Source organism: Asaia sp. VD9, from assembly GCF_037150015.1.
Classification (GTDB): domain Bacteria; phylum Pseudomonadota; class Alphaproteobacteria; order Acetobacterales; family Acetobacteraceae; genus Asaia.
This window is the reverse complement of sequence record NZ_JBBCQM010000002.1, coordinates 230,686-461,371: the sequence shown is the minus strand read 5'-3', so window position 1 is coordinate 461,371 and position 230,686 is coordinate 230,686. Positions and strand designations below refer to the sequence as shown.

At 61.0% G+C, this 230,686-nt stretch carries 203 protein-coding genes and 1 tRNA gene (2 of these 204 running past the window's edge); 69 read left to right on the top strand and 135 right to left on the bottom strand.

What is annotated here, in order from left to right; translation table 11 throughout:
* On the top strand, positions 1-833 hold the 3' portion of the coding sequence (locus WFJ47_RS04430; protein ID WP_336761116.1) for a PepSY-associated TM helix domain-containing protein. The gene continues 655 nt to the left of window position 1, outside the view; the window shows 833 of its 1,488 coding nt (coding positions 656-1,488); the start codon falls outside the window, past its left edge; its stop codon occupies positions 831-833.
* Between the two features lie 65 nt (positions 834-898).
* Positions 899-1,117, top strand: coding sequence for a hypothetical protein (locus tag WFJ47_RS04425; RefSeq protein ID WP_336761114.1), 219 nt, complete (start codon positions 899-901; stop codon positions 1,115-1,117).
* A gap of 67 nt (positions 1,118-1,184) precedes the next feature.
* Here WFJ47_RS04425 and WFJ47_RS04420 read toward each other — a convergent pair whose 3' ends face one another.
* From WFJ47_RS04420 to WFJ47_RS04400, 5 genes are read right to left on the bottom strand one after another with little or no spacing between them, the layout of a single operon-like run.
* The gene (locus tag WFJ47_RS04420; protein WP_336761113.1) at positions 1,185-1,976 is read right to left on the bottom strand and encodes a hypothetical protein; all 792 of its coding nucleotides are present in this window, start codon (positions 1,974-1,976) and stop codon (positions 1,185-1,187) included.
* A complete protein-coding gene (locus WFJ47_RS04415; RefSeq protein ID WP_127100705.1) occupies positions 1,973-2,938 on the bottom strand; it encodes an MlaD family protein in 966 nt (321 codons plus the stop codon). The genes WFJ47_RS04420 and WFJ47_RS04415 overlap by 4 nt, the downstream gene beginning before the upstream one ends.
* Positions 2,938-3,639: an ABC transporter ATP-binding protein gene (locus tag WFJ47_RS04410; protein ID WP_336761111.1), complete on the bottom strand. Its 702-nt coding sequence runs from the start codon at positions 3,637-3,639 to the stop codon at positions 2,938-2,940. Before WFJ47_RS04410 ends, WFJ47_RS04415 begins: the two co-directional genes overlap by 1 nt.
* The gene (locus tag WFJ47_RS04405) at positions 3,636-4,442 is read right to left on the bottom strand and encodes an ABC transporter permease (protein ID WP_233581907.1); all 807 of its coding nucleotides are present in this window, start codon (positions 4,440-4,442) and stop codon (positions 3,636-3,638) included. The genes WFJ47_RS04410 and WFJ47_RS04405 overlap by 4 nt, the downstream gene beginning before the upstream one ends.
* On the bottom strand, positions 4,439-6,745 hold the full coding sequence (locus WFJ47_RS04400; protein WP_336761108.1) for a cache domain-containing protein: 2,307 nt from the start codon (positions 6,743-6,745) through the stop codon (positions 4,439-4,441). The genes WFJ47_RS04405 and WFJ47_RS04400 overlap by 4 nt, the downstream gene beginning before the upstream one ends.
* A 156-nt stretch (positions 6,746-6,901) precedes the next feature.
* On the opposite strand from WFJ47_RS04400, the gene WFJ47_RS04395 reads away from it, so the two are divergent.
* Together WFJ47_RS04395 and hisI are read left to right on the top strand one after the other, a co-directional pair.
* Positions 6,902-7,702 (top strand): folate-binding protein, encoded by an 801-nt coding sequence (locus WFJ47_RS04395; RefSeq protein ID WP_336761106.1) that lies wholly within the window; start codon positions 6,902-6,904, stop codon positions 7,700-7,702.
* On the top strand, positions 7,699-8,121 hold the full coding sequence (gene hisI / locus WFJ47_RS04390; protein WP_336761104.1) for a phosphoribosyl-AMP cyclohydrolase: 423 nt from the start codon (positions 7,699-7,701) through the stop codon (positions 8,119-8,121). The genes WFJ47_RS04395 and hisI overlap by 4 nt, the downstream gene beginning before the upstream one ends.
* Positions 8,122-8,167: 46 nt before the next feature.
* Here hisI and lpxB read toward each other — a convergent pair whose 3' ends face one another.
* The 5 genes from lpxB to rpmI form a co-directional block, all read right to left on the bottom strand.
* The gene (gene lpxB / locus WFJ47_RS04385) at positions 8,168-9,379 is read right to left on the bottom strand and encodes a lipid-A-disaccharide synthase (RefSeq protein WP_336761103.1); all 1,212 of its coding nucleotides are present in this window, start codon (positions 9,377-9,379) and stop codon (positions 8,168-8,170) included.
* A gap of 7 nt (positions 9,380-9,386) precedes the next feature.
* Positions 9,387-11,849: a phenylalanine--tRNA ligase subunit beta gene (gene pheT, locus WFJ47_RS04380; protein WP_336761102.1), complete on the bottom strand. Its 2,463-nt coding sequence runs from the start codon at positions 11,847-11,849 to the stop codon at positions 9,387-9,389.
* Positions 11,850-11,853: 4 nt separating this feature from the next.
* Positions 11,854-12,924, bottom strand: coding sequence for a phenylalanine--tRNA ligase subunit alpha (pheS, locus tag WFJ47_RS04375; protein ID WP_127100709.1), 1,071 nt, complete (start codon positions 12,922-12,924; stop codon positions 11,854-11,856).
* Between the two features lie 129 nt (positions 12,925-13,053).
* A complete protein-coding gene (gene rplT / locus WFJ47_RS04370; protein ID WP_062164227.1) occupies positions 13,054-13,440 on the bottom strand; it encodes a 50S ribosomal protein L20 in 387 nt (128 codons plus the stop codon).
* A 13-nt stretch (positions 13,441-13,453) separates the two neighbouring features.
* Positions 13,454-13,657 carry a 50S ribosomal protein L35 gene (rpmI, locus tag WFJ47_RS04365; RefSeq protein ID WP_023978115.1) on the bottom strand — a complete coding sequence of 68 codons (204 nt, stop codon included), beginning with the start codon at positions 13,655-13,657 and terminating at the stop codon, positions 13,454-13,456.
* A 287-nt stretch (positions 13,658-13,944) separates the two neighbouring features.
* On the opposite strand from rpmI, the gene WFJ47_RS04360 reads away from it, so the two are divergent.
* Positions 13,945-16,362, top strand: coding sequence for a glucose/quinate/shikimate family membrane-bound PQQ-dependent dehydrogenase (locus tag WFJ47_RS04360; protein WP_336761100.1), 2,418 nt, complete (start codon positions 13,945-13,947; stop codon positions 16,360-16,362).
* A 132-nt stretch (positions 16,363-16,494) separates the two neighbouring features.
* Positions 16,495-16,737 (top strand): hypothetical protein, encoded by a 243-nt coding sequence (locus WFJ47_RS04355; RefSeq protein ID WP_336761098.1) that lies wholly within the window; start codon positions 16,495-16,497, stop codon positions 16,735-16,737.
* A gap of 123 nt (positions 16,738-16,860) precedes the next feature.
* Here WFJ47_RS04355 and WFJ47_RS04350 read toward each other — a convergent pair whose 3' ends face one another.
* The 5 genes from WFJ47_RS04350 to WFJ47_RS04330 are packed head-to-tail and all read right to left on the bottom strand — an operon-like array spanning position 16,861 to position 23,055.
* Positions 16,861-17,310, bottom strand: a complete 450-nt coding sequence (locus tag WFJ47_RS04350; protein ID WP_336761096.1) for a SufE family protein — start codon at positions 17,308-17,310, stop codon at positions 16,861-16,863.
* Entirely contained in the window at positions 17,307-18,623 is a 1,317-nt protein-coding gene (gene hslU, locus WFJ47_RS04345) for an ATP-dependent protease ATPase subunit HslU (protein WP_336761095.1), read from the bottom strand. Before hslU ends, WFJ47_RS04350 begins: the two co-directional genes overlap by 4 nt.
* The gene (gene hslV, locus WFJ47_RS04340; RefSeq protein ID WP_336761094.1) at positions 18,623-19,204 is read right to left on the bottom strand and encodes an ATP-dependent protease subunit HslV; all 582 of its coding nucleotides are present in this window, start codon (positions 19,202-19,204) and stop codon (positions 18,623-18,625) included. Before hslV ends, hslU begins: the two co-directional genes overlap by 1 nt.
* A gap of 42 nt (positions 19,205-19,246) precedes the next feature.
* Entirely contained in the window at positions 19,247-21,172 is a 1,926-nt protein-coding gene (locus tag WFJ47_RS04335; protein WP_336761092.1) for a response regulator, read from the bottom strand.
* Entirely contained in the window at positions 21,169-23,055 is a 1,887-nt protein-coding gene (locus WFJ47_RS04330) for a response regulator (RefSeq protein ID WP_336761090.1), read from the bottom strand. Before WFJ47_RS04330 ends, WFJ47_RS04335 begins: the two co-directional genes overlap by 4 nt.
* 384 nt (positions 23,056-23,439) lie before the next feature.
* Between WFJ47_RS04330 and WFJ47_RS04325 the strand changes: the two genes are divergently transcribed.
* The 9 genes from WFJ47_RS04325 (at position 23,440) to WFJ47_RS04285 (ending at position 31,101) form a co-directional block, all read left to right on the top strand.
* Positions 23,440-23,850: a hypothetical protein gene (locus tag WFJ47_RS04325; RefSeq protein ID WP_336761088.1), complete on the top strand. Its 411-nt coding sequence runs from the start codon at positions 23,440-23,442 to the stop codon at positions 23,848-23,850.
* Positions 23,851-23,869: 19 nt separating this feature from the next.
* Positions 23,870-24,565 (top strand): ATP-binding cassette domain-containing protein, encoded by a 696-nt coding sequence (locus WFJ47_RS04320; protein ID WP_336761086.1) that lies wholly within the window; start codon positions 23,870-23,872, stop codon positions 24,563-24,565.
* Entirely contained in the window at positions 24,562-25,470 is a 909-nt protein-coding gene (locus WFJ47_RS04315) for a hypothetical protein (RefSeq protein ID WP_336761084.1), read from the top strand. The genes WFJ47_RS04320 and WFJ47_RS04315 overlap by 4 nt, the downstream gene beginning before the upstream one ends.
* Entirely contained in the window at positions 25,467-26,057 is a 591-nt protein-coding gene (locus WFJ47_RS04310) for a YdcF family protein (protein ID WP_336761082.1), read from the top strand. The genes WFJ47_RS04315 and WFJ47_RS04310 overlap by 4 nt, the downstream gene beginning before the upstream one ends.
* Before the next feature lie 200 nt (positions 26,058-26,257).
* Positions 26,258-27,001, top strand: coding sequence for a 1-acyl-sn-glycerol-3-phosphate acyltransferase (locus WFJ47_RS04305; RefSeq protein ID WP_127100715.1), 744 nt, complete (start codon positions 26,258-26,260; stop codon positions 26,999-27,001).
* 328 nt (positions 27,002-27,329) lie between these two features.
* Positions 27,330-28,370 carry a DUF2125 domain-containing protein gene (locus tag WFJ47_RS04300; RefSeq protein WP_336761078.1) on the top strand — a complete coding sequence of 347 codons (1,041 nt, stop codon included), beginning with the start codon at positions 27,330-27,332 and terminating at the stop codon, positions 28,368-28,370.
* Between the two features lie 85 nt (positions 28,371-28,455).
* Complete coding sequence (locus tag WFJ47_RS04295; protein ID WP_127100194.1) at positions 28,456-29,865, top strand: cytochrome ubiquinol oxidase subunit I; 1,410 nt, start codon at positions 28,456-28,458, stop codon at positions 29,863-29,865.
* 9 nt (positions 29,866-29,874) lie between these two features.
* The gene (gene cydB, locus WFJ47_RS04290) at positions 29,875-30,897 is read left to right on the top strand and encodes a cytochrome d ubiquinol oxidase subunit II (RefSeq protein WP_336761075.1); all 1,023 of its coding nucleotides are present in this window, start codon (positions 29,875-29,877) and stop codon (positions 30,895-30,897) included.
* 72 nt (positions 30,898-30,969) lie between these two features.
* Positions 30,970-31,101 (top strand): DUF2474 family protein, encoded by a 132-nt coding sequence (locus WFJ47_RS04285; protein ID WP_127100198.1) that lies wholly within the window; start codon positions 30,970-30,972, stop codon positions 31,099-31,101.
* On the opposite strand, the gene WFJ47_RS04280 is transcribed toward WFJ47_RS04285, so the two are convergent.
* Positions 31,092-31,739 carry an HAD family phosphatase gene (locus tag WFJ47_RS04280; RefSeq protein WP_336761072.1) on the bottom strand — a complete coding sequence of 216 codons (648 nt, stop codon included), beginning with the start codon at positions 31,737-31,739 and terminating at the stop codon, positions 31,092-31,094. The genes WFJ47_RS04285 and WFJ47_RS04280 overlap by 10 nt on opposite strands.
* A gap of 17 nt (positions 31,740-31,756) precedes the next feature.
* The gene (gloB, locus tag WFJ47_RS04275) at positions 31,757-32,476 is read right to left on the bottom strand and encodes a hydroxyacylglutathione hydrolase (RefSeq protein WP_336761070.1); all 720 of its coding nucleotides are present in this window, start codon (positions 32,474-32,476) and stop codon (positions 31,757-31,759) included.
* A 258-nt stretch (positions 32,477-32,734) separates the two neighbouring features.
* Here gloB and WFJ47_RS04270 point away from each other — a divergent pair, with 258 nt between their 5' ends.
* From WFJ47_RS04270 to WFJ47_RS04260, 3 genes are read left to right on the top strand one after another with little or no spacing between them, the layout of a single operon-like run.
* Positions 32,735-33,529, top strand: a complete 795-nt coding sequence (locus WFJ47_RS04270) for a methyltransferase (protein ID WP_336761068.1) — start codon at positions 32,735-32,737, stop codon at positions 33,527-33,529.
* A complete protein-coding gene (locus WFJ47_RS04265; RefSeq protein WP_336761180.1) occupies positions 33,498-34,238 on the top strand; it encodes a phosphatidylserine decarboxylase in 741 nt (246 codons plus the stop codon). Before WFJ47_RS04270 ends, WFJ47_RS04265 begins: the two co-directional genes overlap by 32 nt.
* Positions 34,239-34,275: 37 nt before the next feature.
* A complete protein-coding gene (locus tag WFJ47_RS04260) occupies positions 34,276-35,163 on the top strand; it encodes a phosphatidylcholine/phosphatidylserine synthase (RefSeq protein WP_127100717.1) in 888 nt (295 codons plus the stop codon).
* A 59-nt stretch (positions 35,164-35,222) separates the two neighbouring features.
* Here WFJ47_RS04260 and WFJ47_RS04255 read toward each other — a convergent pair whose 3' ends face one another.
* The 9 genes from WFJ47_RS04255 to alkB form a co-directional block, all read right to left on the bottom strand.
* Positions 35,223-37,661 (bottom strand): TonB-dependent receptor, encoded by a 2,439-nt coding sequence (locus WFJ47_RS04255; protein WP_336761066.1) that lies wholly within the window; start codon positions 37,659-37,661, stop codon positions 35,223-35,225.
* Positions 37,662-38,387: 726 nt separating this feature from the next.
* Positions 38,388-39,785 (bottom strand): DUF2142 domain-containing protein, encoded by a 1,398-nt coding sequence (locus WFJ47_RS04250; protein ID WP_336761063.1) that lies wholly within the window; start codon positions 39,783-39,785, stop codon positions 38,388-38,390.
* A 348-nt stretch (positions 39,786-40,133) separates the two neighbouring features.
* A complete protein-coding gene (locus WFJ47_RS04245; protein ID WP_158625320.1) occupies positions 40,134-41,141 on the bottom strand; it encodes an ion channel in 1,008 nt (335 codons plus the stop codon).
* Positions 41,119-42,453 (bottom strand): glutamate--tRNA ligase, encoded by a 1,335-nt coding sequence (gene gltX, locus WFJ47_RS04240; RefSeq protein ID WP_336761060.1) that lies wholly within the window; start codon positions 42,451-42,453, stop codon positions 41,119-41,121. The genes WFJ47_RS04245 and gltX overlap by 23 nt, the downstream gene beginning before the upstream one ends.
* A 76-nt stretch (positions 42,454-42,529) precedes the next feature.
* Positions 42,530-43,297 carry a transcriptional initiation protein Tat gene (locus WFJ47_RS04235; protein WP_336761058.1) on the bottom strand — a complete coding sequence of 256 codons (768 nt, stop codon included), beginning with the start codon at positions 43,295-43,297 and terminating at the stop codon, positions 42,530-42,532.
* Positions 43,297-43,671, bottom strand: a complete 375-nt coding sequence (locus tag WFJ47_RS04230) for a hypothetical protein (RefSeq protein WP_127100220.1) — start codon at positions 43,669-43,671, stop codon at positions 43,297-43,299. The genes WFJ47_RS04235 and WFJ47_RS04230 overlap by 1 nt, the downstream gene beginning before the upstream one ends.
* Positions 43,668-44,873 carry a nicotinate phosphoribosyltransferase gene (locus WFJ47_RS04225; protein ID WP_264814395.1) on the bottom strand — a complete coding sequence of 402 codons (1,206 nt, stop codon included), beginning with the start codon at positions 44,871-44,873 and terminating at the stop codon, positions 43,668-43,670. Before WFJ47_RS04225 ends, WFJ47_RS04230 begins: the two co-directional genes overlap by 4 nt.
* On the bottom strand, positions 44,870-46,264 hold the full coding sequence (locus tag WFJ47_RS04220; protein WP_336761057.1) for a class II 3-deoxy-7-phosphoheptulonate synthase: 1,395 nt from the start codon (positions 46,262-46,264) through the stop codon (positions 44,870-44,872). The genes WFJ47_RS04225 and WFJ47_RS04220 overlap by 4 nt, the downstream gene beginning before the upstream one ends.
* 61 nt (positions 46,265-46,325) lie before the next feature.
* The gene (gene alkB, locus WFJ47_RS04215) at positions 46,326-46,979 is read right to left on the bottom strand and encodes a DNA oxidative demethylase AlkB (protein ID WP_336761177.1); all 654 of its coding nucleotides are present in this window, start codon (positions 46,977-46,979) and stop codon (positions 46,326-46,328) included.
* Positions 46,980-47,120: 141 nt separating this feature from the next.
* Here alkB and WFJ47_RS04210 point away from each other — a divergent pair, with 141 nt between their 5' ends.
* The 3 genes from WFJ47_RS04210 to WFJ47_RS04200 all read left to right on the top strand — a co-directional run bounded on the left by WFJ47_RS04210 (position 47,121) and on the right by WFJ47_RS04200 (position 49,264).
* Positions 47,121-47,507, top strand: a complete 387-nt coding sequence (locus WFJ47_RS04210; RefSeq protein ID WP_127100224.1) for a hypothetical protein — start codon at positions 47,121-47,123, stop codon at positions 47,505-47,507.
* A 203-nt stretch (positions 47,508-47,710) separates the two neighbouring features.
* Entirely contained in the window at positions 47,711-48,541 is an 831-nt protein-coding gene (locus WFJ47_RS04205; RefSeq protein ID WP_336761054.1) for an alpha/beta hydrolase, read from the top strand.
* 240 nt (positions 48,542-48,781) lie between these two features.
* Positions 48,782-49,264: a hypothetical protein gene (locus tag WFJ47_RS04200; protein ID WP_336761052.1), complete on the top strand. Its 483-nt coding sequence runs from the start codon at positions 48,782-48,784 to the stop codon at positions 49,262-49,264.
* A 240-nt stretch (positions 49,265-49,504) separates the two neighbouring features.
* Here the strand turns inward: WFJ47_RS04200 and gorA are convergent, their stop codons facing one another.
* The 3 genes from gorA to WFJ47_RS04185 form a co-directional block, all read right to left on the bottom strand.
* Positions 49,505-50,899 (bottom strand): glutathione-disulfide reductase, encoded by a 1,395-nt coding sequence (gene gorA, locus WFJ47_RS04195; protein WP_336761050.1) that lies wholly within the window; start codon positions 50,897-50,899, stop codon positions 49,505-49,507.
* A gap of 101 nt (positions 50,900-51,000) precedes the next feature.
* Positions 51,001-51,885, bottom strand: a complete 885-nt coding sequence (locus tag WFJ47_RS04190) for a ferredoxin--NADP reductase (RefSeq protein ID WP_127100230.1) — start codon at positions 51,883-51,885, stop codon at positions 51,001-51,003.
* Between the two features lie 116 nt (positions 51,886-52,001).
* Positions 52,002-53,546, bottom strand: coding sequence for a S10 family peptidase (locus tag WFJ47_RS04185; RefSeq protein ID WP_408868615.1), 1,545 nt, complete (start codon positions 53,544-53,546; stop codon positions 52,002-52,004).
* A 262-nt stretch (positions 53,547-53,808) separates the two neighbouring features.
* On the opposite strand from WFJ47_RS04185, the gene WFJ47_RS04180 reads away from it, so the two are divergent.
* The gene (locus WFJ47_RS04180; protein ID WP_336761047.1) at positions 53,809-56,385 is read left to right on the top strand and encodes a helicase-related protein; all 2,577 of its coding nucleotides are present in this window, start codon (positions 53,809-53,811) and stop codon (positions 56,383-56,385) included.
* 637 nt (positions 56,386-57,022) lie between these two features.
* On the opposite strand, the gene dld is transcribed toward WFJ47_RS04180, so the two are convergent.
* The 9 genes from dld to WFJ47_RS04135 form a co-directional block, all read right to left on the bottom strand.
* The gene (dld, locus tag WFJ47_RS04175; RefSeq protein ID WP_336761045.1) at positions 57,023-58,744 is read right to left on the bottom strand and encodes a D-lactate dehydrogenase; all 1,722 of its coding nucleotides are present in this window, start codon (positions 58,742-58,744) and stop codon (positions 57,023-57,025) included.
* A gap of 305 nt (positions 58,745-59,049) precedes the next feature.
* Positions 59,050-60,312: a serine--tRNA ligase gene (gene serS / locus WFJ47_RS04170; RefSeq protein WP_336761044.1), complete on the bottom strand. Its 1,263-nt coding sequence runs from the start codon at positions 60,310-60,312 to the stop codon at positions 59,050-59,052.
* 64 nt (positions 60,313-60,376) lie between these two features.
* On the bottom strand, positions 60,377-61,156 hold the full coding sequence (gene tatC / locus WFJ47_RS04165; protein WP_336761043.1) for a twin-arginine translocase subunit TatC: 780 nt from the start codon (positions 61,154-61,156) through the stop codon (positions 60,377-60,379).
* Entirely contained in the window at positions 61,153-61,812 is a 660-nt protein-coding gene (gene tatB, locus WFJ47_RS04160) for a Sec-independent protein translocase protein TatB (RefSeq protein WP_336761042.1), read from the bottom strand. The genes tatC and tatB overlap by 4 nt, the downstream gene beginning before the upstream one ends.
* Before the next feature lie 111 nt (positions 61,813-61,923).
* On the bottom strand, positions 61,924-62,457 hold the full coding sequence (scpB, locus tag WFJ47_RS04155; protein ID WP_336761041.1) for an SMC-Scp complex subunit ScpB: 534 nt from the start codon (positions 62,455-62,457) through the stop codon (positions 61,924-61,926).
* A gap of 11 nt (positions 62,458-62,468) precedes the next feature.
* A complete protein-coding gene (locus WFJ47_RS04150; RefSeq protein WP_127100727.1) occupies positions 62,469-63,311 on the bottom strand; it encodes a ScpA family protein in 843 nt (280 codons plus the stop codon).
* A gap of 5 nt (positions 63,312-63,316) precedes the next feature.
* On the bottom strand, positions 63,317-64,453 hold the full coding sequence (locus tag WFJ47_RS04145) for an SPOR domain-containing protein (protein WP_336761040.1): 1,137 nt from the start codon (positions 64,451-64,453) through the stop codon (positions 63,317-63,319).
* Positions 64,450-66,255: an arginine--tRNA ligase gene (argS, locus tag WFJ47_RS04140; protein WP_336761039.1), complete on the bottom strand. Its 1,806-nt coding sequence runs from the start codon at positions 66,253-66,255 to the stop codon at positions 64,450-64,452. The genes WFJ47_RS04145 and argS overlap by 4 nt, the downstream gene beginning before the upstream one ends.
* Positions 66,256-66,295: 40 nt before the next feature.
* Complete coding sequence (locus WFJ47_RS04135; RefSeq protein ID WP_336761038.1) at positions 66,296-67,465, bottom strand: deoxyguanosinetriphosphate triphosphohydrolase; 1,170 nt, start codon at positions 67,463-67,465, stop codon at positions 66,296-66,298.
* Positions 67,466-67,523: 58 nt separating this feature from the next.
* Between WFJ47_RS04135 and WFJ47_RS04130 the strand changes: the two genes are divergently transcribed.
* Entirely contained in the window at positions 67,524-67,895 is a 372-nt protein-coding gene (locus WFJ47_RS04130) for an iron-sulfur cluster assembly accessory protein (protein ID WP_336761037.1), read from the top strand.
* Positions 67,892-68,659: an exodeoxyribonuclease III gene (gene xth / locus WFJ47_RS04125; RefSeq protein ID WP_336761036.1), complete on the top strand. Its 768-nt coding sequence runs from the start codon at positions 67,892-67,894 to the stop codon at positions 68,657-68,659. The genes WFJ47_RS04130 and xth overlap by 4 nt, the downstream gene beginning before the upstream one ends.
* 27 nt (positions 68,660-68,686) lie before the next feature.
* Here xth and WFJ47_RS04120 read toward each other — a convergent pair whose 3' ends face one another.
* A complete protein-coding gene (locus tag WFJ47_RS04120; protein WP_336761035.1) occupies positions 68,687-70,081 on the bottom strand; it encodes a PLP-dependent aminotransferase family protein in 1,395 nt (464 codons plus the stop codon).
* Positions 70,082-70,201: 120 nt separating this feature from the next.
* On the opposite strand from WFJ47_RS04120, the gene WFJ47_RS04115 reads away from it, so the two are divergent.
* Entirely contained in the window at positions 70,202-70,639 is a 438-nt protein-coding gene (locus WFJ47_RS04115) for a UrcA family protein (RefSeq protein WP_336761033.1), read from the top strand.
* A 2-nt stretch (positions 70,640-70,641) separates the two neighbouring features.
* Complete coding sequence (locus WFJ47_RS04110; protein ID WP_336761032.1) at positions 70,642-71,481, top strand: PhzF family phenazine biosynthesis protein; 840 nt, start codon at positions 70,642-70,644, stop codon at positions 71,479-71,481.
* Between the two features lie 71 nt (positions 71,482-71,552).
* Here WFJ47_RS04110 and WFJ47_RS04105 read toward each other — a convergent pair whose 3' ends face one another.
* From WFJ47_RS04105 to WFJ47_RS04085, 5 genes are all read right to left on the bottom strand, one after another.
* Positions 71,553-72,383 (bottom strand): EipB family protein, encoded by an 831-nt coding sequence (locus WFJ47_RS04105; protein WP_336761030.1) that lies wholly within the window; start codon positions 72,381-72,383, stop codon positions 71,553-71,555.
* A 21-nt stretch (positions 72,384-72,404) separates the two neighbouring features.
* Positions 72,405-74,246 (bottom strand): aspartate--tRNA ligase, encoded by a 1,842-nt coding sequence (gene aspS / locus WFJ47_RS04100; RefSeq protein WP_336761029.1) that lies wholly within the window; start codon positions 74,244-74,246, stop codon positions 72,405-72,407.
* A gap of 86 nt (positions 74,247-74,332) precedes the next feature.
* Positions 74,333-75,850 carry an FAD-dependent oxidoreductase gene (locus tag WFJ47_RS04095; protein WP_336761028.1) on the bottom strand — a complete coding sequence of 506 codons (1,518 nt, stop codon included), beginning with the start codon at positions 75,848-75,850 and terminating at the stop codon, positions 74,333-74,335.
* A 149-nt stretch (positions 75,851-75,999) separates the two neighbouring features.
* Positions 76,000-76,773, bottom strand: a complete 774-nt coding sequence (gene surE, locus WFJ47_RS04090; protein ID WP_336761026.1) for a 5'/3'-nucleotidase SurE — start codon at positions 76,771-76,773, stop codon at positions 76,000-76,002.
* A gap of 148 nt (positions 76,774-76,921) precedes the next feature.
* The gene (locus tag WFJ47_RS04085; RefSeq protein ID WP_336761024.1) at positions 76,922-77,716 is read right to left on the bottom strand and encodes a DUF2076 domain-containing protein; all 795 of its coding nucleotides are present in this window, start codon (positions 77,714-77,716) and stop codon (positions 76,922-76,924) included.
* A gap of 633 nt (positions 77,717-78,349) precedes the next feature.
* Here WFJ47_RS04085 and WFJ47_RS04080 point away from each other — a divergent pair.
* A complete protein-coding gene (locus WFJ47_RS04080; RefSeq protein WP_031240773.1) occupies positions 78,350-79,237 on the top strand; it encodes a glycine--tRNA ligase subunit alpha in 888 nt (295 codons plus the stop codon).
* Complete coding sequence (gene glyS / locus WFJ47_RS04075) at positions 79,237-81,306, top strand: glycine--tRNA ligase subunit beta (protein WP_336761022.1); 2,070 nt, start codon at positions 79,237-79,239, stop codon at positions 81,304-81,306. The genes WFJ47_RS04080 and glyS overlap by 1 nt, the downstream gene beginning before the upstream one ends.
* A gap of 78 nt (positions 81,307-81,384) precedes the next feature.
* Here the strand turns inward: glyS and WFJ47_RS04070 are convergent, their stop codons facing one another.
* Positions 81,385-85,146 (bottom strand): Hint domain-containing protein, encoded by a 3,762-nt coding sequence (locus WFJ47_RS04070; RefSeq protein WP_336761020.1) that lies wholly within the window; start codon positions 85,144-85,146, stop codon positions 81,385-81,387.
* A gap of 899 nt (positions 85,147-86,045) precedes the next feature.
* On the opposite strand from WFJ47_RS04070, the gene WFJ47_RS04065 reads away from it, so the two are divergent.
* Together WFJ47_RS04065 and WFJ47_RS04060 are read left to right on the top strand one after the other, a co-directional pair.
* The gene (locus WFJ47_RS04065) at positions 86,046-86,420 is read left to right on the top strand and encodes a DUF202 domain-containing protein (protein ID WP_336761019.1); all 375 of its coding nucleotides are present in this window, start codon (positions 86,046-86,048) and stop codon (positions 86,418-86,420) included.
* Entirely contained in the window at positions 86,417-87,295 is an 879-nt protein-coding gene (locus WFJ47_RS04060; RefSeq protein ID WP_336761017.1) for a LysR substrate-binding domain-containing protein, read from the top strand. Before WFJ47_RS04065 ends, WFJ47_RS04060 begins: the two co-directional genes overlap by 4 nt.
* A 30-nt stretch (positions 87,296-87,325) precedes the next feature.
* Here the strand turns inward: WFJ47_RS04060 and WFJ47_RS04055 are convergent, their stop codons facing one another.
* From WFJ47_RS04055 to WFJ47_RS04030, 6 genes are all read right to left on the bottom strand, one after another.
* Positions 87,326-87,796: a DUF3293 domain-containing protein gene (locus tag WFJ47_RS04055; RefSeq protein ID WP_336761015.1), complete on the bottom strand. Its 471-nt coding sequence runs from the start codon at positions 87,794-87,796 to the stop codon at positions 87,326-87,328.
* Positions 87,797-87,829: 33 nt separating this feature from the next.
* Positions 87,830-88,984, bottom strand: coding sequence for a rod shape-determining protein RodA (gene rodA, locus WFJ47_RS04050; protein ID WP_336761013.1), 1,155 nt, complete (start codon positions 88,982-88,984; stop codon positions 87,830-87,832).
* On the bottom strand, positions 88,984-90,888 hold the full coding sequence (mrdA, locus tag WFJ47_RS04045; RefSeq protein ID WP_127100283.1) for a penicillin-binding protein 2: 1,905 nt from the start codon (positions 90,886-90,888) through the stop codon (positions 88,984-88,986). Before mrdA ends, rodA begins: the two co-directional genes overlap by 1 nt.
* Before the next feature lie 111 nt (positions 90,889-90,999).
* Positions 91,000-91,566 (bottom strand): hypothetical protein, encoded by a 567-nt coding sequence (locus tag WFJ47_RS04040; RefSeq protein ID WP_336761010.1) that lies wholly within the window; start codon positions 91,564-91,566, stop codon positions 91,000-91,002.
* Positions 91,567-91,568: 2 nt separating this feature from the next.
* A complete protein-coding gene (mreC, locus tag WFJ47_RS04035) occupies positions 91,569-92,513 on the bottom strand; it encodes a rod shape-determining protein MreC (RefSeq protein ID WP_127100287.1) in 945 nt (314 codons plus the stop codon).
* Between the two features lie 21 nt (positions 92,514-92,534).
* On the bottom strand, positions 92,535-93,581 hold the full coding sequence (locus tag WFJ47_RS04030) for a rod shape-determining protein (protein WP_127100289.1): 1,047 nt from the start codon (positions 93,579-93,581) through the stop codon (positions 92,535-92,537).
* Positions 93,582-93,979: 398 nt separating this feature from the next.
* On the opposite strand from WFJ47_RS04030, the gene WFJ47_RS04025 reads away from it, so the two are divergent.
* Both WFJ47_RS04025 and WFJ47_RS04020 read left to right on the top strand, forming a co-directional pair.
* Positions 93,980-94,249, top strand: coding sequence for a hypothetical protein (locus tag WFJ47_RS04025; protein ID WP_127100291.1), 270 nt, complete (start codon positions 93,980-93,982; stop codon positions 94,247-94,249).
* A gap of 23 nt (positions 94,250-94,272) precedes the next feature.
* Positions 94,273-94,767, top strand: a complete 495-nt coding sequence (locus tag WFJ47_RS04020) for a hypothetical protein (RefSeq protein WP_336761007.1) — start codon at positions 94,273-94,275, stop codon at positions 94,765-94,767.
* A gap of 322 nt (positions 94,768-95,089) precedes the next feature.
* Here WFJ47_RS04020 and WFJ47_RS04015 read toward each other — a convergent pair whose 3' ends face one another.
* Both WFJ47_RS04015 and WFJ47_RS04010 read right to left on the bottom strand, forming a co-directional pair.
* On the bottom strand, positions 95,090-96,661 hold the full coding sequence (locus tag WFJ47_RS04015; protein WP_336761005.1) for a 2-isopropylmalate synthase: 1,572 nt from the start codon (positions 96,659-96,661) through the stop codon (positions 95,090-95,092).
* A gap of 239 nt (positions 96,662-96,900) precedes the next feature.
* Complete coding sequence (locus WFJ47_RS04010) at positions 96,901-97,806, bottom strand: N-acetylmuramoyl-L-alanine amidase (RefSeq protein WP_336761003.1); 906 nt, start codon at positions 97,804-97,806, stop codon at positions 96,901-96,903.
* 519 nt (positions 97,807-98,325) lie between these two features.
* Between WFJ47_RS04010 and WFJ47_RS04005 the strand changes: the two genes are divergently transcribed.
* Positions 98,326-101,148, top strand: a complete 2,823-nt coding sequence (locus tag WFJ47_RS04005; protein WP_336761002.1) for an Rne/Rng family ribonuclease — start codon at positions 98,326-98,328, stop codon at positions 101,146-101,148.
* A 243-nt stretch (positions 101,149-101,391) separates the two neighbouring features.
* Here the strand turns inward: WFJ47_RS04005 and WFJ47_RS04000 are convergent, their stop codons facing one another.
* Positions 101,392-104,448 (bottom strand): hypothetical protein, encoded by a 3,057-nt coding sequence (locus tag WFJ47_RS04000; RefSeq protein WP_336761001.1) that lies wholly within the window; start codon positions 104,446-104,448, stop codon positions 101,392-101,394.
* 214 nt (positions 104,449-104,662) lie between these two features.
* Positions 104,663-105,532, bottom strand: coding sequence for a LytTR family DNA-binding domain-containing protein (locus WFJ47_RS03995; protein WP_336760999.1), 870 nt, complete (start codon positions 105,530-105,532; stop codon positions 104,663-104,665).
* A 220-nt stretch (positions 105,533-105,752) separates the two neighbouring features.
* On the opposite strand from WFJ47_RS03995, the gene WFJ47_RS03990 reads away from it, so the two are divergent.
* A complete protein-coding gene (locus tag WFJ47_RS03990) occupies positions 105,753-106,778 on the top strand; it encodes a prolyl oligopeptidase family serine peptidase (protein WP_336760998.1) in 1,026 nt (341 codons plus the stop codon).
* Positions 106,779-106,916: 138 nt separating this feature from the next.
* Here the strand turns inward: WFJ47_RS03990 and WFJ47_RS03985 are convergent, their stop codons facing one another.
* Together WFJ47_RS03985 and xseA are read right to left on the bottom strand one after the other, a co-directional pair.
* Entirely contained in the window at positions 106,917-107,285 is a 369-nt protein-coding gene (locus WFJ47_RS03985) for a hypothetical protein (RefSeq protein WP_408868614.1), read from the bottom strand.
* Positions 107,285-108,736: an exodeoxyribonuclease VII large subunit gene (xseA, locus tag WFJ47_RS03980; protein WP_336760995.1), complete on the bottom strand. Its 1,452-nt coding sequence runs from the start codon at positions 108,734-108,736 to the stop codon at positions 107,285-107,287. The genes WFJ47_RS03985 and xseA overlap by 1 nt, the downstream gene beginning before the upstream one ends.
* A gap of 58 nt (positions 108,737-108,794) precedes the next feature.
* Between xseA and purD the strand changes: the two genes are divergently transcribed.
* Both purD and WFJ47_RS03970 read left to right on the top strand, forming a co-directional pair.
* Entirely contained in the window at positions 108,795-110,051 is a 1,257-nt protein-coding gene (gene purD, locus WFJ47_RS03975; protein WP_336760994.1) for a phosphoribosylamine--glycine ligase, read from the top strand.
* A gap of 137 nt (positions 110,052-110,188) precedes the next feature.
* Positions 110,189-110,371: a hypothetical protein gene (locus WFJ47_RS03970; protein WP_336760993.1), complete on the top strand. Its 183-nt coding sequence runs from the start codon at positions 110,189-110,191 to the stop codon at positions 110,369-110,371.
* Positions 110,372-110,414: 43 nt separating this feature from the next.
* On the opposite strand, the gene WFJ47_RS03965 is transcribed toward WFJ47_RS03970, so the two are convergent.
* Positions 110,415-110,882 carry a hypothetical protein gene (locus WFJ47_RS03965; RefSeq protein WP_127100307.1) on the bottom strand — a complete coding sequence of 156 codons (468 nt, stop codon included), beginning with the start codon at positions 110,880-110,882 and terminating at the stop codon, positions 110,415-110,417.
* Between the two features lie 377 nt (positions 110,883-111,259).
* Between WFJ47_RS03965 and WFJ47_RS03960 the strand changes: the two genes are divergently transcribed.
* Together WFJ47_RS03960 and WFJ47_RS03955 are read left to right on the top strand one after the other, a co-directional pair.
* Complete coding sequence (locus WFJ47_RS03960) at positions 111,260-111,679, top strand: superinfection immunity protein (RefSeq protein WP_336760992.1); 420 nt, start codon at positions 111,260-111,262, stop codon at positions 111,677-111,679.
* A gap of 153 nt (positions 111,680-111,832) precedes the next feature.
* Positions 111,833-113,095, top strand: a complete 1,263-nt coding sequence (locus WFJ47_RS03955; RefSeq protein ID WP_336760990.1) for an acyltransferase — start codon at positions 111,833-111,835, stop codon at positions 113,093-113,095.
* On the opposite strand, the gene WFJ47_RS03950 is transcribed toward WFJ47_RS03955, so the two are convergent.
* Genes WFJ47_RS03950 through polA form a run of 3 tightly spaced genes read right to left on the bottom strand, consistent with a single transcriptional unit; the run spans position 113,058 to position 118,238 of the window.
* On the bottom strand, positions 113,058-114,788 hold the full coding sequence (locus WFJ47_RS03950) for an ABC transporter substrate-binding protein (RefSeq protein WP_336760988.1): 1,731 nt from the start codon (positions 114,786-114,788) through the stop codon (positions 113,058-113,060). The genes WFJ47_RS03955 and WFJ47_RS03950 overlap by 38 nt on opposite strands.
* A 60-nt stretch (positions 114,789-114,848) precedes the next feature.
* A complete protein-coding gene (locus WFJ47_RS03945) occupies positions 114,849-115,475 on the bottom strand; it encodes an SCO family protein (RefSeq protein WP_127100313.1) in 627 nt (208 codons plus the stop codon).
* Positions 115,476-115,478: 3 nt separating this feature from the next.
* The gene (gene polA, locus WFJ47_RS03940) at positions 115,479-118,238 is read right to left on the bottom strand and encodes a DNA polymerase I (protein WP_336760987.1); all 2,760 of its coding nucleotides are present in this window, start codon (positions 118,236-118,238) and stop codon (positions 115,479-115,481) included.
* Between the two features lie 340 nt (positions 118,239-118,578).
* Here polA and WFJ47_RS03935 point away from each other — a divergent pair, with 340 nt between their 5' ends.
* Complete coding sequence (locus tag WFJ47_RS03935; protein WP_336760986.1) at positions 118,579-119,559, top strand: alpha/beta fold hydrolase; 981 nt, start codon at positions 118,579-118,581, stop codon at positions 119,557-119,559.
* Between the two features lie 136 nt (positions 119,560-119,695).
* A tRNA-Arg gene (locus WFJ47_RS03930) sits at positions 119,696-119,772 on the top strand.
* 371 nt (positions 119,773-120,143) lie between these two features.
* On the opposite strand, the gene WFJ47_RS03925 is transcribed toward WFJ47_RS03930, so the two are convergent.
* The 4 genes from WFJ47_RS03925 to WFJ47_RS03910 all read right to left on the bottom strand — a co-directional run bounded on the left by WFJ47_RS03925 (position 120,144) and on the right by WFJ47_RS03910 (position 123,308).
* The gene (locus tag WFJ47_RS03925) at positions 120,144-120,521 is read right to left on the bottom strand and encodes a heme-binding protein (RefSeq protein ID WP_336760985.1); all 378 of its coding nucleotides are present in this window, start codon (positions 120,519-120,521) and stop codon (positions 120,144-120,146) included.
* A 380-nt stretch (positions 120,522-120,901) separates the two neighbouring features.
* Positions 120,902-121,255, bottom strand: a complete 354-nt coding sequence (locus tag WFJ47_RS03920) for a hypothetical protein (protein WP_336760984.1) — start codon at positions 121,253-121,255, stop codon at positions 120,902-120,904.
* Positions 121,256-121,915: 660 nt separating this feature from the next.
* Positions 121,916-122,230 carry an SMR family transporter gene (locus tag WFJ47_RS03915; protein ID WP_336760983.1) on the bottom strand — a complete coding sequence of 105 codons (315 nt, stop codon included), beginning with the start codon at positions 122,228-122,230 and terminating at the stop codon, positions 121,916-121,918.
* A 154-nt stretch (positions 122,231-122,384) separates the two neighbouring features.
* Positions 122,385-123,308 (bottom strand): LysR family transcriptional regulator, encoded by a 924-nt coding sequence (locus WFJ47_RS03910; RefSeq protein WP_336760982.1) that lies wholly within the window; start codon positions 123,306-123,308, stop codon positions 122,385-122,387.
* Positions 123,309-123,408: 100 nt separating this feature from the next.
* Here WFJ47_RS03910 and WFJ47_RS03905 point away from each other — a divergent pair, with 100 nt between their 5' ends.
* The 3 genes from WFJ47_RS03905 (at position 123,409) to WFJ47_RS03895 (ending at position 127,905) form a co-directional block, all read left to right on the top strand.
* Positions 123,409-125,106, top strand: a complete 1,698-nt coding sequence (locus WFJ47_RS03905) for a thiamine pyrophosphate-binding protein (protein ID WP_336760981.1) — start codon at positions 123,409-123,411, stop codon at positions 125,104-125,106.
* A 71-nt stretch (positions 125,107-125,177) separates the two neighbouring features.
* On the top strand, positions 125,178-126,425 hold the full coding sequence (gene lldD / locus WFJ47_RS03900; RefSeq protein WP_336760980.1) for an FMN-dependent L-lactate dehydrogenase LldD: 1,248 nt from the start codon (positions 125,178-125,180) through the stop codon (positions 126,423-126,425).
* Positions 126,426-126,780: 355 nt separating this feature from the next.
* The gene (locus tag WFJ47_RS03895; RefSeq protein WP_336760978.1) at positions 126,781-127,905 is read left to right on the top strand and encodes an oxidoreductase; all 1,125 of its coding nucleotides are present in this window, start codon (positions 126,781-126,783) and stop codon (positions 127,903-127,905) included.
* A gap of 109 nt (positions 127,906-128,014) precedes the next feature.
* On the opposite strand, the gene WFJ47_RS03890 is transcribed toward WFJ47_RS03895, so the two are convergent.
* Positions 128,015-129,541 carry a glycoside hydrolase family 32 protein gene (locus tag WFJ47_RS03890; protein ID WP_336760976.1) on the bottom strand — a complete coding sequence of 509 codons (1,527 nt, stop codon included), beginning with the start codon at positions 129,539-129,541 and terminating at the stop codon, positions 128,015-128,017.
* A 241-nt stretch (positions 129,542-129,782) separates the two neighbouring features.
* On the opposite strand from WFJ47_RS03890, the gene WFJ47_RS03885 reads away from it, so the two are divergent.
* Positions 129,783-130,280, top strand: coding sequence for a hypothetical protein (locus tag WFJ47_RS03885; RefSeq protein WP_336760975.1), 498 nt, complete (start codon positions 129,783-129,785; stop codon positions 130,278-130,280).
* Positions 130,281-130,326: 46 nt separating this feature from the next.
* On the opposite strand, the gene WFJ47_RS03880 is transcribed toward WFJ47_RS03885, so the two are convergent.
* From WFJ47_RS03880 to WFJ47_RS03835, 10 genes are all read right to left on the bottom strand, one after another.
* On the bottom strand, positions 130,327-131,763 hold the full coding sequence (locus WFJ47_RS03880) for a DUF2252 domain-containing protein (RefSeq protein ID WP_336760973.1): 1,437 nt from the start codon (positions 131,761-131,763) through the stop codon (positions 130,327-130,329).
* A gap of 103 nt (positions 131,764-131,866) precedes the next feature.
* Positions 131,867-133,099, bottom strand: coding sequence for an SLC13 family permease (locus tag WFJ47_RS03875; protein WP_336760971.1), 1,233 nt, complete (start codon positions 133,097-133,099; stop codon positions 131,867-131,869).
* 8 nt (positions 133,100-133,107) lie between these two features.
* Positions 133,108-134,382 (bottom strand): MFS transporter, encoded by a 1,275-nt coding sequence (locus tag WFJ47_RS03870; RefSeq protein ID WP_336760970.1) that lies wholly within the window; start codon positions 134,380-134,382, stop codon positions 133,108-133,110.
* A gap of 865 nt (positions 134,383-135,247) precedes the next feature.
* A protein-coding gene (locus WFJ47_RS03865) for an IS5 family transposase (RefSeq protein ID WP_336760969.1) occupies positions 135,248-136,005 on the bottom strand; the annotation gives its coding sequence in 2 pieces (ribosomal slippage) (positions 135,248-135,684 and positions 135,684-136,005; 759 coding nt in all).
* A 391-nt stretch (positions 136,006-136,396) separates the two neighbouring features.
* Positions 136,397-137,152 (bottom strand): glycosyltransferase family 2 protein, encoded by a 756-nt coding sequence (locus WFJ47_RS03860; RefSeq protein WP_336760968.1) that lies wholly within the window; start codon positions 137,150-137,152, stop codon positions 136,397-136,399.
* A gap of 14 nt (positions 137,153-137,166) precedes the next feature.
* Positions 137,167-137,568 carry a capsular biosynthesis protein gene (locus tag WFJ47_RS03855; protein ID WP_336760966.1) on the bottom strand — a complete coding sequence of 134 codons (402 nt, stop codon included), beginning with the start codon at positions 137,566-137,568 and terminating at the stop codon, positions 137,167-137,169.
* Complete coding sequence (locus tag WFJ47_RS03850) at positions 137,565-138,920, bottom strand: hypothetical protein (protein WP_336760964.1); 1,356 nt, start codon at positions 138,918-138,920, stop codon at positions 137,565-137,567. The genes WFJ47_RS03855 and WFJ47_RS03850 overlap by 4 nt, the downstream gene beginning before the upstream one ends.
* Before the next feature lie 120 nt (positions 138,921-139,040).
* Positions 139,041-140,024 (bottom strand): lysylphosphatidylglycerol synthase domain-containing protein, encoded by a 984-nt coding sequence (locus WFJ47_RS03845; protein ID WP_336760962.1) that lies wholly within the window; start codon positions 140,022-140,024, stop codon positions 139,041-139,043.
* Positions 140,025-140,035: 11 nt separating this feature from the next.
* Positions 140,036-140,881 carry a glycosyltransferase family 2 protein gene (locus WFJ47_RS03840; RefSeq protein ID WP_336760960.1) on the bottom strand — a complete coding sequence of 282 codons (846 nt, stop codon included), beginning with the start codon at positions 140,879-140,881 and terminating at the stop codon, positions 140,036-140,038.
* A gap of 77 nt (positions 140,882-140,958) precedes the next feature.
* Entirely contained in the window at positions 140,959-143,445 is a 2,487-nt protein-coding gene (locus WFJ47_RS03835; RefSeq protein WP_336760958.1) for a hypothetical protein, read from the bottom strand.
* Positions 143,446-144,421: 976 nt separating this feature from the next.
* On the opposite strand from WFJ47_RS03835, the gene WFJ47_RS03830 reads away from it, so the two are divergent.
* A complete protein-coding gene (locus tag WFJ47_RS03830) occupies positions 144,422-144,610 on the top strand; it encodes a hypothetical protein (RefSeq protein WP_336760956.1) in 189 nt (62 codons plus the stop codon).
* Positions 144,611-144,658: 48 nt separating this feature from the next.
* Here WFJ47_RS03830 and WFJ47_RS03825 read toward each other — a convergent pair whose 3' ends face one another.
* The 7 genes from WFJ47_RS03825 to WFJ47_RS03795 all read right to left on the bottom strand — a co-directional run bounded on the left by WFJ47_RS03825 (position 144,659) and on the right by WFJ47_RS03795 (position 152,719).
* The gene (locus WFJ47_RS03825; RefSeq protein ID WP_336760954.1) at positions 144,659-145,987 is read right to left on the bottom strand and encodes a lipopolysaccharide biosynthesis protein; all 1,329 of its coding nucleotides are present in this window, start codon (positions 145,985-145,987) and stop codon (positions 144,659-144,661) included.
* Positions 145,988-146,020: 33 nt separating this feature from the next.
* On the bottom strand, positions 146,021-147,187 hold the full coding sequence (locus WFJ47_RS03820) for a glycosyltransferase (protein ID WP_336760952.1): 1,167 nt from the start codon (positions 147,185-147,187) through the stop codon (positions 146,021-146,023).
* Between the two features lie 150 nt (positions 147,188-147,337).
* Positions 147,338-147,712: a hypothetical protein gene (locus WFJ47_RS03815; RefSeq protein ID WP_408868610.1), complete on the bottom strand. Its 375-nt coding sequence runs from the start codon at positions 147,710-147,712 to the stop codon at positions 147,338-147,340.
* 80 nt (positions 147,713-147,792) lie between these two features.
* Positions 147,793-149,664 carry a KUP/HAK/KT family potassium transporter gene (locus WFJ47_RS03810; protein ID WP_336760950.1) on the bottom strand — a complete coding sequence of 624 codons (1,872 nt, stop codon included), beginning with the start codon at positions 149,662-149,664 and terminating at the stop codon, positions 147,793-147,795.
* Positions 149,665-149,715: 51 nt separating this feature from the next.
* Positions 149,716-149,931, bottom strand: coding sequence for a hypothetical protein (locus WFJ47_RS03805; RefSeq protein WP_336760948.1), 216 nt, complete (start codon positions 149,929-149,931; stop codon positions 149,716-149,718).
* A 65-nt stretch (positions 149,932-149,996) separates the two neighbouring features.
* Positions 149,997-151,427, bottom strand: a complete 1,431-nt coding sequence (locus tag WFJ47_RS03800) for an ATP-binding protein (RefSeq protein WP_336760946.1) — start codon at positions 151,425-151,427, stop codon at positions 149,997-149,999.
* Between the two features lie 32 nt (positions 151,428-151,459).
* Positions 151,460-152,719 carry a TIGR03862 family flavoprotein gene (locus WFJ47_RS03795; protein ID WP_408868609.1) on the bottom strand — a complete coding sequence of 420 codons (1,260 nt, stop codon included), beginning with the start codon at positions 152,717-152,719 and terminating at the stop codon, positions 151,460-151,462.
* Positions 152,720-152,875: 156 nt separating this feature from the next.
* On the opposite strand from WFJ47_RS03795, the gene WFJ47_RS03790 reads away from it, so the two are divergent.
* Both WFJ47_RS03790 and WFJ47_RS03785 read left to right on the top strand, forming a co-directional pair.
* Positions 152,876-154,360 carry a mannitol dehydrogenase family protein gene (locus WFJ47_RS03790; protein ID WP_336760945.1) on the top strand — a complete coding sequence of 495 codons (1,485 nt, stop codon included), beginning with the start codon at positions 152,876-152,878 and terminating at the stop codon, positions 154,358-154,360.
* A gap of 57 nt (positions 154,361-154,417) precedes the next feature.
* On the top strand, positions 154,418-155,545 hold the full coding sequence (locus WFJ47_RS03785; protein WP_336760943.1) for a thioredoxin family protein: 1,128 nt from the start codon (positions 154,418-154,420) through the stop codon (positions 155,543-155,545).
* Between the two features lie 50 nt (positions 155,546-155,595).
* Here WFJ47_RS03785 and WFJ47_RS03780 read toward each other — a convergent pair whose 3' ends face one another.
* The 6 genes from WFJ47_RS03780 to WFJ47_RS03755 form a co-directional block, all read right to left on the bottom strand.
* Positions 155,596-157,908: a TonB-dependent receptor plug domain-containing protein gene (locus WFJ47_RS03780; protein WP_336760942.1), complete on the bottom strand. Its 2,313-nt coding sequence runs from the start codon at positions 157,906-157,908 to the stop codon at positions 155,596-155,598.
* Positions 157,909-158,380: 472 nt separating this feature from the next.
* Positions 158,381-159,241 (bottom strand): carboxylating nicotinate-nucleotide diphosphorylase, encoded by an 861-nt coding sequence (nadC, locus tag WFJ47_RS03775; protein ID WP_336760940.1) that lies wholly within the window; start codon positions 159,239-159,241, stop codon positions 158,381-158,383.
* Complete coding sequence (locus tag WFJ47_RS03770) at positions 159,238-160,734, bottom strand: L-aspartate oxidase (protein WP_336760938.1); 1,497 nt, start codon at positions 160,732-160,734, stop codon at positions 159,238-159,240. Before WFJ47_RS03770 ends, nadC begins: the two co-directional genes overlap by 4 nt.
* A 10-nt stretch (positions 160,735-160,744) precedes the next feature.
* On the bottom strand, positions 160,745-161,731 hold the full coding sequence (gene nadA / locus WFJ47_RS03765) for a quinolinate synthase NadA (RefSeq protein ID WP_336760936.1): 987 nt from the start codon (positions 161,729-161,731) through the stop codon (positions 160,745-160,747).
* 219 nt (positions 161,732-161,950) lie between these two features.
* Positions 161,951-162,877 (bottom strand): NrtR DNA-binding winged helix domain-containing protein, encoded by a 927-nt coding sequence (locus WFJ47_RS03760; protein WP_336760934.1) that lies wholly within the window; start codon positions 162,875-162,877, stop codon positions 161,951-161,953.
* Positions 162,874-163,356 carry an NADH-quinone oxidoreductase subunit B gene (locus tag WFJ47_RS03755; protein WP_336760930.1) on the bottom strand — a complete coding sequence of 161 codons (483 nt, stop codon included), beginning with the start codon at positions 163,354-163,356 and terminating at the stop codon, positions 162,874-162,876. Before WFJ47_RS03755 ends, WFJ47_RS03760 begins: the two co-directional genes overlap by 4 nt.
* A 66-nt stretch (positions 163,357-163,422) precedes the next feature.
* Here WFJ47_RS03755 and WFJ47_RS03750 point away from each other — a divergent pair, with 66 nt between their 5' ends.
* From WFJ47_RS03750 to WFJ47_RS03735, 4 genes are all read left to right on the top strand, one after another.
* Positions 163,423-164,100, top strand: a complete 678-nt coding sequence (locus WFJ47_RS03750; protein ID WP_336760929.1) for an NUDIX domain-containing protein — start codon at positions 163,423-163,425, stop codon at positions 164,098-164,100.
* A 123-nt stretch (positions 164,101-164,223) separates the two neighbouring features.
* The gene (locus WFJ47_RS03745; protein WP_336760927.1) at positions 164,224-165,030 is read left to right on the top strand and encodes a 3'(2'),5'-bisphosphate nucleotidase CysQ; all 807 of its coding nucleotides are present in this window, start codon (positions 164,224-164,226) and stop codon (positions 165,028-165,030) included.
* Positions 165,027-166,037 carry an L-threonylcarbamoyladenylate synthase gene (locus WFJ47_RS03740; RefSeq protein WP_336760926.1) on the top strand — a complete coding sequence of 337 codons (1,011 nt, stop codon included), beginning with the start codon at positions 165,027-165,029 and terminating at the stop codon, positions 166,035-166,037. Before WFJ47_RS03745 ends, WFJ47_RS03740 begins: the two co-directional genes overlap by 4 nt.
* Complete coding sequence (locus WFJ47_RS03735) at positions 166,037-166,567, top strand: hypothetical protein (protein WP_127100376.1); 531 nt, start codon at positions 166,037-166,039, stop codon at positions 166,565-166,567. The genes WFJ47_RS03740 and WFJ47_RS03735 overlap by 1 nt, the downstream gene beginning before the upstream one ends.
* Before the next feature lie 112 nt (positions 166,568-166,679).
* On the opposite strand, the gene WFJ47_RS03730 is transcribed toward WFJ47_RS03735, so the two are convergent.
* The gene (locus tag WFJ47_RS03730; protein ID WP_336760925.1) at positions 166,680-167,243 is read right to left on the bottom strand and encodes a hypothetical protein; all 564 of its coding nucleotides are present in this window, start codon (positions 167,241-167,243) and stop codon (positions 166,680-166,682) included.
* A 322-nt stretch (positions 167,244-167,565) separates the two neighbouring features.
* Between WFJ47_RS03730 and WFJ47_RS03725 the strand changes: the two genes are divergently transcribed.
* The 3 genes from WFJ47_RS03725 (at position 167,566) to WFJ47_RS03715 (ending at position 172,721) form a co-directional block, all read left to right on the top strand.
* Positions 167,566-168,420, top strand: coding sequence for an ABC transporter ATP-binding protein (locus WFJ47_RS03725; protein ID WP_336760923.1), 855 nt, complete (start codon positions 167,566-167,568; stop codon positions 168,418-168,420).
* Positions 168,417-169,871, top strand: a complete 1,455-nt coding sequence (locus tag WFJ47_RS03720; protein WP_336760921.1) for a hypothetical protein — start codon at positions 168,417-168,419, stop codon at positions 169,869-169,871. The genes WFJ47_RS03725 and WFJ47_RS03720 overlap by 4 nt, the downstream gene beginning before the upstream one ends.
* Before the next feature lie 138 nt (positions 169,872-170,009).
* Positions 170,010-172,721: a pitrilysin family protein gene (locus tag WFJ47_RS03715; protein ID WP_336760919.1), complete on the top strand. Its 2,712-nt coding sequence runs from the start codon at positions 170,010-170,012 to the stop codon at positions 172,719-172,721.
* Positions 172,722-172,852: 131 nt separating this feature from the next.
* Here WFJ47_RS03715 and WFJ47_RS03710 read toward each other — a convergent pair whose 3' ends face one another.
* The 4 genes from WFJ47_RS03710 to WFJ47_RS03695 form a co-directional block, all read right to left on the bottom strand.
* Positions 172,853-173,080 (bottom strand): hypothetical protein, encoded by a 228-nt coding sequence (locus WFJ47_RS03710; RefSeq protein WP_336760918.1) that lies wholly within the window; start codon positions 173,078-173,080, stop codon positions 172,853-172,855.
* 2 nt (positions 173,081-173,082) lie between these two features.
* Positions 173,083-173,724 (bottom strand): uracil phosphoribosyltransferase, encoded by a 642-nt coding sequence (upp, locus tag WFJ47_RS03705; protein ID WP_127100388.1) that lies wholly within the window; start codon positions 173,722-173,724, stop codon positions 173,083-173,085.
* Between the two features lie 32 nt (positions 173,725-173,756).
* Positions 173,757-174,143: a peptide-methionine (R)-S-oxide reductase MsrB gene (gene msrB / locus WFJ47_RS03700; protein WP_336760916.1), complete on the bottom strand. Its 387-nt coding sequence runs from the start codon at positions 174,141-174,143 to the stop codon at positions 173,757-173,759.
* Positions 174,144-174,214: 71 nt separating this feature from the next.
* Entirely contained in the window at positions 174,215-175,150 is a 936-nt protein-coding gene (locus WFJ47_RS03695) for a LysR family transcriptional regulator (protein ID WP_336760915.1), read from the bottom strand.
* 122 nt (positions 175,151-175,272) lie between these two features.
* Between WFJ47_RS03695 and WFJ47_RS03690 the strand changes: the two genes are divergently transcribed.
* The 6 genes from WFJ47_RS03690 (at position 175,273) to WFJ47_RS03665 (ending at position 182,492) form a co-directional block, all read left to right on the top strand.
* Entirely contained in the window at positions 175,273-176,157 is an 885-nt protein-coding gene (locus WFJ47_RS03690) for a 3-hydroxyacyl-CoA dehydrogenase family protein (protein ID WP_336760914.1), read from the top strand.
* Positions 176,154-177,032, top strand: coding sequence for a hypothetical protein (locus WFJ47_RS03685; protein WP_336760912.1), 879 nt, complete (start codon positions 176,154-176,156; stop codon positions 177,030-177,032). Before WFJ47_RS03690 ends, WFJ47_RS03685 begins: the two co-directional genes overlap by 4 nt.
* 288 nt (positions 177,033-177,320) lie before the next feature.
* Positions 177,321-178,859 carry a 2,3-bisphosphoglycerate-independent phosphoglycerate mutase gene (gene gpmI, locus WFJ47_RS03680; protein ID WP_336760911.1) on the top strand — a complete coding sequence of 513 codons (1,539 nt, stop codon included), beginning with the start codon at positions 177,321-177,323 and terminating at the stop codon, positions 178,857-178,859.
* Positions 178,860-178,866: 7 nt separating this feature from the next.
* A complete protein-coding gene (locus WFJ47_RS03675) occupies positions 178,867-180,225 on the top strand; it encodes a peptidoglycan DD-metalloendopeptidase family protein (protein WP_336760909.1) in 1,359 nt (452 codons plus the stop codon).
* Between the two features lie 204 nt (positions 180,226-180,429).
* Positions 180,430-181,929: a S41 family peptidase gene (locus WFJ47_RS03670; protein ID WP_127100400.1), complete on the top strand. Its 1,500-nt coding sequence runs from the start codon at positions 180,430-180,432 to the stop codon at positions 181,927-181,929.
* Between the two features lie 65 nt (positions 181,930-181,994).
* Positions 181,995-182,492 (top strand): RNA pyrophosphohydrolase, encoded by a 498-nt coding sequence (locus tag WFJ47_RS03665; RefSeq protein WP_336760907.1) that lies wholly within the window; start codon positions 181,995-181,997, stop codon positions 182,490-182,492.
* Between the two features lie 43 nt (positions 182,493-182,535).
* Here the strand turns inward: WFJ47_RS03665 and WFJ47_RS03660 are convergent, their stop codons facing one another.
* The 3 genes from WFJ47_RS03660 to WFJ47_RS03650 form a co-directional block, all read right to left on the bottom strand.
* Positions 182,536-184,302: an ABC transporter ATP-binding protein gene (locus tag WFJ47_RS03660; protein WP_336761170.1), complete on the bottom strand. Its 1,767-nt coding sequence runs from the start codon at positions 184,300-184,302 to the stop codon at positions 182,536-182,538.
* A gap of 90 nt (positions 184,303-184,392) precedes the next feature.
* Positions 184,393-185,601 (bottom strand): CCA tRNA nucleotidyltransferase, encoded by a 1,209-nt coding sequence (locus WFJ47_RS03655; RefSeq protein WP_336760905.1) that lies wholly within the window; start codon positions 185,599-185,601, stop codon positions 184,393-184,395.
* Positions 185,602-185,642: 41 nt separating this feature from the next.
* Positions 185,643-186,218: a DUF1285 domain-containing protein gene (locus tag WFJ47_RS03650; RefSeq protein WP_127100408.1), complete on the bottom strand. Its 576-nt coding sequence runs from the start codon at positions 186,216-186,218 to the stop codon at positions 185,643-185,645.
* Positions 186,219-186,363: 145 nt separating this feature from the next.
* On the opposite strand from WFJ47_RS03650, the gene WFJ47_RS03645 reads away from it, so the two are divergent.
* The 5 genes from WFJ47_RS03645 to WFJ47_RS03625 all read left to right on the top strand — a co-directional run bounded on the left by WFJ47_RS03645 (position 186,364) and on the right by WFJ47_RS03625 (position 193,899).
* Positions 186,364-187,392, top strand: a complete 1,029-nt coding sequence (locus tag WFJ47_RS03645) for a MoxR family ATPase (RefSeq protein WP_336760902.1) — start codon at positions 186,364-186,366, stop codon at positions 187,390-187,392.
* 2 nt (positions 187,393-187,394) lie between these two features.
* Entirely contained in the window at positions 187,395-188,345 is a 951-nt protein-coding gene (locus WFJ47_RS03640; RefSeq protein ID WP_336760900.1) for a DUF58 domain-containing protein, read from the top strand.
* Positions 188,342-191,149 (top strand): DUF4159 domain-containing protein, encoded by a 2,808-nt coding sequence (locus WFJ47_RS03635; RefSeq protein WP_336760898.1) that lies wholly within the window; start codon positions 188,342-188,344, stop codon positions 191,147-191,149. The genes WFJ47_RS03640 and WFJ47_RS03635 overlap by 4 nt, the downstream gene beginning before the upstream one ends.
* Complete coding sequence (locus WFJ47_RS03630; protein ID WP_336760896.1) at positions 191,146-193,218, top strand: VWA domain-containing protein; 2,073 nt, start codon at positions 191,146-191,148, stop codon at positions 193,216-193,218. The genes WFJ47_RS03635 and WFJ47_RS03630 overlap by 4 nt, the downstream gene beginning before the upstream one ends.
* Positions 193,219-193,305: 87 nt before the next feature.
* Positions 193,306-193,899: an ankyrin repeat domain-containing protein gene (locus WFJ47_RS03625; protein WP_408868613.1), complete on the top strand. Its 594-nt coding sequence runs from the start codon at positions 193,306-193,308 to the stop codon at positions 193,897-193,899.
* A 131-nt stretch (positions 193,900-194,030) separates the two neighbouring features.
* On the opposite strand, the gene WFJ47_RS03620 is transcribed toward WFJ47_RS03625, so the two are convergent.
* The 4 genes from WFJ47_RS03620 to WFJ47_RS03605 all read right to left on the bottom strand — a co-directional run bounded on the left by WFJ47_RS03620 (position 194,031) and on the right by WFJ47_RS03605 (position 198,839).
* Positions 194,031-196,211, bottom strand: a complete 2,181-nt coding sequence (locus WFJ47_RS03620) for a glycoside hydrolase family 3 C-terminal domain-containing protein (protein ID WP_336760892.1) — start codon at positions 196,209-196,211, stop codon at positions 194,031-194,033.
* A gap of 381 nt (positions 196,212-196,592) precedes the next feature.
* A complete protein-coding gene (locus WFJ47_RS03615; protein WP_127100420.1) occupies positions 196,593-197,681 on the bottom strand; it encodes a DNA methyltransferase in 1,089 nt (362 codons plus the stop codon).
* Positions 197,681-198,322 (bottom strand): ribonuclease HII, encoded by a 642-nt coding sequence (locus WFJ47_RS03610; RefSeq protein WP_127100422.1) that lies wholly within the window; start codon positions 198,320-198,322, stop codon positions 197,681-197,683. The genes WFJ47_RS03615 and WFJ47_RS03610 overlap by 1 nt, the downstream gene beginning before the upstream one ends.
* A gap of 223 nt (positions 198,323-198,545) precedes the next feature.
* Complete coding sequence (locus WFJ47_RS03605) at positions 198,546-198,839, bottom strand: CsbD family protein (RefSeq protein ID WP_127100424.1); 294 nt, start codon at positions 198,837-198,839, stop codon at positions 198,546-198,548.
* Between the two features lie 265 nt (positions 198,840-199,104).
* On the opposite strand from WFJ47_RS03605, the gene WFJ47_RS03600 reads away from it, so the two are divergent.
* Genes WFJ47_RS03600 through WFJ47_RS03585 form a run of 4 tightly spaced genes read left to right on the top strand, consistent with a single transcriptional unit; the run spans position 199,105 to position 208,422 of the window.
* On the top strand, positions 199,105-200,424 hold the full coding sequence (locus WFJ47_RS03600) for an MdtA/MuxA family multidrug efflux RND transporter periplasmic adaptor subunit (RefSeq protein ID WP_127100426.1): 1,320 nt from the start codon (positions 199,105-199,107) through the stop codon (positions 200,422-200,424).
* 8 nt (positions 200,425-200,432) lie between these two features.
* The gene (locus WFJ47_RS03595; RefSeq protein WP_336760888.1) at positions 200,433-203,612 is read left to right on the top strand and encodes an efflux RND transporter permease subunit; all 3,180 of its coding nucleotides are present in this window, start codon (positions 200,433-200,435) and stop codon (positions 203,610-203,612) included.
* Entirely contained in the window at positions 203,609-206,887 is a 3,279-nt protein-coding gene (locus tag WFJ47_RS03590; RefSeq protein WP_336760887.1) for an efflux RND transporter permease subunit, read from the top strand. Before WFJ47_RS03595 ends, WFJ47_RS03590 begins: the two co-directional genes overlap by 4 nt.
* Entirely contained in the window at positions 206,884-208,422 is a 1,539-nt protein-coding gene (locus WFJ47_RS03585) for an efflux transporter outer membrane subunit (RefSeq protein ID WP_336760886.1), read from the top strand. The genes WFJ47_RS03590 and WFJ47_RS03585 overlap by 4 nt, the downstream gene beginning before the upstream one ends.
* Before the next feature lie 102 nt (positions 208,423-208,524).
* Here WFJ47_RS03585 and WFJ47_RS03580 read toward each other — a convergent pair whose 3' ends face one another.
* The 34 genes from WFJ47_RS03580 to rpoC all read right to left on the bottom strand — a co-directional run.
* A complete protein-coding gene (locus tag WFJ47_RS03580) occupies positions 208,525-208,698 on the bottom strand; it encodes a DUF1328 domain-containing protein (protein WP_336760884.1) in 174 nt (57 codons plus the stop codon).
* 95 nt (positions 208,699-208,793) lie between these two features.
* Positions 208,794-209,198 (bottom strand): ASCH domain-containing protein, encoded by a 405-nt coding sequence (locus tag WFJ47_RS03575; protein WP_336760882.1) that lies wholly within the window; start codon positions 209,196-209,198, stop codon positions 208,794-208,796.
* Positions 209,199-209,281: 83 nt separating this feature from the next.
* Positions 209,282-210,595, bottom strand: coding sequence for an MFS transporter (locus WFJ47_RS03570; protein ID WP_264814525.1), 1,314 nt, complete (start codon positions 210,593-210,595; stop codon positions 209,282-209,284).
* Positions 210,596-210,936: 341 nt separating this feature from the next.
* A complete protein-coding gene (gene rplQ / locus WFJ47_RS03565) occupies positions 210,937-211,362 on the bottom strand; it encodes a 50S ribosomal protein L17 (RefSeq protein ID WP_062164123.1) in 426 nt (141 codons plus the stop codon).
* Between the two features lie 38 nt (positions 211,363-211,400).
* Complete coding sequence (locus WFJ47_RS03560; RefSeq protein WP_023978980.1) at positions 211,401-212,420, bottom strand: DNA-directed RNA polymerase subunit alpha; 1,020 nt, start codon at positions 212,418-212,420, stop codon at positions 211,401-211,403.
* A gap of 156 nt (positions 212,421-212,576) precedes the next feature.
* Complete coding sequence (gene rpsK, locus WFJ47_RS03555) at positions 212,577-212,969, bottom strand: 30S ribosomal protein S11 (RefSeq protein WP_025822066.1); 393 nt, start codon at positions 212,967-212,969, stop codon at positions 212,577-212,579.
* 93 nt (positions 212,970-213,062) lie between these two features.
* A complete protein-coding gene (gene rpsM, locus WFJ47_RS03550; RefSeq protein ID WP_023978982.1) occupies positions 213,063-213,440 on the bottom strand; it encodes a 30S ribosomal protein S13 in 378 nt (125 codons plus the stop codon).
* Positions 213,441-213,652: 212 nt separating this feature from the next.
* Positions 213,653-214,240: an adenylate kinase gene (locus tag WFJ47_RS03545; protein ID WP_127100438.1), complete on the bottom strand. Its 588-nt coding sequence runs from the start codon at positions 214,238-214,240 to the stop codon at positions 213,653-213,655.
* Positions 214,237-215,616: a preprotein translocase subunit SecY gene (gene secY / locus WFJ47_RS03540; protein ID WP_127100440.1), complete on the bottom strand. Its 1,380-nt coding sequence runs from the start codon at positions 215,614-215,616 to the stop codon at positions 214,237-214,239. Before secY ends, WFJ47_RS03545 begins: the two co-directional genes overlap by 4 nt.
* 107 nt (positions 215,617-215,723) lie before the next feature.
* Positions 215,724-216,209: a 50S ribosomal protein L15 gene (gene rplO, locus WFJ47_RS03535; protein ID WP_127100442.1), complete on the bottom strand. Its 486-nt coding sequence runs from the start codon at positions 216,207-216,209 to the stop codon at positions 215,724-215,726.
* Position 216,210: 1 nt separating this feature from the next.
* A complete protein-coding gene (rpmD, locus tag WFJ47_RS03530; protein ID WP_023978986.1) occupies positions 216,211-216,396 on the bottom strand; it encodes a 50S ribosomal protein L30 in 186 nt (61 codons plus the stop codon).
* Complete coding sequence (gene rpsE, locus WFJ47_RS03525; protein ID WP_127100446.1) at positions 216,389-216,970, bottom strand: 30S ribosomal protein S5; 582 nt, start codon at positions 216,968-216,970, stop codon at positions 216,389-216,391. Before rpsE ends, rpmD begins: the two co-directional genes overlap by 8 nt.
* Before the next feature lie 13 nt (positions 216,971-216,983).
* Complete coding sequence (rplR, locus tag WFJ47_RS03520; protein WP_127100448.1) at positions 216,984-217,346, bottom strand: 50S ribosomal protein L18; 363 nt, start codon at positions 217,344-217,346, stop codon at positions 216,984-216,986.
* On the bottom strand, positions 217,346-217,882 hold the full coding sequence (gene rplF, locus WFJ47_RS03515) for a 50S ribosomal protein L6 (protein WP_023978989.1): 537 nt from the start codon (positions 217,880-217,882) through the stop codon (positions 217,346-217,348). The genes rplR and rplF overlap by 1 nt, the downstream gene beginning before the upstream one ends.
* Positions 217,883-217,892: 10 nt before the next feature.
* Positions 217,893-218,291 (bottom strand): 30S ribosomal protein S8, encoded by a 399-nt coding sequence (gene rpsH / locus WFJ47_RS03510; protein WP_023978990.1) that lies wholly within the window; start codon positions 218,289-218,291, stop codon positions 217,893-217,895.
* An 11-nt stretch (positions 218,292-218,302) separates the two neighbouring features.
* Positions 218,303-218,608: a 30S ribosomal protein S14 gene (rpsN, locus tag WFJ47_RS03505; RefSeq protein WP_023978991.1), complete on the bottom strand. Its 306-nt coding sequence runs from the start codon at positions 218,606-218,608 to the stop codon at positions 218,303-218,305.
* Positions 218,609-218,723: 115 nt separating this feature from the next.
* Positions 218,724-219,290: a 50S ribosomal protein L5 gene (gene rplE, locus WFJ47_RS03500; protein WP_023978992.1), complete on the bottom strand. Its 567-nt coding sequence runs from the start codon at positions 219,288-219,290 to the stop codon at positions 218,724-218,726.
* Between the two features lie 10 nt (positions 219,291-219,300).
* Positions 219,301-219,621: a 50S ribosomal protein L24 gene (gene rplX / locus WFJ47_RS03495; protein ID WP_025840917.1), complete on the bottom strand. Its 321-nt coding sequence runs from the start codon at positions 219,619-219,621 to the stop codon at positions 219,301-219,303.
* Positions 219,621-219,989 carry a 50S ribosomal protein L14 gene (gene rplN / locus WFJ47_RS03490; protein WP_023978994.1) on the bottom strand — a complete coding sequence of 123 codons (369 nt, stop codon included), beginning with the start codon at positions 219,987-219,989 and terminating at the stop codon, positions 219,621-219,623. The genes rplX and rplN overlap by 1 nt, the downstream gene beginning before the upstream one ends.
* Positions 219,990-220,003: 14 nt before the next feature.
* Positions 220,004-220,285 (bottom strand): 30S ribosomal protein S17, encoded by a 282-nt coding sequence (gene rpsQ / locus WFJ47_RS03485; RefSeq protein ID WP_023978995.1) that lies wholly within the window; start codon positions 220,283-220,285, stop codon positions 220,004-220,006.
* Positions 220,286-220,298: 13 nt separating this feature from the next.
* Complete coding sequence (gene rpmC, locus WFJ47_RS03480; RefSeq protein ID WP_023978996.1) at positions 220,299-220,532, bottom strand: 50S ribosomal protein L29; 234 nt, start codon at positions 220,530-220,532, stop codon at positions 220,299-220,301.
* 2 nt (positions 220,533-220,534) lie between these two features.
* Positions 220,535-220,951 carry a 50S ribosomal protein L16 gene (gene rplP, locus WFJ47_RS03475; protein WP_023978997.1) on the bottom strand — a complete coding sequence of 139 codons (417 nt, stop codon included), beginning with the start codon at positions 220,949-220,951 and terminating at the stop codon, positions 220,535-220,537.
* 47 nt (positions 220,952-220,998) lie between these two features.
* The gene (gene rpsC / locus WFJ47_RS03470) at positions 220,999-221,676 is read right to left on the bottom strand and encodes a 30S ribosomal protein S3 (RefSeq protein ID WP_023978998.1); all 678 of its coding nucleotides are present in this window, start codon (positions 221,674-221,676) and stop codon (positions 220,999-221,001) included.
* Between the two features lies 1 nt (position 221,677).
* Positions 221,678-222,109 (bottom strand): 50S ribosomal protein L22, encoded by a 432-nt coding sequence (gene rplV, locus WFJ47_RS03465; RefSeq protein ID WP_023978999.1) that lies wholly within the window; start codon positions 222,107-222,109, stop codon positions 221,678-221,680.
* 2 nt (positions 222,110-222,111) lie between these two features.
* Positions 222,112-222,390, bottom strand: coding sequence for a 30S ribosomal protein S19 (gene rpsS / locus WFJ47_RS03460; RefSeq protein WP_023979000.1), 279 nt, complete (start codon positions 222,388-222,390; stop codon positions 222,112-222,114).
* A gap of 17 nt (positions 222,391-222,407) precedes the next feature.
* Positions 222,408-223,238: a 50S ribosomal protein L2 gene (gene rplB, locus WFJ47_RS03455; protein WP_127100450.1), complete on the bottom strand. Its 831-nt coding sequence runs from the start codon at positions 223,236-223,238 to the stop codon at positions 222,408-222,410.
* A 16-nt stretch (positions 223,239-223,254) separates the two neighbouring features.
* Positions 223,255-223,551, bottom strand: a complete 297-nt coding sequence (locus tag WFJ47_RS03450; protein WP_171840724.1) for a 50S ribosomal protein L23 — start codon at positions 223,549-223,551, stop codon at positions 223,255-223,257.
* Positions 223,552-223,592: 41 nt separating this feature from the next.
* Positions 223,593-224,207, bottom strand: a complete 615-nt coding sequence (rplD, locus tag WFJ47_RS03445) for a 50S ribosomal protein L4 (protein ID WP_127100452.1) — start codon at positions 224,205-224,207, stop codon at positions 223,593-223,595.
* A gap of 12 nt (positions 224,208-224,219) precedes the next feature.
* Positions 224,220-224,903 carry a 50S ribosomal protein L3 gene (rplC, locus tag WFJ47_RS03440; protein ID WP_023979004.1) on the bottom strand — a complete coding sequence of 228 codons (684 nt, stop codon included), beginning with the start codon at positions 224,901-224,903 and terminating at the stop codon, positions 224,220-224,222.
* A gap of 10 nt (positions 224,904-224,913) precedes the next feature.
* Positions 224,914-225,222, bottom strand: coding sequence for a 30S ribosomal protein S10 (gene rpsJ / locus WFJ47_RS03435; RefSeq protein WP_007282720.1), 309 nt, complete (start codon positions 225,220-225,222; stop codon positions 224,914-224,916).
* A gap of 123 nt (positions 225,223-225,345) precedes the next feature.
* On the bottom strand, positions 225,346-226,536 hold the full coding sequence (gene tuf, locus WFJ47_RS03430; protein ID WP_023979005.1) for an elongation factor Tu: 1,191 nt from the start codon (positions 226,534-226,536) through the stop codon (positions 225,346-225,348).
* A gap of 105 nt (positions 226,537-226,641) precedes the next feature.
* Entirely contained in the window at positions 226,642-227,118 is a 477-nt protein-coding gene (gene rpsG / locus WFJ47_RS03425; RefSeq protein ID WP_023979006.1) for a 30S ribosomal protein S7, read from the bottom strand.
* A 14-nt stretch (positions 227,119-227,132) separates the two neighbouring features.
* A complete protein-coding gene (gene rpsL / locus WFJ47_RS03420) occupies positions 227,133-227,504 on the bottom strand; it encodes a 30S ribosomal protein S12 (protein ID WP_023979007.1) in 372 nt (123 codons plus the stop codon).
* Between the two features lie 390 nt (positions 227,505-227,894).
* Positions 227,895-230,686: the 3' portion of a DNA-directed RNA polymerase subunit beta' gene (gene rpoC / locus WFJ47_RS03415; protein ID WP_127100454.1), read on the bottom strand. Its footprint extends 1,459 nt past the window's final position; the window shows 2,792 of its 4,251 coding nt (coding positions 1,460-4,251); its start codon lies beyond the right edge, outside the window — the gene reads right to left on this strand; the stop codon is at positions 227,895-227,897.

Here is a 230,686-nt window from a genome sequence, read left to right as displayed (position 1 = left end):
ATCATGGGAGACCCGGCGGGCATGAACACCCCCATGCACCCCACGGACAGTCCGGCGCCGCACCGGCCTGGACCGAACGCACGCCACTCTCGGCGCCGCTCGCTCCCATGTTTCATCAAGCGGAGACCCAGTTCGGCGCAGGATCGATCGGCCTCGTACTGTTTGACAAGGGCAAGGTGTCCATGACCAAGGCGGATTCCGCCTCCTTCGCCCTGTCACGCGATCACGCCGAGTTCTCTGATCGGGATGGTTCGCTCCTCAAGGTCGTGACAGTACCGGACACCCTGCATCGCATCAGCGGGGTGCTGCGAGGCCTTCACTTCATCCGTTGGGCACCGCTGCCCCTGCGCTGGCTCTATTTCCTGTCCGGTATCGTCGGAAGCGTCATGATGTCGGGCGGGCTTGTGCTCTTCCTGATGAAGCACCGTTCGAAAAAGGCGAAGACCTTCTTGTTCCGATTGGCGGAAACCCTGGCCATGGCGGTCACAACCGGCCTGCCTCTCGCCTGTCTCGCCTATTTCTGGGCCAACAGACTGTTCTGGTCTGACTTGCCGGGGCGCGAGGTTTTCGAGATACGGGCCTTCTTCTGCGTCTGGGCTGCAGCCCTCCTGCACGGTGCGATACGCAGTTTCGGCAGGACACCTCATCGAGGCTGGAACGAACAATGCGTGGTCTTTGCGGCATTTGCGATCGCACTCTTTCCACTCGATCTCCTGACGCGCAGCGTGACGGGATTACTGAGCGGGTTCGATGTCTATAAGGCGGTAGATCTCACAGCGATGACAACTGGTCTCATGGCGTTCCTGATCCATCGCAGGCTGGTGGCCCTATGATCATTCTCGCCTCTCTCCTCCTCTGGGGCCTGGCTCTCGCCGCACATGCCCTTCGGCAACCCAAGATGCTCCGTACCACAGGGCTTCCGATCTTACCGGGGCTCCCCCTGCATCTGTGCCGTCTTTCGTTTCCACCTATCGCGCTCTGGCTGTGCTGGAAGCTTGGTGCCATTCAGGGCCTCCTGACCTGGCTCGGCACAGGCTCGGTGGCTGGAGTACTGGCCTGTCTCGCTCTGACAGGCTTCTCCGTTCATCTCGCGCGTCAGGAGAAAAGAGCCAGCTGAAAGCGCCCCTCCCCCGGGGCGATGAGCCAGGGATAGCGAACGCCTCTCCCGACACGTGGCGGCAAGTTCAGCCCGGGGGCGACGCCTGCTCCCGGCTCTGCGCGGCGCGCTGGGCATAAGCGGCGGCTCGCCCCCCAGCCCCGGCGCCCCGTGCAGCCTGAGCAGCGCAATCGAGCGCGCGAGCCATACCGCGATAATCCAGACGGTCGCGCCGCAATCCGGCAGCCTTGAGCGCCTCGCTCTCTGCCTGGTTGAAAGCCCCCTGGCGCAGGGCGAGTCTCGATACGAGCTCGGCACGATCTGCCTGCTCGAGCAGAGGCGCCTTTTTGGAAGGGAGCGGCAGAGCATTGAGGGCAGAGGCCAGCGTGGTGCCATCGCCGACGCCGTCTGCGGCAAGCCCCGTAAGAAACGCCAGGCGCTCCAGCAATGCTGGATCGTTCGTCCGGACCCGACGGCCCTGCTCAAGTGCCTCGCGATACTGGCCGAGGCGGCAATACGCCGCCATTGCCACGAGGTCCAGCGCCGGGCTGGAAGGATCGGTGCGCAGGGAGAGATCGTGCCGTACCCGAGCCACGGTCGCCAGCGCCTTGCTGGAATCCCCCATGGTCAGTTCGGCTATCGCGAGATTATATCCGGCGTCACGCAGATCATCGGCATCATCGCGCAACAAAGCCCTGTCATAGGCTGTCTCGAACTGGGCCTTCGCCTGCTCGGCATGAGTCATGTCGAAGCTGTCGCGTCCAACATCCATCGCATTGGCATAGCCTTGATCAGTGCGTATTCCATCAGGATCAGCGCTCCCCCCACATGCGCTGAGCGCCAGCAGCGCTGTGGAGAGAATGAGAAAATGCCGGCTCATGGCTTGATATCTCCGGCGCGCAGTCGGCGCGGTGGCGCCTTGCTTCCGCCGCCCCCCAGGATCCAGAGACCGCGCAGCTGATCGGTCAGACGCTTGAGGCTGTTTGTGGTCGCCTGAGCCTGTGTCAGTAATGCTGGAAGCTGGGCGCTCGCCTCGTCAAGATGCGTCATCGTATCCTTGAGCTTGGGCGTTGCCTTGCGCACATCCCCGCTGCTCTGGCGCAGATTTTCCATGGTCCCTTGCGTCTGCTTCAGCACACCGGAAATCTGCCCCTCGATCGGCTTCAGTCTCTCGATCGAATCCTGCAGCGTTTTCAACACGGCATCCGCCTGATTGAGCAGCTTGTCATCCATAACGATCCCGCCGATCGACCCCTTGCCCGAGCGTATGGCGGTGGTCACGGCAGCCAGATCGGCCATGATTTTGTCGGCGTTGTGCAGGGCCGGCATCATTCCGGCGCGAATATCGCCAATGGTTTTGGTGATCATATCCGCCGGATTAGGTTCCACCGTCGCCTCGAGCTCGGCGAACTCCCAATCCATGGCTGGCCCCTTGCTGCGCTCGAGCTCGATATAGCTCGCCCCGGCAACGACAAAACGGTGCCGGATGATCGCGCGACTATCCTTGCGAATGTAAGGCTCGAATTGAGGATCGATATCGGCAATCGCATACATATTGCCGTGCGGGTTGATCTTGACCGAGCGGATCGACCCGATGCGGATGCCCATCAGCTCGATATCATTCCCCACGGCGAGCCCGGCAATCCCGCTCTCAGGCAGGTTGAAGTGCAGCTTTCCTGATGGCGTAAGCCAATCACGCAGGATACCCGCCTCGACGATAGCGAAAATGAACAGGCCAAAAGTCGCGACCACGAGAATTCCCACCCACTCATCGGCGTAGCGAATACGCATGAGAGGACGCGAGCGGCCATCGGTTTCGGTATTCGTGCGTATGCGAAACATCACACCCCCTGTTTCATTGGCATCAGACCCTCGTCGAGCAATCTGTATCGATGCGTTCCAGCGGCATTATAGCCGTGCCAAAGATCCGGCTCGCGTGAGAACCAGATCACCCCGCATCCGCGCTCGCGCGCCGCGGTAAGCTCCGCAAGGAAGGCGGTCATCATATCGGCGGTCTCAAAATCAACGGGATCTTCCAGAATGAGCAGCTTGGGTTCCCCCAGAAAGGCTCTCACACAGGCCGCCCGCGCCCTATCGGCATTATTCAGCCGTCCCGGGGTCAGGGTGGGCAGGCCGGGCAGGCCGAAGCGACGCGACAGGGTGATCGCCTGCGCCACGAGATCTTCGGTGGTGGTACGGGTATGGTGCAATTGCTGCACAAGGATGTTGAGATCGGTACCAAACAGGTCGATCCAGGCTCCCTGCTGCATCACACGGCCAATGCGCCCACGCAGCGCCCAGGCCCGGTTTTCGGCAAGATGCTCCCAATCGAGCCCCATACACAGAGCCTGCCCCGAAACGAGCGGGATCAACCCACTGCATAGATCGGCAAAACGTGTCGCGCGCACGGGGTCACGACAAGCGATGAGAAGACAGTCTCCAGGCATCAGCCTCAGGCTGTATGGCACCGATGTCAGCCCGCTCTCCTCGAATACAGGGCAGGCTTCGCGCAGTTCGAGCGCCGCGTGGAGATCGTCGCTCATGCCACAAGTACCCCAAGAATGACGTTGACGACCATGATCACCAGGATCCCGCGTGCAAAGCCACGCGGCAACAACGTGGCGATGGTATCGGAACGCGTGGCGTCCAGCCCGGTGAGCTGGGTCGTCAGGCTCAGCAGAAAGCCGCTGATGATCAGTTTGAGCGGAATGCCGAGGTAATCGATGGGCTTCATGGCCCCCACGATGTCGTAGAGAAATGTCCAGAGCGGCATGGTGATGATCGAATGCAGGCGACAGACACCGTAACCGACCGAAAGCGAAGTGAGGCTGAAGACAACGCCAAGCGTGAAGGAACTCAGCATCATTGCCAGAGCACGCGGCATGACCAGCGTCAGGAAAGGATCGATGCCGAGCCCCTGCAGGGCCCTCAACTCGCCGCCAATGGTCAGCTGCCCCAGCTGGGTCAGACCGAGCATACCGCTGCGCCCGAGCAGAATGACGCCCACCAAGACCGGCGCGATTTCACGTACCAGAACTGTCGCAAGCAGGGAGTCCGTCGTATCGGCCATCCCCGCGATACCCAGCCAGTAGATTGCCTGAGCCACGATGCCGAACCCGGTCAGACCGGCTGTAAAGAGCGTGCTGAACAACCCGCCCCCGGCCGCCTGCCGCAAGGTGCTCTTGAATTCGTACACCACCGTGCGTCGCCATGAACTGGGACGACAGGCTTCCCGCGCCACCCCCCAGCTCGCTCCGACCAGCATGAGGGTAAACCGCAGCTGACGACGGGTCAGCCCTCCCAGTGCGCGCAGCCACCGACGATAACGAGGCAGAGTCTCACTCACCGCTTGGCCGCCAGAACATAGGTGTTCGTGATCCCGACGGCAGGAAGATAGAACATGCCACGAGGCCGGAAGAGATAGTAATCCCGCAACAGCGCATGTGCGGTTTCGGAAACCTGAATGGTTCCTGAGTCGGGCGCGCTGATCGCCAGGAGTTCCGATGTCTGAACCGCCTCGCCCCAGACATTGAAGATCCCGGGATCATCCCCCAGAATGGCACCGAAAGCAGGCCCGACATCGAGCCCGATACGGAAGCTTGGTGTCAGCTCTGCATCGGCCAGCGTGATCAGCGCGATTTCGCGCAGGGCCAGCACGGCATTTGCGACACGCCGTGCGGAGTCAGGGTCCGGAGTTTGGGTGCATCCCCCGATCAGGACGAGGCGATTACCGAGGATCTGGGCCGAAAAGAGCGATTCGTGCCGCATGACCTCCTGAAATTTCCGGACGAGCGATTGCACCACCGGCAGGAGATCCACATTGGTATCGGACGTCGTATCCATGAACAGGATGGTCGCCACGGCAACCTGGCTATACTGCCCAGCCACCAGATCGGGCGTACCTTCCGCACGGGGGGAAGCGAGAAAACCTTCACCCAGACGCGTTGTCGCCGCGCTATGGTCACTCGTGCCGGCCTGATCCGGCTGCTCGACGCGTGTTTCGTCGGCGCGCATCGCGGCAAAGCGCACGGCGGCGATCTCTGCCACAATGGCAATGACATGCGAGACAGCATGGGGACGGATGGCGTCTTCCAGCACCAGCATGCCAATCACCGAGCCGCGCGCCAGAATCGGCTGGATATAGACCGATCGTGAGTTGATCTGGGTCATCACCATCCGCTGAAAGGTCCTCAGTCCTTCCTGCGTCGCCGCGCTATCGCTTTCGATCACATCGCCCGACATCAGCAGGCCAAAGAAAGCCGAGAGATCGCTATGAGAGAGCTCCATGCCCGCACTATGGGCATCGCTCGACTGGTCATACGAATCTTCGCAGAGCAGGCGCTGATCGTCTCCCACCGATCGCCAGAGACTGACGCGGCGGGCCTTGGCAAGTTCGGAAAGACGCTGGGTGAGAAGAGGGGCGTCATGATTAGGGTCGAGCAGGTCGGGTGTGCCAGCCATGGCATTGAGCGCCAGGCTCTCGGCACGGACCTGGGCGCGCTCAAAGCCGATCTGGCGTTGCAGCCGCTCGGTCCTGCGGTTCTGACGTACCAGAAACCCTGCGAGCAGGGCGGCCAGCACCACGATGACCATGGAAAACAGAAAGCCCTGCCGCCCCGCCGCTGCGGCGAAGGCCGCGAAATCATCCTCGGGTGCGTTCAGCATCAGGATCCATCCGGGACGGATCTTGTGAAGCGACGCCATGATCGTGACGTATTGCTTGTCGCGCGCCTTGATCAGGTGAACGCCCGCCCCGTAGATATGATAAAGTGCGAGCGCACGCGTGAACACAGGTTGCTTCTGGGGGTCGAGCAGCATGCTGTCGAACTTCCAGTTCGCCTTGCGCGCCACATCCAGCAGATGGCTTCCGGCCACCATGCGCCCGTCCTTGTCCACCACGACGGCGGTCCCGCTCTTGCCGATCTTGATGGCGGCCAGGAAATCCGTCAGGCGGTTCAGGGAGATATTGATGGCGAATACGGCCTGATGGCCGTCTGTCGTGTGCAGCACGCTGGCCGCGGTCACGATCAGTTCCTCGGTCGCAACGGTCGGATAGGGATCGGACCAGTTCAGGTCCGGGTGCTCGAACGCCCCCTTATACCAGGGCCGGGTTCTCGGATCGTAATTCTTGCCCGGCGTGTCGACCGTGCGCACCAGCCTGCCCGACTTGTCATAATACCAGTGACGAAAGACGTTCTTGTCCCGGATCAGATGAACCCATTCCATGCCATCGGAAATATCGGCAGGCGCCCGATCGATGAACCAGAATGACCCCTGATCATCGGCAAGGTAGAAGCTCTCGACCTGCCGGACGTTGCGCAGCATGGATGCGCCATAAGCAAGAAAGACCTGAGGGGGCGCATCGGTGACAGGGTCAGTCAGCAGATCACGGGCGACGATGGCCGTCGCCGGGGCCGGAGCGAGATAATCCGAGACTTCCTGCGTGATATTCTTCTGTTCCTCGCGCAGCAGGTCCTGGGAGAGCGCAATAACCCCGCCACGCGTCTTGTGATAGGAATGGAGCGTGACAGCAACGATCACGACGATCACCAGAATCACGCCCAATATCGGCGCGACAAGCTCGATAAGCCGCCGCTTCCTCAGCTCGGCTTCGGGATCAGCCGGGTCAATGATCTCAGAAACAGGCAACAATCACCCTCCCAGGATATCCCCTCCTGCTGGGGATGACTTGCTTTTGCGTCTCAACGCACGACATTTGCATGGGTCGCGTTCACATTTTCTCTCTTGTTTCAGGCTCCTGCAACCCGCATCTCCTTCCAATACTGCCCGAATTGGAGAATGAAGATGGCAAGAGCATGGCTCACGGATCGCACGGTGCTTTCCGTCACCGGACAGGACCGCATCGGCTTCCTCCAGGGGCTCGTTTCCAATGATGTTGCGGCGGCCACTGACACGGCGCTCATCTGGTGCGGCTATCTGACGCCGCAGGGTCGGTACCTGTCGGATTTCTTCATCTGGCATGAGCCCGACAGGCTTTTGCTGGATGTGCCTGCAGACCATGCCGCGATGCTGAGGACGAAGCTCCTGCGCTTTCGTCTTCGGGCCGATGTTCAGATCGAGGTCACCGATCTTTGCGTCGAAGCGCTCTGGGGCGATAACGCCGAGGACCGGGGAATGAGAGCCGATCCGCGCCTCGCGAGCGCAGGCGCACGACGCATCGCTCAGTCTTTGCGACGCGAAGATACTGCCGCAGTTTCTGCCTATCATGCCCACAGGCTTTCGCTCGGCCTGCCTGACGCTGTCGATTGCGAGAGCGAGAAAACGCTTCTGATCGAGGCAAATTTCGACTGGCTGAACGGTATCTCCTTCAGCAAGGGCTGCTATATGGGACAGGAACTCACCGCCCGGACCCATTATCGCGGTCTGGTCAAGAAGCGTCTCGTTCCGGTACAGGGCGACGGCCCCCTCCCGCCCCCCGGCACCGCACTCATGCTAGACGGTCGGGAAGTAGGCCAGATGCGCAGCGCCATCGGACAGCGCGGCCTGGCCCTTCTGCGCCGTGAGGCCTGGACAGTGACGCTCCACCATGAGGGAACAACCCTCACACCGCTTATCCCTGACTGGTTCAAAGACGAGACATCATGAGCTATCTCCCCCCCGACACAGCCACTCTCGCAGCGCTTCTGGAGACAGTGCGCTTCAACGAGGACGGACTGATTACCGCCCTCGCCCAGTCTGCCGAAGCGCCCCATGATGTTCTGATGCTTGCCTGGATGAACCGGGAGGCTTTGGCGGAAACGCTCGCGACAGGTCAGGTCTGCTACTATTCCCGCAGCCGCAACGCGCTATGGCGCAAGGGAGAGACCTCCGGCCAGAGACAGACGCTCGTCTCAGCGCGTCTGGACTGTGATCGCGACGCCGTGCTGCTTCTCGTCCAGCAGACGGGTGTCGCCTGTCACACGGGCCGACGTAGCTGCTTCTATCACGAAGTGGTGCCAGAAGGCCTGCGCGACACGGCCGCGCCAGAAATCTCGCCCGAGCAGCTCTACGGTGGGGCACACTGAGCCCATCACCTGCAACGCCATCCTTCGCGGCGCTGCGTCTTCTGCTTCAGACCCCAGCCTCAGTAGGACGCGAAGCGCTTCTCTCATTGAGAATCCGCAGCACGGCTTCGGCCGCCGCATCTGACGGTGTCCCGTTATGGGCAAGGGATTCCGGCGGCCGAAGCTGCGCCATCACCTCATCGAACGCCGCCCTTTGTGAGGTACCCAGAGACGGATCCGTCAACAAGGCATAGGACGCATCGGCAAGCTCCCGGGGCGTGCAGCGCTCCTGAAGCAGCTCTGGAACGACCTCACGCCCTGCCAGCAGATTGACCATGGCGACATATTTCACCTTGATCATGCGACGCGCCATGAAGGCCGTAAGCGGATTGACGCGATATGCCACCGCCATGGGCACATGCGCCAGGGCAAGCTCGAGCGTCGAGGTTCCCGATTTGGTCAGCGCTGCACCAGCGGCAGCGAAGGCGTCATGCTTGTCATGAAGTTCAGTCACGATGATCGGCTTGACCGGCCAGCGCGCGACGGCGGCCCTGACTGTCTGGGCCACCAGCGGAGACAGAGGCAGAACCGGTACGATACCGGGCAGCTTCTCCTGCAGCAGAGCAAGCATCTTGCCATAGACCGGCAACAGGCGCGGCACCTCGGACCGGCGACTGCCCGGCATCAGGATCAGGATCGGGGCGTCATCCTCGATACCGTGCCTCAGGCGAAAACGCCTGGCATCGCCCTGATCTGCGCCAGATTGCAGGACAGGATGTCCGACGAAATCCACGGCCACACCTCGCTCACCGAACCAGTCCACCTCAAACGGGAGAAGACAGAGCAAACGGTCCCATAGCTCGGGGAAGCTATGGACGCGCTTCTCGTGCCAGGCCCAGACCTGCGGCCCGACATAATGGATCTTGGGCACAGTGACGTGACGCAGGCGCTTGAGAAAGCGCAGGGCAAAGCCTGGGGAATCGATGGTGACGATCATGTCCGGCTGACGCAGCACAACGTCATTGACCGCCTCGTTCAGGCGCTGGGAGAGTTGCCGGATGCGCGGCAGTACTTCGACCAGTCCCATTACAGCGAGATCACGCATCGGGAAAAGGCTGGCAAGCCCCAAGGCTTCCATGCGCGGGCCGCCAATGCCGACGAAGATCAGATGCGGATCACGCGCATGAAGCGCCTGCATCAGATGCGCCCCCAACACATCACCGCTGGCCTCACCTGCCAGAAGCCAGATGACACGAGGGGTAATGGCTGAATGGGGCATGGGGGTTTCAGCGCCTCAGAGTTGCGCCGGTTGCCTTGGCAACCGCAGCGATGATCTTCTCGGAAACGGCCTCGATCTCCTCATCCGTCAGGCTGGCCTTGACCGGCTGCAACGTGACATCGATGCCAAGCGAGCGATGACCGGGCTCGAGCGAGCCGCCCTCATAGATGTCGAACAGGCTTACGTCGCTGATGAGCGCGCGCTCTGCCCCTCGTGCGGCCTTCAGCACGGATTGTGCGTCCACTCCCGGCGCCACGATGAACGCAAAATCACGGCTGATCGGCTGGAACGCCGAGAGCGCAGGCGGTTGACGACGCTTGACCTTAGGCAGTGGCACGGCATCGAGAAAGATTTCGAAAACCACGAGGGTCGAATCGATCCCCATGGCGCGTGTCACGCGCGGATGCAGCTCACCGAAACAACCGAGGACGGTCTTGGGGCCCTGACGCACCACGCCCGAGCGACCGGGATGGTAGTGGCCCGGCGCATCGGCCGTGACACTGAGCGCATCAGCAGGAAGCTTCAATGCGTCCAGAGCGGCCATGAGATCGGCTTTGGCATCCCACAGCGTCATCGCCTGAGCCCGCACACCGGGACGACGGGGCGTTTCCCCTCCCCGCAACCCTGCCAGAACAAGCTTCTGGCCATCGGCATGAAAACAGGGGCCGAGCTCGAATAAGGCAGCGTCGTTGAAGCCGCGCGCCGCATTATGCTGCCAGGCCCGCACCAGATTGATCAGCGGAGTAGGCCGCATCTGATTCAGATCGGAGGCGATCGGGTTCAAAAGGCGCAGCCCCTCAGGGGCGCCTCCGAAGAGCAGGGCATCCTCATGCGAAACGAAGGAGAACCCGACCGTCTCAACCAGGCCACGAAGCGCGCAGAGACGACGCAGATCGCCAAGACGCTTCTGCGCCGGAGTGACGGCAGGCGCAGCGATAGCGGTTCTGAGCGGCAGGGGCAGAGGCGGCACCGAGTCCAGACCATGGATGCGCAGTACTTCTTCGATCAGATCGTTCTCTGCCTCGATGGCATGAACGGATGACGCCGCGCTCTGCGCCTGATCCGGATCGAGATGCGGGGCCTGATCGAGCTGGACACCCGTCGCGACGTCATTGCGCCATGACGGCACGGCAAAACAGCTGCGCCCTTCCGCGCGCTCACGGACCTCGAAGCCAAGATGCTCCAGGATACGCGTTGCCTCTTCCTCGGCGATGTCGGCACCGCCAAGAGAACTCAGGCGCTCGAAGCGCAGCCACGCCTCGCGCTGCCAGACGGGGATTGCGCCGGCGCTCGTGACGTCACTGGCCTCTCCGCCACAAAGATCGAGAATGAGACGGGTTGCGGCCTCAAGCCCTGAAAGCACCAGAGCCGGGTCGATACCGCGCTCGAAACGCTGGCGGGCATCGGTATGCACCCCGAGCCTGCGCCCGGTCAGGGCAATACGGACGGGATCGAAAAGCGCAGCCTCGATGAAGACATCAACGGTTTCGTCGCTGACACCCGTTGCTTCACCACCGATCAACCCGGCAAGCGACTGAACGCCCGCACTGTCGACGATCACCAGATCGTCGGTGCCCAGAACGAGATCGCGCCCATCCAACGCGCCGAATGTCTCGCGCGCCGCACGGGCAAGTGACAGCGTGGACCCGCTGATCTTGCTTGCATCGAACACATGAAGCGGGCGCCCGAGATCGAAGGTCAAGAAATTGGTGATATCGACAAGCGTGCTGATCGGCTTGAGCCCGATGGACTCGAGGCGCTGGCGCAGCCAGTCGGGGCTTGGTCCATTACGGACGCCGCGCACCAGGCGCCCGGCGATGAAGGGACAGGCAGACTCATACTGAATGTCCCAGTTGATGGGCGAGGGAAACTGCCCTTCCACCGTCTCGACCAGCCAGGGCTTGAGATGTCCCAGCCCCGAAGCGGCGAGATCGCGGGCGATACCACGCACGCTCAGCGCATCACCGCGGTTCGGAGTGATCGAGATATCGATCACGGGATCGTCGAGCTTGGCATAATCAGCATAGGACTGCCCCAGCACCACGCTCTCGGGCAGCTCGGCAATCCCGTCGGATTCAGCCCCGAGTCCGAGTTCGCGCAGCGAGCACAGCATGCCGCCGCTTTCCTGTCCGCGGATCTTGCCTGCCTTGATGGTGATGTCGCTGCCCGGGATGTAGGTGCCTGGCGGAGCGAAGATCACATGCAGCCCTGCTCGGGCATTGGGCGCGCCACATACGACCTGAATCTTCTCGTAGCCGCCGCCAGCCGCGACGACGCACACTTGCAGACGATCTGCATCGGGATGACGATGCGCTTCCAGGATTTTGGCGACGCGAAAGCCCTTGAGGCTGTCGGCAGGGTTCTCGACACTCTCGACCTCAAGACCGATGGCGTTGAGCTTCGCAAGAATGGTGTCCAGCGAAACCGTGAAATCGAGATGCTCGCGCAGCCAGGATAGGGTGAACTTCATAGTTTCAGACTCCTTCTGCGAGGCTGACGGAAGACAGGGCCGAGAAGCCGTAATGGCGCAACCATCTCAGATCGCTCTCATAAAAAGAGCGCAGATCGGGAATGCCGTTCTTGAGCATGGTCAGACGTTCGATCCCCATGCCGAAGGCGAAGCCCTGCCAAATGGCCGGATCGAGACCGCAATTGGCGAGTACGCGCGGATGCACCATGCCTGAGCCCAGGACCTCGAGCCAATCCGTCCCGCCCCCGATTTCACCCGTCTGGCGCGACCAGCCGATATCAACCTCCATTGAGGGCTCGGTGAACGGGAAATAGGAGGCGCGGAAGCGCACCGGAAGGTTCGGCTTGTCAAAGAAGACACGCAGGAACTCGATCAGGCAGCCCTTGAGATGACCGAGGGTGATCCCCTTGTCGATGACAAGTCCTTCACATTGATGAAACATCGGTGAGTGGGTGGCATCATGATCGGCACGATAGGTGCGGCCCGGCGCGATCACGCGAATAGGCGGTGCCTCGGTGAGCATGGTCCGGATCTGCACGCCCGATGTCTGGGTGCGCAGAACACGCGCCGGGGAGTCTTCGTGGGTCGAAGGCAGATAGAAAGTATCATGCTCGGTACGCGCCGGGTGATGATCGGGCGTGTTGAGCGCAGAGAAATTATGCCACTGGGACTCGATGTCTGGCCCCTCAGCTACCGAGAAGCCCATCGCACCGAAGATGGCAGTCATTTCCTCGATAGTACGGCTGATCGGATGGAGGAGGCCAAGAGGAGTCGCGGGCGCAGGCAGGGTCACATCAACCTGCTCGGACTTCAGGCGCGCCTCGAGAGCGGCATCGGCAATTTCTTGCCCACGTTGTTCGACGGCGCTGTTGAGGGCGTCGCGCAGGCGGTTGAGCGCCTGGCCACGCTCCTTGCGCTCCTCGGGGCTCATCTTCCCCAGTTCCTTGAGCAGACGGGTCAGGCGGCCGGACTTGCCCAGAACGCCCACACGAATGGCGTCCCAGGCGGCGTGATCCTGCGCCTGCGCCAAGGCCTCGAGAGTTTCGCTTCTCAGCGCTTCAAGATCATCGCCCATCATTCGCCTGTCCCATCGGTCAACTGGTATCGTCAAAAAAGAAAACGGGCCGTCCTGATACAGGACGACCCGTTTTCTATCAAATCCGGAAATCTGCCGAAGCAGAAATCCGAAGGCAAAAGCCTCTAATCAGGCCTGCGCGGTCTGTTCCTGAGCGGATTGCTCAAGAGCCATCTGCGCCAGCTTCACGATCTCGGCGAAGGTTGCAGCGTCATCGAATGCGATGGCGGCCAGAACCTTACGGTCGATTTCGATGCCAGCCTTTGCCAGTCCATTGATGAACTTGCTGTAGGTCAGGCCCTGCTCGCGAACGGCAGCGTTGATGCGCTGGATCCACAGAGCGCGGAAATCGCGCTTCTTGTTACGACGGTCGCGATAGGCATAACGAAGCGCCTTCTCGACGCGCTCGAGAGCAATGCGGTAGTTCGTGGAAGACCGGCCGCGATAGCCCTTGGCCAGATCCAGAACCTTCTTGTGACGGGCGTGCGTCGTTACGCCGCGCTTAACACGTGCCATTTATATATGCTCCTCAAGCCAGTCCGTAGGGGGCCCACTGCTTCACGGTCTTCGCATCCATGTCCGTCATGGTCTGCGGGCCGCGATTGGTGCGCTTCATTTTCTGCGGACGGTTGATGAGGCCGTGGCGCTTGTTGCCGGGACCGCACATCACCTTGCCGGTCGCGGTGATCTTGAACCGCTTCTTGACCGACGATTTGGTCTTCATCTTGGGCATTTCGTTCTCCTCTCGACATATAAGATGCCGGATTGCGATTGCTCGCAGCCGTCACCGAGCGGCCAGGCATGCCCTACCATCGCCTGGACGCGCGTTCGAAAGGGGGCACCTATAGGATATCTTCCCCACGCACAACCCATTTTAACGCGCATAAACATTTACTTTGGGTTAGACAGAACCCTAACCACAATGTGGGACGTTCTTGACGTAGATCAACATTTGGGCCTTTTTCCACGCGGTCTCTTTTCGCAACGTTTCCGAACACGAAACCACACATAGGACGACGCATGAACACGGTTTCCCGGCCGCGGTTCTGGGCAGCCCTCACCGCCGTGATATTTGCCCTTTGTGGCATTTATCTGACACTCGGCGGTGTCTGGCTCCTGAGCTATGGCGACACCCCTTATTACGCAGTCTGCGGTATTGCCCTTCTGGCCACCGCCTATCTCGTCTGGAGGGGCCGCGCGGCCGCCTTCTGGCTCTATACCCTGATCATCCTCGGGTCGCTCATCTGGGCGATCAGCGAAATCGGTATCGATTTCTGGTCGCTCGTACCCCGTGGCGACGTGATCACCATTCTCGGGATCTGGCTGCTCCTGCCTTTCGTCAGCCGCCAGATCACCACGAGCCGTCTTGCCACCCTGCCCCTGCTGGGCAGCGTCGTCCTTGCCCTGATCGTCGTAGTCGTCGCCTTCGTGCAGGATCCGGGTGACAAAGCGGGTAACCTGCCTACCGAAAAGGTGGCCGCAGCCGGCAGCGATGCCCCTCAGCTCCCCGATGGCGACTGGCAGGCCTATGGCCGTACCCAGTACGGCGACCGCTTCTCTCCGCTCACGCAGATCACCTCTGACAATGTCAGCAAGCTAAAAGTGGCCTGGACCATGCGTACGGGCGACCTCAAGGGGCCGAACGATCCGGGCGAAGCCACCAATGAGGCCACGCCGCTCGCCATCAACGGCACGCTGTATTTCTGCTCGCTGCATCAGAAGCTCTGGGCTGTCGATGGCGCTACCGGCAAGACGAAATGGGTGTTCGACCCCCATCTCTATGTCAACCCGGGCTTCCAGCATCTGACGTGCCGTGGCGTGACCTACCACAAATCCGATGCGAGTGCCGTGACGTCCGATGGGTCGCCCGCACCCGACGAGTGCCATGAGCGTCTGTTCCTGCCTGTCAATGACGGTCGCCTCTTCGCTGTCGATGCCCAGACCGGCAAGGCCTGCCCGAGCTTCGGCAAGAGCGGCGAAATCGACCTGCGCACCCCGTACATGCCCTATGACCATGTGGGTGGCTACGAGCCAACCTCGCCGCCTGTCGTCACCGACAAGCTGGTCATCATTTCAGGCGCTGTCACCGATAACGGGTCCACCAAGGAGCCTTCGGGCGTCACGCGCGCCTTCGACCTGTTCACGGGCAAGCTCGTCTGGGTGTTCGACACCGGAAACGCCGACCCGAACCAGATGCCGGGCGACGACCACAAATACGTGGCGAACTCTCCGAATTCCTGGATCACCGCGTCCTATGATTCCAATCTGGGGCTGATCTATATCCCCACGGGTGTGCAGACACCTGATCAGTGGGGCGGCGACCGCAGCGCCGATTCCGAGCGTTATGCCTCGGCCATCCTCGCCCTGCACGCCGATACCGGCAAGCTTGCCTGGAGCTACCAGACTGTGCACCACGACCTGTGGGACATGGATCTGCCCTCGCAGATGAGCCTGGTGGATATCACCCAAAAGGATGGCACAGTCGTTCCGGCGATCTATGCTCCGGCCAAGACAGGCAATGTGTTCGTTCTCGACCGTCGCGATGGCAAGCTGATCGTGGGCGCTCCCGAGCTGCCCGTGCCCCAGGGCGCGGCCAAGGGTGACCATACCGAGCCGACCCAGCCCTTCTCTGATCTGACCCTGCGCCCCAAGGCCCTGCTGACGGGCAAGGACATGTGGGGCGGCACCGTGTTCGATCAGCTGATCTGCCGCGTGGCATTCCATCAGCTTGACTACAAGGGAACGTTCACCCCGCCATCAGAACGTGGCTCGCTGATCTTCCCGGGCAATCTCGGCATCTTCGAGTGGGGTGGTCTTGCTGTCGATCCGCAGCGCCAGATCGCCATCTCCAACCCGATCGCCCTGCCTTTCGTCTCAAGGCTCGTTCCCCGTGGTCCGGGCAACCCGCTCTGGCCTGAAGAGGGTGCAAAGGGATCGGGTGGCGAGACCGGCCTGCAGCATAATTACGGTGCGCCCTTTGCCGTCATGCTGAGCCCGTTCCTGAACCCGATCACCACCAAGATCGGCTTCCCCATCCCCTGCAAGCGTCCGCCGTGGGGCTACATGGCTGGTATCGATCTGCGCACCAACAAGGTGATCTGGCAGCATCGTAACGGCACGCTGCGCGACAGCCTGTACAGCAGCGCTCTGCCCGTGCAGTTGCCCCCGCTCAAGATCGGCGTGCCAAGCCTTGGCGGTCCGCTCACGACGGCTGGCAACGTTGCCTTCCTGACGTCGACGCTGGATTTCTACATCCGCGCCTATAACGTCACGACGGGCGAAACCCTCTGGCAGGATCGCCTGCCTGCCGGTGGCCAGTCCACACCGATGAGCTACTCCGCCAATGGCAAGCAGTACATCGTGACCTATGCCGGTGGTCATGGCTCCTTCGGAACCAAGATGGGCGATTACGTCATCGCCTATGCCCTGCCCAACTAGATCCGGCAGGAAACGACACGGAAAAACCCGCCTCGTGGCGGGTTTTTCCGTGTCTTTGGTGCGATGTCAAAGCGCTTGCCTTGGGCCGAATAATGTCAGAGTGTTGCTGAACACCCCAAAAGGATTTCACCCATGCTTCGTGGTTTTCTCGCCCTTACCGTGCTCCTTGGAACGGCTGCCGCCCCGGTGGCCTATGCCAAGCCCTGTCGTGATGCAACGACTGGCAAGTTCACCAAATGTGAAAAGCCCAAAGCGGAAAAATGCCGCGATGCCAAAGGGAAATTCATGAAATGCAAGGCTGATGCGCCAAAAGACGATGCAGCAAAATCGGCTTCCCCGGCAGCGCCTGCAGATGGTGCTCCGGGCAAGAACTGATCAGCCCCTGTCTCCGGCCCCCTGTTTACAGGATGACAAGAAAATAGCCCGGCAATGCCGGGCTATTTCCATTTCAAAACCTTTATCGGCGGGGCAGATCTATTCCGGTTTCACCCGTTGGGGTCAGGCTCGCGCACGGGCCCTGATCGTCTGCGCCATGGCCTCGACCCCATTCCCGCGATTGGTCGAAAGCGCCTTCACCAGACCGAGATCATGCAGGAACCCGGGATCGGTCGCCTCGATCTCGGCCCTGTCCCGCCCAGAATAGACGCGTAGCAACAGCGCCACGAGCCCGTTCACGATGGCTGCGTCAGACGCTCCGGCAAAGAAAAGCCTGCCCTGTTCCTCATGCGCTTCAAGCCATACCTGGCTTTGGCAGCCAGGGACACGATGCGCATCGTTTTGCCAGTCGACTGGAAAAGCCGGAAGAGTGCGGCCCATTTCGATGATGTATTCGTAGCGATCCATCCAGTCATCGAAGAGGGCAAGCTCTTCACGAATAGCCTCGATCGCGTCCGAAGCTGTATCGTCGACATTCTGCACCCAGGGCGCCATGATCACCGCCCCGCTCATAGGATGAACCTGCTCAGATCGCCCTTGCGTGCCAGTGGAGCGACACGCTCCTGCACGTCATGCGCCGCGACCGTCACGGTCTCTCCCCCACGATCCGAAGCCCGAAAGGAGATATCCTCGAGCAGACGCTCCATGACCGTCGCAAGACGCCGGGCACCGATGTTTTCGACCCGCTCATTAATGTCGGCTGCGAGTTCCGCAAGCGCATCGACCGCCCCTTCCTCGAAAACGAGTGTCACGTTCTCGGTGCCGAGCAGGGAAACATATTGCTTGAGCAGAGAGTGCTCCGGCTCCAGCAGGATGCGCTTGAGATCGTCGCGCGTCAGACCCGCCAGCTCAACGCGTATCGGCAGGCGCCCCTGCAATTCCGGAAGCAGATCCGAGGGCTTCGCCAGATGAAACGCACCCGAAGCGATGAACAGGATATGGTCCGTCTTAACCGGGCCGTATTTGGTCGTGACTGTGGTACCCTCGATCAACGGCAGGAGGTCGCGCTGCACGCCCTCACGAGAGATATCGCCACCGCGCCCTCCCCCCTCACCGGAACGGGCACAGACCTTGTCAATTTCGTCCAGAAAGACGATGCCGTGATCCTGCGCGTGACGTACGGCATCCTGTGTAAGGGCATCATTATCGACGAGACGATCGGCTTCTTCGCGAATCAGCAGCTGACGGGCCGTCGCAATACTCAGGCGGCGCTTCTGAGGGGACCGGTTCATGAGATTCTTCATCAGGTCGCCAAAGGCTGCAGCATTCATGACAGTGCCACCCGCCATGTCGGGCATCTCACCTGCACCCGGCTCGCGCCCGACCTGAATCTCGATTTCCTTCTCTTCAAGCTCGCCATTACGCAGCATCTGACGGAACTTGGTCTTGGTATCGGCAGACGCCGTTTCTCCCACCAGGGCATCGACGAGACGGGATTCTGCGGCGAGTTCGGCCTTCGCATTCACGTCCTTGCGGCGCGCTTCACGCAGCATGGTAAGCGAAACCTCAACCAGATCGCGTATGATGGATTCGACATCGCGCCCGACATATCCAACTTCGGTGAATTTGGTCGCCTCGACCTTCAGAAAAGGCGACTGGGCAAGACGGGCAAGACGGCGGGCGATCTCGGTCTTGCCGCAGCCGGTCGGACCGATCATCAGGATGTTCTTGGGAACGACCTCCTCGCGCAGGCCCTCCGGCAATTGCGCCCGGCGCCAGCGATTGCGCATGGCGATGGCAACGGCACGCTTTGCCTCGTTCTGTCCGATAATGAAGCGGTCGAGTTCCGAGACGATCTCTCGGGGCGAATAATTCGGGATATCCATTACGCTTCCTCCCCGCCGAGCAATTCAACCCTGACCGAATGATTGGTGTACACGCAGATATCGCCCGCGATCTTCATGGCCTTGCGCGCCACATCTTCGGCGCTCAGCCCATCGATATCGATCAGCGCCCGGGCAGCGGAGAGGGCGTAGTTACCCCCTGAGCCAATCGCGATGATCCCATCCTCAGGCTCGAGCACGTCGCCATTCCCTGTCAATGTGAAGGAGCGATGGGCGTCGGCGACTGCCATCATGGCTTCAAGACGACGCAGATAGCGGTCCGTACGCCAGTCCTTGGCTAGATCAACACAGGCGCGCTCAAGTTGATCCGGATAGCGCTCCAGTTTCGCCTCGAGCCGTTCAAGCAGAGTGAACGCATCTGCCGTAGCTCCGGCGAAACCGGCCAGAATAGTGCCCTTGGGGCCAATGCGGCGGACCTTGCGGGCATTACCCTTGATGACGGTCTGACCGAGCGTAACCTGACCGTCGCCTGCCATGGCCACCTGACCGTCGCGTCTTACACAGAGGATGGTAGTGCCATGCCAGCCAACCGGGTCATGGGGGGAAGAAGAAGAAATCTGCATGTCTCCACACATAAGGATTGGAGACGCCCAGACAAGCCCGCCCTAACGCCGCTTGCGCAGCGTTGCGCCTATGGCATCGCGCAGTTCCTGCGGCGTGAATGGCTTGCCGAGCACAAACGCATTTGCCGGCAGGTTTTGAGGGTCGGCATAACCGCTGACGTAAAGAACCGGCAATTCAGGATACTTGGCCGCCAGAATGAGCCCGCATTCGCGGCCGCCCATGCCGGGCATGAGCAGATCCAGCACCACCAGATCAAAGACCTCACCCGCCTCGAGATGGGCAATCACTTCAGCGCCATCTCCGACACTAACCACCTCGTGCCCGTCCTGCGACAGAAACTGATCGGTCACGAGTCGAACGCCAGGCTCATCATCGGCAAGAAGAATACGAAGCTTCCCGCTGACGATGGGCTCGGATCGGAGATCATGCGCCTCCTCCGGTGCGTCCTCCTGACAGATCGGCAGGATCATCGTCATGCGCGTTCCCTTGCCGGGCATACTATCGACGCGGATATCGCCACCGCTGCGCTGCAGGAAGCCGTATATGGTCGAGAGACCCAGCCCGGTACCGCTGCCCAAGCCCTTGGTCGTAAAAAAGGGTTCGAATATGCGCCGCACGACCTCGGGCGGCATGCCACAGCCCTGATCCTCAACGCTCAGCATGATATGATCCCCGCCGTCCGGCGTGACATCGCGAGTCAGGGAAATGGAGATCACGCCGCCTTCCTGCATGGCATCGCGCGCATTGATGCAGAGATTGAGAAGCGCCATCTCGAGCTGGCCGGAATCGCTCAGAACGGGGGGCACAACGAGCTCACGTGGCACCGCAGAAAGATCAAGGTCGCATCGCCCGGTCTCGCCGCGCAGATCGCTTGCTCGACTCAGGCTCTGCACGATCAGGTCGTGCATGCTCCAGATCATCTCGACCATGTCTACGGGGCGCAGCGCCATGGGCTTGGGACGCCCGAATTCCAGCAATCGACGTGTCAGGACTGTGCCGCGGCGCGCTGATTCCAGCGCGTTTTCGAAGAGCTTGGTGACCGTTGGGTTGGAGGCAGGTGTCATGTCCTGCAGCAGTTCCAGCGATCCCAGCATGGCGGTCAGCAGGTTGTTGAAGTCATGCGCGATGCCGCCGGCGAGAGTTCCAAGGGCATGCATCTTGTCATCCTGACGCAGGCGCTCTTCCATTGCCAGACGATCGGTCACGTCGCGATCGTAACTCATCTGCCAACGCTGCGGCATCGGGAACGGCACGCCGGATGCGTTGCGCGGCCAGGGAAGAGTCTGGCGAATGATCTCGTGCCAGCGCAGTCCCTCCTCGGTCAGCTCTGAAACAAGACGGGTCGCACTCCCCGACTGTTTCGTTTCCTCACGCATCGCGGCGATTTCCTCACGCAGCGCATCGCCATGCAGTGAGTCCTCCTCGATATCGCCCTTGGCATTGGGATGAGCCTCGACTTCCATATTGTGTCGCAGAACCGTCCCATCGGCTTCTGTGAACACCACATCCATAGGCACCGATTCCAGCGCGCCATGCAGCAACACCCGCTCCACCATGAGCGCACGCTCGAGCCTGTGATGCGCGGCCACCTCACGCACCATCGCGCGCAGGGAGTCGGATTCCCAGGGTTTGTGGGCGTAGAACTGGATGCGCCCCTGGTTCAGGGCCGCCACAACCGCTGCCAGATCGGCATAGCCGGTCAGCAGGATACCGCGAGCATCAGAAAACTCACGCGCCTTGCTGAGCAGCACATCGCCCGTCATGTTGGGCATACGCTGATCGGAGACAATCACCGCAATGTCGGGCGATTTTTTGAGAAAGCTCAGCGCCTCGAGCGGATCCGTGCTCGAAAGGATGTCGAACTCATCCTCAAGCAGATCGGTCAGCGCGACGAGGATTTCGGCCTCATCATCTACCAGGAGAATTCTGCTGCGTCCGAAAGGGACACTCATCTCGGTGCGTTTCATGCGCTGCGTCCTATGGTGACCGGGCCTGTCGGCGTCAGGCGGACAGGGACAGACAGGGTGAAGCAGGCCCCCACGCCACGTCCCCCACTCAGATTGGCGTCGTCGATATCAATCGTGCCGCCATGGGCCTCAATGACGCCATAGGCGATCGCAAGGCCAAGACCTGTGCCCATCCCTACGGGCTTGGTCGTAAAGAAAGGCTCAAAGACGCGGGCCCTGAGCGCGGGCGGTACACCGGGCCCGTCATCGGCCACACTGATCACGTAGAAGGCCTCATTGCCGCTTTGACGAAGGGTGGTTTCGATCACGATCTTGCCGCTCGGCGTACCTGGCTCGAACCCCTCCGTCTCGGCGCGGGATCGAATGGCGTCGGCTGCGTTGCTCACGATATTCATCACAACCTGATGCAGCAGGGCCGGCTGGCAGACCAGCATACGCGGAGCGTTCAGATGACGCTCCACCATGATCTCCCTGCCGAATTTATGGGCGAGCAGGGCCAGCGCGGTATCGATGGCCTCGACCACATCCGTGTCCTGAAAGGCGCTTTCATCCAGCCGGGAGAAGCGGCGCAAGCTCAGCACCAGATTTTGTATGCGTTGCAATCCAAGGCGCATTGCCCCGATGCGGTTCGAACATTTCTCGAGCAGGGCGAGCTGGGACGACTGAAGCGGCCCTTCTGAGTCGATCAGCCGTTGCAGAGCGCGGGCGATGGTCTCCTCATGGGCCAGAGTGAAGGCCAACGGATTATTGATCTCGTGGGCAATGCCCGCCACGAGTTCGCCAAGCGAGGCCATCTTGGCCGTCTGAACAAGTTTGGCCTGTGTCTCGATCAGTCGCGCATTCGCATCGGCGAGTTCCGAGTTGGCATGTGCAAGCGCCTCGGCCATGGCCGCCTTGGCAGCGATGGCTCGTGCCTCACTCTGGGCAGTCTGGAGCGCCACCTCGCGCACCTGACGCTTGATTTCCTGCTGTCTGATCTCGTCCTGAGCGAGCTTGCGCCTGACCAGAACCCGTATGCGCAGGGCCAGCACGTCAGGGGCGATATCGCTGGGGACCAGATCATCCAGCCCGGCATCAAACAGATCGGCGGCCGAATGCCGCCGAAAGCGATTGGCGTCCACGATGCCTAGGATGCGAAAGGAGGTTCCGCCAGCCTCAAGCACATCCTGTCGGCGGGCGTCGAGACGGCGGCAGAAATTGACCCCGTCCAGCATACGCGACGTGAGATCGAGCACGAGACAATCCGGTCCCTCCTCGCCTCCGAGCCATCCCCCATTCACCAGCTCGCTCGACGCCGTCACTGTTGTAACTGTATGGCCATCGCGCCAGAGCAATTCCCCCAGAGAGGCACCAGACGCATCGCGCTCCCAGCTCGCATTATCCGAGAGGGGCTCTTCGTCGCTGTCATCGCTCCTCGGACTTGTGACGATCACAATGCGCGCGCGTCTGAAGCGCCCGGCTTCCTCAGCCTGGAGAAAATCAGAGCCTTCGCGCAGCAGCGCCCGAATACGCAGCACAAGAAGATCGGGATGGGCCGATTTCGAGATATATGCGTCAGCGCCGCTCTCGAGCCCTTCGCGTTCCAGACCCGGCGCGACGTCTTCTGTCAGCATCAGGATCGGGATCGAGCGCGTATGCGCATTCATACGGAACTGACGGGCCATTTGCCCGCCATTCATCCCCGGCAGGTGATAATCCGACACGACCAGATCCGGCAGACCGTCATCGAGACAGGAGAGCGCTTCCTCACCGCTTGCGACGCGACGCACGTCAAAGCCTGCCCCTTCCAGGAGCTGGACGAGTGCTTCTGCCTGGCTGTCCGATTCCTCAACCAGAAGTATCCGGGGGAGATGCATGTCCGGGATCGTCACGGAACTGGTCATTGGGGGGATAGATCCATCATGCGCGGCCTTCAGGTAGTCTTTCCATCACTAGCATGGTTGTTGCGATACGCCATTACCGCGCGAGACCTCTCATGGTTGCTCCCCTCTGCGCTGAAATACCCAGGTCAGGAATCCGCAGCGCGGCGGCGTAGTTTGCGCCACTCACACAGTACCGCACAGTGTTCGGGCATGGATTAGACCAGTTTGTCTTTCATCGTCGGAACAGCGTCGAGAGATGCGCCCCAGGAGGAACGTCGAGCTGCGGTGAGGACGGCAATCATTGCATTTCCCGCCCCGCCCAGCTACCTCAACCAGAGACAACGTGGCCAGCGTCGACTGGACGCCTTTTCAACCTCGCCCGTTACGAAAAGCTGAAAGCGCCCCATGGAAGTTTCGCCCCGTCCGTCCCTGTCCCGCCTCGCCCAGACGAGCGACGATCGCGCGCCGCGCAAGGCATCGGGGTTCGGCATCGTCCGAACCGGGTTCTGGGCGATCTGCTATTTTGCCTTCTACTTCGCCCAACAGGTCGCCGAGGTCCTCGCGCCGCTTTGTCTCGTGATCGGCATTGGCTGGATGGCTCTGCCCCGCGCACTCGCCTCGATCACCACATCGAGCGCCTCCACGGACCCGCAGGCACAGGACGTGATGAACCATGTAGTCGGCAGCATTCCGGAGCATCTGGCCATCGGCAGCCATGTGATGACCCCTTCGGGTCTGATTTTCGACGGGTTCCTGCTGATGGCTGTCGCTGCTCTCGGCGCCACGGTTTCGGCAGTCGCCGCGCGCAATATGTAATTCCCCGGCCAGGGCGTTCATGATCCGGTTTCGCAATGTCACCTATCGGCATGAAAAAGGGCGAAAAGCCCAGGGGCACCCGGTTCTGCAGGGAATCACTCTCGATATTTCCCAGGGCAGCTTCTTTTGGCTGACAGGCCCCTCCGGCGCCGGAAAATCGAGCCTCCTGCGCCTCATGCATGGAGAAGCCCTTCCCGAAGAGGGGGGCGTCGAAATTCTCGGTGTCGATATCAGGACGGCACGACGACGCCAGCTTGCTCAGCTACGGCAGCGTATTGGCTTCATCCCGCAGGATCTGCGCCTGCTTTCCGAGCTGGATGTGTTCGACAATATCGCACTTCCTCTCCGCCTGGCGGGAACGACGCAAGAAATCCTGCAAAGCGAGATCCCCTCGATTCTCGACTGGCTCGGGCTAGATGGGAAAGAGAGGAAATTCCCGGATCAGCTTTCGGGGGGCGAGCGTCAGCGCGTGGCCATTGCGCGGGCGCTGATCATGCGTCCGGCGTTGCTTCTGGCCGACGAGCCGACAAATGCCCTCGCGGAAGGACAGAGCTGGCAACTGGTCGAAGCCCTCGAGGCGTTGAGTCGCGCGGGCACCACCGTGATCGTCGCAACCCATAACGAGGCGCTCGTGCGGGCGATTCGTCATCCACAGATCATGCTGAAACAGGGGCGCCTGTGTGATCCTCCTGCCGAGAGGGGAGCAGCGCCATGAGCCGCGCGCTGCCAGACGGGCTGCATCTGGGCAGGCAGGACCGCGGCCTCATTCCGATCATCGCGGCCGTCGCGGCCATTGCGACGCTGGCACTCGGAGGATGGGACGCGTCACGGAGCCTCTCGCGCGAATGGGCCCATGGCGCCGCACGGCAGGTGACGATCGAAATTCCCGACTTCTCGGGAGACGGACGGGAGACGGCGGCCAGACTGGTATCGGTCCTGCAGAGCGATCCGGGAATCGCTGCCGTCGACACGCTCTCCGAAGAGCGGATCCGTGAGCTCCTGCGCCCGTGGCTGGGACCGATGCAGGGTACTGTCTCAGACCTTCCCGTTGTGCTCGAGATCACACGTCGTGCAGAGGGCCCGGTAACGGATCTGCCGCGTATTCTCGACACGCTGGCGCCTTCCGCGGTCATTGAGGAAAACGGGCGATGGGGCGAGCGTCTCATGCTGTTGGGACAAAGCCTGCAGGCCTGTGCCTGGCTCGCCGTGCTGCTGGCTGGTTTTGCAACGGCCGGTGTGACCACACTCTCGGTACGCATGACCCTGACGGCCCGTCGGCGCACCATCGAAATCCTCCATGGTTTCGGCGCAAGGGACGGCCTCATCGCAAGGCGCATCGCCTGGCGCAGCTTCGGGCTCGGATTTGGGGGAGGCGCGGTTGGCATGGCGCTGGGGGGGATGACCCTCGCCATCGTGCATCGCCTGATCCTGCCCTTCCTGGACCATCAGCAGGGCAGTCTGGCGTTCTGGCCGGGCGATATGGGCGGATGGCTGAAGCTCGCAACGAGTCTACCCACTGCCCTGCTCCAGTCCCTGATCTGTGTGCCGCTGCTGGTAGCCTTGCTGAGTTTCCTCGTGGCCCAGGCGACGGTGCGGCTCTGGCTGCGACGCCTGCCATGAAATTCTGGCTGGCCGTGCCGTTACTTCTGCTCGTTCTGGCATTGACCTGGTGCGCCGGATTCGCCTGGTTCTGCGTCGATGCGCTTCATCCCGTGTCGCAACCGGTCCATTGCGACGGCATCGTCGCCCTCACCGGAGGGCGCGACCGGATCGAAGCCTCACTTGCCCTGCTCGACAAAGGGGTCGGGGGAAAATTGCTGATATCGGGCGTCGGTCCCCATGCCACGCTCGCGCAACTCACCGAGCATGCGCCGATCGCCCTCACTCCCGCGCTTGCGGCCCGCATCACGCTGGGCCGTCGCGCCGTCTCGACCATCGGCAATGGGTCGGAAACGGCTGATTGGGCTCGCCAGAACGCGATCCATTCCCTTCTTGTCGTCACCGCAGGCTATCACATCCGGCGCGCCATGCTGGAACTGCATCGTGCCGCGCCCGGTGTAGCGCTGCATCCTTACCCGATACGCTCGCCGGCGTTGCGACGCACGCCCGATCGGGCGACATTCAGGCTGCTTTTACACGAATATACGAAATGGATCGGCTCCAACCTTGGCCTGTCACGCGGTGTGAATCTTACCCCCCGCTCCTGACCACGTCATAGAGCATCCCGAGATGCACGCGACGACGAAGGCTTGCGCTGCGTGACAGACCCACCGTCTCTTGCCACACCAGTGAGATCAGGCATGCGGATTGGAAGCGTGAGGCCCATCTTTCTCGTCGTGGAAGAATTCCATCGCGCCCTCGCTTGCTCTAGTGAACAAGCGACATGGAGCCGGCCCTGGGGGAGTGCATGAACCGGATACGCGCCTTTCTCTTCATCACCTATTTCGTCATCCTGACGCTGATCATGGGGATCGGCGCGATGCCGATCCGCGTACTGCGCCGCCGTGATCTTGCCTTGCGTTACGCCCAGAGCTGGTCTGCCCTGACACTTCGGGGCCTCCGGTTCTTTTGCCGTATCCGCATTCGCGTTGTTGGCGCGGAGAACCTCCCTGAAGGCGCCTGCCTCATTGCCTCGCAGCATCAGTCCTTCTTCGACGGGTTCATCTGGATGACGCTCGTGCCCGGCCCCGCTTATGTGATCAAACAGGAACTGACGCGCATCCCTTTCATTGGCCCAATGCTGCTTCTTTCCGGAATGGTGCCGGTTGAGCGAGAAGCGGGGGCGAAGGCTCTGCGCGGCCTGATGAAGGCAACCCAGGCGCATTTTGACGCCTCACGCCAGATCATCATCTTCCCTGAAGGCACCCGCACGCTTCCCGGGGCAAGGGTGCCCCTCCAGCCCGGCGTCGTAGCACTTGCCAAACAGGCCGCCGCCCCCGTGATTCCGGTCGCGACGAATTCGGGCCTTCACTGGCCGCGCAGAGGCTGGTTGATGCAGCCAGGGGAGATCACTATCGCTATCGGAGAGGCCCTCCCCGCCAATGCCGGACGGCTATCCCTGATCGACTCGATCTACAAATCCTGGGATCGACTGAGCGCGCGCGAGGACCTGCCGCACCCTGTGGATAACTCTGTGGACTCGAAATGCTGACCGGAGGATCCCCTGTGCAGAACCGGAGAGCTGACTGGGGAAAAGCTGTGCATCACCCAAGCGTTGGGACCAAAGCGCCCTTGCGCACGAGTCAAGAGACAATCATCGTAAAACCTAGGTTTTACGGAGCATTGTGCCCGAAATTCCACGCGGTGGGGGCATCTACCACAGGCCCGGACGCTTTCATAGCCCTTCGTCAGGGAGTCTTTTCTTCCCTCTCGAACGAAGCCAGTGCGCTCTGGGGATAATTTGTGCGGTTTCTCATCATGACTGTGAAATTGGAGCGCAGGGCAGACACCGAGATCAGTAATCATCACGGTTCGAGCCCATGAAAAACCGGCTCTTCTACGCCCTGCTGGGGATTACGCTGCTGTTACTTTCAGCGTTTGGCGTGGATTGCCTGCGCATGGCCCGCCTAGTCAGGTCTCTCGACCAGATGCGCCTCTCACTGGCAGCAGCAGGCTGGCATCTGGACTGGGACCAGCGGCGTCTTGCCCGTTCCCCCTGGGGGCAATCCCTCACCCTTTCTCAGCCACGCCTGATCGATGCCCGCGGTCGTGGCTGGGGCGGGAAGACCCTGGCACTCGGCGTGAGCTTTCTTCACCCAGCTTCCATCCGCCTGGAATTTGGTGGACCGCAGATCTTCAAGCCGAGCGACACCATGACCGTGACGAGTAGCGCTCTTGGAGGACACTTCGTACTCGCCAGTCGTACATTGATCCTCGAAACACGGCAGATGTCCCTCGACATGCCCCCTGTCTCGGGTATCGAGACTCTCACGCTTGGCCATGTCACAGTGCAACTTACCCCTGATATGACGAAGGATCCTCCTGCGAGGGGCAATAAAGATATAACGCGGTCCTCCCCGCTTCCTGGAGGCGCAGTGGAGTTGAGCGCCGAGTCGGTGTCGATCAAGCGCTCCGCCCAGGAGCGGAACGAAACCCTCACGCCAGATATCGGTCCGCTGCTGACCACCCTGCCCTCGGCCAGCAAGCTGCATCTCATCATCGTGGCGCTGCGTGACGAAGCGGGACGGAACGCCTCGAAAACGGCATATGGACGCTATTTAATCCAGGAGGCCTCATTCCAGCTCGGCGCGCTCTCCTGCATAGCCCGCGGCACCCTGTCTGGCGCAGGAGAAGGCACCCTCTGGGCGCACCTGTCGGGCTTGCAGGGCTTCGTTCGTTCCTGGATTGCCCTATTGCCCGAGTCCGTGCGGATTACGCCTGACTATGCGCCCCTTCTGAAGGCGCTGGATGAACAATCGGCAAGGATACCGGACCATCTCGACCTGCCCATACCAGTCGGCCGCGATGACATTTTATTGCAAAATCACATTTCCGCGATAATAACGGGGCATTCTCGATGAACCGGAGGGGAAGCTGACGCCTTATGGGCGGTGGCAGTTAACCATTCCCCTTCACGACTGGCCTTGATGGCCGCGGATCCCTGCAATGCCTGACATGAGTGCTCTCTTCCTCGCACGATTGCAATTCGCGTTTACCGTCGGATTTCACATCGTCTTTCCCGCCTTCTCCATCGGTCTGGCGGCGTTCCTGGCCGTGCTCGAAGGGCTCTGGCTCAAGACGGACAAGCCCGTCTATCTCGACCTCTTCAAATACTGGCTGCGCGTCTTTTCGGTCGTGTTCGCCATGGGCGTCGTCTCAGGGCTGGTGATGTCCTACGAGTTCGGCACCAACTGGTCGCAGTTCTCGCAAAAGGCTGGGCCAATCCTCGGTCCGATGCTGGCCTACGAGGTCATGACCGCCTTCTTCCTCGAAGCAGGATTCCTTGGCGTGATGATGTTCGGGCTCAACCGCGTGGGCAAAGGGCTGCATTTCGCGGCAACCTGCATGGTCTCGATCGGCACGCTGATCTCCATGAGCTGGATCCTCGCATCCAATTCCTGGATGCAGACACCCCAGGGTTACAAGATCGATGCCGCGACGGGCCGTTTCCTTCCGGCAGACTGGTGGGCCATCGTCTTCAACCCGTCTTTCCCGTTCCGCCTCGTTCATATGGCGCTTGCCGCTTTCCTCTGCGTGGCCTTTATCGTGGGCGGCGTGGGTGCGTGGCATCTGCTCAAGGCCAAGCGCCAGAAGCGCCAGCCGACCGACGCCGTGAAGGTCATGTTTTCCATGGCCATGTGGATGGCCGCCATCGTGGCCCCGCTGCAGATTCTGGCTGGTGATGCCCATGGTCTGAACACGCTGAAATACCAGCCCGCCAAGATCGCCGCGATGGAAGGCGACTGGGAGAGCGAGGGGCGTGCTCCTGAACTGCTGTTCGGCGTGCCGGACATGGAACATGAAGTAACCCGCTACAAGATCGGCATCCCGCTCGTTGGCTCGCTCATCCTGACACATAGTCTTGACGGCAAGGTCCCTGGGCTCAAGGACTTCCCCAAGGACCAGCGCGCGCCGATGTATGTGGTGTTCTACACCTTTCGTGTGATGGTGGCGCTCGGCAGCCTGATGGCATTGCTTGGCTTCTTCTCGCTGTTCCTGCGCTGGAAAGGCGGGTTCTATACCAACCCGATCCTGCTGCGCGGCGCGCTGCTCATGACGCCTGCCGGATTCATCGCCCTGCTTTGCGGCTGGGTCACGACCGAAGTGGGCCGTCAGCCCTTCACAATCTATGGGCTGCTGCGCACAGTCGACAGCGTCTCACCCGTGACACTGCCGAACATGGAAATGTCCATGGTGGCCTTCGTCATCGTCTACTTCATCGTCTTTACCGCCGGTATCGGCATCCTGCTGCGCGACTTCGCCAAGGAACCGAGCTCGAACGAGCCTGAGCCCCCGCGCGATCAGCCGCATCGTGCCGCTGGTATCACCCAAGTCTCTCACCACCCGGCGGAGTAAGCGTTTACCATGAATACCCTCGCCTATTGGTTGCCCATCATCTGGGCAACCCTCGCCGCTCTGGCCATCTTCATCTATGTCTGCCTTGACGGGTTCGACCTAGGGATCGGCATTCTGTTCCTCGGTGAGCACCGCAAGGAACATCGCGATGTCATGGTCAACACCATCGCACCGGTCTGGGACGGTAACGAGACCTGGATGATTTTCGGCGGTGCCACGCTGTATGGCGTTTTCCCCGTGGCGTATGGCACGATCCTGCCTGCTCTTTATCTGCCCATCCTGTTCATGCTGCTCGCGCTCATCCTGCGTGGCGTAGCGTTCGAGTTCCGCGTCAAGGCAAGCGGCATTTTCGGCATGGGGTTCTGGGATCGGTCCTTCTGCATCGGCTCGCTCGTGGCCTCCGTCATGCAGGGCATCATTCTCGGTGAGCTGATCATGGGTGTGAAAGTCGAGAACAACACCTTTGTTGGTAGTGCCTGGGACTGGGTCGCCCCCTTCCCGCTCTTCTGCGGCTTTGCCGTGGCTGTGGGCTATACCCTGCTGGGGGCAACCTGGCTGGTGTGGCGCACGGAAACCGATCTCAAGGCGGTCATGCAGCGTCTTTCGGCGCCTCTAGGTCTGAGCATGCTGGTGCTGATTGCCATTGTCTCGGTCTGGACGCCCTATCTGCATGCTAACTACATGCACCGCTGGACCGATTTCCCCGAGATCGTCTGGGTAGCCCCCGTGCCCGTCGCCGTGATCGTGTTGGCTGCGCTCTTCTTCCTGTCGCTGCGCAAGCAGACAACGCGTCTGACGCCCTTCCTTTGCGCGCTGGGATGGTTCTTCCTGTGCTTCTCGGGTCTGGGCATCAATGTCTGGCCCTATATCGTTCCGCCCACAGTCACCATCTGGTCGGCTTCATCCCCGCCGGAGAGCCAGTTGTTCCTTCTGGTCGGTGCGTCGATCCTGCTGCCGATCATTCTGGCCTACACGATTTATTCCTACTGGGTATTCCGCGGCACCGTGACCGCCGATCAGCACTATCACTAACGCAGACTGCGCGCAGTCGCCCCCATCCGGACGACATGGTTTGGATGGGGGCTGCCTCAAGGGAGATCGATCATGCCTGTCACTACTGCGCCACGGTCCTTCCTCGCCCGGCTCGGCTGGTTTGTCGGGCTATGGGCAGCTGGAGTCGTGACGCTCGCCATCGTCGCGACCCTGATCAAGATGATCATCTTCCATCAGTTCTGAACGGCCGGAATGAGATGAGGGCGTACATCTATCGCTCTCATTCCGGCATTATGGGCCGCCTCGAGCCCCTCTTCCGTATCCTCGAAAACGAGACAGCGAGCGGGAGCGACTTTCAGACGCTCGGCGGCCAGGAGATAGAGATCAGGCGCGGGCTTGCCGTGCTTCACGTCTTCGATCGTGACCACCGTATCGAAGAGCTCCAGCAGATCGAGCGTCTGCAGGGTAGACGTCACCGCAGATTTCATCCCCGCTGACGCGACAGCCATCGGCACATGGCCGAATTGCTCACGCGCGATCGTCGCGGCAAAACTATGCTCGCGCAGCTTGTCCAGATGGTTCTGGTAGAGCAGCTTGCAGCGCGCCAGCAGGGCTGGCCGATCCAAGATGAGGCCGAAGCTCTGTTCATAAGCGTTGAACAGCTTGTCGCTCGACAGCCCGGTCCGAGCAAAATACCAGTCTCGCTCGAGCGTGTAACCCACCTCACCCAGCGCCTCCTGAAAGGTCAGGAAATGCACGGGGAGCGTGTCGGCAATCGTCCCGTCACAATCGAAAATGAGCGCATCAAACGTGTGATTGCTCAGGGTAAATTCGGACGTCGCCGGGGTCGTCCCATCGTCATCGGATATGGCCGCACTCATGATCGGTCTGCCTCCCTTCAGAAATTGTCCTTGGCATGACGCAACGCCGCAAATTCGGCCACGTCACGCGCTTTCAAAAACGGATTGGTCTGGCGCTCAACGCCGAGCCTCACCGGGACTGTCGCGCGATTTTCCGCGCACAACGCCTTTACGTCAGCAACGCGCTGCTTCAAGGCCGCGTCATCAGGCGTTTGCGCCAAGGCGAAAGCTGCGTTGGACTCGGTATATTCGTGCCCGCAGCAAACGAGCGTTTCGTCTGGGAGCGGCGCAAAACGCTTGAGGCTGTCGAAAAGCTCCTGCGCCGTTCCCTCCAGAAGCCGCCCGCAACCGAGGCTGAACAGCGTGTCACCGCAAAACAGGGCGGGGACGGATCGGAAATAGAAGGCGATGTGACCGCGTGCATGACCCGGTGTGGCGATCACCTCACCCAGATCATGCCCGATGGCGATACGGTCCTCGTCATGAAGCAACAGGTCGAGCGGGGGCAGGCGCGCCTGGTCGGCCTCGGCCCCGGCGATACGCGCGCCGTATTTCTGGCGCAGCGCCTCGGCCCCGCCAATATGATCATCATGATGATGGGTCAGGAGAATCAGATCCAGCCGCCCTTCTCCAATCGCGTTCATCACCGGCCCCGACTCACCCGGGTCAACCACGGCGACGGTGCCGGTCTGAGGATCTTTCAGCAACCACGCGTAATTGTCCCGCGCGAAAGGAATAGCTTTGATTTCGAGGCTCACTATCCTGTTTTCCTTCTACTTGCTGATTCGGCCTGTTGGACGAAGACTAGCCTTGTTCAGGGGGTAACGTATCCTCACGCCTCTGAGATCACGACATAGGGAGGGGCATCCTGCCCGCCTCCTCGCCGTCTTCCCCTCACCAACGCATCCAGACGAGCGAGGGATGCGCTTGCGCAGCCTGGGCAGCCCCTTGCGCTCGTCGTCCCGACCGGCCCGGCCCTCTGGCCGTCGAAGCCGGTTCGGTCTAGCGTGTTCACCATGCCCAAGCGTATCGCCCAGCCCATTCCACCCGACGCCGCCGGTTTCTATGCCAGTCGGCGCGGAGAGCAGGTCACTGCGCTACTGATGGCGCGGCTTGCGCCTCTTCTCCCTGACCCGCGGGGGCAGCGCGTCTTGGGGCTGGGGTTCGCGCAGCCGCTCCTCTCGCAATGGCGCGCACTCAGCGAAGCGAAATGGGTCGCCTCGGCCCAACTCGACACGCCGCTGACGCGCCGTCGCGGTATGATACCCTCGAGCGTGCCATTCTGGCCCTCCTGCCTGGTAGCGCCCGACTGCCTGCCCTTCGATGATCTGAGCGTCGATCTGGTACTCATGATGCATGGGCTGGAACTGGTCGATCCACAGCCTCTCCTGCGCATCGTCTGGAAGTTGCTGGCCGATCACGGTCGTCTCATTCTGGTCGTCCCCAATCGGACAGGCCTTGCCGCAAAAGACGATACGCTGCCCTTCGGCCATGGCAGCCCTTTTTCTGCCAGCCAGCTCGATCGCACTCTGCAGCGCGGATTGTTCCGGGCCGAGGCCAACGCAACCGCCCTCAGTGCCCCGCTCGGTCTGCTGCCTCTGGGTGACAAGGCCACGCTGATGGCAGACAAGGTCTTTGGCGCTCTGGGGCGCCGCCTTGGCGGGGTGCATCTCGTGAATGCCTGCAAGGATCTCTATTCCGGCATGCCGGTGGAGGCGGAGCGGGCCACGCTCGGTTTTGCCCGTCGCGTCACCACACTCGCAGGCTCTGCCGGAAGCTATCAGACGGAAGCCGAACGGCCGAAAGCTTGACCCCAAACGCAGGTATCGTAAGACTGCGCTCATGTCCCTGATTCAATCGATCAAATCCGTTCTGGCGCCGCCGCACCGCGCTGCCCTTCCCTTTCTCGCGCTGACTGGCGGGTTGACCCTGCTCGGCCGCGCGACACCGTGGCGTGCCACGCGGATCATCGGCAATCTGGCGCTGGGCGGGTTCGGATTCTGCCTGTACTTCTTCCGTGACCCGAAGCGTTTTCCGCCTGCGCGCACGGACCTCGCCCTGGCTCCGGCCGATGGCCGCGTGGTCTCTGTCGAGCTCGCCACGCCCCCTGCCGCGCTGGGCATGGGCAGCGAGCCAGTATGGCGCGTGGCGACCTTCCTCTCGGTTTTGAACGTGCATATCAACCGCATGCCCGCCGCCGGGACGGTTACCAAGATTGCCTATCATGCGGGGCAGTTCCTCAATGCGAGTCTGGACAAGGCCTCCGACCTCAATGAGCGCAACGAGGTTCGGCTGACACTGGAGGACGGTCGCCATATGGCCGTTGTCCAGATTGCCGGTCTCATCGCGCGCCGTATTGTCTGTTACGTGGATGAGGGCAGTGTGGTCGAGCCGGGTGATCGCTTCGGCCTGATCCGGTTCGGCTCGCGTACCGACCTGTACCTGCCGCCCGGCGTGACCCCGCTGGTCAGCACTGGCCAGATCATGGTTGGTGGTGAAACCGTCATGGCCCATCTCTGAGACGCCCCTGACGATGTCCGAAGCGCGCCCCGCACCCATGGCCGAACTTCCGGTGCAGAGCCCTGGCGATGAGGGCACAGCTCCCCTGCGAGCAGGACGCAAGCGCCGTCGCCTGAGGCGTATCCGCCCCCGCCGTGTGCGCGTGCGCGGTCCGTCCTTCAACCGGCTCATCCCGAATCTACTGACCATGCTCGGGCTGTGCGCCGGGCTCAGCGGCATGCGCTACGGGCTTGAGCAGCAATTTGCCTATGCCGCAGCAGCCCTGGTGATTGCAGCCTGTATCGATGGGCTCGATGGGCGCATTGCCCGGCTTTTGCATGGTACGTCGCGTTTCGGCGCCGAGTTCGATTCGCTTTCCGATTTCGTCTGCTTCGGCGTAGCGCCGCCCTTTCTGCTCTATCTGTGGACCCTGCATGAAAATGGCGGACGCTACGCCTTCGTGCCCTGCATCTTCTTTACGGTCTGCATGGCCCTGCGTCTGGCCCGGTTCAATGCGAGCCTCGATGACGACGAGAAACCGGAATATTCCTATAGCTTCTTCACCGGCGTTCCCGCGCCCGCCGGGGCGGGCATCGTTCTCTTTCCCATCTTTCTGGGGCTGGAGGCGGAGAAGATGCACTGGCCGCTCATCGACGGTCTGGCGCGCTCTCCCCTTCTGGCCGCAGGTGCTCTCATCCTGACGGCGGCCCTGCTTGTCTCGACGCTGCCGGTCTGGTCTTTCAAGAACTTCAAGATCGCCTCACGCTATGTGCTGCCGCTTATGCTCGGCACACTGCTCTATGCCGCGATCCTGCTGGCCGATCCCTGGCTTGCCCTGGCGGCAGCGGGTGTCCTCTATCTGCTGATGCTGCCTTTCAGCCGACGCAGCTTCCATCGCCTGAAGGCTCAGGCCGAGGCGCTTTCGGAAGATATCCCCGAAGCCTGAACCGCGCCGGGAGAAAGGGGCGGATCAGGGGGGCGATGCCCTCCCTGATGAGGCCGGGCTCAGAAAGCAAGCTCGACCTGTCCGCCAAATTGACGCGCCTCATTGTAATAGCCCTGCAGGCCCGTCGTAACGCCCAGCGTCTTGAAATATACATGCTGCTCGGCAAACAGGTTACGCGCCCAGAGCGAGAACGTGGCCTTACTGCCGGTATTCCCCAGCCGCACATTGGACACCGCCACACGCCCATTGACGATCAGGCCGCTATCCCCTTTGGGCTGATAGACATTTTTCGGGTTTCTGGTGCCAAGATAGACCGGGTCGGTCGTGTTGGCATAATAGCCGCTATCGATATTCCCATCGAGATGCGCGAGCAGGGTAAAGCCCTGGAACGGCCGCACGTAATCCACCTGAAAGCTCCCCGAATGCGCCGGCGTATAGCTCTGGTAGATCGGCACCAGCATCGGGCTGACCACGCCGATCGAGTTCGGATAGGGGTTCGCGGTCGGAGGGATATGGACATAGTTATAGGCGTAGGAGAACCCGATTGTCAGGTAGCGCAACGGGGTGACATTCAGCTCCGCTTCGACACCGCTCAAATCGCCATGGCCGGGCGCGTTGATGGTCGAGGTCGTCGTGCGCGTCGTCAGCTGATTACCGATTTGGTAAGGTCGGCTGAAGTCAACCTGGATGTCTTTGTAATCCCCCCAATACCCCGCAACATTGAAACGCGCGCGGTGATCGAGAAATTCGGTCTTGGAGCCGACTTCGAACATCGAGACCGATTCAGGGCCGAAGGCTTCGTAATCCTGCGCGCGTGAATTGGCACCACCCGGCTTGTAGCCAGTACTCCATTTCCCATAGAGCAGCACATGTCGGGTCAGGTCGCCGCTGATTTCGAGCAACGGATCAACACGCGACCATCCGGCATTGAAATCGATCGGGCCAGAGACGCCCGCAGTATTTACGGGCGCCTTGTTATTCACCGTGGTCAGTGTGCCCTGCTTGCCGTCATGCGACCAGCGCAGCCCCGCAGTCAGGTGCAGGGCATCGTGCAGTACGGGCGGGGTATAGACGGCGTTACCATAGACACCCCAGCTCTTGGACGTCACATGGCTGGCGCGATCGATGGGTTGAAGGCTCCAGTCATCATAGGCCGGGCCGGAAAGCAGCTTGTAGGCGCTGCCCGCCGCATCGGTGAACTGGTTGGTGTAGAAGGCCTGCGCATTATCGGAGGCATGCTCGCGATAATAGATAAAGCCACCCTGGTATTTCAGGCGCTTGGTATGCCCGAAGGCCTGGACTTCCTGACTGATCTGGTTCTGCCAGAATCCCGCGAGCGAGTTACGCGCAAAGTTCATGCCGAGGAAATTGCCCGAGGTATTGGACATACTGCCTGAAGCCATGCCGTTATCGAACTGGCTCTGACTGAGGGAGCGATAAGCCGTGATCGAGCGAAATGCCAGATATTGGGGTATTGCCTTATAGTCGAGCGTCATGCGGTGCCCGCTATTTTTCCCGATGCTCGGCCGCTCGGGCACGCCGATATTGGCCTCTTTGGCGCGCGCAGTTTGTAAGGTCGCGAGTTTGGCGAGCTTGTTCGACCCGCCTTTCAGCAACTGCATCCAGAGCGTGGTCGTGCTGTCATAGGAATTGTCATAGGCATAATCGGCGGAAAAATTATCGACCGGACGATAGAGCGCCTCAACATGCACGCCATGCTTGTCATACTGGTTGAACCCGCCCGTATCCGGCATCGGGTTGGAGACGAGGGGCGAACGATGCGCAGTGACAGCGTCGACCTTGATGGCGAGATCGTGGAAAGCGGGCAGATCGAGATGCAACTCGCCCTTATTGCTGCTGTAATTGCCGAACCCGCCCACCAGGCGCATTCCGAATTTTCCGGTTGGCTTGCGGGTGATGATGTTGAGCGCACCAGCCTCAGTATTACGCCCGAAAAGCGTCCCTTGCGGGCCCTTGAGTACCTCCATACTCTCGACATCGAACAAGGCGGTACCCAGAGCCTGAGGACGCGCGACATAGACGCCATCGATATACACGCCCACGCCCTGGTCTCGTGCGGGCTGGTTGCTGTCTCCGAGAACGCCGACGCCGCGAATATTCACGACCAGTGCTGAATTACGCCCCGAGAACTGGGCGATACGCAGCGAGGGGATGGAGCCGTCGCCCAGATCGACAAGCGAAACGACATGACGATTGGCAAGTTGTTTGGCACTGAAAACCGTGATCGATGCCGGATCTTTCTGGACGTTGCGCCCATGACCGGTGCCGGTAACGCTGATGCTTTCTGGCGTCGAAACATGCGCTGCGTGCTTCTTTGCCGCCAGATGTGCCGCTTTCGATGGGGGGGCTGCTGCGACCTGCACCGGGTCTTTCGCAGCGCCAACGGTCGTTTCCTGCCCGGCAGCACCCCGGCGGCTGGCCGGATGACGTCTGGTTTTTCTGGGAACCTCACCCCGACGAACAGATCCGCCGGTCATATCCTGGGGGTCGCCCCTCCTGGGAGGGGCACTGACTGAATCTGCCTTTTCTGCGCGACCCGATGCAATTCCAGTAGATGGGTCGCCCTGCCCTGCACGTCCCTGCAGGTCAGCGGCAAAGGCCGAGCCGGTACAGCAAAGAAAAGTGACCACAAGGCACAGTCTCTTACCTCTCAACACAAAACTCTCTCCTGACCGGATAGGGGCCGTCACGCGCCGTCCGGGCTCATTTCGAACCGAACACAATCCCGAGCGGTGCAGCGCAGTGACAAACCGTATCGGGACAGTTTCAATTAATTCGAAAAAGAAATAGTTTTGTGGCGAAGTAAGTATGAATGATGAAGATATTATTTCATCGTCATAATTACTTCATATTATATAATTATTACACGCTTGTTCCGCCGATGGTCGAGGGCGTAAGCATAAGAGGCGGAAAAGCGTAAGACCTATCAGTAAGCGCTGGCCAGCTGGCTTTACTACCGTACGCTGCCCCTTCCACCCGCAAATCGGACGTGGCGAGCTCAACCGCATTACCATGGAACTTTAGAAAGGTCGGCCTCCTTGATGGAGGCCGACTATTGCCGCATTCATATCCCGGCAATCGGCCCCCCTCCATTGATGAAGTATCCTTCACAGGCGGGAAAGCCTTCAATCTGCCCACCAGAGCGTCTTCAGAAGCGATTTTGGCAGAATCGCTGCGATTCAAAGCCCGGGTATACTCGGCCCTTACGGAATGTAGTAACGCGCCGTCACGCGATACAGGGTGACGTCAACCGAGAGAAGCATCCAGCACAGTGCCAGTGCACGCGCACTCCAGGCGATACGTGGGGCTTCCCGCATAGGCATGAGAAAAACCATAAATGGGAGAAGAGGAATAAAGTATCTCCCCTGTACGCCGAACACATAATCCGCTCCCACAGGCGTGAAAGTAATGTATTCGAGCAGGAAGATAAGGAAAATACTTCCGGCAAGTATCAGGGTGATAAAGGAGGAGTTCAGCAAAGATCGCGCGTCAAGCCCAGCCCTCCATCCAGAGACGAGTACCGCAATCAGCACAAGCGCTGTCAGATCATAGAACCAGGCGGGGAGTACAACGTCGATCCAGCCGAGAACTCCGATCATTTCCTTCCAGAAGGCAATGCCCTCCATTCCCTGATGGGAGGTAAACGCACTCACGACAAGACGTATGGCATGGAAGGGATGATGAAGCAGGAACAGAACCTGACCGGATGAAGAGCGCCCCTCCCACATAGGTATCATCACGAAGAACTTGACGAGCAGAGACCACGCACCAACGATCAGCAGAGAGATTAGACAATACTTGAGAAGGCTGCGCCAATTTTCACGGGATGCGAAAAAGAACGGAATAAAGATCAGAGGAGCATAGGCAGGGCGCCCAAGCGTGAGAAGTGTTACGAGTACAAAAAGAACCCTGAGCGCTGTATCCGGCCTCGAACTCGCCAATGAGCCGATGCGTGCCATCAAGGCGGCTGCCAGCGTCGCCGAGCAGATCATCAACCCATCCTGACTGATGGAGGCGAAAAGTGAGAGCGTCATCGGAAGGGAGAGAATGACAAACAGAAAAGTCGCCCCAACACCCGGCATCAGATAAATGGAGAGAGCCCCAAGCAGGACACAGGCAACGCCACCGAAAGCCCGACTGACGATCAGAGCGTGATGAAGGTTGACGTGGATAAGCCTCGCCATACCCAGACCCACAACGTTGGGAATGTAGAGGAGTGGCGAGTAGATCGCCGTATTGGAGAAATCCTGATATCCCCTGTTGCCGAGCCGGATCATTGAACCGCGCCGGATCATGTCGGGTGTTACTTTCACTTCAGCATGAAAGCGCATGGCACCGTAGATCTGATCCAGTTGATCGATACCGACCTCGACCTTTCCCCCCGAACGCGCTGGTGTACCGTGTTTCCAGGCGATGAGATGACCGGTGAGAATCTGATCGACACGCTTGAGGTGGTTGAACTCGTCGGAGTTCTCAAAAGGGGGAACGATCGCCGCAAGAAACGCGACGCAAATACAGCCGCAGAAAAGGTATAGGCTCGCCAGAAACCAGCTTTCCCGCACATGCGAGAAATTCTGACGCAATTTATCGAAGAAAACCATATTCCTGACCGATCTCCATAACGCTTCATACACGTCGACACCAATTCGGGCCCACTGACCTGCATCTCATCGCCCTAGACAGCGCGCAGCATCGGTTTACCGCCAATCCCCAAACACTTGCGGGCTGGTTCTGCGAGAAACCGCTCCTCCGTGGCGTAATTTCGCGCGTCCATCGCTGCAGGATGTGAGTCGACATGCCTGAACGGGTTCCTCGTCGCACCCCGACGGTTTCATGGCAAGATGTTTACAGCTTCGATATGAGTCACAGGCAAAAGTTTAACTGGCATCACGATGCCCTATTCTCCTGCCGCGCTTCAGGCCGGGCCCCTGAGCAAGTGCTCCAGCCGATCAAACCGGCCGATCAGCTTCCTTTTCGATGTCATGAAGGCGGCGATAGTCGATGCGATAGGTTCCCTGTCCGTCATGGATCACCATGTCGACGAAGCGCATTCCCTTCATCATCCGGGCGTGGTCATAGCTGCGTTGCAGCAGAACAGCCTGGCCTGTGGCTTCATCCGTGCCGCGCACGGTCACCAGGATTTCGGCGTGGGTGGCATCAAGCTGCTCGAGGCTCAGCAATGTAAGTGGGCTGGTACTGTCGATCGGATGCACCAGCGTCTCGATGAAGCGCAGTTCGGGCACCTGGGATTGAAGCAGCTTCAGCGGAGAAAAGATGCGCGTCGGGTATCCGCCCTCTCCAATCACGAACTGGGAAAGCGAGAGCTGAACGTCCATCGCCAGGACGGCACTCTTGCGTGAGTTGGCGAGCCTTATGCAGAGTGCTGGCGGGCTGGCCTGCTGGCTGATCACCCCCACCTGACTGAACAGGATCTGGGCGCGCGGCCTGGAGAATCGCGCAAATACGACACCGGTCGAGAGCGCATTGACCATCATGCCCAGCAAGGCTTCAATCGACACGAGCGCGTTCGCCATGTGGCCTGTGGGGGCCATGACCCCATAGCCGACGGTCGAGAGAGTCTGCACGCTGAAGAAAAACAATGCCAGCAGATCGAGATCAGCGGCGTTGTTGATACGCGCATCGCACAGGCGATAGAGCAGTGCGAAAGCCAGATTGACGACGACATAGGCGATGGTCGACCACCCCATGAAGCGGGGCCAGGAGGTGGTCAGGGCGTGGTGATAGAGATCGGTCCAGAAATTGCTGCCGATGCCGATCCGTACCACCGCAGAACGCTCGCGTTTCTGCCCCGCATCCAGTTCATCCTCCTGCCCCTGGAGCGGCAACCCAACCCGACCCTTGAGGAGGCGGCCCCATTCGAGGGGTCCTTTCTGGCTCTGGTCGCCCTTCACGTCCTTTTCGCCCTTGCCCTGCTCAGGCCAGTGCAGCTTCTTCAAGGCGACGCAACACAAGGGCGCGCCCCATGAGCGGCAGAAGCGCATGCAGTTCCGGTCCGGCCTCTTCCCCTGTCAAGGCGAGGCGCAGCGGATGGAACAAGGCCTTGCCCTTGCGGCCTGAGACCTCCTTGAGGGCGTTGATCCACTGCTTCCAGACTTCGCCATCCCAGGGTTCTGCAGGCAGGGTTTGCCGGGCTTGTGCTAGGAACTCCGCCTCGCCACTCAGGGAAGGCGGCGCAATCTCGCCCTGCACCACGTCCCACCAGAACGCGATCTCGCCGGTCAGATCGACATTGCCGCGAATGGCGTTCCAGAAGGCCTCGCTCGCGCCCTCGGGCAAGCGCGTCTTCACTGCCTCGAAATCGAGCGTATGAAGCAGACGGCGATTGAGCCCGAGCAGATGCTGCATGTCGAAACGCGCCGCAGAGCGCGAGACATGGGACAGATCGTAGCTGGCAATCGATTCCTCGAGCGTCATCGGCACAGGGTCATCCGAACTGCCGATCTTCGAAAGGTAGGAGACCACCGATTGCGGCTCCATACCGTCATGGCGAAGCGCTCTCAGAGAGAGGGAGTCGAAACGCTTGGACAGCTTGCCACCGCCCTCGTCCAGCAGGAGCGGCAGATGTGCGAAGGTAAAACGTGAAGGACGGCCGCCCAGAGCCTCGATGATGTCGAGTTGCACGCCGGTATTGGTGATATGATCCTCGCCCCGGATGATATGGGTCACGTCGAGTTCCATATCGTCCACGACCGAAGCCAAGGTGTAGAGCACCGTGCCATCGGCGCGGACCAGAACAGGGTCGGAGATGGCCGTCAGCTTGACCGACAGATCTCCCATGACCAGGTCGCGCCAGCTCTTATGGCCGTCCGACAGTTTGAAGCGCCAATACGGCACCTTGCCATTGGCCTCGGCCCGTTCGCGCTGATCGGCGGTCAGGCGCAGCATGGCCCGGTCATAGATGGGGGGCTTGCGTGCCTTGAGCCGCGCCTCGCGCTTGGCGGCCAGTTCCTGCTCGCTCTCGAAACAGGGATAGAGCCGACCGGACGCCTTGAGGGCCTCAATGGCCTTGGCATAGCGATCGAGACGTTCGGACTGATGCGCCATTTCGTCCCAGTCCAGACCAAGCCATTCCAGATCGGTCTTGATGCCCTGCTCATACTCCGCCTTTGAGCGTTCCAGATCGGTATCATCGATGCGCAGCAGGAATTGGGCACCATGCTTGCGGGCATAGAGGGCGTTGGCAATGGCCAGACGGGCATTACCAACATGAAGATAGCCGGTCGGGCTGGGGGCGAAGCGCAGTTTCATGCTGCTTCTATGCCAAGCGCGCGGGCAATTTGCCAGTGCCCGTGCGCGCCGAGCACGATCAGAACTTCAGGCGCGTTCAGAAAACGCGCGAGAAACCGGCGCGCTGCAACTCAGCCAGTGCGCCCAGCGCGCTGGGTGTAACAATCGCCCGCTTGTCGAGATGATTCGTGAGCTGCGCCGCAAGCTGCTCCTGTGCGGGATTTCCCGGGACGGCACCCAGTGCCAGCAGACGCCCCGCATGAGCCCAGACCGCGTTATGGCAGGCCAGAAACACAACGCCGCGTGCCTGAAGTGCCGGAATACCGCGCCCCGCCGCGCCATACGCGCCCAATTCGTCCTGATGGTGGCGAGAGCTCCCCGTAGCACTCTGCTTGAGCGGCAGCGGAGATTGCCCCGGCGAGGTCAGGCGGGCGAGATCGAATTGCGACCATGCGGCCTCGTCATAAAGCGCAAGCTGCGCCTCGCCCCAGAGCGCCATGACCAGAAGCGCGTCGGGATGACCGAAGGCAAAGATTTCGCTGTTCAGCAGATTTTGGGCCTCGACGGGCCAGGACCCGGAAAGGGCAGTCCCCGTCCCGATCATCCGCTCCGCCCCGCGATAGGCGCGCAGGGCATCGAAGGCGACATCGTCCCACAGATCCGGATGATCCAGTAGCCGAGGCAGAGTCGTGAACTCACGACGACGCGGCAAAGCGGTCAACTGGCGGCTCAGATCCGGCAGATGGGTTTCGGGGGCCGGGGGCGCGGGGGTCGGTAGCACCGGCCGTGCGGCCCGCGCGGCGAGAGGAAGAAAGGCTCCCAGAGAGGCAGCGGCGGCAATAAGCTGGCGACGCGGCAGGGTCATCAGAGCTCTACCTCCTCGTCATCCTCCACAAGTCGTCGCGGGTCGAGCGTACGCCAGTCACGTTCCATGGGGGTGGCAGGCGTCGCCGCGAAATCCTCGAGTTCCGAGGCCGATTTCCAGCCATCATCCCCGGCTTCGACCACAATCGCGTCCTCACCAAACGAAAACCAGGCTTCCAGCACCTCACGCCCGACAGCCCCGCCAACACGGCAGCGTTCCACACTGTCACGCACATAGGCCCGGGCATAGGCATTGGCATGGGCAAGGTCCTGGAAGTCCTTGACCTCCTCGACGATCCCCTCCTCGGCGCCACCCGAATTATCAAGAATCCTGACGAACCAGCCGCGATCGGGTTCTGCTTCTGAGCTGCTCATGCGCCATTCTCCTTGGACTTGCTCTGTATCTTCTGAAGGAGGAATTCGCGGCCGACCTTGACTCGCTTCTCCCCGTCATAAGCGACGATATCGGCGGTGGCGTAGGTTTCGTTCCATTTGACCGGAATAAACGATCCGGTGCCGACCACATCGAGCGGGGCATGGGAGTCGCGCATGGTCATGCATTTCTCCAGACCGAACCCTGAGGAGACGATGATCTTCACTTCCGTGAAGCCCGCCGCATTCAACTGTTCACGCATCCACCAGATCGCGGCTGCCGAAACGCCCGTCCCGACCAGATCCTTCAATTCGTGATCGGAGCGATAGCGCCTGATCGTGCCCGGCGTATGACGTTCCAGCACGGCATAGGACGACTGGGGATCAAGCCCCTCGATGAAGCGCCCGCCATGGGTGTCGAGACGCACACTGATGCGCCCCTGCGCCGCCAGTTCCGGAAAACGATGGCAGACGGCCAGCGCATCAGTGATCTCCTGGCCGAAATAATCGACCAGCACCACCAGCGGATCGTCGGGATAGACCTCGCGATACATCTCGGCGGCGCGCAACGTGGAGCCGGCATAGCCGATCAGCGCATGGGGCATGGTCCCCAGCCCGTGATCCTGACCGAAGAAGGCCGCGGTCACGTCGTTGGCACAGCCAACAAAACCACGCGCGCCCTCGCGTCGTGCAGCACGCGACCCGATGGACGCCGCATAGCCCATCATCTCCTGCATTTCGAACCCGGCGCAATGACGGGCCTCCATGGCCATGAAGGCGGCATCCGGCAAAGCCAGCGCCATCTGATAGGCATTATGCGCAGCCACACAGGCCGAGCCGAGCTTCTGGAGCAGCAGGGTTTCCAGCGGAGCAAGCTTCGTAAAGGGGCCTGTCAGATAGAGCAGGGGTTCGCCCGCCCCGACCCAGCTTCCTTCCGCCGAGATGATGTCAATGGCGACCTCGAAATCCTGCTCGCGGGCCACGTTTTCGAGCCAGGCCACCATCAGCCCGTGTGCTGCAATCACCGGGCGCCGGATGAACAGCGCATAGGTGACCTCACACTCGCCGAAGCGCGACACAATGGCCTGGGTGCGATTGAAATACGCATCCGTCCGTGCCGCGATCTCGCCAGGCGTCAGCGAGAGTCTGGGGCTGAGCGCCGCATCGAGTGCTGCGCGTCCCTCATCCGCCTTGGGCGGGGTCATCCCCGAAGCGCCCCGTGGTCACGGAAATGGCCCGTCAGTTCCTCGGCAAGGAGGAAGGCCATCTCGAGTGACTGCTCCGCATTGAGACGCGGATCGCAGAAGGTTTCGTAGCGCCCGGCCAGGTCGGCCTCGGTCAGGCACTGGGCGCCGCCCACGCATTCGGTCACATCCTGGCCGGTCATCTCGATATGGATGCCGCCCGGACGGAGCCCGGCCTTCTGGAAGACGGAGAAGAAACCCTTCACTTCGCCCAGAATGGAGTCGAAGGAGCGCGTCTTGACCTTGTCAGCCGTGCTGATGGTGTTGCCATGCATCGGGTCGCACAGCCATGTGACGGTGCGACCGCTTGCCTGGACCTTGTCGAGCAGAGGCGGCAGGAAATCCCCGACCTTGCCGGCGCCCATGCGCGAGATGAGCGTGATGCGTCCTGCCTCATCCTTCGGGTTGAGGATATCGAGCAGGTTTTCCAGATCGTCCAGCGTGGTCGTCGGTCCAACCTTGATGCCGATCGGATTGCCCACGCCGCGCAGGAACTCGACATGCGCCCCATCGGGCTGGCGTGTGCGATCGCCGATCCAGAGAAAATGGGCCGAGCAATCGTACCAGTTCTCGCTCAGGCTATCGATGCGCGTGAGTGCCTGCTCATAGGGCAGAAGCAGCGCCTCATGAGACGTATAGAACTCGGTCTCGTTGATCTGGGGGGCGCTCTGGTTGAACCCGCAGGCCCCCATGAAGGAGAGCGTCTCATCGATGCGCTGGGCCAGATCCTGATAGCGCTCGGCCAGAGGCGAACGCTTGACGAAGCCGAGATTCCAGCGATGCACCTCATGCAGATTCGCATAGCCCCCCGATGCGAAGGCGCGCAGCAGGTTCATGACGCCGGCAGACTGGAAATAGCCGGTTTCCATGCGCCCTGGATCAGGCAGGCGGGCGGATTCAGTGAATTCCGGCCCGTTGATGATGTCACCGCGATAGCAGGGCAAGGTGACGCCGTCCTGCGTCTCCGTGTCGGAAGAGCGCGGCTTGGCATATTGCCCCGCCATGCGACCGATCTTGATGACCGGCACCTTGGCTCCAAAGGTGAGAACGACTGCCATCTGCAGGAGCACACGGAACGTGTCGCGCACGATATCAGCCGTGAACTCGTTGAAGCTCTCGGCACAGGCACCGCCCTGCAGCACAAAGGCCTCGCCACGCGCTGCCTTGGCAAGCTGGCTCTTGAGGCGCCGCGTCTCACCCGCAAACACCAGTGGCGGATATCGCCGCAGACGGGCTTCGACAGAGTCGAGCGCGGCTGCATCCAGATATTGGGGCGCCTGGCGGATGGGGTGCGACCGCCAGCTCGACGGCGTCCAGCCGGCGTGCGCAGCGGATTCGCGGTTCGGGTGCATGAGAGCGTCTTCCTTTGGTTGAAAAAAGGGAACTTAGTATGGAGCGTAATAGCCCATACGCCTAGGGGCTATCCTGCGCCCTCACCCGGCGGAAGGTGAGATTCCATCGCAGCGCGCCGGTAAGCGGGTGCGTGCCCGGCTTGAGCGGAGCGATGCCGTGATAAAACAGCCGTGACCGGCCTCCCCAGACGACGACATCGCCGCTCAACAGGGGGATCTTGCGAACGGCGTCGGTCTTGGCCACCCCGCCAAAGAGAAACAGGGCCGGAACCCCCAGAGAAATCGAGACGATCGGACTTTCCAATGCCTCCTCGTCACGGTCCTGATGCAGCCCCATCCGCGCGCCCGGCTCATAGCAATTGATCAGACAGGCTTGCGGCGTGAACCCGTCAAAACCCGCCTCTTGCGCCAGATCACGCGCGAGCAGGGACCATTCCCGGGGCAAACCGGGCCAGTTCCTGCCGGTCAGAGGGTCGACGGACTCGTAACGATAGCCTCCCCTGTCCGAGTGCCAGCCCAGCTCGCCACAATTTGTCATGCGGACCGAGAACTGTCGTCCACCCGGTGTCTGCAATCGGCGAAGGGGAGAAAAAGCGGCAATCGTTTCTATCGTCTCGACCAGGCCGCGTTCCTGGTCGAGCGCCCGCCCGGGCAGGAAAACGGCATCCGGTCCCAGGGTCTCTGTCTCGCGTACCGCATTGAAGAGGTCATCCATCACGATAGGCTCTTGCCGCCTCCGATCTCACGAATTACTTGGAGTCTCTGACTGCGCCAGAGATCGGGCTTATTTCCGAAATGGCAACCACCGTTCCTTTAGGCCTTGCCGAATGGGACGAAACTGCAAGGGAATGCTTCGATGTCAACGCGCCGACGCGCCGCCTTACTGGCTGCCTCTCTTTTCGCCCTGCCCGCCGGAACGGCTTTCGCCCAGTTCACCGGGCAGAACGCACCGAGCGAGGCCCATGCCCCGCAGAACACGGCCAATGATACGGGCGTGGAATATCATGGCAAGGGCGAGCATCTGACCGCAAAGGGGCGTCACTCCCTGCCGCCCGGCTATCAGGAAACGCCGAGCACCGAGTTTCAGCATGGCCCCGATCCGGATCACGCCGATAATGTGCAGCGCGATGCGGTGACCGGCGCGGATCTGAGCAAGTTCGGCTCAGCCTATTCCAATAGCAGCCCTGTCCAGAGCGGTCAGCTGGGCGACGCCTCGGGTAACGGCTGGGTTGCCCCGCGCTGATCACCTTATTGCGCCTCTGCCCGACATCTCTTCCCTGCCCGCTGTCACACGAGCCGACCTGAGAATGTGAGGCCAGCCCTGGTGGGTCTCACGCCCCGGTGAAAGCGCACTCCTGAACCGGGCAGGAACTCCCTGCCTCGGTCCCGGTTCTTCTTTCCGGAATCACCGCCCCCTATGACGGGCGAACCGGAAAGGATGAGACCATGCCCTCTCTCAAGCTGCGCGACGGAAATTCTCTCCATTACAAGGATATGGGTGCGGGTCGCCCCGTCCTGCTGATCCATGGCTGGCCGCTCACCGGCGACATGTGGGAATACCAGACCCTCGCGCTGCTCGAGGCCGGTTACCGGGTCATCACCTATGACCGTCGTGGCTTCGGTCAATCGAGTCATCCCTTTGGCGGCTATGATTACGACACCCTCACCGCCGATCTGGCCGAGCTGATCGAAAGCCTCGACCTGACAGACCTCACGCTTGCGGGGTTCTCCATGGGGGGTGGCGAGGTCGCACGCTATCTGAGCCGGTACGGCACGACGCGTCTCGCAGGCGTCGCCCTGATTGCCTCGGTCGTGCCCTATCTGCTTCAGGACAGCAGCAATCCCGACGGCGTCCCTGTCGATGGCTTCGCGGATTTCAAGGCCCAGATACGGCGTGACCGCTTCGCCTTCCTGGCTGAGTTCCTCAAGAGCTTCTACGGCGTGAGCATGATCCGCAAGCCGGTCAGCCAGGCGCTGATCGACTGGAGCTTCACGCTGGGTATCATGGCAAGCCCGAACGCCACGCTGGATTGTATCGACAGCTTCAGCCGCACCGATTTCCGCCCCGATCTGGCGGCTTTCACCGTGCCTACGCTCGTCGTGCATGGCACGGGCGACAAGACCGTGCCCTATGAACTGACGGGCAAGCGCGTGAAGGATCTCGTGCCCCATGCGCGCTATGTGGAGTATGATAGCGCCCCTCATGGCCTTTTCGCGACCGATGCCGAGGCACTCAACCGCGATCTTCTGGCTTTCCTGTCCAGCACGACACTCTGATACGCGTTCCACCCGGGCAGTCTTCATTGCCCGGGTGATGGGCCTGTCACGCGCCGCTTCATGGGCCATGCCATGGCAAAACAAGCGGCGACACTAAGCGAGCACTCTGCGGATGCCATGCCGCGACGAGGCTCGGGTCACTCCGTCCTTCCGGCAATATCATCGAAGCGTCACCTTACCACGCGCGTTCACGGTCTATCCTGGCTCCTTCGTTAATGGATGCAAGGAAGGACCGTCTTCTTGTTTTACCCGAGAGGCGTGTTTGCAGGGCTGATCGCAATTTCATTGCTGTGTCCCTGCACGGTTTATGGTTGGGGCGAACGGGCGCATGGCGTCATCAATCGCGCGGCCATAGATACACTCCCCGATGACGGCCCCGTCTATCTGAAGGCGCAAAAGGCGCTGATCGCGCGATCGGCCACCTTGCCCGATACTTGGCGGGCCGAAAGCGAGGCCTTTTCCAAAATGGAAGAAGACCCCAACCACGGATGGTTTCGCGAACAATTCGCCTTCATGACCACTATCCCGCGCTCGCGTATCGCTTTCCTTCTGTCGCTTTATCGCGAGCATGTGCGCCTTGCCCAGAGCGACCCGGGCACGGCACAACGCATGAACATACGCTGGACCGGGACGGCGCATTGCACGACGCCAGCAATCGGAAGGCCCGGAGCCTCGTCTATGAGCGTTGCGCCGCGGCATCGGCGATGCTGCGCGATCTGGTGACCCGCGCCTGGAAAGAGAGCGCCCTCTCCCCCCTTCCGCCAACCCATCCTGACGATCCGGACAGCCCTGGCTACGACCCCGCCACCGACTCGGCTCCGGCGCCTCTGTCGAGAAAACTGCCCGAACCCGTGCGCCACGCGGTTCCCTAGCCTCAGCCGGTAACTCGAGGCACGAAACGAAAGAGGCCCCAACCCGACGATGCGCGCGTTTGGCCGGGTTGGAAACGGTTCGGAAGGCGGTTCAGGAGCGGGGCGTGCGCTCGCGTTGACGCGTGGGCGAGCGCATGGTGACAAATTCTTCCGCTGTGGTCGGGTGAATGCCGATCGTGCGGTCGAAATCGATTTTCTTGAGCCCGGCCGTGACCGCAATGGCGATGCCCTGCATCATCTCTGCCGCCGCATCGCCCATCATATGCGCGCCAACCACTTTCTGGCTTTCACGCTCGACGATCAGCTTCATGAACGCCTTGCGATCGCGCCCGATCAGGGTCTGACGCAGAGGACGAAACGCGGCAGTGAACACCTCGATATCTGCCTCCCCCACGGCCTCTTCTTCCGTCAAGCCAACACTGGCGAGGGTCTCCGAGAAGAACACGGCCTTGGGTGTCGTCTCGAATGACCAGCTTCTGGCCTGACCGGCATACAGGGTCTCGGCCAGGATATGCCCTTCCGCAATCGCGACGGGGGTGAGGTTGATCCGGTCCGTCACATCACCAATCGCGAAGATATTGGCGATATTGGTCGCCGATCGCTCATCGACTGCGACAGCGCCATTCTTGAGCGTCACGCCGACGGCTTCCAGCCTGAGCCCATCGATATTGGGCTTACGTCCGGTGGCAAAGAAAACCAGTCCGGTTTCGATGCTCTCGCCATTGCCCAAGGTGACACGATAGCTGGACTCACCTAGTTTTTCGATCCGCTCCGGGCTCTGACCCGCATGAACGGTGATGCCGTGATGCGGCAGCGCCTCATGCAGTTTCTCGCGTAATTCCTGATCGAAACCGCGTAAAGGCAGGTCCTGACGAAACACGAGATCGACCTGTGACCCCAGTCCGGCGAAAATTCCGGCGAACTCAACCCCGATATAACCGCCGCCGATAATGCAGATACGTTCCGGACGGTCTTTGAGATGGAAGGCCTGATCGGAAATGATGGCGTGGTCCGCGCCCTCGATGGGGGGGCGCGTGGGGCGTCCGCCCGTGGCAATCACGATGCGCTTGGCGGTGACCCGCCTCGGCTCCGCCTGCTCGTCCAGCGGTCCCGGGCCGATCTCGATGGTGTTGGCGTCGATCAGCTTGGCCCGCCCGATAAACAGCTCGACCCCTGCCTTGCCCAGCATGGATTTGTAGATCCCGTCGAGCCGCTCGATTTCCTTGTCCTTGGCGGCGATCAGTTTCTGCCAGTCATGCGCGCCGGTCTTGATGTCCCAGCCATAGGCACGGGCGTCTTCTGCGGCTTCGGCACCCTCGGAGGCATAGACCATGAGCTTCTTGGGCACACAGCCCAGATTGACGCAGGTGCCACCCCAATGGCGGCTTTCGGCAATGGCGACCTTGGCCCCGTTCTGCGCGGCGATACGCGCAAAGCGGACACCGCCCGATCCGGCACCAATCACGAAAACATCGAAATCCGGCATGAAGCCCCTCCCCCAAATGAAACGCGGCCGGGAAACCTCCCGGCCGCGCATGGCATAATCAGTATTCTGTCTTGCGCCCGTTCAGAACGGGACGAGAGGGCTCAACGTTCCGCAAAGGCCTTCTCGACGACATACGAACCCTGGTTGCTCATATTGCCTTCGTCAAAGCCCATGGAAAGAAGGAGCTTTTCGGTATCGGCCAGCATCTCGGGCGACCCGCAGATCATGACGCGGTCATGCTCGGGGTCCAGCTTGGGAAGGCCCAAATCCTCGAAGATCTTGCCGTTCTCAATCAACGTGGTGATACGATCGGTCACCGGGAAGTCTTCACGCGTAACAGCCGGATAATAGCGGAGCTGCTTGGACACGAATTCGCCCAGGAATTCGTGGTTCGGCAGATCGTGGCGGATATGATTCATATAAGCCAGCTCGCCAGAGACGCGCACGGTATGGCTCAGCACCACATTCTCGTAACGCTCATAGCATTCCGGATCTTCGATCAGGCTCATGAAGGGTGCAAGGCCCGTGCCCGTTGACAGGAAATAGAGATTGCGGCCCGGGCGTAGATTATCGAGCAACAGCGTGCCCACCGGCTTGCGACCGACGAGCACGGTATCGCCCACCTTCACATGGCGCAGGCGCGAGGTCAGCGGACCGTCTTCCACCGCGATGGAGAGGAATTCGAGCTCTTCCTCATAATTGGCAGAGGCGATGGAGTAGGCGCGCAGCAGCGGCTTGCCCTCAACCTCAATGCCGATCATCGTGAACTGACCGTTTTCGAAGCGCAGTCCAGGGTCGCGGGTGCAGGTGAAGGTGAACAGACGATCGGTCCAGTGATGGACGCTCAGAACCTCGCAGGCCTGAAGATGCCCATATTCCTTGCTGGGCGGTGCCAGACGATACTGGCCGGGATGGCCCTCGAGAGGGAGGAGCCCCGAAAGCGGCTCGGCAATAATGGGCATCGGCAGGGAGACAGGCGCGTTCATCGGCACTCTTTCGCAGGGAGCAGGGGGCGGGCGGTCTGACACCGCCCAAAGTGGCGAAATTTCTAGAGCATCCTTCCGCCGTTTGAAAACCCCACAGCTTCGTCTGTTTTAAATTATTACGACGATTTTGGATGCGTCCTTGCGATAAACTGCGACACGTTATCGTGCATTTCCTTCAGCGCTGGCAGATGGGCGTACACCATATGACCAGATGCATATTGCTTGATCTCGACATTCTTCGCGAGCGCGCGCGGAATTGGAAGGTGACGCATCTCGTACACGCCCTCGAAATAGGGGGTACCAAGATCGTAATAGCCCTGGTTCAGCATGACCTGAAGTGACGGGTTGGTCTTCATGGCCATGGCGAGGTCCGGCAGCACATTCGGCTCCCCCCGCGCCGCGCCGCGCTGGTCGGGCTGCTTGTGGGTGAAGCTCCATTTTCCGATGCTATGGGCACTCACGCGATATTCCATGTAGCCATCGCCAAAGGACGGATCGGCCCCGTAATGCAGCGTCTTGCGCGCGTAGTCATTGAACGCTGCGACATAAGCGGACTCCATCGCCGCAGATTGCGGATCATAGGCGGGCCGCTGGGCCAGCGGGTCCAGGCTCGGTCCCGAGAAACGGCTGTCGAGGCGACCCGTATCCTGCCCCTCCTCACCCAACAGCGTCTTGGCGAATTCGCCCCCGTTCACGCGCAGATCAGCCTTGATCAGGTAATCGACCGGCAGACCGGTATAGCGATGCAGCTTTTCGGCCGTGGCCTTGAGTTTTTCATCGCTGATCCCGGTGCCGTCCTGCAGGGCGGAGGTGTAGTCGGTCAGGGCAAAATGCTCGACCTCGGCAAGGAAGGTTTTCAGATCGGCAGGCTGATCAGGCAGCTTGTGATGATACCAGGCCGTCGCGGCAAAGCTCGGCAGGCCCAGCACATAAGGCTGATCGTTGCTCGGATTGCTCTGGGCGCGATCGATGGAATTCCCGTAATTCAGGATCTGCGACAGCAGAATCACGCCATTGAGGTCGATCCCCTTCTCCGACGCCAGCGCATTGGCGACGATGGCCGAGCGTGTGGTGCCATAGCTCTCGCCGAAGAGATATTTTGGCGAGTTGTAGCGCCCGTGACGGGCCAGAAACTGGGCAATGAAATCGGTAAAGGCCGCGGCATCGGGATCGGTGCCGTAGAAGGCCTTGTCCCGATCCTTGCCGACCACGCGACCAAAGCCTGTCCCCGGGGCGTCGATAAAGACGAGATCGGTCGAGTCCAGCAGGGAATCGTCGTTATCCACCAGCTTGTACGGCGCAGCGGGGGTATGCACGTCGTCCGAGGTCACGACGCGCTTGGGACCGAGTGCGCCCATATGCAGCCAGACGGTAGAAGAGCCGGGGCCGCCATTATAGATGAAGGTGATGGGCCGGTTTTCGGGATGCGCACCCTTCTTGAAATAGGCGACGTAGAAAATGGAGGCGACAGCCTGCGGGACCTTGGGATCGGGATTGGCGTCATCCCAGCCTTCAGGATGAACGATCAGCGTACCGGATTCTGCCTGATACGGGATGACCTGACCGCGAATGGTGGCGCTGCCATCGCTCAGAACATGCTGCGGCTTCATGAGATAGGCGGGGCCGTGCACCTCACCCGGGCCACCCATGGGACCACCCATAGGCCCGCCATCAGGGCCAGCACCGGGTGGAGGTGGCGGCCCCATATGCGGCGGCGGCATATCAGGCGCTGCGAGCGCAGTGCTGCCCATCAGCGTTGCAGAAGCCAGAATGGCGGAAAGTCGTGAAGCTTTCTTGAACCGCACCAGGGTCTCCTCGTGTCGTAACCGTGAGTTTCGTTCCGGTTGCGTATAGGAGGGCGAAAGCGGGGATGTCGCAAGTCTCCCGTTGCAGCGAAACGTGTCCTATCGCACAAACGTATCTATGGATTCAGCACTCTCCCCCGCCGATCACGCGCTCTCTGTTGCGATTGAGGAAACCGGCCTCTCGCCCAGCCCCAAGGAGGAGCCGCGCCTCCTCAAACTGATCGCGCGCAGCCTCGTACCGGGGACGAACACCATCCTCGCTTCGGAATATGAGCGGCTGATATGCGACGTTCGACGGAAAGACTGGGCGGCGCAGCTCATGAACCTCACCCGCCGCGCGGGCGAGCTCTGGATCAGCAAGGCAGATATGCTCGATGCCGTGAGCCGCGTGCACGACCCGCGCGCGACGCCGGAGCTTCTGCGCGCCACGCTGGACGACACGCTGGCGGCGCGTTTTCGCGATATGGGCCATACGCCACGCGATGTACTGGAGGCCGTGCAGGCCGATCTGACCGATGCGGGCACTTTCCTCTCGGGCGGACAGATCGATCGCCTTGCCCAGATCATCGCCTCGGCTTTCGGGGTGGAAGATACCGGCTTCGAGGCTGAGCTGATCGCAAGCGAGAAAGCGCGTCGCGAAGAGGAAGAGCGCATCGAGGCACGCGCCGAGGCACGCCGCAAGCGGGAAAACGAGCGCCTCAAGGCATGGGAAGAGAGCCTTGTCGGGTTCGATCAGGTGCCGGCCATCCTGCATTGCACCCCGCGCGAAGCGCTACGCTGGATTGCCGAGAACCGCCTGCCGGTCACCCGCCGCACTCCGCAACCCGACGGTACAGAGAAATTCGAGTTCGATCCCGAAATTCTCAAGCGCCTGCGTTCGCAACTGGCCGAGTGGCGCGGAGGAGAAAAAGGCACGCCGGCTCTCGCCGGACGCAAGGTGGGGAATGCGGTCATTGCCCGTGTGGCGGCGCTTGATCGTTATGTCGCGCATTTCCGCACGGCGCGCTCGCTCAAGCGTCGGATCACGCTGGTTACCGGCCCGACCAACTCGGGCAAATCCTATACCGCGCTCAATGCTCTGGCCAATGCCGAAAGCGGTCTCGCGCTCGCGCCGCTACGCCTTCTGGCGCATGAATTCCGCGAGTCCCTGCTGTCTCGCGGTGTTCCCGCCTCACTCGCCACGGGCGAGGAGCGCATCGAGTTTCCCGGGGCGCGCCATCTGGCCGCGACGGTCGAGATGTGCCCGTTTCATAACCCGGTCGATGTTGCCCTGATCGATGAGGCGCAGATGCTGATGGACCCCGACCGTGGTGCCGCCTGGACGGCTGCCATCATGGGCGTGCCAGCGCGTCATCTGTACATTCTGGGAGCACCGGATTGTATTCCGCTCATCAGGCGCATCGCCGAACTTTGCGACGATCCGCTGGACGAGATCAGCCTCGAGCGCAAGTCCCCGCTTCGCGCCGCCAGCGCGCCTTTGCGCCTGCGCGATCTGGAGGCGGGCGATGCACTTATTGCCTTCTCACGTCGCGAGGTTCTGGATCTGCGCGCCGAACTTCTGACACTCGGCAAGCGCGTGGCCGTGGTTTATGGCGCGCTGAGCCCTGAGGTGCGCCGCGCCGAAGCCGCGCGCTTCAATAATGGCGAGGCCGAAATTCTGGTCGCGACCGATGCCATCGGCATGGGGCTCAACTTGTCCATCAAGCGCGTCGTGTTCAGTGCACTGCGCAAATATGACGGCAAGCAGACGCGTGACCTGACGGCGCAGGAGACCAAGCAGATTGGCGGGCGCGCTGGGCGCTACGGCCATCATGAAAACGGCGTCGTCGCCGTGCTGGGCGAGGCAGGCACACCGGCCCATATCCGCAAGATGCTCGCTGCACCGCCCGAGCCCATCACGGAACTGCGCCCCCTTGTGCAACCGGATGCCGATATCGTGCGCGCCGTAGCCGAGGAAATCGAAACCGATAGCCTTTACGGTGTGCTCGTGCGCATCAAGCGCGCCGTGCTGCGCGCCGATGACCCGAATTACCGTTTGGCCGATATGGATCAGGCCTTCGAGATCGCCTCGGCGCTGGAAGGTGTGGAAGGGCTCTCCCTTACCCAGCGCTGGGTCTATGCCATGTGCCCCATCGATGAGCGCGATAACGGCATTTCGCGGCTGGTCGGCTGGGCCAGCGACCATGCGGCCGGGCGTCGTGTACCCCCGCCCGGCACGGGGCGTCTGGTTCAGCCCTCACAAGCCGGGCGCGAGGAACTCGAACGCGCCGAGAAGCGCCACAAGCGCCTTGTGGCGTGGCGCTGGCTCTCCTTGCGCTTTGCCGATGCCTACACAGACAAGCAGGCCGCGGAGGACAACACGACGGCGCTGAATGACTGGATCGAGGCCGTGCTGCGTCAGCAGAGCCGCGAGCGCGAACACCAGAAACGCGCCGTGCCCGGCAGACGCGGCGGTGCCAGGGGCTTCGGTGACCGTGCCAGTGGTGAGCGATCAGGAGGTGACCGTTCAGGCGGAAGTTATTCCGGCCCCGGACGTGGCCCCAGACCGCAAGGAGGCCACGCCCATGGCGGCGGGCGTGAGGGGGGACGCGAAAATAGCGAACGCCCGACTGGCGGCGCTCCCGGCAAGAAGCGTTTCAAGGGGGCGGGCGGCGGCGCCCGCAAGGGCTCGAATAACGGACGCAGGCGCGGCTGAGGCCGCTTTTCAGCACTTGCTGTTCCATGTCGTGCCCTCCCCTTGCGGCTTCATAAGCCTCGCGGGGCGATGAGTGTCACTGCTGAGGCATGAAATCAGGAGCATCGTATCGCTTCGCCTCAGGGGCAGGGTCGATGCGCATGCCTGAAGGAAGATCGACGCTTTGCCCTTGCCTCCCGGGATCGAGTCGCTGGCCGAGTCGCAAACCGCCTCAGGAGAGGCTCGAGTGTCCCTCAAACCTCGATTTCCAAGACGTTTGAGCGCAGCGGCATGATGGCGCGCAAAAAATTTCCGGAAAACGACGCAAAAAGTTCTTCCATTCTTCACAAAAACCACGCTAGCGTTTCCTTGCGGCAACGGAGATTGCTTCAAGTAATTCTTCAGAAATAGTTCTGAAGATGAAAGCAAGCTTCGGACTCCGCGAAATAGTGCGCATCTTGCGCCATGTGAAGAAGGAATACAGATATGTCGTCTGGTTTTTCCGTAAGCACATTTTCGCCGAAAACTATGACCTCGGTCCGGGTTTTCTTAGCAGATGCCAAATATAAGGGAGTTGGCCCACCGTAAAGGTGCGCCTCGGCCCTCCGCCTCCTGCATGAACAGGCCATGCGCAGGGCCACTCTTCCTCCCGATGTCCTCAAATACTTTCGGCTTTCCAGTTTCGTTCCTTTGTCGACCTTCCAATACCGGGATTGAGACAGTTACACGGGTCCAGATCCCGGTAGTGAGACAATATCGCCTCCCCCGCCTCATAAAGATGCCCCAGATTATGCTCTGCCGGGTAACGCGCGCCGCGCGCATCTAGCAGACGAAGCATCTCGTGCTCTACCGCCTCGGCGGATTCTCCCGGTTTCAGAACATAATCCTGATGCATCACGTGGCATAGAAAATGCCCGTAATGGAGCGCGCATGCGATACGCGCTTCGAGTGATGCTGGCAGGGTTTCGAACCATGCGCGCTCATTCCGCCTGAGCGCTATGTCGAGAGCCACGATTTCTCCCGCTTTTTTTCCGTGGACCGCGCGGTATCGCAGCGCCGCACCGGCAGCAGCGAAACGATGCAGAAAGGCGCGCTTGCCCTCATCAGGGGTACAGGCGAACCACCCTCCTGCCTCGCCCTGCATGGTTGTCTTCAGATACGCCTCGATTTGCGGCGCGAGGCGCGATGACACACGAAGCATCAGATGATGCGCGAAACGTTTTTCGAATTCCCGCATCTTTGCGGGTGTTTGCTGCGGCAGGAGCCGGCCCAGCTTCTGCATGACCCGATCGGTCACATGGTCTGGCAGGAAATCAAATCGGCCAAGCAGGTTATCGAGCCACGCCTTGGCGGCAAAAAGACGCGGGATGGACCGCGTGCCGATGATGCGGATGAGCGCCACCGTATCGCGACCATATTCCTCGGCGATGCGAAAGGCATCGCGATGCATGTATTCACCTGCGATGGGCAACTCGTCATAGGCTGTCAGCAGATGGCGGCGCAGATCCTCCAGCGCATCCGTGCTGTTCGTGCCGATATAGAAGACCCGGCTATCGGCATCTGCCGGGAAGCTGTCGACACGCACTGCAAACACGACGAGCTTGCCCGCGCAGCCCGATGCCTCGAACCAGCGCTTTTCATCCTGATTGAAGCGCGCCGGGGTTTCGGCATCCACATCACGCACATGGGTGACATAGTCCTGATCATGGCCCTTCGCCCCTGACCATTCGATCTCGTCGCGGGTGAGAGCACCGCTTTCAAGTCGGCTCAGCGCCTTGATCGGGTCCGGGTCCAGACGGAGCCCGAGATGGTTGACGAGTTCGAGTCGGCGATCTTCGGTCACCCGCGCGAAAAGCGCCATCTCGGTATAGGCCGGACCGCGCTGCACCAGAGCGCCGCCGGAGTTATTGCTTATCCCCCCCAGGACCGACGCCCCGATGCAGGAGGAGCCGATAACGGAATGCGGCTCGCGCCCATGGCGGGCCAGTGTGGTTTCAAGCTTGTGCAGCGTCGTACCCGGCAGACAGATCACCTGCCTACCTCCGGCCAGCAGATGCATGCCGTGCAGTCGGCGCGTATTGATGAGAATGACCGGACGATCATACTCGTTGCCATCGGGCGTAGAGCCCCCGGTCAGACCGGTATTGGCCGCCTGGACGATCATGATCTGATCGGCCGCCACGCAAAGCTCGGCCACGCGCCAGAGCTCGACGAGTGTACGCGGCCGGATCACCGCGCGTACCTTGCCGTCACCGAAGCGGAACCCCTTCGTGTAGGGCGCAGTCGCATGAGGCGCAACGAGCACATGAGGCGTCCCGACAATTTGCCGAAGCAGGACCAAAAGGCGGTCAGCGTGAATTGTAGGTTCGGTCAGGCGCATGAGGCTCATCCTTTCAGCATCGTCGGAAGAGCGCGCGCCCTGCGCCGTAGTGAGGCACAGTGAGCTTTTTCCCGCCCTGTCAGCGGCCTCTTTCGGGCCGCGCGGCCCGTTTCCGACATCCCGGGCCCTTGCCATCATTCCTTCCGCGTCCCCTGATGCCCCTAGCAGCGCATCGGGTTCCGCAGGTTTTCACTCTCCCCCTGTCGGGAGAGAACCTGCCCCCAGGGGCTCATCGACGATCGCTCCGGCAGGAAAGCGCCACCGTGATCCCTGCGTCGCCGGGGATCGCGCGCTCGGAGAGGCGCTCAGCCGATCCGCGTGATCCCGCCCATATAGGGATGCAGGGAAGCTGGAATCTCGATAGCCCCCTCCGCCGTCTGGCCGTTTTCCATGACCGCAATCAGCGTGCGCCCGACTGCCAGGCCGGAGCCATTGAGCGTATGCACGAAGGCGGGCCCGTTTTCGGTACGGTAGCGCGCATTCATGCGGCGCGCCTGAAAGTCGCGCGTGTTGGAGCACGATGAAATCTCGCGCCACGCCTTCTGTCCCGGCAGCCAGCCTTCGAGATCGAAGGTCTTCGCCGCGCCAAAGCCGGTATCGCCCGCACAAAGCAACATGCGTCGATACGGGATGTTCAGCCGCTCAAGAATCGTCTCGGCGCAGCGCGTCATACGCTCATGCTCATCCGCGCTGGCTTCGGGGGTCGTGACCGAGACCAGCTCCACCTTGCTGAACTGATGCTGGCGCAGCATGCCACGCACATCACGCCCGGCGGACCCCGCCTCGGAGCGAAAGCAGCTTGAGAGGGCCGTCATGCGTAAAGGCAGTGCTTTCGCATCGAGAATCTCGCCTGACACGCTGGCGGTCAGCGGAACCTCGGCGGTCGGGATCAGCCAGCGACCATCCGTTGTCTGAAAGGAATCCTCAGCGAATTTCGGCAGCTTGTCGGTGCCGTACATCGCTGCGTCATTGACCAGAAGCGGAACGACGGTCTCGCTATAGCCGAATTCCTGCGTGTGGGTATCGAGCATGAACTGACCAAGCGCGCGTTCCAGCCGCGCCAGCGCTCCACGCAGCACGGTAAAGCGCGCGCCGGACAGCTTGGCCGCGACCGGAAAATCCATCAGGCCAAGCTGCTCACCCAGTTCGAAATGCTGTTTGGGCTCGAAGTCGAAAACCGGAACCTCGCCCCATTGATGAACGACCTGATTCGCCTCCTCATCACGCCCTTCCGGCACGGTCTCATCCAGACGATTGGGCAGGCCCGCAAGAATGGCGCTGATCTCGCCCTCGATCTGAGAGGCACGGACCTCGAGAGAGGCAATATGATCACGCAGTTCCACGGCCTTTTGCTCGAGCGCGCCAGTATCCTGACCAGCCTTCTTGCCCTGTCCGATCTCCTTTGCCAGCACCTTGCGCTGTGCCTGTTGTTCCTGAAGCACCTGGAGCGCCGCGCGACGTTCTTCGTCACGACTGACCAGGTCACTGGCGACGGGCGACAGGCCACGACGGTTTAGAGCTGCGTCAAAACCAGCCGGATCGGCGCGGAGGGCGCGCAAGTCATGCATTTCAGTCTTATCCCGTCAGTACGTGGTCTTCAGTTCTTGGTCTTTTGTGTACGGTCGTCGGCGCCTAGTCGATCTCCGCAGGGCGCGGCTCGGCAAAACGGGCCGTGACGATCGAGATTTCATACAGAAAGATCAGGGGCACGGCGAGGCCTACCTGGGTAATCACATCGGGCGGCGCGAGCACGGCGGCAATCACGAAAGCCCCGACAATGGCATAGCGTCGGAATTTCTTCAGCCCAGCAGCAGTAATGATCCCGACACGTGCCAGGAGCGTGAGCACCACAGGCAGCTCGAAAGCAACACCGAAAGCCAGGATCAGCTTCATGACCAGTGAGAGATAGTCTGACACCTTGGCCTGCAACTCGATATGCATGCCATGCGAACCCGCCGGTGCGGTCTGAAACGACAGAAAGAAGCGCCAGGCAATCGGAAAGATGAAGTAATAAGCGAGCGTTGCGCCTACGAGAAAAAGCACCGGGGTCGCGATCAGGAAGGGCGCGAAAGCCCGCTTCTCATTGCGATAAAGGCCCGGAGCGATGAAGATCCACGCCTGCATGGCAATGATCGGGAAAGACAGAAACGCCGCACCGAAAAACGCCACCCGGACATAGGTGAAAAACGCCTCCGAGAGGGCGGTATAGATCAGATGCGGCTCTTCCCCCTGCTGACGCATGATCCGCGCGAGCGGGTCAGCGAGAAACAGATAGATCTGCTCCGAGAAGTGGTAACAGACCAGAAAGGCAACAATGAACGCGGCCAGAGACCAGATCAGCCTCTTACGCAGCTCGATCAGATGATCGAGGAGCGGCATCGCCTTGTCGTCGAGGGAATCGTTGTTCGTCATGGCGCTGCCGGAAATTCTGTCTGGAAGGGCTGGGAGTCGGTGGCGTCGTGATCGGTCGATCCTGTGGCGGGAACCGTATCATCTATCTGGCCCGATACAGGGGGTGGATCGAGCGCGATACGTCGCCCGTTATGGATGACTCTGAGCGGGGGTATAATGGCCGGTGCGTGCCATAGCGTCTCTTCGTGACGCAGGCGTCTGGCTGTGGCAGGCGGCAGAATAGCAGGCCCGGGTCGATCGGTGGGCCTTGTTTCGGCAGCCGCAGGCTCCGTATAGGTCACCCCCGGACCGCTGACCGGCAGGGATGGGCTCGGCGCCTGACCGGCCAGGGCGCCCGTCGTACCGGTCGGAGCAGAGAGCGACGGCGGGGGCGTGAAATCGAGGCTCTTGCTGATCGTCTGATCGGAATCGATGGTGCGGGCGATGCGGTCGCGAAAGTCGAACCGCTTCAGATCACGCAGATGATCGCGTGCCTCGCCCAGATCTGCCTCGCGGATCATCTCATCCACATGGCCCTGAAATTCCGACGCCATGCGGCGTACGGCCTTGATCCCCCGGCTGACGGCGCGAATGGCGGTCGGCATGTCCTTGGGGCCGATGAAAACCAGCGCCACGACAACGATCAGCGCAATTTCCGACCAGCTAAAATCGAACATGTTCCTCACTCATTCCAAAACTGCGCCCCGCACCTGCGCACACCCTGACCAACGCCTGCATGGTCATGCCTGCAGACTGCCTTTCTGGGTCACGACACGATCATTGCGTCCCTACGCATCCGGGTCGAGCAAAAGCTCCTCCCTGCGTGGGAGCGCCCCCAGATCGCTCAGGCCGAAACTGCTCAGAAAATGCGTCGATGTGCCCCAGAGAATGGGCCTCCCCGGCACTTCCTTGCGTCCTTTGGGCATGATCAGTCCATCCTCGATCAGCGTGTCGAGCACGGTCTGACTCAGCGAAACACCGCGTATGCCCTCGATATCGGCACGGGTGCAGGGCTGATGATAGGCGATGATGGCAAGCGTTTCCATGGCGGAACGGCTGAGACGGCGCGGTTTCTCCACCACGCGGGTCAGGGCAGGCGCGATTTCCGGACGCGTGCGGAACTGCCAGCCGCGCGCGACGGCCACAAGCTCGACTGCATGATCGTCGTAGCGCGTCATGACGGCTTGCAGCACAGGCCCGAGCCCTGCCTCGTCTGCGCCCTGCGCCACCATGAAAGCCTTGAGCGCGTGCTCGGAGACCGGCTCAGCGCTCGCGAAGATCAGTCCCTCGACCAGCCGGGTGAGAGCCTCGAAATCAGACATGACGAACGCTTTCATATCGTGTCGCTCTCTTGGGCGACATTGCCGGAAGAAGGGCCATGCGCCGGATCCTCTTCCCTGTCCTGCGGCGCACGAAGCATGATTTCGGCAAAGGAACTCTCCTGCCTGAGTTCCACGGCGCCGCTTTTCGCCATTTCCAACCCTGCCACAAGCGCGCTGGCCATGGCCGCTGCCCGCGCGCGCGGTGAGCTTGCAGATTGGGCAGGCAGGAGTGCTGTCAGCTTCTGCCAGCCAGCGACCTCGCTGGCATTGAGCAGACGCTGGAGCGCCGAAACAGCTTCGGTAACGGTCCAGTAGCGAGGCCGGGGCGGGGCATAAAAGCGTTTGCGGCCGCGACGACGCGTCATGGCCAGATAGGCGCCGATCAACCCCATCAGATCCACGCGCAGCCCCGAGCGGTCGATACGGGTCATGTCTTCCGAACAGCCGCGCGCGAACACATGCTCGCCCAGGCGGGGGCGCTCATCGAGCCAAAGGGCTAGAGCGCGTATGGTCTCCAGTTCCTGCAATCTCGTCTGCAGAAGACCGGCAGCCTCCTCGGCCTCGCCATCGGGTTCGTTCTCGGCCGGAAGGAGCAACCGGGATTTGAGCCAGGTCAGCCAGGCCGCCATGACGAGCCAGTCTGCCGCCAGCTCAAGCCGGATCTGCCGGGCCCCCTCTACAAAGGCCAGATATTGCTCGACCAGTTGCAGGATCGAGATCTGCGCCAGATCCACCTTCTGGGCACGGGCCAGATCGAGCAGCAGGTCGAGCGGCCCCTCAAAACCGGTGAGGGAAAGATGGGGCGCGGTTTCCTGCTCCACGCCCGACAGAAAGACCGATCCCCCCTCACCCATACCGATCAGAAAACCGCCGGGGTGCAGGCAATGGAGCGCGCATGCAGGCGCACACAAAAGGCGCGCGCTGCCTGGGCCGTGTCGAACCCGCCAACGCGCAGGCGAAAGAAGACATGACCATTGATCGTCTTCTGCTCGATCATTGGGGTGCGATCGGCCAGTAGGTCAGTGGCCTGCTTGCTCAGCTTGCCCCAGGTCGCCTTGGCATCCGCCTCGCTCCCAAGCGCGGCGAGTTGCACCATATGGCCACCGGAAGCCTGTTTGGCGGAAGCCGGGGCTTCCGCAGCGGGGACCGCCGACGAGGCCGGAGGTGACACGGCAGGAGAAGTGGCCGGGGTGCCGGATGCGACCTCATGCTTTGGTGCAGGCCGGGCCTCGGGCGACGCATCAGGACTGGACACGGATGTTGTTTCCGGGGCCTTGCGCGGTGCGGACTCCCGCGTTGCTCCTGGCGCCGAACCGGTTTCGGCAGGTGCTGCGGGGGCATTCTGGGCAGGTGCTACCCCGTCGCTGCTGGCAGGGCCATCGGCGGGGGAAGCGGGCGCATTCCCTACTGCATCCTTGGCGGTCGGGGCCGCTGGTGTCTCGGGCGCAGCGCGGGCGGCAAGCGCCTCGGGTCGAGGCTGCTCGGGTTCAGGGGCCAGATGTGCTTCGCCCTGCCCCGTGACATCCAGATCGGTACCGTCGCCCATGATCTGCATCCCGCCCGGATCGGCCGGGCGATCGCGCACGGGGCCAGGAGGCGGGCCGATGACAGGAATACCGCCCGAATGTCCGCCAAGCAGCGACCAGCCCCCCACTCCGATGACCAGCAGGGCGCCAAGCCCCGCTGCCCCGTAGACCAGGCGGCGCGTCAGCGCATCCGAGCCCAGCAAGGCCGAGAGCCCGCCCGCAGATCCGCCGGCACGACGCCGGAAAACCGGCTCCTCGTCATAATCGGCGCTCAGACGCTCGCGGGGCGGCGCGCTGCGACCCGTTTCTCGCGGGCCAGCTCCGGCGTCATCGGCATAGGAGGGCGGACGCGTGTCAGTAAAGCGCGGATCGCGCGAGCGACGTTCGGCATCCTCGCTCTGGCGGGGGCGCTCATAGCCGCCCTCATCGCCCGTGCGGTCGTCCCGCCAGTCCGGCGTGTCGTCTCTCATCGCATCTCCTCAACCGGCTCGACACCAAGAATGGCCAGACCGCAGCGCAGCGCGCTGGCAACCGACGCCACGAGCGCGAGCTTGGCCAGACTCGCCGGGCGGTCCTGCTCATGCAGGAAGCGCAGGGTCGTATCCTCACGGCCCTTGTTCCACAAGGCGTGGAAATCCGCCGCCAGCTCACCGCAGTAATAGGCGATACGATGCGGCTCGCGCGTCTGGGCCGCGCCCTCGACCACCCGGGGAAAGGTAGACAGGCGACGCAGCACGGCAAGTTCCACATCCGAGGCGAGGCGCGACAGGTCTGCCCCGAGCAGCGACGCATCGGACGTCACCTCGGCTCCGAACATTGCCTCGGCGCTGCGCATGACCGAGCGGCAGCGCGCATGGGCATACTGCACGTAAAACACAGGATTATCGCGCGTCTGCGCCACGACCGCATCAAGGTCGAAATCCATCTGTGCGTCCGCCTTGCGGGTCAGCATGGTGAAGCGCACGGCATCACGACCGACCTCGTCCAGCAGATCACGCAGGGTCACGAAAGTGCCCGCGCGCTTGGACATGCGCACGGGCTCGCCGCTCTTCATGATCCGTACAATCTGGCACATCACGACTTCGAATGCGGTCTTGCCATCGGTCAGCGCGCTGACAGCGGCGCGCATACGCGAAACATAGCCGCCATGATCGGCGCCCAGCACGTCGATCAGAATATCGGCACCCTCGGCCTTTTTGGCGTGATAGCCGATATCATTGGCGAAATAGGTATTGCTGCCATCGGACTTGCGGAGCGCGCGATCCACGTCATCGCCGAACTGGGTCGAGCGGAACAGCGTCTGGGGGCGCGGCTCCCAGTCTTCAGGCGTCTTGCCCTTGGGGGGCTCGAGCACGCCCTCATAAAGCAGGCCCTTCGCATCGAGCGCGTTGATCGCCGAGTCCACACGGCCATTGGCGAGCGTTTCGGCTTCTGAGGCAAACACCTCGTGATGAATGCCGAGCAGGCCCAGATCGGTGCGAATTTCCGCCATCATCACCTTGAGCGTCGCGGCGCGCACGATGTCGAACCAGACCGAAGGATCGGCTGCCTGCCCCTGATCATCGGCCAGTGCCTTGCCATGCTCCGCCGCCAGAGCCTCACCCACGGGGATCAGATAGTCGCCCTGATATTGCAGCCCTGTAGGAGTCAGTGCTGCAAAGGCCTCGGCATCGACCGCCGTGCCGATCGCCTGAAGATAACGCCAGTACGCCGCCCAGGTGAGCGCGATGACCTGCGCCCCGGCATCGTTGATGTAATATTCCTTTGTGACGGTGTGACCTGTCTTGGCCAGCAGATTGGCGAGCGCGTCGCCCACCACGGCGCCACGGCAATGACCCACATGCATCGGCCCTGTCGGGTTGGCCGAGACATATTCCACATTCACACGCTTGCCCGCACCCAGTCGCGACTCACCAAAGCGCGGCCCTGCCTCGATCACGCTGCGGGCGACCGATTGCAGCACATCAGGACTCAGGGTCAGGTTCACAAAACCGGGGCCCGCCGATTCCGCCTTCGCGACGCCGGGCAGCGCGGTCAGGAGCGGGACCAGATCGGCAGCGATATCCGCCGGGCGGCGACGGGCGAATTTCGAGGCCAGAAGGGCCGCATTCGTGGCCATGTCGCCGTGGGACGGGTCACGGGTGGGGGTCAGTTCGACACGCGCGGCGATATCGTCAGGAAGATCGGCCACCACCGAGCGCAGCGCCTCGCGCACCTGATGCTGGTAGCGGGCGAAAAGGCAGTCTGTGGTGGGCGTGATGGTATCGGACATGAAGGGCCTTGCGTTCCTGACGTGTATTCTGCTGCCTGTATCAACCCAGCACGGAGAGTTCCGTCAACCGTCGATGTTCATCCATCGCAAATCGATCGGTCATTCCGGCGATATAATCGGCCACGACGCGCCGACGCCCGTTCTCATCGCCTTGTTGCGCCTTGTCGCGCCAGCCATCGGGCAGCAGGCTCGGATCTTCGGCCAATATCTCGAAAATGGCGGTGAGCGCCAAGCGGGCCTTGCGCGTCATGCGCTTCACCTTCCAGTGACGATACATCCGCGCATAGAGGAATTTACGGATTTCCTTGTTCTCGAGCGCCACCTGCGCGCTGAAACCGACCACCGGTCCGGAAGCCTGCCGGATATCGTCCGAAGAGTCCGGCTTTAACGCAGCCAGATTGGCACGTGTGGTGGTGGTCAGATCGGTCACGAGCACATTGATGACCTGCCGGATCGTCTCGTGCCGGATACGACGCTCACGGTCATAGCGCTCTCCTGCCCGCGCACCGCTCAGGGCGCGCTCATAGGCCTGACCGACAATCGGAAGACCCGCAATATCATCGAAACTCAGCAATCCGGCGCGCAATCCGTCATCCAGGTCATGCCCGTGATAGGCGATATCATCGGCCAGAGCCGCGACCTGCGCCTCGGCCGAGGCGTAGCTGCCATAATCCAGATGATGCTGGGCGTCGTAATCGAGCAGATAAGGGGTGGGCCGCTTGACCGGTCCGTTATGCTTCGCAAGCCCTTCCAGCGTTTCCCAGGTAAGGTTGAGCCCGTCGAAGGCATGATAGCGCCCCTCGAGCAGCGTCACGAGCCGCAGGGACTGTGTGTTGTGATCAAAGCCGCCAAAATCCTGCATGCAGGCTTTCAGTGCGTCCTCGCCCGCATGGCCGAAAGGCGTATGGCCGAGATCATGCGCAAGAGCCAGCGCCTCGGTCAGATCCTCGTCAAGTCTGAGCTGGCGCGCGATCGAACGGGCAATCTGGGCCACTTCGAGCGAATGCGTCAGGCGCGTGCGGAAAAAATCGCCCTCATGATTGATGAAGACCTGCGTCTTGTACTGGAGCGTGCGGAACCCTGCGGAATGGATCACGCGGTCACGATCGCGCTGCCAGGGCGAGCGTGTCGGCGCGTCCTCTTCGGGGTGGAGGCGGCCACGCGCGGTCTCGCGACGCACGGCATAAGGGGCGACATCCTGACTGATCATCCACACTCTCCACTTTGCCCGCTTTAAGAGCGTGGCTGCGCGCATTATATGGGAAAACATGAGCCAGACCACGCCCCCCTCCGACGCAACCCAGACGGGTCGCTTTTCGGTCTCGCCCGGTGCCGCTGCCCGGATTGTCGAGATCATTGCCCAGCAGGACGAGCCCGAGGGGCTGGCCCTGCGCGTGGCGGTGCTCGCGGGCGGGTGCAATGGGTTCCAGTACCAGTTCAAACTGGAAACCGGGCGCGCATCGGATGACGTTGTGATCGATCAGGATGGCGCGACCGTACTTGTCGATCCCGTGAGCCTCGATCTGCTCGAAGGGGCCCAGCTTGAATTCGTGGACAAGCTGATGGGAGCGCATTTCACGGTGACCAACCCCAATGCGGCGTCATCCTGTGGGTGCGGCACGAGCTTTTCCCTCGCATGAGCTTCACGTTTGCGAGCTGGAACGTCAATTCCATACGCCAGCGCGAGAAACACGTGCTCGACTGGCTCGACCGCAAGAAGCCTGACCTGCTCTGCCTTCAGGAATTGAAATGCGAGACGCATCTCTTTCCGGCGAGCTTTGCGGAAGCAGGGTATCATCCGGTGGTCGTGGGGCAGAAAGCCTATAACGGCGTGGCGATGCTCTCACGTACACCGGTCGAGATATCGCATGAGAAGCTTCCTGGCTTCGACCATGACGTGGCGCGCTATGTCGAGATACGCATATCGGGAATGGTGATCGGCAATCTCTATCTGCCCAACGGCAATTCCGGAGGGGCGACGGGTTTTGCCACCAAACTCGAATTCTTCGACGCGCTCGCCCAACGGGCCCAGGCTCTGCTCGATGCAGAGGAAGATTTCCTGTTCACGGGAGATTTCAATGTCTGCCCTACGGACGAGGATTTCGCGCCGGGCGCGCTGAGCCCCGATGACGCCCTTCTGCGCCCAGAGAGCCGGGCGGGATGGCGTCGCCTGCTCTGGCTCGGCCTGACAGACGCCCTCCGTGCGATCCGTCCCACCGGGAGAGACTACACGTTCTATGATTACCAGAACGCCGCCTTTCAGCGGAATGCCGGGTTACGCATCGATCACGCGCTGCTCTCGCCACGCCTGACCGAGCGCCTCGTTTCGGTCACACCCGATCGTGACGAACGGGCAAAGGACCAGCCTTCGGATCATATTCCTCTGGTCGTCACACTGGCCTGAGCAAAAGGCGCGGAAAACTTGTCGGGATCAGATGATCCCGTCACGATCGGCACCACCATGCCCGGCGATGACGCCGCTGATGATCTGCAATGCGGCAGCGAGTTCCGCGCGGCTCCCGGGCGCGCCCAGACACAGCCGAAGTCCGGTATCGGCCTCGCGCGAAACAGCAGAGGCTTCAGGAGGCGTCACCTCCACCCCTGCGCGCAACAGCCGCGCCGTCACGCGTTCGGCTTCGATCGCGGGCATGGGCAGGAAAGCATGGGGCGAGTGCGCGGCACCGGGCCTAGCCACGAGAGCGCCAAGTTCGGTCTGTGTCATGATCCAGCGCGCTGAGGCCTCATGCTGGATCGCGCTTGCCATGACGTCGATGCGGCCATCCTCGACCCATTGCATAAAAATCAGCGCCCCAAGGGCGGGCGGACAATAACCGAAAGCCCTGATCCCTCGAATCAGACGCTCCCTCGGTAATTCGGGAGGCAATGCCAGAAACGCCAACCGGAGACCCGGGCAGATTCCCTTGGACAGGCTGACGAGATAGAGCGTTCGTTCCGGGGCGAAGCTGGCAATTTGCGGTGGGCGCAAAGAATAGGCGTAATACGCATCGTCCTCAAGGATCAGCAGATCCCGCGCGCGCGCGACCCGCGCGATATCCTGACGACGCTGAGCTGACATTGTCCGTGTGGTCGGGTTATGGAGCGTGGGAAGGGTGAACAGCATCCGGCTGCCCGTCTCGGCCGCTGCGCGATCGAGAGCATCGGGACGTATACCCTCCTCATCCATCGCGACCCCATGCAGCCTAAGCCCCAGATGCTCCGCCGCCATGCGCGCGCCGTAGAATGTGGTCGACTCACACAGAACCGTATCACCCGGCCCGCAAAAGGATGAAAACGCCAGCGCAATGCCGTGCTGCCCCCCATTGCACTGGATCAGGTTTTCCGCAGCGACATCGAGGCCATAACTGTCAGCGATCCAACGCGCTGCGGCGTGCCTCACAGGAGCCAGGCCGGGACCCTGAATGTAATGCAGCGCCGGGTCGAGCGCGCCACGCTTCGTGAGCTGAGACAACGCAAGATCGAGCTCGTGGATCAAAGGTACGGGCGGTGGCGTGTTGCACCGTAGATCAATGATCCCGGCCCGCCCCCCGGCGCCGCGCTCGAGGGCAGGCACATCCGGGATAGGAGAAGACGCCCCCCTGACGAAAGACCCCCGACCGACATGCGCCACCAGAAGGCCGCGCCGCTCAGCCTCGGCATAGGCCCGGGTGACGCTTCCAACGCTGACACCGAGGCGAAATGCCAGATCGCGCTGAGGTGGTAGGCGTGCCCCCGCAGCGAGCGCCCCGCACCTGACGTCGGAGGCAATCGCATGGACCAGCCGCTCGTAGAAAGGTGCCGGACCAGCTTCGATTTCAGGATGCCACATCTGAGGATCCACCCTCGCATTGTTATGGTTCAATATACTGATTGCGAGTCATAAAATATAAAGCAGAATAATACAATCGAATCGATTCGTTATGATTGTATCAGTACAATAGAGGAAATCATGAGACATCCCTCTCGAGCGAACAGCGCTTTGCGCTGCCCGCCTGAACCCAGCCCCTTACCTTCAGGGTTTGGTGCCACACGCAGCGCCGTGACGGCATTGCTGATCGCAAGCATGCTCGCGGGTCTCCCCACGCCATGCCATGCAGCCCCGGAGACTGACGAGGACCGCATCGAACGCATTCCCGTCGCCTATGAGGCCACCGATCTCACCGATCCGGTACGCGCCCGGAAGTTGCTCTGGCGTCTGGATAGCGCCTCGATGCAGGCTTGCGGTGCCATGGATGGCATGTCGCTCCCGATGCGGAAAGCGGTCGAACGCTCGGCCTGTCACCGCACAAGCCTGACCGCTTCGGTCTCTTCGCTCCACAGCCCGATATTGTCGCAACTGGCCCAGGACATGATTGGGACGCGCGGCGTCGCACAGGAGGCACCCTGATCATGAAGCTTGCTTTTCATATGGTCGATGTCTTCGCGACTGGCGCTTTCAACGGCAACCCATTGGCGGTTGTCGTCGGCGCGGACACTGTTTCCGATGCACAAATGGCGGCCATCGCCAACTGGACCAATCTCAGTGAGACGAGTTTCCTGCTCGCGCCCCGATCGGACCAGGCCGATTATCGTGTGCGAATCTTCACCCCGCATTCTGAATTGCCGTTTGCCGGGCATCCCACACTTGGCACAGCCCATGTCTGGCAATCGCTCCATGGTGCGGCGAGTAGCGAGCGGATTGTCCAGGAATGCGCCGCAGGGCTCATTTCCCTGCGCCAGACGAGCGAAGGACTGGCTTTCGCGGCACCACCCAGAAAGCGTTCCGGTCCGGCGAGTCCCGCCGAGCTTTCCCGGGCCCTTAACGCCCTCAGACTCCATCCAGATGACATTCTCGATGCGCGATGGGCCGATAACGGGCCGGGATGGCTGGCCCTGCGACTGCGTAGCGGTGCTCAGGTCCTCGCCGTGGAGCCGGATTGGGGCGCGCTGATCGGCCAGAAACTGGGAGTTGTCGGCGCCTGGGAGCCAGCAGAGCACCCCTATGGCGCGCATGTCGAGATCAGGGCTTTTGTGGGGGAAGACCCTGGATATGAGGATCCTGTCACAGGAAGCCTGAATGCGAGTATCGCCCAATGGCTGATTGAGGAGGGCCTGGCCCCCGGCAGCTATATCGCTGCGCAAGGAACGGTTTTGGGCCGCGCCGGTGCTGTCTCTGTCGAAAAACGGGGGGAAACAATCTGGGTGGGTGGACGTACGACAACCCGGGTGACGGGCACGATCGACCTGTGACATGAGACGCCACGGCGCCGCTCCGGCTCTGCCTGTCCCAAGCGGCAACGGACACCTGACCGGTCAGTGGGTCAGCGGGTCTGCGAACATGACGCTGCAGGCAGCGGGGTCAGGCTGTCGATCTGGCCCGAGAGGACATAATCCCCGAAATCGATGAGGAGTTTATCCTCCACACCATTGGTCCAGAGACGATCGCTGTAGGTCGAGTCCGGCAGAAGCGAAGAATCACCCCCGCCAAAGCTCGCAACCGAAACGGGCACGGCCATGCCTTCTGCGAAAGGCGGGCTGTCGAATCCCGGCGTGGCAGGGGCGAGGGTGCCGAGCGTCACGTAGTTGGGCGTTGACCCATCGGCGGATGTGCCGTCAAAAATCTGGCTTTGCAGATGCAAAGCCCCATTATGGGCCGCCTCCAGCAGCGCTCCCGTGAACTGGACCGGAAAAACCGTTGCAGCCGGGAGGGTGATCGTTTTCATGTCGGGCTTGGTGAAATGGACCACCACCTGCCCATGACGTTGACGGATGGCCTCACCTGCCGTCTCGCTGGTCGTTTCCCCATCCTGACTCTGCACCGTGCGGAAAAGGAAGCGACGCCCCTTTTTGTCTTCCAGCGTGGCGGATTGATAGGTCACCACGCTCGTGCTGCCATCGCCGCTCATGATCTGGACTTCCAGCTTCTGGCTGGACGACCAGGAATCGCATGCATCGCGCAGCTGGTAGTTCGCCTTTCCTCCCGCTGCGACCAGCGAGCCTGCTTTGAGTCGGGCGAGGTTGAGCGTGTAGCTGATCTTGTGCGGTAGAAGCGCCCCCGCAACCGGCACGGCATCATGCTGCGGGGAAGCGGCATGCGCGGGGAGTGCGGCAAGGCCGATGACCATAGCCGCAGCGAGGCGTGTCCGTTTCACCCGCGCTTCTCCGTTTTCGCCTCAGGCCTTCTGATCGGCGCCCTTATCGGCATCCGCCCTCTCGCCATCGCCCCTGACCATGGTGGCCTTGGGCTTGGGCGGCAGAATGGCCAGGGAGAGCTCCTTGAGACGGGCAGGCTCGACCGGAGCCGGGGCTTCCATCATCAGGTCTTCGCCGCTCTGATTGAGCGGGAAGAGAATCACCTCACGGATGTTCGGCTCATCGGCCAGCAGCATCACAATACGGTCCACACCCGGAGCCGACCCGCCATGCGGCGGGGCGCCGTAACGGAACGCATTCAGCATACCGCCGAAACGGGCCTCGACCACATCCTCTCCATAGCCGGCAATGGCGAAGGCGCGGATCATGACTTCCGGCAGATGGTTACGAATGGCACCCGAAGACAACTCGATGCCGTTGCAGACGATATCGTACTGATAGGCCTTGATGGTCAGAGGGTCCTGCGAGTTCAACGCCTCAAGCCCGCCCTGCGGCATGGAGAACGGGTTGTGCGAGAAATCGACCTGGCCCGTTTCCTCGTTGCGCTCGAACATCGGGAAATCGACGATCCAGCAGAAGCGGAAGGCATCCTGCTCGATCAGATCGAGTTCCTGAGCAATGCGCGTGCGCACCTGTCCCGAGAATTTGGCAACGGCATCGCCTTCGCCAGCGGCGAAGAACACGGCGTCACCCGCCTTGAGGCCACAGGCTTCACGAATGGCCTCGACGCGATTGGCTTCGAGGTTCTTGGCAATCGGGCCCTTGCCGCCATCTTCCTCGAAGATGATGTAGCCCAGACCACCCGCACCCGCATCACGCGCCCAGCTATTGAGCTTGTCGAAGAAGCCGCGCGGGCGCGTACCGGCACCGGGGGCCGGAATGGCGCGCACCTCGCCGCCATTGGCAGCGATACGGGCAAACAGGCCGAAACCGGAATTGGCGAAAGCCTCGGTGACCGTGCTGATCAGCAGCGGGTTGCGCAGATCGGGCTTGTCGGAGCCGTACAGGCGCATCGCGTCGTCATAGGGGATGCGACGGAACGGCGCTGTATCAACCTTGCGGCCCTGGCCGAATTCGGCAAACAGGCCGCTCAGCACGTCTTCCAGAACCGCAAACACGTCTTCCTGGGTCGCGAAGGCCATTTCAAAATCGAGCTGGTAGAACTCGCCCGGGCTGCGGTCAGCACGTGAGGCTTCATCGCGGAAGCAGGGGGCGATCTGAAAATAGCGATCGAAACCCGCCACCATGGCGAGCTGCTTGAACTGCTGCGGTGCCTGGGGCAGCGCATAGAACTTGCCGGGATGCAGACGCGCCGGGACGAGGAAGTCACGCGCGCCTTCCGGCGAGGAGGCCGTGAGGATGGGCGTCTGGAACTCGGTGAAGCCATGCCCGATCATGCGCGCGCGCATGGAGGCAATGACCGCTGAACGCAGGCGAATATTCGCGGCCATTTTCTCACGACGCAGGTCGAGATAGCGATATTTGAGGCGCAGATCTTCGGGATAGTTCTCGCTGCCAGCGACCTGGAAAGGCAGGACAGCGGCGTGGGAGCGGACCTCGATTTCGCGGGCGCGCAGCTCGATGGCACCGGTGGGCAGGTGCGGGTTGCGCTGGCCTTCCTCGCGCACCACGACCTCGCCCGTGACCGTAATGACGCTCTCAACACGCAGACGCTCGACCGTCTCAAGAAGCGCGGTGCCGGAGGGAATGACGATCTGCGTCATACCGGTCTGATCGCGCAGGTCGATAAACAGGAGGCCGCCATGATCGCGCTTGCTGTGCACCCAGCCAGAAAGACGGACACTCTGCCCGGCGTCACTTTCGCGCAGGGCGCTACAGCTATGGGTGCGATAGGGGTGCATGGGCGTCTTCCTGATTCGTGACCTCGGGGGTGCGGGGGTGTTTCCCCCGCGAATGAAGCGCAGGAAGCCGCTCCACCCCTTCTCTGTCAAGCATCGTCGAAGGTGACGGCCGCCTCGCCCATCTCTTTTGGTCGCGAGGCTGCTGCCAGACCGACTGTTTTATCCTGCGCGACGTACTGCGCCATGAAATCAAAGCTCTGCGCCGAACCATCGATCTGCACGGCGTCGTGCGGCTGCGGCCAACCCAGATATTCGATCTTGCGATCATATTGCTGGGTCCAGAACCAGGGCGTCGGCAGGTCGCCTCCCGGCAAGCCGAGCATGGTGCGCGCGGCAATACGGGCCTGACATTGCGCCGTGCGCCAATGCTCGATGCGATAGCGCTGGCCCTCATGGCTCATGCTCGCAATATCGCCTGCCGCATAGACATGGGCACCGACACGCATCGCCTCGTCGACATCGATCCCGCCCTGATCATTGATGGCGTAGTCCGGCAGGAAATCGAGCACCGGCTCCGCGCCAATCCCGGCAAGGACCAGCGTTGCGCCGATACGCGTCCCGTCATCGAGTTCGACGCCGCTGACCGCCTCCCCTCCCGTGATGGCTTTGACCTTGCGCGAGGGAATGAAGGCCACCCCCTTTTCCTCATGCAGGCTGCGCATGGCGCTCGCGATATCCTTGCCCAGTTGCTTCTCAAAAGGCAGCGCGCTCTGCGACACAACGGTCACCCCCGCACCGCGCTTGCGCAACGCCGCTGCGGCTTCCATACCGATAAAGCCGGACCCGATGACGACAACACTGGTTTTCTCGTCGACCGATGCGATGATCGCACGTGCATCTTCAGCGCCGCGCAACAGCTTCACACCGGGAAGAGCTGCACCGGGAATATCGAGTGCCCGTGCGCGCGATCCAGAGGCGACCAGGATATGATCGGGCGTGAGCGTCTCTCCAGACCCGAGCGAGAGCGTGCGTCCCTCGATATCAAGCTTCGTCACACGGTCGGTAATGCGCTCGATATTATTGGCCTCGTACCAGGATTCCGGGCGCAAGGCAGGTGGGGCCGCATCTTTCTCACCACTGCCGAGCACCATCTTGCTCAGTGCCGTGCGATCATAGGGAAGCTCGGCCTCAGGGCTGATGAGCAGCACGCGTCCGGCATAGCCTTCCTCGCGCAGGGTGACGGCAGCGGCTATCGCGGCTGCACCGGCCCCGATAATCGCAACCGTCTCGTGCTCGCGCATCGGAGCAGGCGGCTCGCGCCTGATAGCCTGCTTGCCCACAAGGACACGCCCGTCATGGACCTCCACCGGGTAGCGGTTCAGGGGATCCAGAGCGGGTGGCGCGATCAGCCTTCCACTTTCTGCGGAGAAACTTGCCTTGTGCCAGGGGCACACCAGCTGCACATCGCCATGCCGTGATTTGCAGGCGACGCCCTGCTCCATAGGCGCACCCTTATGCGGGCATTTGCCGTCGAAGGCGCGTATTCCGTCTGTGGAGCGGTAGAGCACCAGCGCCTTTTCACCGATGCTGACGGGAGTAATGACCTCGAGGGGGAGGTCATCAAGGGCCAGAACATCCGTCCAGTCCAGCAGGTCTTGGCTCATCTTGCATCCAGTTCGATCGGGAATTTCGAAGCGATACCGGATGCAACGTGAGGAATGGGCTCGGGTTGAGGCGGTTCCTGTCTTTCGCCTGAGGAGAGGTGTGATCCCAGCTTCGGAAAATACAAAAACCGGTCGATCCGCCCCCGCTCCTAGCTCAGTAATTCTGTCAGGAAATGGCGCACTTCCAGATTTGTCCGACCGAAGGAGAGCGGCGTGACGCTGACATGATGATCGGCGATCGCTCTCGTTTCCGTACCGGGGGCATCGCTTTCGTGATCGCGTCGCAGATGGAGCCAGTGATAAGCCATGCGGCGTACATCCTCGCGTGCAACGATATCGATATCGCGCAGCAATCCCCTGCCCTGCTCGGTCACCACGAGTCCCTTGGCATCCTGAACGTCACAAGCGGGGAAATTCACATTGAGGCAGCAGGGTTCAGGCAGAACGTGGGAGGCGAGCTGGCGGATGATATCAGGCGCGAGAACACGTGCCGTCTCCCACGGCACCTCTTTCATCGGGCTGAAAGCCTGGCTGAGGGCAAAAGCAGGCAGGCCAAGCAGCATGGCGGTCATCGCGGCGCCGACCGTACCCGAAAACACGGTTTCGACCCCCAGATTGGCGCCGCGATTGATACCGGACAGGACGAGGCTCGGCGGTGCATCACCCAGGATCTGCCGTGCGGCAATCGCCACGCAATCACCCGGCGTACCATTCACGTAAAAGCGCCGCGGGCCATGTTGATGGACGCGTAGCGGGTCATGCAGGCTGAGCGCGTGGGAGATTCCGCTCTGATCACGCGCAGGCGCCACGACCCAGACATCATCGGAGAGAAGAGATGCGACCTCGAAAAGCACCGAGAGGCCGGGCGCATCGATCCCATCGTCATTGGTCAGAAGAATTCGGCGAAAAAGGGGAGAACTCATGGCATGCGTCCTTTGACTGAGAGACGGAACAGGCAGGGCCAGCGCTCCCCGGAGTCTGGCACAGCGGACGCACCGGCAAAAGAAAACCCGGCACCAAGGCCGGGTTTTCACTGATCAAGTCGGCGAGATTTACCGTGTCGACGGGGTTTCAGAAGGAGTCGTCGCCCCAGCCACCGCCGCTATCGCCGCCCCAGTCACCCCCATTGTCGCCGCCACCATTGCCCCAGTTATCGGCGTCATAAGACTGGCCCGCATCCTGGCCGCTCCCCGCAAAGGGATCGTTTCCAGCACCTGCGCCATAGTTGTTGTTGATGATCGTCTCACCCCCGCCAAAACCTCCGGCAGCATCACCGCCATGATGGCCCGAGAACAGGCTCTCAATGGCATTGGCCGCCAGCATACCCCCGGCAACACCTGTGGCCGTTGTAAGGGCCGATCCGAGAAAACCCGATCCGCGCTGCTGGAACATGCCGGGTGAGTAGCCCGGGGGCAGATTGGCCTGCGGCGGGGGAGCATAACCGTAATTCTGCCCATACCCTTGCTGCGGCCCCGGCTGCGGCTGACCGCCCCAGCCCGGCGGCGGGCCAGCCTGCTGCGTACGATTACCCCCACCACTGAATAATCCGCCAAACAGGCCGCCGCCGCCCTGCGGGCGCTGCTGCTGAGCCTGCTGCAGTTGGGACTGCGCCTGCTGGAGCTGGAATTCGAGCTGACGGATGCGATTCTGCGCTTCGGCCAGCGCCACCTCCTGCACCACGGCCATCTGGGTCACGCGGTAACGGGCTTCGGGATATTTCTGGAAATTCTCCCCGATCCAGCGATCAGCTTCCTGATCGATGGGCGGCAGATTGGCCGGGGCCTGAGAGCCACCGAACCCGCTATTCGGCGCCCCGCCGACACGGGCGACGAACTGCGAAATAAGATCACGCTCTTGCTGGTTCATGGGGATGACTCTCCATCCGGTCAAAATGATAACGCCACATAATGTGGTCGGAGCCCGAAAGAGTTGCAAGAGGCGCGCATCACCGCATCAAGCTGTTCGAGTGCGAACTGCCTGCGCTCCTTATGAGAACATGACGGTAGCGGCGACGCCGATGCCCGCGAAGAAGATGTCGGCGCATCAGTCATCGCATGGCGCGACCGGCCATGAGTCCCATCCCCTGTAAAGAAGTGCGTCGGGCATATGGCTACCGACAGCCCAAAGTCTGAAAACTCGTCATAGACGGTGATCCCCCAGGAACGGACACGGTCCTCCTCTTCGGGCCGTTTCCATGGCCAGACGCGTTCATGGAACTGCGGAAGCGTCGCCCGGACCGGAGCCGATCCTGCGTACGGGTGCGCCTATACAACTGATGAGCCCAGCATCGAAACCCAAGCGACCGCGAACCTCTCTTTCAGGAGATGCGGTTATATCTCGGCCAGGGCCTGTCACGCTGTCAGACGTCTTATTTCTGTCTAGGCTTTGGACTGAAAACTATCTGGGACAAACCACAAGACCGTTACGTTGGCGCGAGATTGGCTTGTTCCCGCCATCGGGGTAGAACGGACCGACTGAACAAGACCGGAGCCTCGATCCTTGACCCCCTTGCCCGAAAACGGCGGACGCCCCCTTTCCTTTCAGGATCTGATCCTGCGCCTGCATCAGTTCTGGTCGGCACAGGGCTGCGCCCTGCTCCAGCCTTATGATACCGAACTGGGTGCGGGTACGCTCTCGCCGCATACGACGCTGCGGGCATTGGGGCGCAAGCCGTGGAAGGCCGCCTATGTGCAGCCCTGCCGTCGGCCCTCAGACGGGCGCTATGGTGAGAACCCGAACCGGCTCCAGCATTATTATCAGTATCAGGTGCTACTCAAGCCGACGCCTGAAGACAGCCAGCGTCTGCTGCTCGACAGCTACCGGGCCATTGGCATCGACCCGGAAAAGCACGATATCCGCTTTGTCGAGGATGACTGGGAAAACCCGACCATCGGCGCCTGGGGGCTGGGCTGGGAAGTCTGGTGCGACGGCATGGAAGTCACGCAGTTCACCTATTTCCAGCAGGTTGGCGGCATTCCGACCGTCGTTCCCTCGACCGAACTGACCTACGGGCTTGAGCGTCTGGCCATGTATGTGCAGGGGGTCGAGAACGTCTATGACCTCGACTTCAATGGTCAAGGCCTGAAATACGGCGACGTCTTCCTGCGCGCCGAGCAGGATTATTCACGCCATAATTTCGAGCTGGCCGATACCGAAATGCTGATGCGCCATTTTCGCGATGCCGAAGCGGAATCCGTGCGTCTGGCTGAGGCGGGCGTGGCCCAGCCCGCCTATGACCAGTGCGTCAAGGCCAGCCATCTGTTCAACCTGCTCGACTCACGCGGTGTCATTTCGGTGTCCGAGCGCGCCTCCTATATCGGGCGCGTGCGAAATCTCGCGAAGCTCTGCTGCGAAACCTGGCTTGCTGGCGACGAGGAGTCGAAATAATGGCCGAATTCCTTCTCGTTCTCGAATGCGAGGAAATTCCTGCCCGCATGCAGGAAAGCGCCGGTCAGGATCTGGCGCGTCTCGTTTCCGAAGCCCTCTCTCTCCTCTCCCCTTCGGACATCACCCCGTTCTGGGGTGCACGCCGCATCGGCGTGGTCATGCAGATTGCCGAGCACATTGCCGAAACCACCCAATCAGAGCGCGGTCCGCGTGAGACGGCGCCCGAGCAGGCTTTGGCGGGTTTTCTGCGCAAGCACGGTGCCGAACGCGATGCGCTGGTGCTCGAAAACGGTTTCTGGGTGCTCAATCGCACGCTGCCCGCCATCAGTGCCGCCCAGCAGATTGCCGCAACACTCCCTGCCCTGCTCTGGCGCTTTCCCTGGCCCAAATCCATGCGCTGGGGCCGTGGCAGCCTGTTCACCTGGGTGCGCCCCTTGCGTCGCATTGTATGTCTGCTCGACGGGACTCTCGTGCCTTTCACCCTGGCGACCGAGAGTGATGACGCCCATGGTCTGACCTCCGACGCGCAGAGCGAAGGCCATCGTTTCATGGCGCCGGGCGTGTTTACCGTCTCCTCCTACGCCCAGCTCACCTCCGAACTTCTCGCCCGCAATGTCGTGCTCGACCCGGAAAAGCGCCTGTCAATCATCCGCGATAGTCTCAAGGCACAGGCCGACAAGGCCGGTCTCACGCTTGTCGAGGATGAGAAGCTGGTTGAGGAAGTGTCGGGCCTGGCCGAGTGGCCGGTCGCGCTCCTTGGCCGGATCGATGAGGCCTATATGGACCTGCCGCCTGAGGTGATGCAGGTCTCCATGCGCATCAACCAGCGCTACTTTGCCCTGCGCAGCGCAGACGGAACGGCAGCCCCGCATTTTGCCTTCATCGCCAATATGGATTTTGCCGATGGTGGCGCGCTGACCGTGGCTGGCAATGAGCGCGTGCTGCGCGCCCGTTTTGCCGATGCGCGGCATTTCTGGGATCTGGATCGCAAGACCAAACTGGCGGAACGCGTTGCTGCGCTGGATGGTGTGACCTTCCATGCCCGTCTGGGCAGCCAGGGCGCACGCGTTCGACGCATCGTCGCGCTCGCTGGTACTGTGGCAAAGGCCATGGGTCTCGATGCGCAAGCCCAGGCTCAGGCCCAGCGCGCGGCATTGCTGGCCAAGGCCGATCTGACGACCGGCATGGTCGGGGAGTTCCCGGAGCTCCAGGGCGTGATGGGCGGCTATTATGCCCGTCATGACCATGAGGCAGAGGCTGTGGCCAATGCGGTGGCCGAGCACTACATGCCTCGCGGGCTGAGCGATGCCACGCCCCACGCACCGGTCTCGGTGGCCGTCGCGCTCGCCGATCGTCTGGATCTGCTGACCGCCTTTTTCGCCATGGGTGAAACGCCGAGCGGCTCGGGCGACCCCTATGCGCTGCGTCGTGCAGCGCTCGGAATCATCCGCATCATCCGCGATAACGGGCTGCGCCTCGATCTGATCCCGCTCATCGCCGAGGCCGCGCGGAACCTCCCCGAGACTCTGCGTGAAGGGGGGGAGCTTCCGGCCCTGCCCGGCTTCCTGGCAGAGCGCCTGCGCGTTCAGTTGCGCGGCGAAGGCGAGCGTCATGACGTACTTGCAGCCACGCTGGCGGGCGGGCTTGATGGCGATCTGGTGCGACTGCTGGCACGCACCAGCGCTCTGGCCGAAATGATCGGGACCGATGACGGGCGTAACCTGCTGGCCGCGAGCAAGCGCGCTGCCAATATCCTGCGCATCGAGAACCGCAAGGACGGCCCGCACGAGGGCACGCCCGATGCATCCCTATTCGAACAGGATGAGGAACGCGCTCTGGGCGAGGCGCTCTTCGCCGCGCATGACGCGATCCACGCGGCACTGGGCGAGGAACGCTTTGCCGAAGCCATGGTCGCAGCTGCGGCGCTGCGTCCTGCGCTGGACAAGTTCTTCGAGGTCGTGACGGTTAATGACCCCGAGCCGGCACGGCGCCTGAATCGCCTCCGCCTGCTGGCCCATATTGGTGCAACGCTCGCCGAGATTGCGGATTTCAGCCAGATCGAGGGCTGAAACAATCAGGATCTCTGGCAATCGCATTGCCGGGGGCCCCTGTAGCCCTGCCGCATGCTGCGGCAGGGTTACCTCAATTCAGGCGCAGAACCTGGGTGCCTCGATAACAGGGTCGACGCGGTAAGGAACCGTGCCTGTTACCTCGATATCGAGCAGCGCGGGCACCGTCGCTGTCACGGAAGGCAGGTTCAGAAGCGCATAGCCCTCCGTCCAGCGCCCCAGTTCACAAAGCTCCGCAAACCAGCCCTCACGCTCGACCCCATCCAGATGGGTCCTGATCGGCAGCGCACGATCGGCAATCTGCAGGCTCACTTCACCGATACACACACCAAAGCGACGACGATCATCGACCCAGGGACCGATGAAGTCACAAGGCCGCGCCTGATGGGAAGCCAGACGTACAAACCGGACACCAGCCGGCAGGCTGAAGCGGCGACGTGCACCTTCGATCGCGATCGGATCGATGCGGGTTCCATTCTCGAGGATCAGGCAGAAATCGGGATCCTCCGTCATGGCACCGGATCCCTGCAGCTTACTCTGGAAGCCGAGCGACAACGCTCGCGCGACGAGTTTCTCATGGACAGGCTGTACGAAATCGCAGGCCACATTCAGTGGAAGAGCCGCGTCAGAATGCCAGTCACCCGGGATCTCCATGATACGTCCGGGGATCGAGGCCTGATGGGTGAACTGGCGTCGATGGCCGGTATTCAGATAGCTTTCCGTTGGGGTGTTATTGGCCAGGATGATGGCATGCCGCTCCATCTCGATATGGTAGTAGTGATAGATCGGCCGGGTGGTGTCGTAATAGATGCTCGTGCCGTTCACCAGCATACGCAGCGGAATGAATGCTCCCTCGAAAGGCATGCAATGTTCGCTCGTCATGTACAGATCGCGGGAGGGCACGCCGTCGGCCAGCGCATTCTTGCGGATACATACCGGATATCCGGCCTGATCGAGCGGCAGGTAGGGCTGATGCTGGTTCTGGCGCGAACCGATCCAGGAGATTTTCTGCGTGAACCGATGGTCCCCATCGAGACAAATGACCTCATCCCCGATCTGTAGATTTTCGACCGCAACCTCTCCCTGGGCAGTCTGGATAAGCGTCCCGGCGAGAAAGCAGGGATCAAGCGCCACATGATCCAGCATGAGCACCCCGCCCTGCCCGACGACGGGCGATGTCAGGGTTGCACCCGGCCCCGCCGAGAGGATCGCTCCGCTGCCCACCGAGGGAGACTGGACGTAGCCACCAGACGCCACAGTCACACGATCGACGTTGTATCCGCTATTGAACCAGGTGTCGTTCATGGAACTGCCCCCGGCTGCAATGGTCATGGGTACGGAGTTGAACTGGTTGCCGAGTGTGGTCCCCCCATCAAGCACGGAGACCGTGCCGTTGCGGATATAGGAGGCCATCAGCGTACCACCATTGGAAACATAGACGCTCACCAGATAGCCGGAGAGGTTCAAGGCGGTCGCACCACTCATGACATAGAGGGTCGCGCCGTTACCCAGAGCGACGGAGTCCGAAACGACTTTTGTGCCGCTCTGATAGACTGTCTGACCCCACTCGTCCGCGACGGCCGACCATGTTCCGGTAAGGGTTACCGCGCCGTTTGGTTCTGGTGCGGGCGGCACCCAGACATCGCCATTCATGGGAGAGGACGTAACGAAGACCCCCGCAGAGTCGACACTCACGTTGCCAAGATTGACGCCCGACTGAACGACCATCGATCCGCCATTGCCAATAGTGACGCCCTCCAGCGTTGCGCCAGCATAGACGGAGGTCACATCCACATTATAGCCGCTGTTATACCAGTTATCAGCCACTGACGAGGCGCCGGAGGAGATCGTGACAGGCGTGGAATTGAAGCCATTATTGATGGACGATGCGCCCGAGGCCAGCGTCACACTGCCATTGGCGATACGGGAAGCCGTCAGAGTGCCCCCGCTCTGGACGGTCACGGTTATCGCGGTCCCGTAGATCGAGGACGCCGTTGCACCGGGACCGACAGTTAGAAAGGCGCTTTGTGCCATGGCGACGGGCCAGCTGAAACTGGTAGTTCCACTGGTATAGACTGTCGCCCCCTCATCATAGACGGCCGTCCATCTGCCTGCGAGGAGCGGCGTGTTGTCGTAGCTGCTTCCGTCAATCATCATACCCGTGAAATATTGGGAGCCGGAGACCAGAGTCCCCCCCGACGTCGCACGATACTGGTCGACCGTACCGCTCGCAAAAGACGCCGAACCGCCCTTGTAGACGGTGATATCGCTACCCTGCGCACCGGAGCTGACGGTGACGGAGCCACCCTGATCGACCACGGCCCCCCAGACCGAGGCACCGGATTGGAAAACCGCCGCGTCGACATTGTAGCCGCTATTGTACCAGCGATCTGCCAATGATGAGGCGCCGCTGCCATAGGTGGTCGTCGTGGAATTGAGATAATTGCCGGTGGTCGAGCCACCGCTGGCAACGGTGAGGGTGCCGTTCTCGATGGTCGATTGATAGAGAGCCCCCCCGTTCAGGACCTGGACTGTGGTGGCAACGGCCTTGATCGCCGCAACCTGAGCGCCGCTGCTGATATACAGCGTCGCCCCTGACGCGAAGGTGACAGGCCACTGCACCGAAACCGAACCGCTCCTGAAAATGGTTGTCCCAACGGAGTCTATTGCTGACCAGACACCGCTCAGGACGCGGGTGTTATCATAGCTGTTGTCGCCTACCAGAATACCGGAATAGGTCATGGTTCCGGAAACGACCTTGCCGCCCGGGGCCGCCGTATAATTCTCGACACTGCCTGCGCTGAAAGTGGCCGTACCGGTACCCGAGACATAAATGTCATTCCCGGTCGCGCCTGTCTGGACCGACAGACTTCCACCATTCAGAACCTGGGCACCACTGATGCTTGCTCCAGACTGAAACGTCGCGACATTGATATCGTAGCCGCTATTATACCAGACGTCGTTGAATGAGCTGCCCCCGCTCGCAACAGTCGTTGCGGTAGAGTTGAGAGCATTATTGGTCGAAGCCCCCCCTGCAGCGATCCTGACCGAACCGTTGATGATCACGGACGAGTCCAGATTACCCCCCGCCTCGATCACAACACTGACGAGATAGCCCGAGAGCTGAGACGCCACGGCCCCGTTCTTGATGTAAAGGACAGCGCTCGTACCAAGCACGGCCGGACCGGACACGATCACGGTGCCACTTTGATAGACTGTACCTCCATCAAGGTTCACCGCCGACCATGTCCCGCTCAGAACACTCGCATTGACAAGTTCAGTGCCGTTGACGGTAGAGCCGGAATAAAATGCTGTGCCCGACTGAACGTAGCCACCCGACATTGCCGTGAAACCATCGGTCGTTCCGGAGGCAAGGATCGCTGACCCACCCGCCGAAACAACAACTCCTGCGGCACTGCCACCACTGGAAACGCGCAGATACCCTCCCTTGAGGATCTGGCTCTGCATGATCGATGCTCCGGCGGCAACGGTCACCCAGTTGGCGTCATACCCGCTATTGAACCAGGTATCATTATAGGATTGGGCGCCGGAGCCGAGGGTCGTCTCGGTCGAATTCAGATTGTTGGTCTGGATGATCCCACCCGAGGCCACTGTGAGCGTCGAGTCATCGAGTTGGGAGTTTGCCAGCACACCCCCAGCAGCGACGGAAACACTCCCCTTCACAGCTGTCAGGCCATCGACAAAAGCCCCACTCGTGATCTTGAGCGACGCGCCGCTCCCGAGTGAAACCTGATCACGCACCCGAGCCGTGCCGCTCACGTAAACGGTTGCGTAACCATCAGATACAGCGGACCACGTTCCGCGCAATACGTAAGCCAAAGGGCTTTCTCCCGACTTTATTGATTCGGGGAACTCCTTGCATAATCTGAACGAGCACTCATTAACCGGACCGTTATCTGCGTCGGTAATTGATATTATTCAACAAACTATGTCGAAAATTCAGGCATATCACCCTCATATCATCGATATGAATACTTGGATCGCTCTATTGAGCACGAAACTTCTCATCCCTCGCCTGACCCTCGTCACGGGCAAGCCTCTGAACGCACAGCAATCGAACAGTCAAAGCACAAGGCGCTTACTTATCGGGGAATAAGATCGCGAGGAGAGGGGCGGCGAAATCCGCAGTTTAAGCCGTTTGGACAGACTGGGTGCCGATACAGGCTCACGGCGCAGAAAGACGATCAACCTGCCTCCAAGCGAAGCCCGGTTGGTGGATGAGACGATCCCATGACGGTTTGCGGCAAGTCGATGCGCGCAAGCCATGACAGTCGCGAAGGCACGGATTGGGTCTATTTATGACAATAATGTTCGTTAAATGACATGATTATGAAGAAAATATGAAATTGATAATAAAAATAGAGAACAGGCGAAGCGCTGATAATTTTTCATCAATATTATAGTCACGTTCAACATGTGACTCCACTTTCCTCCCACCTGACGGCCCTGAATGAGATCTGTCTCGATGCGATGGTTCTCTCTATCGAGGACCTGCGGGCAGTTGCCCCTAAAAGGCGCAGGCGCCACGCGCAGCTCAAACCAGACACCTGCCCGCCATACACTTCAGACCTTGCGAACCCCAAGAGCGCTGATCAGCCCCCCCCCTTCGCTCCAGTTATCCCGAGACCGGACGGCTTGTTCGGGTCACCATTCCTGCCGCTGACCATCCAGATTATGATCGCATGGTTTGCGCATACGGATTGTCAGGAAAAGCCCCAATGATCGCCCGCTATACCGACCACGCCGCCAATGAGCGGACCTTTCTTGCCTGGGTGCGCACGGCGCTCGCTATGGTCGCGATCGGATGCATGCTGGCAAAATTCAATATCTTCCTAAGGCTGATCAGCAATGAACATCATGCCGCCATGCCACGCCTGCCGGGCTCCTCAGCGTGGATTGGCGTTGCGACGATCTGCGCAGGGCTTGCCCTCCTTCCCGCGTGTTGGTGGCGATTTCGCCGGGTCAAGGCAGCGCTATCCTCCGAGGAACCACGAGAGATTACACTGAACGGGCTAGAGGGGATCTTCTGCCTTTTCCTGTGCTTCCTCGTCGCGGGTATTCTGCTCTCGCTGCTCGGCGTGCTGCCGTCATGACTCTCGAACAGCTTCGCATATTTATTGCCGTTGCCGAGCGTGAACATGTGACACGGGCAGCCGAGGCCTTATGCCTGACACAGTCCGCCGTCAGTCACGCGATCATGACGCTCGAGCAGGAGTTCGGGCTAAGATTTTTCGATCGGATCGGACGCGGCATCGCTCTTACACCCACGGGACGGGTTTTCTTGTCCGAAGCCCGCGCCGTACTCAGTCGTGCTGAGGCCGCGAGGTCCCGTATGACCGAACTCACGATGCTCAAAGGAGGGACGCTGCACCTCTGGGCCAGCCAGACCATCGCAAGTTACTGGCTTCCGGCACGGCTCAACCAGTTTCACACGCGCAACCCTGATATCATTCTCTCTCTCACTATCAGCAACACTGAGGAAATCTGTCAGAACCTCGCCTCCGGGACGCTCTCGCTTGGCCTGATCGAGGGCGCCGCCACGGAAGCGGGGCTGAGCCTGACTGAGATTGCCCGCGATCAGCTGGTTCTGGTGGTAGCGCCCGATCATCCCTGGTCCAGAGAGCCGCCCCTGCCACGGGATCTGACCCAGGCACGCTGGATCCTGCGCGAGAGGGGATCGGGAACGCGGGCCAGTTTCGAAAATGCCTTGAGCGACTGGGGTGTAGATCCTGCGCAGTTGACCATCGTGATGGAGTTGACCTCAAATGAGGCCATTGCGAATGCCATTAGCACGGGGCAGGCAGCGACGGTTCTCTCTGCCAGTGTCGTGGCAGGACTCATTGAAAACGGATTATTGCATCACGTCGAGATGGCATTTCCCGACCGTCGCTTTGCGCTTGTCCGCAATGATCGCTCGCTCTCCCCGGCGGAACAAGCCTTCACCCAATTTCTGCGCTTCTCTCTCTGAACGCGACAGACCAGTCTTTTGCGACCGCCCCTATCGATCGGCCTCTATCGATCGGCCTCTATCGATAAGCGTCGCAGGCGCGTGTCCTTCCCGTCCGTCGGGCAGCTTCCGCCTGTCGTACAGCCAGATCAGGCGCGCCTTACGGCCCTTCACAACATAGACGAGAGCATTCTGCCCAAAACGCCTGCCCAGGACACGTGCTCGGTCCAGAGGCAAGGCTACGGCAAGGAAGGACTCTCCCCAGCCACGCCAGTGACCATATCCCACCTGCGGATCAAAGACCGACAGATGAGCGCGCAGATGGGCCATGGCTCTGCGATTGATCCCCTCGGGCTGGCGTCGCCCGCTCGGGTTGCAGGCACTGATGAGCACGAGCGCCCGTGACCGAAAGGGCCATGGGTCAAGCCGCTCGCCAACTCGGATCGTGTGCTGCGCCAGATCGTAGCATGTCTGGCTGTAGGCGCGGCGCGTGGACGGGGTTGGGGGTCTCGGCCGTTGCATGGTTTCCCTACCCTCTTCTCGGCTCCGCAGACCCTAGAGATCGGGTTTACGCTCGATCGTGTCACGCTCGTTCCGATGCACCCAGGCAGAGAGCAGCAAACCAAAGCCGAACATCATGGTGAGCATGGCCGAGCCGCCATAGGAGATCAGCGGCAGGGGCACACCGCCCACAGGAATGACACCCATCACCATCGAGAGATTGACCGCGCAATACAGGAAGAAATCGACCGAGATGCCAAGCGCCAGCAGGCGACCGAACTGGTTGCGACTGCGCATGGACATCAGCATGCCGCCCACCACAAGCAGAGCCAGAAGACCGATAACCGAGATCGCCCCGGCATAGCCCCATTCCTCCCCGATCATGGTGAAAATGAAGTCGGTCTGTTTTTCCGGCAGAAAGTTCAGCTGTCCCTGCGTTCCCCGCAAATACCCCTCACCCCACATCCCGCCCGAACCCAGCGCGATCTTGGACTGGATGATATTGTACCCGGCCCCAAGCGGGTCATGCTCCGGATGCAGAAAGGTGTCGATACGCGCCTTCTGGTAATCATGCAGATGGCCGTAAACGAATTTGCCGAGAAACGGCACGGGGGCCACCAGAAGCGCGATCTGCCACAGGCGCATTCCCGCTGCAAAGAACATCGTCGCGCCGATAAGCCCGATGATGACCGCCGTGCCAAGATTGGGCTCCTTGAGTACCAGCGCCACCGGCAGCAGGGTCAGGAGCGCAGGTGGGATCAGGCGCAGTGGATTGCCCATGCGCTTGATGTCGATACGGTGAAACCAGCTCGCCAGCGCCAGGACGAGCGCGATCTTGGCAAATTCCGAGGGCTGGAACTGAAGCCCTGCCAGATTGATCCAGCGCTCAGCCCCTTTGCCCACATGGCCCATGCGGAGCACGAGCGTCAGCAATGTCACCGCGCCGAGATAGACGGGTATGGAGAGCAGGCGCAGCACGCGCGGGCTCGTCAGCGCTACCACAATCATCATGACCAGACCAAAGCCGAAACGCACGATCTGCGGCCGGGCGAAAGGCTTGGCCGTGCCGCCCCCTGCGGAGTAGAGCGCCAGATAGCCGACCCCGGCCAGAGCGCAGATGAGCAGCACGTAAAGCCAGTTGATCTGAAGCAGCTTGCCCAGAAGCCGGAAACTCGGCTCTGGACGCCACAGGCGTTTCTGCCAGTTCATTACTCTGCGTCCGCGACGGCCTGACCGGGGGCGTGATCGTGATTGACCGGATCGCGCTGAAGCGTATCGGTCATGATATCACGTGCCAGCGGGGCAGCGGCATCCGCGCCGCCATTCCCGTGCTCGATCACGACCGCAATGGCATAACGCGGCGCATCATAAGGTGCGAAACAGATGAAAAGCGCATGGGGACGCTCCTCCCAGGGGAGGTTCATCGAATTGAAGTGCCCACTCTCACGCAGTGCGCGCGACACGCGCCTGACCTGAGCCGAACCCGTTTTCCCCGCCATTGCCACATCGGGGATATTCAGCCGGGCTTTAGGCGCCGTTCCGCGCGGCGCATTCACGACATCGAACATGCCTTGACGAATGACCGAAAGATGCGCGTCGGGGATATCGAGCACAGGAGCGGCATCGAGCGGCGTATGCTCGGAATCATGCTCGTTGATCTTGCGCACCAGATGCGGCGTCACGTTACGCCCGGAAGCGATGCGCGAAACATAGGTGGCGAGCTCAAGCGGCGTGACCTGCACGAAACCCTGACCGATGCCGGCATTGACGGTGTCACCCCCATTCCAGTGAAAGCCGTGTTTCTGGCGCCATTCGGGCGTGGGGATCACACCGGCGCGGGTATGGGGAAGCTCTATATCCAGCTTGGTGCCGAGACCGAAGCCATTGGCCATGGCCTTGATGGGCTCCATGCCGATCTTGCGCGCCGCCAGATAGAAATAGACGTCGCAGCTATACATGAGTGCCTGCTGCATGGTGATGCTGCCATGCCCCCAGCGCGACCAGCAATGAAAACGGACCCCACCCATGTCGTAATAGCCAGGACAGGTGAACCGGTCCTGCGGGCTGACCAGCCCCGATTGCAGCGCAGCCAGAGCCACGGCAGGCTTGAAGGTCGATCCTGGCGGGTAGACACCGGCCACCGTCTTGTTGATGAGCGGGGTACGGACGTTATTCGTCCATTCGATCCATTGAGCGTGGCTCACGCCTGAATCAAACAGGGAGGGATCGAAAGACGGTGTGCTGACCATGGCCAGCACCTCGCCATTACGGCAATCCATCACCACGACGCTGGCAGCCTGATCGCCGATGCGGTTGAGCACCATCTGCTGCAGCCCGGCATCGATGGTCAGGACGATCTCGTCACCCTGCTGGCCGTCGACGCGATCCATCTCACCCATGACGCGGCCCTTGGAGTTGACCTCCATCTCGACAGAGCCCGGCGCGCCGCGCAGCAGATCATCCTGGGTCTGCTCGATACCGGCCCGACCGGCGCGCATGCCCGGCAAAGCCATCATCGGGCTGGAGGCCACGTCACGCTCATTGGGAGGCGCGACATAACCAACAATATGCGCCAATTGCGGTCCATAGGGATAAAGCCGCGTCGTGCCGACATCAATCAGTACGCCAGGAAGGCTCGGCGCGTTCAGTTCGATACGCGCCATGTCATCCCAGCTCAGGAAATCCTTGAGAGCGACAGGCACGTATTTACGAATATGGCGCAGGTCGCGCTCGATACGCGCCTGATCACGCTCATCGAGCGCGATGATCTGGCCGAAACGCGCGATGGTCGCGTGGATGTCGGTTGTCTCCTCCGGCATGAGGAGCGCGCGCCAGTTGACCTTGTTGCCCGCCAGCTGGATGCCGAAGCGATCGACGATCTGCCCGCGTGCCGGGGCAAGCAGACGCTTGCTCGTCCGATTGCGGGCCGCCAGGTCGCGCAGATGATCGCCCTCATGCACCTGGAGATCATAGAGCTTCTTGCCCAGCACGCCGAGCACGCCTGCCTGGGTGGCGAGCACGAGCAGGGCGCGACGCGTGAACACACCGCGCGAGGGCGTTACCTCCTCACGCTTGCTGCGGGTCCGGGATGACTGCGGGCGCTTTGACTTCATCGCGTGGCAACATATCCGCGATACGAAACGCGCATGGCTACAGGTCCACCTGTCGGGCGTCCGGTCGGAAACGCTGCGCTGCGACGGAACATCATGCTCAAAACCGGGCCTTCAGGCTTGTTCAGGGTCTGCCACCGTGCGACGCGCCCATGCAAACAGGGCGCTCAATGTCGGATAGATACCAATTGTCACCGCAGCCTGAAAGAGACTCGGCCCCGGTGAGAGGAACGTCAACGTCCCGATACACGCGATGATCCATCCAAACAACGACAAAACAAGAGCAAGGCCGCCCAGCAAGGCCCAGGCGAAGAGAAAGCTGATCCGGCTGAGACCATAGCGCCACAGATGCGCCACGCCGTGAAACACGAGCAGGGAAAACAGGAATACGCCAGGAGGACCGAAGCTTAGCATCTCGCAGACCAGACCGACGCAAAAGGTCATGAATGGCGTCATGGATTGGGGGCGATGGGCCGACCAAAAAAACACCGTCGAGGCCGCGATAGCAAAACCCAGTTCGCTCTGGCCCGGTATGCCAAGCCCCGCCGACAGCACAAACGCGCTGACCGCGATGAACAGCGAGGGCAAAAGCGCGCGCATGAGCTGGTCCAGCCGACGACGCAGGGTCGGACGCGGGGCGATGCCGGGATGGATGTCAGGCGCGTGACGATGGGTAACCATGCCTAGCCCTGCCCCCTTATCGGCTTTTGAAACGGCACGAATGGCAGTTCAGGAGCGACCGGCATGGGGGGCATGAGCCTGACGCGACCGGGCGCATCCGGCCCGGCATGATCGGCGCTCATGTAATTAAAGACGCGCACGATATCGGGATGATCGAGCGAGGCCTCGGGCACCACCACCGGACTGCCGGGGCGCAGATAATGCACCGTCCCCACCACGAGCCCTCCTGGCATGCCGGCAAAGGCTCCGTGCTCATGCCCGTCCGGGGCGGGTTGCTCGCCCGTCACAACGCGCTCGCCTTCGACCGGACGATTATCCTGGGCGTAGTAGATGAGCCTTGGATAGGCAGAGCCGTCTCCCGCCATGATCGCATTGCCGCGCGAGGCGGTCAGCATGACCGGGATACGGCTCGCGTCATCATTGATCATCAGAATGCGCACGGTACGGTTACCGGTTTCGGTCACACGCCCCAGCAGCCCGGAGGCGTCGAGTGCAACATCTCCCGGCACGATGTCATGATCCTCGCCCACCGCCAGCAGGATAGAACGGCCATATAATCCGCCAGCGTCACGCAAGGCATGGCCGCTCACGAAATTCGGGGCGTTGTCAGGAATCCAGTGCAGGCTGGCCTTGAGCTGGGCATTCTCATTGGCCAGCGCCACCGCGACATCGTACCAGCGGCGCAGCTTCTGATTCTCGGCGCGCAACCGGACATTCTCACCCGCAATATCCGTCAGGCCCGTCACCGACTGACGCAGCTGGGCAAAAGCCGTTTCCGGCGCTGCCATCAGGCGATAGGCAGGCGAAAGCCCATCTGCCAGCTTCAGACGCGCCGAATCAACGATGGGCCGACGTGTGAGGCCGAGCATGATCAGCCCGATTGCCAGCACGAAAAAAAACGGCAGCATCAGCTTCGCGAGTGCGTGTCGCCCCTGGATCGACAGCATCGACGGGATGCTCCCTGGTTATCAGTACATCGAGATCAGGACATTCCGCAGGCGGCGCATCTCTTCCAGTGCGCGCCCCGTGCCCAGCGCCACGCAGGACAATGGCGACTCACCCACCGTCACCGGCAAGCCTGTCGCATTGCGCAGCACATCATCCAGACGATAGAGCAACGCGCCACCGCCGGTCAGCACAATTCCCTTGTCCACGATGTCCGCAGCGAGTTCCGGGGGCGTGTTTTCGAGCGCCGTGGTGACGGCATCCACGATCTGCATCACCGGCTCGGCAAGACTCTCCGCCACCTGGGCCTGGCTCACCAAAACCTCACGGGGCACACCATTGATCAGATCGCGTCCCTTGACCTCCTTGACCGGCCCCGGATCACGCGGGTCATCCGGCAGACACGCCGAGCCGATATCGATCTTGAGACGCTCTGCCGAGCTCTCGCCGATCAGCAGATTGAAGGTCTTGCGGATATAGGAAATGATGGCGTCGTCCATCTTGTCGCCGCCCACACGCACCGAACGCGCATAAACGATGCCGCCAAGCGAGATCACCGCAACCTCGGTCGTGCCGCCGCCGATATCGACGATCATGCTGCCCGAAGGTTCGGTCACCGGGAGACCCGCGCCGATCGCCGCCGCCATGGGCTCCTCGATCAGCATCACCTTGCGCGCACCGGCACTCTCGGCGCTCTCCTGGATCGCGCGACGCTCGACAGCCGTCGAGCCCGAAGGTACGCAGACGATTATCTGCGGGCTGGCGAAGGCGCGGCGATTATGAACCTTGCGGATGAAATGCTTGATCATTTCCTCCGCCACTTCGAAATCGGCGATTACGCCGTCACGCAGCGGGCGGATGGCCGTAATATTGCCGGGGGTACGCCCGACCATCAGCTTGGCTTCCTCGCCAACGGCGAGAACCTGCTTCTTGCCTCGCACCTCGGCTATGGCAACCACGGATGGCTCGTCGAGCACGATACCGCGTCCCTTGACATAAACGAGCGTATTGGCGGTGCCGAGGTCGATAGCCATGTCTGCCGACATGAGACCCAGCAGACGTGAGAACATTCAAGCCTCCTGGCCGAAAGATTTGCGCGCGCGGGTGGCGCCCTGGCTCCTTTTCGCCGACATTCCTTCCTTTTTCGGAAGGAGATACCGGGGGCATGGAAGTCATGACGCGAGATATTCTGGCGCAGGGCTTACCGGGGCCAAGGGTGGGGAGCAAGACCCCTTGCGGGAAAATTGCAGTTTAATGACCACAATCCCGGATCCCTGCCACCCGGCCCTGGCAGGGGTTACCTTGCGTTACAAACCATCGCTTCTCTGCCATTTTGGCGCCACGGTAAGAACGCGCGTCCCATGGCGATATGACGCCAACCTGTTCACGTCTGAGTGGACCCGGGAAACCCGGGAAACCGCGCTCCGTTCGTGCAGTGTTGACTGAATGACCTAGGATACCCAAGACCATGACCAAGCGTTCTATTTCGATCCGCCCGAGCAAGCTTCTGGCTCTCACAGCCTGTGTGGGCATGCTCGGCCTCAGCGCTTGCGGCAACCCCTATGATCCGGGCGCACGTGCCGGTTCGGGCGCCCTGATCGGCGCTGGCGGCGGTGCAGCCATTGGCGCTCTGGCAGGCGGTGGTCGCGGCGCTGCTATCGGTGCGCTGGCCGGTGGCGCCCTCGGTGCGGCTGGCGGTGCAGCAACCACCCCGAACCGTCCGCGTTCCGGCTACTGATCTGACCTGACTGAGAGAGTATAATGACCACGCCCTCCCCGAATTCGACCAGCCTGCCAACACGGCTTGCCGCAACTCTGGGGGTGGCGGGTCTTTGCACTCTGCTCAGCAGCTGCGGAAGCCCATATGACCCTGGCGCACGTGCCGGGTCTGGCGCCCTGATCGGGGGTGGTGCCGGTGCGGCCATCGGTGCCCTGGCGGGCGGCGGACGTGGCGCTGCAATCGGGGCTTTGGCCGGCGGGCTTGTAGGCGCTGCCGGTGGCGCGGCCACAACGCCTAACCGTCCGAGTAATACCTACAGCCAGGGCGGGTATTACAATCAGGGGGGTTATTACAACCAGGCGCCCCAGCAGGCCTACCCCCAGCAATATGCCCAGCCCGCGCAGAATGGCTACGCCGCCCCGGCTTACCCGGCGCAACCACAGGCTGCGTACCCGCAAGGGGGATACCCGCAGAATGGCTACCCCACCGCGCAGGGCTATCCCGCCTATAATCAGGGCTACGGCAGCGGTTACTGAGCGCGCCGGTAAACGAGAGCCCAGACGGTCCGCCCATTCCATATCAAGCCCCCGGCGGTCCGATCATGGCTTCCGGGGTTTTCTGTATATGAGCTGCGCCATCGGCCTCTGAAAAAGAACGCGAATGGCGCTCATTCCGGCGGTCGCCTTGCTGAATGGACAAGCGGTGTAGGGTACACCAAGTGCGTGAACTTCGGCTCCTATCCGAAGCGAGAGCGCCCGACCGGAATATCGGCCGGCGCTCTGGCTGACGTCTCAACCGTAGGGCCATCGAAGCCGCCACGAGCTCGATACTCGCGAGGGCTCTGACAGTTTCTCATCCTCAGGCAGTCAGCGCTTCAGGCTCGCCCCGGGTGCGCTTGATCAGCAGCTTGTTCAGCGCATGGACATAGGCGCGCACGGCGGAAACGACTGTGTCGGCATCTGCACCCTGACCATCCACCATCTTGCCGCCTTCCTGCAGGCGCACAGTAGTCTTGGCCTGGGCATCCGTCCCTTCGGTCACAGCGCCGACCGAGAACAGTTCGAGAGCCGCCTCATGCGGGAAGATTTCTCCAATCGCCTTGAATGCTGCGTCGACCGGGCCATTGCCGGTCACCTTCGCACTGCGCACAGTGCCATCGACCAGCAGCTCAAGCTCGGCTTCGGCGGGACGGCGCGAGCCTGCCTGAATGTCGAGCGAGACAAAGCGAATACGGTCGTGATCGCGAGTCTCATCATCGACGAGCGCACGGATATCATCGTCGAACACGGTCTTCTTCTGGTCAGCCAGAACCTTGAAGCGTTCGAACGCGTCCTGAATCTTCTCATCTGGCAACTCGTAGCCCAGCGCCTTGAGCTTGTCGCGAAAAGCTGCGCGGCCCGAATGCTTGCCCAGAACCAGCGACGTCTTGCTCCAGCCCACGCTCTCGGGCGTCATGATCTCATATGTTGCGGCATTCTTCAGAATACCGTCCTGGTGGATACCGCTCTCATGCGCGAAGGCGTTGCGACCGACGATGGCCTTGTTGGGCTGCACGTCGAAGCCGGTGATATTTGCGAGCAAACGCGAAATCCCGAGCAGACGCGGCGTCTCGATGCGGTTCTGGAACGGGATCTTGTCGCGACGTGTACGGATGGCCATCACGATTTCCTCGAGCGCCGCATTACCTGCGCGCTCCCCGATCCCATTGATGGTGCATTCGATCTGACGCGCCCCGCCTGCCACGGCTGCGAGAGTGTTGGCCACGGCCAGTCCCAGATCGTTATGGTTATGCGTCGAGAAAATCACCTTCTCCGCACCCGGCACGCGCTCGCGCAGCATGGTGAAGATGGCCTGCAATTCCTCCGGCGTGGTGAAGCCCACCGTGTCGGGGATGTTGATGGTAGTAGCACCATGGCGAATGGCCGTCTCGACGCAACGGCACAGGAAATCGGGCTCGGTACGCGACCCGTCCTCGGCCGACCACTGCACGTCATCGGTAAAATGCCGTGATGCCGTGTTGCCTTGGGCGATCAACTCCAGCACGGTTTCCGGCTCCATGCGCAGCTTGTACTTCATGTGAAGCGGCGACGTGGAGATGAAGTTGTGAATACGCCGCCGCGGAGCCTTCGCAATCGCCTCCCCTGCAGCCTCGATGTCACGCTTGCCACCACTCCGGGCCAGACCGCACACAACCGACTCACGCACGGTTTCGGCGATCTTCTGCACGCTCTCGAAATCGCCGGGAGAGGCAACGGGAAAACCTGCCTCGATCACATCGACACCCAGTTCCTCCAGGGCTTTCGCCATGCGGATCTTTTCTTCGAGGTTCATCGAGAAGCCGGGTGATTGCTCACCATCGCGCAGGGTCGTGTCGAAAATAATGACGCGGTCGTCAGCAACCGTGCCGAAGGAAGGATGGGAGATGGTCATGGCAGTCTCTTTTCGTGGCTTTGGACAACAAGATCGTGAACCCCCTGAACGCGCCGGAGAACCCGGCGGCGAAATGCGCTCAGGGGCAGATAAGTCGAAGCGTACGAAGGAGGAGGCCCGGGCACAGATCAGCGCGTGCGGCGGCACGGGATCCTATGCTGGAGAAGGGCGTCAGAATGTCCATGACGCCCTTCCTACTGTAAAAGACAGGGTCTTGCCTAGCGCGACCGCGACAATTTCTACCCTGCGCGCGCAATATTCGTTGTCGTGGAAGCGAAATAGCGATCGATCGCTGCGCTCATGGCGCTGGCTACCTGTTGCCGATACGCCCCCTGACGCAAGGCCGCCTCATCATGGCGGTTGGACATGAATCCCATCTCCACAAGCACAGAGGGAATGTCGGCAGATTTCAGCACCACGAAGGCGGCGTGCCGTGCCGGGTGGCGCAGCAGGCCGATACGCGGCTGGAATGCCGAAACGACACTGGCCGCCATATGGGCAGAGCCGCGCCGGGTTTCTTCATTGACGAGGCTTGCCAGGATATCCTGCACCTCGGACGACATGCCGTGAAATGCTGGCCCGGCAAAACGATCCGCACTGTTCTCGGTCTGGGCCAGCGAGGCCGTCTGAGCATCGGACGCACCATTGGACAATGTATAGACACTGGCCCCGCGCACATCAGGATCATGCAGCGCGTCGGCATGCATGGAGATGAAGAGCTGGGCCTTGTGCCGATGTGCCAGATCGACACGCCCCTCCAACGGAATGAAATGATCATCCGCGCGCGTCATCACCACGTCATAACGGCCTGACGCCTTGATCTGACGGTAGAGTTCCTTCGCCGCGGCGGCGGCGATGTGCTTCTCGTAAGTGCCACTCACACCGATCGCTCCGGGATCCTTCCCTCCGTGGCCAGGGTCGAGCATGATGACCGGACGGGGCGGGGCGGCCGTACCGATCACCGCAGGCGCCTTGGCTGGACCGTGCGCCGAGGCATGATGCGCTGGCTTATGCGCGACGCTCTTATGGACCGCGCTCTTGTGGGCCGAAGCAAACCCCGTGAGCGGCCTCAACAATGCCCCGGTCATCAACAACCCGCCAAGCAGATTCGCCACCTGACGGCGGGTCGGATCGAAAACGGGCATAAGCGACCTCAAACAGGAAGAGCGACTGTCTATTTTCTGGCGTAGAAATGCGGTGTCAACATGGCAGGGGCGAGCGTCTTGCACGGATCGCCGTTTTACGTCATCCTGTGGGAGAAGGATCACGAAACGGTCGATCCGGCGCCAGGACGCAGCCCCGTACACAGGGGCGTTATCTGACGCGCCGCTCCCGTTTTCCGCCATGCTTCGCGCGTCATCACGGTTTGCAAGAGCCCTCCCTTCCCGCTGGCACAGCCGCTGGATGTCAAGAGAGGTCAGTCTTCGAACCCGGGGCGCAGATGACAACTCGCAGGGGCCGCATGAAATCTGCCAGTCTCGTTTTGTGGAAAACTACCGGAGCGGGCTTTGCCCTGCGTCCGACGCTGTTCCGCGAGCGCTGGTCCGATGGCCTTTTTTCACAAACCACGCCTCGACATTCTGCCGCGCGCGCCGGAACAGCCACTGTGTCTGCACAGGGCTTGCACCCGGCCGTGACAAAGGCCGACCGGAGTCTCCCTATTTATGAACAAGCGTATGCTGATCGACACCACCCACGCGGAAGAAACCCGCGTCGTGGTTATGGATGGTGATCGTCTCGAAGATTATGACATCGAAACGTCGTCCAAGAAGCAGATCAAGGGCAATATCTATCTCGCCAAGGTCATTCGCGTAGAGCCAAGCCTCCAGGCCGCCTTCGTCGATTACGGCGGCAATCGCCACGGCTTCCTGGCGTTCAGCGAAATTCATCCGGATTATTTCCAGATTCCTGTTGCTGACCGCGAAAAGTTGCTCGCCCTGCAGGATGAAGACCTGCGTGCCGATGAGCGCGCCGAGAATGAACAGGACGCGCCTGCTGTGCCCGAGGCCGACACGGCCGAGACGGAAGAGTTCGAAGCCCGTCCCGAAACGGTGGGGGGTGAGCACGACACCGGTGACGAAGGCGCAGCCGCCCGTCGCACGGCGCGCTTCCTGCGCAACTACAAGATTCAGGAAGTCATCCGACGCCGCCAGATCCTGCTCGTGCAGGTCGTCAAGGAAGAGCGGGGCAACAAGGGTGCGGCGCTGACCACCTATGTCTCGCTGGCCGGTCGCTATTGTGTGCTGATGCCCAACGCCCTGCGTGGCGGCGGCGTATCGCGCAAGATCACCTCGGACAGCGATCGCAAGCGCCTGCGTGACATCATTGCCGAGTTGGATCTGCCACGCGGCATGGCCATGATCGTGCGCACGGCCGGTGCCCAGCGCCCTGGTCCCGAGATCACCCGCGACTGCGAATACCTGCTGCAGCTCTGGGACGATATCCGCAATCACACGCTTTCATCGGTTGCGCCAACGCTGATCTATGAAGAAGCCAACCTGATCAAGCGCGCCATCCGTGACCTGTTCAGCAAGGATATCGAGGAAATCGTCATCGATGGCGAACCGGCCTGGAAGAATGCGCGCGAATTCATGCGCCTTCTGATGCCGCACAACGCCAACAAGGTGAAACTCTGGCGCGACCAGAGCCAGAGCCTGTTCGGCCGCTATCATGTGGAAGGCCATCTGGACGCGATCTTCTCACCCACGGCTCAGCTGAAATCGGGTGGTTATCTGGTGATCAACCAGACCGAGGCACTGGTGTCGATCGACGTGAACTCGGGTCGTTCGACCGGCCAGCGCAATATCGAGGACACGGCGGTCCGTACGAATCTGGAAGCCGCGGAGGAAGTGGCGCGTCAGCTGCGGCTGCGCGATCTTGCCGGTCTTGTCGTGATCGACTTCATCGACATGGAAAGCCGCAAGCACAACGCGATGGTCGAGAAGCGCCTCAAGGATGCGCTGCGCTCGGATCGTGCACGTATCCAGATCGGCCGGATCTCGCATTTCGGCCTGCTCGAAATGTCGCGTCAGCGTCTGCGTCCCTCGATTTCCGAAGCCGTACTTGTACCTTGCCCGCATTGCCAGGGCACAGGTCATGTCCGCGGCGTCGAGAGCGCTGCCCTGCATGTCCTGCGCGCCGTCGATGAGGAAGGCCTGAAGCAGAAGGCCGCGGAAATCAGCGTACACATCACCTCGGGGATCGCTCTTTATATCCTCAACAACAAGCGTGAATGGCTCGCTGAAATTGAGCAGCGTCACCGCATGCGCGTGTCGTTCCAGCCTGATGACAGCCTGACCCCCGCCGATCTGCGTATCGAGCGTTTGCGTCCGCAGGTGCCTGCCGAGCAGCGGGCGGTGCGTGAGCGTGATGATCATGAGGCTGGCGTTCAGGTGGAGCCCGCAACCTCTGTCGTGCAGGAAGAGGAGCTCGAGCAGGAGCTTGACGCCGCGCAGTCCAAGGAAACCCGTGACGAAAACGGTCGCGAGGAAGGTACGCGTGAAGAGGGCGGCCGCCGCCGCCGTCGCCGCCGCCGTCGCAATGGCCGCCGCTCCGACGAGTTCCGCGATGGACAGGGCCGTGACGACCAGCAGCGCGACGCCACCGCCGAGACCGACGATGAGGCCGAAATTTCCGGGAACACCCCGGAACAGGCTCCCTCCGAGGAAAGCAGCCTGAGCGAGGCTGAGGCCTTGATCGTTCCGGGTCGTCGTCGCATGCGCACCCGTCGCGTTTCCCGTGATGAGCGCGCCGAGCCGACACGTGACGCACGCCCGACCGAGGAGCGTCGCAATACGCCGGAGCGCAAGGAAAGCCGCTGGGAGGGACCGACTCCGGCCAATCCGTTCGGTGGTGCATCGTTCGATATCTTCGACATGATTGAGCAGGCTGAATCGCGTCTGGGGGCGCCTTCCGCGCTTAATACGGAACCCAAGCCCACATTGGCTGAATCTGTCCCGGTCGAAGCTTCGCAATCCGCCGCCGAACCCAAGGCCGAAACGTCGCGTCATGGCATCGAGGCTGAAGGGCGAAAGGGTCGCTCACGCCCGCGTCGTCGACCTGCGGCTGCGGAGATATCGGAGCCTGCCCCCTCTGCGCCCGTGCCAGAAGCGGCTTTGCCCGTTCGCGAGCCTCTCGCAGTGGCGGAAGCCGAACAGGAGAAGCCGGCTCCGCGCCGTCGCGGTCGCCCGCGCAAGACGCCGGTTGCAGCCGAGATCGCCGAGACTTCGGGGGAGGCCGCAGCCGCAGAGGGCACACCGGTCGCCCTAGTAAGCGAACCGGAGGCACCCAAGCCCCGCCGTGGTCGTACGCCGCGCAAGGCAGCAGACACTGATGCCGCCCCGGTGGCCGCGGAGCCCAAGGCACCAGCCAAGGGCCGTGGGAGCCGCAGCAAGGCAAAGGCCGAGGATGCGCCCCCCGTGGTCCAGCCCATCAATGTCGATGAGGTTGCTCCCGCCAAGCCACGTACCGGCTGGTGGAAGCGCTAAGCACCATCAACGTTCAAAAACGAGAAAAAACGGGGCGGCTCACACCGCCCCGTTTTTTTGATCTTGATGGTGATGACAAGCCGCTCAGCTTGTACTCACATGCTCGACAAGACACCGACTGACGTTGATGAACAACGTCGCTGGTACCAGCATCCTCTCACCGCCATGTGTCGAACGCCATGAGGTCCGCCCCGTCGTGAAGCATAAGGATCAGGACAGAGGCAGAAGCGGAATGTCTGAAACTCAGAAGTCGCTCAGAGCCACGCGCTTCCAGCGATTACTGGCAACGCAGACATAGTGATAATTGCTGTCATCCTGCGTCTGCCCCGGACTACATGCCGCACTCGATGAGGCGGGCGTCTCCAACTTCTGGATAAGGGTTCCGACGTTCAAACGTGCAGGCTCTCCCGAAGCTGTCAGAAACTGGACAGTATCGGCCCCCTGACCAACGAGACGCGGGTTCTGACCACCGCGGGCAGAACCGAGCTCGAGACCATGGGTGATGACCACATTGCCCTTTGCCCTCGCGACGAGACTGTAATCCATCTCGCTTCCCTTACCGACACCCAGACCAATTCCCGAGGGAATTCCCGCGGGATCGAAAACGAGCTGACCCGCTTGATGGCAGGAAATCTTGGAGGCATCGCTACAATCGGGGCGCGCAACATATTCAAGATCGTCCCCGGATTCGAGAGCACCGAGGTGATAGGACGGGTTTTCCTGCCCGTCACGAGAGACATAGCCATGCAGGGCAACGAACTTTGAAGGCAGAGCAAAGCTGATCGTTGCTCCATTGGCCGAAATGGCCGCGGCCAGTGGCTGCGCCAGATCGATCTGCGTCACGCCTGCCCGTTCGTCCACGTTGATGGCCGTGATTGTATTCGTTCCCTGAGGCAGCGCAGCCTGAATTGCCGCGTTGGAAGAGGTCATCTGCAGCGCCGCTGGCGAAGCGCGCAGATACCCGGCGATCGCGCCCTTGACCACAAGGTGTGTCGCGCCACGTTCCGCAGCCGCCGAGACGGCGTAGGAGTCACGGAACTCGCTACCCATGATACCCTGCCCCAACGAAATGACCGATTGTGTGTCGCCCACGTTACCGGGAGCATTTCCGTCGCGGTTGCGGAACACGTTGAAAGCGGCGTCGGAGCGAATGAGGCGGCCACCGTAAGGGAAGACACCATTCACATCGAGACCAACGGGCATCACGTTATTACCCGCGAGGTTCAACATCCAGGAATCAGGTGAAAGAGGCAGGGTCGAACCATTCCAAGTCATGGTCAACCCGCGCGAGCTTGTTTCGCCCGGGTGGGTACCCGTCATCCAGAAATCCCACTCGTTATCGAAAGCCCGTGTCAGACCATCCACAGGGCGCGTATATTGCTGAAGGCTGTAGGAGTTGAAGTTCTTCGTACTCATGCCGAAGAACAGAGCCGGATAGCGATAGCGATGTGTCTGAGTCGATTGATAGACCTTGCCATCAGGGCCGGTATAGGAAATCCCGCTGAAATCGATCTGATCGCCCTTATTGGTTCCCGGCTGACCGGTCACGCCAAATCTGTCCACGTCTGGGTGCGCCAGAGTCACGAAGCCAGCCCGCGCAGAAGATGTGCCGGGATAGAAGCTTGCCTCGACATAAATCCCGGTTCCGTCATCTCCTGTGCTGGTGTCGAGCCCCGCGAAATAGCCGTAGTAATAATTCGGATAATCCGTATTGCCGCCTTTCTCGGTGGAAGCCATTCCATTGACGATATTGGTAAACATCGACATGCGCCCCCGGAAGACAGCCGCCTCCTCGTCCGAGAGCTTGGGATAGACCACGACTTCATGGGCGTTTTTGAAACGGTAGGCATAGGCCTTACCGTCCCGAGAGACGACCTTGAGGGTCAGTGTTGCGTGGGCGGCAAGATCGCTTGCAAGACTATATCCGCTGGACAGGGTCACGCGGTGATCAACGCCAATCTGGGTCTTTCCGTCAGCAGCGAAAATCGGCACCTCTTCCGCGATGGCCGGCGCCTCATCGACCAATGTTCCATCCTTCGTCCGGAACTTGGCGCCACTGGCGAGGCAGGTAAGGTTTGGACCGCAAGTCGTCACCTCGGTCATATTGATGAAGCTTTGCCCTGCCTTGGCAAGCGCAAGCGTCTCATGAAGGCTGCCCCCGACGCGGTGCGTCCCGTCGGCATTGGTAATCAGCTCATTCCCACCAAGCATGTCCAGAGGGCCATTGCCCTGAGAACGGGCATCGATATTGATGCCATCGGTGTTGCCAGCGCCCCCACGATGAAAGTTTTGCGGGCCGCGCATATCGGTGAACTGATAGCAGGACCCTCCCTCATCGCCGCCGGAAGTATTCGTACACGTGGCCTTGATATGCATGTATTGGCCATCTCGCGCACCACCCAGCATGAGCGTATCGGGATGAAGGTTACCCCAGTCAGCGCCGTTGCTCATCCAGAGGCGTGAGCGATCATTGTCTGGTGCCCCTTTGCTGAACGCATCGGCGGCAAAATAACCCGCATCCAGCAATCGGCCGCCATTCAGGACGAAGTCGCTGGCCCGGACCGGTCCATTGAAACTATAATTATTGCCGTATCTTTGATTGGTGAAATAGACGCTGTTGCTGGCAAGGTCATAACCGATATGGACCTTCTGATTGTTTGTATCGAGGGAGAGCGTATCAAAGACAATCTCCTTACCGGGCTTGTCAAACTCAACCAAGCCGGGTTTCATACCCTCCGCATTGATCCCTCTCGCATTGACGTTGCCTTCGAAGCGAAACTCATTGCCGTAACGATCATTGGTAAACACGAGCGCATTCTTGGTGGGGTCCCAACCGATACGCACGTAGGGATTGTTGCTATCGAGGGAGTTTGTGTTGAATACGACGCTATTGCCTGGATTTTCCAACAAAAGGCGCGATGGCACGACGTCATCTGCGCGTAACGACGACGTTTTTAGTGTGCCGTTGAAGTCGTAAATATTACCGTAATGATCATTGGTAAAATAAACTTTTTTCTTATCGAGGTCGTACCCGATGTGGATCTGCCGGTTATTCGAATCCGGAGACCCGGTGTTGAAAACAATCTCCTGATTATGATCAGGAAACTCGATATGGCGGCTCACAACCGTATTATTAGACACGTCATTGGTCACGCGTCGAGTCGCGTCCAGACCAGCCACACCACCTCCTTTCCCGATATCAGAGCGCTTCAGGGGCATATCATCAACCTGTGCCCAGACGGGCGCACAGGTCGCGATACCAGCGCACAAAAGCAGTGCGCGAGCACGAATATATTTCAATATTTTCTCCGGGAATATGATGCTTTATTTGCATCATATTGGAAATGTAGCATATTCTTCGTATATCTTCCAGGTCTTGACGCTTGAGAGCCTAATTAACCGCGCTCCGCGTCCCATGCGCCAAGCGCAAATCTCAGGGCGATTTCATCGAGCCAGTCCAGATCTCGGCAGCCTGAGGCCTTTCCAGCGCAGGCTCTTTGTCACTCTTGTATATTCAGTCCTTATCGAGCCAGCCTGCCTCGCGCAGACGGGCAACCTGTGCGCGAGCGACCGGCACTTCCAGCCCATTGGAAAGATGCAAACGCAGAGCTCTGGGCGTTCCTTCCCAGCGGGAAACAGCGTGGCGCGCAACCCACCAGCTACGATGGACCTGTAATCCGTCACATCCGGATTGCCTCGCAACGGCATCGCGAAAGACGCCGTGCACCAGACGCGAGCCATCAGCGACATAACAGCGTATGTAATGGTCCTCCATCTGCAGCGCGTGGATGTGTTCGGGCCTGGGATAAGCGGTTCCAATACGCAGCCCCTCTCCCTGTGCTGCGCCAGACTCGGGCTGGCTTATTTCGGGCGTAACCGGCTCTTGCGGCCGTGGCACGTCCCCCTTGGCAGAAATTTCGGCGCGCTTATCCCGATAACGCCGCCACAGCAGCACGCCCAGAACGCCTGGCAAGGCGATCGCCAGAACCTGCACGTACCATATCCACCAGCCGGGCAAATGTGGGGCGATCTCTGGCCAAATCGTTAAGGCGAGGTCACGCGTGATCAGAGTCTGAAACAGGCTCAGAAACGCGGTGCCAGCTATCACACCTATCCAGAAGAGCGCACCTCCTCGATGGAGGATGCAGGCGCTCCGCAGCAGCACGAGCGGGCCGGCATAGAGTCCGAGCCCCGCCATGATCGAGGCAATCCAGTAAGCGACCCGGTCGAGCAGGCCGGGATTCTGATAGCTGCCATAGGGGCCGAGAATGCCGAGAAACAACCCGACTCCCATCGACAAAGCCAAGCCTTGCAGGAGCAGGCGCGGGCGAAGCAGAGGTCCCTGTACTGCAAGACCATGGACCTGGCCGGGGTGAGAGTCCAAGGCGCTGTTCAGATCTCTCTGCTCCCCGTCTCTCAAATGCTCATACCCTCCTTGCCTTGCGCCACGCGCTGACTGCCTGAGCCAAGAATGCCGTGCACGACGCGGCTTGCATACCCCGCCCAATCGCTCAGTCGCCCACTCGCCCATTCACGAAAACAGGCTGGCTGGCCACGTGAATCAGAGGTTTCTGACCTTGTCTCAACAGGAGTCTGCCCTTTTCATGTCGTTAAGCCGTCGCCTCCCCCTCGCCACCCTGATACTCGCCTGCTGCCTCGGCTCTGCCATGGCACAGTCCTCCCCCACGCAGAATCCCCCACACTTGGAGGTGGGGTGCCAGCATCTCGTTACACCGGAGGGGATCGAACTGGGCATCTGGTATCCGAGCGCCGGTACGCCTACCTCACAAGCGCTTGGCCCGTATGCGCAGGAATGCGTGATCAATGGTCCTGTACGCGATGAAAATCATGCGCTGATCGTGATCTCGCATGGCACGGGTGGCTCATGGACCAGCCACCTCGATACCGCGGCTGCGTTGGCACGGGCAGGGTATGTCGTCGCGGCCCTCACCGAGCCGGGGGATAACTGGCACGATACGGCGCACGCGAGCGATCTTGTAGGCCGTACACGGGCCATGAGTGCAGCGCTGACCTATATGCTCTCAGCATGGCCGCTTTCTGCCCATCTGGACCAAAATCGCATAGGGGCTTTCGGCTTTTCAGCAGGGGGGCTGACCGCCCTGCTTGCAGTCGGCGCCCGGCCTGATCTGACACGCGTGGCCCCCTGGTGCGCGCTCCACGCCGCCAGCTTCACCTGCACCCTGCTCCATAAGCGCACACTGCCGACCGATGCCCGTCTCCCGTCGGTACAGGACACACGTTTCAAAGCCATGGTGATTGCAGCCCCGGCTCTGGGATTCACGATGACACGCGCCTCACTCGCACCCGTTACATTGCCCGTGCAACTCTGGCAGGCCATGAATGATGCGATCCTGCCCTCACCCGGATCTGTCGAGCCCGTGCGCGACAATCTGCCCTCGCCTCCCGAATTTCACGCCGTGAGCGGGGCCGGGCATTTCGACTTCCTGGCGCCGTGCCGGGCTGGCTATGAGGCAATGGCAATCTGCCAGAGCCTCCCTGGCTTCGACCGCGCTGCGTTTCATGCCGTATTCAACAAGGCGCTCACGGGCTTCTACGATCGCACATTGCTGAACAGCCCAAAAAGCGGGTTGGGCATGCCCAGCCGGTGATCGACGAGAACGCGCGGCACAATCACCCACCGAGCAGGAACCGATGGGCATCGGACCAGCATGACGGGCGTCAGCATGCCTGTCAGTCCAGCCCTGCAGAGGACGATAGGGCAGTTCCAGGAACGAGGGTGAGTGCGATCAGCGGCAGACGCTGGGGGCGCCCGTTGCCGCGATATAGGTGCCGGTCAGTGGATTGAAGCAGGCATTTTGCGGGCAAGTGCTGCCTGAGGCGAGACCATCGCTGAAAACCTGCCCGCCCATACGGTTCGTCTCCTGCTGTACCGCGCCGCAAAGCGGCGTGTTCACCGGGGCAGAGGGATCGTTGGTCAGTTGCGCCTCATTGGCGGGAGGCGGTGTCTCCCCTGTCATGCCGGGGGCGAAATCCTGCGGCGGGATGCGCGCATGGACCTGGTTCTGCACAGGCTGCGGCGACGGCGCGTCTTCGCACCCCGCGAGAAGAGCGAGTGACAGCGCTGCTGCAGCAGTTGCCCTGAAATGTGAGCGCATCATAGACCAAGATCCCCCTGTTCTTCCTGTTCCGTGCCCACAGGGTCGAGGCGTCCGGAGCGTGTACCATCAGCAAAACGAAGCGTGATCGCACCGCCGCGTGGCCGCCCCGAGGCTGTCGTCACCGGTTTGCCGCGCCCATCCTGCACCAGCGCATAGCCTCGCGCCAAGACGGCTTCGGGCGAAACTGCCTCCAGACGACCTGCGATACCGGCCAATCTTGCGCGATCAAGCCCTAATCGGGCCGTCAATGTCTCGGTACCGAGGCGGGCATGAGTAAATCCCGCCCGTTCCTGCTGCATTCTGTGGCGTATACCCACGGCAAGGGCCGCACTTGCCAGATCGAGGCGAGATCGCTTTTGTCCCAGGAAATGCGCCGCCGAGGGCACGCGCCCCTCAAGGCTCATGAGCCTCTGCCGCGCGCGCGCGGCAACCATGGGGAGCGCGAGCTCGAGGCGCTGCCCACGCTCATCGAGGCGCAAGCGTGCAGTTTCCAGCAGGCTCGGCAGATCGGGCAGACGCGCGCTCACCTGGTCCTGACGCGCCCTGGCAAGTTGCAACTGGCGTGACAGAGCCCCTGCCAGACGCGCGCCACGATGCGCGAGATCCGCCACCATTTCCGAACGCAGCGGAACCGCCATTTCTGCCGCTGCTGTCGGGGTCGGGGCCCGGCGATCCGATACGAAATCGATCAGCGTCGTATCTGTTTCATGCCCAACGGCTGAAATGAGCGGGATGGGACAGGCAGCGACGGCGCGCAAAACGCGCTCGTCATTGAACGCCATCAGATCCTCAAGCGACCCGCCCCCGCGCGCAACGATCAGCAGATCGGGTGAAAGATCCGGCTGGAGGCCCAGGTTCGCAAATCCTTCAATGGCCGCGGTGATCTGGGCCACCGCCCCCTCGCCCTGCACTGCCACAGGCCAGACAAGCACCGATCGGGGAAAACGGCGGGACAGGGTGGTAAGGATATCATGCAGCACCGCCCCACGGCTCGAGGTCACCAGGCCGATCAGCCGTGGCAGGAAAGGCAGCGGCTTTTTGCGCTCGTTATCGAACAGGCCTTCGGCCAGCAGCTTCTGGCGCAGCTTCTCGATCTTGGCGAGCAGCGCGCCTTCGCCTGCGAAGCTCATCTGATCAATCACGAGCTGGTAGCTCGAGCGGTCGCCATAGGCCGAGACCCGACCGGTTGCGATCACCTCGATCCCGTTCTCGGGCACCAACCCCAGACGCGACACCGAACCACGCCAGACCACGCCCGAAATCTTGCCGCCCTGATCTTTCAGGGAAAGATAGATATGACCGGAGGGATAGCGTTTGAGCTCGGTAATCTCGCCACGGACACGCACACGGCTGAAACTGCCTTCGAGCGTGCGCTTGATTGCGCCCGAAATCTCGCTGACCGAATATTCGGGGACATTCCCGCCCGCGCTCTGTTCGTTTTCGCTCATGCGCGCAGTCTATGCTACGGAACGCGGGCTAGGACCAGTCAGAACAGGAAGAATGACGATGCGGGTGTTACTTGTCGGATCAGGCGGACGCGAACATGCTCTAGCGGCCTGCCTGTCCCGCTCTCCCGAACTCGAGGCGCTCTATATCGCCCCCGGTAATCCAGGCATGGCGCCGCTCGGCACACTGGTGCCGCTTGCCGCTGACGACGTGACAGGACTCGTGGCTTTCGCCCTCGAACAGCGAATCGACCTTGTCGTCCCTGGTCCTGAAGCCCCTCTCGTGGCCGGGCTGGCCGATCTGTGCGCAAGCGCGGGCATCGCCTGTGCCGGACCGAGTCAGGCCGCCAGCGCCCTGGAGGGCAGCAAGAGCTTCACCAAGGACGTCGCGGATGCCGCCGGCATTCCGACCGCGCGCTGGGAGCGCTTCGAAGAGGCCGAACCCGCCCTCGCCTTTGTCCGTCGTCGTGGGGCTCCCATCGTGATCAAGGCGGATGGTCTGGCAGCAGGTAAAGGCGTGATCGTGGCCCAGACGCTGCAGGAAGCTGAAGACGCCATCATCGATATCCTGACCGATCGCAGCTTCGGCGAGGCCGGGGCCAGCATCGTAATCGAGGAGTGCCTGGTAGGTCAGGAGGTCTCGCTCTTCGCCTTCTGCTCGGACGGCGACGCCGTTCTGATTGGCGCTGCGCGCGATCACAAGCGCATTGGCGAGGGGGATACCGGCCCCAATACGGGCGGCATGGGCGCGATCGCTCCCCCTCCCCATTTCGATCGCGAGGCACAGGAAAAGGCGCTCGACGTCATGGTGCGCCCCATGCTGGCGGAGATGGTGCGCCGAGGCACGCCCTTCCGGGGCATCATCTTCGCAGGGCTGATGCTGACGCAGGATGGTCCCAAGCTGATCGAATATAATGTCCGCTTCGGCGATCCCGAGGCTCAGGCGCTCCTGATCCGTCTTGATTCCGACCTCCTTCCCGTTCTCAAGGCTCTGGCCGCAGGCCGACTGGACGATGCTGCCATCCGGTTTACGGATGACGCCTCGATCTCGGTCGTTGTGGCCGCGCGCGGCTATCCCGGTACGCCGGCGAAAGGGGGGGCGATAAAAGGGATCGACCGTGCCGAAGCCGTGCCGGGCGTATCGGTTTTTCAGGCGGGTACCGCTCTGGTGGACGGGAAGCTCGTTGCCTCTGGCGGGCGCGTGCTCACAATCTGCGCGCGGGGCGAGACCGCCGAAATCGCACGCGCACGCGCTTATGAGGGTGTGGCGGCCATCGACTGGGCCGATGGGATCTATCGCCGCGATATCGGAGCCTGACGGACCCTCGGGATGGGCGGAGCCATGCTCATCCCTCGCCTGCAAAAGTGTGCAGGGACCGGATCAGGCCCACGCAATGATCCGAAACCTTCCAAAACGGGAGCCGTGAAACGACACGGTTCTTAGCGACGTCAAGATTGGACAGCCTGACCGTCTTGCCTATCAAGGCCATGACGCGCGATGACTCGGCCTCCTGCGTAGCGACACCCCGCCCTGAGCCGCAATCGACTTGCGATCAACACGGACACTCCGTCTTCCCTGCACGTCAAACGCCCGATGGTGGGGCCATCGGGCGTCAGGAGGAACTGGTCAGCCAGTGAAGGCCCGGGAATCGTCCTGCTTCTTGCCGGGCAGTTCCACGCCTCAGTGATACTCCGTCATTTCGACAGGGGTCTGGGGGTCAAATTCCGACGGGTCCATTTTATTTTCTTGCGCAAACGACGTGTCCGCATGAGTCCATCCTTCCTTGTTGCCCCGCACTTCAAGAGGAGCATGATCTCCCAGGATCTTGATGATCCTGGCATTGGTCAGAGTTGAATTGTCGATCGTCACGACCACCGGCTCGTTGCGTTGCCGGCTCTCCTGGTAGAGCGCCTCCTGCTGCGCCCTTCGTTCAGCGGGAGGCGGATGATCGTTGATCAGCCACGTCCAGGCCCCCGAAGGACGGTGGAACTCATTCTCGGGACGTATCGCCGCATCGGGATCGGCCCCCATGGCAAGGCGATACTGGTGGATGGATTCTGACGGAATGTCACAAACCAGAAGGTCATCAACGGCGATCTGGGCATGACGGGCAGTGTCGAACACTGCCATGATCGTATGCTGCATCATCCTGTTCTCCGTGGTGTCGTGATGAGATCGACGACAGCATCACGTTACAGGATAAATCACTTATAAAACGTTTATCACGTTATTTTGAGGGTATATATAACATTTATTGGAATGTGCTGCGCCCAAAGAGCGCGGAACACTTCGCAGCCGCGACATCGCTCTGCCTCGCGCCCCGACGGCCTCTTCGGCGTCAAACGATCCCAAGGAGCACTTAACACCCGCGAAGCGTCAGATCTCACCGGCCGTACGAAAAATCATTGACGTTTCAGAATATCCGCGATTGCCATTACGTTGGGGGATCGTGAAGATGTCTGCACACGCTTTGGACCTCGCATCAGGGACCAATAGGGGCAGTAAAAGCAGGCAAGGAGCGCAGAATGATGCCAGATGACTTCGCGGGGATGATGGCGGTCCTGTTCATCATCTTTGCCATTGCAGTCATATTACTCAGCCTTCTGGTCTATCTCATACCGGCGATCGTGGCATTCTATCGGGACCATGATGCCAAATGGGTGATCCTGATTCTGACGATCGTAGCGGGCTGGACATTCATCGCATGGATTGCCCTGTTCGTATGGGCTATCTGGCCGCAAGACCCTGCCAAACATCCGTCTCATCTGCCTTGGGGAAACGCCCCCATGCCCCCGCCCTCGCCCGCAGGCCATGGTCTTTCGCCCGAGGCGCATCTGGCCGCCATGAACAGGCTGCAGGAGATGTTTGATCGTGGCCTTCTGAGCCGAGATGAGTTCAGGGCGCATATGAATGCGCTGCTCGATCCAGCCATGCCGCGGCCCTGAACACGGATCGTCACGGCTCTTTCTACAAAGGCGGGGCCAAGGCACGCAGCGCTCCCTTATCGGTACTGCACCATGTGGGCGCCACAACCACGCCACGAGACTGCCATCATTCCTTTCAAGTAATGAAGACAGTTTCAGGAGCCCCGATCCGTCATGAGAGCCTTAGTCACGCCCCGCATGGCGGTACAAACCCGCGTTGAGGGACGCAATCCTGGGATCGATTGCCTTCGGGGCCTCTCGATCTTCCTGGTCGTCACTCATCACCTCGCCTTGCGTTTTCCACTGACAGAAACGGATCTGGTTCACGTCCAGCCCCTGCGCGTATTGCGCATGCTGAACTGGGGCGGGATCAAGGGCGTGACGATCTTTTTCGTCATCTCCGGTTTCCTGATCACGCGCCATATGCTGGAGCGTTCGGCCAGACCGGCCGCCCTTTCTCTACGCGATTTTACCGGGCGACGCGTAGCAAGGCTTCTACCCTGTCTCCTGGCCCTGATCGGGGTTGCCTGCGCACTCGGCGTTCTGGGCGTGCCGAGTTTCGTTCCAGACCACCCGGGTCAGACTCTCTGGGGTGCTGCGTTGTCGGCACTCACGATGCATCTGAATGTCTATGAAGCCAGAACAGGCTATCTGCCTGCCTATTGGGATGTCCTCTGGTCGCTCTCGGTCGAGGAACTCTTCTATCTGGGCTTTCCGTTGATCTGCGTGACCCTGGGACGCACGCCGAGGCGTCTTCTCGCCTGCGCCGCCTTGCTTGCTCTTGCCGCTCCCTGGTTCGACTGGTCCTTACGCAATGCCTCCGAAATCTGGCAGGAGAAAGCCTATGCGCCGGGGATGAGCGCCATCGCGACCGGCATCGTCGCAGCCCTTCTCCTGCCGCGTGTACCGGCCTATCCGGGGCTCAATAACGAGAGGACACAGCGCAGGCTGTCCGTGCTTTGCGGCAGTCTGGGCTGCTCTGGGATCGTGCTTTATCTGCTCTGGGGCGCCTCAATCTGGTCAATACTCTCCTGGGGCACTCCCTTGTTCTTCAATACGGCCATCGCGCTCACGCTCTGGGCCTTCACGCGCGGATGGGGCACTCATGTAACGCTCAGGGGTACGGCGTGGCTCAGGCAGTGGGGACAACGAAGCTATGAACTCTATCTGAGCCATATGTTCGTACTGATGCCGGTCATTGCCCTTGCCCATGCAGCAGCCATGTCCATGCGCTGGGCGTGGGTCCTCTATCCGCCCACATTGCTGCTGGTGTTCTGGCTGGGAAGCGCAATCGAGCGCTTTTACTCGAGGCCGCTCGATCTTTATCTGCGGCGCAGGCTGATCGCGCCCCGATGCGGCGCTGGTCCGCAGATAGAGTCCGCCCGCCCGAACGCGGCCGCTATTGCACCCAGACCCGCGAAATCAGCATGTGATTGAGCAGGGAATAATGGTAATTGCCCAGCCGTCTGGAGACGAAATCGACATAACGCATCTGGATGAGCGGAACGAGCGCGCTCTGCTCCATGGCGAGGCTACCTGCCTGCTCCCATAAGCCTCGTGAGCGTTCGGCGTCCAGACCATGCTCAGCCCGGACCATCAATGACTGGAGTTCCGGCTGGCAGAACCCGCTGGCATTGGTCGAAGCCTCGCTATGCGGGCGCGCATTCTCGCATCCGAGCAACGCATCCAGAAAGCTCGAGGGCGACGGGTAATCAGCATACCAATAGGACAGGCTGATCTGGACATGATTGTCCGAATTGCGGGCGTAGCCTTCTGCGGTGGCGGGGGTCATCGGTCGTACGCTGGCCTTGAACCCGAGGCTCTGCAGCATGTTGCGCAAATAAACCCCCATTCCCAGAGCGATGGCCTGATTGGGCACAACCAGCGTCACGCTTTGCCCGGCTCTTCCGCTCTGGCGAATCAGGCTGCGGGCACGGTCGATATCGGGCCCCTTCCATACGCCCTCCGGCGTTGCCTTGCCGAAGCGACAGGGAATATCAGCCCCGGCAACGCCATGCGGGACAATCTGGCACAGGGGTTCAGCAATAGCCGAGCCGCCATAAAGAATGGCCATGGCATGACGGTCCACCGCATGATTGATCGCCTGACGCACCTCCAGCGAGTCAAAGGGCGGCTCGTGAACATTCAACGCCAGGTAGTAGAGCCCCAGCAGAGGCTGAAGATGGACCTGGCGCGTGTAGCGCGCACCAAGCTCTCCCAGCCGGTCCTGCGGCTTGGCATCGAGCATTGAATCGTACTGCCCTTGCTCGATGGCTGTCACCTCAGCCTCGTCAGACAGGCCGAAATCGTAGACAATGCGATCGACAAAGCCTTCGCTCTGCGCATCCGGATTCCAGACCCGGAAGTAGGGATTACGCCCGATTTCCATGCGATGCGACGGGTCATAGGCGGTAATGCGATATGGCCCGGTCCCGGGAATAGGAGTGAGCGCCGATTCAGTTGCGGGCGTTTCTTTCGGCAGGATCACGGCATGCGGAAACGCCAGTTTCTGGAGGAACTCACCATCTGGCTCGACCAGACGGATGGAAATTTTTCTGGTTTCGGGATCAGCGCTGACCCCTTCGAGCGCGCAACGGGCCGGATCGGTCAAACAGGCTTTTGCACCGAGGATATTGCCGTAAAAGGACAGGGCAGTCGGGCTGCCCACGCGATAGATGCGCCGCAGCGATGCCACGACATCATCGACCGTGACCGGCGCCCCGTTCGAAAAGCGCAGCCCATCGCGCAGACGGAATACCCAGACCAAGCCGTCGGGACTGACTTCCGGCAGGGTCTCGGCCAGGTCCGGCACGACCTCGAGACCGCCCGTTCCGTCTGCCTGGCGATAGGTGACCAGCCCGTCATACATATTCACGAAGAGCTGGATATACTCACTGGTGTAGTTGATCTGCGGATCGAGCGTGCCGCCGGGCGCGTCGGCGGTGAGGCGCAGGGTTCCGCCGCGATGCGGGCTACCCTGCGTGATCCCGTTATCCCGTGATGCGTCGGGCCCAGCCATCGGCACGTCCGCCTGCACCGAGGTGGTACCCCGCGCCTGCGGCTCCGCCCCGGCGGAAGCCATGCCGCAGAGTAGCGCAGCCGATATGGCTGCTCCAATCCCGGCTCTCACACCCGATACCTTGATTGACGGGGCCGGAAACGATCGGTGCGCCTTGGTGTCAAACCGGCCTTACCCCCGATGGGCGAGCTGATGGATACGCGTCACGAGCGCTTCGGTCCCGGCAGTGGCTTCCAGCGTTCCGGCATAACGCCCCTGGGGGTCCATGATCACGATCCGGGGCGACGGCAGATGATAGGCGGTGCCATCATCGGCATGGACCATTTCGTTGGGCGCATGGAATTCCTTCGCGACGCGCTCGATCATGCTGGGCGAACCCGTGAGCGGCACGACATGATCGCCCAGTGGCAGCGCATATTTCTTCAGATCGTCGGACTCATCATGAAGCGGATCGAGCGTGATGGCGAGCGGGGCGAGCTTGATTCCCTCACGCGTCAGGGCGATCTTGGCATCGCTCATGGTCTTCAGCACCGGGCCGCATAATCCCTTGGGGCAATGGGTGTCGAAAAACCAGACCAGAACCCAGCTCCCCCTGAAATCACCCTCGGTGACATTGCCCTCACCCAGCGCCACGAGGCGATAGCTTCCACCGATTTCATTCCCCTGGGTCGAAACGCTCCCACCGAATTTTTCCGACAGGCGGTATCCGCTCCAGCTCAGCGCCAGAGCGAGAATGAGCACAACGATCGCGATACGCGGCGCGGTCCATGTCTTGCGGGGGTTCTTGCTGTTGTTCATTGATTAATGTGCTTCCGCCCAGTTCACGCCAATACCTGTCTCGACCACGAGCGGCACGCTCAGCGTCGCCGCCTGTTCCATTTCGGTGCGGACGAATTCTGCCAGAGCCTCAGCGTGATCCGCCCGAACCTCGAACAGCAATTCGTCATGCACCTGCAGGAGCATTCTGGCGTCGAGCCCGCTCTGTGGCAAGCGGCGTCCCAGCCGCACCATGGCGCGCTTGATGATATCGGCCGCCCCACCCTGAAGAGGCGCGTTGATGGCCTGACGCTCGGCATAGCCACGGCGCGCGCCGTTCTTCTCGTTGATTCCGGGCACATAGCAGCGCCGTCCCAGCGGCGTCGTCACATAGCCATCGCGCTTCGCATCGTCCTTGGTCCGGTCCATATAGTCACGAATTCCAGGATAGCGCGCGAAATACGCGTCGATGTAGCGACGGGCTTCCCCTGCGGGAATCCCAAGCTGTCGCGCCAGACCAAAAGCCGAGATACCATAGATGATCCCGAAATTGATGGCTTTGGCGCGACGACGCGTCAGGGAGTCCATTCCCTCAAGTGGAATGTTGAACACCTCGGACGCGGTGCGGGCATGGATGTCCTGCCCCAGCGTAAACGCCTCCTTGAGCGGCCCGATATCGGCCACCTCGGCCAGAAGGCGCAGCTCGATCTGCGAGTAATCGGCCGAGACCAGAACATAGCCCTCCTCCGCAATGAAGGCGCGCCGGATACGACCGCCCTCTTCTGTCCGGATCGGAATATTCTGCAAATTGGGATCGTTGGAAGACAGACGCCCCGTGGTGGTGATCGCCATCTGGAACGATGTATGCACGCGATGCGAGCGCGCATCCATCTGCTGGACCAGCGCATCGGCATAGGTCGATTTGAGCTTGGCGAGCTGACGCCAGGCGAGGATACGCGCGGGCAGGTCATGCCCTGCATCCGCAAGTTCCTGCAACACGGAGGAATCCGTCCCCCAGGCACCGGCTTTGGTCCGCTTGCCCCCGGGCAGATTCATCTCATCAAACAGGATCTCCCCGAGTTGCTTGGGTGAGCCCAGATTGAAGCTCCGCCCGGCGAGCTGATGAATCTCGATTTCCATCTCCGCCATGCGGCTGCCGAAATCGGCCGACATGCGTCGCAATTCGGCGGCGTCGAGCTTGACGCCTGCCTGCTCCATGGCCGCAAGGATGGCAATCAGAGGGCGCTCCATCGTCTCGTAAAGCGCCACGGCCTGACGCTCGCGCAGTTGCGGCTTGAGAACCTGCCACAGGCGCAGCGTCACATCGGCATCTTCCGCAGCGTATTCCGTAGCGCGTGCGATAGGCACCTGCGCGAAAGGCACGCGGTTACGGCCCGTGCCGGTGACGCTGTCATAGCTGATCGGGTCATGGGCCAGATGCAGCCGCGACAGCTCATCCATGCCCTGGCCATGCTCGCCTGCCGACTGGGCATAGGAGATAAGCATGGTGTCATCGACAGGCGTGATCGTGCTGATACCGGCATGACCCAGAACGAGCAGATCATACTTGGCGTTCTGGAAGATCTTGAGCACCGACTCATCCGCCAGAAGCGGACGCAACGCCTCGAGCAACGCCTCGACCTCGAGCTGGCCGCCCGCCGGATGTTCCAGCGTGCCCTCATGACGCAGAGGCACATAGGCCGCCTCACCCGGCGCCACGGCCAGGGAAAGGCCAATCAGCGTGGCCTGACGGGCATTGAGGCTATCGGTTTCGGTATCGACCGCCAGATAGCCGGTCTTGCGAGCCTTACTGATCCAGCCTTCGAGCGCCTCCATTGAGAGGATCGTCTCATAGGGCCCATAGGGCTTGTCGCCCCCGGAGGCAGGCTCAGACGCCGCGTCCGGGTTTTCCTGTGCGGCTTTTACAGGACGCGGCGCGGCGAGCGCTCCCAGCCCCATGCGCTGAATGACGGAATGGAACCCCATTTGCTCGAGAAAGGCGCGCAGCACCAGGCCATCCGGCTCGCGGCAACCCAGGGCCTCGACCGGTTCCGGCAGAGGGACGTCACGCGCCAGCGTGACCAGTCTGAGCGAGATGCGCGCGGCTTCGGCATGATCGATAAGCGATTGCTGGCGCTTGGATTTCTTCATATCCGGCGCAGCAGCCAGAATAGACTCCAGATCGCCGAATTCCTGCACGAGCTGTGCCGCGCCCTTGGGACCGATACCAGGCACCCCCGGCACGTTATCGGTTGGATCGCCCATCAACGCCTGCACATCGATGACCCGGTCCGGCGCCACGCCAAATTTGGCCTCGACTTCGGCCAGCTTGATCGGCTTCTGCTTGATCGGATCGAGCAGGGACACCGCCTCGCTCACGAGCTGCATCAGATCCTTGTCAGAGGAAACAATGGTGCAGCGCCCGCCGCTCTGCTCGATGGCCTCGGCATAGGACGCGATGATGTCATCGGCCTCGTAACCGGGCAGTTCGATCATCGGGACGTTGAAAGCCTTGGTCGCATCCCGGATGAGCGGGAATTGCGGGCGCAGATCTTCCGGCGCCTCGGGACGATGGGCCTTGTATTGCGGGTAGATTTCGTTGCGGAACGTATGACGCCCTGCATCGAAGATCACGGCCAGATGTGTGCCGACATGATCGCGCAACAGGCGTTGCAGCATATTGGTAAAGCCGAATACCGCATTGACCGGCACCCCTTCCGGGCTGCTCATGGGCGGCAGGGCATGGAAGGCGCGGAAAATGAAGCCCGAACCATCGACGAGAACGAGATGGGTCTTGCTGCTCATGCGGCATCCGATCGGCGTGAAGGCTGCAATTCTGGCGTCTCCTGTCTGGGCTGGCATCGTGAGGGCCAGTGTGACTCTGTCGTGGCCGGGAGCTGTTTTCCTCCCTCTGGCCAGCGCGTCCCGAGGACGCAATACTGTCCCGATGATACGAGAGTTCCGCCCGCATTCAAACTGCCCCTCTGCGCGGCGGAATCCTCTTTTACCCTGCCCCTCTTTCGCGCGCCTCGCCGTGATCTCGCTCGTGCTGGCTAAGCTGGGCAAATTTTTAGGCAAAACCCTTCGTCAGAGCGCGCACCTCCCGGCCCTGCCGTCCCGCTTTGGCTCCAGAGGCCTGCTTTGGATGCTGCCCGCATTCCTGGCGGGCTGCGCTGCCCCGCCGCCCAGACACGCCCCCCAGCCACGTGGACAGGAAGCGGCGCTCATCCCGGCAACTACGACCCTGACCCTGTCCGATGGCGCGCGCGCGCCGCTGCGGATATGGGCTGCGCGCGGCCAGACACGCGCTGTCGTCCTGGCCCTGCACGGGTTTGGCGATAGTCGCGACGCCTGGGAGTTCTCGGCCCCGCAGCTTGCCGATTCAGGGATAGAAACCATTGCCCCGGATGTACGCGGCTTTGGCGAGACAGCGAGCCGTGGCCGATGGAGCAGCACCTCGAGACTGGTTCAGGATGCCCATGAGGAGGCCCGCTGGGCGCAGCTTCAGAACCCCGGTATCCCCCTGTTCGTCATGGGCGAAAGCATGGGGGGAGCGGTGGCCACATTGCTCGCCTCTTCCCCTGCCAGCCAGGGAATAAGCGGTGTCATTCTCATTTCACCCGCCATATGGCGCTTCGACCCGCTCTCGCGCCTTATCCTGAACAGCATGGACTGGATGGCCCCTGACTGGGTGTTCACGGGCGCTCATGTACCGGGAGAGCATATTGCCACCAATAATCTGGCGGCACTGCGTCGGCTCTATTTCGACCCGCTCACGCTTCATGGCTACCGTCTGGACACGCTGCGCGGGCTCGTCGATCTGATGGCCGCGGCCGAGGCCGCGGCACCGCGCATTCAAGGCTCGGCGCTGCTGCTCTATGGCGATCTCGACCAGATGATTCCTGCCGCCCCGATGGCCCGGTTCTGGCAGCATCTCCCATCGCACACGCGCAAGGATCTGGTTCCAGGCGGCCATCATCTGCTGCTGCGCGACCGCAACGGGCGCAACGCCACCACCGATATCGCCTCCTGGATTCTGACTCCGGACCACCTTCTCCCCTCGGGAGGCGACAGCGCCGCCGCGGCGTGGATGGCAGGTGACCCCGGCCATGAGGGCCCGATCTGAGGATGCGGCATGAAGCGCTCGCCCACTAGGCCTGTCTTGTCCATGGCATCCTCAAGCAGCCTGATTCGCGAATATGCCCGGCGCAGAATTTGGGACTGGCGCGCTCTGGTGAATATGGCTATGAAGCGATCCAGCGGGACCCGTAGCTCAGCTGGATAGAGCGTCGCCCTCCGAAGGCGAAGGTCGAAGGTTCGAATCCTTTCGGGTCCGCCATTTTCTTCCCAAAATTCACACCAGTCAGCACGCCATGCGCAGGTTGCACGCTTGGCGCCCAGTGCGGAACATATATTTCGGTCGCTCGACGCAGGGAGAGCTTTGCCGCCGATGATCCTGCCCTGCGCCCGTACGATGTTTTCCTGCCCGGTCGCTGAGTGGCGGTCTGAAACGCTGATACTTGAGATGTGAGCCGTGCTTTCCTGGGTCGTATCAGCGCCAGGCGGTGGCTGACAATGCCGCATCGTCAGTTTGATGCCAGCCGTATGCCCATGCCTCGCATCGAAGAGGCATTTCGGGCGCAATACGTAAAGCAGTAGCGCCCTTCAGCTCTGTCAGGTCCCGCCGCAAGGCGTGGCAGGAACGGCAGGTCAGTTCCTGACGGCAGCCTCAGCCAGGCGGGCGTCGGTTTCACCCTCGCCACCGCTGAGTCCGAGCGCGCCAATCACTGCGCCATCTCGGGTGATGGGGATCCCACCCCCGGCAGGAAGCACGTTCGGAAGCGTTGCGATCATGGACTTTCCCTCATGCAGGGCTTTTTCCATGTCTTCCGTGGGGCGCAGAAACAAGGCTGATGTGCGCGCCTTCATCAAGGCCAGCTCGATACTGCCGAGCTGGGTTCCGTCATCTTTCTTGAAAGCGACAAGATGCCCGGCGGCATCGACGACAGCCACCGCAACACGGACGTTCCGGGCACGAGCCAGTTCCAGCGCGCGATCAATATAAGGAAGGGCGGCATCAAGGCGCATCGGCTTACTTTCGTTTGATCTTCCGGCGAGTTCCTGACCGGCCAGGCAACATAAGGGCAAACATCACATGCGCCTTATCACTCAATGGCGAGGTTTGTTTCTCTCTCGTTTTGATCTTTCCGGCGATATGTTCCGCAACGCTTCGCAACCCTGACGCCGATAATCGTGCAGCACTCACCCCCGTTCCCTCTCGCAGGATGCTGAACGCGCGACAGCAAGAACGGTAGCTGACCATCGCCCAATGACCAATGACCGGTCCTGATGAAAAACCCGAATCAGCTTTCCGCATCGCTTCAGTCCTGCCTGATCCATTCCCTTCAAGGCGCATCGGCTGATGCCCCGTGCCGCCCCCACGCTTTTCGAAAGGCTTGGGAGCGCGCTCAGTGATGAAGAAAGCCCATTCCGGTCTGCAAGGCAGTCCGCGACAGTTCCGGCCAGAGACTTCCGCCCGCAGGGCCGCCGCCCTGTCCTGACCGTGTCCCACGTTCCGGAGCGGCATCGCCGGACTGGCTGGCACTATCGTCCATGTCCGGCGCGGTGCGCGATACGCAGCCCGCCAGCATTGCAGCGGCTGAGAACAGGATGACTCCCCTCCGGCATCGGCTCGCCAGACACCGCCCCTCTTTCCGTCGCGCAATACCGAGACTTCCGACAATACCCTCGACTACGGAAACCCTGTCCGGGTCTCGTCCTTGCATCGCGCTTCCCGACTGCAGATCCTCTGCCGACGTCATCGTCGATCCCATCCCCCTCCAGGGGGTGGAGGAGGCGGACGACATCCGCGAGGCGGGTGGGGAGGGGCACCATACCCGCCACCGCCAGGTGGCGGCGGGGGTGGCCTGCCTTCTTGCATGTTCGGAGGTGGCCCGCGCCTGTCACGAGGCGGCGGGAGCCGCCTGCAGCGCGCCTCTCCATGGCCGTCGCGCATCTGCGGAGCCGCGTTCGTTCCTAGGGGGGACGCGTTCGGATAGACCTGACCGGTATAAACTGTGCCGCCCTGAGCCCCGATCTGGGCGAAGGCACAGACCGGGACAGCGCCTGAAAGCAGCAGAAGCAAGGCGGATATCTTGACCCGGTGGGGCATAGGCTGAGGCGACCTGACTGAAAGTGATCCTGTCCCTATGACATCCCGATACACGCCGCGCGAGGTACGAAGGGCAAGGGAGTGTAACGAAGCGCACCGGAAAGGGCCCTGGCGGTACACCTTCATCAGAACCGAATGAAATACGGTCCCCCGCGCCGCTCGGTAGCGCTGGCATTTTCTTCGCCCTGAGGCATACTCTTCGGAACACAACCAGCCTTTCTTAGAGGCTCGGGAGTAACCGGGAGCAATCCCACACAACAGTCACAAGCGACCCGCCCGAGCCCCTCTCAGGCCCGGTGCTCTCGTTTCATCAGGCGGACCATTTCATCAGAATCAGACCAGACAGGATCAGAAGCGCAGCGCCACAACGCAAAGGTGTGACAGCCTCGCCAAACAGGACCATACCGACCAGAAACGCCCCGATAGCGCCAATTCCTGTCCAGATCATATAGGCGGTGCCCAAAGGCAGGGTCTTCATCGCCCAGCCAAGCAAAGCAACGCTCACGACCATCCCTGCCAGCGTGATGACGCTCGGCCCCAGACGCGTGAAGCCCGCAGACTGCTTCATGGCAGCGGCCCAGATGATTTCACTCATTCCTGCGAAAAACAGCGCGATCCACGCCATGGCACTCCTCCATTGATCGGGTTCCGCCGGGCCGTCCCGGTCTTGAAGCTCGCATGGAGGCAGGAACGTCGTCGCTGCTCGCGCGCCTATAGCCCGAATGGCATGGGGGTTCAAGGCTGTCGCACCATCCTGACGCCAGACGCACGCGCCTCGCTCAGCTCTGCTTCCCGGCAAGCCCCAAAGCCCCCTGCCCCTGTGTACAGAGTGCGCGGAGGATTGCCTCAAAAGCGGTGACCGCCCTGTTTGGCGTAGCCCGGGTCAAAGCCATGGCAATGGTGGCGCGCGGCATAGGGCCGGTGATCGGGTGAAACGAGACTCCTCTGGCATGGATCTGGCTCAGATAGGAAGGCACGATCGCCACGCCCATACCGGCGGCGACCATAGGGATGATGGCCGCCACTTGCGGGGCGTGCTGCCCTAATTGCGGGGAAACGCCCGTCTGCAGGAAGGCGGCAATGATCGTATCGTAAAACCCCGGCCCCAGATGGCGCTCGAACAGGATGAGCGGGTCTCCCGCTATGTCATGCAGGGAGAGTTTGCGTGCCTTGTGCCGGGCATGAGAGGAAGGCAGCACGATCATGGTGGGCTCGTCCATGAGCGGAAGCACGACGATCTGCGGATCGAAAACCGGCGGGCGGATGATCGCGACATCGACCTGACCATTGCGTAACGCCGCGCAAAGCGCTGGCGTGTTGCTCTCCTCAAGCGTCACCTCCACGCCTTTTCGCGCCTGACGGAACCCCTGTATGGCAGCCGGGATCAGCGGATGCAGCGTGACGCCTCCAGCCATGCCGATACGCAGGGAGCCTTCATGCCCCTCTGCCAGCCCCCGTGCAAAAGAGCGGAACTCCTCCGACAGGGCGAGAATGGTGCGTGCCCGGTCCAGAAGCTGTTGTCCGGCCTCGGTCAGGGTCACGCCACGACGCGAGCGTTCGAACAGGCGCACGCCCAGATCTTCCTCGAGCCGCTGCACCTGCTGGCTCAGGGGAGGTTGCGCCATATGCAGCCGCTCCGCGGCGAGAGTGAACGTGCCGCTCTCGGCAATCGCAACGAGATAGCGCAGGTGGCGAAGCTCCACGGTCATATTCCCTGAATATGGAAAACCGCTGAACTATATATTTTATGTCTTCCTCTACAACACCTAGGCTGTCTCGCAAGAAGCAAGGGAGCGAGACCTAATGACCTATACGGTAGGGATGTATCTGGCCGAGAGGCTGACCCAGATCGGCATTGCGCATCATTTTGCCGTCGCGGGAGATTACAATCTTGTCCTGCTGGACGAATTGCTCAAACAGCCGGCGCTCGAACAGGTCTATTGCTGCAATGAGCTCAATTGCGGTTTCGCCGCCGAGGGCTATGCGCGTGCACGCGGCGCTTCGGCCGCCGTGGTCACCTTTGGTGTCGGCACGATATCCGCCATGAACGCCCTCGCCGGCGCCTATGCGGAAAACCTGCCCGTCATCGTGATTGCCGGCGGCCCGAATTCAAATGATCACGGTTCTGGCCATATCCTGCATCACACCCCCGGCACGACGGATCTCGGCTTCGAGTATCGTATGGCGCGTGAAGTCACCTGCGCCGCGGAGATGATCACCGATGCTGCCTCAGCCCCGGCAAAGATCGATCAAGTTCTACGCAGGGCTCTGCGTGAGCAGAAGCCTGGGTTCCTGAGCATTGCCTGCAATATTGCCAATGCCCCCTGCCCGCGCCCCGGCGCGGCAGGGTTCCTGCCCCATCTGCGCGACAGTGACCCTGCGAGCCTTACTGCCGCACTTGATGCCTGCGTGGCCTGGCTGGCGGGGAAGGAAAAAGTCGTGCTTCTGGTGGGCAGTCGCCTGCGGGCCGCCGGCGCGCAGCAGGCCGCTATCCATCTGGCGGATGCACTGGAATGCCCGGTTACCATCATGGCAGCCGCCAAGAGCTTCTTTCCCGAAACCCATCCTGGATTTCGTGGATTGTACTGGGGAGCCGTGAGCGATCCGGGCGCGCAGGAACTGGTCGAGAATGCCGATGCTGTTCTGTGCCTCGCCCCTGTTTTCAACGATTATTCGACTGTGGGGTGGACGGCGTGGCCCAAGGGGCCGCATGTCGCCTGTCTCGATTCCGAGCGCGTCACGGTGGCGGGTCATACCTTCGATCGCGTTGCGCTCGCCCCCTTTCTCGACTCTCTGGCCGCACGGCTGAACAAGCATCCGACCACGCCGCCCGGCGAACCAGCCGCTACTGCCAAACAGCCGCCGCGTTTCTTCGCGCCCCTGCCCGCAGCCCCGGAGGCGCGACTCACCAATGACGAGATGATGCGCCAGATCCAGCTTCTGATGACGCCTGACACCACGTTGTGCGCCGAGACCGGGGATTCCTGGTTCAACGCCCAGCGCCTTGGCCTGCCGGAAGGCGCACGCGTGGAGTTCGAAATGCAATGGGGGCATATTGGCTGGTCCGTACCAAGTTGCTTCGGCAATGCCATGGGCTCACCCGAGCGTCGTCATCTTCTGATGGTGGGTGACGGGTCCTTCCAGCTGACCGCGCAGGAAGTCTCGCAGATGGTGCGAGAGAAACTGCCTGTGATCATCTTCCTGATCAATAATCGGGGATATGTCATTGAAATTGCCATCCATGACGGGCCTTATAATTACATCAAGAACTGGGATTACGCGGGCTTGATGGAGGTATTCAATGCGGGAGAGGGCCACGGTCTTGGATTGCATGCCGCAACAGGCGCCGAACTCGAGGCAGCCATTCAGCGCGCCTGCGCGAATACACAAGGCCCTACCCTTATCGAATGCAGCATCGAGCGCGACGACTGTACCCAGACGCTCAGACAATGGGGGAAGGTCGTCGCCCGGACGAATGCCCGCCCGCCACACATCTCTTGACGCCTCGCGCTGACCGCACCCTCAGACCCATTGAAACGAGGCGCCCAAGCGTCTCCATCCGGAAAGATACCATGATCATCTCTGCGCCTACCGATTATCGTGAAGCGGCCAGGCGGGCCCTCCCCCGCTTTCTGTTCGATTACATCGATGGCGGGGCCGTAACGGAACAGACGATGCGCGCGAATTGCGACGCGCTCCAGGCCATACGGTTCAGGCAAAAGGTTCTGGTTGGTGCGGGCGCTCCCCGGCTCGACACCACCCTTATGGGGTCTCGTTGGGCGGCGCCCTTTGCCCTCGGGCCGGTCGGCGCAACCGGCATGTATGCGCGGCGGGGCGAGGTTCAGGCAGCACGGGCTGCGGCGCGGGCGGGCGTTCCCTATGCCCTCTCCACGGTTTCTGTCTGCGCCATCGAGGAAGTCGCCCGACATGCCTCCGGACAGCTCTGGTCCCAACTCTATGTCCTCAAAGACCGGGGCTACATGAAAAATGCACTTGAACGCGCCTGGCAGGCTGGCATGAAAACGCTGGTTTTCACGGTCGATATGCCCACGCCGGGCTCGCGCTATCGCGACAGACATTCAGGCATGTCCGGTCCCTATGCCTCCTTGCGCCAATATCTGCAGGCGCTGCAGCATCCGCGCTGGGCGCTGGATGTCGGGCTGAGAGGGCGTCCGCTCTCTTTCGGCAATATAGAAGCCTATACGGGTCGCCCGATGTCGATGACCGATTACATGGGTTTTCTCAGCTCGAATTTCGATCCGACCATACGCTGGCAGGACCTCGAATGGATACGCGAGAGCTGGAAGGGCAAACTCGTCATCAAGGGCATCCTCGACCCGGATGATGCGCGCGATGCGCTGCGCATGGGGGCCGATGGTCTTATCGTCTCCAACCATGGCGGCCGTCAGCTCGACGGCGCCCCCCCGACAGCGGAAGTCCTCCCTGCCATCGTCGAGGCGGTGGGCGACCGGCTCACCGTTCTGGCCGATTCTGGCATACGTTCGGGACTGGATGTCGCACGCATGATCGCGCTCGGTGCACAGGGCGTGCTTTTGGGTCGCTCCTATATCTACGCGCTGGCGGCCGAGGGACAAAAAGGCGTGCAGCGCCTCATGGCCCTGATCGCCGCCGATCTGAAAGTGACCATGACACTGATCGGCGCTGGCTCGATCAAGGACATCACGCAGGACAAGATCGCCCATTTCCAGCGCGAATATAGCCCCCACTCCGGTAGTCCGGCAACGAGGGGTGAGACACGAGAACCAACTCCCGCGCCACGCAAGACACGATCCCGCCAGAATGCCTCGGCGAAAGGCTGAGCAAAGGCGCTTGGCTCCCGAACCTTCTCACGGAGTCAACGCCACACACTGGAGAATAAGGGGAAACACGAGACTTGGCCCCCTTTCGGCCCTCGCTGCGCCGCCACGCGATGAAACCTGGTCACTCTGCCTTCAAACCGCGCAAGGGAGCCAAGGCATCCCCCTGATACGACGCCTCGTGAACCCCGCCGCACGCGGGGTGACGCAGAGGACATGGCGTGCAACCGAAACGCGCAGCCATCGCTAAAGACAGGCGAGAATGATTGCCTGAGTGTCCAGCGAAAGCCCGCATGAAGAGGCACTTCCCTTTCTCTGGCGGTTATTCCTGGAGATGATTTTTGTGACGGAGATACTCATGGAAGAGCCAGTCCTGCGGGCCGTTCTGGTGGGTTTCGGCTATGTCAGCCGCACCTTTCACGCCCCTTTCCTATCCACGCTGCCGCAATGGCATCTGCACGGTATCGTTTCACGACATGGCATTCCGTCCAACAGCGCGCCTGCGACGTGCCAGATCTATACCGATCCAGAGACAGCCTTCGCCGATCCGGATGTTGATCTCGTCGTGATTGCCACCCCCAATGACACCCACTTCCCGCTTGCCTGCGCCGCCCTGCGCGCCGGGAAACATGTGGTTCTTGAAAAGCCTTTCGCGTTGTCTCTCGATGAAGCCCGGGAGATCATCGCGACCGCAGAGCAGCATGACAGACATCTCTGCGTTTTTCACAATCGCCGCTGGGACAGCGACTACCTGAGCATTCGTGCTGCCATCGCGGACGGAACGATCGGTCGCGTCACACATTTCGTGTCCACCATCGACCGGTTTCGCCCCCTCGTCCGGGATCGCTGGCGCGAGAGCAACGCCAAGGGCGCAGGCGTGCTCTATGATATCGGCCCGCATCTGATTGATCAGGCCCTCCAGATTTTCGGGTTACCCGAGCAGGTCTACGCCTCGCTCGCCCTGCAACGGGACAACGCCCAGAGCGATGACTGGGCCCATATCCTGCTGGAATACGGTGCGACACGCGTCATCCTGCATACGGGCTCCCTAGCAGCAGGGGCTGCGCCGCGCTTTGTCGTCCACGGTACTGGCGGTACTCTGATCAAGAGGCTGGCTGATCCCCAGGAGGCACAGCTTCGCGAAGGCATGATCCCGGGGCACGCCGGGTGGGGCGAAGACCCGGATGCGATGGAAATATATCTGGCCGAAAGTGAGAGCCGCCCGAGCCCGGCGCTGAAAGGCGACCAGCGAGAGCTTTACCGCCAGCTGGCTCGGGCACTGACCGGAAAAGCAGGTAATCCGATCAGACCTGTCGAAGCTCTGGCCGTCATGGCCGTGATCGAGGCCGCGGTCCAATCGGCTCATGAAAAACGTGCTGTGCCGCTCGCGCTGAGCCCGGAGGAAAAACGGCGTTGGCACGACCAGGCCAGTGCGCAGGCGGGCTACCCCACCCCGCCGCCCAAGGCTGGCCCGCAGGCATGAATGGCTGCGCACCGGCCCGCACCGGCACTGCTCCGCCGGATCTATCGGCGCAGCGAGGAGGCGTCTTCCCTGCTGATACGAGGGTCCGGAGGGAAGACGCAGGACGCGGTCAGGCCGTTTCGCGGCACATCGTCTTATCGAGTGTGAAGATCTCGAAGCTGTCGAGTGTGACACCCATCCCGTCGGTACTCAGACGCAAGATATCGAGCGGCTTGGCCGGATAGACAAGGGCGGATCCTGTCTCCAGATATTCATTCGCATAGAGCTCGAAGGCGCAGCCATCGAGAAACAGGTGCAGATCCAACCCGCGCGGCGTCGCATAGAACGCGGTATTGATGGGTGCGGCGAAACGGCCGGTATAAAACGGATGATCGAAGCCGCGCAGTTTGCTGCGATCAAGCCAGATTTGTGCGCTCGAAACGTCATACCCGATCGACAGCTTCTCTCCCTCCGCATTGGCAAAGGCCAGCTCAAAACGATTGATCACGGGACCGGAGCTGGACGGATCGGTCTGACGATGCTCATCGGCGGTCAGGCGCAGCACGATTTCGATCGCCTTGCCCTGGGGGAGTGGGAGGTCGCGCTTTGTCCCCTGCGGAAGGTAGCTCCCTGCCTCGCTATGCTGCTTGCGGCGCAGCTTTTCAACACCACGCGGCTTCTGTGCAAGGCGCAGATAGCCGTTCGTGTCATGCCGGATCGAGAGGCTGCGCGGCAGGGACATCGCGCCACGCCAATCCTGGGTCGGCAATTCCTGACAATATTGCCAGTTCCCCATCCAGGCGATGTTGACGGCCTCCTCATCCGGCATGTTGCTCCAGACCTGCAGGGCATAGGCATCCTTTGCGAAATCGGTGAGCCGGAGGATCCCATCATACGGAGTGAACACGGCCCCGTCGAAATCGCCGATGAAATACTGGGTGACGCTGCCCCCCATCGGGCTGCCCGGATTGATGGAGACGAACAGCACCCAATGCGCTGTGCCGCATTCATCTTTCACCTGGATGAGGTTCGGGCATTCGTAATTGACGGTAGGAAGCCCGGCCGGACCGAAATTGCTGAGATGCGTCCAGTGAATCAGATCCGGCGAGGCATAGAAGCCGATCTGATGCTGATCTACCTCGGCAATCACCATCACCCATTTGCGCGTGGGGGCATGATAGATGACTTGCGGATCACGGAAATTGGGGCTGTCGATATCAAGGACGGGGTTTTGCCCGTATTCCTCGAAGCTCTGCCCGTTATTGCGGCTGATCGCCAGATACTGGCTCTGACGCGTGGGCAGGGAGCGCGTGTAGAGCGCGACCATGTTGTTACCATTGGTACTGGGGAACAGGCCCGAGCTGTTGTCACGGTCGATCACGGCACAGCCGGTATAGGCCTGACCGTCAACCGTATTCGGTACCGCGATGGGTTGGTCTTTCCAGCTCAGCAGATCCGTACTGATCGCGTGACCCCAGCAGATATTGGCGGAATACGCCGCATCGGGATTGTGCTGATAATAAAGATGATATTGCGTCCCGTCGAAAACGAGGCCGTTGGGATCATTCATGAAGCCAATCGGCGGGGTGAAATGAACTGAGGGCCGATAGTGTCGCCCCATAAGGGAGAAAACGCATCCGTTTTTCTTTTCAGTCATTTTTTTCCAGGAGCTTATGAAAAGGTCTTTTTCTGATTGCACCGGACTGCTCCGGCGCGCATTCATATAATGGCAAAATGCCATAAAGGCAAGCAAAGAGGCGACAGGCCTCGATCAATACGTAATTATAGGCACTTGAAATATGGAGTTCAGGGCTCCACTCCTATCCGTTCAGCCGACCCATTCGTGCGAGGACGATCAAACTATGAATGAACCTGCACGATTAAACTGGCTCAGGCTCATGCAGCAGATATTTCTCTACAATGCACTTAGCCTTTACAGCTTTATACTTTCTGCGGGGCGATTCGATCCTTTCCTTTTCCCGATGGTCGTGATGCCTCCTCTATTGTGCCTCGTCATCCTGCTGGGCCTGCACCGATGCCGCGTGATCACACTGAAAGACGCCGTACTTCAGTCCCTGCCCTATCTCGTGACGCTTCCCTGGCTGATCTGTTTTCCTCTTGCGCTTATCGTACGCCGCGCCCGGTTTCATATTCTCCTCCGGTTCAACTCCGACGTCGTTCTCGGCCTGCTTCCTCTTGGGGCTGACAGTCTCAGGGACACGTGGATCGAATGGCTGCTTCTTGTCCTCGCCGCCGCGCTCTATTGTCTTGTTTTCGCGAGTACGCTGAAAGAAGCGGGCCAGCCGTCATGCTTCCTTCCGATCATGACTTTAGGTTTATGGCTCCTCAGCGTGATCCTCGCCGCGCTGATCACAGTGACCTGCTTCAACCTGTGAAAAGCTGTCTCGCTTTGAGTACGAGCACTCACCCCAAGATGCCCCTTCATGAGGCGACGGGAAGATCTCCCCTGTCGATCGCCGCATTGAAATCCCTCCAGTCTTTCCGCGTCTGACTGGCATAAATGGCCGAAAAATTTGCGATCGCCTCCGCAAAACCGTCACCCGATCCCAGGTAACCGTGAATCATTGCCACATCGCCCGAGCGTGCATGGGCGCGTGCCAAAGCGCGACCGCAAAGAGCGGAATAATCATCCAGACCTTCCTGAGCGACATCGGTACCGATTGCGGCCAGCCGACTGTCCTTGAGGCGGCGCACGTAGAACTGCTTGTTCGCGCCATCAAACCGCCTGCGCTTTCCTGGCTGCTCGGCTGTATTGGTATGTGTCCAACCCAGGAAGATATCCGAGGTCGCCTGCATGAGGCGCTGCCCGGCCACCACACGCTGTCCCTGATTGGCGAAGGCCGGTCCCTGGACATGCGCAGCCAGAACCGATTCCTGAGCCTCCTTGATCTGGAGCAGCAGCGTTTCGCCATCGGCAGTCGCGAACAGTCCAATCGCGCAATAGGTCCCCACACTCCCCACGCCGACTACCTTGAACAGCGTATCCTTGAGCCGATAGCGCGAGAGCAGGGTGGCGCGTTCTGGCGGCTGCGTAGCCAGATATCGGTCGAATGCCTCCCTGATGGTAGCGTCCTCGCCGGGCAGGCGCATTACGAGAGGCGGTTTCACCTTGAGCTTGGGAACCGCCTTGTCGAAGGATACGAGTCCGAAATGCGCCCGAGCACTGTCAAGCCTAGCCTCGAGCCGCGCCTTGACGGCCTTGCGCGTGTGCTTGTCCGAGAAGTCCTCGATAGCAGCCGCGAGATCGATCCTGTCAGCCCAGATCTCGAGCGGGCTCATGGGGGCGAGACGGGCCATTTCGCTCTGATAGCTGGCAGCCGCGATGCGGGCATTCTCATGTGCCTGAATGTCCGACAATCCGTTCTCCAGACTGGCCAGAATGAAAGACGTGCCCAGACGCTTGAGGTCCCATTCAAAGGGGGCGGGATAAGTCTCATCGAAGTCGTTGATATCGAAGACGGCCAGCCCGTCAGTGGACGCATAGCTGCCAAAATTCGCCAGGTGACAATCACCACAGCTCTGCACCATCGGCCCGGCGGACGACGTATGCGCCAGATCGGCCGCCATCACGATGGCGCTGCCACGCAGGAAAGCAAAGGGCGAAACACGCATACGCGCGTAGCGTACGGGCAAAAGGGACGGAATACGGCGCTGCCCCTGCTCAACCAGAAGGGCAACAGGATCGGGCCGCTCGGGAAGAGGTGTCCAGTCCGCCTGCGCGCTGCGTGGCAGGATTTTACGCAGATGCTGCCCTTCCTGATGCCGTGCGGATCGCGTTTCCAGCACCGTTTCGCCCCCGTTCTCAGACGGGCGGCTCTTGCGCTTTGGCGCACGGGCGGGAGGGATGGCGGCATTCATGAAACGTATCCTCTCGGTGGCCTGAATTTGAAGGCTATCAGACATCAAACGTCACAAAAGGCAAAATGCTTCATGAATGCATCGTCAGAACAATGCGGAACACTTACAGAACCAGAAGAGCGGCCGCCAGCGCAGGAAGTGTGAGCACCACGCCGTAGCGCATGAACCTCCCATAGCGCATATCGAGATCATGTTTGCGCAGGATGATGAGCCAGAGAACCGTGGCCAGAGACCCGCTCAGCGTCAGATTGGGGCCCAGATCGACACCGATCAGAAGCGCATCCTGCAAACTGCCTCCATGCGTCGCGTGATCGGGGGCCAATTGCGCCGCAAGAAGTCCCGAGGGCAGATTATTGATCAGATTGCTCAGCATGGCGAGGCCGAACCCCGAGACCAGCACGGCCGCGCGCCCATGACCAAACGACAGGATCAGGTCTCCCAGATGCCGGATGATGCCCGTCTGCTCGACGGCTGACACCAGCACGAACAGACTGGCCACAAGCGGAAACACGGACCAGGAAATCTCGCGCAGAGCCGGTATGGGCGAAGCCCGGCGCAGCAGCGTAACCATCACACCCAGCCCCGCCCCGCCAATGGCCGTGGCCCAGCCGAGGGAACCATGAAGGAAGGAGACAATGGTCAGGGCGATGCTGACTCCCAGCAGGGCCCAGGCCGTCAACCGCGCAACAGGATCGAGCGATGGGAGGACTTCGGAAGATGCAAACCGCGCATCGATCGCGTGGCGCACCATCGCATAAAGCGCCATGAAACTAACTCCGATCGCCACGCAGGATGGCATAAGAAACCGCCCCAGCCAGGGAATGAGACTCGGCGGCGCCCCTCCATAGATCACGAGATTGGCCGGGTTGCTGATCGGAAGGACAAAACTTGCCGCATTGGCCACGAAAGCGCAGGCCAGCAAGGCGGGAAAAGGATCAATCTCGGCCTTGGCTGCCACGGCAATAACCGGAGGGGTCAGCAAGATGATCGTCGCATCATTCGACAGAAAGGCCGTGGTTACGATAGCGACGCCGAAGATGATAAGAAACAACCTGCGCCCTGAACCTCGCGCATGGCGCATCGCGGCTGCCGCCAGCCAGTCGAAGAGTTTCTCCTGTCGTGCAACCTCGCTCAGGATCATCATGCCGAGCAGGAACAGATAGACCTCCCTGCCCGAAACGATAGCATGCCACGCCGCCCCCCAGCTCTCGAGCCCAAGGACAACGACCAGCAAAGCCGCAATGCCTGTCCAAAGCGCCTCGGGCAATTGCCATGGGCGCAGGAGCAGCCCGGCAACCGCCAGAAGACACAAACTCCAAAGCAAGAAATTCTCCATGATCCAGCTCAGGCCGGAACCGCATTACGGGCCTGCTCATCAGGATCGCGCGTTTCGGGCATCAGCATCAGGAAGAACAGCAATGCCAGAACGGCGATGGCCGTGAGCGACAGGAAACCAGCGCGATACCCCTCCAGCTGCACGATATATCCCCCGAGCAAATTGCTGAGCGCGCCGCCGATACCGACACTCAGCGCGACCATTCCCTGCAGAAAATTAAAGCGCCCGGTTCCATGGGTGAGATCCGCAGCAATGATGATGGCGATCACGCCGAAGATACCGGCAGCAATACCATCCAGCACCTGGATCGCGATGATGGCCGTCGGTGCATCGAACCAGGAGAACAGCAATCCGCGTATCGGCAGGATCGCATAGGCCAGCAGGAAGATAGGCTTGCGTCCGATACCCCCTGCCATGGCACGGCCTACCGCCCAGGCCACCAGCATCATGACGAATTGCGCAACGATCACGCAGGCGCTGAGCGTGACCGTTTCAGAACCCGGATGGCTCTTGGCCATGACCTGCCCTGCAAACGGCAGCATGGCCGCATTGCCCAGATGGAACAGCACAATGGCACACAGAAACACCCAGACCGGACGACGCCCAAAGAGGGCGTTCAGAGCGACGGGCGGATCATTCGACTCATCCTCGCTCCCACGCGCGACCTTCTGGTCGATTTCCTTGGGCCGGATCAGAAGCAGAGCGACTGCGCTCGCTATGGCGGAACCGCAGACAAGATAGAAGATCCAGTTCAGCCCCCAGTACTGGCCGCACAAGCCGGCCAGCGCCGCTGAAGCAAAGGAGCCAAAATGATTGATCCCCTGATTACGACTGATACGCCCCGGCAGCCGACGACGCCCCACCAGGCCAAGCGAGATAGCCGCCAGAGCGGGCGGGATGACGGCGGCAGCGGCACCCATCATGATCTGCGCGGCAATGACGGGGGCCATGCCGGGCAGGGCGATGATCAGGATACAGCTCAGTGCCGTCACCAGAGCCGACACGGCAACAAGGGTGCGTTTGTATCGGGTTGAGTCGACAAGCAGCCCGGCCGGAATCTGGCAAAGCGCTGTCGCAAGACCCGTCATGGCCATTGCGATACCGATGGGACCCGCCTGCCAGTGCCGCGCGCTCGCAAGATACACGGTCAGATAGGGTCCTACGCCGTCCTGGACATCGGCCAGAAAAAAATTCGTGGCATCCAAACCGGTAACGCTACTCGCCGAAGGCCCCTTGCCTGCATTAGTGGTGCGGCTGTCCTGCGCGATCCTGGTGCTGCTCACTGTTTTTCCTCACCCCCTGCCCGGAGGACGCTCGTTCTGAAATTCAGCCCCGATTGGCGCGATCCGTTACCATCATGCAACGCAAGATTCCGGCATTGCCGAGAGTGTCCGGTGTCTTGGCCCTAGGCCTTTCGCCCCCAGGCTCGATGGCAACCGGGGCACGATCCGGGCAGAACGGCGGTGGGGCCGAGATGTTCCTTGCGCATCGCAGAACATCCTGAGATACAAGAATAACTTCCTTATCTCTCTGCAAAACACGTCTCGACATCCGACGTTTGAAGGCGGTTTGCGAGGTAAAAGCGTCGGGAAGCGCCGACAGGAGCCTGCCATGATCACTCCCCTCCGCGCTCTGGGCTGGCTATTCTGCCTCGCGCTCACCTTGATGGGGACTACGGTTTTCAGGACGGGGGCGTAGGCGACAGGCCAGCTTGATGAAGGGTTTCAAGCGCGAGGCTATGCAAAAACTGCATCAGGGCGAGTCTGTAACGCGGAGCAGATCGAAGACGAGCTTGTAAGAAATGGGCGCTGACACAGTTGGCATCAACGCCCGGTATGCACCGAGCGGCGATTGCCCAATTGAAGCTCGATGTGATCGGAGGCATGAAGGCGGCCAGCACGAACAACGGAAGAAACCCCTAGCCAGAAACGGCAAGCTACCTAAGAGGTGAGGTTTATTCGCGATGCCTCTGGCCGATTGGGCGTAGTCAGTGGCGGCCTATGATCGAGTTGCAGCGAGACCCCCACGTCGGTGGTGCGGTAATGCGCCCTGCTGCAGCGCAACCAGTAAAGCGCTTACCTTCGTCCCGTACCGAAGAGTGATGCCGCCCCGGCATTGACGCGTTTAAGCGAAAGTTAGGCTCAGGACTCATAGCCAGAATATGACGGTAGCGGCGAGGCAGATGGCTGAGAAGGAGACGGTCGGGCATCTGTCGTAGTGTGTGGCGACGCGCTTCCAGTCCTTGAGCCGGCCGAACATGATCTCGATACGATCGCGGCGCCCGTATTTGCGTTTGTCGTAGCTCACGGGCGTCGTGCGGGATCTCCGGCCTGGAATGCAGGGTCTGATCCCTTTTTCCTCCAGCCCGTCCCTGAACCAGTCGGCATCATAACCACGATCAGCCAGGAGCCACTTCGCAGCGGGCAGATCGTCCAGCAGGGCAGCGGCCCCGGTGTAATCGCTGATCTGGCCTGTCGTCATGAAAAACCTGATCGGGCAGCCATCCCTGTCTGTCACCGCGTGCAGTTTCGTGTTCATGCCGCCTTTGGTCCGCCCGATCAGGCGGCCAGGATCGCCTTTCTTGTTCGCAGGCTGGAAGCCGTGCGGTGCGCCTTTAGGTAAGTCGCGTCCATCATAATCGTCTGGTGATCCAGTCTGCCGGCCGCCAGACCATCCATCATCCGGGCAAAGATCCCCATGGCGCCCCACCGTTTCCAACGATTGTAGAGCGTTTTGTGCAAGCCATACTCTCGCGGAGCATCCCGCCAGCGCAGCCCGTTGCGGTTCACGAAGATGATCCCGCTCAATACACGCCGGTCTTCAACACGCGGTTCGCCATGGCTCCTTGGGAAAAACGGCTCCAGAAGCTCCATCTGCTCGTCCGTCAGCCAATACAGGTCGCTCATCTTCAGTCTCCTCAAGGAGCCTGAATCAAATTTGCCCACCGAAATCAATGGGTCCTGAGCCTACGAGGACCGACCGCCTGCCGCAGCAATTTGGTCGAGATTTCCGATGAACTAGGGAGGGCGTTACTCAGCCCAAAAGGAGAGCCGGAGGGCGCGCATCTCACGAATCTACGCTCCTTACAATGTCTCTGTGATGGTAAGCGCCCTTGAACAACGATAACAAGGCATATCTCGGCGTCTCGTCACCCGGCGACTGTCTTGTACAAAAGCAGGATGGGATATTGCAATCAGAATTCGGACGTAAAAATTTTTCCTGAAAAGAGGCTAAACAGCGTGGGACGCGATAATGCTGGAATCTGAGTGCTATGACATGTGCTCGCAAAGCCTCCCACTATTGCCGATCCGCACCTAGCAACTTGAGAGCGACCAATGGTGTTTGAGTGATAAAGCTGGACACTTGCTCCGGCGTACCGAGCATACCGGCCTCATCTAGGGGAATTTCGGATATGAATACCTTTCTTCTGCCCTCAATCAGGCGGTTATACATGGGTGCTATGTACCGTTCATTTTTTTCCATTCCATCAGGTCTGGAAAACTGCTTTTCATAAAGCTCAATATATAGGTCAACGCTACTGAACCAATACAGACCGAGGGAAGCAAAATCAGAGATCCGTACCTTCTCCCTGACCTCTACAACATTACGATCATCGTCAAGGCGCGCGAACGACCAACCAGTTCCTGGGGCCCTGAAACAAGGAAGCCAGCCGTCGCACTCAACCGGTTCGGGTGGTGTCATCAAACCAGGCTTCACAAAAGTATCTATATTGTAAACCGCGAAAGGCAAGTGACCTGGCGCGCCTTCAGCGAGCGCTAATGCTGTCGTAGCTTGACCGTCAGTGCTGTGATCTAATTCGACAATATCGTCGACCTCAATTCCCAGCCGAGCGCAGCGATCGAGAATATAAGATTTGGCATTGAGTTCCTTTCGCGTGGCAAAGCGAAATCGCCAATTAGCGTCACGAAATGCCGACAAACTCAACATGGACCAATCGAACAGCGGGCGACCTAGCGCCTCTATCTCATATTTCGGCATTGCATATCCGGCCTCGCTGAAGCGCGACCCCATACCTGCCATCGTGATTGCCATTATCCCCATTTCAGTCAGCCTTTGGCAATGCGATCACGCTTGATGAGTTCCTCGATAGCGTCGAGGTCGTTGTCAACGAATTCTCTCGGCCTAACGGCTCTATCATCAATATAGAAACCATTGTGTCCCGCCCAAGGCTTGCCAAGGTGAAGTTCGTCGAAAGGGATTTCGTGTTTTGACAGCCACTGCAACATGACCGAACTGACCTCTTTATTGATCACGCCGAGGTTACCCCGGCTCGATCTCATGCCACGAGACGAGTTCAAAATGATATGCCACCCTTGCTGATGAAGCTCTCGGAGTTTTTCGACGATTGTCGCCTCGGGGGCGACAGAGAGATAGCTCTCTCCGCTCTCCTTGATATCGCACAGCGTGCCATCCACATCGACGACTAGAACTCTATCTTCACGAATCATGCCTTATTTTCCAACGTATCAAGTATGGATGCTGCCGTGAGGGCAAAGCCGGCCAACTTATTTGGCCTGTCTCGATGAAGCGGAAGCATCGATAGAAATAAAGATAGCTCAATTGCGCGAACCGCAGCAATATCGAAACCTGCCATTTGCAGACGCCTACAGAACGCTGCCTTCATCCATGTCGGGGGGCCACCACCATCCAATGCGCACTCTAGAGTCATTCGTTCATTGAGAGCGCATGAAAACATATCATTATTGATAAAATCGTAGCCACCCATCACCGAATGACTGAATTTTGCAAGGTCATAAAGGGGGTGCATGAGGCCGGCCTCGAAAGTGACTGCCCCTCTCGGATCAATAAGACGCATGAAACCCAATCTCTTTTCAAATAGTATGTTAGAAAAGCAGGGATCTCCATGGCCGAACACAAGATGCGGGTCGGGGAAGCATTCGATAGCTTGTTCGATGATGGGCATTGCCGCCCAATGCATATCGCGCAATCCACCGCGTGGGCCTGATGCGCTCAGGATGGCGTCAAGCCTTTTGCCGTGCTCCGTGCTTAGAAAAGTCGTCATTCGGGTATCAAGCTTGCCGAGAATCTGCCTTTTCCCCTCGGTCACTGTCCCTACATGATTGCACTCACTTTTCTTACGCGATGAAATAAAGGCGAAAAAGCTGTCGAGCAGAGCCTCGAATTCATGGGGCTGTAAAGCGCCATGAAGAGACTGAAGAGCCACATCTGGAATAGGAAGGTGCTCCATCGCATAGCCGGCACTGTCCGCTGCCTTCCAAAACTCAAATGTAGGCATGAGAAAACGCTTCATTTCCTCTGGTGCGACATGGAAATATTTATATTCTCCTTCCATCTTCGCGATATCAGATGAGCGTTTGTAGAAGACCCCGCTGTCGGCAGACGTGTCGTTGAAATGTCGAGCTTCCGTAGACCCCACCAGAAACTTTTGCAAATTTCGCAGGATCCGAAGATCCACCATGACAGCATGATCAGCAATGCATGGAGCATTTCCAGAGAGCCTCCGGAGAACGCTACGATGGTCTTCCTCATCGTTGACGCTGAGGAGAGCAACAGCATCCTTGGCGGATAATAGCAGTGGGGCAGCGTTGTCATTCATAGGCGCTAGAAGCATCGTGTCGACTGCGAAGGTCGACTTGAGAATGATGTCCACCAACTTATCCATGCGTAGCGGCACGATACACGACGGTAGCACGAGGTAGAATCGGCTTGAGTCACGTTTTTCGATATGCAGCGCGAGTTGACGAGCCTCATCGTCAGTCTTGATTAGAAAAAAATCAGCCTGTGCTTTGTCGGCTGCTTCTTCGACTTCGACTGCCAAACGTTTACGACGCCGCACAATGCGAGCGAACGAAACGTTTCCTATTATCGCCGCAATATCGGAAGACGGGGAAATCCTGTCATCGAATATTATAGTTACGCTGTGCGCCACGCTATTCCCTCAGAGTTTCGTTCTGTGCGTTACAGACGGCATCCCATAGCGAGCCAACCGAACGAGGTAGCCCCATACCGCAAGAGGCCACATGAGCAGTAATACAAAGATATTGCCCGCGGCTGATACTGACAAGGCGGGGTCTATACCCTTTGCTATGATGGCATGCCATTCCTGAGTTGTACGACTCACCAACAGGACGCCAGCATCGTGATAATAGGATGCGATAGCGATATTCGCGATGAACGCTGCTGCGAGAAGCTCCAAGCCCCAAATCAGTACTGTGATCATCATGAGTATAGCACCTTGGGTACGTAGCAGGCGTTCCCCATCCGTGGTTCCGATACGCAGCATATCAAGTAGTCGCAGCGCCAAGAGAGTACGATTACCGCTATGTCGGACCACCACATAGTTCTGTAGTCGGGTCAACGCGCATGGACAGATAAGGAAACATATCCCAGCAGAAAGCGTCACGACCAAGATCATCCATTGGATTGTTCTCGCTGCCCCGCCGGCCCAGTTCAACGCATGTCCATTGAGGCACAGCCCGGAAAGCAGCAACAGGAGCATGATTGCATCGAACAAACGATCCACGACAACCGTGACTATGACTTTCGATAGGTCCTGCGCCACGATCCAAAGGTTCAGAAGACGAATCACCTCCCCAAACTTGAATGGTGGGATAATTGCGAACGGTGCCGTAGCAAAGTGCAGAGAAAAAATCGTACGCGCAGGCACTTTGAGAAGGTGGCTAGAAACAATGCATAGCCTGGCTGCCCTCAAGCAGTGCGCAAGTAAGCAGAATATCATGGCAATGATCACATAGAAGCCTACGACCGGTCCCAAAAGTCGTGCTATCAGAAGGCCACCACCGATGAGCAAAACTATTCCCGCAATCGCAACCGCAACAAACCGCCCCTCGAAGAGAATACGGCATAGCGACCGGCGCAAATCGAAATCTGACCGCGCAGGAGTTTCACTTGCCGTACGCACAACAAATCTTCTCAGCTGCCACTCGCAGACGGACCATCTGCCTCCTTGTAGCTCCATGATCCAACCAGACTTGAGGGATAATTTTCCCTTGCATAAGCTCTATGCTCTCCGGATTCAAAATTCCTGCGCGAGAGGCACCGACGTGCCAACAATCCTAGTATCTGGAAACCCATGCGGGAAAGCTTGGCGTTCGACACCTGATCATCCTCCCGCCAGGTGAGAGGAAAGAACCTCAGACGCAGATCAGATGCCGCGACAAAAAGAATCAAATAGTAATTAAATGTCAAATCGTCCGCGAAACGTTTATGAAAGTTGTCCGAAAAAGATGCGAGCCTGAACATATTCAGACCCGAGCCTAAGTCGCAAAGCCGCCGACGCGAGACGACCGAAAATAACGTATTGAATACTTTATTTGCCATTGTACGTATAAACGAATATCCTGAGAGACGGGCGCCTTTCATGAAGCGTGCTCCCATGAGAAAGTCTTGCTGCAAGTAACGTCCGGATTCGAGCTCCGGCAGGATATCCGCGATTGCCCCCTGATCATCGCCGTGGAGGACTATAAGGAAATCATATCCATGCTTTTGTGCATAGCCGATCGCCACTTTATGCGACCCGCCCAGCCCATAATTGTCATCATTACGTAGAAGGGTGCGGTCGACGATTCCAGAGAGTCCAGCCAACCCAGCGGCTGCCGCGGACAAGGTGTCATCTGACGATTGATTGTCGACGCACAATACCCCGTCCACCCAACCAGAAACCCTGACATCCGAAAGCTGCCTCAAAACACGCGCTACCTGCCGCGCGCAATTGTACATCGGTATAAAAACGAGGATGCGCGAGGGCTTCAGAACCATCAGGACTCACCACAAACGATATAGGCTCGGCAGCTTTTCGTTTTGAAGAATTGTCCGAGTCAAACGCCTCACATATCTCAAACCCGTCGATAAGAGAAGATCCATCGGGCGACACATCGCGACATGAGATAATTACAAATCAACTGGGGCGGCGTGACAAGCACCTTCGCCAACACCAGCGCATCCTTCGGATTAGAATCCGATATTCCGGCACTATTTATATATGAGACCAAGCCCGGAATAGCAAGAGAAGCTAGTCCTATACTCAAACCCGTATACGACATGTAGATCATGGTTCGAATAAATATTCCATCGTTTTGCCCATCATGGATTCTTCTACGTGCCATCATGAAGACTACACTTGAAGCCAGAGACGAGCTAATAATGTTAGCCAAGACTGTTGGGACGCGCCCCGTATTTGAAATTAGCAGCAACGTAGTCAAATCTAAAATCCAGCCACCGCCGGACAGCGCTGCGAAACGTATAAAATTTTGTATGGTCCCAATGACATTTGCGAAATGGCTTGATAGAAACCGCCCCTTCTGCTTTCTCGCGATGAGGGCCTCAGAGATTCCCAGGGGCAGCACGAACGCTCCCCATACTGGCAAGAAAGCAATGTACGCCCAATTAATGGTGGGTGACGCCATCACCACAGGAACCACCATCGCTAAAAACAACAGGGAGAAAAGGGGCGTCAGCCACGTCCATCCAGTCGCGACGACTAGGAAAGTGACAACCACAACCACGCTCAGACCCCTGATACCGATCTTCTTACCTTCCCAATGATAGAAACGGGTGAAGTCGCGCGCCACCCCACGGGTCAGAGGATGATCACGCACTAAACCGAACTGGTCTGGAACTCTGATGTGGTCACTAACATACGCGTTGAACTTTCTCACTTCATCGCGTCGATCATAAGGACTTTCCATCTGCCATATGTCGTCGTTGAGCAGATCGTATCCCGTTTTGGCCCGATACCTCAGAAACGGCATTGGGTCACGCTTGATATCATCAAGCGTAATTCGGCGCATCTCACCGAGGGCTGGTATCGATTGCCGATTTGCTTGAGGGGTTAAAACTTGCCACCAGAAAGCCTCAGGCCCTTCGGCACACAAGCGCTTCACCGGGCCAAAATGACCCATCGCATTTGAAATCCTAGGTTCCGGCGTGCTTGCACAGACATACGGATCGGCCATAGCAACAACAGAAACTGTGGTGTAACTCGCCTTTGAAAGCTGACTGTCGAAGCCATAATGATATGGCAGCGCTCTATCGATGAACTGCTTCAGAGCCAGGATCAGGCAGGCCGAGACCAGGAGAGCTGCCATTCCGCGTAGGGGTCGCAAAATTTTGCGTTCTCTAAAAAGCAAAAACGTGAAAAGAACGATCGCGATCGTATAAAGCGCAAAATATTCGGGGCGAAACAGCCAAGCTACCCCTGCAGTTATCACAACACCTGACATCAACCGATAAAAGTTCGAATAATCTCGGTTGGTGAGCTTGAAGTACGTATAAAACATCAAACTTACGGCGAAGAACGCAACTGTGATTACTAAGAAGTATCTTTGCTGCGAAAACATACTCACAACAACGGCTGGATTCCCGATAAATGAAATCACGGTGAGAAACGACAAAAGCCGCTTCTGCCAGACGGGGCATGCAGATGTCGCCATATCACCGCATCTCAGGAGAAGAAATGCACTCAACAGCCCCAGTACGGCCGGTAAAAGCTGAATCCACTCGAATCCAATAATGCGTACGAAAGACGTGTATACGAAATACAAGACAGAATACCAATCAGTATAGGCCTGCGCATTGGCGGCGCGGATTAATGTGTCATGCGCAAAAAGCGATGGGAACACACACGCATAGAAAACAGTCCACCAAATGACGAGCACAGTAGTCGCATACGGATTAGAATTATGTAGCCGATGAAAAAACCCTCTCACCGGCGCAGAAAGGAGCAAGAAAAACGCCTCCGTCAGCAGAAAGGATAGTACCACCGCGTAGTACAACAAACTCTTGGAAAAGACTCTGCTTTTATTAAGGTTCAATCTGAAGTAATCACCATCCCGCACCATCTCTTCTACGATCTTCTTCCCTCCACTCACCGATACAACGAACAATCTCTGCGAAGGCGCACCAGTATTCAACAACTTTCGCAAGTGCGCGAGCGAGGTACGGTTTTCGTCTATACGTGCATAGGAAGATGACGTTATCTGCCCGTCTCGCGACGACCCCGACAGGATAAAGATCCCGTTACTCCCCTGAGAGCATAGTGTTTTGTGCTCGCTGCAAAAGACCGATGTAGGCGCGGGCGAATACACCGCGTAGTCGCCTACACGAGCCAATGGAGGCGTATCAGGGCGGATAAGCGATGGCGCCGTATCTCCCGTATTGAAATCTAGTCTCTCACCAGCCCCAGGAGGAAAGAACGTAGGCAGATAAACGCTTCCCGTCATCGCCGTCCGGAAGATAAACGTATCGGGAATAGTCCAGCATCGGTAAGCGACAAAGAACCCCAAAAGAATCGCGAAGAGACTCAGATGAGCGAGCAATTTCATTTTCACGTAAGACTAAACCCCAAAGAGACGAGACGGCGGGCTGGGAGGGAACGAGCTCACGCTGGATGAACCGGATCTATATGGTGTGGTTCCGTGACCATCCAACTGCCGTTGTCGAGAAGCTAGAACCCGCAGGATTTACAAGCCAACCTCAACGAATGTCCAGAGCCCCCGCTTCACTGCGCAAACGCTCTTAACCTGCCTCGTCGAAAAGTCGCAATGGCGTTATCCAGGCTCCAATGTTGGGGATGGATGATGCTGCGTTTGCGGGCGCGTGATCGGGAGATGTGAAAGATTCCCGTGTAGCCGCAAAGTCAGGGACGGCTCCAACGCCGCAAACTAGCTCGATCGCCGCAAACGTTTCTTCTGACCAAGCAACGCGTCACAACCCAGATCGTCGTTTTCCAGTCAGGACCAGCACTCATAGTCCCGATAGTAGTCTTTCACATTTATGGTCTGCAGAAGACTCGAAACGACTCCCCACGGGGATTCATCATGAAGCCCCTCGTAACAGAAGCGTCTGTGCGAGAGGAGTAAGCAGAAGCAGGGTTTAATGCCTATAGTTAGATGAATTTCTTGAAGACCCGCGTATCTTCTGCCCCGAAAGAATAATCGACGAGGAACCACTCCCTCTAGCGCGGCCTCCTTCCTTATCGGGAGCCACCCTATTCTTCGGACAGGGCCGTGAGCGATAGATTAGCCCGCCAAAGGACGGGACTTATTGGCAAAGCTACACTGAGACGACATTTGGAAAAGCGCAACTCGCAGGCGGGGCCGAGATGTTCCTTGCGCATCGCAGAACATCCTGAGATACAAGAATAACTTCCTTATCTCTCTGCAAAACACGTCTCGACATCCGACGTTTGAAGGCGGTTTGCGCGGTAGAAGCGTCGGGAAGCGCCGACAGGAGCCTGCCATGATCACTCCCCTCCGCGCTCTGGGCTAGCTATTCTGCCTCGCGCTCACCTTGATGGGGATGCTCAGGCCCCTCTGGCAGTCCCATGTGGGGCTGTTTCTCTATCCCGATCATCGCTGGGCCTTCGGCATCATCGCCCATACCGAAACCGCGACAGAGCTCCTCGGGCGCTGGGTTTCCCCCGTCAGCTTCGGTCTTGCTTCCCTGCTTTGGCTCGGCCTCTATCGTGAGCAGGCCCCTCACCGGTAAAACAGCGCGCCCGGCCGCTATGCACGCGCCAGGCCGGAAGGCCTCTATTCAGACTTCGCCATAGCGTGCCGCCCAGCGGGGCGAGATCCAGCGCGCTGCCAGGAACAAACATATGGCGAAGATCATGACGGAGCAGAGCACACTGGCCAATGCTGCGCCGGTTACCCCGAAAACGGTGAGGAACCCGGCGAGAACCACGAAGTAAACTGCGATCACCGCGAGGCGGTATTTGAGAATGATCGCCAGCCGCCCCATGACGGTCAGCAACGTCTCAAGCGGGATAATGCAAACCTCAAGCAGCGCGCTGCCGACCATGAGCAGGATAATCGGCAATTCATGCGCGAAATTATCATGCAGCATCATATGCAGAATGGCCTTACCGCCAAAGATCGCTACCAGAACGGCAAGCACCGAAAAGCCGATGATCACCAGCGCCAGACGCCGCGTGACATGGCGCAGCTCATGCCAGTTCTGGTTGTCACGAAAGCGCACGAATTCGGGATACAGGCTCGGAATCATCATCTGGGCGGGCTTGGCCAGGCCATCGCAGATCTGCTTGGTCACTCGATAGATCGCGACATCCCGCGCGCCCAGAATTGCGCCGATGATGAGCGTGCCTCCCTGGCGGAACACGGCATCGAGAATCTGATTGACGCTGACCCTGAGGGTGAAGCCCCAGATCCCCTTGATATCCGCAGCGCTCAAAAGACAGGACAGAAATCCGATATCGCGCCCCATCTGGCGACGCAGCAGCAGAAAGCCGCCCAGGCTCGTGACAACGAACAGGGCGAATTGATGCAGGAACCAGACAAAGAGGAAGAATTCGAGCGGGGCACGCAGCAGATAGCCGAGCAGATAGCCCAGCGTCCGCACACAGGTGGAGACAAAATCGAACACCGCGGCGAGGCCGAAGCGATTGCTGAGCCTGATCACCCCTGTCGACCAGCCCGTATTCATGAACGCGACCGTCGCCATCATCCATGCGGCGTCACGCTTGACTCCGGGCGACCAGCCCAGAAGCGTGCTTCCTACGAGCGCGATGACAATGATGCCGCCTACGAGCCCTACAGCGCCGCTCAGCATGTCCGAGCGCATGCAATAGCCCAGAACAGGCATGAAGCGCTTTCGGTCTCTGGCCTCGAACGCGGCCGCGCCATAGTGCAGCAAGGTCTGCCATGACTGCAGATGCGTCATGTCGGAAACCAGTGTCACAAAGGTGGTGATCAGCAACAACACGCCAAACGTGGCCAGCCCGAGGGTATGCGCTGCCCAGGCAACATAGGCGAAGCTGCAAAGCGCGTTGATGATCCTGCTCGAGATCAGAAAGCCTGTATTGCTGAAGATACGATGCAGCGCGGAGCGTTGTTCAGAAGCCATGGAGCGGCAAGAGATCGTGGCGTATCGAATTTGTCAAAGGGCTGCCTTCAAATCGAGCCGCACCTCAGGCCGCGACTGCATCAGGGAAAGATAGAGCTTGCCCCCATGGGAAACATGAAAAGGGGCAACCAGCGCGGCCAACCGGTCGCAGGATGGTGCAGGCTCTGCCAGTAGCTCCGTCATGGCGCGCGCCAGGGCTTCGACGTCGCGCACAGGCACGCTCCGCCCGGCAACCGGGCTTTTGACAAGAGCGTCCACAGCGGGCGAACAGCGGGTCGTAATCACCTGACGCCCCGCGGCCAGCGCCTCGAGCAGAACCGCGCCATAGCTCTCGCAATGAGAAGAGAGAACAAACACACGCGCTGCATCCAGATGCGGTCGGATGGATGGCACATAGCCCGCGAAGATCACATGACCTTCCAGTCCGAGGTCGACCGTAAGCTTCTCCAGGCGGTCGCGCTCGGGGCCCTCCCCGCATAACACAAGCTTTGCGCGCGCATGACGATCAGCGACGAGACGAAATGCCCTGATCAACAGGTCGAACCCTTTGATCGGCACCAGCCGCCCGGCAGCCAGAACGGTCATCGTACCATCTGGTGCCTCGCGGGGCGCCCCCTCATCCCAAAGGGCGGGAAGCGGTACGACCTCGACGCCCTCGCAGCCGACGATCCCGCTCGTATCCCGCGCCAGATCCTCACTGAGCGTGGTGATGCGGTCAGCGCCGCGAAGCAGCCAGCGCATACGCCAGTCATACCCGGCCTGCCCCAGTGAGGAGCGTCCCTCCCGACAGACAGGAGAACTGACCTGAGCGATCATGAACGGTCGATGCGCGGCATTGAGACCCTTGAGAGCCGGGATGACAGGCCAATGGCTATTGCCGGGCACATAACAGCTATCGATCTGACGCGTACGGAAGATGCCTCTGGCGTGAACCGCCAGCGCCCATGCCAGCGCCGTATCACCGAGACGCCCGGACAACCCCAGATCCACAATCTCGATCGACGAATCAACCAGATCCCGCAACGGACCATCCACGCGCCCGACAATCAGGACCACGTCAAGCGACAGCGAGGCCCAGTAATTGGCAAGGCCGATCGCCACGCGCTCACTCCCGCCCAACCTGAAGTCACGCAGGACGATACCAATGGTAGAAACGGCGTTTCGGGCAGGCCCGAAGTTGATACGCGGATGAATGGACATCGTTTGGACGGGGACTCTGTTCACCGAAAACTGGGAGGGCTTCTGACATGCTTTGACATGAGATACAATGCGTTACTTTTTAATATAAGCAGAAACGGCCCCGGCGCCAGGCGCACGGGGCCGTCGATCCTTCACAGGAAGAGGATCAAATCAGTTGTGAGACGGTGCACCACCATCGGGTGTGGCACCATCGGAGGGCGCCGACTTGCGGGGCTGGGTCGAGTGCTCCACGTCATACGCGGTGGCCTTCTCCTCATAGCTGCCCTTCGCGCCCGGATGCTCCTTGTCGTATAACGCGGCCTTCTGCTTGGCCTCCTTGCGGTACTCATGACGCTTGTACATGCCGGTTGCACAGCCCCCCACAGCCCCAAGCACGCCATGATTGACCAGATGCCCCCCGACAGCACCTGCGGCGCCATATTTGAGGCAGCCACCTGGCTCAGCCTGTGCAGCCGAGAGTGTTACGACCGGGGCCGCGGCAACCATCAATGCGGCCAGAAGCGAATAGCCAGAGACGTGACGCATGGGATTCTTCCTTCTATCTGCTAGCCATCCCTCTTTCTCGGGATGGCAAGGGGAGTACAACGCAGGCGAGGAGCGACGGATCAGATTTCGACCTGATGACCGATCTCGACCAGACGTTCGCGTGGCAGAGTGAACCGGTCAGAGGCCCGCACCGCATTGCGATAGAGGAAGCCGAACAGGATTCGACGGGGAGAGACCATTTTAGGGGTCTTCAGATCAGGCACCACGTCGTCATCTCCGGCGAAAAACACGACTTTGTCGAGATCGAGCGTACAACCCTGCTCTTGCGCCTGACCTAGAACATAATAGAGGTTGGGAATCTCGACGAAGCCGAAGGTGACGTTGATCTGCCACAGTCCATTGCCGACCTCCTTGACCGTCATGCGCTCATCAGCCGGAATGCGCGGCACCGTATCGAACTTGACGTTCAGAATGACCACATGCTCGGGCAGGCAATGAAAATCGGCCACATGGCGCATCACGATGGGCGGCAGGGCACTCTCATAACGTGAAAGAAACACGGCCGCTCCAGGCGTCCTGATGAGGTCGCCGTCCCGTAATTTCTGAAGAACCTTGTCCGAACGCTCGCCCAGAGGAGCCAGTCCCGCGCGCAGCAGGATAATTCCCCTGCGCCACGTGGTCATGATTACATAGATGAACAGCCCGATCAGAAGCGGCACATAGCCGCCCTTGTCGATCTTGAGCAGATTGGCGACAAAAAAGGCCACATCCACGACCGAGAAGCACAGCGCGACGGGAAGGGCTTTCCAGAGCGGCCATTCCCAGCGTTCCCGCATCACGTCGAAAATGAGCAGCGTGGTCATGAGCATGGTGGTTGAGACCGCGGTACCATAGGCACCGGAGAGCGCGTCCGAACTCTTGAAGCTGAGCGCGATCAGCAGCGTGATGACCATGAGCAGCCAGTTGACCACAGAAACATAGATCTGGCCGTATTCGCTATCCGAGGTCTGGCGAATATTGAGGCTGGGGAACCAACCCAATTGCATGGCCTGGCGCGTCAGGGTGAAAGCTCCCGTGATGATGGCCTGGCTCGCGATGATCGTCGCAAATGTCGCGAGCACCACCATCGGCAGCACCAGAACATGAGGCATGGTCGCGAAGAACGGATTGTCGTTGATCTGGGGATGGCTGACCAGAAAGGCGGTTTGACCTGCATAGCTCAACACCAGCATGGGGAGAACGATCACCGCCAGCGCCAGCCGCACACTGGGGCGTCCGACGTGACTCATATCGGCATAGAGCGCCTCGGCCCCTGTTACCGAAAGGAAGACCGCCCCCAGGATGATGAGGCTGTTCGCGCCATGCTCATACAGAAAGCGCAGGCCGTAAAACGGATTGAGCCCGATCAGCACGGAAGGGTCATGCAGCAGAGAGTACAGACCGATCCCGCCAATCGCCAGAAACCAGAGCAACATGATCGGCCCGAAGACAGCGCTGATCCGCGCCGTGCCCAGCGGCTGGATGGCAAAGATACCGAACAGGATGACGCAGGCAATTGGCAGGATATACGGTTGCAGCGACCTGGTCACGACACCGATCCCCTCGATCGCACTCAGTACCGAGATGGCCGGCGTAATGGCCCCGTCTCCATAGAGCAGAGCAGCACCGAATAGCCCTGCCGCGGCAAGAAGCGTGCCTCGCGTATACCAGTGTTTGCCGAAAGAGCCGCCCACTAGCGAAAAGAGTGCGAGTATCCCGCCCTCCCCCTTGTTGTCGGCGCGCATAACCACTGTGGCGTATTTGACCGCCACCACCACGATCATCGTCCAGACAAGCAACGAGAACCCGCCGAGCAGCGTGGCCCGGTCGGTAGAGCCCGTATCGTTCAAGACTGTCTGGAGGGTGTAGAGCGGGCTGGTTCCTATATCACCAAAGACGATACCGAGCGCTGCCAGGGCTCCCGGCAGCACTTTCCTGTTTTCCTCGGCCATAAGGCTCCCCGTTGGTCGTTATGGGTGGGCCTCCCGCGCAGATGAGGCCCGTCAGTCGTGGTGAGGCGCGTCACCATCCAGCAACTTGACGTCGATGATCATCGCCCCGGAGAAATACATGGGCTTGACGCAATGCTTGATGACGTAATGCCCATCGCCACCCTGAATGTGCACCGGCACCGTAATGTCGTATCCAGAGAGCCGTGCGTCATAGGTGGCATCAGTGCCATTAAGCGCTACCAGGGCGATCAGTTCATCGTTTGTCATAATTTTCTCCGCAAACCGTCTCGGTCCGGGATGAAACGAGACGCCCCGCAACCCGGTTGCAGGGCTTATCCGGTCTGCCAGCCATAGCCGATGAACGCAATGCGGCGCCCCGCGGGCATATCCTGCACCACGATGATCTGACGTTCCTCCAGATAGGCCAGCTGGCGCCGCGCACGTCCCAGTGAATGCGTACCATAGGCTTCTGCAATGGCTTCATCACCGGGGCAGGAAGCACCATCTAATGCGGCGCGCGCCAGGAGCAGAACCACGCCCTGCACGTCCTCGGGCAGGGAACGGGCGATATCGAGTGCCTGGTGCCAGCTTTCCTCCTGCGCCTGCACGTAGCTCGATCCGGAACGCACGCTGGCCAGAAGCAGTCGGAAGGCGCCAAGGTCGAGCACATTGCGGCTGAGCCGTTCGATACGCGCCCGCAGCTGGAAATCCTGGTAAAGTGTCGCCAAAGGTCGATAGGCAGAATCTGTCTCGGCGATCACCGCCTCCGTCAACCGCCAGAGCAATTCGGGGGCTGCTTCCGCCTCTGGCACGGCCTCCTCGACCGGAGCGGCCGCGCTATAGGCATCAAGTTGCGCAAGAAGATCGGGGGTCGGGGCGCGACGCTCTCTCGGGCGGGGCGTTGCCTCAACCACGGGCTCGAGAATCAGGCTGTAATTATCCTCCGCAGGTCGGGCCTCGAAGGGGGTCAGCACGGGGCCGGTGGCATGGCTGGCCGTCTCGACGGTTCCGATCGTGACCATCAGTGGCCTTCTGCTGAGTGCGGGCCCCAGCGCCATGAACTGCCCTCGCGCGAGATCACGGAATCCCTCTGCCGTGCGGCGCTCCATACCCAAGAGATCGGCGGCACGCAGCATGTCGATATCGAGAAAAGTGCGCCCCATCAGAAAGTTCGAGGCCTCCGCCGCGACATTCTTGGCGAGCTTGGCCAGACGCTGTGTGGCGATCACCCCCGCCAGACCACGCTTTCGGCCGCGGCACATGAGGTTCGTCATCGCCCCAAGCGAGAGACGACGCGCCTCGTCAGAGGTATCGCCGCTCGCCACCGGCGCGAAAAGCTGCGCCTCGTCCACAACAACGAGGACCGGATACCAGTGCGCCCGCGGGGCCTCGAACATGCCGTTGAGAAACGACCCCGCCGCCCTGAGCTGCATTTCGGCCTCGACCGACTCCAGATTGAGCACCACAGAGGCACGATGCGCGCGTGCGCGCTCACCGGCCGCACGCAGCGTGGCCTCCGTCTGCTCCGAGGCGTCAATGACCAGATGGCCGTATTTATCGGCCAGAGTAACGAAATCCCCCTCCGGATCGACAATCACCTGCTGGACGAGCGTGGCCGTCTGTTCAAGCAACCGGCGCAGCAGATGCGATTTTCCCGACCCCGAATTTCCCTGCACGAGCAGGCGGGTTGCAAGAAGTTCGGTCAGGTCCAGCTGGACATCCGCGCCGTCTCGGCCACGGCCCATGGTGATGGATACGCTCATGGCGCTGTCCCTAGCGCAAACCGCCCCCGAAGTCAGCCACGATGCGCGGCTTCCTGTTGCGCTGCCAGCCAGCGATCCGCTCCCTCGGCGGCCGCGCGCCCAGTCGCAAAGCAGGCCTGAAGCAGATAGCCCCCGGTAGGCGCCTCCCAGTCAAGCATCTCGCCGGCCACGAACACACCCGGGCGCTCGCGCAGCATGAGATGCGCATCCAGTGCCGCGCGCCTGACGCCGCCCGCTGTCGAGATCGCTCTGGCCAGGGTGTCCGGCGCAGTCAGGACGAGAGGACAAGCCTTGATCAGAGCCGCGAGCGCGCGATTGCCCGCGGCCTGTCCCCCTTCATCCGTCGACATCGCCTCGCGAATCAACCAGCGCGCGACGGGCGAGAGTCCGAGACGCCGCAGACGATTGGCGTGGCTTTCACGCGCGCGAAATCCGCTCAGACGCGCAGCCAGATCCGCCTCGTTCATGCCGGGCCGCAGATCGAGCGCGATGCGCAGACGCCCCTCACGCGCCAGAACCTCGCGCCATGAGGCCGACAAACGATACACTGGCGCCCCTTCGATGCCTGTACGGGTGATGGTGACATCACCGCGCGCGCTCTGGCCCACCCCGCTGAGCGTAACAGAATGCAATACCTCTCCATGAAACTGCGCGTGAAACGCCTCGGGCAAGGCGGTGAGAAAGCCGCAATTGGCGGGTGCCAGTGGCATGACCGCCCCAGGGGGCATGAAGCTGGCCCAGCCACCATCACTCCCCAGACGCGGCCATGAGGCGCCTCCCAGCGCCAGGATGACCGCGCTGACCTCCCGGGTTACAGCCCCGTCGGGGCTGTCGAAACGAAGCGCGCCCTGCGCATCCCACCCCTCCCAGCGATGACGCAGCGCGAAGCGCACGCCCTGTTCGGCAAGGCGCGCCAGCCACGCCCGCAGCAAAGGAGAAGCCTTCATGGCCTGCGGGAAGACGCGCCCGCTCGACCCGGTAAAACAGGGTTGGCCAAGCGCCTCGGCCCATTGTCTCAGCGCCTCAGGCGGAAACCGGTCGATCATCGGAGCCAGCCAGTCGCGCGCCGAACCGTAGCGGGTGAGGAAATCCTCGAGATTCTCGGCATGGGTCAGGTTCAGTCCGCTGCGCCCTGCCATCAGGAACTTGCGCGCGACACTGGGCATCTGGTCGTACACGACAATCTCACGCCCCAGTGCGTGATGCGATGCACTCAGCCACTCGGCAGCGGCCAGACCAGCCGGGCCGGCCCCGATAATGGCGATGGGTTGTCTCGTCTCCATGAGCGGCATTTAGGCCTCTTCACCAAATAGTGCCATAGACAGTCCCGATTACCCCTTGAGCCTTTCGAGGGAACCGCCACATCATCCGGCGCGCTGCCTGTCAGACCGGTATCAATCGTCTGATCGAGCCTGTTATTCCCTTATCGTGATCCTTCAGGACCGCCCATGATCGCTCTGAACTCAGAAACCCTCTCGACCCTCCCCCCCAGCGTCGAGAGATTTTCCTATGATCGCGCCTCCCTGAAAACCGGGATCGTCCATCTCAGCGTCGGCAATTTCCATCGCGCCCATCAATGCTGGTATGTCGATCGCCTTCTGGCTGAGCCGGGCCAGGAAGGCTGGGGCTTCTGCGGTGTCGGGCTGATCGATGATGCCACCGAACGCCTCAAGCTCGAAGCCTTTCCGGCGCAGGATAATCTCTACACCCTCACCCGCTACGCACCTGATGGCACCGCCCGCCATCAGGTGATCGGATCGATGCTCGATTACCTCTTCGCCCCGGCCGACCCCCAGGCGGTACTGGCGCGCATGGCCGACCCTGCCACGCGCATCGTCTCGCTCACGATCACCGAAGGCGGGTATAATCAGGATCACGCCACAGGGGCCTACAAGCTGGCGACCCCGCTGACACAGCGTGAACTCGCCAATCCTGCTTCCCCTGAATCCGCCTTCGGCTTCATCGTGGGCGCGCTGCGCATGCGCCGCGATGCCGGGATTGCCCCTTTCACCGTCATGTCCTGCGATAACCTTCGTGATAACGGCGTGGTGGCCAAGCGCTGCGTGATCAGCCACGCCAACGCCCTCGATCCTGAGCTGGGGGCCTGGATCGAGACGCACGTCTCCTTTCCAAGCTCCATGGTGGATCGCATCACCCCGGCGGTGCTCAAGGAGGACGCCGAGCGCGTGAATGCGGAATGCGGTGTGATCGACCGGCTGCCCGTGATCTCCGAGGAGTTCGCCCAGTGGGTCATCGAGGACAAATTCGTCAATGGCCGTCCGGCGCTCGAGACGGTGGGCGCGCAGATGGTCCCCGACGTTCACCCCTACGAGCTGGCTAAGGTGCGCATGCTCAACGCCTCGCACTCCATGCTGGCCTATCCCGGGCAGCTTTCGGGGCTTGAGACTGTGCGCGACGCGATCATCAACCCGCAGATCGGCCATCTGGTTGAGAGCTTCATGACCTGTGATGTCATTCCGCACCTCTCTGCCCCAGCGGGAATGCCGCTCCCCGATTATCGCGATCTGATCATTGCCCGGTTCAGCAACCCCGATGTGGGCGACAGACTGGCGCGTATCACGGGTGATGGTGCCAGCAAGCTGCCGGTGTTCCTTGCCCCAAGCTGGAACAAGCTTGTCGCTACCGGGGGCGAGTTACGCCGCATGGCATTCGTTCTCGCCTGCTTCATCCGCTATCTGCATGGGCAGACCGATCAGGGCGAGGCCTTCACCCCGTTTGAGCCGGCATTGTCCGAGAGCCAGCATGCCCTTGCCCGGAGCTGGGACAGCGTGTTCGGCATGACGGTGTTCGAGAGCTTCGCACTGGAGCCTATTCACCGCAGCCTCATTCGTGAAATGGCTGAAAGCATGGAACAGCGTGGCACGGCTGCCGTTCTGGGTGAGGTTCTGGCAGAGACCGGTTTCACCTCCTGAGTGCTTCGGGCGCGTGGCCACTCTGCCTTTTCTGTATGAAAAGGCGCCTTCATGGTCATGCAATCTGCATTCGCCCGGTATTCTGACCCGCGTTCCACAGGGTCCGATCTACCGAAGCTCAGTGTCCCTAAGCCTGACTCTGGAGGGGGCAGGCTTGCAGGACGAATTTTATACAGTGTCGGTCTTGCAGTCGCGCTCTGCGCCGTCTCGCCGACGGCGCGCGCTAAGCCACTCGACTCTCTGTCAGGCGCGACAAGCTGGATCAATACGCCCCCCCTGAGCGCCGAAGCGCTCAAGGGAAAAGTGGTTCTCGTCGACTTCTGGACCTATTCCTGCATCAACTGCCTGCGCGAGCTTCCCTATGTCGAAGCATGGGCGGCCAAATACAAACCTTACGGACTGGTGGTGATCGGGGTCCATGCCCCTGAATTTGCCTTCGAGAAAAATCTCGACAACATCCGAAAGGCAGTTGCCCGCTTTCACATTACCTTCCCGGTTGCCGTGGATAATAATCGGGCCATCTGGAATGGGTTCAATAACGAGTACTGGCCTGCGGCGTATTTCGTCGGCAGCGATGGCAAGATACAGGCGCATCATTTTGGCGAGGGCGATTACGCTCAGTCCGAGCATCTGATCCAGACCATGCTGCACGAAAACGGCGCGACAGGGGTGCCTGACACGCTGGTTCAGCCCAGAGCGCGCGGAGAACAATCAGAGGCTGATCTCTCCGCCGTCGGGTCGCCCGAGACCTATATCGGCTATGAACGGGCAAACCATTTCATCTCGACGGGCGGCGCCGTTCAGGATTCCGCCAGTGACTACGTGGTCGATACGCCGCCCGCTCTCAACGAATGGGGCCTTACCGGCAACTGGACGATCGGCCCCGAATCCGCACGGTTGAACAGGTCCGGTGGGAGCATTCTGTTTCATTTCCACGCGCGTGATCTGCATCTGGTGTTGGGGCCGAGCAAGCCGGACATGCCGATCAAATTCCGGGTCACAGTCGATGGCCATGCGCCAGGAGCGATGCATGGCAGCGATTGCGACAGCGATGGTCTGGGTACGGTGACGAGCCAGCGCCTGTATCAGTTGGTCCGCCAGCCGGATGACGGTGTAGCGGATCATGTGTTTCGCATCGAGTTCCTCTCACCGGGCGTCGATGCATTCTCCTTCACCTTCGGCTGATGACGGGCAGGCGGCGACAGACCGCCTGCTTCCATACGAACACGCCAAGGTCAGAAGCTGGTCGAGACCGTTCCCGTCATGGTGAAGCGGGCTGCGGTCATGAAGGAGTTACCGTAACCGGTATAGGGCGCAAGACTGCCGCTATAGACGGTGCTGGGGTCCTTGGCGCTGTAGATGGCACCCATCGCCCCCGTGCGCACGATCGAGCCGGTTACATTGGCGAAATTCAGCTTGATCGTGGGCGATTGCGCAATACCGATCGGCTTGAAGCGATAGCCAAGTGAAATCGTGTTGGTCACGAAACCCGGCATCCGCTGATCACCCGCCACACTGACCGACTGCGGACCAGTGTAGTGGAGGCTGGCATTGCCGAAGAACCCTGCGTATTTATAGGTCAGGCCGAAATTCGCGAGCACACGCGGTGCCATGATGGCCTGCGTTCCCTTAGAGTTCAGCATGACATTCGTATAGGGGTCGAACACGTTGCTGTCCTGCACGGCGTGCAGATACTCGACCGAGGCATAGGGGCTGAACCCGTGGATCGGGCGACCCGAGATCATGAAATCAAAGCCACGCATATGCTGGTTGCCGATCGAGAACGGCTTGAACTGGTTCATGCCCAGATACTGATTCACGATGCGGTTGGTGACGTTGTAGTTGAAAAACGACGCATCGAGGATGATGTGCTGATCGTGATAACGGTAGCCCAGCTCTTCCTTGATGGAATACTGGTTTTTCGGGATGGGCACGCTGGTATAGAGCCACCCCAGGTCCACAGCGCTCGGCTGGCGATAATCCCCCTCCGCATTGATGTAGATCTGGCTGTGCTCATCGATGGTGTAGCCGACCGACAGCTGAGGAAGCGGCGCCGTCCGGTTATTGGACATGCGCCCGTACAGATCCTTGTTCCAGGTGTTCGACATGACGAATTTGAACCCGGCCTGGATATCCAGGCGGTCATTCAGATATTTCGCATGATCCTCGATGAACAGGCTGTGGATTTCCGTACCCGCATTCTGCTGATCGCCAGCATCGATGCGATAAGCCGCCCAGTTCGGGCTGGGGGCAGCACCGTTATCCTGCGTATAGCTCGTTGGATAGGATTGCTGGGTATAGTTGTTCTCATACCAGTAGCCAAAAGACAGATGGTTATGGCGGCCCACATCGATCCCGAGCTTGGCGGTTGCACCCCGGCGTTCGGTCGCGCCCTGTAGAAAGTAGCTGGTCACGTTGCGCGTGGTGCCGTCGCTCTGGGTGACAGTGCCACCGGGTGAGGCATCCCACCCGCGTCCGAGGCTGTAATAGGGATGCAGATCAAAGGCGAGGCGTCGCGTCAGGACAATATGGATTGGGGCCGAAAGATAGACCTGGTTCCAGTAATCCGTATTATTCTTCCAGTAATTGATATTGTTCGAATTAGCCGAACGCCCGTAACCTTCACCCGTATGCTTGTATTTATAAAATTCCTGCTGCGTGGGGTAATTATCGATCGTGAAATCTTCCCAGTTCCATGAAACGAAGGCCTTCGCGAACGATCCATTCTTCCACAGCTTGTTCAGGCCGAAATCCACATGGCGCCGGTCATTGATGCCCGCCCCCATCCAGCTGCGGGTATGCGTATTGGAGAACGAGACATAGCCGCGCACGCCGCTATGACCGATCTCGCCCGTCTCGAGACGGATGAACTCACGCGACAGATTATTCGTACCATAGGAGAAATCGACCAGACCGCCGAACTTCCTATCGGGCGTGTGGGTGGTTTCATTCATCGTTCCGCTTGCCGCCGACATCACCGGCAGCGCCGTCTCGGAACTGCCGGGTGTCAACGAGACGGATTCCACGTTCTCGGTATCCACATTCTCGGTAATGTATTTTGCCGCCGCCGCCGGGGCGCCATCGACCAGAAGGGCCATGTCCAGATCAGTCAGGCCGCGGCTCTGGATCTGCCCGCCCTGCATGCCATAGGGATCCGGTGTGCTGATGCTCACGCTGGGCAGGTTCTGGATCAGGTCCAGTGCCGTGCTGGAAGGGTTACGCATGGAGATATATTCGTGATCGACTGTCTGCACGTTTCGCGGCGCGTGCTCGATACGCATCATGCCCCCACCGCCATTGAGGGCCTGACGCGACGTGGTAACCGAAATCTCCTCTGCTCCCTTGGCTTCCAGGGCATGTTTATGTGGGGTGGTTTTCACCGGGCGTGAAGGCGTAGCTGCGGCGTTGAGCGCATGGGTACGGCCGTGACCGGAGAGAGGGGCCGTGTTCGTTGCGGCATGAACGGCGTTCTGCGACAGGCAGGTTGCCGAGGCGAGAAGCATCGCGAGCCCGGCCTTGTTTTTCATCCGGCCAATTACGTACGCCATCGAGATCCTCTTCGCAGTTTTGGAAAATTTTCTGAATTATTACTTAGGAGACATAAAGTTACATCTCCAAGCCATCACAACGCAGCTTCCTGTCTGCACGAACACAAGCAGGTATACAAGTCAAAACCAAGTCGTAATGTGACGATAATGGAATGATCCGGATGCGGGTGTGGCATTTCAGCCCTCCCTGCCCGATCCGTCCTGCGCCTTGCAATCGAGGCGGAGAAGGGACGCGAATGAGGAGAAGCGCTGATCAAATCGCCCGCATGCATGAGGGGGCGTCTCGGTGACATGTGCGTATCCCTCTGCCCATGGCGGGTACGACAGGGGGAAACCGGAAACCTGACGCCTCCGGAATGCCGGACATACCAGTCCTTTCGATGGGTAAGCGAGCCTCGGCGCAAGGCGCGCCTTCGCCGGGCATGAGAAGGGGTCTGGTCGTAACCGCGCGCCCGGCGCGCGGGACAGGGATCTAGAGGTCGATATCCAGCCCGATATCGAGCGCTGTCACGCTGTGGGTAAGCCAGCCAAGCGACAGGATATCTACCCCGGACGCGGCAATCGCGGGGGCAGTCTCAGGGGTGATGCCGCCCGAAGCCTCGGTCAGGGCACGCCCATCGACCATGCTCACAGCGCGCCGCAGCATATCGGGCGCCATATTGTCCAGAAGGTAGACATTCGCCACATTGCATGAAAGCGCCATCTCGAGCTGATCGAGCGTATCGACCTCGAGGGCCACAGCCATCAGATGCCCGGCTCGCTGTCGCGCCGCCTTCAGCGCCGACACCACGCCGCCACAAAGCGCTATGTGGTTATCCTTGATCAGGATTGCATCATCCAGTCTGTAACGATGATTGCTTCCTCCCCCTGCGCGTACGGCATATTTCTGAACGGCACGCAAACCGGGAAGAGTCTTGCGGGTACAGCAGATCCGGGCCTTCGTCCCCTTCACCGCATCCACTACCTGACGGGTCGCCGTCGCGATACCACTCAGATGCGAGAGCAGGTTGAGCGCAGTCCGCTCGCCACCCAGAACCGTCTGTGCGCAGCCCTCGACCTCCGCCAGGATATCGCGCGGCGCGATACGACATCCATCCTCCTTGAGGATCGTGACGTTGATTGACGGGTCAAGGAGCGTGAATGCGAGACGCACACCGGACATACCTGCGACCACACCCTCATGGCGGGCGCGAAACACTGCGCGCAGGCGCTGCCCCGGACGGATGACAGCCTGACTCGTGGCGTCGCCCCCGGTACCGAAATCCTCCGCCAGGCCGGCCCGGATGATTGGCTCCCAGAGCAGATCAGGCAGGGGGGGAATAAGTGCGGTCATGCGTATGCTAAGCTCCGTGCCTGGAGGCCTATTTCCTCCAGGGTGAATTGAAAGCGTGCTGTTTCAGCGGGTGACTGGCAGTCAGTGCGCCAGTGGCTCCCCCGGCTTTCCCGTCGACGCAGCGCAGCACCTGCAATCGCCGCACCAACTAACGCGTGATCGTCGCGCTGGACGAGAGGCGCGAGATAGGTCGAAAGCGCCTCGAGCCCCTCATGATCGCGCAATATCCCGGCTCCCTTCTCCATCTGGGTGCCGAAACTGGCCGAGCTCAACCTCCCGGGTCGGACGGGATCCTGACAGGAATGGCGTTCTCGCGCCGCATTATTCACATCCCATGCCACGGCGCGCCCCATGACGAAGGCTTCGAGCAGGGAGTTGCTGGCCAGCCTGTTCGCGCCATGCAACCCGGTGCAAGCCACTTCGCCACAGGCCCAGAGCCCCGCCAGGCTGGCGCGCCCATGCAGATCGGTCGCGACACCCCCCATGTGATAATGCACCGCCGGGCGAACGGGAATCAGCGCCCGATCAGGGTCGATCCCGTGCTGGCTGCACGACAGGGCAATACCGGGGAACTGACGGGAGAAGACCTGTCGAAAGCCCTTGCCCCCCTTGCTGCTGCGGGCATCGAGGAACACGCGATGCCCCTCCAGACGATGACGTGCGATCGCACGAGAGACACGATCGCGGGGCTGCAGTTCATCGGTGAAACGCGCGCCCGTCTCATCGACCAGAACCGCCCCGGCACCGCGAACCGCCTCGCTGATCAAAGGAGAGCGCCCACCTCTGGTTTCGACATCAAGCGCGGTGGGATGGAACTGGACAAATTCCATATCGGCCAGGCGTGCCCCGGCGCGTGCGGCGGCGGCCAGGCCTCGCCCGGTATTGCTGCCGGGGCTCGTGGCCCCCGCATAAAGGGCCCCTGCCCCGCCACAGGCCAGAATACAGGTGTTGGTTGGAATGAACTGCCCCGTATTGAGCCAGACGCCCCGCACCCGCCCTTCGACAGCATGGATATGATCAAGGGTGACCCCATCGAGCACGACGATACGCGGACTCGCCTTAACCTGCCGGATCAGGGCCTGCATGATCCCTGCCCCGCTGCCGTCACCACGCACATGAGCAATGCGCGCACGGGAATGCGCGGCTTCGAGATGCAGATCGAGCTGTGTTTCGCTCTTGCGGGTAAAGGCGACCCCCCAGTCGAGCAATGTCGCAACCGCAGAAGGCCCCGCCCCGATGATCGCTTCGACGGCCTGCCGGTCGCAAAGACCATCCCCTGCCGCAAGCGTGTCCTGCACATGAAGCGCAACATCATCGTCAGGGCCGATCGCGGCGGCGAGCCCGCCCTGCGCAAGGGCGCTGGCAGCGTCCTCACCCAGAGGGGAGGGGCTGAGCACGACGCAGGGTCGATCCAGATGCAGCGCTGTCGAGAGCCCCGCCAGGCCCGCCCCGGCAATGACCGGCCAGCCCGCAAAGCGGGTGAGCGTTATCATGGCCGCCCCCTCAGACGGCGAGCATACGCTCGACGGCCCGGCGCGCCGGTGGGAAGAGCTCGTCCGGAATGGTGACTTCCTCTTCCATGGTTTCGAGTGCGCGTCGGATGGAAGCGAGCGTAATGCGCTTCATATGCGGACACAGATTGCAGGGACGCACGAACTCAACCGCAGGATTCAGCGCGGCAAGATTGTCGCTCATCGAGCACTCCGTGACGAGCAGCACTTTCTGCGGCTGCTTGACGGCCACGAACTCCATCATCCCTGCGGTGGAACCGGCATAATCGGCTTCGGCGACGACCTCGGGGGGACATTCGGGATGCGCCAGGACCACCACGCCGGGATGCATGCGCCGATACTGGCGTATCTCGAGCGGTGTGAAGCGCTCATGAACTTCGCAATGCCCCGGCCAGGTCAGCATTTCGATACCCGTCTCGTTCTGGATATTCTTCGCCAGGAATTCGTCCGGGATCATGATCACCCGTGGCACGCCCAGGCTCTCGACCACCTTCTTGGCATTCCCCGACGTGCAGCAGATATCCGTCTCGGCCTTCACCGCGACAGAGCTGTTCACGTAGGTTACCACCGGCACCCCGGGATAAGCTGCCTTGAAAGCCCGCACATTCGTGGCCGTAATGGATTCTGCGAGAGAGCACCCGGCCATGGAATCCGGAATGAGAACGGTTTTTTGCGGGTTCATCAGCTTGGCCGTCTCGGCCATGAAATGGACCCCCGCCATCACGATCACCTGCTGATCGAGGTTTTGCGCCTCACGGGCAAGCGCCAGACTGTCCCCACGAATATCGGAGATACAGTGGAAGATTTCGGGCGTCTGGTAGTTATGGGCGAGAATCACCGCATTGCGTTCACGCTTCAGGCGCAGGATTGCCCTGATATCATCAGCGAAATTCCGCTCCCAGTCCTCACGGGTCATCAACCTGGAAACGGGCTCGTAAAGCGCGTCGCTGCGGTCTCTGACGAGGGTCATCTGATCCATGGGATCTACTCCACCGACTTATGCTCTTGTTGAGCATAATAAGAACAAAACTGTCAGGACCTTTACATTGGGGAGCCACACCCGGTTTTCAAAGCCACAATCCTGTGAATTTCATGAAATCCTTACCCGCTCCGTTTCCAGCAGCGCTGTTACTGCCCCGCCCTGCCCCCTTATCGAGCGTCTGCGACCCCTGAGAAACCACAGACCATAGTAAGGACCTCAAATCGACCGGGCTATCGGCAGTTTCGACCCCATGAGTTGCCGGGTTCCGATCACCTCCCGCCGGAAACGATAGAGCCGTGCCGGTCGCCCTTGCGCCTGCATGGCAGCTTCCCCCGTTTCCTCCACGAGATCCTGTGCCAGAATCAGACGCCGGAAATTCTGCTTATGAAGCGCGCGCCCGGCTATGGCCTCAACGGTACGCTGCAACTGCCACAGGGTGAATGTTTCCGGCATCAACTCGAACACCACCGGACGATAGCGTATCTTTGCCCTCAACCGCGCCAGCGCCGTCGCCAGAATGCGCCGCCTGTCCGAAGGCATCGAGCGACCCGGCGCGAGCCACGCCCCAGGATGGCGTGATTCCGGCAGGAGGTTGGCTTCCCAGAGCAGTTCGTATCGATGCAGCACGAGTTCATCGTTCCAGGGCTGCCCGGAAAGGCCGAAAGTCTCCGCACAACGCCATGAACGCGCCGCGTCGCGCCCTGCCCAGGCAGCAAGGGCGCGCTCAATTTCGGCATCGCGCAGTGCCGTCCCCGCTTCCTGCCGGTCCTCCCATGGGAAATACTCATACAGCCCGCGCCACCCCTCCTGCGCATCCTCAAGGCGGGTGAGCCCCATATAGGAAATGCGGATCAGACGGGGCGCACCCAAGGTGCTCCCACCATGCGCGTCTTCAGGGGCCGCTACCTCTTCGGCGGGATCCGTGCCGCGGGACTCGGCAAAGGTATAAAGCTGCTCGATATGGCCGAGATGACACTGCGTCTGCTGCTCAACCCACAATCTCATGCCCCGCTGCAGCGAACGATGCGCTGTCTCCAAAGGACCGGAGGGCAGGTTGCGCCCCTGGTCGAGCGTCAGAACGACCGGCCCGTCTTCCGGCACCGCAATCAGCACCGCCACCAACTCGGACTGAATCTCGCTCATGCGCTCACGACACGCCCGGTGGTGAGCAGCAACAGGGCGCGCAGGATCTCCACCGGTGCGGGCGGGCACCCCTTGAGGGCCACATCGCATTGCCGCACCCCATCCAGACCGGCCTCCATGATCCCGCCAAGCACGGCGTAGTTCGTGCCGAAAGGCCCGCTACCCAGAGCACAATTCCCGATTGCCACGATCCCCTTGGGCGACGGCATGGCCGCCCATCGCGCCTGCAGGCCGGGCAGCATGGCCCGTGTCACGACCCCCGTGACGAAAAGAAGCTCCGCATCGAGCGGACTGTCGACAAAGCGGATATCGTGGCGGGCAAGATCATAGGCGGCGCCCTGCAGCGCCATGGCCTCGATCAGGCAGCCATCGCATCCCCCGCCCCCAACCGGATGAAGGGTCAGTGGCCGTGGTGCGGGTGGCAAGGTGTCACGGGGCCGCCATCGATGGGCGTCCAGCAGGGCGCGCAGGAAAATCATGGACAGATCCGCTCACTTGGTTCGATCTGGATTTGACCACAAACATCGCCCCGGAAAAACCCCTCCATGACCCTGGTCTTTGCCCCCCATATCCCCGAACCCTGGCATAGGGATATCTGCGAAGCACCGCATGTCCGACGCTGGCTCGACAACGCGACCCGCGCTTTCGACCTGGGAAGGGTGACGATACGCGACGCCGTGCGCTTCGGAGAGAGGATCGGATTTGTATTTCTCGAAGCCGAGGCCGCGCTTGATGGGCAGAGCATCCCGCGCTTCGCTTTTCTGAGAGGGGACTCCGTAGCCATACTGGTCGTGCTGCATCAGAAGGACAGCCCAAGCCAGGTCCTGCTGACATGCGAACCGCGCCTGCCTGTCGCGAAGGCTGCGCATCTCTCCTTGCCCGCAGGCATGATCGATGACGGAACCGTGCAAAGCGCCGCCCTGCGCGAACTCTCGGAGGAAACCGGAATTGAGTTAACACCCTCGGCTGACGACCTGAGATATCTGACAGAAATCACCCTTTCCCCAGGGGGCTGCGATGAGCGGCTGACCCTTTATGCACTTGATCTCAGCCTGCCCCCCGAGGAGAGCGCCCGTCTGGAGAACCGACATACCGGGCTTGCCGCAGAGCATGAACATATCACCCTGAAACTCCTGCCCCTCGATGCCATCCCGGCTCTGTCGGAGCCGGACGCCAAGCTGCTGCTCGCCTATCATCTCTACAAGGCGAGTCAGACCGGCTAAGCGGCCAGGCGGCTTATCGGGCGCTGAACGGAAGCAAGGACAGCGCTCAGTAAGGGCGGTCAAATTTGCCCACCCCATCTTTTTGGCCATGACGATATCCTGAACTTGCGGTAAGCCCAGAGAATGACCCGGACCGACGCCCTTCCCTTTGATGCCGATGCCCTGCTCGCCCTTGCCGCCAGACTGGCGGATGAGGCTGCGACCCTGATCAACGAGATTCGGACAAACGGGTTCGAGACAATCATCAAGGCCGATAAATCTCCGGTAACCGAGGCCGATCAGGCGGCCGAACGCCATATTCTGGCCGGGTTGCGCAAGGCCACCCCTGACATTCCCGCCATTGGCGAGGAAGAAGTCGCGAACGGGCTTTTCGTTGAGCCCGGGCAGACCTACTGGCTGGTCGATCCGCTGGACGGCACGCGGGAATTCGCAGCAGGACGTGATGATTTCACAGTCAATATCGGGCTCGTTCACGATAATCGCGTTTTGCTGGGCGCCATGGCATTGCCCGCCCATGGGCAGCTCTATACCGGCCTCGTGGGAAAGGGGGCCTGGCGTCGTGACGCATCGGGTCAGCATCCGATCAGGGCGAGCCTGCCGCCCGAGAACGGGCTGCGCATTCTGGCCTCGCGCCATTACGCCGATGATCCGCGCCTCAAGGAATGGCTGGCGGGCCGTAAGGTCGGCACGCTCGGCAATATCGGCTCAGCGGCCAAATTCGCTCGCGTGGCTGAAGGGGCTGCCGATTTCTACCCCCGTCTTGGCCCGACCATGGAATGGGATACTGCGGCACCCCAGGCCATTGTCGAGGCGGCAGGAGGTCAGGTTCTGGACGAGCATGGCGCGCCCCTGACCTATGGCAAGCCCGGCTGGTTCAACCCTCCTTTCCTGTGCACCGGTCTCGCAGCCGCAGGAGAACCCAGCGCATGACCGAAATCCTGAAAGCCGACCCGGACGCCATCGCCCATGCTGCGCGGCTTCTGCTTGAAGGCAAACTCGTCGCCTTCGGGACCGAAACTGTTTACGGCCTGGGTGCGCTGGCCACCTCGAACGCCGCTGTTGCCCATATCTTCGCAGCCAAAAATCGTCCGCGCTTCAATCCTCTGATCAGCCATTTTGCCAGCGCCGAAGCCGCGTTCAGGCACGTGGAGCCCTCGGACCTGGCGCGCAGGCTGGCAGACAAATTCTGGCCGGGCCCCCTGACCATGATCCTGCCACGCAAAAGCGGCTCGACCATCTGCGATCTTGCGACGGCAGGCCTTCCGACCATCGCCGTCCGTGTCCCACGCGGCAAGACCGCCCTGGCACTGCTCGAGGCCGTGGGCGAACCCGTCGCAGCACCCTCAGCCAACCCTTCGGGCCGGGTCAGCCCCTCCGACGCCTTCCATGTGCTGCGCAACATGCATGGGCGTATCGATGCCATTCTGGATTCCGGCCCGTGCTCGGTTGGCCTGGAGAGCACGGTGATCGACCTCTCGCGTGAGGTACCTTTCCTGCTCCGTCCGGGCGGAATCACCCTGGAGCAGCTCGAGGAAGTATGCGGCACGATCCGTAACCCCGATGACTACGCCACCAAGCTGCCCGCCTCGCCGGGCATGCTGGCCTCCCATTACGCACCGGCCCTGCCGGTTCGCCTGAGTGCCGATCGGGTCGAGGCGCATGAGGCCCTGCTCGCATTTGGCCCTGCCCTGCCGGGAGCCGGTCTCGTTTACAACCTGAGCGAAAAAGGTGACCTGGAAGAAGCTGCGGCTCGGCTCTTTGCCGGGCTGCGCTTTCTGGATGGTGAAGGGCAACGGCGCGGTCTCAAGACCATCGCCGCCATGACCGTCCCCCGCCACGGGTTGGGTCTTGCCATTCTCGACCGGTTGCGCCGCGCGGCGAGCCCACGCCCCCTGGCCGGTGGGGACGATGATGATCTGGAGAGCATGATCGGCTGATGTCCGGCTCATTCGACCCGAAGGAACTCAAGGTTCTGTCGGATATCCTCGCGCTCGTTCTGGAGGAGCAGGAGGGTCAGTCCGCTGCTGCGCTCAACGCGCTGCGCTCTCGCGCGAGAAAAAGCGGCATGACCGGCGGGGCGCTCAAGAACCTGTTCGTCGCCATCGCGCCGAACCCACCCCAGCGCGCCAAACCCAAGCCAAGAGCCCCCAAGGCGGAAACAGGTGCGGAAGCGCTGGCCGCCCGTCAGCAGATCGTAACCCTGACCAATAATCTGCGTCAGATGGATCTGGAATTGCGCAATTCTCGGGCACGGCTCGAATCGGTCCGCTCGGAACTTTTCCAGACCCAGCAGTCACGGGCCGAAATGCAGTCGCGCCTCATGACACGCGAGGCGCGCAAGCCCTATTTCAGCGTGCTGATCTGGTGCGGGTTTGCAGCCGGGGTGCTGATTGGCATCGCCGGAACACAGTTCATCCACTCGGTGATCGACATCCCGCATATCGATAAATCGATCTATCTGCGCTGAAAACAGACAATGGCAGAGGCGTCATTCAGCCCTGCACCGAAAGGGAAGGAGGGCGCGTGACCGCCATTCCTTCCAATCTATTCGTTCAGGCCTCCTGGCGCGGCGAGATACTTCACACAGAACGCGCCGGTGATTGCCCGCCTCTGCTCAGTCCCGTACCCCGCCCATGATCGGCGTCAGATGGGCCTGACTTCTGCTTCTGCGCCGCACAGGCGGCCTCGGCTGGCAAGAGACGAAGTACAGCCCTATGACAAAGATCAGGTTCGATATGGTGAGAAAGAGGTCGATGAGCATCAACGGCCCTGGACCGGCAATCCCCCCCCCAAAGCGAGACGCCGAGAAACACCACATTGACCGGCCTCATGCCAAACAGCAGCGAACGCAACGGATTGGCCTGACCCGGCCTTACCAACTGCCTCATACGCATGATGCCCATATAGAAGGCGATCAGCAAAAGCAGGTTGAGGATATTGAAGACCGAATTCCCCAGTGATGCATAACCGGCGACGCTCAGAATGACGATCGCCGCCACATAGAACAGGATCGAGCCCAATTGCAGGCTCATGCCCAGTTCTGCGGCAGGCATCCGTTCGGGCAGCCTGTCCGCGACGGGCTGGAAAACAGTATCGAGAAGCCAAAGATCGGCCTGATTGACGCGTTCGACAAAGCTGGACATGGGGCTGATTTACCGGGGTGCCCGCCAAAACGCATCTCTTTTCTACGTTGCGGCGCTACCTTGCGGCTGCAGCGGCAATTATGGTTTGCGCCAATCAGGACACCTCGTCCCGCGCATCGCACATCTCACGCAACGCCCCCACTGGTCGGACCGACCGGCACATCCGCGCCTGAGCCGTCTCGCAGGCCTGCGGCAGTGACGGCCGGTCATGGGGCCCTTGCTGCGGAGATTCATGTAATCGTTGCAATAGACCAGCATTCTTTTGACAAAACCGCGCTTGCTGCCGATCATGGTCGTTCCGGAATCATAAAGGCCTGCATGTATGTCCCTCCCCGTTCTGGTCAAAAAGCTCTGCAAGTCCTGGGATGACAAGACTGTACTGGACGATATCAACCTTACGCTCGCGCCAGGCAGCATCACTGCCCTTCTCGGGCCGAACGGTGCCGGAAAAACCACGTTTATCGGTTGTCTCCTAGGCCTTCTTGCGCCGAGTTCCGGCTCGGTCGCTCTATGGGGGCAGCCAGCGGATGCTCTAAGCGACGAGACACGGCAACGTATCGGCTTCGTTCCCCAGCTCATGACGGGCCTCACCTGGTTCCGCGTGCAGGAACTCAAGGACTACACGGCCTCCTTCCGCAACAGCGCGGGCACGTCCCAGCATAGCGCTGTGACAAGCCAGGAGGCGAAGCAATGGGAGGATTGGGCCGATCTTGACCCCAAGGCGCGCCTCTCCACCCTCTCGGGCGGCGAACGCCAGAGGCTGGCCATCGTCCTTGCCTTGCGTTTCTCCCCCGAACTGATCGTCCTGGATGAGCCCGTGGCAAGCCTCGACCCTATGGCACGCCATGACTTCATCACATTACTGGCTCAGGCCGTGAAGCGACGTGAAACAACGGCGCTGATCTCATCCCATATCATCTCGGATCTCGAACAGATCTGCGACCGGTTTATCGTTTTCAAAAAAGGGCATCTCATCAGTGATCTGAGCGCAGAGAGCTTCGCCAGTGAGATACGCTATCTCGCCAGTCGGCCCGTTTCCGAACTGGGTCTGCACGTGATGGCCGGTCTCCCGGATGGCAGCGTCTGGGTGAAAGGCTGGCGTCCGGAACTCGATGGAATCGGCCTGCCTGTGCTCCCCGGAGATATGGAATCCTGCTTTCTGGCGCTGACCCGATGATGCCCCTCACGCCCCAGGCGAAGAGCCAGGCGCTGCGAGACTGTCTGCGCGCACTGCGCCTCTACGCCTCACCCGTTTTTCTGAGACAGAACCCGATGGTCGCGCTCGGCACGATCTATGGTGTGCTTTGCCTATCAAGCGCCGTACTATCGCGACACGGGGAATATTGGCGTCACGGCTATTACACCCTTCCCCCTCTCCTGGCAGCATTGTGGTGGGTTCTGTTATTTAGCGGGTTTTCAGCAATCACCACCCATTACTGGCGCCAGATGCGCGCATTGCCGAGTTTCCTCATGCCCCGAATGGGGCGGGCCGAGTATCGCGCGGTCCATCTGGCAGCCCTCTTCGCCGTCACGCTATTCTCGATTCCCCCATTGCTGACAGGCGCCCCGTGGCTCAACACGCTCCTGCTTGAGGCAATTGCCCTTGTTCTATGGTCCGAGCCTCTCCCAAGCGAACGCGCGACCTCGTTCAAGCGCCTGCTGAAGCCCCGCACGGCCTTGTCGATGCTCGGTTTCTTCATCCTCCTTGTTCCCAAGATGCAGGCTTATCTTTTCTCCGCACCTGCTTCGCTTGCCTTACTCCTGATAGCGCTCTGTTGCGGGGTCACCCTGCTGGCCTTCAGGCATCGAAACCCGGAATGGCCCCCGGGCGCCTCGGAGCATACGCCGTCTTCCCCCCTCGCCCGTCTGGTCAAGCAGCATTCCTCAGGATCGCTTCTCCCCCGGGGAATCAAGGCGTTGACGAGACTATGTCTGTGGCGCCCCTCATGGCTTGTCCGACTCCCGCTGATCGACCCGATCAATACGGAGAGACCAATCGCCTTCGCGCTCTCGGTCGCTACCCTTACCCTCGTTTTCGTGGTTTTAGGTCAGTGTATTGCGCTCGTTTCCGATGGGGTAAGGCCCAGTTTCGCTGCCGTCGTCTCCCGTCTTCCAATAATGGCGCGTCAAAGCCTTATGCTATCCGGCATGGGACTGATCGGCTGGATGCGCAACCGGAGCGACTGGCCCTTTCTGCTGACCCTCGGTCCTTATGGCTCCAAACAGGGCTTTGCACGGGCCGTTTTCCGCTTGCATCTTCAACGAGGCCTGCAGGCCGGTCTGATCGTAGGGCCCCTCCTGGGTCTCACCGTCTGGCTGAACCAGGACATATCGCTGCTCTCAGCCTTTGCTGGAGGTCTGGGCTGCGGCGTGACCTTGCTCGGCGCAAGCTGTCTGCCCAGCCTAGCCTTTTTCATCCCTGCCCTGAACAAACCGAGCGTCGTCATGATCATAGGACTGTTTGCGATGATCGGCCTCCTCCAGATCTCGATCATGGTTCTTTTCGATCCGACGCTCTGGTGGCGCTGGTTGATCCCGGCGGGCTCTTTGGCAGGCAGTTTCCTGCTTGCCTATCTCGCCCCCCTCTTCCTTGCCCGTCAGGACTGGCCCATCGAGCCGCCCCCCTGAGATCCGGTGCCTCTTCGTCTGCCACGAGACATGACGAAAGCGCCTGCCCGCCCCCTGACCAGCTCCGGCATGGACAGAGGGCGACAAACTGTTACGTTCACCCATCGCCCTTCATGTTTTTGCAACCGGGAGTCTTCCATGTCCGTGCTGCCCCTTCTGCGCAACGCGCTTCTTGCAACAAGCCTGCTTGCTGCGCCTGCGTTTGCCCTGTGCGCCTCCGCCCTGCCCGCACAGGCAGCCGAGACAGCCTCGCCGCATCCCGCGACAGCCATGGACAGTGCCGTGCGCGAAACTCTCCCCAACGGCTTGCGCGTGGTGATCGTTCCTGATCGTCTCGCACCCGTGGTGCAGACCCAGATCATCTATCTTGCCGGCTCGGCAGCGGCGCCCGAGGGCTTTCCCGGTACGGCTCATGCCCTGGAACACATGATGTTCAACGGCTCGAAGGCTCTGAGCCGAGACCAGCTCTCCACCGTGAGCGCCCGTATCGGCAATATCAGCAATGCCTTTACCACCGAGGACACCACCCAGTTCTATTTCCAGGCGCCCGCCCATTATCTGGACCTGCTGCTCAAAATCGAAGCCGACCGGATGCGGAATGTCTTGCTGAGCGAGGCTGACTGGACCCATGAACGCGGCGCCATCGAGCAGGAAGTCGCGAGGGACGTCTCGATGCCCTTCGAGCGCTACATGATCCAGCAGAACCGCGCCATGTTCGCCGGCACGCCTTATGATCACGATGCACTCGGCACGCGCGAATCATTCGACAAGACCAATGCCCCCCTGCTGCGCAGCTTCTATGACAGCTGGTACCAGCCCAATAACGCGATCCTCCTCATCGTCGGCGATGTCGACCCCACGGCAACGCTTGCCAAGGTCCGCTCGGAATTTGGCGGCATCCCCGCTGGCAAGCTGCCCCCACGCCCGACGATCACCCCAACACCGGTCAAGGCCCAGACCATCGCAGTCGATAGCGATTACGCGACCGGTATCCTGAGCATTGCCTATCGCCTGCCCGGCTCGGCAAGCCCTGATTTCGCTGCGGCCCAGATCCTGGCCGATGCGTTGGGCAGCCAGCGCGGTGCCCTCTTCGCCCTCGTGCCCCAAGGCAAGGCGCTGGGGACGGAATTTTCCTATAATGCCCATGTGCATGAAGGCGTGGGAAGTGCTCTCGCAGCCTTCCCCAAAGGACAGAAGCCCGACGCCCTGCTGACGGAAATCCGCAATATTCTTGAGACGATCCGGACAAAGGGCGTCCCGCCCGAACTGATCGAAGCCGCCAAACGCAAGGAAATCGCAGCACTCGAGTTCAACGCGAATAGCGTGACGGCCCTGACCCAGAGCTGGGCCGATGCTCTGGCCTATAATGGCGTCAACTCCCCTGCTGATCTGGTGAAGGCCTATCGCGCCGTCACGCCCGCGCAGGTCAACGCCTTGGCCAGACAGGTGCTCGATCCCGCCCACGCCATCACGGGAATTCTTACACCCTCGGGAGGAAAATCCCCCGATATCAGCGGTGGCAAAGGGCCGGAATCTCTGCTCCCACCACCCAGCAAGAATATCGCTTTGCCAGCTTGGGCGGCGACGGCACTCGCCGATCTGCCCAAGCCCGTACCGCTGACCCAGCCCTCACGCTTTGTGTTGGATAATGGCCTGACACTTCTGGTGCAGCCCGAACATGTCAGTCATACGATTACGCTTTATGGCAGCATCCGTCACAGCAACGACCTGCAGCAGCCCAAGGGCAAGGACGGCGTGGCCGATCTGACGAACGATCTGTTCCTCTTCGGCAGCACGCAGCACGATCGCCTTGCGCTCGCTGCCGCTCTGGATGATCTCGCCTCCGATGCCAGCGGGGGCGTTTCCTTCTCGCTCAGCACACTGAGCGCAAACTTCGACAAGACTCTGGCTTTGCTGGCTGAGAACGAACTGCACCCGGCATTCCCTGCCCAGGCTTTCGCCGTCCTGAAACAGCAGGCCGTCGCCTCGCAGGCCGGGGTACTGCAATCGCCCGGTTATCGCTTCCAGCACGCCATCGCACGCGCGCTTGCCCCTGCTGGCGATCCCTCATTGCGTGAGACGACACCGCAAACCCTGAGCACCCTGACCCTCGCAGATGTTCAGAATTTCTATAAAGCTGCCTATCGCCCCGACCTTACGACGATTGTGGTTATTGGCGACATCACTCCCGAAAAGGCGAAGGCATCCATCGAGACAGCCTTCGGCAAATGGGCCGCGACGGGAGCCAAACCCGTGGTGGATCTGCCGCCGCGCCCCCAGAGCAAGACATCGAAAGCGGTTGTCGAGGACCCGGGCCGCGTCCAAGATTCGGTCTATCTCGCCCAGACCATCGCAAGCGGCGTACATAATCCGGACCGCTATGCGCTTGAAGTTGGCAATGAAGTCCTCGGGGCGGGCTTCTCATCGCGGCTCATGCAGGATCTGCGTGTACGCACGGGCATGGTCTATACCACCAGCAGCGATCTCGCCTGGTCAGCCAATCGTGGCGCATTCCTCATCTCTTATGGCGCTGATCCGGACAAGACATTCAAGGCCCGCGATGCCGCGTTGCGCAACGTGACTGCCATGCAAAACGCCCTTGTCTCGGATGACGAACTCCTGAACGCAAAGGCATCGATCCTGCGCTCCATTCCCATGGGGCGCGCGAGCTTCGGGGGGATTGCCGGGCAGTATCTCGCTCTTATTGACTCGGGCCTCCCACTGACTGAGCCCGATGAACGCGCCAACGCCGTCTATCAGATGAACGCGGCCCAGATTCAGGCTGCGTTCAAGCATTGGCTACGTCCTCAGGACATGGCCCAGATCATTCGCGGTCCCGCACCCAGATAAGTGAAACAAGGGGCGTGGGGCTTTGCCACGCCCTCCTTCGCTGACCGTCCCCTTCACGATATAATCTCAGGGAAATGAAAGCTCCCCTCTCCGGAGAGCCGGTCAGCGCCCGGGATCCTCTCCCCGGACGGTCAGAACCCGTCCGGTGCGGCGCCCGAAGACTCGGCAATGGCCTCGCCTTCTTCCCGAAGAAATCCCACCAGATCGCCGCCTGCGGCGGCGCTCAGATCCCGCTCGCTGATCCCATCCAGTGTCGCCGCAAGGAGGCAGGCCTTTACAGCCTCCTCGGGGGTCCCCCATTGAACGTAATGAGCTTCGATCCAGCTATCGAGCCATTCGTCGATATCCTCGCTGGTCATACTCAGCGCGTCCCGAACAGACGGTCACCCGCATCACCCAGGCCAGGGCGGATATAGCCCTTTTCATCCAGACCACGATCGATCGAACAGGTCACGATTCGGACATCCGGATGGCGTTCAGTCAGACAGGCGACGCCCTCGGGGGCGGCGAGCAGACAGACGAAAATGATCTTGCGCACGCCGCTGGCCTTGATGCGATCAATCGCCGCAGCGGCACTATGACCCGTCGCCAGCATCGGATCGACCACGATGCACTCGCGATCGGCCACGTCATCGGGCAGCTTCATATAGTATTCGACGGCCTCAAGCGTATCGTGATCACGATACAGCCCGACATGTCCCACGCGTGCCGCGGGGATGAGGTCCAGCATACCGTCCAGGATACCATTCCCGGCGCGAAGAATAGAGACAAAGCAGAGCTTCTTGCCGGAAAGCTGGCGGCCTTCCATGGTTTCGAGCGGTGTCTGGATCTCGACAGGTTCGGTGCTGAGATCGCGCGTTGCCTCGTAGCACATGAGCAGGCTCAGTTCGCGTGTGAGGCGACGGAACCCCGCAGTCGAGGTGGATTCCTGACGCAGGCGGGTCAGCTTGTGCTGGACGAGCGGGTGGTCGAGCACGACCACAGAGGGAGGAAGGGCAGTCATGGCGCCATCCTTAGCGTCAAATCGTTGCGATGTCAGCTTGGTTCAAAGCGCAGCGCCACACCATTCATGCAGAAACGCAAACCGGTGGGCTTCGGCCCGTCCGGGAACACGTGACCCAGATGTCCCTTGCACTGCGCGCAATGCACTTCGATGCGTGTCATGCCGTGGGTTTTGTCCACGGTGGTTTCGGTCATGCCGTCACGCGGGCGAAAAAAGGACGGCCACCCGCTCCCGCTCTCATATTTCGTATCGGAATCAAAAAGCGGGGCGTCACATCCGGCGCAGTAATAGACACCCATACGCTTCTCGTCGTTCAGAGGGCTCGATCCCGGTCGCTCCGTACCGTGTTCGCGCAGAACGCGATGCTGCTCGGGTGTCAGAGGCAGGCTGCAACTCGGCGTCTGGATATCATCACTCATGAAGAGGGTCCTTTCTTCGGGCGAGCACAAACCCCTTGATCCGTCTCGGGATTGGCTGGTCAGAGGGCAATTCAACGCGCCGCATCCTCTGGGTTTGCCGAAATCTCTCTTTGTTTCGCTCCATTCTGCCTGACGCGCTCGACAAGCCGCGACAAAAACTCCGCCACGACCCGGCGCGGTTGGTGACGTTCGGGCTGCGCCGCATAGATGACACCAGGCGGCAAACGATAGCCGGGAAGAACCCGCTCAAGCGCGCCCGAGGCGAGAAAAGGAGCACAGGTCTCCAGACTTGCCGCCGTCACCCCGCTCCCGGCGCAGGCGAAATCGAGCCGCACAGGCGCCGGGGTCGCGACAACGCTCGCCTCAAGCGCAAAGGAGGTCGGTGCGATGTCATCGCCGATGGGGCACAGCATCCACTGCGTCTCTCCCGGACGCGCAAGACACGGCACGCCGTGAAGATCATCGGGAGACAGGAGCGGGCCGGTCCGCTCCAGGAGGGAGGGCGCCGCAAAAAGCCCAACCTCGTAGGAGCCGATCCGCCTGATACGATAGGCACCTTCCTGCATCTCCTCGCGCCTGTGGCTGAGAAAGATGTCGGCCTCCGCCCTGCGAAAATCCGGCAGCCCGACACTGGCCTCGAGCGAGACCTTAAGACCGGATGTCTCGTGCAGCATCGCGCGTATCACGGGGTTGACCCATCCCGTCAGAATCTCGGGAGGGGCCAGAACACGCAGAACGCCGCCATTCTGCTCCTCGCGGCAGATCGCCCTCACCCCCTCTTCAAGCGTGTCGAGCAGCGGGGTCAGGAAATGGCTCAGCCTCTCCCCTGCTTCGGTCAGACGCAGTCCTTCGCTGGCAGGTTCGATCAAGGCGACACCCAATCGGTCTTCCAGCCTCTCGAGACTACGGGACACGCTGGAGGCATGTATCCCAAGACGCTTGCCCGCATGGGTATAGTTCAGACTATCGGCAACAGCGACAAACACGCTGTATTCGCTACGACTCATGTCTGTGTTTATGCAAGTTTACCCTGCATTATTGCAAGTTTGACTGCGCCCTCGCCGCGTTATGATCAGGCCATCCAATCGGTGGGCAGCAGATCATCTGCCGCTCACGAATCGGGAGAAATATGATGATCATCGATGCCCTGCTCGACAAAGCCTCGACACGCCCGGCCGCCGTCATCGGCGCGGGAACATTGGGGAGAAGGATTGCGCTGATGCTGGCCGCGAAAAACGGTCAGGTTCTGCTTTTCGACACCAATCCGGCCGTACTCGATGCCGGTCTCGCTTATGCCCGCGAAACGCTGCCCTCGGTGGTGGCCGCAATTTCAGACGGTCAGGGCGGCAGGATCGAAGCCGCAGTCTCACTCGAAGCCGCTCTGGAAAATGCGTGGCTCGTTATCGAGGCCCTGCCGGAGAAACTCGACCTCAAGACGGCGATGTTTGGCAAGTTCTCCCGCGAGGCGCCTGCAGATGCGATCCTCGCCACGAATTCCTCCTCCTATCCCTCACGTCTGATGGTGTCGGAAGTGGCGGACAGGACCCGCGTGCTCAACACGCATTTCATGATGCCCCCCGAGCAGCGGGCGGTCGAATTGATGTCTTGCGGTGAAACAGGTGAGGGTCTGATCGACGGACTCGCACTCTACTTCAAGTCACTCGGCCTCTCGCCCTATGTGGCTCAGAAAGAGAGCATCGGCTTTATCGAGAACCGCATCTGGGCCGCAATCAAGCGTGAATCCCTGTGTGTGGCCGCCGAAGGGGTCGCAACACCGGAAGTGATCGATCGCATTTATTGCGAGACTCAGGGGACGCGCATGGGTCCTTTCCACGCCATGGACCGGGTGGGGCTCGATATCGTGCTGCAGATCGAAGAGCACTACGCCCAAGCCTACCCCAATCTGCCCGAAGCCCCGCGCCTGCTGCTGAGAAAAATGATCGCCGAAAATCGCCTCGGTATAAAAACCGGGCACGGCTTCTATAATTATGCGCCGAAAGGAACCCGGTCATGAACGCCCGTCCCCTTCTTTACACGCTGGAAGCCCATCCTGCCCGCATCACGGTCCTTCACGCCAGGACGGGCGCGGTAGTCTCCTGCATCGACGCCCAATGGGGCACTCCGGATGGGATCTGGGTCGATACCGACGCCGGCAAGATAACCTGGACCAATATGGGAGCCGATTACGACGCAGCCGATGGCACGATCGAACGTGCCGATCTGAACGGCACCCGGCACGAAGTGCTGATCGGTGATGGCAAACTCGTCACGCCCAAGCAGCTCGCCGTGGATCGGGAAGCAGGCTGGCTATACTGGTGCGACCGCGAAGGCATGCGGATCATGCGCGCGCGTCTTGACGGCAGCGAGGTCGAGACCCTGCTCGTCAGGGGAGCCTATCCGCAGGACCGTCCCGATGAATCGCGCCATTGCGTGGGTATCGCCCTCGATCTGAAGGCACGTCAGATATACTGGACGCAAAAGGGCTCCCCTAAAGGCGGCATAGGCCGCATCTTCCGTATGCCCCTCGATCTTCCTCAAGGCGTCGACCCTGCCTTGCGTGATGACATCACGCTGCTCGCCGATCATTTGCCAGAGCCGATCGATCTGCATGTAAGCCAGGATTCCACCCGCCTGTTCTGGACCGACCGGGGGGCACCGCCCGATGGCAACAGCCTGAATGTCGCGCATATCGATGAGAGCGGCCTGCATGCTCACAAGGTGCTGCTGCGTGGTCTCGATGAAGGGATCGGGCTCGCCCTCGACAAGGAGGAGAAAGAGGTTTTCATCAGCGATCTGGGGGGCACGATCCGGGTTTTCGATCTGAAGCACGAGACGTGTCGCATTCTCCGTCAACAAGCGCCCACGACCGGGATCTATCTCGTCGATTAGCCTTGCTTGCCCTCTCTCCAGACCGGGGGCCTCCCCACCCCGGCCGGAGCAGCCGGGGAACGAGCCCTTTATGCCGGTGCAATCGGTGCATCTGCAGGCAGGCCGAGATGCCCCGCTGGCGATCCTGGTTTCCCGCCGCCTCTGATCGGACAGGCGCGCAGGGCACAGACGCCGCCGCGCCATGACAGGAAGTTCAGCAAGAACAAAAAACGACGAGACGCTTCCCGTGGCAGTTCGCATATTCACTGAAATGCGGCATGGTGCGCGCAAATTTGCAGGAGGCTTTTCATGTCCGCATCCCTTCCCGGCACGCCCCGCCCGGTCATGCTCGTCATTCTCGACGGGTTCGGTGACAGCGCCATTCGCGAGGACAACGCGGTTGCCCTCGCCAACACGCCGAACTTCGACCGTCTCTGGGCCAGTTCTCCCCATGCCTATCTGAAGGCCTGTGGTGAGGATGTCGGCCTGCCTGAGGGGCAGATGGGCAATTCCGAAGTGGGCCATCTCAATATCGGTGCCGGACGTGTGGTCATGCAGAACCTGCCGCGCATCAGCCGTGCCGCGCGTGATGGCTCCCTGGCCAGCAACTCTGCTCTTTGCAGCTTCATCGACGCGCTCAAGGCGAGCAAGGGGACGTGTCACCTTGTCGGGCTGATCTCGCCGGGTGGCGTGCACGCACACATGGATCATGTGGTCGCCCTGGCCAAAATCGTGGCCGAGGCAGGTATCAAGGTAGCGGTCCATGTCTTCTCGGACGGGCGCGATACACCCCCGGATTCCGGCACGGGCTATCTGCGCAGTCTCGCCGCCGAACTGCCCGAGGGGGCTTTCATTGCCACGGTGAGCGGGCGCTATTACGCCATGGACCGCGATAACCGGTGGGAGCGCGTGAGCCTCGCTTATGACGCCATCGTCTCGGCAAAGGGCGAACATGCTGACGATGCACTGGGCGTTCTGCCTTCTCATCAGGCCAAGGGCGTGACCGACGAATTCGTGGTGCCCACCGTGATCGGCGATTATGCCGGGATGCAGGATGGCGATGGCGTTCTCTCGGCCAATTTCCGCGCAGACCGTATCCGCGAATTGCTCGATGCGATGGTCTTCCCCGATTTCGACGGGTTTGAACGGTCCAAAGTCGTGAAGCTGGCTTCTGTCTGCGGCATGACGGCCTATAGCGCGGCCCTCGCCCCCTTCATGAGCGTGATGTTCCCCAAGGAATCCATGGAGCACCTGCTGGGAGATGTCGTTTCCCAGGCAGGTCGCGCCCAGCTGCGCATGGCCGAGACGGAGAAATACCCGCACGTCACCTACTTCCTCAATGGCGGACGCGAGGCCGTATTACCGGGCGAAGAACGCATTCTCGTCGCCTCGCCCAAGGTAGCGACCTACGATCTGCAGCCGGAAATGTCGGCCCCTGAACTGACCGACCGTGCGGTCGAGTCCATCGAAAGCGGCAAGTTCGACCTCATCGTGCTGAACTTCGCCAATCCCGACATGGTGGGCCATACGGGCGTACTCTCAGCCGCCATCAAGGCGTGTGAGACCGTGGATACCGGTCTGGGACGCATCGTGGCAGCCATCGACAAGATGGGCGGCGCTCTGATCGTGACAGCGGATCACGGCAATTGCGAAACCATGCGCGATCCGGTGACGGGCGGTGCCCATACAGCCCACACACTCAACCGCGTACCGGTCATCCTGCATGGCGCTGCGGGTGTCACGACTATTCATGACGGCAGGCTGGCTGATCTGGCTCCAACCCTGCTCACCCTGATGAAGCTCGACAAGCCGGCGGAAATGTCCGGCAACTGCCTCATCAACGGCTGAGTCGTTCATGCCGGTCACGAAACCTGTCCTGACCGGCTTCTGCCTGCTCGCTGCCTTCTGTGTGCCGCGTCTTTCGGGCGAGGGCGCCGAAGGGTGGCACACCCAGCCCCGCCTCGTTCTGGGCCGCCTCAGCTTGGTCAGTCAGGCTGCCGCAGCCCACGCCCCCGTTAAAAAGCCTGCGGTATCGACCGCAAGCCAGCGCGCCCTCGACGCAGCAAAGCGCGACCGCGCTGCACTTCTCGCTCGCAAGGCGCGCGAGGCAGCGCTGATTGATGCCCAGCGCAAGGCCCAGGCCCAGGCCACACAGGATGCTGCCATCGAGGCCGATAAGGCGCGCCATTTCTCGGCCCTGACCGATCGGGCAGCCAACGAGTTGGCCGCCACCGAAAAGACAATCACCGCCCTCACAACGGATATCACGCGCCTGACCGCACAGCAGGAAGCGCAGCGCGTAGCGCTTGCGCGACGCCGTGCCAGTCTTCAGGCCATCCTGCCCGTTGCGCTCCGTCTGTCACGCTATCCAGGCACGTCTTTCGTGGCCTTGTCAGGTCAGGCGGACGATTCCGTTCAGGGTCTGAGTCTGATCGCAGGCCTGACACGCCTCACCGCGCGTCAGGCCGATGACCTGCACGGACAGCAGGCCCTGCTGGATCAGACGGCGCAGGAACTCGCCCAGCGAAACACCGCACTCGAAAAGGCCCGCGCCACCCTCGCCCGCCTGCGCGACGTCAATGCGCACAAGATGGATCAGGCGACCCATCAGCAGGAAGAGGCCGAGGCTCGCGCCAGGCAGGCGCGCGACGATATCGCAGCGGCGACAGCGAAGGCCGCAACGCTGGATGACGCCCTGAGCGCCATCGACAAGGTACAGGCCAGCTTGCGGGCGCGCATGGAAGAGGAGGCGCGCGCGCTGGAGCGCACCAATCAGAAGGCAAAAGCTGAGGCGATGTCGGCCCAGGCCAGAAAGCTCTCCGGATCTCATGGGCCAGGCGTCAGCCGCGACGGAGGACATAGCGGTGGACATGGGCCGGTTTCAGGCACCATCACGACCGCCTGGCATCAGAGCACCGAAAGCGGACCAGCAACGGGCCTTACCTATGCCGCCTCTGCGGGAAGCACCGTCAGCGCGCCCTGCGCTGGCCAGGTCGATTTTGCTGGTCCTTTCCGCTCGTTCGGTAACATGGTCATTCTCGATTGCGGTCGGCATTACCGCTTCGTGCTCTCGGGTCTGGGCGCGCTCTCAGTGTCCAGCGGGCAGGCGGTGGGCCGCCACGAAACGCTCGGCAGCATGGGCCCCGGAGGGGGAGCGCTCTTCGTGCAGCTCCGCTCGGGCAGCAGCATCATCGATCCGCGCCCCTATCTGTGAGGGAGCGTTGCGACAGGATCGCGGGGGAATGATCGGATCGCTCTTGGCGATTCTGCGTTGTTTCGACAGAGTGCATCAAGAACGCTATAGATTGAGCCTCTCCATTCAGGCAGGGACGCCTTATCAGCCCCCTGCCAACAGACAGACGCTAACAGGATCGGCTTCGGGGTATGCGCTCCGCACCGGATTCAAGGGATGAATTGCATGAAGCTCCGCACTGGTCTGCTGCTCGGAACGGCATTCCTGGCCGGAATCACCGCCGGTCCGACACTGGAAGCCGTCATGGCGCCAAGCCTTGGGCAGATGATCAGCAGCAAGGCTTTCGCCAAGGAGGTTGTTGCTGACCCCGATAATCACAGCGAGACCCTGCGCCTGCTCACCCTGTTCGGCACGGTGCTTGATCTGGTACGCGCCGAATATGTGGAGCCGGTCAGCGACAAGGACCTGATCACCAACGCGCTTGACGGCATGGTGGGCGGGCTCGATCCCCACAGCTCCTACATGAACGAAAAGCAGTTCAAGGAGATGCAGATCCAGATCAGCGGCAAGTTCGGCGGTCTGGGCGTGCAGGTTCAGCAGCAGAATGGCCATATCCGTGTGGTCTCCCCCATCGACGGCACGCCGGCCTCCCGTGCCGGGCTGAAGCCCGGTGACTACATCACCGAGGTTGACGGCAAGTCGCTCGAAGGACTGACACTCGATCAGGCCGTGACCAAGATGCGCGGTGACCCGGGTACCAAGATCACCCTGACGATCGTACGCGCCAAGGAGCCCAAGCCGCTCAAGGTCACAATGACCCGCGAAGTGGTGCATGTGCAGGTCGTGCGCTCATCGCTCTACGGCAATATCGGCTATATCCGCATCTCGGAGTTCGACGACGATACCGAGACCGCGCTGCACGAGGCCTATGACAAGCTCAAGGCCAAATCGGGCAACAAGCTTCAGGGTCTTGTGCTGGATCTGCGTCTGAACCCGGGCGGCAAGCTCGATCAGGCCATCGCCGTCAGCGATGATTTCATCCCCGAGGGCGAGATCGTCTCGATCCGCGGCCGCCATGCGGAGAACAATCGCCGCTGGGATGCCAAGGGCACCGACATCACCGGCAAGCTGCCGATTGTCGTGCTAATCGACGGCGGCTCGGCCTCTGCCTCCGAAATCGTGGCCGGTGCGCTGCAGGATCATCGGCGCGCCGTCCTGGTGGGCGAGAAATCCTTTGGCAAGGGCTCGGTCCAATCCCTCATTCCCGTTCCCGGCCATGGCGCGGTGCGTCTGACCACGGCACGCTACTATACGCCCTCGGGTCGCTCCATCCAGGCGCTGGGCATTGCGCCCGATATCGTGGTGAAGGAGAGCAAGGACGACGATGGCTACGGCTATCGTGAGGCCGATCTCGCCCATATCATCACCAATACGGGCGGCAACAAGAACAAGGCTCCGGCCCGTACGGATCTGCCAGCCATCTCGGGTAGCATCCCCCATGCACCCGCCGATAACTGGCCGCGTTTCGACCCGGCTAAGCCGGCCACCGACTTCCAGCTTCAGCAGGGGCTGCGTGTGGTCCGTGCCATGGCCTCCCTCCCCGATGAGGCCCTGCCGCTCGGCCAGCCTGCCGCCGATAAACCGGCAGACAAGAAGGTGGATAAGCCAGCCTCGCCGCCCGCAGCACCTCCGGCGGCGCAACAACCGACGCCCCCGCACCAGTGAACCGTATCACGGTTATCTCTCCCGGCCCCTCCCAGAAGGGGCCGGTTTCTTATGGACTCCCCGCCATGATCGATCCGCAGACCCTTCCCTATCGCCCCAATGTCGGCATCATGCTGTTCAATCGTGAGGGTGCCTTGTTTCTGGCCAGACGCACGGACCTGCGCGATGTGTGGCAATGCCCCCAGGGCGGTATCGACGATCATGAATCTCCCGAGGAAGCCGCGATCAGGGAATTGCGCGAGGAGACAGGACTACGCCACGGCGCGATATTGGGAAGCTATCCGGGTTGGCTTTCCTACGACCTGCCCGCCCATCTGATCGGCAAGGCACTCCACGGCCGCTATCGTGGCCAGACGCAACGCTGGTTCGCCATGCGCATGACCGAGCCGGACACGGCGATCGACCTTGCCGGAGACGGAACGGAGCCCGCCGAGTTCGACAAATGGGAATGGGTGGCACCCGATGAGGTGCTCCGCTTCAATCTGGGGTTCAAGCGCGCCCTGTATGAGCAAATCCTGCCTACACTCTCTGCCCTTGCCCCGCCCCTCCCGGCAGAAGACTAAGCGGCGGCCATCCGACCGTCCCGGTCGGGCCTGAATGGGCCCCTCACAGGGCGGCTTCGGTCATACCGGCTTCGACGGGGGCCAGATCAGGTCCCTCTACGAGGTCAAGGGACTGGTTACGCACCAGACGGGCATAAAGTCCCCCCTGTGCCTGCAATTCGGCATGCGTGCCGAGTTCGACCGCCGCCCCGTCGCTCATAACGATGATCAGATCGGCGCTTTTCACGGTCGAGAGACGATGCGCCACGATGATCGTGGTACGGTCGCGTCGCAGGTCGGACAGGGTCGCCTGTACTTTCGCCTCGCTCTCGGAGTCGAGTGCACTCGTGGCCTCATCGAGCAGAAGGAGGCGCGGATCACGCAGCAGGGCGCGCGCCAGTGCGACGCGCTGCCTCTGCCCCCCCGATAGTCGCTGGCCGCCGGGGCCGACGCGCGTATCGAGCCCCATGGGCAGGGTGTCTGCAAAATCCACCGCCGCCGCGAGGGCGGCGGCTTCGACCTCGGCGCGGCTCGCATGCGGGCGACCGATGCGAATATTATCGAGCACCGACATGTCGAAGAGCGTCGTATCCTGACTCACATAGGCAATCGCGTCGCGCAGATCGTCCAGTCCGAGGTCGCGCAGATCGACCCCATCCAGCAGGATCTTGCCGCTGCTCACATCATGAAGCCGGGGGATGAGCGAAAGCGCTGTCGACTTGCCTGCGCCCGAAGGGCCGACCAGCGCTACCGTCCAGCCGGGACGCACGTCGAAGCTGAGCGCTCGCAATCCGGCACGCCCATCCGGATAGACGAACCCGACCTCCTCGAAGGTCAGACGCCCATGGCCCGGCGGCAGGCTGCGCGCATCCGCGCGTTCCGCCACGGCGGGCGGCTCGTCAATGACGGAGAAGACGCGCTCCAGCCCGCCCAGCCCTTCCTGAAGCGCGGCGTTGAGCGAGCCCAGAGCCCTGAGCGGACGGGATGCCGCAAAAAGCGCGGCGATGAACGCGGTGAAGTCACCCAGCGTGGCCCCGCCCATGGCGGCGCGCCATCCGGCAAAACCGAGTACGGCAGCAATAGCCGTTCCGCCCAGAACCTCCAGCACCGGATCGACACGGGCGCGCCCGCGCGAAATACGCCAGAACGCCTTGTGCAACAGGTCGAGAGAGTGATCCACGCGACGGGATTCGCTCTCTTCCATGCGGTAGACCCGCACCTGTCGCGCGAGGGCAAAACTCTCATTGAGGAGGGTCGCGGTTTCGCCAATCTGCTCCTGCATACCCCCCGAAGCGCGACGCACCCGCTTGCCCAGTTTCTGGATCGGCACGGCAGCAACAGGATAGAGCACCAGCGCGATCAGGCTGAGCTCCCAATCGGTGTAGATCATCGATGCCACCAGCCCGACCACCGTCACCACATCGCCCAGCGCGTTGACGGCGCGGATCATGGCCTCACGTATCGAGACGGCATCGGTCGTGAAACGCGCCGCCCATTGTGCGGGCGCCTCCTTTTCGATGCGGGCAATGTCAGTGCTCAAGGCGTGAGAGAACATGCGTGATTGCAGGCCGCGAATGACCACCAGAACCAGACTCTGGACCGAGAGGGTCTGACCATATTGCGTGGCAGCCTTGAGCCCTGTGACGAGTACGACCAGAGCGGGAACCTGGTAAAGAATACGCGGATCATGTACCGCGAACATATCGACGGCACGCTTGATCACCAGCGGATAGAGCGCTGTCAGCCCGGCCGTCAGAACGGTCAGTACGACCACGCTGGCCAGACGACCGACATGCTGGCGCACTTCCTCGCACCAGATACGGAAGAGCATCTGGCGCCCCTGCGCGCCTTGAGGGTCTATGCGTCGCAATTGGGGCTGATTTGCGGGCTGCGCTGTTTTCATCCCTGCCGTTTACCTCCCTCAGCCTTGCGGGGAAAGGGGCAGACGGTTTTTGAGCTCGGCCAGACAAGCCTCCCGATCAGGCAGACAGCCCCTGGCGCGCCACCAATCCTGAAGCTCAGCGAGAACCAAGCCGACTTCGGGACCCGGGCCGAGTCCGGCCTTCACTGCATCACGTCCCGCAAGGGGGAATATGGGGCGCTTCATCCCGATCAGCCGCGTGCGCAACGCGTCCCAATCCTCGGGGAGGCTCTCGTCATCCTGTGTCTGAAGCAGCCAGCTCCGGTCAAGCAGCGTCTGATGTTCCTCCAGCGCAAGCTGACGCCGGAGCGCATCGTCATCGCATTGCGGGGACAGGATATCCGTCTCGTCAGACAGATATGGCCCCCGCATGAGAGAGAGCCGTTGCGCCTGTTTGCCCGAGAGGCGCAATCTCTGCGCCAGATCCGGCGCATCGCTCAGCAGACCGAGCCGCAGAACACCGTCCTCCGGCGCACCGAGCTTTAGCCCACGGACGAGCCTCCGGGTCCGGGGGGACGCGACAACGCGGTCCAGCACATCGGCCGCCTCCATATGGGCGAGACAGCGCGCCAGATGCGGCCCGGTGAGGATACGCACCATCTCGCTCGCGAGACGCTCGGCCGAGAGCCCGCCAATCATCCCGGCATGGCTGCGTATGGCGGTCATCGCGGCCAGATCGGGTCGATCGCTTCCGAAACGCGCATCGAAACGGAAGAAGCGCAGGATACGCAGGGCATCTTCCTCAATGCGCCTTCCGGCCTCCCCCACGAACCGGACATGCCGCGCGGCCAGATCCCGCTGACCGCCGAAGAAGTCGTGAATGACGCCCCAACGATCACAGAAAAGCGCATTGATGGTGAAATCGCGCCGCGCCGCATCTTCCTGCCAGTTCGTCGTCCACGCGACTTCGGCGTGACGCCCGTTGGTCGTGACATCGCGTCGCAGGGTAGTGATCTCATATGGGACCTGATCGATCAGCGCCGTGATCGTGCCGTGAGCGAGCCCGGTCGGAATGGTCTTTATCCCCGCGCGCGCGAGGACGGCCTGAACCTCGTGAGGAGGCTCGGGAGTGGCCAGATCCAGGTCATGGACCTGTTGCCCCCCGAGCAGAAGATCACGCACGGAACCGCCAACGAGGCGGGCCTCGGGCAGGAAACGCCAGAGCCGATCCAGGCCGGAGCGTTGAGGAAGCTGGTCGAGAAGTGTCACGGCAGACCCGGTCGCGAAATCAGTGAGGGGAATCCCGCCCCTTACGGCGCAGGTATCGGGGCAAGGGGGAAAAAGATATTATGGCTCCACACCCCCATGCAGGGACGGCAACCCACATGGCCCGGAACGGCCAGCGCCACAAGCTCGTAATAGACCGGGCGCGAAAGGCGGGCGAGAATGGGCTTGTCGCCCTCGCCGCGTCGTACCTGCACATAGGGAATGGCGGCGCAGTCCTCTGACGGGGGATGGTCCCAATCCACGATCAGAGGATGGGACGGACCGACGCAAAGCAGTTCGTCCATATTGGTCCGCAGGCACAGATTCTGCTGCCGCCCGCACCCGCCCCGGAAATCGAGCTCACGCACGATGAACGGTGCATCTTCCACCTGGATGATACCGGCCTCGGTTGGCGTACGCAGCCAGAAATCTCCTGCCCGATCGCGTGTGAGCATGGAGCCGAACAGACAGAGCATCTCCTTGCGTCTCACAGGCGAGCCCCGATAGAGCCAGGTTCCGTCACGGCGGATGATGAAGGGAAGCGCGCGCGGCGCTGTTTCGCCATCCCTGCCCGTTTCCTTGCCGGAAGCATCGATGCGTTCATCGTTCTCGCAGGTCATCGGCAGCTCAGCGCAGCCCGATGCCCGTTTTGCCCCACCTTCCCTCAACGCTCTCTCCGCTCGTGGTCCAAAAATCTGGTCTCATGCTGCAAGTTGGGTCGTCTTATGGCTTGATGAAACCCCCGGAACTGTCAGATTGGCAAATATGAGCCAGAACGATCTCTCTTCCTTCCCCGCCCGGCCCTTCTCCGATACGACGCAGGCGGAGCTTGCCATGGCCGAACGCCTGACCGCGCAGCTCGGCGCGGTGCGCAGCGCCATTGGTCAGGTCGTGCTCGGCCAGCGCGACGTGATCGACCGGCTTCTGGTCACGATCCTCTCGGGAGGTCACGCGCTTTTGATCGGCGCGCCAGGCCTGGGCAAGACGCTGCTGGTCAGCACGGCCGCCCATGTACTCGGGCTGGACACGCGCCGCATCCAGTTCACACCCGATCTGATGCCCTCGGACATTACTGGCAGCGATATTCTGGACGAGGATGAAAACGGACGGCGCTTCTTCCGCTTCGTGAAGGGGCCGATCTTCACCCAGCTTCTTCTTGCCGATGAGATCAATCGCGCCAGCCCCCGTACACAATCGGCCCTGCTTCAGGCCATGCAGGAATATGAGGTCGCCCAGGCAGGGACCAATCACAAGCTGCCCAGGCCTTTCCACGTGCTGGCAACCCAGAATCCGATCGAGCAGGAAGGCACATACCCACTCCCGGAAGCCCAGCTCGACCGCTTCATGCTGCGCATCGCCCTCAGCTTCCCCGAGCGCGATGCGGAGCGCGAGATGCTGCTCCAGACCACCGGTGCCGAGACCGCCACCGCCCCCGTCCTGCTTTCATCACGTGACCTGATCGATGCGCAGGCGCTCGTGCGCAGTCTGCCGGTGGGCGAAAAAATCCTTGAGGCGATCCTGACGCTTGTGCGTGGCCTGCGCCCCGAAACCGCCTACAAACCCGATATTGCGTCCTCTCTGCTCTACGGCCCCGGCCCGCGCGCAGCCCAGGCCCTGATGCTGAGCTGCCGCGCTCAGGCGCTTCTGGATGGTCGCCTGAGCCCGAGCCTCGACGATCTGGCGGAACTCGCCGAGCCAGTTCTCGCCCATCGCATGGCGCTTAGCTTCTCCGCGCGCGCGTCCGGACAGAAGGTCGAGGCTCTGATCTCATCGGCCGTCGAGACGCTTCTCTGATCGTGAGTGGTTTTTTTGCGACATGGCGACGCAAGGCCGGGTTGAGCGCTTCAGGCCCTCGGTCCAGCACCTTCCCTGACCGGCATTCCGATACGCAGGTTCCGGCCGAGGCGGAGGCCCTCCTTCCCCCGCTCGTGATCGAGGCAGAGCGTATCGGACGTCAATTGCGCGCAGGTGTGCATCATCAGCATCGCGCCGGAGCGGGCGAGGATTTCTGGCAATACCGACCGGCTCACGACCACGAACCCGCCCATCGCATCGACTGGCGGCAATCAGCGAGAAGCGACCAGCTCTGGGTTCGTGAGCGCGAGGCCGAGGGCGCGCAGCTTCTTACCCTCTGGTGCGATCCCTCCCCCTCCATGGCCTGGCGCTCACGGACTACCCTGCCCCTGAAGCAGGATCAGGCCCGGCTGGCCACACTCGCCCTCGCCGCTGCCGCACTTCATGGAGGGGAACGTGTCGCGTTGCTCAACGGGCCCGAACAGGGGCGCTCGGTCAGCGGTGCGCATTCCCTGACGCGCCTCGGCCAGAACCTGACCCTCGGTCCCGCAGCGAGCCTGCCCGATCTCGATACGATACGACCCTGGGGGCAACTCGTTCTGGTCAGCGATTTCCTCTTCCCACCTGAAACGCTCGAAGCTTTGCTGCGCGATATCGCCGCGCGCCCGGCCAGAACCGAACTGCTCTGCATTCTCGATCCTGCTGAACGAAGCCTGCCCTATGCCGGGCGTATCAGCTTCGACAGTTTGGAGGGAGAGGAGCGCCTGACCCTCCCTGCCGTCGAGACGCTGACGGAGTCCTATGAACAGGAAATGAAAGCCCATCTCGACCAGATGACCCGTCTCGCCGAGGCGCATCGTGCGGGGTTGACCCTCCATCATACCGACCAGCCGCTTCTGCCCGCCCTGCTCGCGCTTTATGCCCGTCTCAGCGGGGGGAAGCTGCACGCATGATCTTTCTCACCCCCCTTGCGCTGTTCGGCCTCGTCGCGCTGCCGCTTGTGTACTGGCTGGTCAAGGCGACGCCGCCTCCCCCGCGAGAACAGGTCTATCCCTCGCTCGAGATCCTGCGTCGCCTGACGTCGGGACGGGCTGATACCGCACGCTCCCCGCTCTGGCTGCTGATCCTGCGTCTGACAGCGGTTGCCCTGCTCGTTCTCGGCCTGGCACAGCCTGTCTGGCTCGGACGCAGCCTGACCTCTGGCGCCGATCGCGCCATGATTCTCGTGCTGGATAATGGCTGGGCGGCCGTGCCCCACTGGCAGGAACGTCTGCGCGCGGCCCGCAGCCTGGCGGAGCGCCACTTCAGGGCCGGGCAGGATGTGACATTGCTGCTGAGCGCACCCGATCCCGATGGGAGCATGGCCGCGCCCTTCACCACCCAGGACCGGGCCCGTTTCGAGGAACGCCTGCTGGGCCTCTCGCCCCATTCCTGGCCAACCGACCGCACACGCCTTGCCAGCCAGCTCAAGAACCTCGATCAGGCGGGCGCCCAGTCTCCTGCGCATGATATCGTTTTCCTCTCCGATGGGGTGGCGACAGGATCAGACCCAACGCTGACCTCTGCTCTCGCTCACCGTTCCAGCCCGGTGAGCGACATGCGCTGGACCGGCTGCGAAACCATGCTTCTGGCCGCGCAGCAGGATGATCACGGCGTGCTGTCGGCCACAGTGAGCGCCCTCCCCTGCGCAGCCCCGAAAGCGTCCCCCTTCAAGCCCGGGGCACTGACCCTGCGCGTCCGGGCGGAAAATGGGGGCACGCTTGGTCTCTTCCCTCTTGGCGCAGCGCCTGACAAACCCACTACCCTGCCTCTGCCGCCATTGCTGCGAAACAGAGCCAGCCGCATCGTTCTGGAGCGCGATACCGGGCCGCTTCCCGGCCCCTCCGCCATCGCCCTGCTCGATGAGGGCGATCACCGTCATCCGGTTGGTCTGTTGACACAGGGCAGCCAGGACACACCCCTCACCGGCCAGGGCTTCTTTCTTGCCCAGGCGATCAGCGGCGTCGGCACGTTGCATCGCGGCACCGTTTCCGAACTGCTCAAGCAGAAACTTTCGGTTCTGATCGCCACAGATGGCACACTGGCCGATGAAACCACGCGTCATCTGGTCGCAGACTGGGTGCGTCATGGCGGCGTGCTCATCCGGTTTGCCGGGCCGGTTCTCGCCTCTGACCCTCAGGCTGCCCTGCATGACATGGCAAAAACACTTTTGCCTGTGCCTCTTATCAACGGGATGCGTCAGCTTGGGGGGCCGATGTCCTGGGGTAAGCCGCAGATCCTCTCGGCCTTTGCGGAGCATTCGCCTTTTGAAGGGCTGCCCCTGCCGAAGGAAGTCACGGTAACCCGACAGGTTCTGGCCGAACCCACACCCGATCTGGGCAGTCATGTCTGGGCACGCCTGAGCGATGGGACGCCACTCGTGACAGCCAGCGCCTTCGGCCAGGGAGAGCTGGTCCTGTTTCATGTGACCGGCACGGCAGATTGGTCGAGCCTGCCACTCTCGGGGCTGTTCCCAGAGATGCTGGAACGTCTGGTCGATCGCTCTGCCGGCCAACAGGATACAAGCGCGCTCCGCACACTTGTCCCCTTTGCCATGCTCGATGCCCAGGGCAATCTGGTGCCCCCGCCGGAAGCAGCACGCCCCATCACCGTCGAAGCGCTGGGCCATACCGCCCCCGATGTTCAGCATCCTCCCGGCACTTACGGCCCGCATCTCGCACGCAAGGCCTTCAATCTGGGTAATGCCCTGCCCCCGATCTCGGATGAGCCCATGCTCGGAAAGGCGCTTACCCCCGATCGCGTCTCACCCGATCATGTTCTCGCTCCGTGGCTGCTCGGCGCTGCTCTGCTCCTGCTGCTCGCCGATTGCCTGATCGCCCTCTGGCTGCGTGGGCTGATCGGACGCCTGACTGCGATCGGTTTCGTTATCGGTGCAACGCTCCTGCCTGCGCCTCACGCCTCGGCGCAAGCTGGTACCGCGCCGCAGGCCCAGCCCTCGGGCGAGGATGACGAGACGCCCCCCCATCAAAACGGCGTCACCCACGGCGTCGTGCCCGGCGCCGCACTCGAGACCCGCCTGGGCTACATCCTGACGGGACATGACGATATCGATCAGGCCTCACGCGAGGGACTGCAAGGGCTATCGAACTACGCCTCCGATCGCTCCTCCGCCGTAATGGGTCATCCGGACGGCCTCACGCCGGGCAAGGACGATCTGGCCTATTATCCACTGATCTACTGGCCGATCACAGAAGACGTGCAGGAAGACCCGAAGCGTTCCGCCGCGCTCAACAGCTTCATGGCGCATGGGGGCATCCTGATGCTCGACACGCAGGGCGTAGGCTCGGACCTCTCGACACGCGATGAGGGGCAGACACGTGCCGCCCTGAAACGTGCCACCTCAGGCCTGGTCGTGCCGCCGCTTTCGAAGCTCGATGACCATCACGTCCTGGCTCACAGCTTCTATCTGCTGCATGACTTCCCCGGACGTGTTCAGGGCCTGCCCGTCTGGGTGGCGCGGAGTGGTGATGACAGCAATGATGATGTCAGTCCCATCATCATCGGGGCTGGAGACTGGGCCCATGCCTGGGCCATGGATGCGCAGGGCAATACACCCTATGCCGTCATTCCGGGTGGGGACGAACAGCGTACTCAGGCCTATCGTTTTGGCGTCAATCTGCTGCTCTATGCGCTGACGGGGAATTACAAGGCCGATCAGATGCGCGTTCCCGAGCTTCTGAAGAGGATGGAACAATGAGCCATCTCACCTTCATGCCGCTTCTGCCGCTCTGGCTGATCGCGGGGTCGGGCGCCATGATCGCCCTCTTGGGCCTGTACATGCTGTTGCGCCGCGCCCCCGGCTCGATCGCGCGTGTGCTTGCCCTGCTACTGATCCTGCTCTGGCTCAGCGGACCCAGGCTCAACCGCCCCTTCTACGAGCCGGCGCCGCAGGATGTGCTGCTCGTTGTCGATCACTCTCCCTCCATGGCGTTGCGCCATCGTCTCGACAGTGCCGAGAAAGCCGTCGCGCAACTTCAGCAATCGGCCCGGAACATTGCCGGACTGACGCTTCATACCGTCACGGTCGCGGGCGGAGATCATCACGGCACGCGGCTTCTCGACGCCATTGCCCAGGCCGATCTGCCGCCGGGGCGCTTCAGTGGCGCCATATTGGTCACGGATGGCATGGTGCATGACGCCCCCGCCAGTCTGCCCAGCCTGTTCACACGGGAGAACAGCCCCCTCCCGCTCCATGTGTTGCTGACTGGCAAGGGCGAGGAAACCGACCGGCGCCTGCGTGTACTTCAGGCTCCCCCCTATGCGCTGGTCGGCAAGGCGGCGACCTTACGTGTGCTGGTGGAGGATCTGGGTGCCCCCGCAGGACAGGATGTCACCCTCACCCTGCGCCAGGGTGACGCCCCCCCACGGCAGATTGCGGCACGCTCGGGCGTGCCCGTCGATATCGACATCCCGATGCGTCAGCCTGGCGAATTGCTGGTCACCCTGACCGCCTCACCGCTGGCGGGGGAAGCGAGCCCGCGCAACAACAGCGCCATCGTGCGCATCAACGGTGTGCGTGACAGGCTGAAGGTCCTGCTCGTCTCGGGCACGCCTAATCAGGGTGAGCGCGTCTGGCGCCGTCTGCTCAAGGCCGATCCTTCCGTCGATCTCGTGCATTTCACCATCCTGCGGCCGCCGGACAAGGATGACGGCACCCCGCTTTCCGATCTGGCGCTCATTCCGTTCCCTATCAAGGAGCTGTTTCAGGACCGGATCAAGCAGTTCGATCTGATCATCCTGGACGGCTTCCATAATGCTGGAATCCTGCCTCAGGATTATCTGTCGAACATCGCCGATTATGTGCGCGAGGGCGGCGGTCTGCTGCTGACGGCCGGCCCGGAATTCACCGAAGATGGTACGTTGCAGGACACGCCGCTCGCAGAGGTATTACCTGCCCATGTGCCGGGAAATGGCGTCGTGAATGAGCGCTTCGTGCCCCGACTCACCGATGCCGGCAAGCGGCATCCGGTCACCTCCGGCCTGCAACCCGGATGGGGTCCATGGTATCGTGCCCTCTCTTCCGACCGGGTGCACGGTACAACGCTGCTTAACGGTCCGTCGCAACAGCCTCTGCTCGTGCTTGACACGGTGCAGAAGGGGCGCGTGGCCCTGCTCCTCTCTGACCAGCTTTGGCTCTGGTCGCGTGGCGAGGGCGGCGGCGGCCCTCAGGCGGAACTGCTCAAGCGCCTCTCGCACTGGCTCATGAAGGAGCCCGATCTGGAAGAGAACCAGCTCCGCGCGACCTTGAGCGATAACAGCCTGCGTATCGAGCGTCACAGCAATACCGCCCGCCTCGACCACCCCGCCATGGTCACGGCACCCGACGGCAAGGTCACCCCTCAGCCCCTCACCGCTGAGGGCAATGGTGTGTTCGGCGCGCGCATCGCCACCAATGGTGCAGACGGGCTCTGGGTCATCCATCAGGACGGGCTGACCGCAGTGGCGGCGCAATCGACGCGCAACCCGCTTGAAGATGCCGATCTGCGCGCGACCGCAACCCGTCTCGCGCCTCTGGCCGCACAGTCTCATGGCAGCACGCAATGGCTCGGTACGCTCAGCCATGCCCCCGAACTCCGGCAGGTTTCGCCTGACGCACGGGGCGCAAGCTTTGCCGGATCAGGCTGGATCGGCTTTCCGCGCCAGCTCGTGCCGGTTGCATCGTCCAGCCGCCTGACCGCGCTCTGCCCCTCCTGGGCGGCACTTTGCGGTGTATTGGCTCTTCTTTTTCTCGGCTGGTGGCGCGAAGGCCGACTTCGCCGCCGATAGGGAGTCGCCAGCTTGTTAACGATCCTTTATAGTCGGCCCATGCGCCACTCGAGACGTCACATGAATGTCCAACGACTTTTTCCCCTGATGCTGACGGCAAGTCTTGCCGCCACACCGGTCCTGTTCGTTCCCTGGCATGCTGCGCATGCCCAGTCTGCAGACGATGCGGAAGCGGAACAGGAAGCCGAAGAGGCGCAGAAGAAGGCTGAGGCACGCCGTGCCGCCAAGGCAGCCGCTCCGCCATCGGCTCTCCCCGGTGCAGATTCGCAAGAACAGGATGCGGGCCACGCCAATGTGGACCTCAACCCGACCGAGGCGCTGTTCGATGCGATCAATCGCGGATCGCTGAACGCCGCCAAGGAGGCGCTCAATCGCGGCGCGGACATGAACGCGAAGAACGTGCTATTCCAGACCCCGCTCGACATGGCAATCGACCTGAACCGCAAGGACATCATGTTCCTGCTGCTCTCGATGCGGACCTACGACAATGACAGCCGCCTCGCTGTCGAGACGTCTCATTCGCAGATCGAGACCGATGCCAAAGGCAATGGTCATCTGACCATCAAGGGCAAAGGCCGCAAGGGCGCATCCGCCATGGCCGTTGCGAGCAAGGGACATCCGGCTATCCCGGGAGGGCAGCCCCAGCCCGATATCGGCTTCCTCGGTTTCGGCGGTCGCTGAACACCTGCTCTCTTTCTCTTGTCCATGACATACGTCACGGGTCAGGAAGCAGATCGATCGTCAAAAAAAGCGGATTGGGTTCCCGATCCGCTTTTTCCGTTTCAAGGCTGAAATGGAAGAAACGAGCCCCCTCAATCGACGGGCGTCTCATGACGCAGGCTCTGTTCCCATTCCGGCAAGGAAATGCTTTCACCAAGGATTGGCGTCAGAGCGTCGCGCCGTATCTCGAAACGATAGGTGCCGGACGGACGCCGCCAAGACGCCCCCTCCACCCGGGCGAGCAGGCGCGGCTCGAGTGGCACCGTTACCAGACCACTTGCCCCAGCCTTCAGCATGATCTTGCCAAATCCCACAAGCCGGGGCTGAAACGCCGGCTCATCCTCGCGCAGCGCATAGATTTGCACCACCTCCGCGCCGGGCACCCGGCCCGTGTTGGTGACGCATAGGCTCACGGTCAGCGTTTTCCGGTCGAGTGCGAAATCCGAATGGGCAAAGCGCGTATAACTGAGTCCGTGCCCGAAGGGGTAAGCCACCGGACGTTTGATGCGCGAAAACCAGCGATAGCCGATATCGGCACCTTCGATCCCGTAATCCCGATGCACGACAGGCCGATCGACTGGCTGGCCGGGATTGGACACGACGGTCTGCGGATCGATCTGCGCGGAGCGAGGCAGATCCTCTTCGCTCAGCGGGATCGTGAAAGGCAGTCTTCCAGAGGGGGAGACATGACCGAACAGGAGCGCGGCGATCGCCTCTCCGCCGCCCGATCCGGCATAGAATGCATGGAGAATGGCGGGCACGCTCTCCCGCCACAGCATGAGCACCGGGCCTCCGGTCTCCAGAACCACGATGACCCGGGGATTATGCGCTGCGATGCGTGTAATCAGGGCCTCCTGGCCATCGGGCAAGGAGAGCCCCTGCACGTCCTCCCCCTCGCTTCGCCAGAGTTCCGCGAAAATGATGACGGTGTCAGCTTTGGCTGCCAGGGGCAGGACACGATCAAGATCCCTCCCGTCATCATAGGTGACAACCGCTCGCGGGGCCACGGCAGCGATGGCTTTCAGTGGGGATGAGGGATGATAGACCTTCTCCAGAGACAGCCCGGCAAAGCTGGCGCCGTCCATCTTGAGGCTGCCTTCCGGAGTGACGCAAGACGAGCCGCCTCCCGACAGAACACCCTGATCGGCATGCGCGCCCACGAGCAGGATATGCTGAGGGCCCTGACCCAGCGGCAGCAACGCCCCTTCATTGCGCAACAGCACGATACCCCCCTCCGCCGCGCGCTGAGCGATGCGCTTATGCGCCGCGTAATCGATTGCACCTCCCGGCATGGCGGGATAATCGACCGCCCCGACAGCAAAAAGGCTGCGCAATTGCCGATACATCGACTGATCGAGACGCGCCGCCGGAACCCGCCCGGTCGCCACAGCCTCGGCGAGGGGCGCGCCGAAATAGGGCGCCGGGTCTATGTTGGCGCCTGACTGGACATCGAGCCCTGCGAGGACCGCTTTGACCGTGCTGTGAGTCGCGCCCCAGTCGGACATCACCCATCCCTGATATCCCCAGTCCCGGCGCAGGACCTCGCTGAGAAGGAACCGGTTCTCCGATGCCCATTCCCCATTGACCAGATTATAGCCAGGCATGATCGCACCCGGCTTGCCGATCTCGATCGCCATTTCGAAAGCCAGCAGATCGCTCTCGCGCAAGGCCGCCTCCCCGATATCGGAGCTGACCATCACGCGCCCGGTTTCCTCGGGATTGATGGCGTAATGCTTGATCGTCGAAACTACGTGCTGCGACTGGATACCGGCAATCGAGCCGCCGACGATCCGTCCCGTCAGGAGCGGGTCTTCAGATACATATTCGAAGATTCTCCCACCGCGTGGCTCGCGCAGCAGATTGGCCCCTCCCCCCAGGACGACGTTGAACCCTTTCGCATGGCCTTCAGCCCCGACAATCCGACCAGTCTCACGTGCAAGATCCGGATCGAAGGATGCGCCAAGCATCAGAGAAGATGGCAGGGCTGTGGCTGTATCGCCGGGTCGGACGTTCTCGAGATTGCCGATACCGAGACTGGCATCGCTCTGCTGCTGGGCTGGAATGCCGAGCGCTGGCATAGCCGGAAAATACCCCGCCGATCCGATGGCCCCCTCAGGCTTGGCCTCGCATCCAACGGGAATAGCCATGGGACCCGACATCCAGGAGAGTTTTTGTGCCTCATCCATCGCCGCGGTCGCGGCACGGGCGCGCTCGTCGGGCGTCCTGGCAGGGTTGAGCCAGAGCGGGTGTCGGGAGGAAGAATGCGAGTCCATGCCTGATGCCTCATGCGTCACGTTCGACATTGGCGCGTAGGACGGCTGGACTGGCCGCGAGGCCAGTAACAGAACGCTATGGGCAGAACGCGGGCGGAAAGACCACGCAGATCAGGATGCCAGCAATCCCCATGCCTCAGCCAGGAAACCTGGCTATCGGACGCCCTACGCGGGGTGCTGATCCCAACGCACAAACCGCCCATGCTTTCCGTCCGCAGCCGCTGACAACGGAGTGAAGCAATAATATATCAATTGTAACGAAATCGGAACGCAGCGCTTCGGATGACTGCTCAGGAGGGCATGAACGGGCATAACGCGCTCAGACGCGGCTTCGCGCCGAGCGTGAGGCACCTGCCTGCCGTGCCCATCCAGTAACGACCTTCAGCCCACATTCCGCAGAGGGGCCTGCGCCTGCTCGGTACGCAGGATGTCGATCTGGACGACCTCTCCCTGTCGCTCGAAATACCAGAAAGTCCAGCCATTGCACGAAGGGGCGTTGGTCAAAATGGCCCCCATCTTGTGGATGGAACCACGGTGGCTGCCTGAGACAAGACTGCCATCGGGCATGACCGTCGCACTGACGCGGCGCTGACGATCGAAGAGTTCGGTCCCGGCGGGCAGTGCGCCCTGCTCGACAAAACTGCCAAACGGTACGCGCGGCATCTCGCGCTTGGCGGGGGTGATCGCCAATTGCTCATCCGAAAGACGAATTTCTGCCTCTACTCGGGCACGCGCCGCCTCGATATAATCGGGATGACGTTCGATCCCGATGAATCGCCGCCCAAGACGCTTGGCCATTGCGGCGGTCGTCCCACTGCCGGAGAAAGGATCGAGCACAATATCGTCCACCACGGTCGAAGCAATGAGCACACGATGCAGCAGGCTCTCGGGCTTTTGCGTGGGATGCAGCTTCAGCCCATGCGCGTTACGCAGGCGCTCATTGCCGGTGCAAAGTGGCAGATACCAGTCGCTGCGCATCTGCATGTCGTCATTCAGCGCCTTCATGGCCTGATAGTTGAAGCGATATTTGCTCTCTGGGCCGCGCGCGGCCCAGATCAGGGTTTCATGCGCGTTGGTGAAGCGTCGCCCACGGAAATTGGGCATCGGATTGGCCTTGCGCCAGACGATGTCGTTCAGGATCCAGAAGCCCAGATCCTGCATGATGGCGCCCAGCCGGAAAACATTGTGATAGGAGCCGATCACCCAGATCGTGCCATCCTTTGTCAGCAGGCGCCGCGCCTCGGTCAGCCATTCACGCGTGAAATTGTCGTAGGTCGCGTAATCGGCGAATTTGTCCCAGGCGTCGTCCACCCCATCGACCACGGTTTCATCGGGACGGCGCAATTCACCCCGAAGCTGCAGATTATACGGCGGATCTGCGAAGATGCAGTCGATGCTCGCATCGGGGAGGCTGCGCATCGTATCGATGCACTCACCGCACAGGATCTGATCGAGGGGGAAATCCTGCATTAGATGGCTCCGACCGGTTGGGCTGCGCACGCAAGGAGGGCGCGTATGGGGGCGAATTCGCGCCGATGATGAGGGGTGACGCCGGCCTGTTTCAGGCCGGCCATATGCAGGGCCGTGCCGTATCCGGCATTCTTTTCCCAACCATAGGTCGTGTGACGTTCCGAAAGCCGTGTCATCAGCCGGTCACGAATGACCTTGGCGATAATCGACGCTCCGGCGATGGAGAGGCTCTTGCGATCGCCGCCCACCACTGCAAGGGCGGGACAGCCCAGAGCAGGCAGACGATTACCATCCACAAGCGCCATGTCAGGCATGAAGCCCAGATGAGCCAAGGCGCGCTGCATGGCCAGATGACACGCCTTGCCGATATTGATCCGCTCGATTTCCGGGACCGATGCCGCGCCAAGACCGATCCTGACCGCAGGGTGGGCCATCAGCGCGGCGAAGGCAGCATCGCGCCGTTTCGCACTCAGGCGCTTTGAATCGTCGATCATCGCAGCAAGGGGCGGCTCAGGGGGAGTGAGAAACACTAGAGACGCTGCGATGACCGGCCCTGCGAGAGGGCCGCGCCCGACCTCGTCAAGGCCGACTATCCTCTGTTCCGGTGCCCCATTGGCAAGTTCGAGAGAATAGTCCGGCATGCGTGGTTGCAAAATCCCTGGCGATAGAAACGAAACAGACCGGCCGAGTCGCACAGTCTTACGAATCGCTTTTGAATCACCCGAATCGCCCTGTAAACCCCATTCGGGCGCCGTTGAATCTTTTTTGTTGTGTCAATACGAGAAAAGGGGACCACATCACTGTGGCCCCCCTTCGCTTGACGGCGACACTGCCCAATCAAGGCTACGTTCTATGAGCCTTGGCTCACTTCTTCTTGGAACGACCAAAGAAGAGGGCACCAAGGATGGTGCCGACGAGGATAGCAACGCTCAGCGAGATCAACGGACGGTCCTGTACGAAAGCCGTTGCCTTTTCGAGCGTGGTTTCGGCATCGTCATACAGGTCAGCAAATTCCTGCTGTGCCATGCCCGAAAGCTGGTCGATCTTGCCCTCTGCCTGGAGCTTCGCGTCACCCGTCAGGCCACCGGCTGCGTCCTTCAGACGGCCCTTGGCTTCGTCGAGCAGGCCTTCACCTTTTTTTTCAACTGCATCGGCCATTGTCATAATCCTTTCACTAAACGGACTTGAAAACATCCGCGACGATAGGACGAACGACGCATGAGCAAAACGGTTTCCTGAGCCAGGATGCTTAATTAGGGTCGTGTTGCGGCGCTGCGAGTAACGTGGGATGTTGTGAATTGTTTCGTCTTTGAACTAGAATTTAGCTGACGTCATGTTACGGCGGCCTCAAATAACGTATGTCTCAGACACCAGTTGGCGCATGTGACCGCTCCTGGATTTGGGTGATGGAAGACGAGAAGAGATGACTGATCAGACGGGCCCCGACCGGACCCAGCCTGCGCGCCATGCTGCGCCCCACCCCTCTGCCTCGCCCCCACCGGGCAAGCCGCGTCGCAAGCGCCGGCTCCTTTTCATTATCGGCGGCATCATCGTGGTGCTTCTGGCCATTGCCTTCCTGCGTCCTCACGGGACGAAGACACACGGCTCACATGGCAACCATCGCGGTGCGGGCAGCGCCAGCGCGCAGCGCAATGGTGACGCCACACCGGTCGCTGTCGCCGTGGTCAAAACGGGGGACATGCCTGAGATCCTGACCGAACTCGGCACGGTGGTGCCCATCACGAACGTGACGGTGCAGGCCCGCGTGAGCGGCTACATCATGAATGTGGAATTCAAGGAGGGACAGCACGTCAAGGCCGGTGACGAGCTCGTGCTGATCGATCCGCGCCCCTATCAGGTTGCGCTCGAACAGCAGCTCGGCACGCTCAAGCAGGACCAGGCCCAGCTGGCCGATGCCCGCATCAATGCCGGGCGCTATGACAAGCTGATCAAGCAGAACTCGATCGCAGCCATGACCGCCATCGACGCGCAGTACAAGGTCCAGCAGCTCGAGGGTACGGTCAAGCTCGATCAGGCCAATGTCGATAATGCCCGCCTGAACCTCTATTACTGCCATATCATCGCCCCCGTTGATGGACGTGTCGGCATTCGTGCTGTCGATATGGGCAATTATTTCACCGCCGGTCAGTCGGGTGGCCTGACCGTCCTGACGCAGATGCAGCCGATCTCAGTCATCTTCACCCTGCCTCAGGATCAGTTGCCGCAGGTCATGGACAGGCTGCACGCGGTCGGCCAGCTTCCGGTCGAAGCATGGGACAGCGCAAACCTGAACAAGATCGCCTCTGGCACCGTCAAGGCGCTGGATAGCCAGATCGACACGGCGACTGGCACCGTGCGTATGCGCGCCATCTTCTCCAACGAAGACGAGCACCTGTTCCCGAACCAGTTCGTCAACGCGCGCCTACTGGTTGATACGCTGCACAATGTCATCCTGCTCTCGTCCAACGCGCTCCAGACGGGACCGGACGGTCAGTTCGTGTATGTCGTCAAGGACGACAACACGGTCGAAGTCCGCAATGTCACGACCGGTATCGCCAGCAATGACGTCACGGTTATCAAGACAGGGCTCAAGCTGGGTGAACGCGTGGTGACCGATGGTACCAACCATCTTCGCCCCGGTGCCAAGGTGAGCATCCCGGCGGATAATGGGAATGCCGCCGATAACGCTGGCAAGGGCGACGCCGCGACGACTCCCGCCCCCGCCGCCAAGCCCGCGCAGTAAGCCCGCCCATGAATCCTTCTCGTCTCTTCATCGACCGCCCGGTCGCCACATCGCTCCTGATGCTGGCGATCATGCTGACCGGTCTGCTCGGCTATCACTTCCTGCCGATCTCGGCCCTGCCCCAGGTGGAATATCCGACCATCACGGTCTCGACCTTCTATCCGGGCGCAGGACCGGATGTGATGGCGACCTCGGTCACAGCGCCGCTCGAAACCCAGCTGGGCCAGATGCCAGGCCTCGACCAGATGACCTCGCAGTCATCGGGTGGGGCTTCGGTCATCACGCTGCGCTTCGGGCTCGACATGTCGATGGATATTGCCGAGCAGGAAGTCCAGGCCGCCATCAACCAGTCCAACTCACTCCTGCCGACCGACCTTCCGGCACCGCCGATCTACGCCAAGGTCAACCCTGCCGATACCCCCGTGCTCACTCTGGGCATCACCTCGCGCACCCTGCCCCTGACCGAGGTCCAGGATTTCGTGAATACGCGCCTCCAGCAGCGCGTCAGCCAGATTTCCGGCGTAGGTCTCGTTACGCTTTCGGGGGGGAATCGCAAGGCCATACGCGTCCGGATCAACATTCCGAAGCTGACTTCCTACGGTATTGCCATCGACACGGTGCGCACCACCATCGGCACCGTCAACATCAACTCCCCTACGGGCACGTTTGACGGGCCGCATCGCTCGACCACACTGCGTATCGACGGTCAGATCTCCTCAGTCGACCAGTTGATGAACCAGATCATCGCTTATCAGAACAACGGGCCGATCCGCCTGCGCGATGTCGGCACCGTGGTTCAGGGCCCGGAGAACGATCAGCTTGCTGCCTGGTCGGACAAGACACCGGCGCTGATCCTGAACGTGCAGCGCCAACCGGGCGCCAATGTGATTTCGGTGGTCGATAACGTGCTGGCCGTATTGCCCCAGCTGCGCAAGACCCTGCCACCCGGCATCGAGATCACCCCCCTCACAGACCGCACCACCACCATTCGCGCCTCGGTGGCGGATGTGGAATTCGAGCTGGGCATGGCCATGCTGCTCGTGGTGGCCGTGATCTTTGTCTTCCTGTTCAATGTGCCTGCCACCATCATTCCGAGCCTGAGCGTGCCGCTCTCGCTGATCGGCACGCTGGCGGTGATGTATCTGCTCGATTTCTCGCTCGATAATCTCTCGCTCATGGCCCTGACCATCGCGACGGGCTTCGTGGTCGATGACGCCATCGTGGTGATCGAGAATATCGCGCGCTACATCGAGATGGGCGAGGACCGCTACACCGCCGCCGTCAAGGGCTCGCAGGAGATCGGCTTCACCATCATCTCACTGACGGTGTCGCTCATCGCCGTGCTGATCCCTCTGCTGTTCATGAGCGATGTGGTCGGGCGCCTGTTCCACGAATTTGCGATGACGCTGGCCATCACCATCGTGATTTCGGCCATCGTCTCGATCACCCTCGTCCCCATGATGTGCGCCCGCCTGCTGAGCGAGCGCAGCCATGACGAACATGCCAGCACGCGCTTCCAGCGCGTCGCGGCCCGCGTTGGCAATGCCATCGAGCGGATGATTGCCACCTATGCGCGCTGGCTCGATTTCGTCCTGCGCCACCAGACGGCAGCCCTGCTCGTGGCACTGGGGACCTTCGTGCTGACCGTGTTCCTCGCCGTGATTATCCCCAAGGGGTTCTTTCCCCGTCAGGATACCGGCGTGGTGCAGGGTATCACCGAAATGGCGCAGGCCATCTCTTTCGACAGCATGAAGAAGCATCAGGAAGCGGTCATCGCCGCCGTGCTCGACGATCCGGATGTGGCCAGTGTGTCGAGCTTCGTTGGTATCGACGGGCAGAACATGACGCTCAATGTCGGGCGCATGCTGATCAACCTCAAACCCCTCGAACAGCGTACGAGCGGACTCTCCGCCATTCTCAGGCGCCTGGCCGATCGAGGCAGCGCGACACCTGGTGCGCGACTGTTCCTTCAGCCCGTACAGGATCTGTCGCTCGATTCCACGGTTTCGGCCACGCAGTACCAGTTCCTGCTCGAAAATCCGGATTACGACACCTTCAAGACCTGGGTGCCGAAGCTGCTCACCGCCTTGCAGCAGGAACCCGCCCTGGCCGATGTCACCTCCGACCTTCAGGCGGAGGGGCTTGTCGCCCATGTCGATCTTGATCGCACCAATGGGGCGCGCTACTCGATCACGCCGCAGACCATCGATAACCTGCTCTATGACAGCTATGGTCAGCGCCAGATCTCCACCATCTACACGCAGTCCAACCAGTATCGCGTGATCCTCGAGACAGAGCCGCGCTTCCAGCATGATCTGGCGAGCCTCGGTCAGCTTTACCTGCCTGGCATCTCCAGCGAGGCTGGTCAGAGCTCGTCCGGCCCGACCCGCCTGCCCACATCGGGTCTCGTGCCCCTGCATCAGGTGACGACCATCACCAAGGGACTTGCCCCGCTGCTGATCACGCATTTCGGGCAGTTCCCGGCCACAACCGTGTCATTCAACGTGGCCGAAGGCTATTCGCTGGGTGCTGCGACGAACGCCATCGACCATGCCGCTTCGACCATAGGCCTTCCCCCTGCTTTCCAGACCGCGTTCCAGGGAACGGCCGCAGCGTTCCGATCCTCGCTGAGCAATGAACTCTACCTGGTGATCGCGGCGCTTGTGGCGGTCTATATCGTGCTGGGCGTGCTCTATGAGAGCTTCATCCATCCCATCACGATTCTATCGACCCTGCCCTCCGCGGCCATCGGGGCGCTGCTTGCGCTCTCGCTCTGCGGCATGGATCTGGATGTGATGGGGATCATCGGCATCGTACTGCTGATCGGTATCGTCAAGAAAAACGCCATCATGATGATCGACTTCGCGCTCGAAGCCGAACGTCTGGATGGTCTGGCTCCGTTCGATGCCATCCGTCGCGCGGCGCTGCTGCGTTTTCGCCCGATCCTGATGACGACGCTCGCCGCCTTCTTCGGCGCCCTCCCGCTCATGCTGGGCCACGGTGTCGGGTCGGAGCTGCGTCGTCCGCTCGGCGTGTCGATTGTGGGCGGGTTGCTGCTGTCGCAGCTTCTGACCCTGTTTACCACCCCGGTCATCTATCTGCTGATGGACCGCATCGCCGCCGCGACCCGTCGTCGCTTTGGACTGCGCTCCATGTCCGAACGTCTTGCCGAACAGGGTGGCGAGTGAACATCACACGCCCCTTCATCCTGCGGCCGGTAGCCACCTCGCTCCTGACCGCAGCGATGCTGATCGCTGGACTTCTGGCCTATACCATGCTGCCCGTGGCCGATCTGCCCAATGTGGATATGCCCGTCATCATGGTACAGGCGCAGCAATCCGGCGGATCCCCGACCGAAATTGCGAGTACCATCGCAGCGCCCCTGGAGCGTCACCTCGGTGCCATAGCGGGTCTGTCGGAAATGACCTCGCAATCCATGGTCAATCAGGCGCGGATCATCCTGCAATTCGATCTGTCGCGTGACATCAATGGTGCCGCGCGCGATGTCGAGGCCGCCCTGCAAGCCGCCCGTGCCGATCTGCCAACCACGCTGCGCACCAATCCAAGCTATCAAAAGGCCAACCCGAACGGCGCACCCATTCTGGTCATGGCGCTTACCTCTCCCACCAAGACGCCGGCCATGCTCTATGATCAGGCCACCAACGTGCTGCAACAGCAGCTCAGCCAGGTGCAGGGCGTAGGTGAGGTCGAGGTGGGCGGCGGCGCCCTGCCCGCCGTGCGTGTCGAGGTCAATCCCCTCCTGCTCTACAAATTCGGCATCAGTTTCGAGGATGTGCGCGCTGCACTCGCCTCTGCCAACGCCCATACGCCCAAGGGTTTTATCGATCAGGGTGGCTATCGCTTCACGCTCGATACCAATGACCAGGCCGAAAAGGCACAGGCCTATCGCGATCTGATCATTGCCTATCGCAATACGCGTCCCGTACGCCTCTCGAGCGTTGCCGAGATCAATGACAGCGTCGAAAACCTGCGTACACTGGGCGTCTATAACGGGCAGCGCGCCGTGGTAGGGCTGGTTTTCGCCCAGGCCGGGGCGAACGTGGTCAAGACGACCGACGAGATCAAGGCACGGCTTCCGCTCATACGCGCAGCGCTGCCCCCCGATATCGACCTGCATATCGCCGTCGACCGCTCCAAGACCATTCGCGCCGCCCTGGACGATACCAAGCTTACCCTCATCCTCGCCGTGGTGCTGGTCGTGCTGGTGGTGCTCGTCTTCCTGCAATCGGCCCCGGCCATTCTGGTTCCGGCGATCGTGGTGCCAACCTCGATCATCGCGACCTTCGCCGCCATGAAGCTGCTGGGCTATCAGCTCGACAACATGTCGCTCATGGCGCTCACCATTTCGACCGGCTTCGTGGTGGATGACGCCATTGTGGTGCTGGAAAATATCACCCGCTATCTCGAGCAGGGACTCTCCCCGCTCAAGGCGGCCCTCATCGGTTCGGGCGAGGTCGCGTTTACCGTGGTGTCCATCACACTGTCCCTGATCGCCGTCTTCGTGCCGATCATTCTCCTGGGCGGGATCGCCGGGCGTCTGTTTCACGAATTTGCCATGACCATCTCGATCACGCTGGTGATCTCGATGATCCTGTCACTCTCCCTCACCCCCATGATCTGCGCCATGCTTCTGCGCCCTGCGAAAGAGGCCCATAAGCGTGCGCTTATTGCGGTGGTGATCGATCGCGAGATCACGCGTATCACGGATGGCTATGTTGCATCGCTCGACTGGTCTCTGCGCCATCGCTGGCTGATGCTGCTCAGCCTGCCACTGACACTCTTCATCGCAGGTGCCCTTTTCGTGAAAATGCCGAAAGGCTTCTTTCCGGACGAGGACACCGGCATGATGATGGGCCATATCATCGGCGATCAATCGGCTTCGTTCAGCCAGATGAGCGTCAAGACCTACGAGGTGGCCAAGACCGTCTCGAAAGACCGTGACGTCGCAGCGATCGTCGGCTTCCTGGGCGGCCGTCAGGCCAATCAGGCCAATCTGTTTGCCTCGCTCAAGGATAAATCCGAGCGCGACGATACGGTCACCCAGACCATTGAACGCCTCGGACGCAAATTCCGGAAAATGGTCGGGGCCGAGATCTTCTTCATGGCCCCCGGTGCCGTGCGCGCCGGCGCGCGTGGGGGGAATGCCTCCTACCAATACGCGTTGCAGGGCCCGGATGCGGACGAGCTTTTCGCCCTCACCCCGAAGGTGGTCGAGGCTTTCCAGAAGATCCCAGGGTTGATGGATGTCTCCTCCGATCTGAACGAAGGCGGCTCGGCGCTGGATGTGAAGATCAATCGCGATCTCTCCTCACGGTTTCAGATCACCCCCCAGCTCGTTTCGAACATCCTGTTCGACGCCTATGGCCAGCGCGCGGCTTCTGTCATCTACAAACCCATCAACCAGTACCGGGTAATCATGGAGGCGGCGCCACGCTTCTGGAAAGACCCCAACACGCTGCAGCAGGTCTGGATCAGTACGGCAGGCGGAACGGCCTCAGGCAGTGTCGCGTCCAACCGTATCCGCGTCGTCACGACCAGTTCTGCCTCCACGAGCGTCTCGACGGCAGATTCGAACTATCAGAACCAGATGGCGAACAGCCTTGCAGGGGGCAGCAACACCTCTTCAGGATCGGCAGTGGCGACCAGCGCCGAAACGATGGTGCCTCTCAGCCTGACGTCTCACATCGTGCCAGGCACGACGGCGCTGAGCGTGAACCATCAGGGCCAGTCCGTCGCCACCACCGTCTCGTTCAATCTCAAGCCGGGCGTCTCTCTCGGTGACGCCGTGACCGCCATCAACGCAGCGCTGATCAAGCTGCATGTTCCCTCTGACATCCAGGGCGGATTTGCGGGCAATGCGGCGCTGTTCCAGAAATCGGTCAATGACGAGCCCCTGCTGATCCTGGCCGCTCTGGCTGCGGTCTATATCGTGCTCGGTGTTCTCTATGAGAGCCTCGTCCATCCGCTGACCATTTTGTCTACCCTCCCATCGGCGGGTGTCGGGGCCATTCTGGCGCTGCAGATCTTTGGGGAGGAGTTCTCCCTGATCGCGATGATCGGGGTGATCCTGCTGATCGGCATCGTCAAGAAGAACGCCATCATGCTGATCGATTTTGCCATGCAGGCCCAGCGCGAGGGGGCCACCCCTGAAGAAGCCATCCGACAGGCCAGCGCCCTGCGCTTTCGCCCGATCATCATGACCTCGCTAGCGGCGGCGCTGGGCGCGGTTCCGCTCATCATCGCCAATGGCTATGGTGCGGAATTGCGTCGTCCGCTCGGCATCTCCATTCTCGGTGGTCTGGTGGTGAGCCAGGCCCTTACCCTTTACAGCACGCCCGCCGTGTTCCTGACGCTCGATGCGATGGGGCGCAGGATCTCACGGCTTTTCCAATCCGCCTTCATGCTTTTCCGCCGACCCCATCAGGATCAGACCCAAGGATGACTTCCTCTCCGTCCCGCTCAGCCCGACGTATGTCCCTCCTTGCCGCGTGTTGCATGCCCCTGCTTTCGGGCTGCTTCATGGTGGGTCCCGATTATCATCGCCCCCATGCGGTCATCTCGGCCCGCTTCAAGGAAGCCCCCACACCGCCTGCCGGATGGGGCGTGGCCAAGCCGCAGCTTGCCGAAGCCCCCAAAGGCGCCTGGTGGGAGGTGTATCATGACCCTCAGCTCAACTGGCTTGAGTCGCAGGTCGCGATATCGAACCAGAACGTGAAGCAATATGAGGCCCAGTATCGCAAGGCCGAGGCAACGATCGATTCGATACGCGCGCAGCTTTTCCCGACACTGTCTGGGTCATTCAGCTTCAGCCGCAATGCCCAGGGCAGCGGGTCGCGCAGCGCGAGTTCGGGGTCGGTGGTCAATTACTCCAGCACCACCACGGTGAATACGTGGAATACCGGCCCCTCGGCTTCCTGGACGCTCGATGTATGGGGACGCATTCGCCGTCAAATCCAGCAACAGGTGACGGCAACACAGGCCAGCGCGGCCGATCTGGCCAATGCGCAGCTTTCCTACCAATCCCAGCTCGCAAATGCCTATTTCAACCTGCGCTATCAGGACAGCCTCAAGAAGCTTTATCTGGATAATGTAGGCTATTTCCGCCAGGCCCTGACCATCGTGCAGAATCAGGTTGATGCTGGCGTGACCGATCCGAGCGCCTTGTGGCAGGCGCGGTATCAGTTGCAGCAGACCGAGGCTCAGGCAACCCAGGCCGGTATTACCCGGGCGCAATACGAGCACGCCATTGCCGTTCTGGTCGGGCGCGCGCCAGCAGATCTGACCATTCCGGTTGGCGCCCTGCCGCTCACCCTACCCTCGACGCCGAATGCCATCCCTTCCGTCCTGCTTCAACGCCGCCCCGATATCGCAGCGGCCGAGCGGAACATGGAAGGATACAATGCCGAGATCGGATACTATATCGCGGCATTCTATCCCGAGATCTCCGTCAGTGCGACCTATGGCTATAGCGGCAACCCGCTGCAGACGCTGATCCAGGCTGCGACCCGTTTCTGGTCACTGGGAGCCTCCTCCACCGAGACGCTGTTCAATGGTGGCGCCCGTACCGCAGCCGTGCGTGAGGCCCGCGCCGATTACGATGCCTCGGTCGCAACCTACCGCCAGACCGTGTTGACGGCCCTCCAGGGTGTTGAGGATAACCTGTCGAATCTGCGCATTCTGCAGCAGCAGCAGGCTGAGCAGGATGTCGCTGTAAAGTCGGCTCAGGAAGCGGTACGCGTCTCTCTCAACGAATATATGGCCGGAACACAGACTTACACCACTGTGCTGACCAGTCAGCAGAATGCCCTGAGCTATGAGGTACAGGCTCTCGGCATCCATCAGAGTCAGGCCATTGCCCATGTAGATCTGATCGTGGCGATGGGCGGTGGCTGGGATGCTGCGCAACTGCCGAGCAAGGCCTCGCTCCAGACAAATAACCCGCTTCTGCCGGAATTCATTTCGAAGACAAAGCAATAGGCGTAACCTGCCTTCCCCCGGCGGAGGCAAGGAAGGACACAGCAAAAAGGGGGAGAGCCGCGAGGCCCTCCCCCTTTTTCATGGTGTGCCCAGAGATCAGACTCAGGTCACGGCTTTGCCGACGAAGACGGCAACGACGAGGAAAAGCACGAAAAGGGCGATGAAGAGGAAGAAGAGGATTTTCGCGATGCCTGCCGACGCCGCGGAGATACCGGTGAATCCGAAAAGTCCTGCAATCAGGGAGATGATCAGGAAGAATATGGCGAGCTTGAGCATGGCGAACCCCTCTTTGTTCTGTCCGGGGTCAACGCGATCTCGCAATGAAAGTTCGTCCTGTATCAACCCTCCAGTTCAAGCATGTCTCACAGGGTTTACGGGAACACAAACACGACCACGAATTCCTCGCACCAGAGCTCCATCGTCTCGCTGAACTGGTTAAGACGACGGAAATAGCGCTCATGCTCGCGACGCCAGTGAGCCAGGCTTCTATCCCCCTCCCCCTCCTTCGCCGCGAAATCCTCGTCCACATCGCTGCAGCGCTTTTTTACGAGAGAGCGCGTGCGGGTGATCGCTCTGGGGCGGTTTCGTCCGTCACAGACGACACTGAGCTTTCCGATGACGGTTTGCTGCCCATCACTCGCTGCCCAGCACGTGCCGGTCTTGATGCCACGCAGAACAAGGTCGAGAAGCTCGTCGGCCAAAGCCGGGCTATCGCCGAAAGAGAAGCGCTCGAGGCCCTCCCAGTCCGTCGGGGGTGCGGAGAGATAATCAGTCATGAAGCCACAGAAAAAGGCGCCGTCGACAAATGTCAACGACGCCTCGAACGAGTTAGAACCGCTTTATCTTGCGCGGGGAGCGTTCAGTGTCCCACTGCGGTGACGCTCTCGCCTCGGGCAAGAGCTTCCTGCGTGTAGCGACGGGCCTCGTCAGAAATACGCAGCGTGACCGTCATGCCAGCCGCCGCGAGATAGATCAGGGCAAAGGCCCAGATGATCCCTTCCATACCGAAGCCGAACACACTCTCGCAGATACCGGCGATGGCAGGACCCACCCAGGTACTAGCGCCTGCGCCAAGACCGAGGATGGACAATGCCGCAGCCTTCTCCTTGGGGCAGATCTGGGGCATCAGACCCGAGAGCGGCACGAAAGCGGCGACGGTGGCACCGTAGAAGATACCCACAGCGGCGGCGGCGGCGAAATTCCCCGGATACCAGACCGGGATGTAGTAAAAGAGCGGGATCGAGACGAAGCCACCAATACCGCCGAAGACAGATACGATGAAACGATGCCCCAGCGCGTCAGCCAGCATGCCTGAGACCAGATTGAACAGGATGTTACTCAGAAAGATGAGCGACAACAGGTTGAGCCACTGCCCCTGGGTAAAGCCAAGATGGTCGATGAAGAAAGCAGGCATGATCGCGAGGAAGGCATATTCCGAGGAGGTGTCGATCGTCCTCACGATACCTGCAATCAGCGTCTTGGGCTCGCGCCACATAATGCTGATGGAGCCGAAGAAGATGTCACGCGTGCTCACGTGATCGGGCAGCAGACGCTTCTTGCCAGTCGGTTCATGCGTGAACAGAAGGGCGACCAGACCGCCAAGGATGACGAGTCCCAGTGAACACCAGAAGGTGGCCAGCTCGCCGATGGCGGGAATCGCATAGCGCGCAAATTGCGAACCGAGGGTCGGAAGTCCGGCTGAAAAGGAGAACCAGAACCACCCGGCGGCGGAACCCAGCATGGTCGCGGGCGTAGCAGCTGCAATCCAGACAAGGAACCCGTACGCGAAGAGCGGATAGGCGAAACCACGTAGCGTGTAGAACAGAAGGGTCATGGTGAAGTTGTTCGGCCCAAGCCCAAGAGCGAGAAGGCCGACTTCTAGCACGGCCCAGAGAATCAGGCCGATCCACATGACACGTTTGGGGCCATAGAGGTCCGACAACGGACCGGAGAACCAGGCTGAGATCATGACCGTGATGCCATAGGTCGTGAAGAGCAGATTCACATCGCCCTGCGTGTGCCCGTTATGGAGCATGAAGGTGTCGAGGTATCCCGCCTCCACACCATCGCCGATCATGAACAGCAACAAGCCGACGAAGCCAAAAAAGAGGGGGCGTGGAATACCGAGGATCTCTGCGATCCCGCGTCTCTGGGTTGTGCGTGCCTCAGACAAAGAAGCTCTCCTGTATCTACACGCAGCGCGAGCGTACCGGACCTCATTGCCCGGGCGGCATGGGATGCGTGGTGACTGGTCCTACGAGAGTGCTCGGACCGTATGAAAAACCAGAATGGGGGAACGCGTCAGGGCGCCCGGATATTCATTCCGGCTCCCGATCCTGTAGAGGAAGGATCGGTATCGGCGCGGCTCAGAAATCCCGCCTTGGGCGTTTGGATTGATGCTGCCGATTGGTTGGGTTGGTCATAAATGATTTGAAAGAAATTTGTAAGCCAAAAACAAAAAGGCCGGGCAGTTTCCTGCCCGGCCCTTCTGAAGCTTCTGAATTCCTGACGGAATCAGGCAGCCATCGGCTCTTCACCCGACTGATTGAACACCGGGCCACTATCCTTGCCCTTGGCGTCAACGTCGCGGTCGACCATTTCAACAACGGCCATATCGGCGTTGTCACCATAGCGAACGCCAGCCTTCAGCACGCGGGTATAGCCACCCGAGCGGCCCTGGTAGCGCTCTGCGATGGTCGAGAACAGCTTGGTGACGATGGTCTCGTCGCGCAGCTGTGCAAAAGCCTGACGACGTGCATGCAGCGTGCCACGCTTGCCGAGGGTGATCAGCTTCTCGACGATCGGGCGAATTTCCTTCGCCTTGGGCAGCGTCGTCGTGATCTGCTCGTGCTTGATGATAGCCACGGCCATGTTGCGGAACATGGCTGCGCGGTGGGTCGAGGTTACATTGAGCTTACGCCCAGCAACACCATGACGCATGATCGGGTTTCCTTACTCTACTTTCTGCCGGATAGGGCTCAGAACGTCTCGTCGAGACGCTTCGCCAAATCCTCAATGTTCTCGGGAGGCCAGGCCGGAACATTCATTCCCAGCGACAGACCCATGGAAGTCAGGACTTCCTTGATTTCATTCAGCGACTTGCGGCCGAAATTCGGCGTACGCAGCATCTCCTGCTCCGACTTCTGAACGAGATCGCCGATATAGACGATGTTGTCGTTCTTCAGGCAGTTCGCGCTACGGACCGAAAGCTCAAGCTCGTCAACCTTGCGCAGCAGGTTGCGGTTGAACGGCAGATCATCACGCGGCTCTTCCTGACGGACCGGGCGCGGCTCGTCGAAGTTGATGAAGAGCTGAAGCTGATCCTGCAGGATACGAGCAGCGAGTGCCAGGCTGTCTTCCGGCGTGACCGCGCCGTTCGTCTCGACCGTGAGCAGCAGCTTGTCATAGTCGGTCACCTGACCCACGCGGGTCGGCTCGACCTTGTAAGACACCTTGCGCACCGGGGAGTAGATCGCATCAATGGGGATAAGCCCGATCGGTGCGTCTTCCGGACGGTTGGCTGCGGCCGGGACATAGCCCTTGCCCATGTTCACGGTGAATTCCATGCCCAGCTTCACGCCGTCATCGAGCGTGCAGATCACGAGGTCAGGGTTCATGATCTCAATGTCATGACCGGCCTGGATCTGGCCCGCACGCACTTCGCCGGGGCCCGTAGCCGTCAGCACCATGCGCTTGGGACCTTCGCCATGCATACGCAGGGCAAGCTGCTTGATGTTCAGCACGATATCCGTCACGTCCTCGCGGACGCCCGGCACGGACGAGAACTCATGCAGCACGCCGTCGATCTGGATCGCGGTGACGGCAGCGCCCTGAAGCGAGGAGAGCAGCACGCGACGAATCGCGTTGCCGAGCGTCATGCCAAAACCACGCTCCAGCGGCTCGGCAATCACCGTGGCTGTCTGCGTGGGCACGGAGCCGGGCGCGACTTCCAGCTTTTCCGGCTTGATAAGGGACTGCCAGTTCTTCTGGAGGACCAATGTCGTGGCCTTTCAAACAACTTGTCCCGCTGGGGCCCAACGGAACATCAACCGCGCCGGAGCGCGGTCAGAACGTGCCGGTGGCCTCTCCCGGGGGACAGACCACCTACGGACGGGTGGTGACAGACAACCGGCCCCCAAAGGGGCCGGAGCCAATCAGACGCGACGACGCTTGCGCGGACGGCAGCCGTTATGTGGCACCGGGGTCATGTCGCGGATCGACGTGATGGAGAACCCGACGGCCTGAAGGGCACGCAGAGCGCTCTCACGGCCCGAACCCGGACCCGAAACTTCGATTTCCAGCGTCTCCATGCCGTGGTCGCGGGCCTTGCGGCCTGCGTCTTCGGCGGCAACCTGCGCAGCATAGGGCGTCGACTTGCGCGAGCCCTTGAAGCCCTGTGCGCCAGCCGAAGACCAAGCAATCGAGTTGCCCTGGGCGTCGGAGATGGTGATCATGGTGTTGTTGAACGTCGAAAGAACGTGCGCGACACCGGAGATGATGTTCTTGCGCTCCTTCTTACGGATACGCGGAGCTGCGGCCTTGGCCATGATGAGGTCGTCCTGTCAAACTGAGCAGTGAGCGGAGGGCGAACCACTGACCCGGAGGTCGGAAGTCGCCACACTCCACCTAGGAAGCGCGAATTAGCGCGTCGCTTTCTTCTTACCGGCGATTGCCACGGCCTTGCCCTTGCGGGTGCGGGCGTTGGTGTGGGTACGCTGGCCGCGGACAGGCAGACCACGGCGATGACGCAAGCCGCGATAGCAACCAAGGTCCATCAGACGCTTGATGTTCATCGCGGTTTCGCGACGGAGGTCACCCTCGACGCGGTAGTCACCATCGATCAGTTCGCGGATCTTTACGATCTCGTCGTCGCTCAGCTCGTTCACGCGCTTCGCTTCAGGAACTTCGAGCTTGGAGCAGATTGCCTTCGCCGTCGACGGACCAATGCCGTAGATGTAGCTCAGGGCAATGACCACCCGCTTGTTCGTCGGAATATTTACGCCGGCAATACGCGCCACGCCACTCACTCCCTGCCTGACCGGAAGGCCAGGCTCTCTTTCTGCTTCGACCCAGATTTTGGGCCAGTTCAATCGAAACTGATCAGTCCGCTAAAGAATCGACCGCCTCGCGAGGCATCGATCACCGCGTCTGTCAGCACCTGTGTCGAGGGCGCGCAATATATCGAGCACCCCCCTTGAGTCAAATAAAACCGTTCACTTTTACGTGATGGTCACGCTGAGGCCGGAGCATCCAGCTTGAGCGCTGCGACGATCGCCCCATGAACGGCGTCCATGCTCTGCATTCCATCTATACGAATCAACCGCCCCGCATTCTCGTAATAAGGAAGGATGGGGGCCGTCTGATCGCGATAAACCTGAATGCGGTGCCTTACGGTATCTGGCTCGTCATCGGCTCGTCGTGTCCCATCCGGGGCACGACGTTGTGCGAGACGGGACACGATCTGCTCGGCATCGACCTCAAGCAGCAGGACCGCGTCGATCTTCATCGCCCGCCCCGCCAGCATGGCGTCAAGAGCCTCAGCCTGGCTCTCCGTACGCGGGAAGCCATCGAGGATGAACCCGTGGGCGCAATCGGATTGCAGGGTCCTGCTCTTGATCAGATCGATCATCACCGGATCCGGCACGAATGAGCCGGACTCGACGATGGACTTCACGTTGAGGCCGAGCGGCGTACCCGCCGCCATCTCGGCGCGCAGCATGTCGCCGGTCGATATTTGCTTGAGACCGTAGCCCTGCTCGAGACGCTGGGCTTGTGTCCCCTTGCCCGCACCCGGCGGGCCAAGAAGGATGATGTTCATCTGCGGCGCACTCCTCTGCCCAGGTCAGATTTGCCCGCATTGCGACCGCGCTGCTTGCGAATCAGACCCTGATAACGATGGGCGACCAGATGAGACTGGACCTGCGTCATGGTATCGATCGTCACGGAAACGATGATGATCAGGCTCGTCCCACCGAAATAGAAGGGCACGTTGTAACGGCTGATAAGGATCTGCGGAAGCAGACACACAGCCACAAGATAGAGAGCGCCGATCGTCGTCAGGCGCGAAAGGATGCGGTCAAAATAGCGCGCCGTGTTGGATCCGGGGCGGATACCGGGCACGAACCCTCCCTGCTTGCGCAGATTCTCAGCCGTCTCCTCCGGGTTGAACGTCACCGCGGCGTAAAAATATGAGAAGAAGAGAATCATCGCCGCGTAGAACAGCATGTAGAGTGGCTGTCCCTGCCCCAGTTCCTGCCCGAGCGTGCTGAGCCAGCCCGGCATCCCTTTGCCGTTCATGAAGCCCGCAACCGTGACGGGGATCAGAAGTACCGACGAGGCGAAGATCGGCGGGATCACGCCTGCCGTATTCACCTTGAGCGGCATATGGGAAGAGTCGCCACCGAACATCCGGCTGCCGACCTGACGCTTGGGATACTGGATCACGACCCTGCGCTGCGCCTGCTCCATGAACACGATGAATGCGATCGTCGCACCCGCGAGAACAAGAAAGAGCAGCACGAAGAACGGCGAGAGCGCACCGGTATAACCGAGCTGGAAAAGGCTTGCGAGGGCATGGGGAAGATTGGCCACAATACCCGCGAAAATGATGAGCGAGATACCATTGCCCACACCACGCGAAGTGATCTGTTCACCCAGCCACATCAGGAACATGGTACCGCCCACAAGCGTCACCACACAGGACATGATGAAGAAGGGACCCGGAGCGACAACGGCCAGCGCTCCGGTCTTGCTCGTCATGTGCTCAAGTCCCACGGCGATACCATAGGCCTGAAACAAGGCGATAAGCACGGTCAGATAGCGCGTATAGGCGTTGAGCTTCTTGCGCCCCTGCTCGCCTTCCTTCTTCAGGGTCTCGAGCGAGGGCAGCGCCGTGGAAAGCAACTGCACGATGATCGAAGCGCTGATATAGGGCATGATGTTCAGAGCGAACACGGTCATACGCCCGAGCGCACCACCGGTGAACATGTCGAACATGCCGATGATGCCGCCCTGATTCTGATTCAAGAGCTGACCCATCACGGTCGCATCGACCCCAGGGACCGGAATATAGGTACCCAGGCGATAGATGATGAGCGCGCCCAGCGTGAACCAGATACGCTTTTTGAGTTCCGTCGCCTTGGCGAATGAACTCAGATTGAGATTGGCGGCAAGCTGCTCGGCTGCGGAGGCCATCCACCGGTCCTTTCAACAAAAACAGCGTCGCCGCAGGCGCGGGACGCTGTTCAGGATTACCGTCGTTCGTCGCGCACGAAAAGGTGCGCGATGAGCGTTTCGGGCGATCAGGCTTCTGCCGGAGCTTCAGCCTTGGCGGCAACCTTGACAGAGCCACCAGCCTTCTCGACAGCCGCAATCGCGGTTGCAGAGGCGCCGGAGACTTCGACGGTCACTGCACGGGTCAGCTCGCCCTTTGCCAGCAGGCGGATACCGGCATACTTGCCAGTGCCAACCAGACCAGCGGCGCGCAGAGCCTCTTCAGTGATCGTTGCGCCTGCCTGAAGCTTGCCATCAGCCAGTGCACGGTCGATCGCGCCCAGATTCACAGGAGCAAATTCCTTGCGGAAGATGTTCTTGAACCCGCGCTTCGGCATACGACGGTACAGCGGAAGCTGACCACCCTCAAAGCCGTTCAGCGAGACGCCTTCACGGGCCTTCTGACCCTTGACGCCGCGACCGGAGGTCTTGCCTTTGCCCGAGCCGATACCACGGCCCAGACGCTTCTTGCGGTAACGCGCACCGGCGTTATCGCGCAGTTCATTCAGGTTCATATCAACCCTCCACCTGGATAAGGTGGGCAACCTTGCGGATCATGCCGCGAACCGAAGGAGTATCCTCCAGCTCACGAACACTGCCGATGCCGCGCAGGCCCAGACCCACGAGGGTCTCAGCCTGGCCTGGCTTGCGCCCGATAGCCGAGGCGATCTGCTTGACGCGAACAGTCTTGTTCTCAGCCATTGGTCGCCTCCACTGCCTCGTCAGACGCTGCATCACGCTTCGCAAACAGCTCAGAGGCCTTCTTGCCACGGCGGCTCGCGACAGCGCGGGGGCTGCTGCAACGCTCGAGAGCGGCAAAGGTCGCCTTGACCATGTTATGCGGGTTACGGGTCCCGAGGGACTTCGCAACAACGTCATTCACGCCCAGCGATTCAAAGACGGCGCGCATCGGGCCGCCTGCGATGATGCCGGTACCGGCTTCAGCTGCACGAACCACAACCTTACCAGCACCGAAATGCCCGTAGGAGTCGTGATGCAGTGTGCGGCCTTCCTTCATCGGAACGCGGATCATCGTGCGCTTGGCGCGCTCGGTGGCCTTGCGGATCGCTTCCGGCACTTCACGGGCCTTGCCCGCTCCATACCCGACGCGACCCTTCTGGTCACCAACGACAACCAGGGCAGCAAAAGCGAAGCGACGTCCGCCCTTGACCACCTTGGCCACGCGGTTGATCGTTACCAGCTTGTCGACCAGATCGTCGCCTTCGCGTTCCCGCTCGCGACCACCACGGCCGCCTTCTCTTGGCTCACGTGCCATGTGTGATCCTTCCTTAGAACGAAAGGCCGCCCTCGCGGGCAGCTTCGGCCAGCGCCTTGACGCGACCATGATAGAGATACGCACCGCGATCGAACACGACCGCCGTCACGCCGGCGGCCAGAGCGCGCTCTGCAACCAGCTTGCCAACGACCGAAGCCGCATCGACATTCGCACCCGTCTTGCCCGCCTCGCGGAGGGTCTTCTCGAGGGTGGAAGCGCTGGCGAGCGTGACGCCCTGAGCGTCGTCGATCACCTGTGCGTAGATGTTCTTGCCAGAACGGAAGACCGACAGACGCGGCCGGCCACCGCTCTTGCGGCGAAGCTGGAAGCGAAGCCGCTGACGGCGCCGTTCCTGCAATCCATGCTGCGTAGCCATTATTTCTTCTTGCCTTCCTTACGACGGAGAACTTCGGTCTCGTAACGCACGCCCTTGCCCTTATAGGGTTCCGGCTTGCGGAAGTTACGGATATCGAGCGCAACCTGACCAACACGCTGCTTGTCGTTCCCTTCGACCGTGATGGCCGTGGGACGGGGCGTGGTGATCTTCACGTCGGCGGGGATCGGGTAGACGACGTCGTGGGAATAACCCAGATTCATCACCAAATTCGAGCCCTGCACGCTGGCGCGGAAACCCGTACCGGTGATTTCGAGCGTCTTGCTGAAACCCTCGGACACGCCCTTGACCAGGTTGGCGACGATGGCGCGGGTTGTGCCCCACATCGTCCAGGTCTCGCGCGAACGGTTACCCACCGGAAGGATCGAAACCTTGCCGTCTTCCACCTTCGCCTGAACGAAGCGGGTCAGAGGCATGCTCAGCGAACCGCGCTTGCCCTTGGCGGTCAGGGACCCGTCAGCAATGGACACATCCACGCCAGCAGGAATGACAACCGGATACTTGCCTACTCGTGACATGTGATCCTCCTCAGAAGACGCGGCAGAGGACTTCGCCACCGACATTCGCGGCGCGAGCCTCGATATCCGAAAGGATACCGCGCGGGGTGGACAGGATCGACACGCCGAGACCGGCATACACGCGCGGCAGTTCCTTGATCTTGGAATACACGCGACGGCCCGGCTTGGACACGCGGTGGATCTCCTTGATCACGGGCTGGCCGTCTGCATATTTCAGCTCGATGCGCAGCTGGGAGACACCAGCGCGCAGCTCTTCCGTGGTGTAGCCACGGATGTAACCTTCGCGACGCAGCGCTTCCAGAACGTTCGCACGCAGCTTGGAAGCCGGCGCGATGCAAGCCGCGTGACGGGCACGCTGGGCATTGCGAATGCGGGTGAGCATATCACCCAACGGATCGGACAGGGACATTCGCTTCTACCTTACCAGCTCGACTTGACCATACCGGGGATCTGGCCGGTGGAGGCCAGGTCGCGCAGGGCGATACGGCTCAGCTCGAACTTGCGGTAGTTCGCGCGGGGACGTCCCGAAACCTTGCAGCGCAGACGGAAACGAACGCGCGACCCGTTGCGCGGCATTTCTGCCAGCTTCAGGGTTGCGTCGAAACGCTCCTCTACCGGAAGGCTCCGGTCCTTGATGATATCTTTCAACGCGGTCCGCTTCGCCTTGTCGCGCGTCGCCATATAGGCGCGCTTGGCGTTGCGGTTCACGGCGGAGATTTTTGCCATGCTAAATCTTCTCCCGGAACCTGTCGGGCCAATCCCAACGGTTTTCCAAACAGCGTGTGTATATAGGGAGCCGGGCTTCCTTTGGAAAGGAAAAAACCCGGCTCAACCCGATAAATCAGGCAGTGAAGGGCAGATCGAACGCCTTGAGCAGCGCTTTTGCCTCTTCATCGCTCTTCGCCGTGGTGACGAAGATGATGTCCATGCCGCGTACGGAGTCGATCTTGTCGTAGTCGATTTCCGGGAACACGATCTGCTCCTTGATGCCCATGGCGAAATTGCCACGGCCGTCAAAGCCCTTGTTCGGGGGCAGACCGCGGAAGTCACGGATGCGCGGCATCGCGATCGTCACGAGACGATCGAGGAATTCGTACATACGTGCGCGGCGCAGGGTCACCTTACAGCCGATCGGCAGGCCTTCACGGATCTTGAAGCCGGCGATTGCCTTGCGGGCAACCGTCTTGACGGGCTTCTGACCGGAGATGGCTGCCATTTCGGCAACGGCGGCATCGAGCTTCTTCTGGTCGCCGGCGGCTTCGCCAACGCCCATGTTCAGCACGATCTTTTCCAGCTTCGGAACCTGCATGGCGTTCTTGTAGCCAAACTGCTCGCGCAGCTTGTCACGGAGAACGTCGTTGTAACGCTGCTGCAGGCGCGGCTGGATGCGGGTAATGGTCTCGCTCATTGTCGCCCCCTTAGCCTTCGATCACTTCGCCGGTCACCTTGGCGACACGGACCTTGCGCCCATCCTCGAGCTGACGGAAACCGACGCGAGTCGGCTTGCCGCTCTTCGGATCGACGAGCTTCAGGTTGGACAGATGAACCGGCATTTCCTTGGCGATGATACCGCCTTCCTGGTTCATGCGGGTCGGCTTCTGGTGACGCTTGGCCACAGCCACGCCGCGCACGATGGCCTTTTCGACCTTCGGCAGGACGGCAAGGACTTCGCCACGCGTGCCGCGTGAAGAGCCGGAGAGGACCAGAACCTGGTCACCCTTCTTGATGCGAGCAGCCATTATAGCACCTCCGGAGCCAGGGAGATGATCTTCATGAACTTGCGCGCACGCAGCTCACGAACCACCGGGCCAAAGATACGCGTACCGATCGGTTCCATCGACTTGTTGATCAGCACGGCCGCGTTCTTGTCGAAGCGGATAGCGCTGCCGTCAGCACGACGAACGGGGTAGGACGTGCGAACGATGACGGCCTGATGCACGTCACCCTTCTTCACCTTGCCGCGGGGAATCGCTTCCTTGACGGACACGACGATCACGTCGCCGACCGAGGCGGTTTTCCGCTTGGAGCCGCCCAGCACCTTGATGCACTGCACCTGACGTGCGCCGGAATTATCGGCGACGTCCAGATTGGTCTCGGGATGGATCATTTCTCAGTCCCCTCTTACGCTGACGCCTGAGCCGGTGCCGCAGCTGCTGCCTCAAGGGCCGCACCGTTGCGGGTAATCACCGTCCAGGTCTTGCGCTTGGAAATCGGTGCACATTCTTCGATGCGCACCGTGTCTCCGATCTTGCACTCGTTCAGCTCGTCATGCGCCGCGTACTTCTTGGAACGACGAATGAACTTCTTATAGAGCGGGTGCATGATACGACGATCAACAAGAACGGTAACCGTCTTGTCCATCTTGTCGCTCGTCACTCGCCCTGTCAGGACGCGCCTTGGCATCGTCCGTCTCCTCTCAGGACTCTGCGGCGGACGTTTTTGCGCCCGCCTTGTTCTTCGATTGATGCGCCACCGTCTTGATGCGAGCAATCGCACGACGGAGAACGCGAACGCGTCCGACTCCCTCGGACTGGCCCGTGGCAGCCTGGAACCGGAGGTTCAGCTGCTCACGCTTCAGGTCCAGAAGAAGGGCCTGCAGTTCATCAGGTGACTTGGCGCGAAGATCGGCTACCTTGTAAGCGTCAGCCATTCTTATGCCTCCCCGATACGGGTGATGAACTTGGTCTTGATCGGCAGCTTCGCTGCGCCAAGAGCCAGAGCCTCACGTGCCACTTCAGGCGGCACGCCTTCGATTTCAAACAGCACGCGACCGGGCTTCACGCGGGCCACCCAGAACTCGGGCGAGCCCTTGCCGGAGCCCATGCGGACTTCGGCAGGCTTCGTGGAAACCGGCAGATCCGGGAAAATCCGGATCCACACGCGACCGGCACGCTTCATCGCACGAGTGATCGCGCGACGCGACGCCTCGATCTGGCGTGCGGTGATACGTTCGGGTTCAAGAGCCTTAAGGCCGAACGCGCCGAAATTCAACGTCGTTCCGCCCTTGGCCAACCCATGAATGCGGCCCTTGTGGGCCTTGCGAAACTTAGTCCGCTTCGGGGAAAGCATGGTGTCGTATCCTCATGCGCCTCGCGGCGCTTGTCATAATCTACTGCTCAGCGCTGCGGCGCTTGTTCCGCTGCACGACGGTCCTGAGCCATCGGATCATGGGCAAGGATTTCACCCTTGAAGATCCAGACTTTAACACCGCACGTACCATAGGTCGTCTTGGCAGTGGCGATACCGTAATCGATGTCGGCGCGCAACGTGTGAAGTGGCACGCGACCTTCGCGATACCACTCGATACGAGCGATTTCCGCACCACCGAGACGGCCGGAGCAGTTGATTCGGATACCCTGTGCGCCAAGACGCATGGCAGACTGAACCGCACGCTTCATCGCACGACGGAAGGCCACGCGGCGCTCCAGCTGCTGCGCAATGTTCTCGGCAACCAGGGTCGCGTCGATTTCAGGCTTACGGATCTCGACGATGTTCAGCGCAACGTCGGTCTTTGCCAGGCGGCTCAGATCCTTGCGCAGAGCATCGATGTCCTGACCCTTCTTGCCGATGACGACGCCAGGGCGCGCTGCATAGATCGTGACGCGCGGCTTCTTGGCCGGACGCTCGATCACAACGCGGGAGACGCCTGCACCCGACAGCTTGCGACGCAGATAGGCGCGCAGCATCAGGTCTTCATGCAGCAGACGGGAATAGTCATTGCCAGCGTACCAGCGGCTATCCCAGGTGCGGTTTACGCCGAGCCGGAGCCCGATCGGATTGACTTTGTGTCCCATATCAGGCTGCCTTCTGCTCTGCTGCGTCCTTGCCCTTGCCCTTCGGCGCAGGCGCTTCGTCTGCAGCGCGCTCGGCAACGACGATCTTCAGATGGCTGAAGAACTTCTCGATGCGCGAGGAACGACCACGGCCACGAGCGTGAAAACGCTTCATGACGATCGACTTGCCAACTTCTGCGGTCTTGACCACGAGCTGATCGACATCGAGCTGATGATTGTTCTCTGCATTGGCCACAGCGCTCTCCAGGGTCTTACGAACCTGCTGAGCAATACGGCGACGCGAGAACGTCAGCGCTGCGATTGCCTTGTCTGCCGGCTGGTTGCGGATCATCGCCGCAACCAGGTTCAGCTTGCGCGGGCTAACGCGGATGTTGCGGGCAACAGCCTGCGCTTCCGTATCAGCGAGTGTGCGAATGTGCTTCGGCTTGCTCATGATCAGCCCCGCTTCGACTTCTTGTCGGAAGCATGACCGGGGAACGTGCGTGTCGGCGAGAACTCACCGAACTTGTGCCCGACCATGTTTTCCGTCACCTGCACCGGCAGGAACTTGTGGCCATTATAAACGCCGAACGTGAGTCCGACGAACTGCGGCAGGATGGTGGAACGACGCGACCAGATCTTGATCACCTCATTACGACCCGAAGCGCGCGACGCTTCAGCCTTGCCGAACAAGTACCCGTCAACGAACGGGCCCTTCCAGACGGAACGTGCCATCTCTGTTTGCCCCCTTCTTACTTGCCGGTCTTGCGGCGACGGATGATCAGGCTGTCCGTCTTCTTGTTAACACGAGTCTTGTAGCCCTTGGTCGGCTTGCCCCACGGCGTGACCGGATGACGGCCACCAGAGGTACGGCCTTCACCACCACCATGCGGATGGTCGACCGGGTTCATGACGACGCCGCGGTTATGCGGACGACGACCGAGCCAACGGTTGCGCCCGGCCTTGCCGAGATGCTGGTTCATGTTGTCGGGGTTCGACACCGCGCCAACAGTGGCCATGCATTCGCCACGGACGAGACGGAGCTCACCGGACTGCAGCTTGATCTGGGCGTAACCGGCATCCTTGCCGACCAGCTGGCAATACGTGCCAGCCGAACGGGCGATCTTGCCACCAGCACCGGGCTTCAGCTCGATGTTGTGCACGATCGTACCGACAGGCATCGAACCCAGCGGCATGGCGTTGCCCGGCTTCACGTCAGTGCGTTCGCCAGCGATTACCTGATCGCCAACCTTAACGCGCTGCGGTGCCAGGATATACGCCAGCTCGCCGTCTTCGTACTTGATCAGCGCGATGAAGGCGGTGCGGTTCGGGTCATATTCCAGACGCTCGACCGTACCGGCAACGTCGAACTTGCGACGCTTGAAGTCAACATAGCGGTAGGACTGCTTGTGCCCGCCGCCACGGAAACGCGACGTGGTACGACCGTGATTGTTACGGCCGCCCGTCTTGTTCTTGCCTTCGGTCAGCTGCTTGACCGGCTTGCCCTTGTAAAGCTCGCTGCGATCGATCAGAACCGTGCCACGTGTGCTCGGCGTCGTGGGATTAAAGTGCTTGAGTGCCATGGTATCCTATCCCGCGTCAGCCCAGCTTCGCGGTGAGGTCAATGGACTGACCTTCCGCAAGCTGAACATACGCCTTCTTGATGTCCGAACGGCGACCAGGACGGCCCTTGACCATCTTGGTCTTGCCCTTCTGCACCAGCGTGTTCACGGAGACGACCTTGACGCCGAAAAGCGTCTCGACCGCAACCTTGATTTCCGGCTTCGCGGCGGTCATCGCCACGCGGAAAACAACCTGGTTACGCTCGGAGAGGGCCGTCGCCTTCTCGGTGATGAGCGGCGCGCGAACGATGTCAAACATCGCTTCACGCGTCATGCGCTGCGCCTTCGTGCGGCGCGCAAGAACGATGCCCGTGGTCATGCCAGGCGCTCCTTGAGACCCTCGAGCCCTGCGCGCGTCAGCACGAGAACATCGTGGTTCAGAATGTCATAGACGTTGGCGCCGATCGTGGGCAGCACGTCGATCTTGGGCAGGTTGCGCACAGCGCGACCGAAAGCCACATCAACGGCGCCGTCGACGATCAGGGCGGAGGACCAACCCAGCGCAGCCAGCTTTGCAGCAGCTTCACGGGTCTTGGTCACACCAGCGGCCTGATCGATGACGATCAGCTTGCCCGCTGCGGCCTTCTGCGACAGCGCAGAGATCAGGCCGAGGCGACGCACCTTCTTGGGCAGGTCATAGCCATGGTCGCGAACGACCGGACCATGAACGACGCCACCAGTGCGGAACTGCGGTGCGCGCAGCGAGCCCTGACGTGCCGAGCCTGTGCCCTTCTGGCGGTACGGCTTCTTGGTCGTGCCAGAAATCTCGCCCATGCCCTTGGTGCGGTGCGTACCAGCGCGGCGCTTGGCCAGCTGCCAGTGAACAACGCGTGCCATGATGTCCGTGCGCGGGGTAGCGCCGAACAGTTCCTCTGGCAGGGTCACCGTTCCGGCGCTGCCATTATCGAGGGTTTTGATATCGTATTCCATCGCCCTCAGTCCTTAACCGGCGGCCGCCGCAGTCGCTGCCGGGTACGGCGCATCTGCATGGCGGGCCTTCTTGATCGCATCGCGGATCATCACCAGGCCATTCTTGGCACCCGGAATCGAACCACGAACCATGATCAGGTTGCGTTCGGCGTCAACGGCTGCCACTTCGAGATTAAGCGTCGTGATGCGCTCGTCACCCATATGACCGGCCATTTTCTTGCCCTTGAAGACCTTGCCCGGGTCCTGGCGCTGACCTGTCGAACCATGCGAACGATGGCTGATGGACACGCCGTGGGAGGCTTCAAGACCAGCGAAGTTCCAGCGCTTCATGACGCCGGCGAAGCCTTTGCCCTTGCTGGTGCCGGTGACGTCGACCTTCTGGCCAACGACGAAATGGGCCGCAGAGAGCTTCGTGCCAGCCTCAAGCACGGCATCTTCTGCCACGCGAAACTCGACAAGAGTCTTCTTCGGCTCCACCTTGGTGCGAGCATAATGGCCACGCATCGGCTTGGTGACGTTCTTCACCTTTGCCTTGCTCATGCCGATCTGCACTGCGGTGTAGCCATCACGCTCCTGCGTGCGGGCGTCCACAACCTCGACCTCGTCGAGATGCAGCACTGTGACCGGCACATGTGTGCCATCTTCCTTGAATAGCCGGGTCATTCCCAGCTTCTTTGCGATCAATCCGGTACGCATCGTCTGGACCTTAAAGTTTGATCTCGACGTCAACGCCAGCGGCGAGGTCGAGCTTCATGAGGGCGTCCACGGTCTGCGGTGTCGGCTCAACAATGTCGAGCAGGCGGCGATGAGTCCGAATTTCGAACTGCTCGCGGCTTTTCTTGTCCACATGTGGGGAACGGTTCACAGTGAACCGCTCGATATGCGTCGGTAGCGGGATAGGACCCCGAACCCGCGCACCCGTACGCTTCGCCGTGTTTACGATTTCCTTCGTGCTGTTGTCGAGCACGCGGTGATCGTACGCCTTTAGGCGAATGCGGATGTTCTGGTTGTCCATCTTACCAATAATCCAACTCGTTGGGGTTCGGGTCTTACCCTGCTCCCTCCTGGTCCCTTCTAAAGCCGACCCCGGCCGGATTACTCCGACCGGGGCCAACCAAATCAGGGCCCGTGCTTACAATCAGGCGCTGATCGAGGAGACCACGCCTGCACCGACGGTGCGGCCGCCTTCACGGATAGCGAAGCGGAGACCTTCGTCCATGGCGATCGGAGCAATCAGCTCGACGTCCATGGCAACGTTATCGCCCGGCATGACCATTTCCGTGCCTTCCGGCAGCTGAACGACGCCCGTGACGTCGGTCGTGCGGAAATAGAACTGCGGACGGTAGTTTGTAAAGAACGGAGTGTGACGTCCGCCTTCTTCCTTCGTGAGGATGTAAGCCTCAGCCTTGAACTTCTTGTGCGGGGTGATCGAACCCGGCTTTGCAAGAACCTGACCGCGCTCAACGTCTTCACGCTTCGTGCCACGAACCAGCGCACCGATGTTGTCACCGGCTTCACCGCGATCGAGCAGCTTGCGGAACATCTCGACGCCCGTAACGGTCGTCTTGACGGTGTCCTTGAGGCCGACGATCTCGACTTCGTCACCCACGTTCACAACGCCACGCTCGACGCGACCCGTGACAACCGTACCACGACCCGAGATCGAGAACACGTCTTCGATCGGCATCAGGAACGGACGGTCAACCGGACGCTCCGGCTGCGGGATGTAGGTGTCAACCGCTTCCATCAGCTCGAGCACGCGGTCTTCACCGATTGCTGCATCGCCGTCTTCAAGCGTCACCAGAGCCGAACCCTTGACGATGGGGATATCGTCGCCGGGGAACTGGTAGGACGAGAGAAGCTCACGGACTTCCATTTCGACGAGCTCGAGGAGCTCGGCGTCGTCAACCTGGTCAACCTTGTTCAGGAACACGACCAGCGCCGGAACGCCAACCTGGCGAGCGAGCAGGATGTGCTCACGCGTCTGGGGCATCGGGCCGTCAGCAGCGGACACAACCAGGATCGCGCCGTCCATCTGGGCGGCACCCGTGATCATGTTCTTGACGTAGTCAGCATGGCCCGGGCAGTCGACGTGGGCGTAGTGACGGTTCTTGGTCTCGTACTCAACGTGAGCGGTGGAGATCGTGATGCCGCGAGCGCGCTCTTCAGGAGCAGCGTCGATCTGGTCATACGCACGGAAGGTCGCGCCGCCGGACTTGGCGAGCGTCTTCGTGATTGCAGCCGTCAGTGAGGTCTTGCCATGGTCGACGTGACCGATGGTGCCGATGTTGCAGTGCGGCTTCGTCCGCTCAAATTTAGCCTTAGCCATCATTCTCTCCATAACCCACCGCCGAAGGTGCGGCGGGGAAGATTGCTAATTCGTACCAGGCACCTCCGAAGGAGGCACCCGGGGAAATCGGTTAGCCTGTTCAGCTTACCAACGATAGTGGCTGAATGCTTTATTTGCTTCAGCCATACGATGCGTGTCTTCGCGCTTCTTCACGGCGGAGCCGCGATTGTTGATCGCGTCCATCAGCTCGTTGGAAAGGCGTTCCTGCATCGTGTTTTCACCGCGCTTGCGCGAGGCGTCGATCAGCCAGCGGATGGCGAGGGCCTGACGGCGCTCGGCACGGACTTCGACGGGGACCTGATAGGTCGCACCGCCGACGCGGCGGGAGCGAACCTCTACGGCCGGCTTCACGTTGTCCAGAGCCGCATGGAACATGGCGACCGGATCAGCCGTGGCACCGCCACGACGACGCACGGACTCAAGCGCACCGTAAACGATGCCCTCGGCTGTGGACTTCTTACCATCGTACATCAGAGCGTTCATAAAACGCGTGATGACGACATCTCCGAACTTCGGATCGGGAAGGATCTCACGCTTTACAGCGCGATGACGGCGACTCATGCCTGAATTTCCTCTTACTTCGGACGCTTCGCGCCATACAGCGAACGGCGCTGACGACGCTTGGCGATGCCCTGCGTGTCAAGCACGCCGCGCAGGATGTGATAACGCACACCCGGCAAATCTTTTACACGGCCGCCGCGGATCAGCACGACGCTGTGTTCCTGCAGGTTATGGCCTTCACCCGGAATGTAGCTAACGACCTCATACCCGTTGGTCAGGCGCACCTTTGCCACCTTACGCAGGGCCGAGTTCGGCTTTTTCGGGGTAACCGTATAGACGCGCGTGCAAACGCCGCGCTTCTGGGGGCAACCCTGGAGGGCCGGCACTTTATTCCGCTTGGCGGCAGGCTCGCGGCCCTTGGCGATCAACTGGTTGATGGTCGGCATACGCCCTTCCCGATCCTTGCTCACTGCTAGATCGAGCGACGCCCGATCTGCTTGCTTCCAACAAAATTCAGCGCGCGGCAGAATGCCGCCCGCTTTTGACTCTTTCACTACCGGCCTGAGCCTCACCCGAGGGCGGCGGCACCGTTAGCGTTTGATGCTGTCTATCAACGGCTCAGACGCCTTAGGAGACGGGGGTAGCCGAGGGCGCGGACCCTATGGCCGTTTCGGTTGAAAGTCAAGCATACTCTAGCGTTCTGCCCGATTCTCGTTCGATTCCCGTCTCGAATCGCCGGATACGAAATCGGGCGGGTATTACCCCGCCCGATCCCAAACGTAAACTAGTTTTTCCGAGACGCCACAGGGGTTTCCCCCTGTGGCGGTCGCGGGGTTCTACTCGGCCGCGTCGTCGGTCACCTCGGGGGCGGCCCGGCTCACGCGCTGGCGGTCCTGGGAGGCCGCCATGGCACGCAGCTTGTTCATCACGCTGCCTGTGCCTGCCGGGATCAGACGCCCGACAATCACGTTCTCCTTCAGACCATTCAGCGTATCGACCTTGCCGGCTGTTGCCGCTTCGGTCAGCACACGTGTGGTCTCCTGGAAGGAGGCCGCAGAGATGAAGGACTGCGTCTGCAGCGAGGCCTTGGTGATGCCCTGCAGGATGGGCATGCCGCGTGCGGGCTCCTCACCCATCTTGACGCGCTTCTCGTTCTCGACCTCGAACTCGATGCGGTCCACCGTCTCGCCGATCAGATAGGTCGTATCGCCCGGCTCAAGGATTTCCACCTTCTGCAGCATCTGACGAACAATGACTTCGATATGCTTGTCATTGATCTTCACGCCCTGCAGTCGATAGACGTCCTGGATCTCGTTGACGAGATAATCGGACAGCGCCTCGACACCCATGACCTTGAGAATGTCATGCGGCACGCGGGGACCATCGACCAGCGGATCGCCCTTCTGCACGAAGTCGCCTTCCTGCACCGAGACGTGCTTGCCCTTCGGGATGAGGTAGTTGGTCTCTTCCCCGGTCTCGTCGTTCTTCACGATGATGCAGCGCTTGGACTTGTAGTCCTTGCCGATCTCGATCCGGCCTTCGGTCTCCGCGATGATCGCGTGATCCTTCGGACGGCGGGCTTCGAACAGTTCGGCCACGCGCGGCAGACCACCCGTAATGTCACGGGTCTTCGAACCTTCACGCGGGATACGGGCCAGCACGTCACCGGCATGGACTGTGGCGCCGTTCTCGATCGACAGCAGTGAGTCGGGCGACAGGAAGTAGCGCGCCTCATTACCGTTCGCGAGTCGGACCACGTTGCCCGCTGCATCCTTGAGCTGCAGGCGCGGACGCAGATCCACACCCTTGCTGCCCTGCTTGTAGTCAACGACCACCTTCGAGGTCAGGCCCGTCACTTCGTCCATGCGCTCGACGAGCGTGATGGAGTCGATCAGGTCGAGATACTCGACCGTACCGGCCTGCTCCGTGATGATCGGCAGGGTGTAGGGGTCCCACTCGGCCATCTTCAGGCCGCGCGTGACTTCCTGGCCCTCATTGACCATCAGACGGGCACCGTAAGGCACGCGGTAACGTGCGCGCTCCACGCCCTTCTCGTCCGTCAGCAGGATTTCGCAGTTACGCGACATCACGATGGTGACGTTCTGGCTGTTCTGAACCACGTTGCGGTTGCGAATGGTCACCTTGCCGTCGCGCGACGCCTCGACCATCGACTGCTCTGCACCGCGCGTTGCCGCACCACCAATATGGAAGGTACGCATGGTCAGCTGCGTGCCAGGCTCACCGATGGACTGCGCAGCGATAACGCCTACGGCCTCACCGATATTGACTGGCGTACCGCGTGCAAGGTCGCGGCCATAGCAATGACCGCACACACCGACGCGGCTGTCACAGGTCAGCACCGAACGAATCAGCACGCTTTCGACGCCTGCCTTCTCGATGATCTCTGCCTCGGCTTCCTCGATCAGCGTGTTGCGCGGGAAGAGAACCGCACCGCTTACCGGGTCGGTCACGTCAGCCGTCAGGGTACGACCCAGGATACGCTCGGAAAGCGAAGAGATGACCTCACCACTATCCATGACTGCACGGATCGTCAGACCACGCTCGGTGCCGCAATCATTCTCGACGATGATGCAGTCCTGCGCCACGTCGACGAGGCGACGCGTGAGGTAACCCGAGTTCGCCGTCTTCAGCGCCGTATCCGCGAGACCCTTACGGGCACCGTGGGTGGAGGTGAAGTAATCGAGAACCGAAAGGCCTTCCTTGAAGTTCGCGATGATCGGCTGCTCGATGATCTCGCCCGACGGCTTGGCCATAAGGCCACGCATACCGGCAAGCTGCTTCATCTGGGCTGGCGACCCACGCGCACCGGAATGGCTCATCATCCAGACCGAGTTCGTCGGCTTGCCGATGACCTGGCGCGAAATCTCCTTCATCATCGCCGCCTGGACTTCGTCCGTGCAACGCGACCAGGCATCGACCACCTTGTTATAACGCTCGCCAGCCGTGATCAGACCGTCCTGATACTGCTGCTCGAATTCCTTGATCTCGGCCTGAGTGCGCTCGACCAGTTCCTGCTTCTCGACCGGGATGATCATGTCATCCTTGCCGAAGGAGATACCGGCGCGTGCGGCGTGGCGGAAACCGAGGCCCATGAGACGGTCACAGAAAATGACCGCTTCCTTCTGACCACAGTGACGGTACACGGCGTCGATCACGTCCGACACATTCTTCTTGGTCAGCTGCTTGTTGACCAGCGAGAACGGGATCGCGGCGTTGCGCGGCAGGATCTGCGCGATCAGAGCACGACCCGGCGTGGTGAGCATGGTCTGACGAACGGGCTTGCCGTCGGCATCCAGCGTATCCATGCGGAGACGGATCTTGTCGTGCAGCTTGAGCGTGCCCTCGTTCATGGCGAGTTCGATCTCGGCCACTGACGCATAGGCAGACGGACCAGCCTTAACCAGACGCCCTTCCGCATCATACTCGGCCTGATCTGGCGTCGTGTGATACTCGGGAACCTCGAGGCTCAGATAGTACAGACCAAGCACGATGTCCTGCGACGGCACGATGATCGGCTTGCCGTTCGCGGGGCTGAGGATGTTATTGGTCGACATCATCAGCACGCGGGCTTCAAGCTGGGCTTCAAGCGACAGCGGCACGTGAACGG

Bases quoted from the DNA above. Each gene is read 5' to 3' on its own strand.
- WFJ47_RS04425 (WP_336761114.1), top strand. From the start codon at position 899: ATGCTCCGTACCACAGGGCTTCCGATCTTACCGGGGCTCCCCCTGCAT.
- WFJ47_RS04420 (WP_336761113.1), bottom strand. From the start codon at position 1,976: ATGAGCCGGCATTTTCTCATTCTCTCCACAGCGCTGCTGGCGCTCAGC.
- WFJ47_RS04415 (WP_127100705.1), bottom strand. From the start codon at position 2,938: ATGTTTCGCATACGCACGAATACCGAAACCGATGGCCGCTCGCGTCCT.
- WFJ47_RS04410 (WP_336761111.1), bottom strand. From the start codon at position 3,639: ATGAGCGACGATCTCCACGCGGCGCTCGAACTGCGCGAAGCCTGCCCT.
- WFJ47_RS04395 (WP_336761106.1), top strand. From the start codon at position 6,902: ATGGCAAGAGCATGGCTCACGGATCGCACGGTGCTTTCCGTCACCGGA.
- hisI (WP_336761104.1), top strand. From the start codon at position 7,699: ATGAGCTATCTCCCCCCCGACACAGCCACTCTCGCAGCGCTTCTGGAG.
- lpxB (WP_336761103.1), bottom strand. From the start codon at position 9,379: ATGCCCCATTCAGCCATTACCCCTCGTGTCATCTGGCTTCTGGCAGGT.
- pheT (WP_336761102.1), bottom strand. From the start codon at position 11,849: ATGAAGTTCACCCTATCCTGGCTGCGCGAGCATCTCGATTTCACGGTT.
- pheS (WP_127100709.1), bottom strand. From the start codon at position 12,924: ATGGGCGATGATCTTGAAGCGCTGAGAAGCGAAACTCTCGAGGCCTTG.
- rplT (WP_062164227.1), bottom strand. From the start codon at position 13,440: ATGGCACGTGTTAAGCGCGGCGTAACGACGCACGCCCGTCACAAGAAG.
- rpmI (WP_023978115.1), bottom strand. From the start codon at position 13,657: ATGCCCAAGATGAAGACCAAATCGTCGGTCAAGAAGCGGTTCAAGATC.
- WFJ47_RS04360 (WP_336761100.1), top strand. From the start codon at position 13,945: ATGAACACGGTTTCCCGGCCGCGGTTCTGGGCAGCCCTCACCGCCGTG.
- WFJ47_RS04355 (WP_336761098.1), top strand. From the start codon at position 16,495: ATGCTTCGTGGTTTTCTCGCCCTTACCGTGCTCCTTGGAACGGCTGCC.
- WFJ47_RS04350 (WP_336761096.1), bottom strand. From the start codon at position 17,310: ATGAGCGGGGCGGTGATCATGGCGCCCTGGGTGCAGAATGTCGACGAT.
- hslU (WP_336761095.1), bottom strand. From the start codon at position 18,623: ATGGATATCCCGAATTATTCGCCCCGAGAGATCGTCTCGGAACTCGAC.
- hslV (WP_336761094.1), bottom strand. From the start codon at position 19,204: ATGCAGATTTCTTCTTCTTCCCCCCATGACCCGGTTGGCTGGCATGGC.
- WFJ47_RS04335 (WP_336761092.1), bottom strand. From the start codon at position 21,172: ATGAAACGCACCGAGATGAGTGTCCCTTTCGGACGCAGCAGAATTCTC.
- WFJ47_RS04330 (WP_336761090.1), bottom strand. From the start codon at position 23,055: ATGACCAGTTCCGTGACGATCCCGGACATGCATCTCCCCCGGATACTT.
- WFJ47_RS04325 (WP_336761088.1), top strand. From the start codon at position 23,440: ATGGAAGTTTCGCCCCGTCCGTCCCTGTCCCGCCTCGCCCAGACGAGC.
- WFJ47_RS04320 (WP_336761086.1), top strand. From the start codon at position 23,870: ATGATCCGGTTTCGCAATGTCACCTATCGGCATGAAAAAGGGCGAAAA.
- WFJ47_RS04315 (WP_336761084.1), top strand. From the start codon at position 24,562: ATGAGCCGCGCGCTGCCAGACGGGCTGCATCTGGGCAGGCAGGACCGC.
- WFJ47_RS04310 (WP_336761082.1), top strand. From the start codon at position 25,467: ATGAAATTCTGGCTGGCCGTGCCGTTACTTCTGCTCGTTCTGGCATTG.
- WFJ47_RS04305 (WP_127100715.1), top strand. From the start codon at position 26,258: ATGAACCGGATACGCGCCTTTCTCTTCATCACCTATTTCGTCATCCTG.
- WFJ47_RS04300 (WP_336761078.1), top strand. From the start codon at position 27,330: ATGAAAAACCGGCTCTTCTACGCCCTGCTGGGGATTACGCTGCTGTTA.
- WFJ47_RS04295 (WP_127100194.1), top strand. From the start codon at position 28,456: ATGCCTGACATGAGTGCTCTCTTCCTCGCACGATTGCAATTCGCGTTT.
- cydB (WP_336761075.1), top strand. From the start codon at position 29,875: ATGAATACCCTCGCCTATTGGTTGCCCATCATCTGGGCAACCCTCGCC.
- WFJ47_RS04285 (WP_127100198.1), top strand. From the start codon at position 30,970: ATGCCTGTCACTACTGCGCCACGGTCCTTCCTCGCCCGGCTCGGCTGG.
- WFJ47_RS04280 (WP_336761072.1), bottom strand. From the start codon at position 31,739: ATGAGTGCGGCCATATCCGATGACGATGGGACGACCCCGGCGACGTCC.
- WFJ47_RS04270 (WP_336761068.1), top strand. From the start codon at position 32,735: ATGCCCAAGCGTATCGCCCAGCCCATTCCACCCGACGCCGCCGGTTTC.
- WFJ47_RS04260 (WP_127100717.1), top strand. From the start codon at position 34,276: ATGGCCGAACTTCCGGTGCAGAGCCCTGGCGATGAGGGCACAGCTCCC.
- WFJ47_RS04255 (WP_336761066.1), bottom strand. From the start codon at position 37,661: ATGACCGGCGGATCTGTTCGTCGGGGTGAGGTTCCCAGAAAAACCAGA.
- WFJ47_RS04250 (WP_336761063.1), bottom strand. From the start codon at position 39,785: ATGGTTTTCTTCGATAAATTGCGTCAGAATTTCTCGCATGTGCGGGAA.
- gltX (WP_336761060.1), bottom strand. From the start codon at position 42,453: ATGAAACTGCGCTTCGCCCCCAGCCCGACCGGCTATCTTCATGTTGGT.
- WFJ47_RS04235 (WP_336761058.1), bottom strand. From the start codon at position 43,297: ATGACCCTGCCGCGTCGCCAGCTTATTGCCGCCGCTGCCTCTCTGGGA.
- WFJ47_RS04230 (WP_127100220.1), bottom strand. From the start codon at position 43,671: ATGAGCAGCTCAGAAGCAGAACCCGATCGCGGCTGGTTCGTCAGGATT.
- WFJ47_RS04225 (WP_264814395.1), bottom strand. From the start codon at position 44,873: ATGACCCCGCCCAAGGCGGATGAGGGACGCGCAGCACTCGATGCGGCG.
- WFJ47_RS04220 (WP_336761057.1), bottom strand. From the start codon at position 46,264: ATGCACCCGAACCGCGAATCCGCTGCGCACGCCGGCTGGACGCCGTCG.
- alkB (WP_336761177.1), bottom strand. From the start codon at position 46,979: ATGGATGACCTCTTCAATGCGGTACGCGAGACAGAGACCCTGGGACCG.
- WFJ47_RS04210 (WP_127100224.1), top strand. From the start codon at position 47,121: ATGTCAACGCGCCGACGCGCCGCCTTACTGGCTGCCTCTCTTTTCGCC.
- WFJ47_RS04205 (WP_336761054.1), top strand. From the start codon at position 47,711: ATGCCCTCTCTCAAGCTGCGCGACGGAAATTCTCTCCATTACAAGGAT.
- gorA (WP_336761050.1), bottom strand. From the start codon at position 50,899: ATGCCGGATTTCGATGTTTTCGTGATTGGTGCCGGATCGGGCGGTGTC.
- WFJ47_RS04190 (WP_127100230.1), bottom strand. From the start codon at position 51,885: ATGAACGCGCCTGTCTCCCTGCCGATGCCCATTATTGCCGAGCCGCTT.
- WFJ47_RS04185 (WP_408868615.1), bottom strand. From the start codon at position 53,546: ATGGGTGGTCCCATGGGTGGCCCGGGTGAGGTGCACGGCCCCGCCTAT.
- WFJ47_RS04180 (WP_336761047.1), top strand. From the start codon at position 53,809: ATGGATTCAGCACTCTCCCCCGCCGATCACGCGCTCTCTGTTGCGATT.
- dld (WP_336761045.1), bottom strand. From the start codon at position 58,744: ATGCGCCTGACCGAACCTACAATTCACGCTGACCGCCTTTTGGTCCTG.
- serS (WP_336761044.1), bottom strand. From the start codon at position 60,312: ATGCATGACTTGCGCGCCCTCCGCGCCGATCCGGCTGGTTTTGACGCA.
- tatC (WP_336761043.1), bottom strand. From the start codon at position 61,156: ATGACGAACAACGATTCCCTCGACGACAAGGCGATGCCGCTCCTCGAT.
- tatB (WP_336761042.1), bottom strand. From the start codon at position 61,812: ATGTTCGATTTTAGCTGGTCGGAAATTGCGCTGATCGTTGTCGTGGCG.
- scpB (WP_336761041.1), bottom strand. From the start codon at position 62,457: ATGTCTGATTTCGAGGCTCTCACCCGGCTGGTCGAGGGACTGATCTTC.
- WFJ47_RS04150 (WP_127100727.1), bottom strand. From the start codon at position 63,311: ATGGGTGAGGGGGGATCGGTCTTTCTGTCGGGCGTGGAGCAGGAAACC.
- WFJ47_RS04145 (WP_336761040.1), bottom strand. From the start codon at position 64,453: ATGAGAGACGACACGCCGGACTGGCGGGACGACCGCACGGGCGATGAG.
- argS (WP_336761039.1), bottom strand. From the start codon at position 66,255: ATGTCCGATACCATCACGCCCACCACAGACTGCCTTTTCGCCCGCTAC.
- WFJ47_RS04135 (WP_336761038.1), bottom strand. From the start codon at position 67,465: ATGATCAGTCAGGATGTCGCCCCTTATGCCGTGCGTCGCGAGACCGCG.
- WFJ47_RS04130 (WP_336761037.1), top strand. From the start codon at position 67,524: ATGAGCCAGACCACGCCCCCCTCCGACGCAACCCAGACGGGTCGCTTT.
- xth (WP_336761036.1), top strand. From the start codon at position 67,892: ATGAGCTTCACGTTTGCGAGCTGGAACGTCAATTCCATACGCCAGCGC.
- WFJ47_RS04120 (WP_336761035.1), bottom strand. From the start codon at position 70,081: ATGTGGCATCCTGAAATCGAAGCTGGTCCGGCACCTTTCTACGAGCGG.
- WFJ47_RS04115 (WP_336761033.1), top strand. From the start codon at position 70,202: ATGAGACATCCCTCTCGAGCGAACAGCGCTTTGCGCTGCCCGCCTGAA.
- WFJ47_RS04110 (WP_336761032.1), top strand. From the start codon at position 70,642: ATGAAGCTTGCTTTTCATATGGTCGATGTCTTCGCGACTGGCGCTTTC.
- aspS (WP_336761029.1), bottom strand. From the start codon at position 74,246: ATGCACCCCTATCGCACCCATAGCTGTAGCGCCCTGCGCGAAAGTGAC.
- WFJ47_RS04095 (WP_336761028.1), bottom strand. From the start codon at position 75,850: ATGAGCCAAGACCTGCTGGACTGGACGGATGTTCTGGCCCTTGATGAC.
- surE (WP_336761026.1), bottom strand. From the start codon at position 76,773: ATGAGTTCTCCCCTTTTTCGCCGAATTCTTCTGACCAATGACGATGGG.
- WFJ47_RS04085 (WP_336761024.1), bottom strand. From the start codon at position 77,716: ATGAACCAGCAAGAGCGTGATCTTATTTCGCAGTTCGTCGCCCGTGTC.
- glyS (WP_336761022.1), top strand. From the start codon at position 79,237: ATGGCCGAATTCCTTCTCGTTCTCGAATGCGAGGAAATTCCTGCCCGC.
- WFJ47_RS04065 (WP_336761019.1), top strand. From the start codon at position 86,046: ATGATCGCCCGCTATACCGACCACGCCGCCAATGAGCGGACCTTTCTT.
- WFJ47_RS04060 (WP_336761017.1), top strand. From the start codon at position 86,417: ATGACTCTCGAACAGCTTCGCATATTTATTGCCGTTGCCGAGCGTGAA.
- WFJ47_RS04055 (WP_336761015.1), bottom strand. From the start codon at position 87,796: ATGCAACGGCCGAGACCCCCAACCCCGTCCACGCGCCGCGCCTACAGC.
- rodA (WP_336761013.1), bottom strand. From the start codon at position 88,984: ATGAACTGGCAGAAACGCCTGTGGCGTCCAGAGCCGAGTTTCCGGCTT.
- mrdA (WP_127100283.1), bottom strand. From the start codon at position 90,888: ATGAAGTCAAAGCGCCCGCAGTCATCCCGGACCCGCAGCAAGCGTGAG.
- WFJ47_RS04040 (WP_336761010.1), bottom strand. From the start codon at position 91,566: ATGGTTACCCATCGTCACGCGCCTGACATCCATCCCGGCATCGCCCCG.
- mreC (WP_127100287.1), bottom strand. From the start codon at position 92,513: ATGCTGTCGATCCAGGGGCGACACGCACTCGCGAAGCTGATGCTGCCG.
- WFJ47_RS04030 (WP_127100289.1), bottom strand. From the start codon at position 93,581: ATGTTCTCACGTCTGCTGGGTCTCATGTCGGCAGACATGGCTATCGAC.
- WFJ47_RS04025 (WP_127100291.1), top strand. From the start codon at position 93,980: ATGACCAAGCGTTCTATTTCGATCCGCCCGAGCAAGCTTCTGGCTCTC.
- WFJ47_RS04020 (WP_336761007.1), top strand. From the start codon at position 94,273: ATGACCACGCCCTCCCCGAATTCGACCAGCCTGCCAACACGGCTTGCC.
- WFJ47_RS04015 (WP_336761005.1), bottom strand. From the start codon at position 96,661: ATGACCATCTCCCATCCTTCCTTCGGCACGGTTGCTGACGACCGCGTC.
- WFJ47_RS04010 (WP_336761003.1), bottom strand. From the start codon at position 97,806: ATGCCCGTTTTCGATCCGACCCGCCGTCAGGTGGCGAATCTGCTTGGC.
- WFJ47_RS04005 (WP_336761002.1), top strand. From the start codon at position 98,326: ATGAACAAGCGTATGCTGATCGACACCACCCACGCGGAAGAAACCCGC.
- WFJ47_RS03990 (WP_336760998.1), top strand. From the start codon at position 105,753: ATGTCGTTAAGCCGTCGCCTCCCCCTCGCCACCCTGATACTCGCCTGC.
- WFJ47_RS03985 (WP_408868614.1), bottom strand. From the start codon at position 107,285: ATGCGCTCACATTTCAGGGCAACTGCTGCAGCAGCGCTGTCACTCGCT.
- xseA (WP_336760995.1), bottom strand. From the start codon at position 108,736: ATGAGCGAAAACGAACAGAGCGCGGGCGGGAATGTCCCCGAATATTCG.
- purD (WP_336760994.1), top strand. From the start codon at position 108,795: ATGCGGGTGTTACTTGTCGGATCAGGCGGACGCGAACATGCTCTAGCG.
- WFJ47_RS03965 (WP_127100307.1), bottom strand. From the start codon at position 110,882: ATGATGCAGCATACGATCATGGCAGTGTTCGACACTGCCCGTCATGCC.
- WFJ47_RS03960 (WP_336760992.1), top strand. From the start codon at position 111,260: ATGATGCCAGATGACTTCGCGGGGATGATGGCGGTCCTGTTCATCATC.
- WFJ47_RS03955 (WP_336760990.1), top strand. From the start codon at position 111,833: ATGAGAGCCTTAGTCACGCCCCGCATGGCGGTACAAACCCGCGTTGAG.
- WFJ47_RS03945 (WP_127100313.1), bottom strand. From the start codon at position 115,475: ATGAACAACAGCAAGAACCCCCGCAAGACATGGACCGCGCCGCGTATC.
- polA (WP_336760987.1), bottom strand. From the start codon at position 118,238: ATGAGCAGCAAGACCCATCTCGTTCTCGTCGATGGTTCGGGCTTCATT.
- WFJ47_RS03935 (WP_336760986.1), top strand. From the start codon at position 118,579: ATGCTGCCCGCATTCCTGGCGGGCTGCGCTGCCCCGCCGCCCAGACAC.
- WFJ47_RS03925 (WP_336760985.1), bottom strand. From the start codon at position 120,521: ATGCGCCTTGATGCCGCCCTTCCTTATATTGATCGCGCGCTGGAACTG.
- WFJ47_RS03920 (WP_336760984.1), bottom strand. From the start codon at position 121,255: ATGACGTCGGCAGAGGATCTGCAGTCGGGAAGCGCGATGCAAGGACGA.
- WFJ47_RS03915 (WP_336760983.1), bottom strand. From the start codon at position 122,230: ATGGCGTGGATCGCGCTGTTTTTCGCAGGAATGAGTGAAATCATCTGG.
- WFJ47_RS03905 (WP_336760981.1), top strand. From the start codon at position 123,409: ATGACCTATACGGTAGGGATGTATCTGGCCGAGAGGCTGACCCAGATC.
- lldD (WP_336760980.1), top strand. From the start codon at position 125,178: ATGATCATCTCTGCGCCTACCGATTATCGTGAAGCGGCCAGGCGGGCC.
- WFJ47_RS03895 (WP_336760978.1), top strand. From the start codon at position 126,781: ATGGAAGAGCCAGTCCTGCGGGCCGTTCTGGTGGGTTTCGGCTATGTC.
- WFJ47_RS03890 (WP_336760976.1), bottom strand. From the start codon at position 129,541: ATGACTGAAAAGAAAAACGGATGCGTTTTCTCCCTTATGGGGCGACAC.
- WFJ47_RS03885 (WP_336760975.1), top strand. From the start codon at position 129,783: ATGCAGCAGATATTTCTCTACAATGCACTTAGCCTTTACAGCTTTATA.
- WFJ47_RS03880 (WP_336760973.1), bottom strand. From the start codon at position 131,763: ATGAATGCCGCCATCCCTCCCGCCCGTGCGCCAAAGCGCAAGAGCCGC.
- WFJ47_RS03875 (WP_336760971.1), bottom strand. From the start codon at position 133,099: ATGGAGAATTTCTTGCTTTGGAGTTTGTGTCTTCTGGCGGTTGCCGGG.
- WFJ47_RS03860 (WP_336760968.1), bottom strand. From the start codon at position 137,152: ATGGCAATCACGATGGCAGGTATGGGGTCGCGCTTCAGCGAGGCCGGA.
- WFJ47_RS03855 (WP_336760966.1), bottom strand. From the start codon at position 137,568: ATGATTCGTGAAGATAGAGTTCTAGTCGTCGATGTGGATGGCACGCTG.
- WFJ47_RS03840 (WP_336760960.1), bottom strand. From the start codon at position 140,881: ATGGTTCTGAAGCCCTCGCGCATCCTCGTTTTTATACCGATGTACAAT.
- WFJ47_RS03835 (WP_336760958.1), bottom strand. From the start codon at position 143,445: ATGAAATTGCTCGCTCATCTGAGTCTCTTCGCGATTCTTTTGGGGTTC.
- WFJ47_RS03830 (WP_336760956.1), top strand. From the start codon at position 144,422: ATGCTCAGGCCCCTCTGGCAGTCCCATGTGGGGCTGTTTCTCTATCCC.
- WFJ47_RS03825 (WP_336760954.1), bottom strand. From the start codon at position 145,987: ATGGCTTCTGAACAACGCTCCGCGCTGCATCGTATCTTCAGCAATACA.
- WFJ47_RS03820 (WP_336760952.1), bottom strand. From the start codon at position 147,187: ATGTCCATTCATCCGCGTATCAACTTCGGGCCTGCCCGAAACGCCGTT.
- WFJ47_RS03815 (WP_408868610.1), bottom strand. From the start codon at position 147,712: ATGCGTCACGTCTCTGGCTATTCGCTTCTGGCCGCATTGATGGTTGCC.
- WFJ47_RS03810 (WP_336760950.1), bottom strand. From the start codon at position 149,664: ATGGCCGAGGAAAACAGGAAAGTGCTGCCGGGAGCCCTGGCAGCGCTC.
- WFJ47_RS03805 (WP_336760948.1), bottom strand. From the start codon at position 149,931: ATGACAAACGATGAACTGATCGCCCTGGTAGCGCTTAATGGCACTGAT.
- WFJ47_RS03800 (WP_336760946.1), bottom strand. From the start codon at position 151,427: ATGAGCGTATCCATCACCATGGGCCGTGGCCGAGACGGCGCGGATGTC.
- WFJ47_RS03795 (WP_408868609.1), bottom strand. From the start codon at position 152,719: ATGCCGCTCATGGAGACGAGACAACCCATCGCCATTATCGGGGCCGGC.
- WFJ47_RS03790 (WP_336760945.1), top strand. From the start codon at position 152,876: ATGATCGCTCTGAACTCAGAAACCCTCTCGACCCTCCCCCCCAGCGTC.
- WFJ47_RS03785 (WP_336760943.1), top strand. From the start codon at position 154,418: ATGCAATCTGCATTCGCCCGGTATTCTGACCCGCGTTCCACAGGGTCC.
- WFJ47_RS03780 (WP_336760942.1), bottom strand. From the start codon at position 157,908: ATGGCGTACGTAATTGGCCGGATGAAAAACAAGGCCGGGCTCGCGATG.
- nadC (WP_336760940.1), bottom strand. From the start codon at position 159,241: ATGACCGCACTTATTCCCCCCCTGCCTGATCTGCTCTGGGAGCCAATC.
- WFJ47_RS03770 (WP_336760938.1), bottom strand. From the start codon at position 160,734: ATGATAACGCTCACCCGCTTTGCGGGCTGGCCGGTCATTGCCGGGGCG.
- nadA (WP_336760936.1), bottom strand. From the start codon at position 161,731: ATGGATCAGATGACCCTCGTCAGAGACCGCAGCGACGCGCTTTACGAG.
- WFJ47_RS03760 (WP_336760934.1), bottom strand. From the start codon at position 162,877: ATGAGCGAGATTCAGTCCGAGTTGGTGGCGGTGCTGATTGCGGTGCCG.
- WFJ47_RS03755 (WP_336760930.1), bottom strand. From the start codon at position 163,356: ATGATTTTCCTGCGCGCCCTGCTGGACGCCCATCGATGGCGGCCCCGT.
- WFJ47_RS03750 (WP_336760929.1), top strand. From the start codon at position 163,423: ATGACCCTGGTCTTTGCCCCCCATATCCCCGAACCCTGGCATAGGGAT.
- WFJ47_RS03745 (WP_336760927.1), top strand. From the start codon at position 164,224: ATGACCCGGACCGACGCCCTTCCCTTTGATGCCGATGCCCTGCTCGCC.
- WFJ47_RS03740 (WP_336760926.1), top strand. From the start codon at position 165,027: ATGACCGAAATCCTGAAAGCCGACCCGGACGCCATCGCCCATGCTGCG.
- WFJ47_RS03735 (WP_127100376.1), top strand. From the start codon at position 166,037: ATGTCCGGCTCATTCGACCCGAAGGAACTCAAGGTTCTGTCGGATATC.
- WFJ47_RS03730 (WP_336760925.1), bottom strand. From the start codon at position 167,243: ATGTCCAGCTTTGTCGAACGCGTCAATCAGGCCGATCTTTGGCTTCTC.
- WFJ47_RS03725 (WP_336760923.1), top strand. From the start codon at position 167,566: ATGTCCCTCCCCGTTCTGGTCAAAAAGCTCTGCAAGTCCTGGGATGAC.
- WFJ47_RS03720 (WP_336760921.1), top strand. From the start codon at position 168,417: ATGATGCCCCTCACGCCCCAGGCGAAGAGCCAGGCGCTGCGAGACTGT.
- WFJ47_RS03715 (WP_336760919.1), top strand. From the start codon at position 170,010: ATGTCCGTGCTGCCCCTTCTGCGCAACGCGCTTCTTGCAACAAGCCTG.
- WFJ47_RS03710 (WP_336760918.1), bottom strand. From the start codon at position 173,080: ATGACCAGCGAGGATATCGACGAATGGCTCGATAGCTGGATCGAAGCT.
- upp (WP_127100388.1), bottom strand. From the start codon at position 173,724: ATGACTGCCCTTCCTCCCTCTGTGGTCGTGCTCGACCACCCGCTCGTC.
- msrB (WP_336760916.1), bottom strand. From the start codon at position 174,143: ATGAGTGATGATATCCAGACGCCGAGTTGCAGCCTGCCTCTGACACCC.
- WFJ47_RS03695 (WP_336760915.1), bottom strand. From the start codon at position 175,150: ATGAGTCGTAGCGAATACAGCGTGTTTGTCGCTGTTGCCGATAGTCTG.
- WFJ47_RS03690 (WP_336760914.1), top strand. From the start codon at position 175,273: ATGATGATCATCGATGCCCTGCTCGACAAAGCCTCGACACGCCCGGCC.
- WFJ47_RS03685 (WP_336760912.1), top strand. From the start codon at position 176,154: ATGAACGCCCGTCCCCTTCTTTACACGCTGGAAGCCCATCCTGCCCGC.
- gpmI (WP_336760911.1), top strand. From the start codon at position 177,321: ATGTCCGCATCCCTTCCCGGCACGCCCCGCCCGGTCATGCTCGTCATT.
- WFJ47_RS03675 (WP_336760909.1), top strand. From the start codon at position 178,867: ATGCCGGTCACGAAACCTGTCCTGACCGGCTTCTGCCTGCTCGCTGCC.
- WFJ47_RS03670 (WP_127100400.1), top strand. From the start codon at position 180,430: ATGAAGCTCCGCACTGGTCTGCTGCTCGGAACGGCATTCCTGGCCGGA.
- WFJ47_RS03665 (WP_336760907.1), top strand. From the start codon at position 181,995: ATGATCGATCCGCAGACCCTTCCCTATCGCCCCAATGTCGGCATCATG.
- WFJ47_RS03660 (WP_336761170.1), bottom strand. From the start codon at position 184,302: ATGCTCTTCCGTATCTGGTGCGAGGAAGTGCGCCAGCATGTCGGTCGT.
- WFJ47_RS03650 (WP_127100408.1), bottom strand. From the start codon at position 186,218: ATGACCTGCGAGAACGATGAACGCATCGATGCTTCCGGCAAGGAAACG.
- WFJ47_RS03645 (WP_336760902.1), top strand. From the start codon at position 186,364: ATGAGCCAGAACGATCTCTCTTCCTTCCCCGCCCGGCCCTTCTCCGAT.
- WFJ47_RS03635 (WP_336760898.1), top strand. From the start codon at position 188,342: ATGATCTTTCTCACCCCCCTTGCGCTGTTCGGCCTCGTCGCGCTGCCG.
- WFJ47_RS03630 (WP_336760896.1), top strand. From the start codon at position 191,146: ATGAGCCATCTCACCTTCATGCCGCTTCTGCCGCTCTGGCTGATCGCG.
- WFJ47_RS03625 (WP_408868613.1), top strand. From the start codon at position 193,306: ATGCTGACGGCAAGTCTTGCCGCCACACCGGTCCTGTTCGTTCCCTGG.
- WFJ47_RS03620 (WP_336760892.1), bottom strand. From the start codon at position 196,211: ATGGACTCGCATTCTTCCTCCCGACACCCGCTCTGGCTCAACCCTGCC.
- WFJ47_RS03615 (WP_127100420.1), bottom strand. From the start codon at position 197,681: ATGCAGGATTTCCCCCTCGATCAGATCCTGTGCGGTGAGTGCATCGAT.
- WFJ47_RS03610 (WP_127100422.1), bottom strand. From the start codon at position 198,322: ATGCCGGACTATTCTCTCGAACTTGCCAATGGGGCACCGGAACAGAGG.
- WFJ47_RS03605 (WP_127100424.1), bottom strand. From the start codon at position 198,839: ATGGCCGATGCAGTTGAAAAAAAAGGTGAAGGCCTGCTCGACGAAGCC.
- WFJ47_RS03600 (WP_127100426.1), top strand. From the start codon at position 199,105: ATGACTGATCAGACGGGCCCCGACCGGACCCAGCCTGCGCGCCATGCT.
- WFJ47_RS03595 (WP_336760888.1), top strand. From the start codon at position 200,433: ATGAATCCTTCTCGTCTCTTCATCGACCGCCCGGTCGCCACATCGCTC.
- WFJ47_RS03585 (WP_336760886.1), top strand. From the start codon at position 206,884: ATGACTTCCTCTCCGTCCCGCTCAGCCCGACGTATGTCCCTCCTTGCC.
- WFJ47_RS03580 (WP_336760884.1), bottom strand. From the start codon at position 208,698: ATGCTCAAGCTCGCCATATTCTTCCTGATCATCTCCCTGATTGCAGGA.
- WFJ47_RS03575 (WP_336760882.1), bottom strand. From the start codon at position 209,198: ATGACTGATTATCTCTCCGCACCCCCGACGGACTGGGAGGGCCTCGAG.
- rplQ (WP_062164123.1), bottom strand. From the start codon at position 211,362: ATGCGTCATGGTGTTGCTGGGCGTAAGCTCAATGTAACCTCGACCCAC.
- rpsK (WP_025822066.1), bottom strand. From the start codon at position 212,969: ATGGCCAAGGCCGCAGCTCCGCGTATCCGTAAGAAGGAGCGCAAGAAC.
- WFJ47_RS03545 (WP_127100438.1), bottom strand. From the start codon at position 214,240: ATGAACATCATCCTTCTTGGCCCGCCGGGTGCGGGCAAGGGGACACAA.
- secY (WP_127100440.1), bottom strand. From the start codon at position 215,616: ATGGCCTCCGCAGCCGAGCAGCTTGCCGCCAATCTCAATCTGAGTTCA.
- rplO (WP_127100442.1), bottom strand. From the start codon at position 216,209: ATGAACCTGAATGAACTGCGCGATAACGCCGGTGCGCGTTACCGCAAG.
- rpmD (WP_023978986.1), bottom strand. From the start codon at position 216,396: ATGGCTGAGAACAAGACTGTTCGCGTCAAGCAGATCGCCTCGGCTATC.
- rpsE (WP_127100446.1), bottom strand. From the start codon at position 216,970: ATGGCACGTGAGCCAAGAGAAGGCGGCCGTGGTGGTCGCGAGCGGGAA.
- rplR (WP_127100448.1), bottom strand. From the start codon at position 217,346: ATGGCTACGCAGCATGGATTGCAGGAACGGCGCCGTCAGCGGCTTCGC.
- rplF (WP_023978989.1), bottom strand. From the start codon at position 217,882: ATGTCACGAGTAGGCAAGTATCCGGTTGTCATTCCTGCTGGCGTGGAT.
- rpsH (WP_023978990.1), bottom strand. From the start codon at position 218,291: ATGTCCCTGTCCGATCCGTTGGGTGATATGCTCACCCGCATTCGCAAT.
- rpsN (WP_023978991.1), bottom strand. From the start codon at position 218,608: ATGGCAAAAATCTCCGCCGTGAACCGCAACGCCAAGCGCGCCTATATG.
- rplE (WP_023978992.1), bottom strand. From the start codon at position 219,290: ATGAGCGAGACCATTACCCGCATCCAGCCGCGCCTGCAGCAGCGTTAC.
- rplX (WP_025840917.1), bottom strand. From the start codon at position 219,621: ATGGCTGCTCGCATCAAGAAGGGTGACCAGGTTCTGGTCCTCTCCGGC.
- rplN (WP_023978994.1), bottom strand. From the start codon at position 219,989: ATGATCCATCCCGAGACCAATCTGGACGTCGCCGATAATTCCGGCGCA.
- rpsQ (WP_023978995.1), bottom strand. From the start codon at position 220,285: ATGCCAAGGCGCGTCCTGACAGGGCGAGTGACGAGCGACAAGATGGAC.
- rpmC (WP_023978996.1), bottom strand. From the start codon at position 220,532: ATGGCTGACGCTTACAAGGTAGCCGATCTTCGCGCCAAGTCACCTGAT.
- rplP (WP_023978997.1), bottom strand. From the start codon at position 220,951: ATGCTTTCCCCGAAGCGGACTAAGTTTCGCAAGGCCCACAAGGGCCGC.
- rpsC (WP_023978998.1), bottom strand. From the start codon at position 221,676: ATGGGACACAAAGTCAATCCGATCGGGCTCCGGCTCGGCGTAAACCGC.
- rplV (WP_023978999.1), bottom strand. From the start codon at position 222,109: ATGAGCAAGCCGAAGCACATTCGCACACTCGCTGATACGGAAGCGCAG.
- rpsS (WP_023979000.1), bottom strand. From the start codon at position 222,390: ATGGCACGTTCCGTCTGGAAGGGCCCGTTCGTTGACGGGTACTTGTTC.
- rplB (WP_127100450.1), bottom strand. From the start codon at position 223,238: ATGGCACTCAAGCACTTTAATCCCACGACGCCGAGCACACGTGGCACG.
- WFJ47_RS03450 (WP_171840724.1), bottom strand. From the start codon at position 223,551: ATGACGCGTGAAGCGATGTTTGACATCGTTCGCGCGCCGCTCATCACC.
- rplD (WP_127100452.1), bottom strand. From the start codon at position 224,207: ATGGAATACGATATCAAAACCCTCGATAATGGCAGCGCCGGAACGGTG.
- rplC (WP_023979004.1), bottom strand. From the start codon at position 224,903: ATGCGTACCGGATTGATCGCAAAGAAGCTGGGAATGACCCGGCTATTC.
- rpsJ (WP_007282720.1), bottom strand. From the start codon at position 225,222: ATGGACAACCAGAACATCCGCATTCGCCTAAAGGCGTACGATCACCGC.
- tuf (WP_023979005.1), bottom strand. From the start codon at position 226,536: ATGGCTAAGGCTAAATTTGAGCGGACGAAGCCGCACTGCAACATCGGC.
- rpsG (WP_023979006.1), bottom strand. From the start codon at position 227,118: ATGAGTCGCCGTCATCGCGCTGTAAAGCGTGAGATCCTTCCCGATCCG.
- rpsL (WP_023979007.1), bottom strand. From the start codon at position 227,504: ATGCCGACCATCAACCAGTTGATCGCCAAGGGCCGCGAGCCTGCCGCC.